This is a genomic window from Companilactobacillus pabuli (genome assembly GCF_014058425.1).
GTDB classification, from domain to species: Bacteria; Bacillota; Bacilli; order Lactobacillales; family Lactobacillaceae; genus Companilactobacillus; species Companilactobacillus pabuli.
Genome location: NZ_CP049366.1, coordinates 980,416 through 1,211,101, shown reverse-complemented (window position 1 = coordinate 1,211,101; position 230,686 = coordinate 980,416). Strand labels below are relative to the sequence as shown.

The following is a 230,686-nucleotide window of genomic DNA, read 5'->3' as shown; positions in this document are numbered from 1 at the left end:
CCTGATTTAATGGAAATTTTGAATAAAGCAAGTAAGCAATTATCGAGTTCTAATGATTATCATCAAGTTTCAGCAACTCTCAACAAGTCATTACAGTTCTGGGGCATGGGTCACTTGCATGGGCCAGAGGCTTTGAATACATTATATCAAGCTACGATTGAAGGTACACGTGGTCGAGCACATCAAAAATTACCAACCGGTTTAGATTAAAAAAGTCAGAATCCAATTAGGGTTCTGACTTTTATTTTACAAGATTGCGCCAATCAATAACGGGAACAGCTGAATCCATCACACCACCATTGTCGCTAAGGACTAAAGAACCGTGTGAAAAATCTAGATTGAGACCGTCATTAAATAAATATTCTTCAGCAGGGTTCATCCAAATTTGATAGCCGGCGTTATTGTCAACTGCAATCGAAAATTTTGAATCTGGTTTATTGATAATAATTAGTTGAAAACTATAAACTAAAGCACAGGTCGCACTATTATTCGCGTAGTTATTCGCTCCGTCGGTCGTTGTTAAAAGTAAATTACTTTTAGTTGGAATTTTGTTGGCTAAATACTCTTTAGCTTGTGGCTTGATATTTAATTTCATTAAAGCAACCTCAAAAATTATTTTTGATTTTTTAAATATTGATATTCTTTATCGACCGCTTTTTGGGCAACCAAATTAAGATAATTGAATGGTTCATCAAAATTAGGTGAGAAGAGCATGTCGAGATAAGCTAACTGATCGATGGTGTTTTTGTTTTGAATAACGACTGAAATAGTATTGGCCGATTGAGAGACCTCATGTTCACTTATCAATTGGGCCCCTAGAATTTGACGTGATTTACGATCATAAACTAATTCAATACTAATTTTAGCATTAGTAGGCATAAAATCAGGTCGATAGTTGCTTTCAAAGAAGACTTCTTGGGCATCGAAATTTTCATGTAAAGCTTCGTGTAAAGTCAGACCAGTACTAGCAACAGTGTTTCCAAATACTAGCATACCTGTTGTAGCTTGAGTACCCATAGTTTTTATCCTAGGGTTAAGAATGTTGGCTCCAGCCAAAGCACCTTGTCTAATAGCATGCGATGCTAAAGGAATATATTTGGAATTAAGAGTTGGATTGTAATGAACTTCGGTAACGTCACCGGCCGCAAAAATATTTGGGTCAGATGATTGCATGTATTCGTTAGTAATGATAGCACCATTTTTGGCTAGCTTGACTTGTCCCTTGAGTAAATCAGCTTGGGGTAAGACACCAGGAGTGATTGTGACCATATCGACTGAGTAGTCACCAACATTAGTTTTAACTAGGATCTTGCCATCATCAGTTTCGTTAAAACGAGTCACCACAGTATTAGTCATTACTTTGACGTTATTGTCTAATAGTAATTTTTTGACTTTTTGAGCGATGGTTGTATCAAGATATTGGTTTAATAATTGTTTTTTACGTTGGAAGAGAATAACTTGGTGACCGGATTTTAGATAACCTTCGGCCAGTTCAACACCGGAATATCCTCCTCCTAAAATAGCGATTGTTTCGGCATTTTTTGATGCTTTGTAAAGCTTCTGAGCCTGATCACAAGTTTTACAAAGCATTACTTTAGTGCTTTCAATACCTGGGATTACGGGGATAGTAGTTTTGGAACCAGTCGTCATAATTAATTTGTCATATTTATCATGGACGAATTCCTTTGTTTGAAGATCTTGTGCCAAGATAGTATGAGCTGTGCTATCAATTTCGATAACATCGTGCTGCATTCGCATTTGTACACCTTTTTTAATAAATTGCTCTGGATTGGCATACATTGCTTCATTTAAATCTTTGACGGAACCAGCAATATGCAAATAGGTTGCACATGACAAATACGAGATACTTCGATTACGCTCGTAGACAGTTATGGTAGCGTCAGGATAATATTTTAAGCATTGATTAATTGCAGCAATGCCAGCATGGGTACACCCAATTATGACTATTTTCATTAAATTATCACGACTTTTCTTTTAATATCCAAATATAATTATTTCGTTAATTGGACTATACTAAAAGTATATACGTTTTTGATATAAAAAGTAAATATATCGTTTTTGACACATAAGGAAGAAATAAGATTATGGATAAAATTTATCGTTATTTTGTACAACCACAAATTGATGTAAAAACAAATACTATTTTTGGCTATGAGTTGTTAATCAAACAGCTTACTCCTGAAGGATGGAGATTGCCTAAATCGTTTTCCGAAATCAGCACTGAAACGACTTCGAAATTACTGATTGCTACGACTAAAATCCTAGGCCTAAAAGTAGATTATTGTTCAGTCAACGTTAATCGTGAACAATTAGTCGATACGAGAATGGAAGATGCTATCATTCAAAGTCAATTGCAATTATTTCCGACGAAGGTAGTTGTTGAATTGACTGAAGAAAAAGGACCTAAGAAGTATTCCGATGCTTTTTTGATTCCACATTTAAGAAAGTTTATGGAACATGGGATGCAAATTTCTTTGGACGATGTTGGTACTGGTGATAACAGTTTGGAAGCAATCAGATGTTTTTTGCCAATGGCCTCGGAATTAAAGTTTGCTCTTCAAAATTTCAATTCACAAAATGAAGATCCTGATTTACAAAAAAAATTGATTATGTGGCAAGGAATTAGTCAAGAATACGGACAACGCTTGATTTTGGAAGGAATTGAAGATGATGAGGATGCCAAAATGAGTAGCGATTTGGGAATTAATTTACGCCAAGGCTACTATTACGGCAAACCAGAATTATTATCTTTGCCAGGAGATTCACAATTTAATATAAAAAAGTAAATTTTAAACATTTTATTTTAAATATTATCTATTTTTGATAGATAAAAATAACAAATAGGGCAATAATAGGCGAGTAATTACAATAAATATTGTTAATTTCATGTGAGGGATAAACATGGAGCAAATGTTATTTTATTCAGCCAAGTTGCGTAATACAAAGATTGTTAATGCAATTCGCAATACTTTGACTTTATTGTTTCCAATAATGTTATTAGGTAGTTTTGCGGAAGTACTTAAGTTTACTTTTCTAACCAAAAATGGTTATATGGCAAGAATGTTTGGGATACCATGGTGGTTACCTTATAACAGTGAATTGAACTGGGTCATGGGAGTTATTTTTCATTGCACGATTGATATGGTTGCCTTGTATGCAGCCTACGGGTCAGCGTATTACATCACTAAAGCCTACGGAAAAGAAGGAGAAAAATCTGGTGCTATCGGATTATTGGCATACTTGATAATCTCTTTTCAACCTACGCCAGAGGGATTGCCAAACTTTAGTCGTTTTATGATGTCTGAAGGAATGCTTTTAGCTTTGATTGTTGGGTATGGTTGTGGTCGATTGTGGATTTTCTTTGATGATTCTCAAATCAACGATAAGTATAAGTTTATTTTTCCCGTTTTGATCGTGATATTTTTGGCGGCAATAGTTAATTTGTTAGGAACAATGATCTTAAAACTTGAAATACCAACGTACGTTTCGAGTTTTGTTATGCAACATACGCAGTTAAATGCTTTGTTTTACGTACTAGGAATGGGTGTTTTGACTGATTTACTGTCATGGATGGCTGTTGGAGGACCGTTTACTAATAGTCCTACGTTCACTGATGCACCAGCGATGGCTAATCTCAGTTTAGCTCTAAAATCCGGTAATTCTTGGAATGTTCCTTATAAATTCACCGATACTACTATTTTTCACAGTTTCGCTAATTTTGGTGGAAGCGGCGTTATGTTGGCACTTATTATTGCAATTTTAATTTTTTCAAAGAAATCTCGGAATCGTAATGTGTCAAAATGGTCTATTTTTCCAGCAATTTTTAATAATCATTATCCAATGATGCTCGGAATTCCGATATTGTTCAACCCCGTTTTTTTAGTTCCGTTTATTTTGGTTCCATTGGTTAATATGTTAGTGACGAGTTTGTTTATAGTGATGCACTGGTTGCCGATTGCTGCTTATCCTGTTCCAGTCGGGACTCCGGGGCCGTTGATAGCATTTATTGGTACTAATGGTAACTGGATTACTTTGATTTTTGGCGTAGTTTTACTAATAGTAGATGTTTTGATCTATTCGCCGTTTGTTAAACTGTCTGATCGAATTAGTCAGAAAGCGGGTGAGATAGATGAGAAACTTTAAAAAATTGTTTTTTTGGTTGTTGGGAATTTTTATTACAGTAGTTCTGATCGTTGTGTCATTTAATTGGTCACAGACTAATGTTTCTAAGTTAACCAAATTGCATAATTCTAGATTGTCACCTGTTATTATGATACCGGGAAGTTCAGCGACGCAAAATCGGTTTGATACGCTTGTAAAGAAATTAAATCGTAATAATAAATCTCCGCATAGTTTGATAAAAGTCTATGTTTCTACTGATGACAAGTTAAAAATAACCGGTAAATTAAGACGGGGAGATAATGAACCGATAATTGTAGTTGGCTTTGAAAACAATCATGACGGTTATAGCAATATTAAAAAACAAGCCCGTTGGTTTAATATAGCTTTTAAAGCCTTAACTAAGCAGTATAGTTTTAATAATTTTAAAGCGATTGGACATTCAAATGGGGGCTTGATTTATACTGCCTTTTTGGAAAATTATTTTGCTAAATATTCTGATAGAATCAAAATCAAGCAATTAATGACTATCGGATCACCATATAATTTCAATGAAAAATCGGTTCATCACAAGACACAAATGCTATCGGACTTTATTGCTGATCGAAAAAATATTCCTAAGAATTTAAGCGTTTATTTTGTTGCGGGGACAGAAACGTATAATTCGGATGGTTTAGTGCCACTCGGTAGTGTCATGGCCGGTAAGTATATTTATCAAGGACAAGTTAAACATTTTACGACTATTTCAGTTTCTGGTTCGGATGCTCAACATTCAGATTTACCACAAAATGATCAAATCATTGACTTGATAAATCGTTATATTCTTGATCCAAAGCAAAAGATGCAACCACGAAGTCGTCAGGAATCAGTTTCTTTAAATGGTCAATAAAGGGTTCTTTAAAGGAAGTCTCAATTAAGAGTCTTCTTTTTTTGATAGAATATTACTATATGAGGGGATGAAAACTTGAGTTGGATAATTATTATGATTTTGGCAGCGTTGATGGCTGGATTTGTTCAGGGAGTGACAGGATTTGGATCAGGTATTGTAATGATGGTCTTTTTGCCACATTTGATGCCAATCAGTCAAAGTGCTGGGGTTTCAACGTTAACTATGGTCGTTGCTAATGTTATGGTCGTCTGGCATTATCGAAAGTATTTTGAATGGCAAAAAATTTTAGGCCCTTTTTTGATTTACATTACGATGGCAATAGTTTCACTACATTTGAGTAGTGGGTTGCCAGCGGGACATTTGAAATTACTTCTAGGATTGTTATTGGTAACTTTATCTTTATATTATGTAATTATGAATTGGAAATCGATCACTATCAGTCGAATTCCACTGTTTGTTATGGTTATCTTTGCTTTGATATCGGGATTTTTTAATGGGATGTTTGGAATCGGTGGGCCATTGATGGCGCTGTACTTTTTAACTATTTCTGATTCCAAGGAAAAATACCTCTCAAGTATTCAAACGTTCTTTTTGATTGATACTTTTATTATGACTAGCTTACGTTTTGCTAATGGAATTTTGTCATTGAATAATTTGAAATACGTAGCGGTTGGTATTATAGGGTCGATTATTGGAACCTTCATTGCCAATAGATTAGTGAGTCATTTAAATATAAGTTTTATGAAAGCTTTGATTTATATCTTTATTGGACTAAGTGGTTTGTATTATATTGCCATGACATTCTGACAAATCGCTTGCATCAGTTGAAAATAGTCCGTATAATGCACATTAACTATGTTTATGAAATGAGGATTATATATTTGATTACTGTTAATGATGTAAGTTTGCACTTTGCCGACCGAAAGCTATTTGAAGATGTAAATATCAAATTTGCACCCGGTAACTGTTATGGCTTGATTGGTGCTAATGGTGCCGGTAAATCAACTTTCTTGAAAGTTTTGTCTGGTGATATCAAACCTTCTACTGGTTCGGTTAAACTTGGACCCAATGAACGTTTAGCAACTTTGAAACAGAACCACTTTGATTATGATGATTATACAGTTATGGAAACTGTCATCATGGGACACAGTGACTTGTATGAAATCATGCAAGAAAAAGATGCTATTTATATGAAACCTGATTTTAGTGAAGAAGACGGTTTAAGAGCAGCCGATCTTGAAGCTAAGTTTGGTGAAATGGGAGGCTGGGAAGCAGAAGGTGAAGCTTCACAAATGCTCCAAGGCTTGAATATTCCCGAAAGTTTGCATCAAGAAAAAATGGCCAATTTAACTGCTGGTCAAAAGATTAAGGTCTTGTTAGCACAAGCACTCTTTGGTCAACCAGATGTTTTGCTACTAGATGAGCCTACTAATGGTTTGGACGTTGACTCAATCGACTGGCTAGAAGAATTCTTGATCAATTTTGAAAACACTGTTATCGTCGTATCCCATGACCGTTACTTCTTGAATAAAGTTTGTACATACATGGCTGATCTTGATTACAGCAAGATTCAACTTTATGCCGGTAACTATGATTTCTGGCAACAATCTTCAGCTTTAGCTCAACAAATGAAGCAAGATCAAAATGCTAAAAAAGAAGAAAAAATCAAAGAATTGCAAGAATTTATTGCCCGTTTCTCGGCTAATGCTTCTAAGTCTAAGCAAGCTACTTCACGTAAGAAAATGCTTGATAAGATTACTTTGGACGATATTCAACCTAGTTCAAGACGCTATCCATTTATCAAATTTGTCCCTAATCGTGAAATTGGGAACGACTTGCTACAAGTTAAAGATTTATCTGTTACTATCGATGGCAAGCAAATTTTGAAGAATGTTAATTTTATCTTGAACAAAGATGATAAGGTGGCTTTCTTAGCTAAGAACGATATGGTTACAACAGCATTATTCAAAATCTTGACGGGTGAAATTACGCCTGATTCTGGTACTGTTACTTGGGGTGTTACGACTAGCCAAGCTTACTTGCCAAAAGACTTTAATGCCATGTTTGATGAAGAGACGCCAATTATTGATTGGTTGCGCCAATTTGCCGAAAAAGGTGAAGACGACGATACTTTCTTGCGTGGATTCTTAGGTAGAATGTTGTTCTCTGGTGACGATGTTACTAAGATGGTCAACGTTTTATCCGGTGGCGAAAAAGTTCGTGTCATGCTCTCGAAGATGATGTTGTTGAAAGCTAACGTCTTATTATTAGATGACCCAACTAACCATTTGGATTTGGAATCAATTACTGCCTTGAACGACAGTTTGATTGATTACAAAGGTTCAATTTTATTTGCATCACATGATCACCAATTCATTCAGACAGTTGCTAACCGTTTGGTTTACTTGACTGCTAATGGTGTGGTTGATCGCAGTGATACTACTTATGATGAATTTAGAAGTAATGAACAAGTTCAAGCTCAGATTAGTGAATTGGATAAGTAATAAGTTTGTGAGACCCAAAAGTCGGTTGATTTCTGGGTCTTTTTTTATCGTATAATGGAAGCGCATACACAAAAGGGGCAAGCTTATGTCAAAAACAATCATGCTAGCGTGTGCTGGAGGGATGTCTACTTCGTTGTTGGTGACGAAAATGGAAAAAGCGGCAGCAAAAAGAAACATTGATGTATCAATATTTGCGACCGCTGGATCAATCATTCCTGACGAATGTAAAAAAGTATCATCCAGATGTTATTTTGTTAGGACCGCAGATTCAGTACATGTATCATTTAGTTATTAAAGAAGTTGATGTGCCGGTTGCTGTGATTGATATGAAGGATTTTGGAACTATGAATGGTGAAAAGGTTTTGAATTTGGCTTTGTCGATGATGAAGTGAGTATTTTCTTTACATTTTTTGGTCTTTGTTATTTACTTAGTCCGAGGCAAATTATGAAAAAAATTAATGATTATTTTTCTAAAGAATCTCATTTGCAAAGATCACTTCGTGAAAAAGAAATAAATAAATTAAACTATTCAATAAGATTTTTATACATTAATATATTCATCTATATTTTGATTACCATTATTGAATATTGGTTGGCCAAAATTGGTAATTCCCAGGCACTGCGAGCTGACGCTTTAAATAATCTTTCGGGCGTTATATCGACGGGCGTATTAATTTTGGGTATCAAAGAAGCAACTAATGTTGATGACGATGATATTTTAGGACGAGATCTACCCAAGGAGAATATTCGTAGTAAAAACTCTTTGCAACTTTCTCGATTTAGGTTGGAGACAGTTTTTACTTTGATGACTAGTTTTATTATTATTTTGATTGCTATTCAAATTATTTACAGTGGCATAAAAGGTTTGCTGAACTTGAATAATATCGAAAATCCTAATCCAATTTCAGCTTTAGGGGCAAGTATTGCAACTGTTTTGATGCTAATAGTTTGGTTCATTAATTACCACAATGGAAAGAAATTGAAAAATGCTTCCTTACAAGCTGCTGCGAAGGATAGTTTAGGCGATGTTGTAACTAGTTTTAGTACCATGATCACGGTGTTGATATCAATTGCTTTGAAAGTAGCTTTTCTCGATAGCGCGGTAAGTATAGTGATTGGAATTTTTATTTTGTGGCAAGGTGTTGTGATTTTCCAAGAAGCAGCTTTGAATTTGATAGATTATGTTGATCCCATCCTAGAAAAAAATATGCGTGATGATCTTAATAAAATTGAGGAAATCCATAGTGTGGTTGATTTGACTAGTAGATATAACGGGAACATGTTGGTTGTCGATATATTTGTAAAGGTTGATGCTGATGAGACAGCGGTGTCGATTTACCAGTTAAATAAGAAAATTAAAGATGAACTTTATCAAAAATATGATGTTTATGATGTGACAGTTACTACTATTCCGGATTTATAGGAATTTGGATGGCGGATATATTGAAATAAAAGCTCTCAATGGAATAAATTCATTGAGAGCTTTTTGCATTTTAAATATTTTTTGCTAATTATTCTGGAACACTATCTTTAGATATGAAGTTTGTATTTGGAGTCGTTCCTGCGTAATTATATAGCCAATTGAAGGCATCATAAGAAGATGCTCCAACTGGATCCGCAACAAATGCTGCAGCGTTATTGGAAATACCGAATCCTATTGTTGGACCCGCATACAAAACATTAGCGCTATGACCGAAATGTCCGGCTTGTCCCATAGGAATAGTATTGTATTCATCTGTATACCAATCTTTTAAAACATAATAGGCAACATCTCTATCAGAATGAACATAACCCCACTTTAATAAATAAGCTAATCCATCACTGGAAAGATTTTCATTTAAATTTCGTGTTGCCGTTGTATGATCCAAGACATTACCATTTTGTTGAGCAGCTCTTTGCATTGCATAATTTTCAAAATCAGCGTTCGTGTGAACGGGTTCAGAACCATTGGCCTTATGTAAAGCATTTACATATTTTACAAAGTAATCACTGATTTTATGAGTATCTGGTTTATAAGTACCCAATGGAACATCATTATCTAAATCATTATAAATCTGTCCATCAGAAGCTTTGACGTACTCGTTAGTGGCAACTTGATAATATTCAGCACCATCAATGAAGCCAGTTTTTCCAACAATCCAACTAGTATATTCCCCTAATGCTCGATTATTGATTAATTCTCCATCTGATGTATACAGACGAGTTATTTTTCTTACAAAAACCGTTGGTATGGCACTTGCTTTGGTATCTGTTGTCGTTGCTGTGAAAATTCCACCAACTGATATTAATGCTGCAGCAAATATTCCAAAAATTGTTGTCTTTTTCATAAAGGCAATCCCCCTAAATTATGTATATTTAATAACGTATATATTAAATATAATAGGATTAAATCCTATTCTTGACAATCAAAAAAATACAGCGCTTTCAATTATTAGTGGAATTCTTTTATAATAATAATTAAAAGAGGAGGGAAACAAAATGTTATTAGACAATAAAGTAGCTATTATTACAGGAGCTGGCTCAGGCTTCGGGAAAGCAACATCCTTACTATTCTCAAAGGAAGGAGCAAAAATTGTTGCAGTTGACTACAATTTGGATGCTGTTCAAAGTACGGTCGATGAAATCAATGAATCAGGGAAAAAAGCTATAGCCGTAAAAGCTGATGTTTCTGATCCTGATCAAGTTAAAAACTTCGTTAAAGTCGCAGTAGACACTTACGGGCAAATTGACATCTTATTCAATAATGCCGGTGTCTACGTACCAGGAAACATTGAGCAAACCGATATTTCCGACTGGAAGAAAGCAATTGACGTTAACTTCAATTCGGTATTCTATGGTGTGAAATTTGCTATGCCTTATTTGAAGAAGACAAAGGGAAGTATTATTTCAACCGCCTCTGCCGGTGGAATCATTGGATTCCCTGATGCTGTTTCTTACGGTGCAACAAAAGGCGGAATCATTTCCTTAACGCGCGCAATTGCCGTAGATTACGCTAAAGAGGGCGTTAGAGCTAATGCAATTTGCCCTGGTACTGGAAAGACGGGGATGACTGAAGAATTACTAAAAGATCCAAAGATTAAAGAAGGATTCCTTGCTCCAATTTCTATGAAACGTTTGGGAGAACCATCAGACGTTGCTAATGCAGCATTATTCTTAGCTAGTGACTTATCATCATATATTACAGGTCATGCTTTACCAGTTGATGGTGGATGGACAATGTCATAAAAAAATATCATTGAAACGTTCGAAAAGCACCCAAATCATTTTAGATTTGGATGCTTTTTACTTTCCGTATATTGTTTAATTTTTACGTACTTTTAAAAACGTAAATTGGTTTAGGGGTGTTTAATCAATAATCAAGCTTTAAATAGTTAATATCATATCACCGTTTTGGACAATGTTACTGCCATATTCTTCAACTTTACGTTCAGTGTCAGTAATGACGATTGGGGTGATAATGTCGTAACCACGTTTTTGAATTTCGTGAAAATCAACAGTCATCATTAGTTGTCCTTTATGAACTTGATCTCCTAATTTGATACTTGGTTCAAAGAATTTTCCTTTCAGCTCAACGGTATTAAGACCAATATGAATCAAAACTTCTGTTCCATTCATTGATTTTAATCCAATGGCATGATTGGTAGGAAATAGTGCAGTGATTTCTCCATCAAAAGGAGCATAAATATGGTTATCAGTTGGCTGTATAGCAACACCGTCACCTAAAAGTTTTTGAGAAAACACATCATCATTTACAGATGAAAGGGGGATAACTTTTCCAGCAACTGGAGCATCTACTTCATCGGATAGTCCTTTAGAATCGAAAATGTCTTTTTCCTTATCTTCATCAACAGGTTTTTTTTCAAATTTTTTGAATAAAACAACCGTTGCTATAGCGGAGACTATCATCGTAATAGCAAGTGAAATCAAAATACTATAGAAATAATTCATTGTATTATCGCCAATATACATCATTACAGCAGGAAGTCCAGATGAACCTGTGGCAAATCTTCTAGTAGCAGTAATTCCGGCAAAAATACCACCACAAGCACCACCAATGGCACCAGCGACAAGTGGATATTTTTTGGGAAAGTTCAATCCATACATTGCAGGTTCAGAAACACCCATTAAGGCTGTAACACCTGTAGAGGCACCAATTTGTTTAGTTTTACTGTCTTTTGAAAGTGTACCAACCATTATAGCGGCAATACCTTGTCCAATATTTGCTAATAAAACACCAGGGCCAAAAACAGAATCATATCCCATTTGGGAGAGTTGGATAAAGCCGATTGGAGCTAAACTGTGGTGAAGACCGAACACAACTAAAATTGAATAAAAGCTGCCTAATAAGAATGGTGGCGCCCAACTTGCATTTTTACTCAACCATGTAAAGATGACGGTTAGTCCTGATCCAACAAAATCGCCAAGTGGTCCGACAATTGTTAATGCAAGAATTCCCATAATTAAGAATAATAACATTGGAGCAAATACGATTCTTACCGCATTTGGGATAACCCTATTTAAGAATCTTTCAATTGGAGCTTGTAATAAAATAACTAAAATAACAGGAATAACGGTTCCGGTATATTTAACGGCATACAATGGAATTACATTAAATAAATGTATTGCTTTGCCGGAATCTACCAAAGTCGCCCAAGTAGGATGGACCATAATAGCTGCCACTGCGACTGCTAAGAATGGATTCGTCTTTAATTTTTGAGCGGTTGTAAATGCTAATAGCATTGGTAGAAAGGCAAATGTTCCATCGCCAATCATATTCAAAATAGTATAACTTTGACTAGTCTGGGAAATAAGATTAAATGTTACCAATAAGGCTAGTAAAGCTTTAACCATACCTGCACCAGCTAATGCAGGAATAATAGGAGAGAAGATACTAGAAATAAAATCTGCAACTAAATCTAACTTGCTCTTCTTTTTTTCTTCAGTAGGATCTTTAGATTCTTTTTTTTGAATCGTTGATCCATCTTTACTTTTTATATAATCTTCTACCGCATCATAAACATCAGCAACTTGCATACCTATGACAACTTGGAATTGGCCACCGCTTATTACGACTTTTAGAACATCCTTACTTTTAGATATGTTATCTTTGTTAGCTTTTTGTGTATCTTTAAGTTTGAATCTAAGTCTTGTTTGACAATGGTGTAATGAATCAATATTTTCAATTCCACCTACATTATCAACAATCATCTTTGCGAGTTGACGATAATTTGAACTCATAAAATCACCTCATATATTTGTTTCACCGGTGTACGTGAAGTAATTTACGTCATTTTTTATAGTTATACAAGCGCTTTCATATAAATAGGAACAGCGTTCCTCAATTAGTATTGAAAATCGCATAATAACGAAACAACCTGGGATTTTTAGTGCTAGTTAGCCTGTTAAACTTAAATTAAAAGAACATGAAAGGCAGTTAAAAATGACAATTAAAACATTTCCAGAAAATTTCTTATGGGGTGGTTCTACCTCAGCAAATCAAATAGAAGGAGCTTGGAATATTGATGGTAAAGGTCCGTCGGTAGCAGATGTTCAATTGTTTAGAAATCCTCAAACAGTTGCTGAATTGAATAATGTAAAAGGCAATACAGATATTACTGATGACATGATTGATACAGCATTAAAAAGTAATAGTGAGTACAATTATCCAAAGCGACATGGAATTGATTTTTATCATCATTATAAAGAAGATATTGCATTATTTGCCGAAATGGGTTTTAAAGCATATCGTTTCTCAATTGCTTGGAGCAGAATTTTTCCAAATGGTGATGATAAATATGCAAATAAAAAGGGATTAGAATTTTATAGTGATGTTGTAAATGAATGTTTGAAATATAATATTGAACCAATTATTACTCTTTCTCACTATGAAATACCTTTGAATTTATGTACTAAATATAACGGTTGGTATGATAGACGTACGATTGGGTTCTTTTTGAATTATGTAAAAACAGTAATTGATGAATTAGGAGACAAGGTTCACTATTGGTTGACCTTCAATGAAATAGATAGTATTTTAAGACATCCATTTATGACTGGAGGGCTTATTGAAAATCGTTTCCCTAAAGATAAATTTCAAACCGTTCTTTATCAAGCCATGCATCATCAGTTAGTAGCTAGTTCACTAGCAACAAAATATATACATGAGATAAATTCTGATAGTAAAGTTGGCTGCATGACTACTAAATTGACTTATTATCCTTATTCCAGCAAGCCAAGTGATGTTCTTGCTACAAAAGAGAAGATGAGACAAGTTTATGCTTTTGCAGATATTCAGGTTTTTGGAGAGTATCCTTCATATTTACTTTCCAAATTTAAGAATGAAAATATTAATATAAAGATGACGAAAGAGGATTTAAGTATTTTAAAAGAAAATACTGTTGATTTTGTTTCATTTAGTTATTATCAGACTTCCTGTGTTGCATCTGATGAGTCAAATCTTGAATTAACAAGTGGTAATACCACGATTGGCGTAAAAAATCCTTATCTTCCATCCAGTGAATGGGGATGGCAAATTGATCCCACTGGATTAAGAATATCTTTGATTGATTTATACGATCGTTATAGAATTCCTCTGATGATTGTTGAGAATGGATTAGGAGCGAAAGACACTTTGGAATCTGACTTTACTATTCATGATAACTATCGTATTAAATATCTTGCAGCTCATATTAAGGCCATGTATGATGCAATTTATGAAGATGGCGTTGATTTGATGGGGTATACTCCCTGGGGTCCAATCGACCTTTTGTCCAATTCTACTATTCAAATGTCCAAGCGTTATGGTTTCATATATGTTGATTTAAATGATGATGGTTCAGGATCATATAATAGATATAAAAAGGATTCATTTTATTGGTATAAAGATGTAATTAGTTCAAACGGTTCAAGTATACTTAATGAAAAAGTATTAAATTAACTTTTATGGGGGTATATAGATGGCTTTGATTGAGGAATTGGAAGAAATATCTGTTACAGAAACTAATGCAAAAAAATACATTGCTGAATTTTTACTTAAAGAGAAAGAACACATTGGTAATTATTCTATGCAACAAATCGCCGATCAGACGTTTACATCGAAATCGACACTCTTTCGATTCGCTCAAAGTCTCAATTACTCGGGATGGAAAGAATTTATGCAAACTTTTTTAGAAGAAATTACCTATGTAAATAAGCACTATTCTGATATTGATCCTAATTTGCCTTTTCTAGCGGGGGAATCAACAGACTCAATTATTGAAAAATTGACTGAGATTCAAATAGAAAGTCTTAGAAATACTGCTGATTTGGTGGATATTTCAATTCTTAACATGGCAGTAGATAGAATTCTAAACGCTAATAAGCATATTATTTTGTTTGGAATAAGTCCTAATAATTTGATGGGAGAGTTACTAAGAAGAAAATTAGAAAGTATAGGAATCATTTTAACCATTGCTAATACGGATGAAGGTGGATCATTAGCTACTGCTATGGATAAAGGAGATTGTGCGATACTTGTATCATACTCTGGGAATAATTCGTCTAGAGAGCCCATGAGATTTGTTGATATTTTGAAAAAGAATCATGTTAATTTAATCGCCATTACAAGCTCTGAGGATAACTATCTTAGAAAAAATGTCGATTGCTGTTTGACCATTTCTTCTAGAGAAAAGCTGTATAGTAAAATTGGTAATTTTACGACTGAAGAATCGATTATTCATATTTTTAATTTGATATATGCTTCTTGTTTTGCTAGAAACTTTATACATAATTACGAGTATAAGGTTAAGAATTCTGAGAATTTTGAATATAGAAGAAATGCTTCTATGTTTAATATAAAAGAAAAATGAAAATGATTTTTGAATCAATGCATTTTCTGTAGAAATCAAAAAAACACCTCATTTTGAAGTGTTTTTTCTTTTACTATAAATTTTAATCTAAGTCATCGCCGTTACTTTCAACAGCTTTCTTATACCAGTAGTAGGAGTCTTTCTTTAATCTCTTATTAGTACCATTGCCATCATTGTCACGATCAACGTAAATAAATCCGTAACGTTTTGACATTTCACCAGTAGATACTGAAACTAAATCGATTGGGCCCCACATAGTGTAACCTAAGCATTCAACACCATCTCTAATAGCTAAGCCCATTTGTTCCAAGTGTTCCTTGTGGTATTTGATACGATAATCATCATGGATTTTGCCATCGTCAGTCACATGATCAATTGCTCCAAGACCATTTTCAACGACCATAAGAGGTTTTTGATAACGATCGTACATATCGTTCATAGTGATTCTTAGGCCAACTGGATCAATAATCCAACCCCAGTCACTAGCTTTCAAGTAAGGATTAATAACTGAATCAGAGAAGGTACTTGCAAAGTTACTTGATGCTGTATTTCCTAATAAACGTTTGTCAGTTGTAATAACACCTGATGAGTAGTAACTAAATGAAACGTAATCAACAGTATCTTTCAATGCTTCCAAATCATCATCAGTGATATCCAATTTGATATTGTTATCTTCAAAGAACTTCTTAGCATAGCGAGGGTAGTATCCACGTGCTTGAACATCAGGGAAGAAGTATGATTCACGCATGACCTTTTGTTTTTGTAAAACATCTTGAGGGTATGGAGTATAAGCATAATTACAAATTCCAGCAATCATACTACCAATCATGAAGTTCGGATTGATTTTATGTCCCATTGTTACGGCTTTAGCTGAAGCAACTAGTTGATAATGAGCAGCTTGATATTGTGTTTGTTTAGGATTTGGATCACCAGTTAAATCTAGTCCAGCACCAAATAGTGGATAGTGTAATAACATATTGATTTCATTGAATGTAATCCAATACTTAACTTGATCCTTGTAACGTGTAAATAATACTTTAGCTAATTTCAAATATTCATCAATCATACGACGATCAGCCCAACCATTGAACTCTTCAACAGCCCACATTGGTGTATCGAAGTGGTCAATAGTAATTAGAACTTGCATACCTAATTCGTTGGCCTTTTTGATGACTTTATCATAGAATTTCAAACCGTCTTCATTAGGTTTATCCATATTAGCTTTAGGGAAGATTCTAGGCCAAGAAACAGACATACGATAGATGTTAAAGCCCATACCGGCAAGCAATTCCAAATCTTCTTCCCAGTGATGATATCCGTCAATACTTACTCTATTTGGATAAAAGTCATACTTCTTTTTCATTGTTTCTAGGGGATGTTTCATAGCTTGTTTTCTGCCATGTGCTTCATCAGGTAAAATATCCATTACTGACAATGTTTTACCATCTTCGTCAAATCCACCTTCATATTGATTTGCGGCTGTAGCGCCACCCCATAAGAAATTCTTTGGAAAGTTACTCATAATTAATATCTCCTTCTAATTTAATGTTAAATTAATTGCTAAATCACTATTTGTATCTAATTCAGGTTCAACTTTGTAGTCCTTACTATTTAGAACAATCATCATAACAGTATTGTCAAATCCGGCTTCGGCAATTTTTTCATAGTCAAAGTCGATTAATTCTTGACCTTGGTTGACAATGTCACCATCTTTGACCAAACTCTTAAAGTATTTACCCTTCAAATTAACGGTGTCGATTCCTAAGTGAATGAGTACTTGGGTACCAAAGCTATCGGTAATTCCGATTGCATGATTAGTAGGGAACGTAGCTGTGATTTTTCCTGAAACAGGAGCGACCACTTTATTGGATGTTGGTACGATTGCAATTCCTTTTCCCATCTTTTCTGAAGAGAATACTTCATCGTTGACATTAGATAGGGAAGTTTTAGTACCACTAACAGGCATGATCAATTCATCATGATCAGATGTTTGAATAGTTTCTGTATCATTATCATTTGATTGTTCAGTTTCGACACCTTTTAGTCCGAATAAATATGTCAAAACGGCTGCACCAATGAAACTAACAGCTAAACCAATCATTTCTCCAACAAAACCATGACCTAAGTATGTAGGGATGGAAAGTAAACTTGGAAAGGCAAAGGCATGAGCTTGTGTTCCAGCAAGTCCAATGATGATTCCACCAACCGCACTACTTGCAATAGCAATGTAGAATGGTTTCTTATATTTCAAAGTAACACCATATAGAGTTGGTTCGGTAATGCCAAAGATAGCAGCGATAAATGCAGAACCAGATACTTGTTTCATTTTCTTATTCTTGGTTTTCAAAAATACACCTAATGCAGCACCTGCCTGTGAAAATACAGCGGCACAAGCAATAGGGAAGATAGGATCAACACCTTGATTGGAAATATTACTCATAATCAAAGGTAAAATCATCCAGTGGAAACCAAACATTACGATAACTTGCCATAAACCACCAATAATGATTCCAGCAAGAATAGCAGCGTGATTATAGATTCCCATGATTGAACCAGCCAAAGCATTGCTGATTGTTGATCCGATTGGTCCAACTACCATCAAGGTAAGTGGAACCATGATAACTAGTTCTAGTAAAGCAACGAAAACATATTTCAAACTATTTGGAATAATCTTATTAAGTAAAGGTTCTAAATAGCTCAAAATCCAAATTGATAACATGATAGGAATAACTGATGATGTGTAACTCATTGGAATTACAGGAATTCCTAAGAAGTGTAGTGTAGTATGGTTAGTCGCTAAAGCAACGATATTTGGATAAACTAGTGCACCGGCAATAGCGACACTAACAAATCTATCAACATGTAATTGTTTAGCAGCTGTAAAGGCAATAAAAATAGGTAAGAAGTAGAACAATGAATCACTTGCGGCATTCAAAATAATATATGTTCCACCTTTTTCACTTAACCAACCTACAGTTGAGAATAATGCTAGAGCCCCCTTCAAAACTCCGGCACCACAGATAGCTCCTAAGAATGGCATGAATAAACTTGAAATAAATGAAATAAACCTATTCAATAATCCCAAAATACCTTTTTTCTGTGGCTCATTTTCTGAGGTTTCAGTTGATGAACTTGCATCAGCGTGAACTCCATCTAATTTTATAAATTCGTTATACAAATCTGCGACTTGAGTCCCAATAACTATTTGAAATTGTTCACGACTATAAACAACTTGAATAACACCGTCTAATGCTTCAATTTTCTTTTGTTGAACTTTGTCTGGATCATTAACATTGAATCTTAATCTAGTAGCGCAATGCCAGACCTTTTTTATATTCTTCGGTCCACCCATTAACGTTAGGATCTGTTTTGCGAGATCTTGGTATGACATATTAATTCCCTCCAATGCATTTACTGTTATCTTCGTATGGAACCGGTTCCATCCAACGACAATATAGTACATCGTGGGAATATTCCCACGTCAAGGGCAAAATAAAAAAGAATTATAAAAAGTTATAATCCTTTCTTAGCAAGTGGTTCGTATGATTAGCTTTGGAGTGATTTTTATTTCTTCAAATTTTTTATTTTCCAAACGTGAAATTATGTTATTGATACAATTTATGGCTTGAATTTCCAAATAAGTATCAACTGTTGATATATTCATGTATTTACCAAAATCGCTATTATCAAATCCAAATACTTTAACATCTCTTGGAACATCTACCTGATGTTCTCTGAGAGTAGAGATAAAATCCGCTGCAACGTAGTCCGAATATGCTAAAACAACTTTTGGAGGGTTAGTAGTTTTCAAATAGGTTAAAGCTGCTTGTTTTCCAGCTCCACCCTGTTCGGGAAAAAATAGTTGCCAATTATTATCAGTGCAAGGGTAGTCATGTTCAAATTCATTAATGGCTTTTATTCTAGCTTTAGTATTACTTTTCTTACGATCGTTTAAAATATGTCCAATACTGTCAACTTCATAAGTATTCTCTATATACAATAGAATTTGTTTATAAAGAGGATAATGATCTATATAAGAGGAATAAATTGAACAACTATCAATGCGCCTCCAAGTAGAAATAGGGCCATATTTAGCAAATTCCTTGATAGTATTCCATCCGTTTCTTGTAGAGACTAAAAACAATCCATCTAAAACGTGCAACTTTAAGTAATTCAAAACATTTAGTTCTTGTTCTTTATCCTTAGTAAAATAAACATTTACACTATATCCCTTTTCCTCGGCAATATGCGTTATGTAACTCAATAAAGACCCGACGGCGGGATAATAACTGGTGGCAACAAAACCAATAATATTAGTCTTTTGTTGTCGCATTTGTCTGGCTAATATATTAGGTACATAGCCCAGTTCATCAGCAGCGGCAATGATTTTTTGTCTACTTTTTTCGGAAACATGACGTGAACCACTAAAAACTCGGGAAACTGTTGATTTAGAAACATTGGCTTTTTTCGCAACATCAAATATATTTGTCAATTATTTTTCCTCCTTAAGTAGAGCTGATATCATGATTATAGTATAAATACATGATTAATAAATCTGACTTTTAAATGTATTTTATAAGGTAAGTAAATAAATATAAATTAAATAAACAATTTTTAATATCTAAAATTAAATTATGTTAACGTTTGCATACAAACCATATTGGTAATACATTATGTACATATTTGATAATCATAAATTAGAAGGATTGATTATTTAAATATATATTTAATACTAAGAGGGGATTCTTAATTATGAGGACCAGATATATGGTTTATATAGGTACTATTTTATCAGCGTTATCATTACAAACGACTACAGTTTCTGCCGATGAAACTAAGGAGAACGAAAATCAATCTGAACAAACATCAGAGTCAACTTCCGTTATTCAAAGTCAGAAAAATAACTCTAAAACTGATATTAATAATGAAGAAAATCTTTCTAAGAATTCTTCAGCAAAAAATGAAAACATTCAAAATAACAATTTGAATAGCAAAAATAGTGCTCGCAATTCCATCAATACTAATAATAGAACAATTATATATAATCAACAGGTTCAAACGGATGACGGCCAACAAACTGATACACATAATTTGAATACTTCTAACAAAGTTTCTAATAATAGTTTATCTAATGTCGCCAATAATTCGAACGATAATTCGGATAAAATAATTAGTTATTCAAAATCTCAAAATGATACTAATAATCAATATTTTGACCAAATGCTTCAATCATGGAAAGACGTGACCGTTGGAGATCGGTACTATAAGTCTAATAACAATGAAATGAATCAAATCGCTGCACAACAAGATAAGAATGTTAAAAATCTCTGGACTAGTATGGATAAGAGTTCTGGTAGAGAAAATCTTTGGAATGGAGCAGAAGAATTAACTACATCAGCACATATTACAACTGATTATAGAAATCTAGAGGCACTTGCCATTGCAACATCCAATCCAGGATCACAATATTACAACAATCCTGAACTAATTGCGGATATAGTAAATGGCTTTGAGTGGTTGAATATTAACAAATATAATCAAAATATTAAAGCTTATGGAAATTGGTGGGATTGGGAAATTGGTACTCCATTATTCATCAATAATATTGTTACTGTGATGAAGCCATACTTAACTGAAAAGCAAATCCAAAATTCTATGGATGCAATTAATTTCTTTGTACCAGATCCTGACTATTTCAGAGGCAGTATATATCCTCAATGGAAGGCAGAGGCTACTGGTGCCAATCAGGTAGATATTAGTAAGGTTAAAATTATACAAGCCTTGATTGAAAAAGATGAAATTGGTTTAAAAAAAGCAATTAATGCTATGGAAAAAGTTTTTCCAATAGTTACATCGGGAGAAGGATTCTATCCTGATGGCTCATTTATTCAACATGAGAATGTTGGCTACAATGGATCTTATGGGAATGTTCTTATAGATGGGGTATCGCAATTACTAGGCATACTTTCTAATACGCCATACAATTTGAGCTCTGATTCCATGGCTTCCATTGATTTTTGGGTAGAAAAAGGATTTTCACCATTTATTTATAAAGGAAATTTAATGGATATGGTTAGAGGAAGAACAATTTCTAGAGGAACATTCCAGTCTAATATAGCCGCTGCAGACCTAATTAGATCACTTACTAGAGTCGTTGATACTTATCAAAATCCAAAAAAAGCAAAGTTTCAAAGTCTTATCAAGTATTGGTTGAGTTTTGGAGATAATTATCAAAACTATTTGAAACAGATGACAAATTATCGTGATGTTGCATTGATTGAGAATATTATGAATGATCCTTCCATTGAAGCTAAAGATTACCAAGATAACGAATTATACAATTTTAAGAGTATGGATAAAATCTTACTCAAGAATAAACAACACAATTATGCTGTTGGTATTACAATGTCATCAAATAGAATCAAACGTTACGAATCTTTGAATAATGAAAATACACATGGTTGGTATACAGGTGATGGTATGGTTTTTGTTTATAATGACGATGCCAACCAATTTAACGACAATTACTGGGCAACCGTTGATCCACAAAAATTGCCTGGTACAACTGAAACAAATGCACCACAAAAAATTGGTAGTGGTACAACAACTTCATCTAAGTCATTTGTTGGAGCTTCAACATTTGGGAATATAGGTGCTTTAGGTAATGTAGGATCGGTTGCAATGGATTTTGTAAACAATGATAACAACTTAACCGCTCATAAATCCTGGTTCTTAATGAAGAATGGTGTTACGGCTTTGGGAAGCAATATTCAAAATACTTCATCATACAAAGCTTTTACTTATATTGACAATAGAAAACTAAATGATTCTTCAAATTATAAAGTTTATGTCAATGGAGGTCTCATTCAAACACCATTAAACAAGATAAATGAATTAAAGAATGTTCGTTCCATTTACTTAGAATCTAATGTTCCAGGTGAATCCATAGGCTATAAGTTCATAATTCCTCAAGATTTAAATTTAGGATTAGTAGAACGTAAAGGTTCTTGGTCAGAAATCAATAAAGCTCAAAGTAGAAATGAATATTTGAGGAAATATTTAGAAATATTTGTTGAGCATACTTCTAAAAATAATAGATATAATTATGTCACATACCCTAATATTAATTTAATTGATTTCAATAAGATAAATACGCCTACAATCATAAAGAATAATGATGATGTGCAAGCGTTGAAATTTGGTAATAATATTGGTGTAAATGTATTTAATGATACCAATGAAACAATTGAAGATATGAATTTCTCAACACCATTATCTCTAACTAGAATTAATAACGGTAATCAAATAATCTTTGGGTTATCTGATCCTAGTCAAAATTCAAAAAATGAATCTTCTTTTAAATTAAAAGATAATGGGTTTAAAGTCATGGATAAAAGTCAGGGGATTCAAGTTCGGTTAGTTAATGGGTATTGGAATATTTCGTTAACAGAAAATGGTCATGATGGTAATACTCAAGTTTTAACTCTAAGAAAATAAACTAAAAGGGGAACATCCTACAATTCAAATAGGATGTTCCCCTTTCGGATTTAATGACCGCTTTTAGAAATCAACTTCTCACGATTTAATAATAAGGTAGTATTAATATTGATCAAAACAGAGGCGGCATCTAAATTTTTATCAATACCTTTTTTTATTTCTTTACCAACTATTTTTTCGAATAGAAGTGTATATAAATTTGTAATATTTGATAGTTTGGTTTTACGAATCCCATTGTGATAAAAATCAGTTGAATGTGATAAGAATGGGAATTTTTCATAAATTTCTCGCTCAAAGAAAAGATCTTTAGCTGGAATATCACCACCCATTAAGGCAATTTCATGTTGAATCTGATATTGGAAAAGCCATTTGAAAAATACAACACAGGCTTCATCTTTTTTGGAGAATTTGTTGATACCAATTAATCCGCCACCTAGAGCTGGTTTATTTCCAGGTATAGGAGCAATTCCATACTCCGACGGATTGAGATTGTTTAGATGGTTAGAAAAGCCAATCAAAATAGCAGTTTTATCATCATTGAAATCGTTAACTTCTGAATTCCACCAGCTTTTTGATTCAATATTGCTCACTTTTCTAAGTTCTTTGTATAAATTATAAGTTTTAATGAAAATATCTGTATCAAATCGTAATCCATTTTCTGATTTATTTATTGTGCCATTTAATGAATAATAATATGGCAAAAATTCTGAAGCAATTAATGTATCAGCAGTTCCTATTAGTGATAACAATTTTATATCTTTCATTTCTGGTTCGTTTGAATCATTAAGAAATTTTGCCAAATTGACAAGTGACTGATAATCCACTGGTGGGATTAAGTCTTGATTATAATTTTCAGAATATTGTTTTTTTATAATTTCGTTACTAAATATTTTATTTTTGTAAAGCATGATTTGGACGCTTGGATCCAATGGAAGGGCATAGGGAATTTTATCCTGATAAATATATTGATTCCAATTGTTTAAACGATTCAGTTCAGCCTCTAATTCTGGTAATTGATTCAATGGACGAAAAAATTTTTTACCAAACCAATTAAAATCACTAATATCCAGTCGGATTAAATCGTACTTTTGCCATTCATTACTATTTAAAATCATACGCATTTGAGAAAAGTTCTTAGTGGCTAAATTAATTTTGATATTGTACTTTTTAGTCAAATCAGGAAGTAGGAATTTAATGATTTGTGAAAAGGGGGATTCCAACAATAACAGATTTAAGGAAATCTTTTGTTTATTATATTGAAATTGTTGGTAATCAGTATTATAGATATTGATATTTAATTTCTTTTCTTGAAATTTCAGCATTTTAATTAATGAAAGAGCAATTTTATTTGCTGAATAGTGGAAAACATTTTTTTGTGTATTAGGTTCAAAGGAAACAATGTTTTTTGAACTTATTAGAATAATCTTGATTTTATTAGTTAAAGTTCTAGAAATGTTTTGAAGACGGCTGGCCAATTTATTGTTGAATGTGACAAAATTTCCTTGAGGATAATCACTGATTTTTTTATAAATATCAATCATATTGTCATTGATAAAGGTAGCAGTATCGAATTGTTTATAAAATCCCATACCAAATTCATCTTTAATAATGAATGTTGGTTCGATAAATTTATTTTCTAATGATTTTAAATTAATTGATACCTGTCTAATATTCTTATTCTTATAATTACCGATGAAAATAAGATTTTTGGGATTATTGAGGAATTTACTTATAATAGTTGCCGATTCTAGGTGATTAATTATGAAAATTCCGTAGAAATTCTCTTGCTTAATTTGTGCGAGACAATTTTTTTCGATTTCTAAATTGTTATTTGTTTCATACAATTTAATGGCCAATCCAATATTTTTTAATTCGTGATATAAATTAGTATAAAAGTCATTTGTAAATTCATTCAATTGCGGGATCATCAACGCAATTTGAGTGGATTTTTTTTGTCTAATTGATAATGCAGAAATATCTCGAACATAGTTTAATTTGATGGCAGCTTGTTCGACTTTACGGATGGTATCAGCTTTTACATTTCCTCGATGGTTGAGAACGTTTGATACTGTTCCTAAACTAACTTGGGCCTCTTTAGCAATATCTGTAATAGTTACTTTGCTCATATGAATCTCCTTTGATCATTGTTACCGTGAGGTATTAATGGAATTTACAAAAATTTTACACAAAAGCGATTTTTCGTATACATAAATCTCATATAATAATTATATCGTCTTAATTGAAACGTTTCAATTAGGAGGTGAAAATAATTGAAACATTATAAGGGAGATGGCAAAATGAAGAAATATTTTAAATTATTACTTATTACATCTTTATTTTTTTCAGTTTTAGCAGGATGTAGTGCAAACAAAAAAGGAAGCAATGCAGCAAATGAAAAGATTGTAGTGTATTCTAACTCAATTAGTAATGGTCGTGGAGATTTCTTGAAAGAGGAAGCTGCCAAAAAAGGTTTCAAACTAGAGTTAGTTGATTTAGGTGGGAACGATATCTATAACCGGTTGGTAGCTGAAAAAGATGCACCGGTAGCCGATGTAGCTTTTGGAATGAACCAAATGAATTTTTCATCTTTAAAGAATAAAGGAATTTTGAAAAAATATACTCCAAATTGGTTAGGCAAAGTCGATAAAAATCTTGGCGATAAAGATGATTACTTTGCTCCACTTACAGAACAGCGAGTATTTATGATTTATAACGCTGACAAAATTAAAAAGAGTGAAGCCGCTAAAGATTGGAAGGATATGTATTCTAATCCACAAAATAAAGGTAAATATATTGTACCAACGAATCTTGGTGGTGCGACTACGAATGCAGTCGTTTACACACAATTGATGAATAATCTTGAAAAAAATAAAAAACTCGGAGTTTCTGATGCTGGATGGAAAGAATTAAGTAGTTACTTTAAGAATGGTAAAACTTTATCCGAAGGTCAAACTGAAGTTGCCGCTTTGATGAATGGTGATGCTAAGTACGCATATACATTCTTAAGTAATGTTCCCGTAGTTGAAAAGAAATTAAATGTTCATTTAGGAGTTGTTAATCCATCATACGGGGTTCCCCAAACAATTGAACAAGTTGGTATTTTGAAGAAGAAGAAGCAAAAAAATAGTACAAAGAAATTTGTTGATTGGTTAGGTAGTGCTGATTTGCAAGGCAAGTGGGCTAAGAAATTTGGAACAGCTCCCGTAAATAGAGATGCAATATCTTCAATGGATCCTCGAGTAAAACAAATTATGAAAGAAACTACACCTCAAAAGGTAGATTATGACTTTGTTAATAATCATTTATCTAAATGGGTAGAACATGTCGAATTGAATATTTTGAAGTAAAGGAATCCTATAGATGATAACTTTTAAAAATGTGCAGATTAAATATGATGATTTTTTAGCTGTACCCGATTTAAGCTTTGAAGTAAAAGAAGGTGAATTTTTCACCCTATTGGGTCCTTCTGGTTGTGGTAAGACTACTACCTTGAGAGCTTTAGCAGGATTTTTAGAAATTAGCAATGGTCGAATTGAAATAGATGGCCAAGATATTACCCATTCTCCTATTAATGAAAGAGGGATGGGGATGGTTTTTCAAAGTTATGCTTTATTTCCAACGATGACTACTAGAGAAAATATCGGTTTTGGACTAAAAGTTGAAAAAAGAGATAAAAAATATATTAATCAAAGAGTTCAAGAAATTGCCGCAATGGTTGATTTAACTGATGATCAACTGGATAAAAATGTGTCCAATTTATCAGGAGGACAGCAACAAAGAGTCGCAATTGCCAGAGCTATCGCAAAAAAGCCTAAAATTTTAGTGATGGATGAACCATTGTCAAATTTGGATGCTAAGTTACGTAAAACATTACGTAAAGAAATCAAAGATTTTCAACAAAAATATGGTATAACTATGATTTATGTTACTCATGATCAAGAAGAAGCACTGATGTTATCAGATCGAATTGCTGTTTTTAATAAAGGAAATTTGGAACAAATTGGAAGTCCCGATGAAATTTATAATCATTCTGAAACAGAATTTGTTTGTAATTTTATCGGTGATGCAAATGCATATACTTTAGCTGATTTAACGAAAATGAATCTGAATACTGTCGAATTGGAATCTTACGATAAGTTTTATATTAGGCCAGAAAAGGTACTTTTATCTAAAGAAGATAATAGCCAGTTAAGAGGACGAGTTATTTCAAAAGAATTTTATGGAATGTATACCTACTATAGAATTTTGGTTAATAGTATAGAAATGCTTTCTTTTCAAAGTGAAAGTAACCTTGAACAATTTGAAATCAATGATAAAGTCACAGTTTGTTTAAATAAATTAGATATCCTTCCGTATAAGGAAGGAGGACATTAATTATGACAAAAATCAAACGAATAAATCCCAGTATGATTTTATTTTTAATTCTTTTTCTCTGGTTTATTGTTTCCTTTATGATCTTTCCGAATATTCAGATAATGAAAACTATCTTTTTTGACAAACAAACGTCAGCTGGAGAGTCCATCCAATCAATTCTAAGTTCTCAACGTGCGATGCAAGGTATTAAAAATTCCTTCATATTGGCAGTTACTCTCAGTATAACTACGACAATAGTTGGAATTTTGGAAGTATTATTTTTAGAATATTTTGAAATTAGATTTCGTAAGGTTATCAATTTGGCCTATATGATTCCTTTGATTTTCGGAGGAGTTATGGTTGCCAATGGTTATATTTTTACTTATGGATCTAAAGGCTTTGTGACAACCTCTTTGTTAAAGATATTTCCTAAAATGAATCCATCTTGGTTTTCAGGTTATCATGCAGTGATTTTCTTGATGACATTTGCATGTACTTCAACGTATATGATATTTTTTCGTAATTCTTTCAAAGGAATTGATTATCAAACCGTTGAAGCGGCTAGAGGATTAGGGGCATCTAATTTTAAAATCATTTTCCAAATTATTTTACCGACACTAAAACCCATAATTCTAACTTGTACGGTTTTATTGTTTCAAACAGGATTGATGGCAATGTCAGCGCCATTGATGGTTGGTGGTAGAGGATTTGAAACCATCAGTCCATTGATTTTGACATTTACTCAAAGACCCAGTTCTAGAACATTAGCCGCAATTCTTTCGTTGTTTTTGGGTCTTATTCAATTATTGTTATTGTATGCGATACAACGTAATGAACGTAAAGGAAATTTTTTATCGATTTCAAAGGTTTCTACAAGAATTAAACGCACTAGAATTCATAATCCTTTCTTTAATTTTATTGCTCATGTTTTGGCATATTCTTTTGCGTTAATCAATTTGATTCCGTTTATGACTGTAATATTGTTCTCATTTACCGATATTCAAGCTATTGCTAGTCGAAAATTGTATTTAAATAGTTTTAGTCTTGAAAATTATAAAATGATACTGACAAGTGAATCAGCGTATCGTCCTTTTTTAACAAGTGTCTTTTATGCGACAATATCATCTATCATAGTAGTGTTATTAATGTTAGTAGTATCTCATTTTGTTTATAAGAAGAGAAATAAGTTTACAACAATTTTAGAAATGATCATATATACGCCTTGGGTTTTCCCAGGGTTAATGTTTGCTTTGGGTCTTGTTATAACTTATTCTCGACCACACATGATAGTGATGAATAATATTTTAACAGGAAGCTTAATCATTATGTTGATTGCTTATATTATCGTCATGATGCCTAATACGTTTAGATTTTTGAAAGCTTCATTCTTTGCGGTAAATTCCTCTTTAGAAGATGCTGCGAAAAACTTGGGTGCTAAGCCGACTTATACTTTTATTAAAATTGTTCTACCAATTGTTCTACCAACTGTTTTGGCGATGCTAGCAATTAATTTTAATGGAAAATTGAGTGAATATGATTTGTCAGTTTTTTTATATAATCCGATTGCTAAACCAATTGGAGTCGTTATAAAAAATAATTCGTCAACTGATGCGGGAATTGAAGGCATTGCTTTGAATTTTGTTTATTCAGTAATCTTAATGTCAATCAATGCTCTAATCTTTTTCTTCGTCTATGCAGATGGAAAGAATACAATTAAAAATTTATTTAAAAAAGAAAGATAAAGATAAATGAAAATCAATAATCGACAACTTGAACAAAAACTTCGTGAAAAGGATTTTCTGATTTTGGTTCACAGAGGATCTCATGGCGGAAATATTATTGAAAATACTAGTGATGCTGTCAAAGTTGCTTTGTTACAACATGCTGATATGGTAGAAATTGATGTTTCCAAGTCTGCAGATGACAATTTTTATATTTTCCATGACGGAGGAGAAAAGCGTCTATTACATGAATTAAGAAATATTAAAAATTTGACTTCACAAGAAATTAAATCCAAATTATTACATAATAGTTTAGATGAACCTATTGAAAAAAGAATTGAGAGTTTTGATTATTTTTATACGCATGTAAATCACAATACATTAATTAATATTGACCGATCATGGGAATATTGGGAGACATTCTTACCATTTTTAGATAAGTATTCCGAAATGCATGAGTATTTTATTCTCAAGTCACCTCCAAAGAGAAAATATTTGAGACAGCTTAATGATCATCGTATTAAATATTTATATTTCCCAATAATTACAGATTTAGAACAACTTGAAATATTAAAAGAATTTCCAGATTTAAATCTAGTTGGTTTAGAAATTATTGAGTCTTTGGAGGGTAAATTTAAACTGATTAATTCACCAAAAATTGATTCATATCGTCGTGAAGAATTAATGTTATTGTCTAATAGTATTAAATTGAATGATGAAACTGTATTATTTAGTGGATTAGATGATAATCTAGCTTTGCTAGAAGGTCCTAAATCAAGTTGGAACTCAATTCTAAAGACAGGTATTAATGCAATTCAAACGGATTGGCCAGATATTTTATATCAGTATAGACAGACTTTATAACAATATTCAAATAAGACTGGAGTTTTCTCCAGTCTTTTTTCATGCGTTTAATAATAATCCACACTAACTTCAAACTTTCGTCATCATTTCTTAAGCTAGTTTAAATACTTTTCCATTAAAGTAGTAACTAACAAATAAGAAAAAAAGACGAAAGGAGAAAAAATATGCGATATATACCGTTATTATTCATTTTGACAATAGCTTCATGTTTAGGATTGACCATCTTCAATTTTGTTAAAGATTTTGAAAAACGTCGTTTCAATTTAATCAGTTTAATTTACTTAACATTTCTAGCAACTATTTTATTCACGCCAATTTCATTTGATGGTTCATCGGTTTACTTGATGCCATCTGGTATCGGGCAAGTGAATTTACATCAATTAGATATTTGGGAACTAGGATTCGCTGAAAATATTATTTTGACTGTACCATTAGGATTTTTGATCAAATATTATCTTCCAAAAATTTCAATAATATCCATGGCACTTGCTGGATTTCTAATTGGCGGTTTAATTGAGACAGCCCAATTTTTCCTATCCCACATTTTCTTAATCAATCGTACAAGCGACATTAATGATGTAATTGCCAATGCTTTAGGAATCATCGTTGGAACGATTCTATTGATTGTTTATGAAAAAATCACTGAAAAGTCTACATCTAAACAGAGTCATATTTAGTCTATGGTAGAATTACTATGTAATTGGAGGCGCTTTCTATGAAAGGGAATATTACAGAAGCAATTTTACAAATGAGAAAACAATTTAAAACTCAAGATGATAAACGTGATGCTGGATTACCAACAGAAATTCCTGAAGTGACACGGATCAATGATTTAATATATGGTCCGGATCCTAAATGGAACCTATTAGATATTTATTTGCCTAAAAATACTACAAAGCCAATTCCTACCATTATTAATATTCACGGTGGTGGTTGGTGCTATGGAACTAAAGAGACTTATCAATTCTTTGGCTTAAATTGGGCTAAACGTGGTTTCGCCTTCGTGAATGCCAATTATCGTTTGGCGCCGGATGTAGCTTTTCCAAAAGAATTGGATGATGTAAATAGTTATATTCACTTTGTGGCTGAACACGCTGATGAGTATAACTTGGATAAAAGTAATGTCTTTTTGATGGGAGACAGTGCTGGTGGTCAAATGGCAGAACAATATGTCACGATTTTGACCAATCCAAAATATCAACAACTTTTCGATTACGAAATGACAGACTTGAAATTTAAAGCAGTTGTTTTAAATAGTGCCGCTAATTTTATGGCCGAACCAAATGCTATCAAGGGAGCTGTGGCTGGTTACTTTACTCCAGAGTCGGTTCAAAAATATTCAGAACAATTAAACGTCGAAAAATACATTACTAAAGATTTCTTGCCAGCATATATTTCCACTGCTAATCAAGATTTCTTGCGTAATAATGCCTTTAAGATGGATGGCTTTTTGACAGCCAAAAATATTCCCCATATTTGCAAGATGTATGGTGATGAGAAAAATCCACGTGGACATGTTTTCTTGATTAATCAAAAAGACGAACTTGCTAAAAAAGCTAATGATGATGAGATGGCTTTTCTCAAGAGTTACCTTAATTAGTTTGTAAAATGATATAATGTAAACGTGTTCTATTTAATTAAATTTATTGTAGAATGACTCAAGAGAATGGAGAAATTTGTATGCAATATAAAGAATTTAGTAATGGTGTATCAATTCCAATGTTAGGTTTTGGAACTTATGAAATTGATAACGCTGATGTTCCTGCTGCTATTCAAGGTGCTTTAGATGCTGGGTATCGCCATTTTGACTGTGCTCACATTTACGGTAATGAAGCAGCCATTGGTGAAGCTTTTAAGAAAGCAGATGTTAAAAGAGAAGATTTATTTATCACTTCAAAAGTTTGGAATGCCGATCAAGGATACGATAAGACTTTAAAGGCTTTTGAACAAACTTTGGCAGATCTTCAAATGGATTACTTGGATCTATACTTGATTCACTGGCCAAATGAAGACAACTTTGATTTGACACTAGATACTTGGAAAGCTATGGAAACACTTTATGAACAAGGTAAAGTTAAAGCTATTGGTGTTTCAAACTTCTCAGAGGACCAATTGAAGAAAGTCTTTGCAATGTGCAAAGTTAAGCCTATGGTCAACCAAATCGAACGTCATCCATACAAGGTTCAATCAGAATTGGGTAAATTTGATGAAGATAATGGTATTGTCAATGAAGGATATTCACCAATTGGACATGGTCATTTGATTCTAGAAGACGAAACTATCAATAAGATTGCGAAAAAACATCACAAAACTGCTGCTCAAGTAGTATTGCGTTGGCATATTGATACTGGCTTTGTAGTCTTTCCTAAATCATCTAAAGTTGCTCGTGTTAAAGAAAACTTTGACATTTTCGATTTCAATTTAGATGATGATGAAATTAAAGCTATCAGTGCTTTAGATCAAGACAAACATTTGAATTATTAATCAAAAAGAGAATTGAAGCTGTTAACTTCAATTCTCTTTTTTTTTAGACAAATTTTGCCAATGCTTTACCGACACCGTCATGATTATTATCAGTTGTAATGTAGTCACAGACAGCTTTTGTACCAACAGTGGCGTTTTTCATTGCAATACCTAATCCAACAGTTTCCAATAAAGGAATGTCATTGTCACGGTCACCAAAAGCAATAATGTCACTGAGACTTATATTTAGATGATTGGCAAGATGCTTTAGTGCAATTCCTTTATTGACATCGTTAGGAAAAATTTCTAAATAACCGATACCAGTTCTAACAACAAAGTAATCGCTAAACTCAGCTTTAATAAAATTAGTGATACGATTGATTTTTTCTTCATCACCATTAATCACAGCTTTAGTTATTTCAAAATTACTTGGCATTTCTTCGGGATTTCTAATGTGTAAACCGTCGCCATTTTCAAAGGCCATTGCAATGGTAAAAGGATCAATATCAGAATGGTTGCTAGTATAAACGTTGCCGTTCACATCAAAAACACAATAAGATAGCGAATTTTTATCAACAAAATCGACAAAATAATGATAAAAAATATTTGGTAGAGTATTTTGAAAGATTATATCACTATTGAGATTTTCGATAATAGCACCGCCGTTAGTGATCATATATTGATTCGTTCCATAAATACCAAGCTGTTGAGCATATTTGTACATGGCTTTGTGTGGACGACCAGAACAAAGGACAACCTTAATGTTTCTTTCCAAAGCTAGTCGAATTTGAGCCTTAGTTTGACTAGAAATAGTTTTGGCACTAGTTAATAAAGTATCATCAATATCGATGGCAATTAGTTTATACGTCATATCAAAACCCCTAACTATATTTTATTTAGCAATTATAGTTGGTGAGTAAGTTGTGGGATATTAAAAATCAGTAATTTTAATTTTTTTATTTGGATAAAATACTTTCTAAAAAAATCATTTTATGTTAATCAACAACTAATACTTGGCAAGGAGCATTTGTTTTTAAAAATTCAGCTATTGTACCTGAGTTTGCTTGTTGGTTGTTGCTTTTTCCATATTTTCCAATAATTAGTAAATCAATTTTTAACCCTCGGACTAGATAATTGGCAATAATTTTTTTAGGATCACCAATTCTTAAAAACGTGTCCTTAATGGGGTAGACTGTCATCATAAATTTTTGATTTAAATCATCACGAGCTTCTATCACTTCAGGATCATCCTCGTAATTGACCATTTGGAGGATGCCATCATCTTCATTTAAGTAATAATCTTCAACGACACGAGTCAAATATAGATTAGCTTTGAGCTTTTGAGCTAATTGGACAGCTTGATTGAAAGCACGATTGGCATTGAGTGAACCGTCGATAGCTACAAGAATATTTTTAATATTTGGAGTCATTTTTATCTCCTATTTAATAAAGTTCTAATAAATAAATTATATCTAATTATATAATAAAAATTACACTCGGTTTTATTTTTAGGGAATAGTTATCTATTTGTGATATGATATAAAGATGTTTTTAAGGAGGTAATTTATGACTATTAAGTTAGTAGCTTTTGACATGGACGGAACATTCCTCAATGATCAAAATACTTATAACCACCAACGCTTTGGAGAAATCCTACAAAAATTACGTGCAAAAGATATTCACGTAGCAGCTGCATCGGGCTCTCAATATCAGCGTTTACTCAATCAATTCGATGAATTTAATCAAGAAATGGACTTCGTTTCACAAAATGGTGCTGTCGTACATAGTGCCGGAGAACCATTGTTAGTTCAAGAAATTCCAGCAGATGCTGTCAAAAAGACTTTGGATGTAATTAATCATCAATTTGCACCAAGTGATATCGCCGAACATTTAGTTGTTGGCTACAAATCAGCTTATGTTGATGAAAATATTTCCAAAGCAGCGTTTGATATGACATATCGTTACTACAATCACTTGTTACGTGTACCAGATTTGGCCACGGCTACACCTCAACGTTTAGAGGATCAAATCACTAGTATTGGAGTAACCTTTGATTCTAAAGTTGATTTCGATGCCAAAATGAAGAGCTTACGTGAAATGTTGCCATCAGGTTTATCCAGTCAAACTTCTGGATACAATACTGAATTAATCAGTGAAGATACCGTCAATAAAGCTGCTGGTCTTCGTGAGCTTCAAGAAAAATACAATGTAGCTGATGATGAAATCATGACTTTTGGTGATAACGAGAACGATTTGCCAATGCTAAAAATTACTCCAAATAGTTATGCTATGCAAAATGCAGAACAAAAAATTAAGGATCAAGTTGCGCATGTGACTGATTCAAACAATGATGAGGGTGTCTTGAATGTCCTCGAGCAATTAGCTTCTTAATGAAAAGGTAATCCAGATAATGGGTTATCTTTTTTTAATACTATTTGACCAATTTTTGGAATCGGTTGCAATTATAATCCTTTTTCGATAAGGTGGAAAAGTAACCTTAATGTGAGAGGAATTTACTTATGTATAAAATGATTGTCTGTGATCTTGATGAAACTTTAATGAATGATGATGGTTCTTTGTCTGACAAGAACGCTGAAGCTATTCATGCTGCCACAAAAAAGGGTGTTTACTTTGTAGTTAATTCCGGTCGGAGTTATACTTCTTTTCAAAATGACCTCGAAAAAATGAATTTACGAGATAAACCAAAACAATATTCCATTTCTTACAATGGGGGATTGATTTTGGAAAATAAGGATAATCGTCCTATTGCTGTTAATGCGATGCCATTTGATGTAGCTAAGGCTGTTTTTAACGTTGGTGCAAAAAATAAGAATGCATCTACACACGTTTATACTCAAGATGTCCTTTATATTTATAATCCAATCAAAGAAGATACGGATTATTTAGAGAATCGTGGTGTATCTTTCAAAATAATGGAAAATGCTGATTTTGATCAATTTAAAGATATGAATGTGATGAAAGTTATCATGGCATTGCCAACTGTTGAGGACCGTAAAGCTATGAAAGCAGCTGTTGAATCACAAGTTGATGCATCTAAATTAACTGTTACTTTCTCATCTGGTCGTTATGTTGAATTTAATCCAGCTGGAATCGATAAGGGCAGTGCCTCAGTCCAGTTGGGTGAGATCCTAGGAATTAAACCAGAAGAAATAATTGCTGCTGGTGATAATAGTAATGATTTACCAATGTTAAAAGCTGTTGGTTTGCCAGTCAGTGTGGCTAATGGAATTGACATCGTCAAAGAAAATGCTAAGTATATAACAAAAGCTGATAATAATCATGATGCTTTAGCTGAAGTCATTAATAAGTTCGTTCTATAGAAAAAGTCTTTGAACTGAACCCCATAAGTTGGAGTAATCCAAACTTATGAGGTTCTTTTTATGTTTTCAAAAGAAATTAAAATTAAGGTAGTTCTTGATTATCTTTCAGGTAAAAGCTACACGTCTATCACTAGAAAGTACGGTATCAAAGGCTCCGCAACTATTTATCATTGGGTACGTTTGTTCAAAGAATTTGGAGTTGAAGGGCTCACCAACAATTACTCAAAGACTTTCTATGATTATTCGTTTAAAATCAAAGTAATAACTTGGCGAGTCGATCATAGAGCATCATATCCAGTAACTGCTAAAAGATATAAGATCCGTAATCCTACGACAATCTGGCAATGGGAACGAGATCTTGAATCGGGTCGCCTAAAACCAAATGATAGGCGGTCTGGGAAAATGACTGATAAAAAACCACGTACGGCAGAAGAACTTAAACATTTAGAAGAAGAGAATCGTCGGCTTAAGATACGGGTAGCTTACTTGGAAAAATTGCATGCCTTAACTCAGAAGAAGAAAAACTCTCAAATCAAGAAAAAGCACAAATAATAAATGAGTTAAGGCAAGAATTCAACGAACCCTTGGCAATCATATTAGAAGTCGTAAACATGTCCAGTAGTAGTTACCATTATTCACAGAGCCATTCTTACAAGTCATATCCAGAAGAGCTAGTGTCTGAAATCAAATCAATTCGTACAGAGTATAAAGACTATGGATATCGCAGTGTAACAATGGAACTTCATAACCGTGGGATCAAGGCCAATCATAAATTAGTTCTTAAAATAATGAACAAACACGGACTCCTTTGTCATGCCTTTGATAGAAAAACTAGAAAATATAATTCTTATAAAGGAAATGTTGGCAAAAGAGCCAAGAACAAACTAAACAGAAGGTTTATTACCGATAGACCCTTTCAGAAGATCACTACCGATGTTACTGAACTTCGCTGGGGTAATGGGACCACATCAGAAAGAGCATATTTTACGGCATTCATGGATATGTACAGTGATGAGGTCATCAGTTGGAATATAAGTCTTCATCCTAACGTCGAATTCGTTACAGATACATTGGATGCGTTGATTGAGAGATTACCAGAACTGCCTTACCGAATGACGATACATTCTGATCAAGGATTTCAGTATCAAAACTATGAGTATGTATCTAGACTAAAGAAAAATCGCATCATCCAAAGCATGAGTCGCAAAGCAACATGCTTGGATAATGCGATAATGGAAAGTTTCTTTCACATTTTAAAAGTAGGAACTGTACATAACAACGAGTACAGTTCATATGAACATTTGAAAGAGGAAATATCCAAATATATCTACTACTACAACAATAAACGAATAAAAGCAAAATTGGCCGGAAAGACCCCGGTAGAATACCGAAATCTTTCCGACCGACTTATTGCTTAAAATAAACTCCAATTAATGGGGTTCACTTCACTTGAGAAAACTCAAGGCTTTTTTTAGCGTAGATTCAAATTTGATTTGTTTTCTATTGTGATTTTACCGTCATCAAAGTTTTTAAGAACTTGATTCAATTTTTGGATAGTTAATTTTTTATTATACGCATAGTCTCTGGAGAAATCTAAAGTATAGATTTGACTAGAAATAGTAGTTATTTCAAGTGAGAAAGGATTCTTTGCCATTAAGAGTGCTGGTGTTAAAATTCCTAAGGCTGCACTGTAAGGAACAGCTAGAGGGATACCGTCATCATCAAGATGGCCGATTATTTTAATTGAAGCAATATCCTGTTTATTGATGACAGTCAACTTATTCTCGAATGGAAAAAACATCAGAAAGATGCGGTGTTTCAAGTTGGTCAAATCACTATAACGAAGGCTATTTTTATCGGCTTCCCAATATTGGAAAAGTACGGTCGAACTGTTGCAGTAATAAATGAAGAAGAAAAAGAGAAAAAGTCCTAACGCTACAGCGTAACTACTCCAATTATTAAAAATTCTAAAGATAGTAAAACCCACTAAACTGGCAAATAGACTGACCAACAAAGGTCTGTATGAAAGTTTCTTCCCAAATGTAATCATAATTAATTCCTCCCAATTAAATGAGATGCGCATCGATTAGTTAATTAACTTTGTTTACGACTTAATTATGGCAAGAACCCGCTATTAAAGCATGCACATCGTAGTTGCGTTTGGAAAAATTACCGTTATAACGCTGATTTTATTTAAAAAAAGTTTATTATTTAGGTAAGGGCTTACAGGGAGAAGAAAGATGGCATTAGCGGATAATATTATTAAGTATCGTAAGAAAAATGGAATGACACAAGAACAATTAGCCGAATCACTAATGATCTCACGACAATCTATTTCTAGATGGGAATTAGGTGAAAATCTACCTAGTATTGATAATCTGATTTCACTGAGTGGTTTATTGGATATTTCATTAGATGAGTTGATTACAGGTGAGCCGTATTTACATTTTCCATTTGATTTTGGACGTCCTAAGAGTAAGGCGGCGGCTGTGATTTTGATTATTATCGTTTTAATTCCTATACTGATGGGATTTATTGGCAATATTTGGATGTCTCTATTAATTGCAGTTATTTTATATATGATAGTTGTTTGGTTTTATCCTTATGATTATAAATGTTATTACAATTATTGGAGCTTAGAGAAAAGGGGAATTCGATATATTTCTGATAATCAAGAAGTATATAGTTCTTGGGATAATTTAATCATGCCAATCAAAGCACTACTAAAGATGCGAAAGACTAAGTTTATTCCTTATCAACAAATGAAAGAAATTGAGATTCATTTGCAGCTATTGGGTTATAATCCACGACATAGTAATTATTCACCAGGAACTTCACAATTAATGAATGAAAGTTTTACATTAAAAATTACGACTAAAGATGAACAGATCGTTTATTTGACATTAAAACCATATTACGTAAAAAAATCTAAAGAACGACAAATGTTGCCAACTATTTTGGAATTCTTGAAACGGAAGAATGTTGAATTCATTGATAAGCAAAATATCTGTGAATTATTGAAAAATAGTGACAAAAGTTTGACCGAACAATTATATGAATTACGTGATGGGCATAAATAAAAATATTGCTCAAAGCTTTATTGAATGATATATTAAACGCATGCTTAATTAATTAACTTAAATAAGCTTAATAAAGCCTTTGAGGAGCAATACAATGAAAATTGAACATGTCGGTTTATTCGTTAAAGACTTAGAAAATACCGTTTCATTTTACAAGAAATACTTTGGCGCTACGGCTTCAGAGAAATATCACAATCCTAAAACAACCTTCTCATCACGCTTTTTGACTTTCAGTGATGGAGCACGCTTGGAAGTATGTACTCGTGAAAATTTAAATACAGAAAAACTTACTGGTTATCCTTTAGGGTACATGCATCTTGCCATGTCCTTGGGATCAAAAGAAGCTGTTGACAAGGTCTCTGCACAAATTGAAGCAGACGGCTATACTCATTTGAGTGGACCAAGAGTAACTGGTGACGGTTATTACGAAAGCGTGGTATTGGATCCAGAAGGAAACCAAATTGAATTAACAATTTAAAAAAGAGATCGCCAAATTGGTTAGGCAATCTCTTTTTGGATAGAAGATCTAAATTGGTCAATTTGATTTTTATAATCTAAAAGTTTATGATAACGATTTTTTATATCATCATCTTCATTAGAATAGATTTCAAAACATTTATCAGAAAAATCTTTCAGTTGAGCTTTTCCAGTCTTTTGTTCATCCTTAGACAAAGTTTTGAAGATGGAATTGTCAGTCGTCAAATCAACGATTTTTTCATATAATTCATCGAATTGTATTTTTAAAGCTATTTCGTCATGCTTAATACTTGCCTTCACAAGTGCAGGTGGGAGAGCATAGGTAATTAACAGGTAGCCAATTATAGCGATTATTAAATAGTCGATGATAGTTAATGTCATTTTTTACCAACTTTCTCGGTGAGTTCTATATAATAGAGTATCAGTTTGTAAACTTTATTTGCAGGTTACTCTAAATAAAGTGTTTTACTGCGATAAAATTCAATTTTTGCCAGTCTCATTGCTTGTTTAAGTAAGGCTTTCTTTGAATCTAGGGGAAAATCTTTTTGATAAAAACCTCTTTCTTCAATCAAATATTGATTATCATGACAAATTAAAGTCAAGCTACGATCTTTCTTGAAAGTTAATATTTTTAAAGTTAAATCATCATTATTTTTAAACTGAGCTTTAATGATACTTTTTAGTTGAGTGATTTTTATCCTTTTCGTAATTTTTTTGAACCTCCTTGTCGAAACTTTTCTTTTGTAGATTGGTGCTCAAATAAAAGACAGAAGCAAGATGATCTTTTAAGCCAAAAGCCATTCGATAATTCTTTGAATCAAGATGAACCCTCATTTCAAAAGTTTGGTGGTTCTTATCCGTTCGAATTGGTTTGATTCTATAAAAATCATTATTTAGATTATTAGTTAATTTAGTTTCGATGATATTAATGTCTTTGGCGCAGTTCTGTTTTGAGAATGAATTTTTGATTGAATCCGAAATAATTACCCTGAACAATATTATCAATCCTTTGATATTTGATAATTTAACTTTCAAATAAGTTGGGTAGTTCGTCAAGTTATCTCAAGAACATTTTTATAAATGTTATATTTATATTCATAAGATATTAAGAGGGGAATCTAGATGGATATTTAGGAAAGATTATATTTAGCTGCGAAACCACTACCTTGAAAGAAATCTTTCCTAATTGGTGGGGTACGATCAAAACTAATCAAAAATAGCTAACAAACCTTAATTGGCTTGTTAGCTATTATTTTGTTTTTAAAAGCATTCTTGGGAAACTCGTTCAACTGCAAAATTTGATAGACTGTAAATTGCTTCATAAAGTTTTTCACCTAGTTCTGAAACAATCATTTGGTCTTTTTTCTTTGAACTATTATTAGGAATGTTAGCTAAAACTGGAATAAACTGATCTAAATCTTTATCTGATAAAAAATCATGTGCATCGAAGTGTGCAGCTAATGCAACCGTAAATGAAAATTTGGGATGAGATTCTCGTAATTTGTATAAATCTCTAGCGGCTGTTTTGTAATCCATTGAAGGATTTTGATTCAAACAGTGTCGCAAAAGATTGTCATATATGTCTCCGTAATGTAATAACCAGACCAAAAAATCGTGTGAAGTTACGTAATGAAGATCCATATGAATGTTTTTATAATTGTTTACTACATCGATAACGTTATTCCAATCGAGCCACGTTTGAAATGATTGATAATATTTTTCGATGTCTTGATTTTTACCATTGCCAATATGACTTAAACCAACAAAACTATCTAAATTTAGGCCGGCAATGTTTAATTCTTTGATATCCATTATTGACTCCATCTATTTAACTAAAATTGCTCACATAAAAAAACTAACCAGTTACGGTTAGCTATGCAGTAATTTGAGCTATTTGATATACAACTCTTTAAGTCTACTCATTTTTGGATATTAAGTCTAGTCCAAAATTAGCTGAGAAAAGATATCAAAAGAACAATAGAGTATAATTAAAAAGTATTTGATAATCGACGATGGAGGGATTGCACTACAATGGCAACTAAAGAAGCAGAAAGCAAAATGGTGGATTTGGCAAAACCAGTTCATCAACAATTGAATCAATATCGTGTTCAACAGATTCAAGCGGTTTTGAGTTTATTAGATGAAGGAAACACAGTTCCTTTTATCGCTCGTTATCGAAAAGAACGTACGGGAACATTGGACGAAGTGGCGATTCGAGAAATTGAAGATGAAACACATCGTTTGATGAAACTCAACCAAAGACGTCAAGATGTTTTAAAATTGATTCAGGAACAAGGTAAGTTAACTCCTGAACTCAAACAAAAACTAGAACAGGCAACAGTATTGCAACAAGTTGAGGATCTCTATCTTCCTTACAAGCAAAAACGTCGGACTAAGGCTACGATTGCCAAGGAAGCTGGCTTAGAGCCCTTAGCTAAATGGTTGTTAACTTTTCCAAATGGAAATTTAGATAAAAAGGCTCAAGAATTTATCGATGCCAAGAAAAATCTGCCAGATTTAGCAGCAGTTTGGGCTGGAGTACATGAAATATTAGCCGAAAACTTCAGTGAGCGAGCTGATTTCAGAGAATGGATCAGACAATATACTTGGCAAAATGGTGAATTGACTAGCAAATTAAAACGTGGTGCTAAGGAAAAAGACAAACAAGCAGTTTATGAAACTTATTACGACTTCCAACAAAAATTAAAACAAGTTCCACCTTATCGAATCCTCGCCATCAACCGTGGTGAAAAGGAAAAGATTTTGACCGTAGGAATTGCTATCGATGCAACACAGATCTTACGTCACGGACATTCTAAACTAGTTGGCCGTAATCGTGGGTTAGCGGTTGAAAAAATCGATACAGCTTTTGAGGATTCTTACAAGCGTTTCTTAGGACCGGCTATCGAGCGTGAATTACGTCGCCAATTGTCAGAAAAAGCTGATAATCATGCTATTCAAGTCTTTGGTAATAACTTGTATCACCTCCTGATGCAAGCACCTTTGAAGGGTAAGGTTGTAATGGGCTTTGACCCTGCTTATCGGACAGGATGTAAATTAGCAATTATCGATGCTAATGGTCGTTTCCTAACTAAGCAAGTGATTTATCCTCACAAGCCAGCTAGTGAAAAACAACGTGCAGCGGCAGCACCTGAGTTTAAAAAGCTGTTAGAAAAGTATCACGTTCAGATGATTGCCATTGGAAATGGTACTGCTAGTCGTGAATCAGAAGAATTTGTCAGTGGAATTTTAAAGACTATCAAGCAATCAATTTATTACGTCATCGTCAATGAAGCAGGAGCCTCGGTTTATTCTGCCAGTGCTAATGCTAGAGCTGAGTTTGCTGATTTGCACGTTGAAGAACGTTCCGCAATTAGTATTGGTCGTCGTTTGCAAGATCCATTGGCCGAATTGATTAAGGTTGATCCTAAAGCAATCGGTGTCGGTCAATATCAACACGATGTTCCTGAAAAAGCTCTAGATGAACAATTAGATCGAGTTGTTGAAACAGCGGTTAACCAAGTTGGGGTTAACGTTAATACGGCCAGCCCAGAATTATTGACGCATATTTCAGGTTTGACAGCGACAACAGCCAAAAATATCGTCAAATTCAGAAATGAAAATGGTTCATTTACCGACAGACAATCATTAAAATCAGTTCCACGTTTAGGCCCTAAAGCTTATCAACAAGCAGTCGGTTTCCTAAGAATTATCGGTGGAAGTGATCCGTTGGACAATACTGATATTCATCCGGAAAGTTATTCTGCTACTAGAGAATTGTTGAAGAGTATTGATGAAACACCACAAGCGGTGGGAACTCCGAAATTGCAACAACAATTAAGTCAGTTGAATCAGGAAAAGTCGGCTCAACAGTTAAATATCGGTGTTGCTACTTTGACTGATATTATCGCCGGTTTGAGTAAACCTGGTCGTGATTTGCGTGACAGTATGCCAGCACCACTGCTTCGTCAAGATGTTTTAACGATGGCTGATTTGAAACCAGGGATGGAACTTCAAGGTACAGTTCGTAATGTAATTGACTTTGGAGCTTTTGTTGATATTGGTGTTAAGCAAGACGGTTTAGTGCACATTTCTCAATTATCCGACCATTTTGTCAGTGATCCTAGTACCGTTGTGACAATTGGTGATATTGTGACAGTTTGGGTTTTGAGTGTGGATGAGAATCGTAATCGAATTCAATTAACAATGAAAAAGCCAGGTAAATAAGATTTTTTAAATCATAAGTGGGTAATATAAGTTAAAATGTTTGCTTTAATTTTTTATCTCCAATATAGTTATCAACATCACTTACAAGTGTTACGGAGGCATTTAATGACAAAAGCATTGATCGTAGTAACTAATACTGCAAAATTTCCAACTATTAATCGAGCAACAGGTTTATGGTTGAGTGAAGCAACTCATTTCAACAAAGTAATGAAGGATAATAATATCGATGTCGATTACGTTAGTCCTAACGGCGGATACGTTCCTATCGATCCTGGTAGTTTAGCACCTGATTCCATGGATGAAACTAACTGGAGTTTCTATAATGAAGAGAAATATCGTGACCAAGTTTTAGGCCAATCACTTTCAGCAAAACAAGTTGATCCTAAAGATTATGACATTATTTACTTCGCTGGTGGTCATGGTGTTATGTGGGACTTCCCAGAAAACAAGGCCTTAGGTGAAATTGCTAAAACTATTTACGACCGTGGTGGTATTGTTTCAGCAGTCTGTCACGGAGTAGTTGGTTTGCTTTCAATCAAAGACGAAAAAGGCAATTCTTGGATCAATGGTAAGAATCTGACTGGTTTTACTAATGAGTAAGAGGAAATCAATAAATTAACTGATGCTGTTCCATTCTTAACTGAGGAAGCTTTGAAGAATGCTGGTGCTAATCACACTAAAACGGCAGCTTATACAGAAAATGTTGTTACTGATGGACGTTTGGTCACTGGTCAAAATCCTCAATCGGCTCGTGGAGTTGGGGAAGCAGTTATTAAATTACTTGCTTAATAAAGTTAATAAATTAGAGTTGGATTTTTAAAATCCGACTCTTTTTTTGTGCCAAATGGTATTTTTATCCAAAAATAATAAAAATATTTTTCAAAAAATGGTTTGAACTTATGGTTTCTATAAGATAATATTAATATCAAGAAATCGATAAGGGAGTAATAAACTATTAATGAAAATGAAGAAGGCGAATATTTTATCATGTGTTGCAATTAGTGCAATTGTATTATCAGGGATGGGAATCACAAATGTGAAAGCTAGTGATAATACAACAGTATCAATTGAAAAGGTAGTAGAGAAGTCACTCAATCCAGAAGTTCAAAATGGTGGGAAAGTTAGTGATGACTTCCAAGATGTATCAAAGAATAATTTGGGATACGCTTCTAAATTCCATATCTTTGCTAAAGAAGCAACTTTAAATGCACATACAAATGGAAACCTTGCGGTTGGATCTTTATTCGGGAATGTTAACTTTGGGACAAACATTACGGATGAAAAATTATTAGATAAAGATATTTCTTATGTTCAAGAAGTAAAAAATATGTCAGAAAGCTCATTCGTTAGTTCCAACGATCACCGGACAAATAAAGTAGTTTTTGGTGAAGTAAACGATGTTGAATTGGGCAAAGACAATGCTTCTCCTTTAGTTAATGAGACACCAATCAATCACTTACTTAATAATGAAATTTTCCAAGATAAGGATTCAAATGAATATCTTGATTTTGATCAAGAGTTTGCTAAATTAGAAAATAAGTCAGGAAGTCTAGCATCAACAAATTCTAAGACAATTACTAATGCTGATTTTCCAGACCAAAACCAACGAGTAATCGACCTCAGTGATTTTGAAGCCGACGCTAACAATCAAATCGTGATTAATTTGGATCCAGAAGTTTTGAATGCTAGTACACCTTTAACAATTTCAGGACTATCAGCTGACAAAGGTGGTACTTCAATTATCATCAACGTTGACACAAAGGGACAAAATCCTTATGCAATGAATTCTCAAATTAAGTTAAGATTCAATAACGGCGAAGAAAATCCTATCGAACGACCAAATCAAGAAACAGAGTATTTCGATGACAATCATTTACTCTGGAACTTCTATGATAGTTCAGCAGGTAACAAGCAATTTGACGGTATTATTGAAATGAATAATACTTTCCAAGGTAGCGTGTTAGCTCCAGACGCTACAATCAATATTCATCACAATTTGGATGGCAATATCGTAGCTGAAAAAGTGAATGTTGTTGGTGGCGAAACTCACAGATGGGATTTGCAAGATAACAATAATATCGTGACTGTTCCTGAAGAACCAGGCGAACCAGATGAGAACAATGAGGGTAAAGAATTAGTTGATCCTGGTTTTACAATTGATCCAACACCAACAAGTCCAGAACCAAAACCAAGTCCAGAAAATCCTGATGGAAATGTGGATGAAGAAGACAAAGAAGAAGATGATGATCAAGAAATCATTATCAATGGTGGTTCAGAAAGCGACTTAGATGGTAATGGTGGTTTGGATTTAACTGGCAAAGAAGTTAGCAATCAAAATCCTAATAATAGTAGTGAAGAAAAAACATTGTCTTCAATAAATGAAGGTAGTGGCTTGGTTCCATTAACTAATTCGGCTCAATCAACTGATACAAGTTCAGTAAGTGGATTAAGCAGATTGCCACAAGCTGGTGCTACTAGTGGTATTTTGTTGACAATTATTGGTGTGATTATGTTGGGATTAGGTATTATAGTTAAGAGAGTAAGATCATAAATATATGATTACATCTAAAAAGATCTAAGAATTGTTTTCTAGTTGAAAATTCATTCCTAGGTCTTTTTTTATTAGATTTGAATTAATTAAATGTGATTTTATTTAAATGAACATTGAAATCATTAAAATGAAGTGCTAGGATATCCATAATAAATAAAGGAGGTTGTCGGTGTTATGGATAAAATCATTGTTGTAAACAGTACATTGGCAATCTTGGCCGTCATTTTGATTTGAAAAAGGACTTAGACTATAAAATGTCAAGCCCTTTTTTCCGTTCGAATGAGGGCTTGAGAAGTAGGCCCCATCCTAACGGATGAGACCTATTTTTTTATCGATTTTTAGTATATTTGAAATTAGAAAAAAATTAATTTTGAATAGGCTTTATTTAAACTCGGCTTGTTTTCGTCTTTTAAAACCATTGGTGTAAAAGGACTTGAGACAATTTGAGAAAACCTATTGACATTAAAAAAATCTAATAATATAATTCAATTCATAAATAACGTTATATAACGTTATGCTAAAGAAGGGGTGATTTTATGAGAAAAAAATTTTTTTATTTGATGATGTTAGCTTTTTCTTTGATTTTGATCTTAATGGGATGTGGAAATAAAAGTAATGATGCATCTTCATTGGATAAGATTCAACATAAAGGGGTTCTTACAGTTGGAATGATTAGCTCCAATCCACCTTATGAATATCAAGTCAACAAAGGTGGCGAACAGAGTATGAAAGGGTCAGATGTAAAGCTGATAAAGAAAATTGCTTCTAAATTGGGAGTTAAATATAAGATAAAAACCATGGATATGGATGGGTTATTACCGGCTTTACAGTCTGGGAAGGTTGATGTGCTGGTTACTTCTTTAAGCCCTACTCCAGAAAGAAAAAAGGGTGCAACTTTTTCTAAAGTATATTTCAGAAGTACCAATACTTTAGTTATAAGAAAGGCAGATAAGTCAAAATATTATAACAATATTAATCGGTTAGATAATAAGAAGATTGCAGTGGTAAATAATTCTACTCAACAACCTATGATTGAAAAAAGTTTTCCAAATGCATCATTAACGAAATTATCTAAGGTTACTGATTTAGCATTAGCCTTAAATAACAACAAAGTAGATGCTTTTTCTATTGACATACCAACAGCTACTATTCTACTTCGACAAAATCCTAATTTGATGATGACAAATTGGCATCATAAAGATTCTAGCCTCGGAGCTGCAGTAGCAATGCCAAAAGGTGCTTCCAAAGATTTAGTAAATAAAGTTAATGAAGTTGTAAAATCTAACAAAACTAATTATGAAAAATGGGTTCAAGATTCTGCAGAGAAAGTTCCGACTGATTAAAGATTAATGAGGTGACAAAGATGGGCAATTATTCATTTCTTACCAATTATTGGCAATTATTTATTAAAGGAGTAGTGGTAACCGTCGAACTAGCGATTATTTCGATAATTCTGGGTTTGATATTAGGGATAATTTTAGCTGTGATGAAACGTTCAAGTATTTTTATTGTTTCTTTATTGGCTAAAGCATATATCGGATTTATTAGAGATACGCCGTTATTGATTCAAATATATATTGTTTATATTGGATTACCAATAATTACAGGGCTTCAGATTCCAGACTTTGCTACTGGCGTTGTATGTTTGACACTATATTCTGCTGCTTATATTGCAGAAATCATTAGATCAGGTATTGAGTCTTTGCCCATTGGACAATCAGAGGCAGCTTTAAGTCTGGGAATGTCAAAATGGCAAGCAATGAAAGACATTATTTTACCTCAAGCAATTAAGAACATTTTGCCAGCTTTGGGAAATCAATTTATTGGTAATGTTAAAGATTCCTCATTGGTTTCAGTTTTAGGTATTGCTGATTTAATGTTTCAAGCACAAACAGTAAGAGGTTCAACTGCTTTAGGATTAGAACCAATGATTGTTGCCTCATTATTATATTTAGTCTTAACTTGGAGTCTGAACAGACTTCTAGCAAATGTAGAAAAGAGGTTGAAGGTTAGTGATAGAACTTAAAAATTTAAATAAAGCATATGGTAACAATAATGTTTTAAAACATATCAATTTAAAAATTGATGATGGTGAAGTTGTTGTAATTATTGGACCATCGGGTTCCGGGAAAAGTACTTTATTACGTTGCATGAATTTACTGGAACAACCAACAAGTGGCGAAGTAAAAATTAATGGTCAAAAGGTCTCTGGTAAGGTTAAACCAGAATTAATTAGAGAAACTAGACAAAACGTGGGTATGGTCTTTCAACACTTCAATCTTTTTCCTCACTATACTGTCTTGAATAATATTATTCATGCGCCAATGATTGTGAAAAAGCAGAATAAAGATGAGGCAATCAAACACGCCAAACAATTACTAAAAGAAGTTTCATTAGAAAACAAAATAAATGCTTTTCCGTCTTCTCTTTCAGGAGGGCAAGAACAGCGAATTGCTATTGCACGTGCTTTAGCAATGAATCCTAATACCCTTTTATTTGATGAGCCAACTTCAGCACTTGATCCAGAGATGGTTGAAGAGGTTCTGGAAGTTATGAAAAAACTTGCTAAAACTGGAATGACAATGGTTGTTGTAACTCATGAAATGGGTTTTGCAAAACAAGTAGGGGATAGAGTTGTTTTTGTTGATAATGGTCAGATTTTAGAAGACGATACTCCGGAAAAAATCTTTAATGCACCTAACAATCCTAGAACTCAAGATTTTATTTCTAAAATTTTGTATACTTAATTGGAAATATTATTAAAGGATATCTTATGGTGAATATAATGATAAAAAAAGAAAGTGTTATTCCGTTATATGAACAAATAAAAAATGAAATTATTAAACAGATTTCAGAAGGGACTTATGAGCCCGGAAGTAAACTTCCTTCAGAACATGAACTAGAGGATGAATTTAATACTAGTAGAATTACTATTCGAAGAGCAATTGATGAGTTAGCTAAGGACAATTATTTAACTAAAAAGCAAGGAAAAGGAACTTTTATTAATGCACATAAAGTGCAAAGAAACTTATTGAATTTAAATAGTTATACTAATTTTATGTTAGAAAATAATTCAAAACCTTCTCGCAAAGTAATTGAAATTAGCTATGAGAATGCAACTATTAAAGTAAGAAGTAACCTACATACTAGTGAAGAGTCTAAAATTTTAAAAGTTCAGAGAATAATGCACTTTGAAAAAAACAATGACGGACTTGAGATTGGATTTTATCCAACGGAGATATTTCCTGATTTGGATAAAAAAATAACTAGTGATGTTTCAATCAGTAATTTGTTAAAGGATACATATCATGTTAGCCAAGGTCATAGTCATCAACAAATAAACCTTACATTCGCAACTAGTGATATGGCAAAAAAATTAAACGTGGTTTTAGGTTCTCCATTATTTCAACTAGAAAGAACAGTGTATGATACTGAAAATCAACCAATCTATTTTGCTGTTATGTATTATGACCCTAATAAAGTAAGCTTTATAGTCGATTCAAAATAGGGGAGGTATGTATTTAATGAAAGTTATTGGTGTTGGAGACAATGTTGTCGATATGTATTTAGATCAAGGAAAAATGTATCTCGGAGGAAATGCATTAAATTTTTCAAATTTTGCACGAGAATTAGGAGTAAAATCTTCTTTTATTGGTAACTTTGGTACTGATGAAATCGCCAATTATGCAAAAAGAGCATTAAATAAATTGAATATAGATATCTCACATAGCCACACGTTAAACGGAGAAAATGGGCGATCAAGAGTGGCATTGAAGAACCACGATAGAGTCTTCATTGATAGCAATAATGGTGGGGTATTGAAACAAGGCCTGAACATGACCTCACGGGATATTGATTATATCAATCAGTTTGATATTGTTCATTTCAATATTAACGGTAATGCTAATCAATATTTGACGAATATTAAAGGACCAACCCTCATTTATGATTTTTCCGATTTATATGAAATCAATGATATTAAGAGAATTGCTCAATATATAGATATTGCTTGTTTTTCGGTTGGCTCAATGTCTGATCAAAATATCTCTAAGATGGTTAAAGAAATTAATTCTTTTGGTATTATGGATATTTTAATCACGCGTGGATCATATGGTGCGTACTTCTTTCACGACTCTAAAAGGTATATTCAAAAGCCCGTTAAGGTCACTGTCGTGGATACAATGGGAGCTGGTGATGCATTCATCACGAGTTTTGTAATAAAGTATAAGGAAACAGATTGTATTGAAGAATCGTTAAAATTTGCTGCTGAATACGCATCTCAACAAGTACAACGACATGGTTCTTTTAATAATCCGGAAAAAATCCCAAGTAAGTATAACGTTATATAACATAATATAAAATGGAGGCAAATTAATTATGGTTAGTTACACAACACAAAATAATTTAAAGGAAATTGTTTCTAATATTTTAAAAAAGCAATCTGATTTAAAAAGTATTTTCTTTGTTGGATGTGGTGCTTCTTTGTCAGAATTATATGGAGCGGCATATTTTTTAAAACAAAATGCCCTTAACCTCCATGTTGAATGGATCCAAGCAAATGAATTCAATTATTCACATCCTAAATTAGCTAATAAAACTGCTGCTGTCATTGTTGCTTCACTTAGTGGTGAGACTAAAGAATCGGTTCATGCTGTTAAAAAAGCTGAATCTTTAGGGTGTCATACTATTGCATTAACTCATGTTCCAGAATCTAGTCTTACAAAAGATGCCGATTATACGGTGGTTCATTCTTTCTTTGAAGACTATGCATCAAAAGCTGCTAAGCAAAAGAATGCTTTAGGGCTTGCTGTTGAATTTCTACAGCAAGTGGAAGGATTCGATTTATACAGTAAAATGAAACAAGGACTTGACGTAGTAGATGATATTACCAACTTTGCAGCAGATAGTGTTAAAAAAGAAGCTATTGAATTTGGAAAAAAGTATAAAGATGAATCCACGATATATACATTAGCAAGCGGAGCAAATTATGGAGTTGGATATTCTACAGCTAACTTTATTTTTATGGAAATGCAATGGATTTCTAGTCCAATTCTAGATAGTGGGGAGTACTTCCATGGACCATTTGAATTAACGGTAAAAGATGCACCATATTTGTTGTTCATGTCCGATGGTAAAACCCGTCATTTGGATGCCAGGGCACTAGAGTTTTTCCAAAAATACAATGCAAAATATACTGTAATTGATGCTAAAGATTTTTGGTTAGATAGTAAAATGAGTTCGGAAATAGTCGATTATTTTGATCCGTTGGTATTAACAGGAGTTATGAGAGTCTATGCAGAAGAGCTTTCTAAGGCAAGAAAGCATCCACTTAGTAAAAGAAGGTATATGTGGAAACTAGAGAATTACTAAAAAAGTTCATTGACTTATTTTCTCAATTTAATAAGTCAATGAACTTTTTATATTACTTTTCTGTAGAATGACGATCTCCCAATAGAAAGTCATCTTTATTTTCAAACATATGTTTAATAGTGATTGGACTATGACCTGTTAGTTTACTAAAGTCACTAACAGGAACGTCTAAATATCCTTCTCTGACAGTGGTACCGAATGTTACCATTCCTTCAGAAGTTGCTTGAATAGGACTCTTTGAAAAGTCGCCATTAGTATCACGTGGGACACCAATACTATCAAAGTAATCGTATAATTCCTGATCAGTTTTTCTAACGTATTTAATATTGTTGCCAGTAGTTTCATTACCAATCTTTAAGAATTTATCATAAGTAAATGGTTCGATTCCGTTAATATTTAAAATAGCACGGTGTAATAAATCGTTATTCAAAGCACAAGCAGCACTTAAAGCAGCATCTCGTCTTGATATGAACCAAACTTTACCATCACCCATATTCTTTTCGATACTGTCCTCATTACCATTAACGGCACGCATATAATCTGAAATGAATGCTTCAGCAAACAAAGAATTGCGTAAGAAAATGTAGTCCAAATCTGTATTTTGAATAATAGACTCAGTATAACCATGGTCTGCATTTTCTACGCTTGGATTAAAAGGATTGCCAGCGGATAGTACTGAAGTATAAATTACTTGACCAACGTGTGCTTTGACACAGGCATTAACAACATTTTTGTGTGCTTGACGACGTTTTTTACCAACAAAGGGCATTGAAATTAATAGTACTTTATCTGCATTTTTATAAGCTGATACTAAAGTATCAGGATTATTAAAATCAGCTACGGCAGTTTTGATTCCTTGATCAGAATACTTCTTTAATTTATCCTCACGAGGAGCTGTAAATACTAAATATTCTTTTGGAATCAATTTTTGTACGTAATTTGCTACTAATGAACCAAAGTTTCCATCTATTCCATTAACTACTATTTTTTTCATAAAAACCTCCATTAAAATAATGTACACGATTTCATGTTAAGGAAAGATGTCTTTTTATGTCAAGATAATTATTTAATATTTAAATAGTTTTAAGAAAAATAACCTAAAATCAGTTTTGAGTAGAACAGAAATAGTCTACCAATTGCTAGTTCTAGGTTATTTTTATTAATGATTATATTTTCTTCTAGCAATAAGTTTTCTCAATTCTTCAATCAAAAAGATTGGAATAGGAACAATCACTAGAAAAATCCAGTCATTTATTTGCAAAGGAGCTGTATTGAAGACTTCTTGAATTCCAGGTGTATAGACGAGAATTGCCAACAGGATTACTTCGAAAACAATTCCGGCCCAAACACGATGGTTGTTGAAAATTCCTAATTTAAAGACTGAAGTATATTTGGTTTGACAATTTAATGCGGCCGCAATTTGACAGAAAATAATGGCGGCTAAAGTCATTGTGGTAGCACGATTATAAACGATTCCTGAACTCATGAGATCTTTCATTGGCCAACCATTTTGGTAGTTGACGAAAAAGTAAGCGATGGTAGAAACCAATGAGGCAATAGCACCATACCAAGCGAAAGCTGTTAAAATCAAATGCTTATTGAGCAAGTGAGAATTGTGAGCTCTTGGTTTTTGATTCATAATACCGGGCTCTGGTTGTTCAGAACCTAGTCCTAGAGCTGGTAACATATCGGTACCCAAGTCGACTGCTAAAATTTGCAAGACGGTCAATGGCAAAGGAATCAATCCACGACTAAGTAGGAAAAGTGCTGAGGGAATAGCTTCAGGGACATTTGAATTGAAAATGTACAACAAGAATTTTTGAATATTACTGTAAACAGTACGACCTTCCTCAATAGCTGCAACGATTGAAGCAAAATTATCGTCGGTCAAAATCATATTGGCAGCATCTTTTGCGACGTCGGTTCCAGTAACACCCATTGCGACCCCAATGTTAGCTTTCTTCAAAGCTGGAGCATCGTTGACACCATCACCAGTTGAAGCAACAATTTGACCCATTTCTTGTAAAGTAGAAACAATTTTATATTTTTGTTCGGGAGCAACTCTAGCAAAAATTACTTCACCTTGTAATGCTTGCTTTAAATCCTTTGAATTCATTTGATCTAATTCTGTTCCTGTAACAACACGGGCTTTGTCACTAGTAATACCAATTTTTACGGCAACAGATTTGGCGGTGATTTCACTGTCACCAGTTACCATAATGATTTTAATGCTGGCATCGTGGCATTTTTTAACGGCATCGTAAATTTCTGGACGAGGTGGATCAGCCATTACTGTTAAACCGAGAAAAATCAAATCGTTTTCCGTATTGTCAGCATTTAGATTATCGATTTGGCTTTTGTCCTTAAAATCAATTGTTTTGTATGTAATAGCTAATGAACGCAATCCTTTTGTAGCATAATTTTTATTAGCTTGATTGATTTTTTTAATATCGTCTGCGGTAATCGGTCTGATGTCACCGTTGATTTGAATTTTGGTGCATTGTTGTAGTAGTCCATCAAGTGAACCTTTTACAGCAACGAATAATTTATCTTTTGTCTGGTGAATAGTTGTCATTCTTTTACGATCAGAGTCGAAAGGCAATTCTTTTACTCTAGGCATTTGCTTTAATTCTTTACTTGTATCAAAGCCAGCTTTTTGAGCCATGATGACTAAAGCCGCCTCAGTTGGAGTTCCAAGAATTTTGGGCTTTTTTTCAGAAGATAATTCCACAGTCGTATCATTATTAAAGGTAGAAACTCTTAATAATTGAATTAAGGCAGGATCATCGTGATAATTTACAGCTTTATTTTCTTGTTTGAGTTGACCATTATTTATGTAGCCTTGGCCGGTGACAGTGTAAACATTGCCCATGAGCCAAATGTGATTAACGGTCATTTGATTTTGGGTCAAAGTACCAGTTTTATCTGAACAGATGACGCTAGTTTCTCCTAGAGTTTCGACACTATTTAAATCTTTTACTAAAGCATGTTTTTTAGCCATCCGTTGAACTGCTTGTGCTAAAGACAAAGTTACGGTTGGCAACAAACCTTCGGGAATAAAGGCTACTATCATGCCTAATGCAAAAACAAATGATTGCGCGATGGGATGGTGTACAAAAAGAATGGCAGCAACGAAGAAGACCAAACCAACGGCAATCGCAATCAAAGAAATTTGTTTAGTTAGACGATTTAACTCTTGTTGTAAAGGGCTAGCAGTTGTATTTTGTTTCTGAGTCAATGAAGCAATTTTGCCAAATTCGGTATTCATACCGGTTGCTAAAACTACTGCTTTGCCATCTCCAGAGCCAACAGTTGTTCCTGCATAAACTATATTGGATTCTGAAAATTTTCCTTCCCCGTTTTTGAATTTAACGGTTTTAGATTCTGGAACGGTTTCACCAGTCAAAGCAGATTGGTCGACTTGAATCGAGGTGGCCTCAAGCAATCTAGCATCGGCAGGGACTGAATTACCAGCTTGTAATTGAAACACATCACCGGGAACAATTTCCTTAGAATTTAGTTGTTCGATTTTGCCGTTGCGAAAAACTCTAGTATAAGTAGGTAACATTGCCATCAAGGAATCAGTAGCTTTTTGAGCTTTATGTTCTTGCCAAAAACTAAAGAGGCCGTTAATGATGTTAACTAACCAAATGGCGATTCCCAATTCAATTGATCCAGTCAAAATAGCAATTAGACCACTGACCCAAAGTAACATCGCCATGAGACTAGCAAAGTTCTTGAGAAAGGCTTTTAGTTGAGATTTCTGTTGGTTTCTGTGAATTGTATTAGGACCATACTTATTTTTCCGGTTGTCTGCTTCTATTTGACTAAGTCCATTTTTAGAAGTTTTTAAGTCTTGTAATAATTTATCCAAAGGTTCATTTGCATATGATGATTGCAATTGATTTTTCTTCATTTTTTCACCAGCTTTTTACGATTAATGAAAAATATAAATTATTCGTTTGATTTTCAAACTTTTCAACAATTCAATTATAGGTCTGTTAAAAAGAAATAGTTGATGGCGAATGCAAAAAAAAATCCAAAAAGTCAAAAAATATAATTAAAATATCCTAATAACGAATTATATATGTTAAATATACAGAATGTATTGAGAAAATGTTCAAATCTTTAAATCCAATGTAAATTGAAAATCAAAAACTTGTCAGAAAAAATATCAAGGCTCATACTTAAATAAAGCAGTTCAGATAGTGGAGGGATAAATGATGTCAAAGGTATTTATTGCGGGAAAAATTCCGGATAAAGCAGTTGCTTTAATGAAAGCAGCTAATTTAACAGTTGATATGTATACTGGTGATAAATTAATTAGTACAGAAACTTTAAAAGAAAACATAGTTGATAGTGATTTTCTAATTACACCACTTTCAACACAAGTTAATCGTGATGTACTAAATCATGCATCTAAGCTGAAATTAATTGCTAATTTTGGTGCTGGTACTAATAATATTGATATAAATTATGCAAAAAAATTAGGAATACCAGTGACGAATACGCCGATCGTATCAACTGTTTCAACGGCAGAGTCTACTGTTGGATTAATTATCGGATTGATGCATCGAATTGCTGAAGGTGACCATTTGATGAGAACGACCGGTTTTAATGGTTGGGCACCATTGTTTTTTCTAGGACATGAATTGCAAGGTAAAACTTTAGGAATCATTGGCTTAGGTCAAATTGGGCAAGCTGTTGCCAAGAGAATGCATGCCTTTGATATGCCGATTCTTTATACGCAACGCCATCGTCTACCAATTAGTCGTGAGGTGGAACTCGGTGCAAAATTCGTTTCTCAGGATGAACTTCTTGCTAATTCTGATGTTGTGAGTTTGCATTTGCCATTAAATGAACATACAAAACATTTATTAGGAGCAGATGAATTTAAACAAATGAAGTCGAGTGCAGTTTTGATCAATGCTGCTCGTGGCCCCATTATTGATGAGTCGGCTTTGACTGAAGCTTTAAAGCAACACATTATTGCTGGAGCAGCTTTAGACGTTTACGAACATGAACCTAAAGTGTCAGAAGAATTAAAGCAAATGAAAAATGTCTTGCTGACACCTCATTTAGGAAATGCTACTATTGAAGCTCGTGATGCGATGGCAGTGATTGTTGCAGAAAATGTAATAGCTGCAGCCAACGACCAACCAATTAAATATATTGTTAACAATATATAATATTAATATCAAGGAGAGAAAAATGTTTGCCAATTTAGTTAATGAAGAAAGAAAGACCTATAAAACCGTTAAGGTTGGTTATTCTTGGACGGAGATGTTTTTTGGCTTTTGGACACCTGTTTTTCGTGGTGATTTCAAGTGGGCCAGTGTCGTAGTTTTGGCAGAAATAATTTTTGGATCATTCACTTGGGGTGGTGGAGCCTTTTTAGTAACTTTTGTATTTGCTTTCTTTTATAACCGCCTTTACGTCAGTGACATGATTAAGCAAGGTTTTAAACCAGCTGATCAGAATTCTTTTAATGTTTTGAAAAGTTATAATTATATTTAAAAAGCAGCTTATCGATTTGAGTCGATAAGCTGCTTTCTTTTTAAAGAATAGGTGATAGTTCTGACGACTTTTGTAAATCCAGAGAACGAATTCAATATAATGAATATTGTTATTTATATAGAAAACGCTTACTATGATGATAAATATAAAATAGAACACGTGTATTCATGAATGAAGTGTGTCATTATGTGCAGAATTATGACAACATATATAATACTTTTTTAAATTTGAAGGGGAATTAAAAATTATGAATATTGAAGATCATGAAAAAATTTTTGATCAACTTAGTAAAAATGAAAACCATGGTCGTTTAGCTGTATTGAATGCACCTACAGGATGTGGTAAAAGTTATAGTGTTATTGATTTCTTATGTAATCATGCAGTAAAAAATCAAAAATTCCGAGCTTTTTTTGTAACTGATCAGAAAAAGAATCTATCTTTGGATCTCTTTCAAGAGTGTTGGACAAATCAAAAGAACGTCGTTAGCAATTTGACCATTCCTTTTTATAAAAAAGTGGCAACTATTCGCTCACTCACTGATACGGTCCGCTTATTGATTAATGATTTTGAGAATAAAAATATTCCTAATTTAATAAGAACACCAAATTTAGAAAAAGGATTTGATGATTTAAGGGACAGTTTTAATTTGTACGAGATTATTCAAAATCAGAATTCAAACTCCATAAATGGATGGTATGACTTGGAGAAAGCGGAGCTTGCTTTTAGAAAAATACTTGCAAAAGAAATAGCTTTGTTAGGACACATTGAACAATATGGATTCGAAAATAAAGAAAGCCAGAATAGTATTCGAGAGTTTTTAAGAAAATCGCCACAAAATTTACAAAAATGGATTTATAAAATATATCCAACAATAGATCTTCAAAATTACCAAATATTTTTATGTACAACAGATAAATTCATAAGAAGCTATACACCTTTCTTTAATGCGGATAGTAAATTGTTTCTATACTCGGACATAATTAAAAATAATTTGGTAGTATTAGATGAATTTGATAGTACTAAATCACGAATTTGGAATAAGTCTTTAAATGATGCATTAACGATTAAAGTAGATTTATTAACTCTATTTGATATCATCTATCAGGGTCTAAAAAGAATTGATGAAAATGTACCTCAACAATTAAAGGACATTTTGACTAAAGATAATTCAAATTTACATTATCTTAATATTGCTAAGGATTTGAATAAAGAGTTTAAATTATCTTATTTATATAAAATAAAAGGAACGGTAACGCCTAATACATTTGTTATACATACACCAGTTAATACTATATTAAGTAATAAAAATTATTGGTACAGTCATTTCATCGAGAAAAAGAAGCAAGTTATTGTCGATAATAAAAAGGATAACAATTTACGTTTTAATAGCATGCTTAGTCGAGTTTCTAAATTTATTAAGAGTTTTAACCAATATATTTTAAATTGTGCAAGACAATATATGAGTGAAAGAAATAGTACGGTTAATTCGCTAGATAGTGCAATAAACCAAGTGGACGCTTGTTGGACTATTTATCGTGCTCTTAGATTAGATGATAATCAGATTAAAATGTTAATGAATTCATCATTAAACGGATTGACACAAACAATTAAATCTAATTCTAAACTTGAAAGTATAGACAATTCTCACGAATTTCAAAAAAATGGTCTTGAATTATATAGATTTGTTAATTCTGAACAGCATGATTTACAAACAGAAATTAATGCTTCATTTTTGTCTATCACTGCGGAAAACTATCTTTTAGAATTAGTAAGCAAATGTATGGTTTATGGGCTATCAGCAACTGCTTCCATACCTACAGTATTGGATAATTATGATCTTAATTATTTAAAAGAAAAATTAAATCACAATTTTATAGATGGAAGAAATTGTTTAACAACTGATACAAAAAAAGAATTTGATTATGACAAAAGATATAAAGAACATGGGATAAGTGTCAATTGTGAAATAGTAGGAATGTACGATAATATCAAAGATCTTTTAAAAGATAGATTAAAAAATAAAAACGTCAAGATAGATTGGAATAAAATTCGAGAAATAGACTCAGACTTTAAAAAGATTCAGAATAAAATTGCTATAAATGGTAAAAAAGAAGTAAATTATTTTAAGCAAAGATACATGTCTTTATTTGAAAGTTTTGTTTATTTTCTTTTAGATTCTAATTTAACATCCTTTTTGGGATTACAGTCAAAATTACCCGATAAAACAGAATACATGTCACAAAAATTAATTCAACAGGTATTTGATGTGCTATCTGATCAATTATGCGAGTCCCGAAATGTAAAATTATGTTTTATTTCTAATACAAATGGCGATATTCAAAATCAATTGCAGGAATCTTTAAATTAGTCTTCCAAGGGAAAAAGAACGTATTTATTAAGCGCATATCTTTCTATTGGTGTGGGTCAAAATCTTCAACATAATATAACGTATAGTGAAAAAGAGCGATGTGAATGCATTGCGTTTGATAATGTAAGTAAAAATGATAAACGATTAAAACAGATTGATTTAGGAGGTATTTACTTAGGAGACGTCACACATGTTTTAACTAAGGTAAATGATTTTCAATTAAACCTTGATTTTTTGAAATATATTACCGAATTAGAGTATTTAAGAGATGCTGATGAGATAGGCCCAAAAGAATTTGAAAAGCAAATTTTATATTTGCAGCAAGAAAACTTGTTTATTAAAGGATTAAGAATGATTCCTAGTAGAGAAGCTAGTTATACGAAAGTTATTATTCAGGCTTTAGGAAGAATGAATCGTACTTTTAACAAAATTAAACAGCCTTTAGTGCTTGCCCACAATAGCGTTGTAAAGTCAATTAGTTATTTAGGATTGAATCATAATCTTTTTAGTCCTGAGTTTAAAGCATTGATGAATGAGAAAGATGGATTTGTAAAAAATATTCAAATTGATCAAATAAATATAAAAAAAGAGAATTATACTTCATATACGTTACGTGACAACAACCAACTTGTTTCCGGTTTAAAGAGTAATAATGAAAGGTTGATTGAAGAATACAAACGAATCCGAAGAAATTTATTATATTTTCCTACAATTTCGTCAGATGATCTAAAAAGATTACAAAGTAATTCAAATAGATGTTTACAGTATTTAGAGAATCCCGAAGAAACGGATAATTATTTTGTGAAAATTGAATCTTTAGAAAAAGGTATTTTTGAATTTGATCCTGATATAAATGATGGGGGTATATTTGAGGTATCTTCTGCCAATTCAGGATTAGATGATATCTTGAAGTATGAAGGTATGACAGATTTTTTCAATCAAAATGGATATGCAACTTACTGGAAGAAAAATAAATATATTATGAATCCTATTCAAAATATAAATCTTTATAGTGGCGTTTTAGGAGAAGTAGCCGGAAAATTTATTTTAGAAAAAGTTTTGAAGACTAAGTTATTAAATTTCGAAGATATTAGAAATATTGAATTGTTTGATTTTAAAATTTGGAATAAAAATATCGCTATAGATTTTAAAAATTGGAATTTAGGCCATATGGAAAATAGAGAAAAAGCTTTAAAAAAAGTGGTCTATAAATTAAATAAATTGAGTAAGAATACAGGAAATCCCTGGAAGGTCATTATCATTAATATATTTAAAAATATAAATTCTAAAATCACAGTAACTGCAAATAACCGAATTATGGAGATACCGGCATTGATAAATCATAATGGTCAATTGGTTTTAAATTCAGATATGAAAAAATTGATTGGAGAATTTCTAAATGAAAAATAATGAAATGGTGCGAATCAACGAATTAACTTTTAAATTTGATGAAATTGCTTTGACTAGGGATTTTGATTTGGTTCATGTTTCGGTAAGAGATTACAATAATATTTCTTTATTTTGGAATATCATTGATAAAATGGATATTCTCGCTGTTACTTGTATAAAGAATTTAAAGTATGCAATTCTTTTAAAAAAAGGCAAATTTAAAAATCCAAAAAATGTTGACGGTATAGTTTTTACTAAAGCTAGTTTTACATATTTTGATAAATCAGCTCGAATTTATCGAAATAATATATTGCAATTGTTTTTTAATCAACTGTCAGATGATACAGAATTAATTCCGGAAAAGAATAATACTGTTGATTTATTTATTCATAAAACAAATTGGGACAATGTTTTGAGCAATGGGATAAAACAAATTTATGCTTTAAAAATTAAAATTAATTGGAAAGAAATGCTGGTTGCAAGTGTTGTTACTTTTACGCAAAATTTAAAAGAAGATTCTAAGACAGAGCTATTTTATCTTAATAAGGAACGAGGAGTAATAGGGCGTGATTACCATAAGAAATCAGCGGAATCATATAAAATTGGAAATTTAATGGGTAAAAATTTAGTAGATTTTATATCACTGATTGGTTTGAAAGATTATGAACAAAGTAAAGTAGGCATTGTTAATAATTTGTTAAATAATATGCGTGATTATTTTGGACAATATTTTATTCAAATACCTTCTTTGAAGGACATACCTACAATGTTTGATTTTGAAAAACCAAAATCGCGAGAAAAAAATATTTGGAATTATTTTAAAAATTCAGAAATAAATTTATATTTTGATGAGAAAAATGAAAAACTTAAGGACTTGGGAAATCAGGTTATTTGTGGTTATAGGCGTAGTGAAATTCTAAATGCACATGATATAGATATAGTTAAAAATGATTATTCGAGCGATGGATTAAATATACAAGTTATTAGAGATGTTCGAAAAGATGATACGATACCAGAAGAATATGAATTGGGAATTAGAAAAAAAATAATTCAACATATTTCTCCTGATGGTTTTGGAGAGATGGACTATAAAGGAAAGAAAGTGAAATGGGAATTTGATGATAAGAAAGATATTGCGGATGACACAAGGGTGATTAATCTTTTTCAAAACTTAGCCATAAAGCAAGATTTAGTTAATAAAAGAATGGATTTGGTCAATTCTGATTTAATTGGTTTAGTTAGCAAATATCAATTTTTCTTTTTTGATTTTTCTATTAAAAATAAAGTGATTGTAGATGAATTGATTATTTCGAAAGATCGAAAAATGCACTTTATTTCAAAAAGACTTAATCCAAGTAAACTTGATTTAAGTGATGAATTATCATTGGTTTACTCCTTTGTTCAAGAGAGAGAGAAGCTAAAACATTTTTATCCTGATCAAATAGAATGTGTTATCAAGGTAAGGAAAAACTATATCTTAATTGTTCAAACAGAGATGCAAGTACTGCCAATGCAAGAGATAATTGCTGAACGTGAGAAAAATGCTGATATTAATCGAAAGCTCAGCAAGAAGAGAGCTATAGAGAATTTAAAATATCTTGATCATCAAATAATCCATAGTAATAATAGGGATTATGCCAGTAGTGATTTGCAAGTAATGATTGATTGTATAAATGAATTGGAAGGGCCAATTATAACTGTCGGTGAAATAAAAAAAGAATTTAAAGTTAAAAAGCAAATATCTTTTAGAAAGAAGAGCTTTAGACGAATTTGTAACGATTTAGAAGAATTGTTTGGATATACATACAATTCTTCCACTCTCCAAACTAAACCAAATTCTTTATTTCCTGGTTTCAAGGGAATAGGTTTAATAAATAATAATGATGATTTTTATTATTATGTTGGTGGCGAAAAGAGTTTGAAACAAAAAATTAGTCGGGCTATTCGTTTTAGAAAAATTATAGCTTTAACGGGTAGTGATGATTTAATTGTTACTGTATTTCCAGATTTAGCGGAATTAATGAGTGTTAAATTTGTTCGAAACGGTCAATATACTGTTTTGCCTTTTCCAATCAAATACTTACGTGAATTTTCAGAATATCAAAAGAGATTATCTGAGATGAATCGTCAGAATGATTTATAATCAACAAAGCAACATTTATATAAAAAGATTTGAGATTGATTAGGTTTCAAAATTTTTTTAAATGTTGGATTGACGCAAGCATATTTACAGGTGAACTCATAATATGAGACTATTTAGTTGAAGGGTTTTATTAAAAGCTAAATTATTAGTAATTAATTGTACAGAAGGAGAAATATTTTTATGAAGAAAAAAGTGGTTCAAATAACTTTATTTTTCTTCATTTCATGCTTAGTAATAATATCGATTCCAATTGCATTTCATTTCGGAATGCTGTATTTGATAATTACAATTTTGTTGATTTTATTAGGTCGATACATCATACGTTAGTTAATGATATAAAAAAAAAAGAGTAGCTTGTCCGATTTTGAAAAAAGGGTAAGTTGCTCTTATTCTTATTTATTCCACCATTTAATATAATTGATTTCCTTTTTTCGGATTTCATAACCGTGTTTTTCATAAAATTTATGACCTGAATCACGCTCAAATCCAGAGACCAGTCTAATTCCCATACTGCCATCTTCTTTGGCCCACTTTTCAGCATGTTCAATCAATTTTGAACCAATGCCTTCATCTTGGTGATCTCCATCAACTGCAAGAGTGATAATGTTCTTAAGGCTTTCATGATATGTGTTCTCGTAATCACTCATTTGAATGTAGCCGAGTACTTCAGTATTAGAAACAGCCACAAATATTTTTGAATTGGGTAAGGATAAAATCTTTTTAAGTTGTTGAATTGTTTTGTCCAATGGAAAATGATAATCCAAACTACTGATATTTATTTTTTGTATAGCAGGTGCATCGTCTAAAATGGCTTCTCTTATAATCATACTTTCACCCCATCAATTATTTTATTAGGGAATATAATACACCCTAAAAAGAAAGATTTGGATGAGAAATTTAATACTGATTATATGAAATTAATTAGATTATCTTGAATCTTCTATTAAGGGATAGAAAAAAGCATCATCCAGCAATCAGAAATTGGATGATGCTTTTTCTAAATTTTTTTTACTTATTTTACTTATTCTACTTTAACCATTACACTTTATGCAAAAAAACGACGAGCCATAGTCTTATAAATATCAATGTACTTCAAGTAGTCGTCTTCGAAGACAAATTCGTTAACTTGATGAGCACTTTCATTACCAGGGCCAGCGACTACAACGTCCAAATCAGGATTAGCTTCAACAAATTGTGAAGCATCTGTACCACCAGGGGCACCGACAGCTACAATGTTTACACCGAGAACATCTTTGTAACTGGCTTTAACTAATTTAATAAAGTCGGAATCGAGTTCTGTTTTGACAGGCAAGTTACTGCTCAAAACTTTGAGTTCCAATTTCATTCTTGGGTCAGCTTGATTTAATTTGTCAATCAAGTCTTTGATATCAGCAATCACTTTATCATTTGTGTATTCAGGGATTGTTCTAATTTTAGCAGTCAATTCAGCATAGTCAGGGATGGTATTTTCTTGATTACCACCGTTCATAACCGTAACTGAAGGCTTTGTGGAACCTAAAACATCGTCTTCAAATTTAACTAAATCTGTGAAGTATTCTTTTTGTTTATTGAAGTAAGTAACTAAGTTGTCTAAAGCGTTGATTCCCATTTCTGGCATTGAGCTATGAGCTGCACGACCGCGAGAAATCACTTTGTAAGTTACTGAACCTTTGTGGGCACAAAAAGCTGCCATACGTGTTTCTGGTTTTTGACCATTAAGTTCGATCAAACCAGCATGAATCAATTGCTCCATAGCTAAACGAGAAGTAGAATTACTTGGCTCACCGACAACGATAGCTTTAACATCATTGACGTAACCTTCCTTAGCTAATTTAGTAGCGCCTAGTTCACCGATTTCTTCACCAACTGTGACTAGGAAACGTAGATTGCCAGTAAAATCAGGATCTTCATTTAATTCGATCATGGTTATGGCCATACCGGCTAGTCCACCTTTCATATCAGATGAACCACGACCGAAAATTTTGCCATCGATATGTTTGGGATTAAATGGACCATAATTCCATTCATCATCGTTTACAGTTGAAACAACGTCAGCGTGACCGGTCAAACCTAGGATTGGGCCGTCGCCTTTTTTGATGTTAGCAATCAAATTGAAACGATTGTCGTCATATTTGTTCAATTCAGTTTCAATACCATGTTTGTCTAAAAGTTCTTTTAGATAGTTGGCTACTTTTTCCTCATCACCATTTACAGTTTGCAATTTGATTAAATCATCTAAAATACTGAGTCTTTGTGCTTTGTCCATTTTTACCCTCCGAGATAATGTATAATAATTAAAAAAGCTTTACTCTTTATTCTAATATTTTTTTGGTGAAATTAATAATGAAAGGTTGTATGAGATGAATTTATTGATGAAGATGGACCGTTGGCTTGGGGTTTTATTATTAGTTGTGGCAGTTTTAGGATTCATATTTAATTGGTTCAGCAAAAGCAATTTAATTTCTGCGGCTGTAGCTGGGGGAGTTCTTTTATTGATTTCTGCAACAGCTGATATCGATAAGCCGAGCAAATAAAAACCACTGACGAATATTGTCAGTGGTTTTGTCATTTAATTTACTTTTTTACGACCCTCAGGGGTGTACTTGTTCTTTTGGTGTCTCTTGTATAGATAATAGATACCACCGATGATTGCTAAGATCACGACCAAAGGAAGTATGACATGGATAAAGATTGAGAATAATAGAAGGGCAATAAAGAAGCCCAAAACGTATTTCCAAATGTTGTTCATCGAATTCTCCTTTTTTATTTGTGATTTAATTTTTATTCATAACTGTGATATTGTCAAGCTAAATACATTTTGGTTGACTTTAGCTGATATATCTAATAGTATATATCTAATCGCTACCTCTTAGATACACGGAACATAAAGGAGGTGTGAATAATTATGAAGTATAGAATCATGTTAGATCTTAAAGATCAATTATTCACAGCAGTTGATATTAAAGACAGTAATAACTTTGGTAACGGTACAACCATTGAACAAGCTATCAATAATTTAAAGAATAAAGCTGCATAATAAAAGAAATAGGAGTCTCAATGATTAAATTCATTGGGATTCTTTTTTACTCTGGATTATCAACTGCAAAGTCACCAAACGATGCATTAACAACTTTAGCTAATTCATGTGGTTCAATCAATAAAGATTGTCCGATTTTACCCGCTGAAACGATAATCTTTTCAGCCTCATCAGCTTCTTTTGAAAAGTAAATTGGATAATTGTGTAGTGAATGGATTCCAACTGGACTATTAGCACCATGTTCAAAGCCACTAGTTTTGACTAGATCTTTTAATGGAACCATACCGACCTTTTTATTACCGGAGATTTTGGCTAGTTTCTTGTAGCTCAAATGTTTATCTAAAGGCAACATACCAACTAAAGGACCAGTCTTATTACCAGTCAATACAAGCGTTTTATAAATTTTGTAGCCATCACGAGAATTTTTGTCAGTAACTAATTCTTGGGTATCACCATCAGCTTCTGTTTCAAAAGTCATAGGTTCATAAGTTACTTTTTCCTTATCGAGAATTTTTTCGACTAACGTTTTTTGAATTTTCTTTTTTTTGCTCATTTTTATGTCACCAATCCTTAAAGCTTGGTTTTTCTGAATTTTGGTCAGTTTTATGCTGCCGTCGTCCGTTCGGCTTTGTGGACGCTGGAACGTACTGGGCACAACTTGAAGCTAATTCCAAAATCGGGAATCATCTCCAAGCTTGGCCTTTCACTAAGCGATAAATCGCTAAGTGAAATTTCAGTACTGAGCATCCACAAAGCTGTCACTCCCGACTAGATAGTGTCTTTTATTTGTTACTCCAGTGATAAAAAAACAGAACCACTATCTAGTCCGGAATAGCAAAGAAAATTGGCTCAGTAGTGAAATTATTCTTAGCAACTTGTTGCTTAGAATAAGGCCGAGTTTTGAGATTTTGCGCACTTTGCAAAAGCTCAAAATCGTGCCCACTACGTTCCAGCCAAATTTTCTTTGCTATGGAGGACGGAATATTACACTAACCACAATATAGAAATAACCTAAAATTTAATATTTACTTAATATATAATAACAAAGCTATCACTATTTAAAAGTAAATTACTCTTTGGCATCAAAAAATAATTTATTTTTAAGTATCTTAAGCACGGTTGTTATATAATAATGAGCGTTACAACAGGATAAGGAGCGATTAATATGAGTCTTTTTAAGAAACGTCAAGAAGATCCTGCCGAGAATGATTTTAGTAAAATTTCTCAAGAAATTAAGAATAGTCCTAAAAAATTGTCTGAGGCTCAGAAATTATTTAAAAATAATGAATCTTTAAGAAAAAAGGTCGTTGATACTAAGGAACAATCTGAAGATAAATAGATTGTTCTTTTTTTATTGTTTTAACATTATTTTAAACTAATACTATTCATAACTTAAAACGTATGATATAGTATTAAAAAAAGAAATGGGGTGTTGCATTATGACAGCAATGACTAGTAAATATCGTATTTTGGAGACTAACGTTTTGTTAGAAAGATTCGTAACTTACAATGAGGTTTTTTCAGAATATTTAAAGACAATCAAAATTATTGAGCGTGGTGAAGCACTTCGTTATGAAACCTATGGGCGTTTGATTGATAACTATATTCGAAATATCAAACAATTCATTAAATTGTGCAATTCATATTTGGCTAAGTACAAATTAGAAAACAGTTTAGTGGCTGAAAAACTTAATAATTACTTTTTGGACTTGATGGGGGCAATCAGTTGTATGGATCCGGAAAGTGAAACAGTCGACCACGGTAGTTTAGAGTTGGCTCAATCTCGAATTAAGGAACGACAAACAGAATTTATCAATTCAATTAACTTTTTCATCAAATAAAGGCGGTAACGTCTTTTTTTTATGCCATAATTTTAGTAATCTTATTAATAATGGAGGAACGTCTATGATTTGGAAAAAAGTAACAGTCGCTATTCCTAATGATTTCGATCCTGAAATTATTTCGGATGTATTTATGCGTGTCGGTGCCAATGGTACTGAAATGGTCGATGATGAAGACCAATCAATCAAAACAAAGATCAATTCTTATTTTGATGAAAACAATTATAATGAAGCAATTTTAAATAATTTGAAGACTCAATTAAAAAAATTACCTGAATTTGGCTTTGATATTACTGGTGTAGAAGTTTCAGTCAGTGAACTTGACGACAGCAGTTGGGAAAATGAATGGAAACAATACTATCATCCAGTGAAAATCAGTCGTTATTTGACGGTTGTTCCTAATTGGGTCGACTATCAACCAAGTCATTCAGATGAACACATTGTTGTAATGGATCCGGGTAAGTCTTTTGGTACGGGAACTCATCCAACAACGTATTCTTGTATGCAAGCTTTGGAATTGATTCTAGGCGATGCAAAGTCCTTGTATGATGTTGGTACTGGTTCTGGAATCCTTTCTATTCAAGCTCGTCAATTGGGCGTTAAAGACATAAAAGCTTTTGACCTTGACCCTGAAGCTGTTTTAGCTGCTAAAGAGAATATTAAGTTGAATCCAGGCTGTGAAGATATCGAAGTATTTGAGAATTCACTTCTAGATGGAGTCGATGGTAAAGTTGACGTTATCGTAGCGAATATTTTAGCTGATGTGATTCAACAATTTATTCCAGACATTGACCGTCATCTAAATAAGAACGGTTTTGTCGTCTTATCTGGTATCATTAATGAAAAGGAAGCGTTGATCACTAAACAAATGGAAGAGATTGGCTTTGTTGTCTTAGAAGCTTTCCATTTGAAAGGCTGGTCAACCTTAATTTGTAGAAGAAAAGAAGAGTTCGAGGCAGAAGATGGAGCAATACTTCGTTAAACAAGAAATTACTACTAATAATTTAATAATTGATGACCAAGAAATATTTCGTCATGCTATCAAAGTTTTACGTCACAATACAGGTGATGTGATTTATTTGGTCGATCCGAGTGAAAAGTTGTTTGAAGCAACGATTGCAAAAGTTGATACTGAAGAAAAACAATTCCAAGTTGACTTGAAACTGTTGGATTGGACAAGTACAGAGTTACCAATTGACGTAACCATTGCTTGTTCGTTGTCTAAGAAGGATAAAATCGAATGGATCACACAAAAATCAACTGAATTAGGTGCTAAAACGATTATTTTCTTCTCATCTAAGTATTCAATTATGAATTGGAAGAAAAACGTCATTGAAAAGAAGGTTTCTCGTCTGCAAGAAATCGCTAAAAATGCAGCCCAACAGTCAAAACGCCGGGTGATTCCAGAAGTCATCTATTTAAATTCTTTGAAGGATTTAGTTGATTACAAGAAAGAAACCAATTTAGTAGCTTATGAAGAATCTGCTAAACAAGGTGAAATGAGTCTTTTGGCTCAGACTTTAACTCAAAATCCTAAGTCGATTTTGTGTGCTTTTGGACCTGAAGGTGGTTTTGCACCAGATGAAATCGATTATTTGAATCAAAATGATTTTTTGTCTGTCGGTTTAGGACCAAGAATCATGCGAGCCGAAACAGCCCCCATGTACTTCTTATCAGTGCTATCATATAAGTATGAATTAACGGTAAAATGAGGAACGAATCGTGAAAAATATTTGGAACAAAGTTGAAAAATCAAAAACAACTTATATTGCATTAATCTCTATCATATTGGTTTTTATTATGCCAATACTATTTAATCTTTTCCATTTAGGAAGAACTAACCGCATCGTCTGGTTATTCTTCGTCATTAATATCTTATTTGCTGGCTTCATCGGTTGGTTCTCGAGAAAATATGAATTATCATTTTATAATTTAGTCATTTTTCCGGTTATCTTCGTGATCAGTGTCTTTGTTAAATATGGACGATATGGCTACTTTTTGGCAGGAATTTATTTAGTTTTAAGTATTTTAATTTATTTCTTATTTGAAAAAGAAAAATAAATGGTAAAATTTTGCTAAAGTAAGCATAATAGTAAGTAAAGAGAAGCACTCGATGAGTGCTTTTTATTGTAACGGGGTGAATATTTCTATGAAAAAAAATAATATGGACTATACGCCAGAACAGGTACTAGATATTTGTCGCGGCTATATGAATGATGAACACGTGGAGTTTGTGAATAAAGCTTATAATTTTGCGGCTTACGTACATAAAGAACAAAAGCGCGCTACGGGTGAGCCTTATATAATTCATCCTACACAAGTAGCCCAAATTTTGGCCTCGTTACATATGGACCCATACACGGTTGCTGCCGGTTATTTGCATGACGTGGTTGAAGATACCAACGTTACTTTAGGGGACGTCAAAGAATTATTTGGTGACCAAGTAGCAACGATTGTTGATGGCGTCACAAAAATCAGTAAGTACAAATACCATTCACATCAGGAATTATTAGCTGAAAATCACCGTAAAATGTTGTTAGCAACTGCTAAAGATTTACGTGTCATCATGGTCAAATTGGCTGATAGATTGCACAATATGAGAACTCTAAAGGCCTTACGTCCAGATAAGCAACGTCGAATTGCCAATGAAACTTTGGAAATCTATGCACCATTAGCTGACCGTTTAGGTATCAGTAAGATCAAGTGGGAACTAGAAGACCTTTCATTGCATTACATCAACCCACAACAGTATTACCGGATTGTTCATTTGATGAATAGTAAACGTGATCAGCGTGAAGCTTACATTGCCGAGGCTATCGATTACATCAAGAAAAATGTCGATGCTTTAGGAATCAAATACGACATTTACGGTCGTCCAAAGCATATTTATTCAATTTATAAGAAAATGCGTGACAAACATAAGCAATTTTCCGAATTGTACGATTTGCTGGCCATCCGAATCGTGGTTGACTCTGTCAAAGACTGTTACGCTGTTCTTGGTTCAATTCACTCTAAGTGGAAGCCAATTCCTGGTCGTTTCAAAGATTACATTGCGGTACCAAAGGCTAACGGCTATCAATCATTACATACGACTATCATCGGACCTGGTGGTCAACCACTAGAAGTTCAGATTAGAACTTTTGAGATGCATCGAGTTGCTGAATATGGTGTTGCTGCTCATTGGGCTTATAAGGAAGGTAATTTCGAGGGAGTTCACTTAGATGACAATGAACAAAAAATTGATGTCTTTCGTGAAATTTTGGAATTACAGGAAAACTCTGACAACGCTTCTGATTTCATGAAATCTGTCAAAGGTGAAATTTTCAATGATCGTGTCTATGTCTTTACCCCTCAAGGAGAAGTTATCGAATTGCCAAAGGGTGCCGTGACACTAGATTTTGCTTACCAAGTCCACACAGAAGTCGGTAACCACTCAATCGGTGCCAAAATCAATGGCAGAATGGTGCCTTTGAATTATCAACTAAAGAATGGCGATATCGTCGAAATGTTGACGAACTCTAATTCTCAACCAAGTCGTGACTGGGTCAACGTTGTCTTCACATCTAGAGCTAGAAATAAAATCAAGCGTTACTTTAGAACAAAAGATCGTGAAGAGAACATCGTTTTAGGTCGTGAAGCGGTTGAAAACGAATTTAAGAATCGTTCATTATCGAGTAAAAAATATCTTGATAAGAAGCATCTAGAAATTGCCATGAAGATTTTTAACTTTACGGATACAGATGAATTGTTCAATGCGGTCGGTTATGGGGAACTTTCGCCAATCAACGTGGTTCACAAGTTAGTTAGTGAAGATCCTGATCGCAAAAAAGAAGCTGAGAAAAAAGAGCTTGAAGAACAGGTCATTACTGATACTGAAGAAACTGCACAGCCTAAATCTGATAGTCCTAAGTTAAAGAAGGAACGTAATAACGGCAACAATAGTATTTCTGTTCAAGGAATTGATAACTTATTGATTCGTTTAGCAAAATGCTGCAACCCAATTCCTGGAGACAAGATTGTCGGATATATTACTAAAGGTCGTGGTTTAACAATTCATCGGGCTGATTGTCCTAATGTTCAGAGTGAAGAAGCTAAGCGTCGTTTTATCGATGTCAGCTGGGATAATGTCACTAAGGAAAAACGCTATACAGCAGAATTGGACGTTTATGCTTTCAACCGGAATGGTTTGATCAATGAAGTTTTACAAGTAATTAATTCGAATACAAATACTTTAAACAATGTTATCGGTCGTTTGGATAAAGAAAAGATGGCTATCATTCACGTAAGTATTGGTGTTAATAATAAGGAACATTTGGATAGCATTATTTCTAAATTGAAGAATATTCCTAACGTATATGAAATAAAGAGGACGGTAGCTTAGTTTATGAAAGTAGTAATACAACGAGTATCGGAAGCTAAAGTTTCTGTTGATGAAAAGACACTTGGTCAAATTGATCAAGGTCTTTGTTTGTTAATAGCTTTTGCTGATGAGGATACTGAAGAAACACTCGAGTACATGGCACGGAAGATTGCCAATATGCGCATCTTTTCTGATGCTGATGATAAAATGAATTTATCAATTAAAGATGTCGATGGAAAAATCCTATCTATTTCGCAATTTACTTTGTATGCAGATACGAAGCACGGAAATCGTCCTAGTTTCACTGGAGCCGGCAATTTTGAAGCTTCTAGTCGCAAGTATGATCATTTTAATGAATTGCTAAGAGGATACGATTTAACTGTTGAAACTGGCGAATTTGGAGCTGATATGCAAGTATCACTAACCAATGACGGACCAGTAACTATTTTAATGGAGAGATAAGATGAAAAGTATTGTTTGGGACTTTGATGATACGATTGCTAACAGTTACCCAGGGATCGTCTCGGCGACACAAAAATCCCTGCGCGAAAACTTTGGCATTAGTTTATCAAAGGATACAATTTTTAAAGAATCTAAAAAGACTTCTGTTCGTAAATTTGTAACAGGGTTATTAGGGGATCAAGATGACGTTGAACAGGCAGTCAAAGTTTTTTATGCCTCTTATTATCGTTATGAAAAAGAATACCATGACAAGATAACCTTGATACCGCACGTCTTAAAAGAGTTAAAGTACTGTGATAGTAAGCATTATATCCAATTTATCATTACACATCGTGATCAATCGATTTATGATTTGGCTAAGACGCTTGGTATTGAGCATTTTTTCAAAGAAATTATCAGTGTTGAAGACGGCCATAAGAGAAAACCGGATTCAGAAATGCTGAACTATTTAATTAAGAAGTACGGTTTAAATAAAGACGACTTGTGGGTCATAGGTGACCGAAAAATTGATGTCGACTTTGGACAAAGCGTTGGTGCACATACAATTCTTTTTAATTCTGAAAATGTTGACTTTGAATATGAACATAAGGTTAGCGATATTACTGAGATCGAACAAATTATCTAAATGTGATATGATTATGACCTTACAAGAATAATTGAGGAAAATAAATGGATAATAAACTAGTAAAACTAACTTATGACCAAATTGTAGCGATACATTTGGCAATCAATGAAAGTGAAGAAATTACTTTAAGCGAGAAACGTTTGCAAAGTAATCTAAACTTTTTGAATCAATTTGAAGATTTGCAATGGTATGCCACACATTTGGTATGTACGATGATTGTTGATGATATCTTTGAAACTGACAATGAAGTAACTACTGTAGCTGTGTTGGATTATTTCTTGCACCAAAATGGTTATGGACTTGATATGACTAAAGATGTTGATAGAACAACATTACATGGCTTGATTAAGACAATCAAAGAGTCTGATAAACTAGAAAAAGACGATTTACAAAATATTCGTGGCGTTTTGTCCACTTGTATTCATCCAGTAAGTGCTGATTAATTTCAGTGCTTTTTTTTTCGGAATAAATTTGCTTAAAGTATCCAAAAAAGTTTAGTATTAAAAATGTATTTTTTTTATGAGAGAGGCAAAATTATGAAAAGTAAACATAATATTTTGACACTCTTTGCGACCAGTTTCATGTCGTTCATGCAGTTATTGGATGCTTCAATCGTCAATGTTGCGATTCCTAGCCTGACAAAAGATTTACATGTACCAATGAACCGAGCCGAATGGATCGTGTCAGTTTATTTAATTATGATTTGTATGCTGCTGTTATTTTGGGGAAGAATGGCAGATCAAATCGGATATATTAAGATTTTTCAGATGGGGACAGTATTTTTTACATTAGGTTCATTGATTTGTGCCTTAAGTCCAAGCCTATACTTATTGTTGATAGGACGTGTTGTCCAAGGATTTGGAGCTAGTATGAGTATGGCCACGAATATTGGAATCATTGCGATGATTTTTCCGATGCATCAACGTGGGCGTGCCTATGGAATTAACAGTATTATTGCTCAATTAGGTAATATTTCTGGACCAGGCTTGGGAGGCTTGATTTTAGGAGTTTTATCTTGGCATTGGATTTTTATTATAAATATTCCAATTGGAATTATTGTTTATATTTATGGACGATTCATGTTTCCAAAAGAAAAACGTCGTTCTAAAGCAATTGCTTATGATTGGACTGGTTTAGTCACGTATTCGATAGCAATTGCCACGTTCTTTATTAGTATCTTTATGGGACAAGATATTGGTTTTGGTAATAGGAATGTTTGGTTGATATTTATTGTTAGTTTAGTCTTCTGGTTATTCTTCTTCTATGTTGAAAATCATAAGGAGGAACCATTGATCAATTTGAAGATATTCAAGATATCTCGATTAACTTTAAGTTTAGTGAGTGCTTTGATCGTCTTTTCAATTGGTTATTACGCTAATGTAATTATGCCGTTTTATTTAACTAATTTCCGTTCACTAAGTACTTCATTAACGGGATTGATCATGATGGCAATTCCATTTGCTAACGTGATTGCGGCACCGATTGCAGGTTATTTCACTGATAAATACAATGCAGCTAGTGTTTCAATTTTTAACTTGTTCATCTATGCAATACCAATTGTTTTCTTGACTTTAATATCTGGTAAAGAAAATTTAGTTATCTTTACGTTCATGTTGCTGTTCTTAGGAGTCGGTAATGGTGGCTTTCAAAATAATCCAATGATCATGGGTTATGCACCTCAGGAATATCAAGGAATTGCCGGTAGTTTAGCAGCTTTGTTTAGAAATCTTGGGATGGGTATTGGTGTCAGTATAGCGACAACTAGCTTGTATTCAGGGATGAGTTTTAAAGCTGGCAAACAGATTGCATATTATCCAACAAGTCATCCAAGCTGGTTTTTAAATGGGATGCATTTTGCTTATTTGACAGCCTTAGGCTTGTTGATTTTGGCAATAGTTTTAGTTTATTCAATTCATAAAATAGATAAAAAAGAAGCTCTAAGTAAGAGATAAAATCTTACTCAGAACTTCTTTTTTATTTAAAGTATTCTTTCAAGCCATTAGTTACATCAGTCGCAACTTGTTGTTTATATTTAGCTGAATTGATGTATTTATAATCAGATTTGGAATTGATATAGCCTAGTTCGATTAAGACAGATGGTTGACTGTTATAGTGCAAGACGTAAAGGTCTTTTTGAGCAGTACCACGGTTGCCAATGGAGAGACTCTTTAGCTGACTATTTAAGTCATCGGCCAATTCGCCATCTTTATTTTTATTGTAGTAGTAAGTTGTCAAACCAGAACCGGCATTTGCTTGGGCACTGGAGTCAAAGTGCAAACTGATAAATGCGTCGGCTTGAATCTTACTAGACAAACGAGCTCTTTGACCAAGTGACTTACTGTCATCGCCTGATCTAGTTAAGACTACACGTGCACCAGTTTTTTCAAGTTGTTGCTTGATAGCTTTGGCGTAGGCGAGGGTAAAGTTCTTTTCATAGGTATTCTTCTTGGATTCAGCACCGGAATCATCGCCACCGTGTCCAGGATCAATTACGATCGTGGCTTCAGAAATATTAGTAGCAGCGGATTTAACGGCACTCTTAGTACCGGAAATAGTTACGACCCAACTAGCAATGTATCCAACTGAACCATCGGAATCACGAACTTTATACCATTTACCATCTTTACCAAGATAATCAAATTGTTTGCCGACTTTAGCCGTCTTTACAACACGACCATTTTGATTAGGCTCAATCCTTAACTTGGTACTAGGTTGGGTAACGGTAACTTTTTTAATATCGTTGTCGGATGAATTAGCAGAGTCAGAAGCGTTAGTTGAACCTGATGTCTTATCGGTACCTTGAATAAAGCTTGATTTGACCCAACCAGCAGTACCACTATACAAGATTTGTGTCCAGTCTTGTTCTTGATACATGATTGTGACTTTTTGCGATTGTTCAATTGTACCTAGAACGTCACTATTGGCATCGGCATTCTTGAAGACAGTCGTATTGGGAACCTTGACGATTCCAACTTTATTGGTTGCCGAACTAACTTCCGTGTTATCGATCAACCAGCTGGCGACCCAGCCAATTTTATCTCCAGATAATCTTACTTGATACCATTTATTCTTTTCGTCTAGGATGGCTAGTTTGTCACCCTTTTTAACTTGGCCCATATTGGCGTAGGAAAGACCGGGCCCAACACGAACATTGACGGAGTCAGACTGAACGACAACAGCATTGGCACTTGCTAAAGCCACTGTCGACCAACTAGACAAGGCGAGTAATAACAAAATGGCAAGAAGAATCCGGTTCTTCATAAAAAAAGTTTTTATTTTTTTCATTTGACTGATTCCTTTGCTGTCTAATTACTGACAATTGTATATCCTTATTTTACTGAATAATAGTTCAACTTGAAAGAATATAATGATATTTTATTCCCAAAACTTGACATTTCTCATGTTTTTGGTAGTTTATATGTATATTGCAAATCAAATGAGATTGTTTTACAGAGAGTCTGGCTGCTGAGAACAGATGACAATTATTTGTGTGACGTTACTAAATCGTTTGGCAGGCGTTAACTGCAGCAACAAAACTAGGTGGTACCGTGCAAAAATGCACCCTTGTCTTATTTGGACAAGGGTGTTTTTTATTTTAAGGAGGATTTTATGCGTTATCAAAAACCAAAGGGGACCATGGATATTTTGCCTGGCGAATCAAGCAAATGGCAATACGTGGAATCTATCGCAGCTGATACATTTAATAAGTATCGTTTTTCAGAAATTAGAACACCAATCTTTGAATCATACGACGTCTTTGAAAGATCATCAGGTGACACATCTGATATTGTTTCTAAAGAAATGTATGATTTTCACGACAAAGGTGACCGACACATTGCTTTAAGACCAGAAGGAACAGCCGGAGTCGTTAGAGCTTTCGTAGAAAATAAACTTTATGGTCCAGAACAAATCAAGCCATACAAAGTTTGGTACAAGGGACCAATGTTTAGATATGAACGCCCTCAATCAGGTCGTCAACGTCAATTCCACCAAATCGGAGTTGAAGCTTTTGGTTCTGATTCACCAGAATTAGACGCTGAAATTATTTCAGTTGGTTTGGAATTCTTGAATCGTTTGGGTATTAAAAATTTGAAGGTTGCTTTGAATACTCTAGGTGATCCAGAATCACGTGCTGCTTATCACAAAGCTTTGGTCGACTATTTCACACCATTTAAAGATCAACTAAGTGATGATTCAAAGGTTCGTTTGGAAAAGAATCCTTTGCGAATTTTGGATAGTAAAGATGCTGGCGATAAGAAAATCGTTGCTAATGCACCTTCAATCTTGGACTACTTGAATGAAGCTTCAGAACAACGTTTTGAGTATCTCAAGGGTCTTTTGGATGACTTGGATATCAATTACGAAGTGGATTCAACAATGGTTCGTGGACTTGATTATTATAACCACACAATTTTTGAATTCATGGTAACTGATCCAGCCTTTGACAATAAAGAAATTACTGTCTTGGCTGGTGGTAGATACAATGGCTTAGTTGAAGAACTAGGTGGACCACAAACCCCTGGTATTGGTTTTGGATTAGGTGTTGAACGTTTAATGCTTCTTCTTAAAGATGAAGATTTACCTATTCAAAATGGTTTGGACGTTTACTTGGTCACTATTGGTGAAAAAGCTGAACGTGCCTCAGTCAAAATTTTATCTGACTTACGTAAAGCTGGATTTAGTGCAGACAAAGATTATCTTCAAAGAAAAATTAAAGCTCAATTCAAGACAGCTAATAATTTGAATGCTAAGTATACTGTAACTATTGGTGACAGTGAATTAGAAAACAAGACTGCTAACGTTAAGAATATGGAAACTACTGAACAAGTTAGTGTTTCATTGGATAACTTAGCCGAAGAATTGAAAAAAATCGAGGGATAAACATGGAAGAAAGAACAGATTATTGTGGCAACATTACTGAAAAATATGTTGGCCAAAAAGTATCTTTAGATGGTTGGGTTCAACGCCGTCGTGATTTAGGTGGATTGGTCTTCGTCGACCTTAGAGATTACAAAGGCATCGTACAGTTAGTTTTCAATACTGATCACCAAGATGTCTTAGATATCGCTGAAACATTGCGTTCAGAATACGTTATTAATGTTTTGGGTACTGTTAGACTTCGTGGTGAAGGTGCTACTAACGACGACATGACAACTGGTAAAGTTGAAGTTGTTGTTGAAAAAGTTGAAATCCTTAACAAATCATTGACACCACCATTTGAAATCAAAGATGGTATCGACTCTTCAGAAGAAACAAAATTAAAGTATCGTTACCTTGATTTACGTAGACCTGAAATGCAAAAAGCTATCAGAACACGTGCTCAAATCAAGCATTCAGTTAACGAATACTTGTACGAAAATGGTTTTATCGATATTGAAACACCAAACCTAACACCATCAACACCAGAAGGTGCTCGTGATTACTTAGTACCTTCACGTGTTTATCCTGGACGTTTCTTCGCACTTCCACAATCACCACAATTGTTCAAGCAACTATTGATGGTTGGTGGATTTGACCGTTACTTCCAATTGGCTCACTGTTTCCGTGATGAAGATCTTCGTGGTGACCGTCAACCAGAATTTACTCAAATTGACCTTGAAACTAGTTTCATGAACCAAAAAGAAATTCAAACTGTTACTGAAGGCCTTATTGCTCGTGTTATGAAGGATGAAAAGGGTATCGAAGTTAAGACTCCATTCCCAAGAATCAACTGGGATGACGCTATGCACCGCTTTGGTTCTGATAAGCCTGATGTTCGTTTCGGTATGGAACTACAAAACTTAAACGATGTCTTCAAAGATACAGAATTCAAAGTCTTCAAGGGAACTATCGATAATGGTGGTCAAGTTAAGGCTATCGTTGTTAAAGATGGTGCTGACAAGTACTCAAGAAAGAATATTGAAAGCTATCAAGAGTACATCAAGCGTTTTGGTGCCAAAGGACTAGCTTGGGCTAAGTTCAATGACAACGAATTGACTGGTGGTGTATCTAAGTTCATCAAGGCTCAAGAAGCACAATTAGTTTCAACACTTGGTCTTGAAAACAATGACTTACTATTATTCGTTGCTGATAATAAGAAGGTTGTTGCTGACTCATTAGGTTACTTGAGAAAAGCTATTGCTAAGGAACAAAACTTGTATGATCCTAAAGAATTTGCCTTTATCTGGGTCGTAAATTGGCCATTGTTCGAATATGATGAAGGAATCCAAAGATGGACTGCTGCTCACCATCCATTTACAATGCCAAATGAAGAAGATGTTCATTATCTAGATGATGGTGAAGATCCTCACAAAGCTTATGCTCAAAGTTACGATATCGTTCTAAACGGTTACGAACTTGGTGGTGGTTCAATCCGTATTCACGACTACAAGATTCAAGAAAAGATGCTTAAAGCTTTGAACTTTACCAAAGAAAAAGCTTATGAACAATTTGGCTTCCTATTGGATGCTTTGCAATACGGTTGTCCTCCACATGGTGGTTTGGCTATTGGTTTGGATAGATTTGCTATGTTACTATCAGGCAAAGACAATATCCGTGACGTGATTGCATTCCCTAAAAATTCAAACGCCACAGAACCAATGACACACGCTCCACTTGAAGTTTCAAAACAACAATTAGATGATCTTGGAATTGAAGTTAGCAAGAAAGACTAATTAATTAGATGATATTTAAAAACAGTTTTATCAGGGATGTATTTTACCTCTGATAGAACTGTTTTTTTATGGAATTTAAATTAAATTAAAATTAGAAAACAATTTAAATTGTGCACAATTGAGCATGGCTATCACTTGAGACTGTAAGTTTATGAGCAGAGTGGTGGAATTAATATTCGAAAAGTTTATACTAGTTAATATAAATTCAGAAGGAGTGATTTTATGTCAAACGAATACAAGAAGGATTTAACTGACTTAAATGATGAGGAGTACCAAGTAACTCAACATGCTGCCACAGAACGTCCTTTTAGTGGAAAGTACGATGATTTCTACAAAAAGGGTATCTATGTTGATATTACTAGTGGTGAACCACTATTTTCTTCAGCTAAAAAATACGATGCTGGTTGCGGTTGGCCATCATTTAGTGAACCAATTGCTAAATTAAAGCAAAAACGTGATACCAGATTAAGTCGTGAAAGAACTGAAGTTAGAAGTGAATCAGCTGACTCTCATTTGGGCCACGTCTTTACTGATGGACCAGAAGAATTGGGTGGATTGAGATATTGTATCAATTCAGCTGCTTTAAAATTCATTCCTTATGATGAAATGGACGAAAAAGGCTACTCAGATTACAAAAAATACGTTGACGAAGGAGATGCTGACTAGTGGCTAAAGAAACTGCTATTTTTGCTGGAGGTTGTTTCTGGTGCATGGTTAAGCCATTTGATGAACAACCAGGAATCATTTCAGTTGTGTCTGGATATTGTGGCGGTCACGTCGATAATCCAACTTACGAACAAGTTTGTACCGAAACTACTGGTCATGCTGAATCTGTAGAGATCACTTTTGATAATGATGTGATTTCTTATCAAGATTTAGTTGAAATTTATTGGCAAGTGGCTGATCCAACTGATGCTATGGGTCAATTTCAAGATCGTGGCGATAGTTATCGTCCAGTAATCTTTTACCAAAATGAAACTCAAAAAGAAGTTGCTGAAGCATCTAAAAAGAAACTAGCTGAGTCAGGAGAATTTAGTGACCCTATCGTAACTAAAATTCAGCCTGCTACTAAGTTTTGGCCTGCTGAGGACTACCACCAAGACTTCTACAAAAAGAATCCTTTACGCTTTGAAATGGAAGAGAGCGGCGGTCGAGCAGAATATATCAAAAATCATCGTAAATAGCTCGAAAAAGTCTGAAAATACTAGGATTTGTGCTAATATGTTGTAAGTAACTTAAGACAATTAGGAGAAATTTTAGTATGGGTGAATTAGATAAGCTGATCGAAAGGCATCAGTACTTATCCAAAATTTCAGTAGCATTTCTATATTCCATCGCGGTATCTGTAGCGGTTAACATGTTTTGGACACCGGGTGGAATTTATGGTTCAGGAGTAACTGGTGCTGCGCAATTAATTTCAACAATTTCACATCGGTGGTTTCCATTCGACATTTCAACAGCGATTATGTACTTCGCATTGAATGCACCGTTATTCGTACTTTCTTGGCGAAAAATTGATCACAAGTTTACCATTTTTACGGTTATTGCGGTTGCTTTAGCCAGTACGATGATGCACTTGTTACCACCAGTCAAGATTACAGCTGATCCTTTAGTCTGTGCCATTTTTGGTGCGGTAGCTAACGGTTTTGGTACAGGAATGGCTTTGAGAAACGGTATTTCCACTGGTGGAATTGATATTTTAGGAATCATTTTGCGTAAAAAAACCGGTAAGAGTGTTGGTACGATCAACATCATGTTCAATGTGTTTATCGTTGCTTGCGCGGGATTCTTATTCGGTTGGGTCCACGCTTTGTACAGTGCGGTCAGTATCTTCATCAACGGACAAGTTATTGATATGATTTATAACAAGGATCAAAAACTGCAAGTTATGATTGTTACTTCTAAACCTAAAAACGTTATTACACAAATTCAAAATGAAATGAGACGTGGTATTACTATCGTTCATGACGCTGAAGGTGCTTATAAACATGAAGAGAAGACGATTCTTTTCACAGTTATCTCACGTTCGGAATTGCATGATTTAAGTACGGCAATGTCGTTGTCTGATCCGCATGCTTTCGTTAGTGTTACGGATACGGTCAAAGTCATGGGTAGGTTTTATCAAGCTCATATTTACTAAAGCGAGGTCAAAAGGCTTCGCTTTTTTGTATGCTATACTTTATTTGATTTTTAAATATGGAGGGATACGGATGATAATTGGTTCACATGTGGCGATGAAGGCCCCTAAAATGCTTGCAGGCTCTGCTAAGGAAGCTCATAGTTATGGTGCTAATGCGATGATGATTTTTACTGGTGCTCCTCAAAATACTCGTCGTAAAGATGTTTCGGAGATGAATATACCTGAAGGTCAACGTCTATTGGAGATGTATGGCATTAAAAATATTATCGGTCATGCGCCTTATATTATTAATTTAGGAAATACTTTAAAACCTGATAAATTAGAATTTGGCATCGATTTTATGCGTGGTGAGATCAAACGTTGCGATGCTTTAGGAATTCAGGCACTTAGTTTTCACCCCGGTGCTCATTTAAAACAAGGACCTGACGTTGCTTTGAAACAAATTGGTCAAGCTTTGAACGAAATAATTGATCCTAATCAAAAGGTTTCAATTGCAATTGAGACGATGGCCGGTAAAGGTACTGAAGTGGGAACAAGTTTCGAACAAATCGCTCAAATTTTTGATAATTGTGCGCAAAACGATAAATTGTCTGTCACAATGGATACTTGTCACATGAGTGATGCTGGTTATGATGTCAAAAACGATTTTGATGGTGTATTGAATGAATTTGATCATATTATTGGTTTGGAGAACCTATCAGTTATTCATCTAAACGATTCCAAGAATGAACGTGGTTCACATAAAGACCGCCATGAAGACATCGGTTTTGGTACGATTGGTTTTGATGCTTTGAGTTATGTGGCTCACCACCCACAATTGAAGAATATTCCTAAAATTATGGAAACTCCATATGTTAAACGGGATGAAAACGACAAAAAGGGAATTGCTCCATTTAAGCCAGAAATTGAAATGCTTTTGGCTAATAAATTTGACCCAGAAATGAAAGAAAAACTAATTAATGCATAGAAAAAAAGAGTCCGATTCCACAAGGGCTTCTTTTTTAAGTTAGGTTAGTTTAGGATTCCGTCCTCCATAGCAAAGAAAATTTGGCTGGAACGTAGTGGGCACGATTTTGAGCTTTTGCATAAACCAAGTGCGCAAAATCTCAAAACTCGGCCTTATTCTAAGCAACAAGTTGCTAAGAATAATCTCACTATTGAGCCAATTTTCTTTGCCATTCCGGACTGAATAGTGATTTTCAATTTTTATAGAATCAAACAAATAAGCATCTATTCAGATAATGGTAGCCACATTAATTGACTATATCTGAATAGATGCTATTTTTAATTTTGAGTTGTTTAAAATAAATAATAAAAAACGTTTTCCCGTCGGGAGTGGCAGCTTTGTGGATGCTCAGTACTGAAATTTCACTTAGCAATTTATTGCTTAGTGAAAGGTCAATCTTGGAGATGATCCCCGGTTCTGGAATTAGCTTCAAGTTGCGCCCAGTACGTTCCAGCGTCCACAAAGCAGAACGGACGACGACATCTAGCAGTAACCTAACTTAAGAAAGAACCCCCACAAGAATCGAGCTCTTTTTTATAAAAAATTGAAGAGTTATCCTTTTTTATAACCGTCGAAATGTAAAATTTCCATGATAATTGCGGCTGTCTCTTCAATCGATCTGTCGGCAACATTAATAACTGGGCAACCTAATTTTTTGTATAATTTATTAGAGTAATCAAGTTCTTTTTGGATTTCGTCTTCTTCAGAATAAGTTGTGTTGGCACTTAAACCGTAGGCAATCATTCTTTGACTGCGGATTTTACTCAAAACGTTGATATCATTAGTTAAACCGACAATTTTTTTAGGATCGACTTCCCATAATTCGTCAGGAATGCCAGTCACAGGGCTTAGAGGTAAATTGGCTACCTTGATGTTTTTATTAGCTAAATAAAGTGAGAGTGGCGTTTTTGAGGTTCTAGAGATACCTAAAAGAACAAGGTCAGCTTCCAAGAACCCTTTAGGATTTTGACCATCATCATTGCTGACAGTGAATTCCATTGCTGAGATCATATCAAAGTAATCTTGATCAAGTTCATGGATAAGGCCTTTTTTACGAATGGGCTTTTGTTTAGTCATTTGTGAGAAAGTACCAATTATCGGATTTAAGATATCGTAGTAGACGATACCGTTATCTTGACAAAATTCATTAATAACTTTACAAGTTTCCTTTGAAACAATTGTGTGCAAAACGACGGCTTTCTTTTCTTTGGCCTTTGATAAGATGTTATCTAGCTGTTCATCTTTTTTGATAAAAGGATACTTCGTGTAAGTGGTATCCATTTCTGGAAATTGAATGAAAGCTGCTTTTGCAACTCTTAAAGCGGTTTCTCCAACGCCATCGGACAATACAAAAACGTCTAATTTCTGTGTCATAATAAATTCCTCCAAAAAAATGTAAAAAATTATTTGAACATTATCTTCTTTTTGTTATAATAACATATGAACTGCTAGAGCAATAGACAGTTACGTTAGAAATCGGAAGGAGGGATTATCATATGGCAAAAACCGTCGTTCGTGAAAACGAGTCGCTTGATGATGCTCTTCGTCGATTCAAACGTTCCGTTTCAAAGAGTGGTACTCTTCAAGAATATAGAAAACGTGAGTTTTACGAAAAGCCAAGTGTCAAGAGAAAGTTAAAATCTGAGGCTGCCCGTAAGCGCAACAAGAAACGTCGTTAATAGATAGTTTCGAAAGGTTAAAACAATTTATTGTTTTAACCTTTTTTTTGTCAAAAAAATCGTTCAATGTGCTATCATTCAAACTAATAGGAAGGTTGGGTGTTTATTGGCAGAAAAAATTGAACAAATAAAAGAAAGCATTCAAATCAAAAATCCTCAAGATGCAATTAATCTTTTTGGAGTCAATGATAGTAATTTGCATTTAATTGAGGAAGGACTCGATGTCCAAATTCATGCATTTGGTGATCGCTTAGATGTAACGGGTGTAGATGGTAATGTTCATCAAGCCCTAGCATTATTAAAGAAATTGATTGAATTAGCTCAAACAGGTATAAGTTTAGGTGCAGCTGATGTTGTCAGTGGAATGAAGATGGTTGAACGTGGTACCTTGGAATATTTTGGTGATTTATACAAAGATGAGTTATTGAAAGATTTTAGTGGCAAACCCGTTCGTGTAAGAAACTTTGGTCAGAAGCAATACGTTAATGCTATCAATCATAATGATATTACTTTTGGAATTGGACCAGCTGGTACTGGTAAAACTTATTTGGCTGTTGTTATGGCTGTGGCTGCTTTAAAACAAGGCCGTGTTAAAAGAATTATTTTAACTCGTCCAGCAGTTGAAGCAGGTGAGAGTCTGGGTTTTCTACCAGGTGATTTAAAAGAAAAGGTTGATCCTTATATGAGACCAATTTATGATGCTTTGTATGCAATTTATGGAGCTGACCACACGAGTCGCCTGCTTGAACGAGGCGTGATTGAAGTGGCTCCCTTAGCTTACATGAGAGGACGTACTTTGGATGAGGCCTTTGTTATCTTGGATGAAGCCCAAAACACTACTAGAGAGCAAATGAAGATGTTCTTGACGCGTTTAGGCTTTGATTCGAAGATGATTGTTAATGGTGATATTTCACAAATTGATTTACCGGGTCATCAAAGAAGTGGTCTGATTCAAGCACAATCAATTTTGAAAGATTTACCACATATTGGCTTTGTAAACTTCAGTTCGGCAGATGTTGTAAGACATCCAGTTGTCGCTGAAATTATTGATGCTTATGAAGATTCAGATAAAACTAAAAAATAACTATTGGGGATTATTATGGACTTAGAGATTTACAATGATGATAATTTGATTGACCAAGCTAGAGAAAATTGGGTCAAAGATATCGTTCAATTTGCTTTTAACAAGTTAAAACTGAAAGATAGTACTCAATTATCGATTCATTTTGTTACTAAAGATAAAATACATGAAATCAATAAAAAATATCGTGATACTGACCGAGCAACTGATGTTATCAGTTTTGCTATTAATGATGGTGAAGATTCTTTAGATTATCTAGAAGCTCAAATTCCTGATTTGCCAGTTGACTTAGGTGATTTGTTTATCAGTGTTGAAATCGTTGCTGAACATGCCAAGGAGTATGAGCATTCATTTGATCGTGAATTAGGCTACACGATTGTTCACGGTATTTTGCACTTAAACGGCTATGATCATATTAAAAAAGAAGACGAAAAAGTCATGATTGGACTTCAAGAAGAAATTCTTAGTGCCTATGGTTTAAAAAAATAATTTTAGAAAATAATTTAAAGGGATATAAGGCTTAGCTTTATATTCTTTTTCTTTGGTTTTACTTTGAGGTTTAAATGATTTCTAGTATTATAATTAGTAATTGGAAAATACAAAACGACTGAGAAATCAGTAATAAGGATATGGAAAAATTATGGAAAAAAACTTTAAATCAGGATTTGTTGCCATCGTTGGTCGTCCTAATGTCGGTAAATCAACTTTTATGAATCGAATTATTAAGGAACAAATTGCAATTACTTCACCAAAGGCTCAAACAACTAGAAATAAGATTCAAGGTATTTATACCGATAATGAACGTCAAATTATCTTTTTGGATACACCTGGTATTCACAAGCCTCATAATGATTTAGATCAATATATGGATAAAGCCGCCATTTCAGCGCTTAAAGAAGTCGATGCAGTGCTTTTCATGACTGAAGCTGGTGAACAAGCGGGACCTGGGGATAAGTTCATTATTGAAGAATTGAAGAAAGTTAAAGCTCCAGTCTTCTTGATTCTAAATAAAATTGACTTGATCAATCCAGATGAAATGGCACCACAAATTGATGAATACAAAGATTTGATGGATTTTGCTGAAATTATTCCGATTTCAGCTACAAACGGTAATAATGTTGAAGATTTGATTGATTCTTTGACAAAAGCTTTGCCAGTTGGCCCACAATATTACGCGGATGATCAAATTACTGACCATCCTGAGTACTTTATTGTCGGCGAATTGATCCGTGAAAAGATTCTAGAGGACACTCGTGATGAAATTCCTCATTCAATTGCGGTGGTGGTTGAATCCATGAATCAACGTTCAGAAGCGGGTAAACTTCAGATAGAAGCTTATATTTATGTTGAACGTGATAGTCAAAAGCCAATTGTTATTGGTAAAGGTGGCTCAATGCTAAAGAATATCGGTATTGGTTCAAGAATTAAGATCGAACATTTATTAGGTGAAAAGGTCAATTTGAAACTTTGGGTTCGTGTTAAGAAAAACTGGCGTGATGATCCAGCATTCCTAGCAAGTGCAGGTTATTCATTGAAGGACTTGAATAGTTAATGGCTCAAGTTCCAACTAATTTTTTTGGTATTGTCGTTCGTAGGCAACGTTACAAGGAAAGGGATGCACTGGTTACCATTCTGACTAAGGAGTATGGATTCAAAACTTTTTTAGTTCGAGGAACCCAAACTGCTAAATCAAAGATTTCTGGAGCGGTGATTACTTTTTCCTATGGTGATTATTTGGGAGTCATCAAAAATGATGGCTTGTCTTATTTGAAGTCAGCTAGTAATATCAAGCAATTTGATGAAATCGTTCAAGATATCGAGTTGAACGCTTATGCGACTTTTTTATTTGATTTGTATCATGAAGCTTTTGTCGACGACCCAGTACCAGATTCGTGGTACCGGATGTTGTTTAAAGCTCTACTATATATTGAAAATGGCTATGATGCCCAAATTATTGTCAATATCATGCAGATGAAACTGTTGACTGCCTTTGGAGTAGCTCCCAATATGGACAGTTGTGTTGTCGGTGGTGAGACTGAAGGTGTCTTTGATTTTTCAGTCTTGTTAGGTGGTATTATTTGTTCAAAGCATTTTGACGAAGATATTCATCGCTTGCATATTCCGAAACGAATCATTTATTTCTTGCGATTGTTTAGTAAAATTGATCTCTCGCAAGTAGGCCGAATTGAAATCAAAGAAAATAATAAAGATTTGATTCAGCACGCAATTGATGCGATTTATCTAGGAACGGTTGGTTATTATCCTAAAAGTAAAACTTTTATTGATAAAATGAAGCGAGTTCGTTTTTAGTAGATTGACAATTTTTACAAAAATGGTTATATTGATAAATGTTGAAACAGCGACGAAGAATAGTGAAAGCTTCGATTGAATTATGGCGTACGATTTAATTTGAATATAAAAGAGCAGGACTTAGTCCTGAATTAGGGTGGAACCGCGAATACTCGTCCCTTGCAGAAGTACCTTAGTGTACCTGCAAGGGATTTTTTTGTATCCATCCGAAGGGAGAAAAAATGGTCAAAAAATTAAATATACAAGATATGATTCTTACGCTCCAAAAGTTTTGGGGTAGTAAGGGCTGCATGTTGATGCAAGCTTATGATACAGAAAAGGGTGCTGGAACAATGAGCCCTTATACATTCCTTCGTGCTATTGGCCCTGAACCTTGGAATGCCGCATACGTTGAACCTTCAAGACGTCCCGCTGATGGTCGTTATGGTGAAAATCCTAACCGTTTATACCAACACCACCAATTCCAAGTAGTTATGAAACCAGCTCCAGAAAATATCCAAGAATATTACTTAGATTCACTTCGTGCTTTGGGAATTGAACCTTTGGAACATGATATTCGTTTCGTTGAAGATAACTGGGAAAACCCATCAATGGGTTGTGCCGGTGTTGGTTGGGAAGTTTGGCTTGACGGTATGGAAGTTTCACAATTTACATACTTCCAACAAGTCGGTGGACTTCAATGTCACCCAACAACTAGTGAAATTACATATGGTGTAGAACGTTTAGCATCATACATACAAGACGTTAACTCTGTTTATGATCTTGAATGGGGTGACGGCGTATTGTACGGTGATATTTTCAAAGAACCCGAATACGAACACTCAAAATACTCATTTGAAGAAAGCAATCAAGATATGCTATTCAAGTTCTTCGATGAATATGAAAAAGAAGCTAACCGTTTAATGGATCTAGGTTTGGTTCACCCAGCTTACGATTACATTTTGAAATGTTCACATACATTTAACTTACTAGATGCCAGAGGTGCTGTTTCTGTTACTGAACGTGCTGCCTTCTTGTCACGTATCAGAAAGATGGCTCACAAGGTTGCTAAGGCCTTCGTTGAAGAAAGAAAGAAGCGTGGCTTCCCACTTTTAGCAAATAGTGATGCAAAGGAGAAAGCAAATGACTAAAAATTACTTATTAGAAATTGGTTTGGAAGAAATGCCAGCTCATGTAGTAACTAAGAGTGTGAACCAATTTGCCCAAAGAGCTGAAAAATTCTTGAAAGAAAATCGTATTTCTTTTGATTCAATCGAAAAGTATTCAACTCCTAGACGTTTGACTATTTTGGTTAAAGGTATCGCTGAAAAACAAACTGATATTGACGTTAAAGCAAAAGGTCCTTCTAAGAAAATTGCTCAAGATGCTGACGGCAATTGGACTAAAGCTGCTCAAGGATTCGCTCGTGGACAGGGGATGACTGCCGACGATATTTTCTTTGAAGACCTCAAAGGTACTGAATATGCCTACATCCAAAAGCATGAAGATGGCCAAAAAGTTGAAGATGTTTTGAGCCACATGGATGAAGTTATCAAAGCTATCACATTCCCTACAAGAATGCGTTGGGGTTCATATGACTTTGAATATATCAGACCAATTCACTGGTTGGTATCATTATTGGATACTGAAGAAGTTCCTGTAAAGATCTTGGACGTTGTTTCTGGTCGTATCAGTCGCGGTCACAGATTCTTAGGTCAAGATGTTGAAATCGACGATGCTAAAAACTACGTTGAAAAATTGAAGTCACAATTTGTTATCGTTGATGCTAAAGCTCGTAAACAAATTATTTTTGACCAAATCGCAAAAATTGCTCAAGATAACGACTGGGATATCGATGTAGACCAAGACTTACTTGAAGAAGTTAACAATTTAGTTGAATATCCAACTACTTTCTATGGTTCATTCGACAAGAAATATCTTGAAATCCCTGACGAAGTTTTGATTACTTCAATGAAAGACAACCAAAGATATTTCTACGTTCGTGACCAAAAAGGCAACTTAGCTCCTTACTTTATTGGGGTTAGAAATGGTAACTCAGAACATATCGAAAACGTTATTCGTGGTAATGAGAAGGTTCTAGTAGCTCGTCTAGAAGATGCTGATTTCTTCTTCAAGGAAGATCAAAAGAAGACAATTGCTGACTACGTTGAAAAACTTAAATCAGTTAACTTCCACGTTAAGATCGGTACGATGTATGAAAAAATGGCTCGTGTGCACCAAATTGCTGACCATTTAGCTGATATTTTCCAATTCTCAGACACAGAAAGAAAAGATTTGCTCCGTGCTAGTGATATTTACAAGTTTGATCTTGTAACTAACATGGTTGATGAATTCTCTGAATTACAAGGTGTCATGGGTGAGAAGTATGCCGAAATCATGGGTGAGACAAAGGCTGTTGCTCAAGCAATTAGAGAACACTACATGCCAATCTCTTCAGAAGGTGCCTTGCCAGAAACTAAAGTTGGTGCTGCCTTAGCCATTGCTGACAAACTAGATTCAATCGAAACATTCTTTGCTGTTGATTTGATTCCTAGTGGTTCAAATGATCCTTATGCATTGCGTCGTCAAGCTTATGGTATCGTTAGAATCCTCAATCAATATCAATGGTCAATGAACTTAAATGACTTACAAGACTACTTGAAGGACAATGTAACAGTTCCTGAAAAACTAGACTTGAATGCTCATAAACAAGACGTGATTGACTTCATGATCGATCGTGTTCGTCAATTGTTGAAGCAAAACAAGATTAGAACTGACATCATCGATGCTGTTGCCGGTGGTTCAAACGTTGATGCTATCGAAATGATCAACGTTGCTCAAGTGCTTCAAAACCACGTTAATGATGATGACTTCAAGGTAGTTATGGAAGCTCTTGGCAGAATCGTTAACTTGTCTAAGAAAGCTAAGTTCGGATATTCCGATGATTTGTCTGTTGACGATTCACTATTTGAAAATCCATCTGAATCACAATTGAATCAACAAGTTGCTGCTATTAAAAATGACAATGCTGAAGATTTATTCAAACAACTTGCTGCTTTACGTCCTGTAATCGACTCATATTTTGATGAAAATATGATCATGGCTAAAGATGAAAAAGTTAAGAATAATCGTTTGACTCAATTAGTGATTGCAAATCACTTGATTGCTAACTTGGGTGATTTATCTAAGATTGTTACTAAATAACGAGTATAAAATATAAAAAATAAGATTGGTAATCGAATAGGATTATCAGTCTTATTTTTTTGAAAACAAATAACGATTAATTAAAATTTCTGAACAATTTTACCCAAGTTGTAATTTAGTAGACATTTTGGTTGAAAGTGTATATTGGCTGCTGTAATTAATTTTTTTATACTAGACATACGTTAGATATTGAACAATTGTTTGGTATTTGTTTTTAGCATAAGGAGTAAATTAACATGGCCTATATTGAAATGACAAATAGTTATAAGCGTTATGGTTCAGGAAGTTCAGAAATTGTTGCCAACAATGGAGTGACTTTTTCAATCGAAAAAGGAGAGCTTGCTATAATTTTAGGAACATCAGGAGCAGGTAAATCCACTGTTTTAAATATTTTAGGTGGAATGGATACAAATGATGAAGGCATAGTGAAAATCGATGGTCAAGAAATTTCAAAATTATCAAAAAAGGGTTTGACTACCTATCGTCGAAATGATGTGGGATTTGTTTTTCAATTTTACAATTTAGTTCCTAATTTAACAGCAAAAGAAAATGTTGAACTAGCTTCAGAAATTGTAACTGATTCATTGAATGCTGAAAGTGTTTTGAAAAAAGTTGGATTACAAGGTCGAATGAATAATTTTCCGGCTCAATTATCTGGAGGAGAACAACAGAGAGTCTCCATCGCACGAGCAGTCGCTAAGAAACCAAAAATTTTATTGTGTGATGAACCAACAGGAGCACTTGATTATAAAACTGGTAAGCAAGTACTTCAATTACTTCAAGATATGTGTAGAAAAAGTGGGGTAACAGTTGTGATAGTTACTCACAATGGAATGATTGCCCCTATTGCGGATAGAGTTATTCATATGCATGATGCAAAAGTAAATAAAATTGAAGTAAATCCTAATCCGTCAGATATTGCTGATATAGAATGGTAGGTGTTTATTTTAATGAAAAAGATACTTTTTAAAGATATACTCAATTCTATAAGAGATTCCAAAGGTCGATTTTTATCTATTTTCTTCTTAATTCTTTTAGGTACTTTTGCATATGTTGGATTAAAAGCAGCTGGTCCAGATATGAGAAGAACTGCTGATTCCTTTTCACAGAAAATGAATGTTGCAGATGAAAATATCATATCAACTTGGGGATTAAACAAAAGTGATCAAAAAAAGATCAATAGTACTGATGATGTTAAAAATGTTGAATATGGTTATTTCCAGGATAATGAAATTGCTGATACAACAAAATCATTGCGATTATTTTCCAAGCCTCAAAAGATATCTCAATACAATATAGAGAGCGGAAGACTTCCCAGAAATAATAGAGAAATTGCCTTAGACTACTCTCAAAAAAAGTCATATTCGCTTGGAAATAAAATTAAGTTCAACAAAGTAAAAGAAGATAATATTTTAAAGCAAAATAAATATACTATTGTGGGATTTGTTAAATCTAGTGAAAATACTGATGCCACAGATCTCGGATCTTCGACCACGGGAACAGGTACGCTGGATGGATATGGTGTACTTACAGCTGACAGTTTTAAATCAAAATTGTTTACGATTGCTAGAATGACGTTTAAAGATACTGCATCGTTAAATAAGACCAGTCAATTGTATAAAAATCGGCTAAAAAAACACGAAAAAGAAATAAAATCTACCATGAAGGTTCAAGCTAAAGAACGCTTGACGGTAACTAAAAAGAAACAACAAAAAAAGATTGATGATGGTTGGAGAAAAATTGCTAAGGCTCAAAACCAACTAACTAGTTCTAAAAATCAATTAATTAAAGCATCTTCTGATATAAGCAAGGGTAAAAAAGAAATTGAAGAAAATCAGGATGAGTTAAATTCAGCAGTTTCAAAAGGACAGGAAAAATTAAATAGTGGGATTCAACAAATTGCCTCAGGAAAAGAGGAAATTAAGAGTGCAAGAGAGGAACTAGCCGAAGCTCAAGCACAGTTGTCGCAAGGAAAAGATGAACTTCAATCAGATTGGCAAAAATTACTGAGTGCCAAACAAGAACTTGTCTCAGGAAAAGAGACCTTAGATGAAAGTCAAAAGGACCTTGTTGATGCCAATAAAGAAATCCAAGAGTTTGAAAATGAATTACTTACAGCAACTAAACAACTAAATACTGCAACTAAGAGTCTTGATGAAAAGCAACAGCAATTTGATCAAGCCCAAGCAGAAATTACTAATCAAAAAAACGTCTTAAAAAATTCTCAAAACCAAATTACGACGAGTCAAAATGAAATAAATAAAGAATCGTCGGCTTTAGAAAATGAGAAATCAAAGTATTCATCAGATGTTCGTGAATCAACCCAAGAACTTAGTAATGATTCAGCGGCTTTAAACGAGGCTAAGAATAATTTAAGTAAAACTAATGATGAAGTTACTGATTTAAGTCAACAGCTACAAGATGATAAAACTAAACAAAGTTCAACGACAATTGAACAATTGCAAAAGAATCTCCAAGCTGAAGAAAATACACAAAAGGATATAAAGACTAAAATAACTGTTCTTCAGCAAGAAAATACCAAGGATCAATCAAAGGCTGATGTAGCTAAAAAAGAATATCAGAGTTTTATAGAAAACAAATATACGCCTTCGATGTCTGTCATTGAAAAGAAACAAACAGAATTAACTGCGATGCAAACACAATTAAATCAATCAAAAGAAAAATTGGACTCATATCAGGCTACTTTAGATAATGAACAAAAGGAAATTAATTCCGGTCAACAAGAATTAATTCAAGAAAAAAATACTTTAGACCAAAGTCAAAATCTTTTAACTGAAAAAAATCAAGAATATCAAAATGGTCTAAAGCAGTATATCGAAGGAAAACGTTCATATAATAGCAATTTGCTCGATTACTTTAATGGGTTAAACGAGTGGATGGTTGGTTTTGAAACTTTAAAAAATGGATCAAAAGAATATCTTGAGAATTTAGAGAGTTATAAAAAAGGAAATAGTGAATTGAAGCAATCAGAAGCTGAATTGGCTGAAGGAAAGCAGACACTATTTCAAGAAAAAGAAAAGAATCAACAGAAAATTGATGCCGCTAACGTGGAATTGATGAATAGTGAAAAAGAGTATCAAGCTGATTTAGCAGAATTCAACAAACAGGAAGAAAAAGCAAATAAGAAAATAAATAAGAATAAGAGAAAACTAACTAAATCACAAAAGACTTTAACAAATTTGCAGGCACCAGTCTATTCCGTAGAAAATCATGAAGAAATGGATAGTGGTTATAAATCATTTGTAGATAGTTCTAGTCGTATTGATATACTTTCAAATATTTTTCCAGTTTTCTTGTTTGCAGTAGCCGCATTAGTAAGTTTAACTACGATGACACGCTTTGTAGAAGAAGAAAGATTAAATATCGGTATTTACAAAGCCTTAGGTTATAGCAATGGTGATGTAAAGAAAAAGTTTATCATTTATGGACTAGCTTCCAGTATTTTGGGAACTATTGCTGGTAGTATTTTGGGACATACGTTATTGCCTAAAGTAATTTATGATGTATATGCGGATGGAACTAGTTTTCCGGAAGTAGACTTAGCATTTTATCCAGGTTATACAATAATTGGTTTGACGGTTGCAATTCTTTGTACGGTTGTCTCTACCTATGTTGTAATAAGCAAAAATCTTAATGAAAATCCGGCAGAACTTTTATTGCCTAAACCACCAAAGGAAGGTTCTAGAATTCTTTTGGAAAGAATTAGTCCTCTTTGGAAGAGAATGAGCTTTAATTATAAAATTACTGCAAGAAACTTATTTAGATACAAAAAGCGCATGTTCATGACGATATTTGGTGTTGCAGGTTGTATGGCTTTACTAATAACAGCATTCGGAATAAAAGATTCTATTTCTGGTATTACAGAGCGCCAATCACAACAGATACTTAAGTATGATTTACTTGTGTCAAAAGAAAATAGATTGAATAATCGGCAGGAAAAATCGATTAATTCATTAATGAATAATAAGAACATTAAATCTTCAGCTAATATTTTCTATCAAGAACTTACGAGTACCGCAGCAACAGATGGATCAACACAGTCGATTACATCTATTGTGACTGATGATTCGAAAAAGTTTGATCATTATATCTCGCTTAAAGATGCTAATAGTTTTAAATCATTACCTTTAACAAACAAGGGAATCGTGATTTCTAAAAAGTTAGCAAAGATTATGAATGTAAAAGTTGGCCAAAAAATAAAATTAAGGAATGAAAAAAATCAAATTTTTAAAGCTACAGTGTCGGGCATTACCGAGATGTATTTGGGACACTTTGCCTTTATGAATGGAAAAGCATATCAACATATTTTCCACAAACGATATCATCCAAATAGTTCTTTGGTTAAACTCAAATCTAATTCTAAAGCGTCAAAGAATGCAATGTCAGCTTTGTTCATGAAGAATAATGGTATTGATGGCGTTGTTCAATCAAATGATTCAGAGGATGGTTCAATTGCAGGATTAACACAAATTACTTTAATATTGGTCATTGGTGCATCATTATTGGCGTTGATTGTTATATATACGTTATCGAACATTAATGTTTCTGAAAGAATCCGTGAATTAAGTACGATTAAAGTTCTAGGATTTTATGATAATGAAGTAACAATGTATATCTACCGAGAAACAATCATCTTATCGATTTTAGGTATTTTAGTTGGAATGTTGGCAGGTGCAAAGTTGAGTGAATTTATTACTTCACTGTTGCCGACTGATGAAGTATTATTTGATACAACCGTTAGATGGACAAATTTTGGAATCTCAACTCTAATTACTATGGGAATTACTATTGGGTTGATGTTCATTGTTCACTTTAAAATTAAGAAAATTGATATGTTAGATGCATTGAAGTCCGTTGACTAGAAAAAGCCAGTAAACAGTTGTCTGTTTATTGGCTTTTTTGGTATATTTAAATATTAGTAATCATGCATTAGTTGAGTCAATATTTCAATCAATTCTTGGTCCTTAACTTCAATATTATCAAAGACCCAGTCGGAAATAACTCCAGTAAGTCCAGCAATAAAAAAACGAACTTCAATTTGATCTTGAATATTTTTAACTTCTAGTTGTTCTTGCTTCATTATTTTTTTAGTAAAAATCTTTTTAATCAGAAAGGCTAATTTGTTTTCATCGCCATTCTTATACAATATTTTAAAAATCATTTTATGTTTTGAAATATAGTTTATAAGACGAATAGCAATTTCATGAAAATCTTCCTCATGACTGTCGGGATAATTTAAATCAAAAATATTTTCTAAATCTGAAATTGTTTCAGCTATGATTTTATTTTGCAAGTCAAAAATATCAGTGTAGTGAATATAAAAGGTTCCACGACCGATATCAACCTTGTCAGTGATTTCTGAAATGGTAATTTTGTTGATTGGCTTTTGTTGTAATAGTTCCAAAAAAGCTTGTTTGATCGCGTTTTGTGTTTTTTTCGTACGTCTATCCAAATGAGGCTCCTCCTCAATAAAAGATAATAATTAATTTTTATTTTAATAAACATTTGTTAATAAGACAACATTTGTTTATTAGAGAATTTTATAAAGATAATGAAAATAGTGCTTTTATAGTGACTTTTATTTATAACCGTGTATAATGAATAGTTGACAAGTGACTAGTGGTCCCAGTTTGCACTTTTTGTGGGAGCACTTTTTTATTTACTAGTCGCTGGTGGTTAAGATCGTAAATGATTTTAACATCTATTAAGCAGGAGGTGACGGCCATGGCAACACGGATTCCTCAGGAATTCATTGATGAAGTTACCTCGAAAACTAATATCGTCGATGTTATTAGCAAGTACGTGCAATTAAAAAAATCAGGTAAGAATTTGTTTGGACTTTGCCCGTTTCATGAAGAACGAACTCCTTCGTTTTCAGTTGCAGAGGACAAGCAAATTTTTCACTGCTTTAGTTGTGGTCGCGGGGGTAATGTCTTCAAATTCATTATGGAAATGGAAAATAAATCTTTTCCAGAAGCCGTAATTGAGGTTGCCCAAATGGGTAACATTCCTGTCCCTGACCAGTACGAAGCTAAGAACAATCAATACCAAAATTCTGATAGCCAAACTCTTTTGAAAATGTACGCTGATGCAGCTAAGCTATACAGCCACATTTTATTGAAAACAGAGAATGGCTCCAATGCTTTGAAATATTTAAGAAATCGTCAATTAGATGATGACTTGATTCAAACCTTTGGTATCGGCTATGCACCAAATAATAACAACCTTTTGTTACAGTTTTTCAAGGATCGAGATATCAGTGAAGATATTTTGAGAAAATCGGGACTGTTTGCTCAAAATCAAGAAGGAGAACTGTTTGACCGTTTTCGGGATCGAGTAATGATTCCAATTACAGACGAGTCAGGCAATATCATTGCTTTCTCAGGACGTATTTTAGATAAAGAGGCTTCAACGGCTAAATATCTTAATAGTCCTGAAACGGAGATTTTTAACAAAAGTAAGACTTTGTTCAATTTGAACAATGCCAAAAAAGAGATTCGTGAAAAGAGCAATGTGATTCTGTTTGAAGGTTTTATGGATGTTATTAGTGCGTACAAAGCTGGTGTCACTAATGGTGTGGCTTCGATGGGTACTAGTTTGACAGATCAACAGTTATACGTTTTAAGTCGTCTGACTAATCAAATCAATATTTGTTACGATGGCGATGATCCTGGAGTTGAAGCTACTTATCGGGCTTTGACCCAACTGACTGATGAACGTTTTACTTATGGGGTTATCAGTATTCCAGATAAAAAGGATCCTGATGAATTCATTAAAAGTGAAGGTTCTGAGAAGTTTCAAAATTTAGCTAATAGTGTTCAAACGCCGATTTCCTTCATTTTGAATTACTTCAAACGTAACTACAATCTCAACAACGAACATGATCAGTTGGAATTTTTGGATCGGTCGTTAAAAGAGATCGTAAAATTACAATCGCCTGTTGAAGTTGATATGTATGTTGGCAAGGTTGCTGATGAGATGAATGTCTCGAAAGACGCTATCAATAAGGAATTGGATACATTACGTCGTCAAATTTCAATTCAAAAGCCAGCCAATAATTATAAAGACGTTCAACAACATGCTTTGGAAAAAGTCACCTCGAGTGTTCGACCCAAATATGATCGTCTAGAGAAATCGGAACGGTATTTGTTGTATTGGGCAATCAATTTCCCTGAGATCAGAATTAATCTAAAAGGTGATGGTTTCAAGTTCGTTCACCAAAATTATCAACGAATCTTTGATTCTTTATTGTCATATGCTGAGCAAAATGATGCAGCAGAGGAAATCAATATCTCTGATTTTATGAATGTTTTAGATAATGATGATAAGAATTTGTTGGCAGAACTTGAAATGATGAATATGCCAGTTGAATATAATGATCAAGAAATTGATGATTATATGAACAATATCAAGAATTCTGGATTGGAGTCGCAATTAAGTGACATCAATCAACAACTCAAAAAGGCGGCGATGGTCGGTGACAACAAATTGCAGTTAGAGTTAACGCAGCAATTGATTAAAGTAAGAAGAATCCTTAGCAATTAAGCATACTGGAGGAATAATATATGGCAACTAAGAAACCAGCAGTATCAGCAGTATCAAAAGAATTAAAAGCAGCAACTAAGAAACTTATCAAAGATCTTAAGAAAACTGGTAAGATCACTGAAGATGATCTTCAAGAAAAAATCATCAAACCTTATAAACTAAAGGGTGATGCTTTGACTAACTTCGTTAGTGAACTTGAAGATGTTGGTATCGGTGTTGTTGATGACAAAGGTAATCCTAGTAAATTAGCTCTTCTAAAGGAAAAGAAAGAAGAGAAAAAGACTAAGAAAAATGATACTACCGCACCAACTGATATCAAAGTAAACGACCCTGTTCGTATGTACTTAAAGGAAATCGGTCGTGTTCCATTGCTTAATGCTCAACAAGAAGTAGATCTTGCTTTGAAGATTGAACAAGGCGATGAAGTAGCTAAGCAAAAACTAGCTGAAGCTAACTTGCGTTTGGTTGTTTCTATTGCCAAGAGATATGTTGGACGTGGGATGCAATTCCTTGATTTGATTCAAGAAGGTAACATGGGTCTAATGAAGGCCGTTGAGAAGTTTGATTACCGTCTAGGATTCAAATTCTCAACTTACGCAACTTGGTGGATCAGACAGGCTATTACGCGTGCTATTGCTGACCAAGCTAGAACTATCCGTATTCCTGTTCACATGGTTGAAACTATCAACAAATTGATCAGAATCCAACGTCAATTGCTTCAAGATCTAGGCCGTGAACCACTTCCTGAAGAAATTGGTGCTGAAATGGACATGCCAACTGGTAAAGTTCGTGATATTCTAAAAATTGCTCAAGAACCAGTTTCCTTGGAAACACCTATTGGTGAAGAGGATGACTCACATCTTGGTGACTTCATTGAAGATTCAGATGCAACTAGTCCAGAAGATCACGCTTCATATGAATTGTTGAAGGAACAACTAGAAAATGTTTTGGATACTTTGACAGATCGTGAAGAAAATGTTTTACGTTTGCGTTTCGGATTAGACGATGGACGTACAAGAACACTTGAAGAAGTAGGTAAGGTATTTGGTGTTACTCGTGAAAGAATTCGTCAAATTGAAGCCAAAGCTTTGAGAAAATTACGTCATCCATCAAGATCAAAACAATTGAAGGATTTTCTAGAATAATTAAATTGGATCACCCTGTGGTGGTCCTTTTTTTATGTTTCACTTGTTTTTTTCAATATCATGCTAGATAAAATCAGACGTTTTTATAATTATGTTTCTGAAAATTGAGACTTTTGCTTTATATTTTTTCACGATTTGATTTACAATTAGTATATCTATTGTTTTGGAGGAAGTTATGTTAGATAAAAAGATTTACGATGAGATATTTTCCCATTCATTTACTATTCCTATTAAGGTTATTTTTTGGGACGGAAAAGAAAAAAATTATGGACCAGAAGGCAAGTCTGATATAACGGTTAAGTTTAATGACAAGGTTCCAATTTCTGAGGTTGTCAAACATGCTACCTTGACTCTTGGTGAGGCCTACATGGATAAAAAGATTGAGATTGAAGGTTCAATTCAAAAATTGATCACTTCAGCTTATACTCAGTCAGATAGTTTTATGTCTAGTTTGAAACTAAAGAAGTACATTCCTAAGTTCAATCACTCTGAAGAAGGAAATAAGAAGGAAATTCAAGAACATTACGATATTGGTAATGACTTTTATAAGTTATGGTTAGACAAGACAATGACTTATTCAGCCGCTTATTTCAGAACTCCTGAGGATACTTTGGAACAAGCTCAAATGAACAAAGTACATCACATTTTGAATAAATTGAATACTAAACCTGGTGAAACTATTCTTGATATTGGTTGTGGCTGGGGAACAATGATGTTCACTGCTGCTAAAGAGTATGGTTTAAAAGCTAAGGGTGTTACTCTTAGTCAAGAACAATACGATTATGTAAACCAAAAGATTCAAGATGAAAATCTTTCAGATCAAATGGAAGTTATGCTAGAAGATTACCGTGAAGTTACTGAACAATTTGATCATGTGGTTTCAGTCGGTATGTTCGAACACGTTGGTAAGGATAATTTACCTGGTTATTTTGAAACTGTTAAGAAGAACTTAAAACCAAATGGTAATGCTTTGATTCATGGTATTACTGGTCAACACTATGGTGTCGGTGTCGATGCTTGGTTAGTTAAGTATATTTTCCCAGGTGGCTACATTCCTGATGTTAAGGAAAATGTTGGTCATATTTTGGATGCTGGACTTCAAATTGATGACTTAGAGCCACTACGTCGTCACTACCAAAAGACAGTTGAAATTTGGGATCGTAATTTTAACAAGGTCAAAGATCAAGTTAATGAAATGTACGGTGAAAGATTCGTACGTATGTGGGACTTGTATCTTCAAGCCTGTGCCGCTTCATTTGAAAGTGGTAATATTGATGTTATCCAATACTTGTTGACAAATGGTCCAAGTGGAACAGCTATGCCAATGACACGTGAATACATGACAGACTTAGATAAAAAGACTGCAGAATAGAGGTTAAAGTGACTTTACTTTCAAAGAGATTACAAGCCGTTTACCAAATGGTTGATAAAAATACTAGAGTAGCCGATATTGGCTCTGATCACGCATATTTACCCGTTGAATTACTTGAAACTAGTGTCGCTAGTTTTGCGATTGCTGGTGAGGTGGCTAAAGGTCCGATGTCACGTTCAAAAGCTGATGTGGAAAAATTTGGCTTGAGTGAAAAGATCGATGTTCGCTTGGGTGATGGTTTAGCTGTCATCAAAGAAAATGACAAAATTGATACCGTAGTAATTGCGGGTATGGGTGGAATTCTAATCAAAGATATTCTGACTCGCGCTACAGAAGAACAATTATCCAATGTAAAAACTTTAATTTTACAGCCAAATATTGGTGAACCGCTCGTACGTCACTGGTTGGTTGATAATAATTTTAAAATCGTTGATGAAGATATCGTTGCTGAAGAACATCATGTTTACGAAATTATTAAAGCCCAGAAAGTGAATAAGCCAGTTAGTTTAACTGAAGCACAATATTTGATGGGGCCAGTATTAATGCAAAAGAAGACCCCAACTTTTATTGCTAAATGGGAACATAAATTGAACAGTTTTAAAAAAGCAGTAGCCAATATGCACAATGCCAAAGTCATTGATCAAGATAAGATTGCGGCAATGAACCAAGATATTAAATATATTGAGGAGATACTATAATGGTTAAAGTTCAAGATGTTATCGAAAAAATTGAAGAAATTGCTCCATTATCAATCAAGATGGAGGGCGATCCCACTGGTTTTCAACTAGGTGATAGAAATCAAGAGATTCATCGAGTTATGACAACTTTGGATGTTCGTCCTAATGTGGTTCAAGAAGCAATCGATAAAAAGATTGATTTGATTGTGGCCCACCATCCGGTAATGTTTCGTGCTGCTCATAATTTAGATTTGGCTTCACCACAAAATAAAATGTATCGTGATCTATTAGCTAATAATATTTCAGTTTATGCCAGTCATACTAATTTGGACAAAGCACACAACGGTATGAACGATTGGTTAATGGAAGAATTAGGTTTAGAAAATGTTCGTTTCCTAGATGAAGATGATGATTATTCAATCGGTCGTATGGGAGAATTAACTGCACCAATGTCTCTAGTTGATTTTGCTAAAAAAGTTCGAGACGATTTCAATGTTTCAAATTTACGTTATGTGAAGTCAGATCTAGGACAACCAGTTCAAAAAGTTGCTGTTATCGGTGGCGATGCTGGAAAATTCTATCCAGAGGTCTTAAAAGCTGGTGCTGATACCTTTATTACTGGGGATGTTTATTACCACACAGCTCATGATATGATGGCTAATGGTTTGAATGTGATTGATCCGGGACATCATATTGAAGCAATCTTTATAAAAAAAATGGCTAATATTTTAAATGATTGGAAAAGGTCTAATAAAATCGATTTGGATATAGTACAATCAGATGTAGATACAGAACCATATAATTTTTTATAGGGAGCGTATAAAAATGACAATAAAGTATGAAAAATTGATTCCTCGTTTTTTGGAATATGTAAAGCAAAATACCCGTTCTGATGAATATTCAGAAACTGTTCCTTCAACCGAAAGGCAGACTGAATTTTTGAAGAGATTAGCTGAAGAGTTAATGGAAATCGGAATGAAAGATGTTAAAATTCGAAAAGTTGACTCATATTTGACAGCGGAATTGCCTTCAAATCTTGATAAAGATGTTCCAGTTTTGGGATTGATTTCTCACGTTGATACTGCTGACTTTAATTCAGAAAATATCAAACCAAAAATCGTCGAAAATTACGATGGCAAGAGTGTTATTAAGCTAGATGAAGCTGGTAAATACACACTTGACCCTGCAGTTTTCCCATCATTGAAGAAGTATGGTGGTCAAACATTGATCACTACTAGTGGTGATACATTGTTGGGATCAGATGATAAGTCTGGTGTCGCTGAAATTATGACTACAATGGAATATTTGATCAATCATCCAGAAATCAAGCATGGTAAGATTAAGATTGGACTAGGACCTGATGAGGAAATTGGTACTGGTGCTAAGAAGTTCGACGTCAAAGACTTTGGCGCTGACTTTGCATACACAGTTGATGGAGGTCCAGTTGGACAACTTGAATTTGAAACATTCTCAGCTGCTAGTCTAAAAGTTCATATCACTGGTAAAGATGTTCACCCATCTGGTGCCAAGGGAATCATGGTCAACTCAATGTTGATTGCTAACGAATTCCAAAGCATGTTGCCAGCTGATGAAGTTCCAGAAAAGACAGAAGGTCGTGAAGGATTCTACTTGCTTTGTGATGAACAGGGAACAATCGATCACACTGATATGTCTTATATCATTCGTGATTTTGAACGTGATGGTTTGGAAAGCCGTAAGAATAAGGTTACCGAAATCGTTAAGAAATTAAATGATAAATACGGTGCTGATACGGTAAAAATTGATATGGTCGATCAATATTACAACATGTATGAAGTTATGAAAGATCATATGGAAGTTGTTCATATTGCTGAACAGGCTATGAAGAATCTAGGTATTGAGCCTGACGAAGCCCCAGTGCGTGGTGGTACAGATGGTTCAACTATTTCATTTATGGGCTTGCCAACTCCTAATCTCTTTGCTGGTGGCGAGAATATGCACGGACGTTTTGAATATGTGGCTGAAGAGTCCATGGAAAAAGCTTGCGATGTAATTCTTGAAATCATCAAATTGAATAATGAACAAACTAAATAACCTTATTTAATAAAAAAGTAAATAATAGCATCTGTGCAGATGTTTTCCGAAACGGGGACTCTGAATAGATGCTATTTTTTTGTATTCAAAATCGATGACAATAAATGTTTTACGAAAACATAAACTCAATTCTTGATTACAAATGCAGACTGTAATAAGATTAAAGCAGACATTTTTATAGCGTCACGGATTCCTTAGTCCTTACTAGGTCAGAGGGGTTCGTGACGCTTTTTTTATGGGAAGTGAAATATTTGTTTCGAATTGTAATGCAACATACTCAAGGTAAGGCAAGATTGAGTTTCTTTTTGGCCCCCTTGATCATGTTAGGAGAAGTTTTTTGTGATTTACACCGACCTTGATGTCTAAAATTATTGATCAGGGTTTAGCTAAAGGCGATTTAGGATATGTAATCCATAACGCCTTATTAATGGTTATGTTTGCAATTTTAGGATTAGTTTTTGGCGGTAGTTGTGGTACTTTAGGAAGTTTTGCTTCTTTAAAAATGGGAGAGTCATTAAGAAGCCATCTTTTAGATGTAGCTTTAAATGATCGGCAACCAAAAAGTTTATCACCAGCTACGTTAATAACTAGAATTACTAACGATGTTACGCAAATGCAAAATCTGGTCATGATGGTAACGAGGGGCTTGGTACGTTCGCCGATGTTACTGTTTGGCGGAATTGTTATGTCAATCATCATCTGTCCCGATTTGGTACCGATACTAGGAATAATAATGCCTTTTTTGATTATCTTCTTAATAATTGTTGTTCGCAGAAGTATTCCCAAATATACACGAATGCAGCAATCAGTTGATGCTGTCAATCGTGTGATGCGAGAAAATCTCCAAGGTGCTAAGACGATTAAAGCATATGTTTTAGAAAATCATCAGTTGCAACGATTTACTGAACAAAATAAAAAATTGCAACAAAATAGTCAGGTAGCCTCGTTAGCTACGGTTATATTGTCACCAGTAATTCAATTGATGCTAAATATTGGCGTTATTATTGCTATTGGTTACGGTGGTAGTTTAGCAATCAGCAATACGATCAGTGATGGTCAGATTATTGCTTTTGTAAACTATATGATTCAAATTACAACCGCTATGATTCAAACTGTTAATATCATTACAGCTTTTTCACGAGCTATCACTAGTTCGAGTAGAGTTCAAGAGATTTTGAACCTAGAAAATAATGAACGAGTTGTTACGCAAGAAGAAAAAATGCCTTTGAAAAGTGATATTGAATTTAAAAATGTGAATTTTGGTTTTAATAACAGTAAACCAATTTTAAATGAAATTAATTTTAAAGTAGAGGACGGGCAATGGTTAGGAATCGTTGGAGAAACAGGGTCCGGAAAGAGTTCATTGATTAATCTTTTGACTCGAAAATACGATGACTATCAAGGTCAAATTAAAATTGGTGGCGTAGATATTAAGAAAATGTCATTAGAAGATTTGCACCGAAAAGTTGCCGTAGCTCTCCAAGACTCTTTTCTGTTTTCAGGGAATATTTTAGGTAATTTAACTTATGGTCAGCCTAGTGCCTCTGAAATTGCCTTAAAACAGGCTAGTCAAGCATCAATGAGCAGTGAATTTATCGGACAATTGCCTGATAAATATCAAACTCCAGTTGAACAAGCTGGAAAGAATTTCTCAGGTGGTCAACGTCAAAGACTAAATATTGCTCGTGCTTTGGTGATGCAGTCTGATGTTTTAGTATTGGATGATGCTACAAGTGCAGTCGATCAAACAACTAACGCTATGATCAAGCAAAGATTAGAGAAATTACGGCAAAATAAAACAACGTTGATTATTTCTCAGCGAGTAACTAATATTATGGACTGTGACAAAATCTTAGTTCTACAAGATGGACAAATAACAGCTTTGGGAACGCATCAACAATTGCTACAACAATCTCAATTTTATCGTCAATTGGTTCAGACACAGATGGGAGATGTTGATTTTGGACATGCATAAAAGGGCTCCGAGAAATATTCACCCACAAAAAGTTAATTTAGATAATTGGCAAAAAACTGTTAGAAGAATGTGGAATTACTTGTCAAATTATCGTTGGAAATTATTACTAGTATTTGGTTTAACAGTAGTAACAACAGCAGTTACCATCATCGGTAATCGCATGAATGGGATTATTGTTGATCAATATATTGATAAAAATCGCTTGCGAGCATTGATTGCAGTATGTATTTTCTTAGCGATTATTTATTTTATATCTAGTATTTTTACGTATTTTCAAAATTCAATCATTATCAAAGTTGCTCAAGCAACGAGTAATCAAATTAGACAGGATGTTTTTGGCAACTTACAACGTCTACCAATGAAATATTTTGATACTCATGACAATGGAGATATTATGAGTCGTTTGACTAATGATGTCGATAATATCAATACAGCTCTGATGCAAAGTTTTATCCAATTATTCACGGGTGTGATCAGTGTAATTGGAATGGGATTAGCAATGTTGATTTTGTCACCGGTACTTACGTTGATTGCTATTCTCAGTACAGTTGCGACGTATTTGTTTTCCAAAGGTATTGCTAAATTAACTCAAAAAGCCTTTTTGACTCAACAAGATTCATTAGGTAAGTTAAACACTCAAATTGAAGAAACCATTTCGGGTAAGCAAATAGTTCAATTATTTAATCACACGAATATTACTTTGAATGAATTTAATCGAGTAAATTCCCAGTACACTAAGGCGGCATTCAAAGCTCAAGCATTGTCTTCAATTATTGGTCCATTTAACAATATGACTAATAATATTGCCTATTTATTGATTACAGCTGTCGGCGCCATTTTGATTATTGGCGGTTTTGGTAATATTACCGTAGGAATTATCTTTACCTTCCTGATTTATTTGCGTAATTTTACTGGTCCCATAAATAATGTTTTAAACTTGATCAATACGTTACAGCTTTCTTTGGCAAGTGCTCAACGTGTTTTCCAGTTAATTGATGAAGAACCAGAAAAAGACAGTCAAGATTTTATAGATTTACCTAGTGCTATGGGACACGTAGAATTTGAAAATGTATATTTTGCTTATGATAAAAAAATGATTTTAAAAAATATTAATATAGTTGCTGATCCCGGAGAAGTGATTGCCTTAGTTGGTCCAACCGGAGCCGGGAAAACTACTATTATGAACTTATTGACTAATCTCTATCCCTTACAAAAGGGACGAGTTCTTTTGGACGGGCATGATGTGATTAAAATTAAACGACATGATTTGCGCCATTTAGTAACAGTCGTTCAACAAGAATCATTTCTATTCAATTTAAGTATTCGTGAAAATATCCGTTTGGGTAGGCCCAATGCTAGTGATGAAGAAGTTATAAGTGCGGCCAAGGCTGCTAATGCTGACAAATTTATTGAACAATTGCCTAATGGATATGAAACGATTTTGAGTGAAAATGCTAGTCAATTATCACAAGGTCAACGACAACTTTTGAGTATTGCTAGGGCCTTTATTGCCAAGTCTCCAGTCTTAGTTTTAGATGAAGCGACTGCCTCGATTGATAGTCAAACCGAAGTAGATGTTCAAAGAGCTATGACTGACTTGATGAAAGATAAAACTAGTTTTGTGATTGCTCATCGTCTGTCAACGATTAAAAATGCGGATAAAATTCTAGTAATTGATCATGGACAAATAATTGAAAAGGGTACGCATCAAGAATTATTAGCTAAACATGGATTTTATGCTCGAATGTATAATAGCCAATTCGATTAATCTAATAATCAGTATTTTCAAATGTTTTTGATTGTGAGATAATTTAACTACTTTTTAATAAGGGAGAAATAACTATGCCATTAGTACATATTGATTTGATTGCAGGCCGTTCAGAAGAACAATTGAGAGGAATGGTCAAAGATGTTACAGCTGCTATTGTTAAGAACACAGGTGCTCCTGCAGAACACGTTCATGTCGTTTTGAATGAAATGGAAAAAGAACATTACGCAGTTGGTGGCGTTTTGAAGAGCGACGAAAAATAAATTTGCTATTCCGGATTAGACAGTGATTCTATATCTTTATGACCAAACAAATAAGCATCAATTCAGACAAATAGTTAATCGACTATATCTGAATTGATGCTATTTTGATTTACTTGAGATAAATGATGGTAAATTGTATACAACTTATTTTAATTTATCTTATGTAACCTTGACGTATTTTTTTGACTAGTTCAAAATAAATTGGTCACTAATGGAAGGTGAATCATGTTAGAATCTGTTTTTCCCAATAAAGAATTAACTCAAGAACAACAAGCTGTTTTCAATCAAATCATGGAATTCAGTCAAAATAACTTACAATGCGGTAAAAAAGGTGTGTTTCAGTTAAATGGTGATGCTGGTACTGGTAAAAGTGTTATTTTAACGAAATTATTTTTAGAAATTGAAAAGAGACATCAAACTAATAATTACTTTTTGGTAAATCATCCTGAATTGTTGAAAGTTTATCAAGCAAATGCTGGTCAATTTAAAGTATTGCGAAAGAATCGTTTTTTGCGACCAACTAGTTTTATCAATACAATGCATAAAAAGCAGCAAACAGCTGATATAGTCGTAATTGACGAAGCACATTTGTTATTGAGTGAAAGTGATAACTACAATAATTTTCGTCAAAAAAATCAATTAGAAGAAATCATTAAATTAAGTAAAATCGTAATTTTAGTTTACGATCAACGACAAGTTTTGAAATTAAAAAGTTATTGGTCACAGTCATTGCTAGATAGAATTGTATCTGAACAAAAGGTACAATTTGGGCGTGCTACTTTGAAAACACAAATGCGAATGCAAGCACCCAAAAAAGTCGTTAATTGGATCGACAATTTAACAATCAATAATAGGTTATTGCCTTTGAAAGATAGTAATGAATATTTGACCATGGATACTGAGTATGATTTTCGAGTTTATGATGATGCCCAAAAGATGTATCAAGAATTAAAAAAGAAAAATGATGAACTGGGAGAGTGTCGAATCGTTGCTACAGCGGACTATCCATCGACTTTGGATGGTAAAAAGCATTTTGTCAACGAAGGGGAGTTTCACTTACCTTGGGATCAATATAACTATGATCAAACAACTTGGGCTCAAAAACCAGAAACAATTAATGAGATTGGTTCAATGTATACCGTACAAGGCTTTGATTTACAGTATGTGGCCGTTATTATTGGACCAACAGTGACTTATGCTGGGAATAATAAAGTTAAAATAGATGCGAAAAAATACGAGGATCGTGAGGCCTTTAAAAATCGACACGATTATGATTTGGAAAATATTGATCAAATCAAACGAGAATTGATACTTAATTCTATCAACATTTTGTTAAAACGAGGAATAAAAGGCTGTTTTGTTTATTTTCATGATGCTGAAATTTTTAAGACTTTGAAAAACCAATAGTAAAATATTGGCTTTTTTTGTAATTAGTTAGTATCAATAAATGTTTTACGAAAACATATATCAAAAAATCAAAAACAAAAAAGCGACCATCATACGATAATCGCTCAAAATAATAAACTATCAACACCGCTTATTGGTGTAATTTGATGTATTCTTTAACAGTTTTAAGTTCATCTGCAGTGGGTTCATACTCACCTGATTTTAAGTTGTGAACACGTTCAACCGATAGATGACTTTCAAAAGCAAATTGTGTATCAGTCATATCTTTATCTTTTTCGTACTGAATAATCATTTCGGAAATGTTTGGTTTATCCATAAAAATACCTCCAATAATATATAATTTTGATTTAAAAGACTGTCCATCTAGTTAGGGGCCAATAACGCCATTTGACTTCACCAATAACACTCTTTTTATTGATGAATCCAATAATACGACTATCCTTAGAAACAGTTCGATGATCTCCCATTACAAAATAGGTGCCCGCTGGAACTTTATTAGTCTTCTTAATTTTGTTTAGATAAGAACTACTGTATCGTTGTTGCCATTCAGGGGAGTTCTTAGCCAAGGAACTTAATGTGAAATTATAGGTATAACTATAAGGCTTGCCTGCATAAAGACTAGTATCTGGTTCTTTGACCTTTTTACCAGCATCAAGGAAGTCCTCTTTATATAGTTTACCATTAATATAAATTTTATTATTCTTAGAAACGACTGTATCTCCAGGTAAACCAATGATTCTCTTAATATAAAAAGTATTTGCTTCGTCGGGAGCTTTCAAAACGATCACATCTCCACGTGAAAGTTTTGAATGTCTAGTAGCAATTACTTTATCTCCATTTTCAAAGGTCGGCTGCATGGAGGGACCAGAAACCCTATCATTCGAGAGGATAAACTTAAAACCTAGGAAGAAGACAGCATAGATAGCAATTGTTAACGCAATGGTTTGCAACCAAAATTTCCAACCGCTCTCTTCGTCTTTTTTAGGCTGCCGTCTTTTATTATTTTCTGCCATATTTCACCTCGTACATGTACTACTTAAGATATTACACTTTTTCCAAATTATTGGAAATAATTGTCTTGTTTTCGTCAATAAAATTTAACTTTATTTGTAATAAAGTGTAAGGGCAGTACAACTCAATTACTTTAAGTTTACCGCTTTTTTTAGTAATATAGTCACAATTAAGTCGCAAATTATTCTGGGGGCAAAAAATGAATTATATAGATGGACTAAGACAAGATACAGCTCAGTTACCAAATGGCATGGTTTTTAATGCTCGCATCAAATTTATGGAGCGCATCTGCCAAGCCTTGTTAGATAAGAAATTACCACGTTATCATTTTCCGCAGTTACAATTGTCTGAAGATGAGATCAAAGCTTATATGGAAAATAACATTCAATTGGATGAAATTGAATATCAAGCTATGTCAGCACATTTAGAAGAATTTGACCATGATTTAGGTGAATTTAGAACGTACTTACAGACACGTTTTGGTTATTGGGCTACTATTACGCAAGACTTTGTAGAACAATTCCCAGAATTATTTCCTAATCAAGTCTTTTTGGAATTGATGGCCGGTAATGGTTATCTTTCTAAAGGGTTACGTGATTTAGGAGTGAAATCGTATTGTACCGATGATTTGAGTTGGGCAAAACATGACCAAACTGGTAACCAAAGAGTTACTGAGGTTGAGTCATTAGATGCCTTAGCGGCCTTAGAAAAATATGGCACGAATGTCGATACGGTCCTTCTAGCTTGGAGCCCTGATCGAGAAGATATCGACTATCGTATTTTACAAAAAATTCGGGAATTAAATATTAACTTCCTAGTTATTGGAGAAAAATATGGAGCTACCAATAGTAAAGAATTCTGGGATAATGCTGAATTGGTTGAAGATCCAAGGATTGATGAATTGAATAAATACTATTCCAGATATGATTTGGTACACGACCAAGTTTACTTAGTTAAATAATCATTCAAAAGGTTGGGGCAAAATTGTTCCAACCTTGTTTGGTTCTTTAGTGTAAAATAAGATACCAGTAAGATTAATTATTTAGGTGGTTTCAAATGAAAAAAATAATTTCTAGTATTGTTATCTTTTTGATAATCCTTTTAACTGGAGTTGCTATTTCTAAGAGCGATTCTATAAAATACAACAATACGATGAACCGACTAGGGATGAGTGATGATGCCTTAGTTTTAAAAACTAAATCGAAGAAAAACTTAATAACAGCTGTTTCTGAGTTGTCTAAGGAAAAAACTTCTAGTTATCAAATGATTTTCTTTGAAAAGAGTAATAGTGATATTGGTTACATTTATGGCCATAATAAATTTAATAAACTTCCTTTGACGAGTGGCCGTTATTTCTCGAAAGAAGATTTTACTTCTCAAATTCCATTTGCAGTTCAAGGTAAAACATCTGAAATTGAGGCTTATAAACCACAAAGTCAGGCCTACATCAAAATTGATAATCACTATATATCAGTAATTGGTAATACAGGTTTTGATGGTGCCAATATTTTAAATTCACAAACGTTGATTTCATTATCTCCTAATCAACCCAAATCTAAGTACCATTTGAATCAAGTTACTACAGTTATCGATGGTAATGCTTTATCCAACAAAGAGAGCTTGTCGAAGATCAAAAAGGTTCTACATGTTAAATCGACCCATAAATATGTCCCACAAACTGATGACTTTACTAATGTTGATGCTACTAATAATGGTGAGCTCTACATGGTCGGGATTGTCTTATTGTTCTTCTTGATCGTAGCAGTCGACTTCTACATTTTAGTGCCATTGAAATTTGATTTAGCTAGATCTCATTTAACCGGTGATTTAAAAAATAATTATCGAAATGGCTTGATGATTAGATATTTGATTTATACATTGATTCCGTATGCTCTTGGATTTACGGCGGTTCATTGGAAGATTGTTATCATCAGTCACAACACCTTCAATTTGTTCATGACGGTCTCGGTCTTGATTACAATTTTGATAGGTTTGTCACAAATATTCTTTACTAAACGGAGTGATCAGTAATAATGAAAGTCGATTTAAGTAATGACTTTAAAGAAAAATATCGTAATTTAATGGGGGATAGAGCCGAAAGATTATTTTCTGCTATTCAAGAAGATAGTCAAGATGCTTTTCGTTTGAATCCATTGAAGCCTAATTATCAAAATGTTGCTTATTCTTTGGATAATCCGATTGAATACAGTTCGATTGGTTATTATGGCGATATTGATGGTAATTCAATTGACCATATTTCTGGATATGTTTACAGTCAAGAACCTAGTGCCATGTACGTAACAGAAATTCTTGATCCCACTAAAGACGATAAAATTTTAGACTTGTGTGCTGCTCCTGGTAGTAAAACAACCTATATAGCTTCAAAAATGGCCTCTCAGGGGCTTTTAGTCAGCAACGAGATTAATTCTAAGCGTGCCAAAGTATTATCCTCTAACATTGAAAGAATGGGGATTACTAATACTGTTGTAACTAATAATTCTCCTAAAGATTTTGAAAAGAAATTCAATAATTATTTTGATAAAATTTTGGTTGACGCTCCATGTTCTGGCGAAGGAATGTTCAGAAAAGATCCCAAATCAACTCAATACTGGTCACTAGACTATGTTGAACAATGTGCCAACCGTCAGCAGCATATTTTAGATTCAACTTACAAATTGTTGGACAACGGTGGTACATTAGTTTATTCAACTTGTACTTTTTCTCCAGAAGAAAATGAACAAAATATTGATTGGTTCTTGAAAAAGTATCCTGACATGCATTTGGTTGAAGTTAAAAAGTATGCCGGTATGGAAGACGGTCGCCCAGAGTGGGGGAATAATAACCCTGAATTAAAGAAAGCTCTGCGAATGTTCCCTGATCAATTCAATGGTGAAGGCCATTTCATGTGCAAAATGGTTAAAGATGGTGAAAAAGCTGAACCAAAGGAACGCCAAATTAACACTGGTTTGAAAAAAGACGACCTTAAATTCGTGAATAAATTTGCCAAAACTAATTTAACTACCTTGTCTGAAAATAACTGGCTAAAAATTAATGACTTCTTATATCAAGCAGCTAGTTTGGATAATCGTTTCAAAGGATTGCATATTTTGCGCAATGGGTTAAGGCTTGGTGAATTCAAAAAAAATAGATTTGAGCCTGACATCGCATGGATGTTAGCACTCAAACCTAATGAATTAAAAACAGTTTTTGAATTGGATCAAGAACAATATGATAAATATTTACATGGTGAATCAGTGATTTTGAAGCAACGTCCGGATTTTGACAATAAATGGATTGGTCTTTCATTTGAAGGCAAGCTATTTAGTTGGGGACGTTACAGTAATCAGCAAATAAAAAACGTCTATCCAAAAGGATTAAGACGTTAGAAGTTAATATGACGTTGTTTCATATAATTAGTTAAGTTCCCGTCAAAAATGATGGGGGCTTTTTTTATATCCTCAATTGATTTAGCGCCGATAGCAGCCATGATCAATTTGAGTTGTTTGATAAATTCGGTGAAGAAAATTTCTGTTTCACCAAAAGAGTACTTCTGTAAGTGGTGTAAGACTAAACCTGACATGCCAACGCTAGTAGCACCCATACGTATAGCCTTAATGACATCCATTGGTGTTCTGATACCACCGGAAGCAAGGATATTTAGATTATTTTGGTAGCTTCTTGACTCCAAAAGTGATTCAACGGTTGAAAGAGAGAATCGATCTAGGTAGGTCAAGTCCAATTCATGATTGCGTTCACTCTCGATTTGGGCAAAGTCAGTACCACCGAAGCCTGAAATATCTACATTTTTAACACCAATATTGAATAATTGCGCAAGATTTTCTTGAGATATCCCAAAACCAACTTCCTTAACGATGACAGGAACAGTTACGGTATCAACAATTTCTTTAATGTGATCCATCCAAAAAAATTCTTGGTCTCCTTCTGGCATAGCTAATTCCTGTAAGGCATTAAGATGGATTTGTAATGCATCGGCTTTTAGAAGATCAATAGCAGCTTGTGCTTGTTGTGCATTGACTTTGGCCGAAACATTAGCAATTACAAAGCCATTTGGATTGTGCTCTCTTAAAGTAGTAAATGATGCCTTAGTTTCTTCTGGCAAACGTAAGTAAACGCCCATTGAGCCACTAGAAACAGGGATGTTCAATTTAGCCGCCAGTTGGGATAATTCAGTATTGAATTTATGAGACGGTCTAGAGCCACCTGTGATTGCATTAAAATAAATCGGCAACGACATTTTTCTACCTAAAAAATTTGTCGTTAGATCAATGTCGTTTACTTTTAATTCTGGTAGGGCATTATGAAGAAGGCGAACCCTGTCGAAATCGGCGAAGGATTCGTCTGTAAAAAATTTTTCAGCTAAGAAAAGATGTTCAACTTTGCGTTGCATTTGTGCATCTTGTTTAGGCATGAGCAATTGTGTCTCCAATTTTTAAGGTAAGAGGGGTAATTCCAACTTTTCGCCACTCTTTTTTCAATTCAGTTACATCAAGATCCATATCACTTAAAACGATTCCGCAATCGCCACCACCGGCACCGGAAGTCTTGGCTGAACCTCCAAGCTTTTCAGCAATATCGCAAAGTTTAGTGAGGAGTTCTGTTTCAATGTGAACATCACTAAATTCGGCTAAATCGGCTAATAGATTACGATACTTACTAAAAGTTTCTTTGACGAGATTAGAATTGTTAGTTTTAAATCCATCAATTAGTTTTTCAACATTTTGACGACTAGCATGAAGAAATTTTTGATATTTCTCGACTTTTTGAACTTTAGTCAAAGCAATTCGATCAACTAAAATAGATGTTGAAGCGGGAGAGCCTGTCCAACCAACTGTTAATTCTAGATTGTCAGGAAGATTTAAGCTTTGAATTTTTAATTCAGGCCAATCGAGTGACAAAATTTCGGTAATACTGTGGTTTCTTACCATATTAAAAATCCAGTTACGATCTGGTGAGTAGTAAGCAACAATGCCACCAAAAGCACTAGCGGCAATGTCACCCAGACTACCATTACCTTGAACCGATAGGTGAGAAATAGCTGAAATCTTGTAAATATCCATTGCTGACAAATCTAAGTGATAAAAATCGCCTAAAGTCTTTACGACGGCGACTGTGACAGCAGCTGATGATCCAAGACCAAATTTCTTGCCATCTGAGGAATCTAATTCACTAGTAACTAATAAATCATAATAACTTAATTTAGTTCCGCGCTCTAAAGCGTATTTTTCAACGAACTTGATAGCAGCCAAGATGTATTGCAATTGGCTCTCAGAATCATCGAAGACTAATTCCGTTCCCTGACGATTCCAGTGAATCAATTCTTTGTTGAGATTTTTAGATTGGATTGTTCCACCATTTTTAGCTTTGTTAATGGTAACAGTCACATATTTATTGACAGAAGTCAAAACTGCGGGAAATCCCGTTTCAACGACCGCATACTCCCCAGCTAAATATAATTTTCCAGGTGCTTTTCCTGTAGACAAAAATATCATACCTTTCAATTTATATCAGATATATTCGATTCCGTGACCAATGTTGGCAACGACAGTCGTTACATTTGATAGTTGTTGTTCGATGTATGTTTGAACCCTTTGAATTGATTCTTTCGTACATATTATTTTAACATTTGGACCAGCATCAATTGTAGCATACGCGAAAATCCCTTTTTGACGAATTTCCTTAATTAATTGAATTATCCGAATTGTTTCTGGTGCAAAATAAGTGAACGAAGGATTAGCAGACAAGGTCAAAGCATGCATACTCATTGCATTGTGCTCGGAAATCTCTCCGATTTTTTGTAAATCTTTTTGAGCAATTGCTTGCTTAATTTCTTTTATCTCTGAAGACACAAGTGTAACCCAATTTGAGTAAAAAGGGGAGGTTTTTACACTATTTTCCATGCCGACAGTTGAAGAAACCTTCTTACTATGTTGATTGATCACAACCGATAGTAAGGTTAAGTCAATGTCTGGGGTTTCGTCAATAGGCACGGCAAAAGAAGACTCATTATCAAAACCAGCATTCCATTCGACGAAACCACCGTAGATTGAACGACTAGCAGAACCTGAGCCATTTCTAGCCAAAATTGAAAGTTGTTTTTTATCAAGATTTAATTGTTTAGTTTCATTGATAGCACCGGCTAAAGCAGCAAAGCCAGAGGCAGACGAAGCAAAACCAGCCGAAGTTGGAACGTGATTGGTAGTTTTGATCTGAAAATGCTCGTCAAATGAATACATTTGTCTGACGGTATCTAAATAATTACGAATCCTTTTACTTTCTGCATCATTTAACAATTGATCATTTAATGTGATGATGTCTTTATCATTATCGATAGTTGTAGCAAGCGTATCAGTATAAAATCTGTCTAAAGTCAGTGACAAACTATTTGTGTAGGGAAGTTTAAGCTGTTTATTTTTTTTGCCCCAATATTTAATTAAGGCAATGTTTGTATAGGCGCGTGCTGTTCTAGTCAATTTCTGAATCCTCCGCGTAAATTGATAGTGGTTGAATCCAAGTTTGTTCCGCTCCATTTTTAACGAGAGCTTTTTGAATCATTTGGGCATTAGTCAAATTACGGGCTAAGCAAATAATGCAGCCACCACGACCACCACCAGTGATTTTACTACCCAATGAACCAGCATGATTTGCTGCATCGATTAGTTTATCGGTTTTGGGAATGGCTAAATTCAACTTAGTTAAGATTTCATTGGCTAAAGAAAATACCAAACCTAATTGCTTCAAGTTGCCTTGATTTAGATATTTATTTGCATCGGCAGCATAATCGCCTAATTGTTTCAAGTATGCACCAACGACTTTAGTGTTTTCATCGTACATTTTTTTTACGTCAGCGACGGTTTCTTTAGTTTTGCCTTTAACGCCAGAATCCGCAATTACGATGAAACCTTCTGAATTGAATGTAAAGGCTTTGGGAGCTTCATCCTTACTGAATTTAATCGGATATTCAGAACTAACCGTTAAAGCATCTAAACCGCTGGCTTTACCATGCGTGACAGTTTCTGATTTGTTAACGTAGTTTAATAATGTCTGATGATCAAGTTCTTGATCAAAGAAGTCAAAAAAAGCTCTAGTGATAGCACAGGCGATAGCAGCTGAAGAACCCATTCCACGTTCGATAGGCAAACCACTGTCGATACTGATCGTGTAATTGACGTGTTCAGTATTCATTTTGTTATCTAGTAGACCAATTAAGTATTTAACTCCAGCTAAAGAGTCTGGAATTTGGTCGATTTTTCCAGCATAGTACTTGGAGATCAAAGAATTGTTCTCACTTTGTTTTATTTTTACGATCACAGGTGTACTTAACAATGGGATAGCAAATGCAGGGTAGCCATAAACTACCGCATGTTCTCCCATAATTATCGTTTTTCCGTGACTTTTTCCTATTCCTTTAAGCACATGCTCACCTCAGTTTCTCTAAGTATTTATTTTATACATCTATTGTGATGATTTCCACTTTATGGCAGTTAACTATGATAAAATTTTTGCGGGTGAATAAATATGACATTAAATTTTGTATTAGGTAAGAACCAATTTGACCATCATCAAAAAATGATGGAATTATTTAATGAAGATTTTCAAAAAGATCCAGAGGGACAATTCTTTTTCTTAGTTCCCAATCACATAAAATTCGAGTCCGAAGTCAATATTCTCAAGTCATTTGGTAATGATGACGATGAATTGATTGCTACAAATAATGTCCAAACTTTCTCGTTCTCACGTTTAGCTTGGTATTTTTTGCGTGACAGTGGTGAGTATAACTTAGAAAGCTTAACGCAAACTAAAGCAGCTATGTTATTAAAAGAAATCGTTCAAACGCACAAAAAAGATTTGAAAATTTTTTCAGGAATGATTGATAAACCTGGATTTTTAGATCAAATGATTTCTCAATTCAATGAGTTTATGAACGGACAAGTTCAACCAGAAGATATTGAATTAGTCTTGAATGATAACGGACAAGATGTTTTTGCCGATAAAATTCAGGAATTAAATTTAATTTATACAGCTTATTTGGAACAAATCCAAAATTATAATACTAATGATTTTCAATTGAATGCTTTGGCTGATTATTTGAATACCAAGATTAAGACAAGTCATTATCACTTTTATATTGAAGGCTTTTCATCATTCACAGCCACAGAATTAAATTTAGTAAAATCATTGATGATTAACAGTGGCAATCTTGACGTGTCATTAGTCTTAGAAAAATCAAATACGAACGATCCAGCCGATTTTTATTACCGTGCTGATTCGACTTACCAGCAATTGATTGATTTTGCCAAACAGCAGCAGATTGCCAGTAAAGAGTACTTTGCACAAAATCCAAGAATTAGTCCTGATTTAGCAAAACTGGAAGACTATTGGATTCAGTCTAGTGGCGTAGGAAATATCAAAGATTCAATTTTTGATGATAAGCGCTCCGTTCAGGTGTGGAGATGTACTGATAAACAAACTGAGATCTCTGCAGTTAGTTCATACATCCGACAAATGGTAGCTCGTCAAGGTTATCGTTACAACGACTTTTTGATTTTAGCACGTAATTTATCAGAGTATAGTTCCTTTATTGAATCATTCATGGAAAATAATGAAGTACCTTATTTCATCGATTTGCAAAAGAAAATGGCTAATCATCCGTTTAAACGTTTGGTTGACCTTTTATTTGCCGTTCACAACAAAGGGATGCAAGAAGACGATGTAATTAGTTTGTTAAGAACGGAACTATTGATTCCCGATGAATTCAAAGATGATTTATCAGCTTTTAGACAAGCTCTAGATTTAACAGAAAACTACGCTTTAGCTAATGGCACAACCAAGAAAAATTGGTTAGGCGCTGCCTTTAAACCTGATGTTCAACTAGATGAAAAAGTTGATGCTGAAAAAATCCATGAATATCAATTAATGAATGTCATTAAAAGTTTTATAAAATCAATTTACCAGCAATTAGACAAGTTTTTGGATCAAAAATTATCTTCACTTGAAAGTGCTACTGCCTTGTACGCTTTCTTAACTAAGAATCACGTTTTTGATGTCTTGTTAACTTGGCAGAAACAGGCAACTGAAGAACAAAATTTAACGTTAGCTAATCAACCAGAGCAAATTGTTAATTTGTTTAACCAAATCTTAGACGAATACGTAACTGTTTTTGGTGAAAAAGAATTTGAATCAGACGATTTCATCAGTATTTTGGATGCTGCCTTTGAAAACGCTACTTATTCTCAGATTCCTTCAACGCTTGATGCTGTAAGTATTTCTGAAATTGGAATGATTCAACCTAATAATCGTAAAATTACTTTTATTTTAGGTTCAACAACTGCCAATATGCCAGGAGCAACGGTCTCTAACAATCTGGTAACTGATGATGAACGTGGTTTTTTGAATAATAATTTGACCGATGGTAAGTATTTGAAAGAATCAGATGAAGTAATCAACAATGCGGAACCATATTTGCACGACATTTCATTTACAGCTAGTTCTCAACGCTTGATTTTTACTTATCCTAATTTGACAGAGGATAATAAGAAGCAAGAGTTATCCAGTTATGTCAAACGAATCAAAGACCATTTTAATTTGGAAATCGAAGACAAATTACTCAATCCAGCAACTGACGATTTAGAAGATAATCATATTTTGCAATACATTGGTTCAAAAGCTTCGACGCTGAATTACTTGATTAGGATTTCACGCAGTGCTTTGGATAAAAATGCTAATTTGCCAGATGCTTGGCAGTATGTTCGTAAGCAATTGTTAGGTCGTGATAAGGAAAACTCTGAATTTGCCTTGAGTTCGTTGAATTATCAAAATAAGCCCGTTGATCTAACTCCAGAAACGGTCAATGCTTTGTATGGCAAAAATATCAATGTTTCGATTTCTCAATTAGAGACTTTCTACAAAAATGAATACGAGTATTTTTTGAGATATGGTTTGCGTTTGTATCCTCGACAATTATTTGAGATAACGCCAGCTCAAACGGGCTCAGTATTTCACGCTGTTTTAGATAGCTTAGTCAAATACCTTAATAAGCATAATCAAAGATTGGCAGATTTTAATGATCAGGAGATAACCGCGTTAATTTCTGATTTATTTGAGGAACAAGCTAGTTTACCAGAAAATAAAATCTTCAAATCTTCTGCTCGAATGCTTTACATCTCTAATAAATTGCAAAGTACGTTAGTTCAATTAGTTAAAAATATGAGACAACAGTATCAACGCAATGGTTTTAACCCCAAACGTTCAGAAGTGACTTTTGGTCGAATCAATAATCAGCAAGATCTACCAGGCTTATCCTATGAACTGCCCGGAAATCATAAAATCAACGTCCGTGGAAAAATCGATCGAATCGATGAAATGCTTTTGCCAGAACAGGCGTTAGCTTACTTGACGATTATCGATTACAAGTCGAGTGGCAAAGACTTCAACTTCCCACAATTTTTAAATGGAATCACTATGCAGATGCCAACGTACATTCAAAGTTTGAATGACAATTTGGAACTATTTAAGGTAGACGACTCTGATGTGAAAGTTGGAGGAGCTTTATATGAGCACATTAGCAATCCTTTTATTCCGTTGAGTAAAAAACAAGTGCCGCTTGCTGAACAAATATTGGCTCAATTCAAGTTGCAAGGGATTTTACTAAATGATGAAGATTTGCTGGATAATTTTGATACGGAGGCTAGAACTTCCAAAAATGTAAGATCATCTAGGTCTCCGGTAGTCAGTTTTGGTAAAGACAATGTGATTTCTGATGATGATCTCTTTAAGATTCTTAATTATAATCGTCGTTTGATCAAAAATGCTGGCGAGAAAATTTATTCAGGAAAGCTAAATCTAAATCCTTATCGCTACAAAAAAGTTACCTATTTACAATACAGTGATTTTCGTCCAATTTTTGAATTTGATGCGATGTTACCAGAAAATGAGTATCACGATATTATCAATTACAACAAAAAAGACGTTCTAGAAAAAATCGGAGAAATTTTGGAGGAAGACAATGCCTAAGTGGACAAAAGATCAAGAAAAAGCAATTGAACATCGTGGACATGATATTTTGGTTTCAGCTGCGGCTGGTTCAGGGAAGACGACTATTTTAATTGAACGAATCTTGCGTGAATTGAAGAGCGATGAAGATGTTGATAATTTATTGGTAGCAACTTTTACCGAGGCTGCCGCACAAGAGATGAAAGATCGATTATTAAAAGCACTAAAAGAAGCTGTCAATCAAACTGACAATGCTGATGAAAAAAGACGTCTCCAAAAACAAATTTTTCGTATCCCAATGGCTAATATCAGTACCTTGCACGCATTTTGCTTGAGCGTCATCAAGAAGTTTTATTATGTAATCGATCTAGATCCCAATTTTCGCTTATTGAGTGATGACACTGAAAAGTCAATTATTCAAGAACAAGCTTATGATAATGTACGTAATAGTTATTATGACAAGGATGATTATAATTTCATCAATTTAACAAATAATTTTACTAATGACAAAACTGACGATGGTTTGAAAGATATTGTTTTTAAACTGTACGATTTTGCAATTACAACTAGTGACACAAAAGCTTACTTGGACGATTTGAGCAAAACATACGAATTTACAGATTCTTTCAGTCAAAGTGAATTTTATCAAAAGGAATTTTTGCCACAGATCAAGTTACGTCTAGATGAAATTCTGTTGACCGTTAAACAAGGTTTGGATTTAGCTGCCGTTGATGAATTAGCAGGAACGTATTTGGATGTTTTTAAAGAAGCTGAAGAAAGATTACAAAAAATCTATTCAGAATTATCGCAATACAATTACGACCAATTGCGTGAATTCTTTTATAATTTTAAATTTAAGAATAAAAAGCAACGAGTTACCAAAGCTGACAAAGAGGGAAAAGACCTCTCACTTATGAATGAAGCAGGGGATGTCAAGAAGACCCTTGACGATCAATTAAAGAGCCTTGTCACTGATTATTTCTTAAAGTCGGAAATTGGCGTCAACGAAGCCTTAAAAGTTGCTCAAGGTTTGGTTCAAAAATTAGTTGAAGTTGAATATAGCTTTATCAAGGAATTTCAAAAACTCAAAACTAATAGTCACGTTCTAGATTTCAATGATTTAGAGCATCGGGCAGTCGATATCTTGGAAGGTGAAGTCGACGGTCGCAAGATTGCTCAAGAATATTATCAAAATAAGTTTCATGAACTAATGATCGATGAATATCAAGATGTTAATGCCATGCAAGATAAAATCATTGATTTGTTGTCGTGTGAGAATAATCATCGCTTCATGGTAGGGGACATCAAACAATCAATTTATGGTTTTAGACAAGCAGCTCCTAGATTATTTACTGAAAAATATGAAGCATTCCAAAAAGATGATAATGATGACGAATTGATTCAACTATCAATGAACTTTCGTTCCTCAAAGGCGGTTGATGATTTCGTCAATAATATCTTCACAAAAATCTTTGATAAAAAAATTGGTGATATCGACTATGATGAAAAGTCAAAATTGATTACCGGAACTAATTTCCCCGATGCGGTCGATACAACTAATGAATTTGATGTTTATGTCGGTGATGAAGACGAGGAAATCACTAAACGTCAAACGTTGATCAGTGCCGCTGCTAAAAAAATTCAAACTCTGATAGATCAAGGATTTGAAATTTATGACAGCAAGATGAAAGCTGATACTGAAGCTGAAAAGATCCGTCCATTGAGATATTCGGATATCGCTATTTTGTCACGAGTTCGAGATAACAATACGGATATCATTTCTTATTTTTCTAAGGTAAATATTCCAGTTATGGTTAAGGATGCCCAAAATTATTTCCAGACGACGGAATTACAAATTATGATGTCGATGTTGAAATTGGTTGATAATCCTTACGAGGATATTCCTTTAGTTGCAGTTTTACGTTCGCCAATCGTTGGCTTGAATGAAGAAGAACTAGCTAAGATTCGTATAATTGACAAGCGTAATAGCTATTTTACGGCATTAAATGAATATGCAGTTTCTGAAGATGGCGAAGAACATCTCAAGAATAAAATCAGTTCATTTTTAGTTCAATTGGATAATTATCGTGACTTTGCTAATAAAAACAGTATTGCTCGATTGATTTGGAAGATTTATCAAGAAACTGGTATTTTGGAATATGTTTCTGGGATGCCTGGTGGAAAGCAACGTGCTGCTAATCTCCATGCTCTTTATCAGCGTGCTAATGCTTATGAAGAAAACAATTATAAAGGCTTACATCAGTTCATTAATTTTATCCAAAGAATGCAGAAATTGGATAAGGACCTTTCACAACCAAATAGTATTGAAGCCAATGATGACACTGTCAAAGTTATGACTGTTCATGGTTCTAAAGGATTGGAATTTCCAATTGTAATTTATTTGGATATGGACAAGAAATTCAATATGATGGACGTTAAATCTGATACAGTTTTTGATGCTCAAAAGGGTATTGGAATAACAATTGCTGACAATGAAACAAGAATCAAGTATCGGACTATTCCACGAGGAATTATCAGTTACCAAAAGAAAATCGCTACTGTTTCTGAAGAGATGCGGTTATTGTATGTGGCTTTGACTAGAGCTAAGCAAAAGTTAATCATGTTAGGATTCAGTAAAGATTCAGATAAATTATTAAAAACTTGGAATAATGTCACAATGACTAATAATTTAGTCAATGAATCAGCCAGAATGAAAGCTAATAATTTTCAAAACTTAGTCGGCATCAGTACTTTACAGGATGCTAAAGCACCAGATTACTATGATGAGGATAGTCATTTACAGTTTAAGTTGATAGAAGCTAAAGCTGAAGATGCCAAAACTACCAAGAATCAAACAATCAAACTTTTACCAAAAGAACCTAGTCAATTGTTTAAAGATGCAGTTGCTGATATTTTAGATTTGGATTATCAATATCAAGAATCAGTAGAAACAACCGCATATCAGTCAGTCTCTGAAATCAAAGGTTTGTTTGAAGATCCTGATGACGAAAATATGACAGAGATGTTACCAGAAAAGTCCCGATATAATTTGGGTTCATTTGCACAACCAGATTTTCTGACGAAGACTAAAAAGGTCACGAATGCTGAAATCGGAAGTGCAACTCACTTAGTTCTTCAAAAGATCAATATCGAAAAAACACCAGAAGTTGATGATTTTAAAGAATTAGTAACACAAATGACGAATGAAAAATTACTGACACCAGAATTAGCGGAAAAAATCGATTGTTCCAGCTTAGCTAAGTTTTATCAGAGCAATTTGGGTAAAAAAATCGTTGATAATCATCAAAGTGTTAGTCGAGAATTTCCTTGTTCAATTTTGATGCCAGCCAAAAGATTGTTTAAAGATACTGCAAAAGACTATTCTATTAACGATAAAATCTTAGTTCATGGTATTATTGATGGAGTGATTGAATTAAATGAAGGCGTAATTATTTTTGACTACAAAACTGATCATGTTACTAGTCAAAATGAGGATGAACTTGTTAAGAAATATTCGGGACAAGTTAATTTATACGCAAAAGCGATTGAAGCAATCAAGAAAAAGCCCGTTTTGGGTAAATATCTTTATTTCTTGAAGAAAGACAAAGCAGTTAAACTTTAAGAAAAAAGATGAGAGGTGAATGATTTGAAAAACACTTACGCTGTTGTTGATTTGGAAACAACCAATTCTAATTGGCATGACAACGGGCGTATAATTCAATTCGGCTGTGCCCTTATCGAAAATGGTGAAATTACACATATTTATGATCAAAAAATCAATCCTAAGGTACCAATTCCCAATCGGATTACTGCCTTAACTGGTTTAAGTGACGAAGATGTTAAAGATTCACCTACATTTGAAGAAGTTGCACCTGATATCTTTAAACTTTTAAAAAATCGAGTTTTTATTGCACATAATGTGAATTTTGATTTGACCTTTTTAAATCGTGAATTTAAACGTATCGGAATGAATCAACTAAATGTCAAAGCAATCGATACTGTTGAATTATCGCAAATTCTCTTTCCAACCATCAGTAGTTATAAATTACAAGATTTAACGCGTTATCTAAGCATTGTTCATAAGAATCCACATAGTGCTAATAGTGACGCCCACGTTACTGCGGAACTCTTTTTAGTTATTTTGAAGCGGGTTCAGCAATTACCATTAGATACTTTGCGATTATTGGCTAAATTTGGTAAGAATACTTTGAGGGAAACAGATTTAGTCTTTAAAACTATTTTAGAAGAGCGGGAAAAGAATGCTCGCACGGAAGTATTGCCGGCTTATTTGTATGAACGTGGCGGTCTTATTTTACGGAAAAAAGATTTCCATGTTAGTGAACAAATTGACCATTCGACTAAATATCCTCGATCTAAGGAAGCCAAGAAAGCATTACTTGATGGAATCCTTGATTATCGAGTGAACCAATCTAATTTGATGGATAATATTTATAAAGCTAGTCAACATCGTGATAAATATAAAAAATGGAATTTAATTGAAGCACCAACTGGAGCAGGTAAGACTTTAGGTTATTTGTTGCCATTATCTTATTTGATCAACAGTGACCAAAAATTAGTTATCGCCACAACAACGAAAGTTTTACAACAACAAATCGTCGAACAATCAATTCCGTTATTGAATCAAGTGACTGGCAATAATTATCATGCTGAAATCGTCAAAAGCAGTTACAATTTCATTGACTTGGACCGCTTTTCAGAGGCGCTAGATAATTATCGCTTGCACAGTCACACGGCTATTTTAAAAATGAAGATCATTGTTTGGTTGACGATGACTACAACCGGTGATCTGAGCGAGTTACATTTAACTAATTACAGTAGTCCTTTGTTCAGTATTATCAGACATCGTGGTGAACCAAAGGAAAACTCAATTTATAGCAATGACGACTTTTGGTTGTATCAACAAAATCGTTATTTGGAATCTAAAATTTTAGTTACTAATCAGTCGTTTTTAGCAAGACATTTAGATAGCCAGTTTTGGGGTGGCAATTCCTACTTAGTAATCGATGAAGCAAATCATTTTGCTGGCAGTTTACGGGATGCTAGTTCACCAACAATTGACTTTTTGAAATTGAATGAGTACGTCAAAAAAATTAGTGATATTCTATATCAAAATCGAGTAACGCTTCGTTATGCTTTCACTGAAGTAACGACTCAGTTATGGAATTACCAAGACTTACAGACGATGGAGACCCATTTCCAAGCTGTCGATGAATTGATGGAGCGAATTGAATACAATATTTTTGGCAATTACATTCGTAACAAAGTTCGTTTCAAAGATCGCCAAGAATTCGTTTCTATCTTAGATAGCAGCAATGAATTTGGTAAAGATAATAATCAATTGACTGAATTGCTCTCCGATTTAATTGTTGAATTGTCATTGATTTCCAATCGAGTTGAGACCTTATTCGATCAATACAATTTTCAAAAGAACTTCATTTCAGTTGAATTATCAAAGGTGATTTCTAATTTAACAATTGAAAATGCAAAATTGCGAACTGTTTTGAAAAATCTTGATGAACTATTGCAGGCTTTGCAAAGTCCAGATAACAAGTTTGGCTTACAGTTAGAAATGCGTGATTACTATGATCCTAAGACTTTGAAAATCAGTTGGCGACAATATGATATCCGTGATTTGATTGCTGATACGACTGATCGATTTAGTCAGATATTTGCTATCGGAGCTGCAATTACGATTCAAAAAGATTTTTCACATTTTATTTTGGATACACAGCTAAACCAAAATCAGATCAATCAAATGGTGATTTTGCCAGATATGAATAGTATCTCTAAGAATAGTAAGATTTATTTACCAGCTAATTTACCAGATATTCAGTCACTAAACAGCGAAGAATATTTTGATATGGTTACGGGGTATATTGTTGATGTCCTCGATAATTTGGATCATCAAACGATGATTTTGTTTAATTCGTTAAATACTTTAGCTAAAGTTTATGAGCGTTTGATGGAAACTGATGTCAAAGAAAAATGGGAAATCTTAGCTCAAGGCGTAACTGGTTCCAACGAGAAAATTAAAAAGCGTTTTGCTATTGGTCGTCGTTCCGTCTTGCTAGGTGCCAACTCATTTTGGGAAGGGGTCGACTTTCCGAAAAAAGTTCTAGAAATTTTGATCGTAACTCGAATTCCGTTTGAATCTCCTGAACAGCCAGATGTTAAAATCAAACAAGATATTTTGAAGCAACAAGATTTAAATGTCTTTAAAGTTGATTCTTTACCGAATGCTATCTTACAATTACGACAAGGTTTAGGTCGCCTGATTAGAACTCCTAATGACCGAGGCGTGATTTTACTATTAGATAATCGGATTTTGACGAAGAATTATGGCAAAACTATTTTGGATTCGTTGCCAAAGGGATTACCGGTAATCAACGAAGATATGGATTCTATTAAAAAAGATATAAATGACTTTTTGAATTAAGTAAATTATTGCTATACTATTTTTGTTAGTTAAAAAAAGGACGTATTATGAATAGAAGTACAAAAATCTTATTGACCATTTCTCTAATTGCATTAGCAATAGTTTCTGCATTAACTTATTTGAATCTTTCGACAGCACCAAATTCAAGTGCTAAATCACAAGCCAACGAGATTGCCAAAGAAAAGGCTGGTATCGTTCAACCTGATTATTTCGGCAATTATACGCGTGAAAAGCAATATTACGCAGTCGGTGGTTTAACAAAAAATGATAAGTATCGTTACATTATTATTAATGCTAAAAGTGGTAAAACTGATACTTTTAACAAAAATAATGCGCCAGTTCGTCAAACAATCATTGATGGAGTGGCCCAACGATATGGTGCCAAGAAGATTTTGCATATAAATTTGGGAATTTATAAGAAGAAACCTACTTGGGAAGTAACTTTCCAAAAGGGCAATGGTAAAATTGGCTATAATTTAGTTGATTTTAAAACTGGTAAAAGTATCCAGATCATTAATAATATTTAAAAAACAAAAAAAGTCGAGATTGTCTTCTCGGGCTTTTTTTATGTATTGGAGTAATTTATATGAATGATGATTTATTCAATTCTTTTGTCGATAGCGGCAGTACGACTATTAATAATTTGATTATTAAAAATTTTCATAAATTAGGTATGACTGAGCGTGATCTAGTGGTTTATTTAGCTCTATCGATGTACGCTCAAAAAGGTAATACTTTCCCAATGGCTCAAGATTTAGCCGATGATACTGGGATGGACGAGGCCTCAATTTATACGATCATTCAGGGTCTAATAAAATTAGGTATCATCGAATTAAAAACCGTGGTTGATCATCATCAACAGCGCGATATTTATTCTCTAACACCAATTTTTCATCGTCTAAAGAATCTTTTACAACAAGAGAAATTAGCTAATAAACAAGATAAGTTAATGTCAGATACTGAAGAATTATTTAAAAAAATCGAGGTTGAATTTGGTCGGCCTATTTCACCAATTGAGCAAGAGCAAATTCATCAATGGATCGATGATGATCATTACAGTATCGAGTTAATTGATTTAGCATTGAGAGAGGCTGTCTTGAATCAAGCTTATTCATTGAAATATATGGATCGGATTTTAATTAGCTGGGAAAAGAGTAATATTAAGACAGCGGAACAACTCCAAGATCGACGAAAGAAGCTGGGATATTAATGTTAAAAGATAAACAGATTGTCTGGGCCATTCACCAGATGGAAGAAGATATTGGACCAGTTGGTCCTTCATTAGATTCAAGAACACCATTTCAATATTTGGTATCGGTTATTTTGAGTGCACAAGCAACTGACGTTTCGGTCAATAAAGTTACGCCAATTTTGTTTGCCAAGTATCCAGAACCTAAGGACCTCATGAACGCCAATATTGAAGACGTAGAGCAAATTATTAAGAGCGTTGGACTGTTTCACAATAAAGCTAAAAACATCATTAAAACGGCAAGAATTGTCCATGAAGAATTAAATGATGTTGTTCCCGAAACTCGAAAGGGAATTATGGCGCTTCCTGGTGCAGGTAGAAAAACGGCTAATGTTGTTTTGAGCGATGTTTTCAATCAATCAACTTTTGCGGTCGATACGCACGTGTCAGCAATTTCTAAACGATTGCATTTTGTGGATCAAAAAGCTAATCCTTTGCAAGTTGAAAAGAAAATTGTGAGCGTTTTGGAACCTGAAGAACTTCATCGTGCACACCATACAATGATTGAATATGGACGCAAATATTCAATGAAATTAGATCCAGCCAAGGAAACTAATCAATTAATTATTGCTTGTGATAAATTAAATGAGGAAAATGAAGGATTACCTCAAAAATAAAAAGGTTCAAAACAGAAGTAAAACATCTGTCTTGAACCTTTTTTTATTGTGCATTATTGTCAGCTGAGCTATTAGTTGTAGCACCATTGTTAGTCGTAGCGTCACTATTAGTTGAGCCGCCGGTATTACCAGTTGTACCACCGGTAGTTCCACCATTGGAATCAGTTGAGCCACCAGTATTGCCAGTCGTACCACCAGTAGTTCCACCGTTAGAATTGTTGGAATTACCAGTATTTGAAGAATTATTATTTTCAGTAGTGTTGCCATTACTATTAGTATTGTTGTTTGTACTATCAGTTGTATTTGAATCACTGTTTGATTCGCTACTGTTATTACTATCGGCATCTGAACCAGTAATTTCTACTCGACCACTAGTATCTGTATCATTTTCTTCATCGCTAGATTCAGAAGAGCTACTTGAATGATTATTTGAAGTTACTTGGTTGCTGCTTGAACTTGAAGCACTGCTTGAAGTGTAATCAGAATCCTTATATGGATTAAAAGGTGCGTGTCCCTTAACAAATAATTCTTTAGTGTAAGTAGATGAACTTGAACTAGGTGAAGCAACTGTTGGTGTAGTAGAACCGTTATTCTTGATCATCATAGAAACAACAGAACTTGGTTTCTTCCAATTAGGATTGCTGTCAGCCTGTTTAGCTAAATAACTCATTTCAGCTTTATAAATCTTACCAGCAACGCTTTGATAGGTTGAAGAAATTCCGTTTTGATTTTCAGAATCATAACCAGTCCAAACACTCATTGAATAATTCCTAGTATAACCATTGTACCAAGAATCTTTTGCTTTACCGTTTAACAGTGAGTTTGCGGCAATAGCATCAGAAGAATAATTAGTAGTACCTGTCTTACCAGCTTGATGCAATCCAGAAATATTAGCATAAGTAGCATAACTTGAAGGAACACCCTTTAGGACGTCAGTAATCATGTATGCTGTCGATTTCTTCATTGCACGTTTACCAGATTTACTGTAGTTATGGACCATGCCATCAGCAGTTTCAATCTTTGAGACATAGTAAGGTTTGTAATAAATTCCACCGTTTGAGAAAGCTCCATAAGCGGAAGCTCCTTGAAGTGATGATACTGAACCACCAATACCAACGGACAAACCATCACTTTCTTTGATTGAATCAATTCCTAAGCCTTTGGCAAAATCTATCGCGTTAGATAATCCCACGGCAGAAAGAGCTCTAATGGCCGGAACGTTTCTAGAATTAACTAGGGCTTTTCTCAAACTCATCTGGCCTTCATACTCTTCATCCCAGTCCTTTAATTGAATATTGGTTCCTGGGTAAGTATATTCAGTATCTTCCAGTTGATGATAAGTCGACCAATTAAGGTTTTCGATAGCTGGTGCGTAATCTAGGATTGGTTTCATCGTTGAACCATTACTACGAGATGTTTGTACAGCCCGATTGAGTCCAAATTGAACATTTCCTAGATTTCTACCACCAATCATCGCTACGACTTTACCGTTGTTAGGGTTAACAATTGAAGCCCCAACTTGCATTTTAGAATCAGGGAATTGAACATAACTAGATGAATTAACGATATTGTAAAGACGTTTTTGAGCACCATAATCCATATTGATAGTAATTTTTAGATTATCACGATATGGATCAAAGCCTTTTTTCTTAACTTCAGTAATAGCTTCTTTAATGTATGGATCAGCAATTATTCGCTTAGTATTGCTACTGTTTGAAACTTTCTTGTAAGGTAAGAGACCATCACTGATTGGTGTATTGATAGCTTCCTGCGCCTGAGCCTTAGTAATCTTATTGTTATTGTACATAGCACGGATAACTAAATCACGACGCTGCTTAGATTGGGTAGGGTGAGTATATGGATCATAATTACTTGGTGCATTAGGTAAACCAGCTAACATTGCCATTTGAGCTAAGCTTAGTTTCTTCAATGACTTACCATAGTAATATTTTGCCCCAGTCTCAATTCCGTAAATACCATTATTCAAATAAACTTTATTAACATAAAATTCTAGAATTTGTTGTTTCGAGAACTTTTGACTGACTCGCATTGCTAACCAAGCTTCTTGCATCTTACGTTTAAAGGTTTGATCTTTAGTATCGGTAGAGAAGACCGTCAATTTAACTAATTGTTGCGTCAACGTACTTCCACCTTGAAGTGTCCCTTTAGTAACGTTGTTAAAAGCTGACTTAGCAATTCTTACCGGATCAATTCCAAGTGGTTCATTGTAAAAATTCTTATCCTCAATAGAAATTACGGCATCTTCCATTTGTTGTGGTACTTTATCGATGGTCACATAATTTCTCTTGTTGTCCCCAAGTGAAGCGATTTGTTTACCGGTTGAATCAACAATCGTTGAAGATCCACCACTTTGTAGATTTTCCTGACTAATAGACGGTGCACTAAAAGCATAGTAAACAAAGATGAACAAAAATATTCCAGCCAGAACGGCTACGATGGCAAGAAACCATTTAAGAATATTTTTGAAGGTCAATATACTGGTATTCTTTTTCATTCTTTCTCCTTCCCACTTTCTATCAATTGTTGTATGGCATCAATATAAGGTAAAGTAGGATCATAATTAGCTTTGATCTCAATTGAACAGTCAATGATATCCTTAAGCTGAATGGATTTTGCGCCATCGTGCTTTTGGGCATCCCAATGAACGAAGAGGTCGTCTGCTGGCATTATAAAATAGCGTTTTAAAGTTACGTATTTTATAATAACAAAACAGATACCACCTTGTTTTTGACACATCCTAAGATGATCGATTTGATGTTGATGAAAGTTTTTTAAAGGAAAAGTATTTTTATTTTTCGTTTCCTTAGCTTCAAAATCAACATAGTAGCCATTGTATACGCCATTGTAATCAGTCGTAGATGCCTGACGGAAATAAGCTTCTCTGATGACAGCCTTACTTCTTTTAGGGTAGTCGACCTTGACAATTTGTATTGGCGTAGGTTTTTTGTAAATCACAGCAATGTCGTGACTACGGTAATACTTGTTGCTTTCATTAATCTCTTCTTCAAGGGTCATACCACGATCACCAAAAATAAGTTTCTTTTTGGCACTGGTATTTAAAGAAGGTTTTGACGGACGATTATTATGGAAAACACGCCCATCGGGGTAGTTTATTTTCAAAATATCAACTCCTACTCTGCAAATTATACCATGATGGTAAAAATAATAATTATTGGAGGGATTCTTTATCATTAAAAATTTATGGATCACCGGTTACCGTTCTTACGAGTTAGGTATTTTTAAAGATGATGACCCAAAAGCCAAAGTAATTCAAGACTTTTTTAGTCAAAGAATTACCGACTACGCTGAAGATGGGATGGAATGGGTCATTACCGGAGCTCAATTAGGTACGGAACAAATAGTTGGAAAAGCCGTGCAAGAAGTGAAGAAAAAGGGCTATAATATTAGACATGCAGTAATGCTACCGTTTTCAGAATTTGGCAATCAATGGAATGAAAAAAATCAGCTATTGTTAAATGTTTTTTTAAGAAATGCTGACTATGTCAATAAAGTTTCCAATATGAGTTATCATAATCCTAGACAATTAAGAGTATGGCAAGAATTCATGCTCAAGCATACTGATGGTGCTTTGATTTTTTATGATCCGGATAGTGGTGGCAAGCCCAAATATGATTATGAAGCTATCAAAGCTTATCAGGATCGTGGGATCGACTATCAATTGGAATTAATTGATTTTGATTCTATGCAGGACTTTGCTAATATGTTATATGATAGTTAAAAGTACAAGATAAATTGACAATAATTAACACTGGGGTGTTTTAAATGAATAATATGAATGGAATGAATCCACAAACAAACAACAATGATCTTTCATTAAATTATCAACCAAATGATATTCTACAAAAAGAATTCAAAACTAAAATGCGTGGTTATGACCCAACAGAGGTCGATCAATTTTTGGATGGAATCATTAAAGATTACGAAACATTTGCTAATGAGATCGATCAACTTAAAAGTGAAAACGAACGCTTAATGCAAGCACGTAATGCTAGTTCTGGAAATAATAATCCTAATTCAAATTTTCAACAACGTCCACAAAATAATCGAATGAGACCTCAACCAAAGAGTTCTACTGCTGGAGCTTCAACTAACTATGATATTTTGAGACGTATTTCTAATCTTGAAAAGCGTGTCTTTGGCCATGACTTCAGCAATGGTCTACCAGACGAAAATAATGAGACAAAACAATTCGCATCAGCTGTCGTACCTAATAATATGAATCATAACGGCGTTGAGAGTGGTCATCAAGAGATCAATCCTAGAATGAACCGTCCCATGAATAATAACTTTAATAATCCCAACCCTAATGCTAATAATAATTTCCAAGCTAATCGTCCAATGAACAATCCAAATCCTGGACAAAATAATTTTAATGGAAATATGAATAATAACAATAATTTCAATCAATTTTAAGCACTGATAAATTATTTTATGACTAATCAGTAATTCGGGTTTGAATTTAATTGAATTTAGTGTATACTGTTCAAGTCGGTAAATTACGAGTAATCGCGGTCTAGTTATCTAGGCTGAGGAAGGTCCACGCCCGCGCGAACTGAGATGTTTGCAGTGTTTGTGCTTGGCCCAATAAGCCAAGGTACCTTCGGGTAACGGCAGCGAAAGCACTAAGGTCAGTGAGACTATGTGTTAATAGCTTGAAAGTGCCACAGAGACGTATTACTGTGAGAAATTGCAGTGGTGGAACGAGGTAAACCCCGCAAGCGGGCAACCCAAACTTTGGTAGGGGCGCTTCATAACGAGAAATGAATCTACTGTGAAGGCTTAATTGTAGATAGATGATTACTAACTGTGTTAGGTTTGCCAACCTAATACATGAACAGAACGTGGCCTATAGGAGTTTATCGAGGCAGAGGGACGACTTGTTCGTCCTTTTTTTATACAAAAAATTAAATAATAAAAAACAAGAGGGGCAATATGAAATTAATTGCGACTATGTCAAGCGGCTTTGAATCTGTAACCGCAAAGGAATTACAAAATTTGGGATACGATACAAAGACTGAGAATGGTAAAGTCTATTTTGATGGTGAATATGAAGATATCGCTAGGGCTAATCTTTGGTTACGCAGTGCCGATAGAATCAAGATCTTGATCGGTAGTTTTAAAGCAGTAACATTTGAAGAGCTATTCGATAAAGTTTACGCAATTGACTGGGATAACTGGTTACCTTTGAACGCAGCTTTTCCTGTCAAAGCAAGAACCGTTAAATCACAATTGCATTCCGAAAGAGATATTCAAGCGATTACTAAAAAAGCCATCGTTAATAAGATGGCCGATGTTTTCATGCGTCGTGGCAGATTGCCAGAGACTGGTGCAAAATTTCAAATTGAAACTCGAATTCACAAAGATATGGTTGAAATAACGCTTGATACAACTGGTGATTCACTGTATAAACGTGGTTATCGTGTTGAACACGGTGCTGCTCCGTTGAAAGAAAATTTTGCTGCGGCAATGATCCTTTTAACAGTTTGGCATCCCGAAGAGGATCCCTTCATCGATCCAACAACTGGTTCTGGTACAATTGCGATTGAAGCAGCTCGCTTAGCTAGAAATATTGCTCCTGGAATTCAACGTCATTTCTTGTTTGAAGATTTCGATTGGTTTGATCCTAAAATCTTAACTAACTTGAAAGAAGAAGCCAAAGCTGGCGAAAAAAAGATTGATCTAAATATCTTCGCTAGTGATATTGATGGGTCAATGATCGATATTGCAAAATTGAATGCTCATGATGCTGGTGTTTTGCATGACATCCAATTCAAACAAATTGCTGTTAAAGATTTAAAGATTGAAGGGGAATACGGAACAATCATTACCAATCCTCCTTACGGTCAACGTATGAGTGATATGGAAAACGTTCGTAAACTCTATAAAGAAATGGGAGAAGTCTTTGCGACCGCTCCCACTTGGAATAAATATATTTTGACTAGTGATACTGAATTTGAAAAGTACTATGGTCAACAAGCAACCAAGAAACGTAAGTTATATAACGGTTCAATTAGAACTGACTTTTATCAATACTGGGCAAAACACTAAAGACTATTTCTGCGATGCAAGTCCCAGAGAATGATTAAAATAATAGCTACGGTAATGATCAGTGAGAATATCCAGGACCATTTTTGGTCAGCAATGGGTAATTTCATATTCATACCGTAAAAACCCGATACGATCGTGGGGATACTGAGAATAATGGTGTAAACTGTCAGTATCTTCATGGTCGTATTTGTTCTATTATTGAGAATATTGTTATATGTATTGGAGATTCGGTCGGTAATGTCAGAACTTAAGTCAACTTGATTTTTTATTTGTTCAATTTCGACCAAAGAATCATGTAAATGCTCTTTGCTGACTTTGTTCAGATGAATCACTTGCGAATTGCCACTACAAACCATCTGGAGCTGTTTTACGACAGTATAGTTGTCATTAATAGCAGTATTTAAATACGTCGTTAAATCTTCTAAATCGGACAAATCAAGAATTTGATTCTCTGATGAATGATGACGACGAATTAAAGCTTGAATTTTATTTCTTTGTAAGTCTATTTCGCTGATTTGGTCACTATAATCACTAGAGATTTGATCAAAAGTATTAAAAATGAATTCCCAAATTTGTTTTTGAGATCTTGGACTTAAATGATTTTTAACATTGATTATATAGTCTTTGATATAGTGCGTAGCATCATTAGTAAACAAAAATAATTGTTGATTTTTGATGGCAAATGAAATCGGTAGGACACGTTGCGATAAATCATCAGTTTGATCATTTTCATTTTGAACATTATAGACAATCAGGTAAGTTTTACTCAATTCATCATATTCAAAACGAGCACGCTCATTTTCATCATCAGCATAATCTAAAACTTCGTTAGTTAGTCGATATTCTTCAATCAATTTCATACGATCAGTGTCATTTAAATTAGTTGTAGAATGAACGTCAATTAATTTTATTGAATCATTTAAAACAATTTCATTAATCATCTTTTAACCCCTCATTAAAGATAATCATAACAAAAATAAAAAACGAGTCGAGAATTATTTTTCCCGACTCGTTTTGTTTTGTAGAGAAGGCCAATTTCTGTTATGGAGTAAAGAGTTTTCCTAATTCTTGTTCAGGAATTCCCTTAAAATAATCATCCAAATTAAATTGATTGAGAACCTTTAAAATTTCATCGCGATCAAATTTAACATTTAATAATTTTTGTTTAATATCATTAACATCTTTCATACCGAAGAAATCACCATAGATCTCCACGTTTTCAACGACACCATTTTCGACATTGTAGCGGATATCAACCGTTCCCATATCGAAATGTTTTCTTTGCTTAGCACTGAAAGCAGGGGATTTTCCGTAAACCCAATCCCAATTGTAATAATATTGCTCTTTGATCTTATCAATGGCTTTTTGATCTGCTGGAGTTACGATATACTCTCGATCTTTAATTTCATCAAGATTGTTGGCGTGGAATAGTTCCAACAACAAACGATCACGGAATTGCTCTGTAGTTAGATCTTGATATTCAGGAGCTAAGTAAGGACGAAGGTTGGTTACACGACTTCTGATTGATTTAATACCCTTAGAAGCAATTTTATCTTTTTGAACGTGTAAAGCCTTAGTCAAAACATCCAAGTCAACATCTAAAGATAAGGTACCATGTGAGAAAGTTTTGCCGTTTCTAGAATACATTGCATTTCCAGAGAACTTCTTACCATCGACTAACAAATCGTTTCGACCAGAAACTTCAGCGGTAGTAGCGCCCATTTGATGCAAAGCGTCTATGATTGGTTGGGTAAACGACTTGAAATCACCAAAGTTTTTGTCATTAGAATCGACAACGAAACTAAAGCATAGGTTGCCTAAATCTTGATAGACAGCACCACCACCAGAAATACGACGAGTAACAGTGATGTTGTTATCCTTGATGTAGTCACTATTGATCTCTTCGAGTGTATTTTGGTTACGACCAACAATGATACAAGGTTTTTCAATGTAAAATAGGACTAATGGTTCATCAAATTTTACGTTATTCATTAAATATTGCTCAGTAGCAAGATTATCGCGGATGTCACGATCTTTCATTACAACGTAGTACATAAGGAAATCCCCCTCAATATTAATTGAAAACGGTTTAATCGTAGCATAGTTTTTATTTTCTAAAAACTATTTGGACCTATGTTTACGAATGTTTAACATTTTTTGATGAACTTGGGCGTGAGCAGCACTGTTTTCCTTGTCTGAGATGTGTTTAGCAAAGTAAAATGGAAACGATTCCAGTTCAATTAGGATTTCATCTAATATCGGTTGATAGTGTTTAGAGTATTTTTTATTCAAACTATCAATTACTATTTGGCTGTCTGAGTGAATTTGAATAGGATCATCATTCCAATTGTTTTCTATAATCTTTTTCAAAGCAACTTTTAATGCTAAGAATTCTAGATAATGATTGTCATTAAAATCCTGTTCAAACGCCTCACTATAAAATTTATTATTTTGCTTTATTACAAACGCAACGACGCCAAGATTTAAATTAGTATTTAATCCGGCATCGGTGTACAATTTAATCATATTATTTAGAACCTTTCAGGAGAAATTATGTCAAAGAAACATTTTGTTCAACCAACTGGCGCATGGGGCGTGATCATGTGGTCTATTGCATTAAGTCTAGCTTGTTTAGGTATTATTTTACAACTAGAGATCATGGCGTTTAGTTTTATTCCATTTATAGTTTGGATCATAGATGGCATTTATGTCTTTTATATTATTGCCAATTCTTGGATCAAAATCTCAAAAAACGAGATCATTATCAAAGAACCATACTATAAGACACGTGTATTTAAGCATGAAGATGTTAACATAAGGGCGGACAATAATTGGACAATGGAATTCCATTTTAGCAATCGGGATTTCTTTCCATTCAAGATTATTTCTACAAAGGGAATTTTAAATATAATCAAAAAAGAAGCAGGTGAAAGCAATGTCATTTCCAAGTGATATCGAAATTGCTCAAATTAATGAGCATGACAATATGAAGAATATTAACGAAATTGCTAAAAAAGTAGGTTTAACACCAGATGATATTGAACCATACGGTCACTATAAGGCTAAATTTTCTGGTCGTAGTATTAAAAAAACTATGGAAGAAAAAGATGATGGCAAGTTGATCTTAGTAACTTCCATTAATCCTACTCCAGCTGGAGAAGGTAAGTCGACTGTAGCTATTGGTTTGGCTGATTCTTTACAATCACTAGGCAAAAAAACTGTTTTAGCACTTCGTGAACCATCTTTAGGCCCTGTTATGGGAATGAAAGGTGGAGCTACTGGTGGTGGATACGCTCAAGTAGTGCCAATGGAAGATATTAATCTTCACTTTACAGGTGATATGCATGCCTTGACTAGTGCGGTCAATACTTTAGCAGCTTTGATTGATAACCATATTCATCAAGGCAATGCTTTAAATATCGATCCTAGAAGAATTGTTTGGAAGCGTGCTTTGGATATCAATGATCGTGCACTAAGAAACATTGTTGTTGGCCTAGGCGGTCCATTCAACTCGGTACCACGTGAAGAGCATTTTGAAATCACCGTTGCCAGTGAATTAATGGCAGTATTGTGTTTAGCACAAGATATCGATGATTTGAAAGAACGTATTTCAAGTATTTTAATCGCTTATACTTTCGATAAGAAGCCAGTTTTCGTCAGAGATTTGCACGTTGAAGGAGCAATCACAGTATTGCTAAAAGACGCTTTAAAGCCAAATCTAGTTCAAACACTGGAAAATACGCCAGCTATTATTCATGGTGGACCTTTTGCCAATATTGCTCACGGATGCAATAGTATCCTCGCTACTAAACTAGCTATGAAACTCGGTGACTATGCTGTTACTGAGGCTGGATTTGGAGCTGACCTTGGTGGTGAAAAATTTTTAGATATCGTAACGCCAAGATTGAACCACGCACCAAATGCCATCGTTATCGTTGCTACAGTTCGTGCTTTGAAATACAACGGTGGTCAAAAATTAGCCGATATTCAAAACGAAGACTTGAATGCTTTAAATCTTGGTTTCAAGAATTTGAAACGTCATATTCATAATATGCGTTACTATCACATCCCTGTTGTTGTCGCTATCAACAAATTTGCTACTGACACTGACAACGAAATTAAGCTTTTGACTAGCCTCTGCGATGAAGTTGGGGTTGATGTTCAATTAGCTGAAATTCATCACAACGGTAGTAAAGGTGGTCAAGCTCTAGCTAAGGCAGTTGTTAAAGCTACTGAAAAGGCTGCCAACTATACTCGTTTGTATGAAGATGAAGAAACAACTGAAGCTAAGATTGCGACAATTGCTTCAGAAGTATACGGTGCTAACAACGTTGAATACAGCAAGAAAGCCCGTAATCAATTACAAGTACTAAAAGATAATGCTTGGGATGATCTTCCAGTATGTATCGCCAAAACTCAATATTCACTCAGTGATGATCCTAAGAGACTCGGCTCACCAAGAGACTTTACGCTTCACGTAACTGATATTATTCCAAAACTAGGTGCCGGATTCGTTGTTGTTTTGACTGGTAACGTAATGACTATGCCAGGACTTCCTAAAAAACCAGCAGCTTTGAACATGGATGTTGATAACGAAGGTACTATCGGAGGATTGTTCTAGTGCAGTTAGTTTATTGGCTACTGTTTGCAGTATTAGTGGTTGGTGATCAAGCTTTTAAATCCTACGTAACGCTAAACATTGCACCCATGAGTGTACATGACTTCATCCCTGGTTTATTGTCAATTACGCATATTACTAATACTGGGGCCGCATGGAGCATGTTAGAAGGTAAGATGATGTTCTTTTACTTGGTAACTATCATTGCTGTGGTCGTTTTAGTATATTTATTCATCAAAGCTGATAAAAAAGATTATCTTTATCGCTTTTCTTTGATATTCTTATTAGCGGGCACAGTTGGTAATGCCATCGATCGTTTTACCAGACACTTTGTTGTCGATATGTTTAATCTGGACTTTATCAACTTTCCAATCTTTAATCTGGCTGATACTTACATCACTATTGGAGTGATTTTAATTATTGGCTCTTTGATTATCCAACTAGCAGGTGAGAAAAATAATAAGTAAGTCTTTTAACTTAGAATACAATGAAACAAAAAAGGGCCGTTTAGATGCCTTTATTAACGATGAAATTTCTGAATTGACACGTTCACAAATTCAAAAATTTATCAAAGACCAAAATATTACCGTCAATGGACAACCAGTATCTAAAAATGGTTTTAAATTGACAAATGGTGATAAGATTCTGGTCAATGTTCCAGAAGAAGAGCCAATCGAGGCAATTCCAGAAGATATTCCTATCGATGTCGTTTATGAGGATGATGATGTTTTAGTAGTCAATAAGCCCCAAGGAATGGTAGTACATCCCGCTGCGGGACATCCGGATAAAACTTTGGTCAATGCCGTTTTGTATCATTGTCAAATTAACGATGATGACATGATCAGACCAGGTATTGTCCATCGAATCGATAAGGATACTTCAGGTTTATTGATGATAGCGAAGAATAATTTAGCTAAGCAATCATTGATGAAACAGCTCAAAGAAAAGAGTAATCTTCGTGAGTATGTAGCAATTGTTCACGGTAACTTCAAGGAAAAAACTGGTAAGATCAATGCTCCATTAGGCCGTTCAAAGACTGATCGTAAGAAACAAGCGGTAGTTGAAAATGGTCGAAATGCTGTAACTCATTTTACTGTTTTGGAACAATTTGAAAATTACTCGCTTCTCAAATTAAAATTAGAAACTGGTCGTACGCACCAAATCAGAGTACATATGCAATATATCGGTCATCCCGTCGCTGGAGATCCTTTGTATGGTCCCAAAAATACTCTAAAAGGTAATGGTCAATTTTTACATGCTAAGACCTTAGGCTTTGTTCATCCAAGAACTAAAAAATGGATGGAATTTTCAGTTGAGCCTCCAAAGATTTTCTTGGACACTTTAATGCAATTACGTCATTGACAGTGAAAGCGTCGTGCTATAATGTAAAAATAGAATTGTGTGCGATTATAAATAAATTAAAGCACTCACTTTGTGGGTGTTTTTTTTTGAAAGTAGGGAAAACTAATGGCAAAAGAAATTATTGATGGTCAAACAATGACCCGTGCATTGACACGTATTACTTATGAAATTATTGAAAGAAATAAAGGGATTGAAGATTTAGTTCTTGTGGGTATTAAAACACGTGGCGTTTTTGTGGCTCATCGAATTGAATCTAGATTAAAACAATTGGAAAATATCTCTATTCCTGTTGCTGAATTAGATATTACGCCTTATCGTGATGACCAAACTCACGAAGAAAAAGATATTTCTAAAGTTGATGCTAAGCCTTTAGGAATCGATATTAATAACAAACATGTAATTTTAACTGATGATGTTCTATACACTGGAAGAACTATTCGTGCTGCTATGGATGCTTTGATGAGTGCTGGTCGTCCTAAGAAAATCTCTTTGGCAGTTTTAGTAGATCGTGGACACCGTGAATTACCAATTCGAGCTGATTTTGTTGGTAAAAATATTCCAACATCTCAAAAAGAAAAAATCAAAGTTTCAATGAAGGAAATCGATGGAGAAGATAAAATCGAAATCGAATAAACATTTGAGGAGTTGCTTTGAATGAAACGTTATTTAATTTTAGAAGATGGAACAGTTTTTCCTGGAGATGGTTTCGGTTCTTCTATTATTACTACTGGTCAACTAGTGATATCAAATAATCGTACGGGGATTGAGCAATCGGTAACTGATCCTAACACTGAGGGCCAAATTATCGCTTTTACAATTCCTTCTATAGGTAACTCAGGAATTAATCGTGATTTCTATGAATCAATCAATTCACAATGTAAAGGGGTCGTGATTGGCTCCTCTAGTTTGTCGACGGTTAATAATTCTATTTCGTTTGAAAAATGGATTACTAGTTTGAAAATACCTGGTATTAAAAACGTTGATGTGAGGGCTTTATCAAAGCATATTGCTGAACATGGCGAGATGAAAGCTAGTATCATGGATACACACGATGAACATGCAATCGACCAGATCAAGGCTTTAGTGCTGCCACCAGATTTAGTCAAAAGAGTTTCAACTAGACAATCGTATCCTAATCCTAATATAGGGCTAAAAATCGTTATCATAGATCTTGGTTTGAAGTATTCAATCTTGAGACAATTATCTTATCGAGATTGTAATTCGATTATTGTGAATTATAATGCGACGATTGAAGAAATTGAAAATCTGCATCCGGATGGGATTATTTTCTCTAATGGTCCTGGAGATCCTAAAGATTTACCTAAAACAATCGAACGAATTCAAATTCTGCAAAAAGATTATCCAATTTTAGGAATCGGTTTAGGCAGTCTATTGATTGCCTTAGCTAACGATTGTCAAATAACTCACTTACCACAGCCACATCATGAATCTTCTTTAGCAGTGAAGGAAGTAGCCAGTGGCAAAATTGATTTTGTCAATCATAATCATTCTTATACGCTAGATCAGAAGTACATTGGTAGTTCTGATTTTATTGTGACTAATATTTGTGTTGCGGACGGTACTATCGAAGGAATTCGTCATGAGTATTTGCCAATCATGGGGGTTTTGTTTGAACCGGAAGCTGCTCCTGGACCAACTGACGGCTATTATGTATTTGACGAATTTATCGATTTAATTGAATCAGTCAAGCAACAGGAGGGAATTAGAAGTCAATGGAATTAGACGATGTACACACAATCTTAATTATCGGACCTACTAGCAGCGATAAAAATGTAGATTTATCGACCGCTTTATATGATACCGTTGACATCTTGCATCAACTCGGTTACAAACTTTCTATTATTGTTGAAGATCCAACATCATTGTTATCATCCGGCGTTTTTTACGATAAGGCTGTAGTAGAAAAAGTTACTGGTGATAATGTTTTAAAGTATGTTCAAAAATATCATCCTGATTCAATTTTGCCAATTGTCGGAGATAGAAATGCTTTAGGGATTGTATCTAGTTTGAACGGCAAGATTGGTGAAACAAAAATTTTAGGTCCTAGTTTTGCGGCTTCTTTAGCTACATTTAAACGAGAATTATTTATTAAAAAATTAACGCATGCAAATTTACCAGTCATTAAATTTGTATCTTCTGATGATGAAAAAGAGATTTACAGTTTTATTCGTTCAATCGGCTTTCCAATCATTGCTAGAAGACGTTATTCTAATCGCCATTCGAGTGGTTGGACTAATATCAACAATTTGTTTGAATTAGACAACTTCATGGCAATGGAAGATATTTCAGATACCAAAATTGAAATTGAACGTAGCATTCGTGGATTTAGCGAATATTCTTTTACAATTTTACGCGATCGTTATGACAATTCTTCACTAGTTGGAACAATTGAAGATATTGAACCAATTGGTATTCATCACTTGGATTCTAATTTGATTTCACCTGCAATTTCTCTCAATGACTCCAAGTTGCAACGTTTGAGAAACTTTTCAATCAAATTAGCGAGAACTTTTAACATCGTTGGTGTTTGTACGGTTCACTTTGCCTATAACCATGCAACAAATGAATCTTATATTACAGAATTTATTCCTCGTTTGAGTGAGGAAACTAAATTCTTGGAATATGCGACAAGTTACCCAGTAGCTACAGCAGTGGCTCAATTGTGTTTAGGATATCATCTTGACAAATTACAATTAGATGCCGGAAATTACTTTAACGGAGCTACTGAGCCCTTTGTTGACCATATAACATCACGCTTTCCACAATGGTCGACTAATGACCAACGATATTTGGGCCCTAGCAAAACTTCTAATTCAAGTATTGTCGTTAACGGTTTTAGCTTAGAAGAAGTTTTGAATAAAGGTGCATTGAATGATAAATTAAATAACAATTTCAATCGTTACAATGAATTACGAAAATTGGACGATGATGAATTGTTTGAAAAAATAATTCATCCCACTAATTGGATGCTAGATGTTTTGTCGGAAGCTTTGAGAAGGAAATTTGAAAAGCCTGTCTTATCAGAAATTACTGGTATCAACATGCCTTATTTGACTGCTTTACAAAATATCATCGATAATAGTTTGATTATTCGTGAAGGTGAAATCGATGGTAAGAATGTCGAGCACATGGTCAATATGGGTGTTAAAGGCGTTGGTCATTCGAAATTATTGCTAGATAGTTCAGATATCGTTACAAAAACAGTTGTTAAAAATAAGCAGGCTGTTTCCGTAGCTAATAATGATTTTATCAATCACAATTACTTTGTAACGAGTGGTATCAGCAATGAATTGCAATTGAGCGATCGAATGAAGATAATTGTTAGAACACCTATTATTACTTCAAAAACTGATATTATGATTCGTCAATTTGTTTTGTTCCAATTGGCAAAGTCAATCGACCAAAATGGACTAGAACCAATTATTATTGGTCGTGAACCTTGGAATGCGCCATTATCAATGCGCCGCAAAGTAGTGGAGATCGATGATCCACACATGGAAATGAAGAATCTTGGTTTGATTTCAAATGACAGCGTGTTAAATATCATTGATCTTTCTAAAAACTTAATTGAGACAGATGATAAGCGAGTCTTTCAATTTAGTGCTCAAGAGTTAAAGAATTGGAAATTAACTGGAAATACATCAATTCGAGTAATGGTAGTCAGTGACGGTAAAAACTATTTAGCTCCATCAGTGATTTATCAAGCAAAGCGCGACGGTCATTTGTATGAAATAAGTTCTGTCAACAGTTTCATGACAATTGAGGATAGAGCTAGTATTTCACGACTTATCAAGCATGAATTAGAAGATGATCACAAGGTTGATATTTATAACTTTGAGTTCGTAAAAAGCACTGACCATTGGTTGATGACCAAAAAATATCGTGGTATGACTAATGATATTATTCGCCATGAATTAGCTAGTTCTGTTCATGTAATTGATACTTTGGTTAAATTATTGCTAGGAAATAAAATCGATAATGATTTGACCTTAGAAAAAATCTTTGATAATTTCGACGACAAATATTTGTTGACAATCGATTCAAAACGTTATCAATTATTAGATGAGGAAGAAACAAAAGCTGAATTATCTAAATTAAGAAAAAATGAAAAATAAAAAGACAATGATTTCTATTTTTAAAATGAAATCATTGCCTTTTTTTAGTTTTCTTTTAATGATTCGACCAATTTACGGTCTGGATCAACTAAGATAGTTTTTTGTCCTTCAAAGATTACGTAACCAGGTTTAGCACCATTAGGTTTTCTAATGTGTTTGATTTGAACGTAATCCACTGGAACCTTGCTGGAATCACGAGCTTTGGAATAATATGCAGCAATGACAGCAGCTTGAGTAATAGAATCTTCATCCGGAGTGCTAGTCTTTAAAATAACGTGAGATCCAGGGATGTTCTTAACGTGGAACCAATAATGATTCTTTTGGGATAATTTCATCGTTAATTGGTCATTTTCCAAATTATTTTTACCGACGGTAATTTCAATACCATTAGTAGTTTGGAAATTTTCACCAATCTTTTTCTTACGTTTTTTACGAGCATTCTTACGCTTTTTCTTAATATACCCAGAAGAAATCAACTCTTCAACGATCCCGTCAACATCTTCAATATCAACGTATTCTAAGGAAGCCAAGACCGACTCTAGATAGTTTACTTCATTAGTAGTAATTTCTAATTGTTCATTGATATGAGGAATAGAATTTTGTAACTTACGATACTTCTTATAATAGCTTTGAGCATTCATTGAGGGAGAATATTCAGGATTAAGTTTGATCGTGACATCCTCGTTGTTGTAATAATTAGTCAAAGTTATTGAACTGCTACCATGCTTGATTTTAGACATGTAAGTCGTTAGCAATTCACCGTAAAGATTATACTTACTCATGACGTCAGTCTTTTTCAATTGTTGATTGAGCTTTTTAATCTTGGATTTATCTTTTTTCAAAATAATATCTAAACGGTGAGTGATACTCTTAGTCTGTTGTTCGATTCGATCCAATCGAGCCTTATCCAAATAAAAATTGTCTAGCAATTCGCTTAGACTAGGATAGGCTGTAACTTCAGTAGTAGTATTTGTAAAGCTAATAGGGAAGAAACCTAGTTTATTCTTATCGTTAGATTTTGCTGTATTAGGATGAATCTGATTTTGATAGAGATCTGTAAATTCAGCTAAATTGTGTCCAGCTTCAACAAAATCAGCTAATTCTTTTGAAGTATCCAAACCAATTCCTTCAAATTTAGCTCGGAGATCGCTAGCAGATAATCCGGTACCAGTTTCACTAGTGGTGAACGGATTGACCTTATTTTGAGCAGGTGGTAACTTATAATCGTCTCCCGGCAATAGTCCTCGATAACTATTGTTTTCTGGTGAAACACGTTTGATTAAGTCAACGATTTTACCAGTTTCTTTGCTGATCAAGAAGATATTACTGTGACGAGCCATGATTTCAGTAATTAAAGTATAATCGTGGATATCACCCAGTTCATTTTTGGCCGATAAATCGATCATGACGACACGGTCATTATTTAATTGATGAAAATCTTGCACGATTGCACTCGTAATGTATTTACGTAAAGACATGACAAAAGTGGAAGGTTTAGCCGGATTAGCAAAGGGTTGGTCAGTAATTTGAACTCGAGCATAACTAGGGTGTGCCGATAACAAAAGTTGACGATTTTTCCGATTGCTACGTACTGTTAGAATCAATTCGTTAGCGAATGGTTGTTGGATCTTACTGATACGACCACCGCGAAGATTCTGATTTAATTCGTTTACCATTGCATGGGTAAACATTCCGTCAAAAGACATATATATAATTTCCTTTCTAAAAATACCTGAGAATTTCTGAAACTTTTATGTTGTAACAAATATAAAAGTGAATGAGTATGATATAATCTAATGGTTATACAATCATTATACGTAACCAAACAAGGAATTGATAAATTTATGAAAATAGCCATTGTAACTGATAGTACATCTTATTTGCCACAAGAAATAGTCGATAAATATCATATAACAGTTGTACCGATTGAGGTAGTATTTAATACTAAAACATATCGAGAAGACATCGATATTACTACATCTGAATTTTATGATTTATTACAAGAATCACCAGAATTACCTTCAACGGCTCAACCTTCTCTTGGTGAAATGATGAACGTATACGATAAATTGGCTAAAGAAGGCTATGATACCGTAATTTCGATTCATTTAGCAAGTACTATTTCTGGATTTGTTAATAATCTAAAAAGTGCTGCTCAAACTATCGACAATATTAATGTCGTGGTTTACGATTCACATATCACCGTTCGTTTAATGGGTTATTTGGCCCAAGAAGCTGCCAGAATGGCTCAAGAGAACAAACCATTGGATGAGATCGTCGCCCGTTTGGATTCATTGAGAGCATCAATTGGTGAGTCATTCGTTGTAGATGATTTAAAAAACTTAGTTAAAGGTGGCAGACTTTCCAATGCTTCTGCAGTAATTGGTACTGTCTTAAATATTAAACCTTTATTGGAATTTGACAACCAAACTCATGCAATTGTGGCTTATGATAAGGTTCGTTCCATGAAGAAAGCTAAATTAAAGGCTGAAGAAAAATTGGCTAATGCCATGCAAGAGGCTGATTATCCATTGAGATTATTAGTTATCGACGCTGACGATAAAGAAGCTGGAGACCGTTGGGCACAAGAGTTAAGGGAGAAATATCCTGATAACACTTTGGAACGTTCATACTTTGGACCTGTTATTGGAGCACATCTCGGTAAGGGAGCGCTTGCAATAGCTTGGATCAGGGATTTTGATAAATCATAATTTAAGGCCGAAAGGCTTTTTTATTTTGCCGAAATAATATAAAATATTTATTATAAGTAATGCTTTATTAATAACATTAATGAGTTAAAATGAATGTAGCCATTATCTACACAGTGAAAAGGGGAGTATCATGTTTTCGAAAACAAAGAAAACGGCTATTCTACTAGCCGCCAGCGCACTTCTTGCAACAAGTTTAGGAGGGAATCTTGCTTATGCAGATACCACCGCTACGACAAATCCCACAGTATCAAATACCACCGAGAATAGCGATAATTCCAGTGTAGCCACTGCCACAAACGACAATGACCAAGAGAATGTTGTCCAAAATAACAGTACAACTAAAGATAATCAAACTGCCTCAACGAATAATTCTGACACTACAAGTACTGCTAGCACAGCTACTACTCAAGCAGCATACCAAAAAATCGATACAGCTGCTGTTCGAGTAGCTATGCTTTCAGAATTGAATCGTTTACGTGCCCAAAACAATCTACAACCATTAACTTCAGTAAATACTTTGAACAGTTATGCTCAAAGTAGAACTGATAGTTTCCTCGGTTCTGGTGGTGTTGATAATCATGCAGGTTGGAATTCAGCTAATATGTATCCATACAATTTAACAGCCGAAGAGAATATTGCTCAAATGCCATATTCAATGCTTGGTACAACTGATCCAACTGTTATCGCTCAAAAAATTACTAATGAGTTCTACAGTGAAATGTATGATCCTGAACCAAATTATGGTCACAGAAAGAATATGTTAAATCCTTATGTGAACTTTGTTGGTATTGGCGTAAGTATTGCTGACAACGGAATGATTTATTTCTCACAAGAAATGGGAAATAATCAAGAAACTTACAGCAAATATGATGCCAGTGACGTCTATGCTTATTATCTAACTAACGATAATGATTATGCTAACGTTTCTCAATATGACATTGCAGACGCTAAGAAGACTGATGCTGATTATCAAAACAGAGACAATTACAAGACTGCTGACCTTCGTGGTGGTGTAACAACTAAGAATCAAGTGACACATTTATATGATCGTTATGGAAATCAAAGAACTGATTTGGCTCTTGCTCCAAATAGTGAGTGGATTTCTGATATGATCGCTATCATTGACGGAAACTTCTATTATCATGTATCTACTAATGGTTTTGTAGCAGCTGATGACGCTTTGCCATGGGCTACATTCTTAGCTGGTTCAACTGTTAGAACAACTGCTAATGCCAAAGTTTATGACAATGCTGGTAACTATACTGGTAACACCGTAAACAATGGTACTGAGTGGATCGTCGATCGTCGTGCCGTTAATCCATTGACTAACGTTAAAATGTACCGTATCGGTACTAACGCTTGGATTCAACAAAATCAATTACAACAATTATAAAAAACAAGGAAGCCTTAATTGGTTTCCTTATTTTTTTGACTAATCGTTTGTAAACATCTTTAGAAAGTCCAATTTTCAATAAAAAATTGTTTTGATTGTTACGTGATTGTATATATAATTTATACTGTCATTAAAAATGTAATTAACTGTTAAATCATTATTCATAAAAAGGAAGTATTGATTGTATGGATAAAAAAATTGAGGTTCGAGGAGGAAAGGTCAACAATTTAAAAAATATCAATGTTGACATCCCTTTGAATAAATTTGTGGCTATCTCTGGACCATCCGGATCGGGGAAAAGCTCGTTAGCTATGGGTATCTTGTACGCTGAGGGTTCGAGAAGATACCTAGAAGCTTTATCAACTTATACGAGAAGACGAATTAGCCAAAGTAAACGTTCAGATGTCCAAGAAGTTAAGCACATTCCTTCAGCAATCGCTTTACGTCAGCGTCCTGGAGTTCCTTCCGAAAGATCGACTGTTGGTTCGATGAGTGAAATTTTTAATGTTATTAGATTGATTTTTTCACGTTTAGGATCAACGGTTTGTCCAAATGGTCACCGAATAAAACCTAGTCTTAAAATAGCTCAAGCGATGGATTTACCGGGAGACCGTATGGGAGTGATTACTTGTCCCGTCTGTGGTGTTGAATTCATGGCCAAGTCAGCCGAAGATTTCGCCTTTAATTCTGGTGGTGCCTGTGTGCAATGTCATGGTACTGGTAAAATTCGTGAATTAGATGAAAGTAAATTAATCGGCGATGAGTCATTAACACTTGATCAAGGAGTGGTTGCTTCATGGCACCTTCCTGGAAGAAATTTCATGCCAACTGTTGCAGCAACTCTAGGAGTCCGGACTGATGTTCCTTATAAAGATTTAACTGATAAAGAAAAAAATATCGTTTTACACGGTGAAAAGAAACAATATTCGGTTGACTTCAGGACTTCGACCGGTCGTGTTTTTCACACTGATAAAACACTGTATGAGAACGCCTATGAAGCAGTTTATGACTCTTTAAAGACTGTTAAAAGTGAACGTTCTATCAATAAAATTAATCAATTTTTCCATTTTTCAGTATGTCCAACTTGTCACGGAACACGTTTGAATCCTGAATTATTAACACAAATCGTCGGCAAGAAGAATATTGCTGAAGTATCTGATTTAACCCTAGGTAAACTTGGTGATTGGGAAGTACAGACAAAGTCAGAACTACCTCAAGAATTGCAAGCCATGGCTAGAGTACTTTTTAAGAATTTACATGATACCTTACAGCCACTGCTTGATTTAGGACTAGATTATTTGACCTTATCAAGAAATGGTAATACTTTGTCGACCGGTGAACTGCAACGAATTCAATTGGCAAAGACTTTAAGAACTGAAACAACTGGTGTTCTTTACGTTTTAGATGAACCATCAATTGGGCTACATCCTGATAACGTTAAAGGTTTGATCAATATTTTTCATAAATTGATTGATCAAGGGAACTCTTTAGTAGTCGTTGATCACGAAGTCGACATCATCAATGCTGCTGACTGGGTGATTGAAATTGGTCCGGGTTCTGGAGATGCCGGTGGAAATGTTATAGCTCAAGGCACGCCGCAAGAATTAGTTCATGATAAGAATTCGTTAATCGGTCCGTTTATTTCTGGAAAAGCAAATATTATGCATGAAAAGGTACCTTCAAAGAAAAATGCTGCAGATCTAACAACAAATTTCGAAGTTAAAGATTATTTCAATCTACACGATATCTCAGCTTCAATACCCGGAAATAAAATAACTGCTATTACTGGTTTTTCAGGAGCTGGAAAGACTAGCTTGATTTTGGATAGTTTAGTACCAGCTATTGAGAGTAAAAAGAACAAACAGGCATTACCCAAACAAGTTACAAAACTAGATACCAAATTAACTAATGTTGTCAGCATCGATGCTAAACCAGTTGGTAAAAATACGCGATCAAGTTTAGCAACTTATACGACAATCATGGACAATTTAAGACGCATGTTTGCTGATTTGCCTGAATCTAAAGCTAGAAAATATACTATTTCGAACTTTTCCTATAATAATAAACAAGGTGCTTGCGAACATTGTGGTGGTATCGGAAAAATTTCCTTAGATATTCAGTATCTTCCAGATATGGTCGAAGTTTGTCCATACTGTCATGGCAATCGTTTCAAGGATGAGATCCAACAAATTCACTGGCACGGTTATTCCATTGTTGATTTACTCAATTTATCAGTTAAAGATGCATTAAAGATTTTTGAATCTGTTCCAAAAATTGAAAAACAATTAAAGCTATTGGACGAAATCGGACTAAATTACTTACATCTCGGTGAAAGCACTCCAGAATTATCTGGTGGGGAAGCTCAACGATTAAAGTTGGTTAATCATCTGAATGGCAAACAGGATAAGACTATGTTTGTTTTCGATGAACCATCTGTCGGTTTACATCCAATTGATGTTCAAACATTGCTCGGCGTCATGAATAAATTAAAATCAGAAGGAGCAACGATTATTATCATTACTCACGATTTAGATTTGATGACCAACGCTGATTACTTAATTGACTTAGGTCCAAAAGGTGGTGCCGCTGGTGGTAAATTAATGGCTGCCGGTGATCCAAGTAAATTAGTTGAAAATGCATCAAGTTTAACAATCGATTACTTAAAAGAACATTTCCAAAAATTTAATTTAGAATAAAAAACATAAAAACAAAGACAGCTCTAACATTAATTTGTTGGGGCTGCCTTTTTGTTTAATTATCCAAAGTCAACTTGATCAAGCATTTGTTCACGGGATTCCTGATCTAATCCTAAATAAGCTAGAGTCATCTGTTGACTACTATGATTCAACAAACGCATGACTAACGCAATATTGTAATTAGATTGGATATAGACACGATAAGCTCCAGTTTTTCTCATCGTATGCGTCCCCAAATAATTAATTCCTAATAAATCTCCGGTCTTTGCCATAATCTTATAAAATTGCTTTTCCGAAACGTGTCGATTAGGACGTTGCATTGAAGGGAAGAGCCATTCTGAATTAATGTGATTTTCCAAAAGCCATTTTTGATAAATCAATAAATCGCGTTTGATTGGTCGCAAATACAAAGTATTCGGTTTCCCAGTTTTCTTATCGTGGATATAAGCATTTTTTCGTAATTCATCATACTCGTCAAAAACATCACTATACTTCAAAGACATAACATCGGATACTCGAAGTAGAGTTGCTTTGCCAGTCTGAAAAATTGTGTAGTTACGACGACCATATTTAAAATTCCTCAGAAGCGTATTTTTAACTTCATTTAGGATATTTGTATCTTTTATAGGTAAAACTAGCTGTTTCATAGCTCCTCCATCATGGGGACTATTATTTAGTTATATTAATAAATAACCCCTACTATTTTATTGTAGTTTTTAAGTGCTGATACGTCAACATTTTGCAGGGGCTATTATTTACAAATAGCCCCCGTTTTTGACAAAAAAGAGCCATTTTTGTGAATGTTAATTCTATGGTCAAGTTCATTCTTTAAACTACCACTTGTACACATGTTATTCATAGAATACGTCTCTCAGACACAAGGTAATTTTTCCATTTTGAATATAAAATTTGGAAAAATTGGTCACAGATTATGTAGTTTTTTCTAATTTAAGAAACAATGATTTATATAATTTTGATGACTATAGTTTTTTTATATGTTCATTATCAGATCCACCATTGATATTTCACCTTTTAAAAGAAAAGATTGATAAAAATGAGTTTAAAAAGCCCCATATTGTGAAACAATTAATTTGCAAGAAACAAAATATATTTTTTGTCTCAATCAATACCAATCATTTTCAATCATCCATAGATAGCACAAATATAGTGGTGCTGTGATGGTTATACCAATTTTATCGTTCAAAAGAAATCATAAAATTTTCGATGAAAAAACATAAAATAGGGTAACATTTTGTTACAAAGTGAACTATAATGAACTTGTGGTTGAAAGCGGTTACATTTCAACTCTCGGAAAGATTCAAGGTAAAAATCAAAAGGAGGTAATATTTATGAGTAGTCGTGATACTGCTAATGTTTTATGGTTTGATGAGTTACATCGGGAAGATGTTAATTTAGTAGGAGGAAAGTCTTCTTCACTGGGAGAAATGACTTCTTCGATGGATGTACCTGTGCCTTATGGCTTTGCGACAACCGCACGTGCATATCAACACTTTATGGCTCAAACAGGTTTAAACGATAAGGTTAACGCATTGCTTGAGGGTATCAAGGACTACGAAAATTCAGATGAACTACATGCAACATGTGAAAAGATCAGAAACTTGATTGTTGGCGCAAAAATGCCTGACGATTTAGCTAATGATATCGAAAAGGCATATGCTGATTTATCTGAGAAAGTTGGACAAGACAATCCATTTGTTGCTATCAGATCTTCTGCTACAGCTGAGGATTTGCCAAACGCATCATTTGCTGGTCAACAAGAATCTTATCTAAATATTAAGGGAGCTGCTGATGTAGTTAACCGTGTACAACAATGTTATTCTTCACTATTTACAGATCGTGCAACATATTATAGACACAAGCAACACTTCCCACATGAAAAAGTTGCTTTGTCAGCTGCAGTTCAAATGATGGTCTTCTCAAAGGCTTCAGGTATTATGTTCTCAGTTAACGTTGCTAATGGGGATGCATCTAAGATCGTTATCGATTCAATTTATGGTTTAGGTGAATATATCGTTTTAGGTAAAGTTACACCAAACCACTTCGTTGTCGACAAACAATCAATGAAGATTGACGAGAAGAACGTCGTTAAACAAACAATTCAATTGGAAAGAAATCCTGATGAGGGTACTGTTGAAAAAGCAGTTCCTGAAGAATTACAAGAAAAACAAGTTCTTACTGACGAACAAGTTATTGAATTAGCTGGATATGCTAAGGAAATCGAACGTCACTATGGCTGTTACATGGATATGGAATTTGCTTTGGACAAGAACACAAATCGTCTTTGGATCGTTCAAGCTCGTCCAGAAACAGTTTGGTCACAAAGAAATAAGAAGAAGAAAGCAGAATCTGACGACGAAAATACTGTAGCTGAATCAGATGCTAAAGTAGTAGTTCGTGGTTTACCTGCTAGTCCTGGTGTTGCTAGTGGTGTCGTTCACGTAATCGATTCCCCTGATGACATTGATAAATTCAAGAAAGGTGAAGTCTTAGTTACTTTGATGACATCTCCTGATTGGGTTCCAGCTATGAAGAAAGCCGCTGCTATCGTAACTAACAATGGTGGTATGACTTGTCACGCTGCTATCGTTTCAAGAGAAATGCAGATTCCTTGTATCGTTGGTACTAAGAGTAAAGGTCAAGCTGCTACAGAATCATTCAAGACTGGTGATGTAGTTACAGTTGATGCTACAAACGGTATCGTTTATGCCGGTAAAGTGGAAGGAATCGCTAAGAAAGCTGAGAGTAACGCACCTGCTAGCGGACAAGTAGTAGCTGCCGAAACATTTGCTCCAACAGCAACTGGTGTCATGATGAACTTGGGTGATCCAGACTTAGCTGAAAAGTACTCAACATTACCAGCTGATGGTATTGGTCTAATGAGAGAAGAATTCTTGTGGACCACATTTATTCACGAGCACCCACTATATTTGATTGAACAAGGCCATCCAGAAAAAGTCATCAACATGTTGGCTGATGGTATTTCTAAAGTTGCTCGTGCTATGGCTCCAAGACCAGTTGTCTTACGTCTATCAGACTTCAAGTCTAGTGAATACCGTAACCTCAAGGGTGGAGACAAGTATGAACCACATGAACCAGCTGATTTGTTAGGTTGGCGTGGTGCTTCTCGTTACTACGATCCTAAGTATATTGAAGCCTTCAAACTAGAACTTGGTGCTGTCAAGAAAGTTCGTAACGAATTTGGTTTGAAGAACTTGAATATCATGATTCCATTTGTCAGAACTGTTGACGAAGCTAGAAAAGTTACCGATATTATCAAAGATGAAGGCTTAGTTCGTGGCGATGACTTCAAGATCTACATGATGGCTGAAATTCCTTCAAATATTATTTTGGCTGATCAATTCAATAAGTACGTTGATGGTTACTCAATCGGATCAAATGACTTAGCAATGTTGATTCTAGGCTGCGATAGAAACAACGATACTGTTTCAAGATTGTTTGACGAACGTAACTTGGCTGTAAAACGTGCTATTAATCACTTAATCAAGACAGCTCATAAAGATGGCAAGACAGTTTCAATCTGTGGACAAGCTCCATCAGAATACCCAGACTTTACTAACTTCTTGATTCAATGCGGTATTGACTATGTATCAGTTAACCCTGACATGGTCAAAGCTACAAAACGTAATGTTGCTCACTTCGAACAAAGAATCATGCTTGACAAGGCAACAGGACGTGGACTAAATGACCCAACTGACTATGATTGGGAATAAATAAATAGTCAAAAAGATACCTCCATGATTTTGGGGGTATTTTTTTTTGACTATTTTTGAAGTGAGGCTTTTAGACGCTTTATAAATAACTGCGAGACCTTAGATAAAACAGTATTCTTTTTCCAAACTACGGTGATTGGTTCAATTATTTGTGGAGATATTGGGCGGAAGATTAAATTCTGAACATTATTTCTATTCAGCAAATGATCAAACGTCAGCATATAAGAATGGCTACTTTGTACTAATAATTCGGCATTGTAGGCAAGGGTAAAAGTTCCAGTAATATTCATCTCTGGACCAAGATTGCCCCACCAATTGTCAAAACGATGACTAGATAGAGCTTGGGATGATACTAATAATGGAAGATTCAGAAGATCTTTTGGTTCAATAACTTCTTTGTTAGCCAATAATGCATCTTCGCGCATGATGACACCCCAATGGTCAGTTTCAGGCATCTGTAAATAATTGAAATCATCCAAATCCCTTTCACCCATAAAGACAGCAAAATCTAGAGTCCCATTGTTGAGACTTTTTTCCATCTCATTAGCATCCCCACTGATTAGGTGAGTTTTGACATCAGGGTAGTCTTGACTAATATTTCCCAAGACATCGAGAATTCGTTTCATCCCAATACTTTCACCAGCACCAATCGTCAAGTCACCACTAATAATCTGGTTACTTTGAATATTAGCGCTGATTTTTTTAGCCAGTTTGACCATTTCTTCGGCCTTAGTATTAAGGTATTGACCTTCAGAAGTTAAAGTTATTTGCCGATGTCCACGAATAAACAACTTTGTTCCCAACTCGTCTTCTAAGTCTGATAACTGTTTAGAGAGGGCAGGTTGTGAGATCAACAATTTTTCGGCAGCTTTAGTGATGTTTTTTTCTTGAACAACAGCTAAAAAATAACGTAAAACTCGTAATTCCATAATCGATTCCTTCCATAACTTATAATTATGTTTATCCATATTTTAGAAGTATTTCACATATTTAGCAAATCCTTTTATACTATAGTCATTCAGTTGAAAGGAGCAATCAAATGACTTGTCAATCAGAACTTTTTAATGTCGACGAGCGTTTAGTTGAACAGAATCAACGCTTGCTACAGCATTTAAATACTAGTCGAGTTTGTTCCCAAGAAAGTAATCAGCTATTGAGTGAAATACTTGGTTATCAATTGGATTCAACTGACGAGATTAGATTACCGTTTCATACCGACTATGGCCGTAACATAAAATTTGGTAAAAATATTTTCATCAACTGTGATGTCACGATGGTCGATATCGGCAAGATAATAATTGAGGATTACGTAATTATTGGACCGAACACAACACTTTTAACGACTAATTATCAAACTAAAAATAAAGCTCCAATTGTCATCAAACAAAAAGCTAATATTGGAGCAAACGTTACGATCATGCCAGGCGTCACAATTGGCAAAGAAGCTGTTGTTTTAGCAGGTTCTGTAGTAACGAAGAATGTTTTAGCAAATACAGTCGTCATGGGGAATCCGGCCCAAGAAGTCAAAAAAGGAGAGGTTTTTTAATGAATAAAGAAAAAGTCGTTATCATTACTGGTGCTTCCAGCGGAATTGGAGCTGCCACTACTAGAGAGTTAGCTAAACAGCATGCAAAATTGGTCATTGGTGCCAGAAGATTGGACCGTTTAAATGAACTAAAGGCAGAATTTCCAGATGAGGATATCATTACTCAAAAAGTCGATGTAACTAATTTTGATGAAGTACAAGCTTTGATCGACACTGCTAAAAAAGAATTTGGTCGAGTAGATGTTCTATACAATAATGCTGGTGTCATGCCAGTCAATGCTTTGGAAAATCGTGCTCGTGATGAATGGCAAAGAATTCTAGATGTTAACGTCATGGGAGTCTTAAACGGCATCGCTGCAGTATTGCCAACAATGATTGAACAAAAATCTGGTCACATTATTGCCACCGATTCAGTAGCTGGTCACGTGGTTGTTCCCAATCTGGCAGTTTACAATGGCTCTAAATTTGCTGTTCGTGCCATCATGGAAGGACTTCGTCAAGAGCAACACAATAACAATATTAGAACGACTATCGTTTCACCTGGTTCGGTAGCAACCGAATTGTATAAATCAATTGGTAATGCTGATAATCAAAAAGCTGAAATTGAAGTTGAGAAACAAATTGGTCTATCTGCTGAAAACATTGCTAAATCAGTTGTTTTCGCTATCAACGCACCAGAAAATATGGATTTAAATGAAATGATCATTCGTCCAATCAAACAAGATATTTAATAAAGAAAAATGAGGAAAATATTTATGAGTAAATTAGCAAATGATACAAGAGTATTTAAAATCAACCCTGAAATTGATGTTCAAAATGTCCGCTTCAAAAATCGTTTTGGCTTTATTTTAGCCGGCCACATGTATTTACCTTTGAACTTCGATAGTTCTAAGAAATACCCAGCTATTGTAATTTCTGGACCATTTGGTGCCGTAAAGGAACAATCTAGTGGTCTATATGCACAAACTATGGCCGAAAATGGCTTCGTAACAGTAGCTTTTGATCAATCAACAACTGGCGAAAGTTCTGGTAGTGTTAGAGATGTTGCTTCACCAGATATTTTTGTGGAAGATTTCTCAGCCGCTGTTGACTTCATCGGTTTACAAAAATTCGTTGACCGTGAAAGAATTGGTGCTATCGGTATTTGTGGTTTGGGTAGTCACGTTTTAACTGCTGCTTCAATCGATGTACGTATCAAGGCAGTTGCTACATCAGTTATGTATGACATGTCCGATTCAATGTGGATGGGTTTGAATAATTCTAAGTCTGAGAAGCAACGTGAAATTGAAAAACAAGCTTTGGCACAACAACGTTGGGAAGATGCTGAAAAAGGCACTCCTGCTAGAGGATTACATGAATTACCATTTGATGAAAATGATAAACCTATGCAATCAAGCGTACTATTCCCAGAAAGTCTACCCGAAGATGCTGATTCAGTTACAAAGGAATTCTTCAATTACTATCGTGGTCGTGCTTTCCATCCTCGTTCAGTAAACTCTGCTAGTGCTTGGACTGCAACAACTCCATGGAGTTACTATAATTTCCACCTTCAATCACATATCGAAACTATTTCACCACGCCCAACTCTAATTGTTACTGGTGAAAAAGCTCATTCACGTTATATGGCCGAAGAATCTTACGAACGTTTGAATGATCCTAAGGAACTAGTTATTGTTCCCGGAGCTACTCATACTGATTTATATGACAAAATGGACTTGATTCCTTTTGATAAATTCGATAGTTTCTTTAAAGAAAATTTATAATACAAAAAATAACTCATGCAAATTGATGCGTGAGTTATTTTTTGTAGTCATCATGGTAAATGAATTTATGCAATTTTAAGTATTGTTCGCCAAACTTCTTTTCACTCTCATTATTTTTGGGATAATAATAACGCTTACCAGTAAAACCTTCTGGCATGTATTTTTGAGAAGCAATTTGAAATGGTTGGGCAAAAGGACTTTTGAATAGACCTCCACCAGTGATCTCTTCTGAATGTTTGTAGTGGGCATCCCTTAAGCCCTTTGGCATTGGATGCAAGTTAGGATGTTCTGTGTCTTTGTCCAATAATTCCCAAGTCTCATCAAAAGAACCAGACTTGGGTGACAGACACATCAACATTGTCGCAAACATCAGAGGATACTTAGCTTTTGGCATGCCGATTTTTTCAGCTTGGTTGGCTGCAATCACTATTTGGGTAGCTTGCTGTGGGTTAGCCAGACCGATGTAAGTATAAGGAATTTCCCGCAATCTTCTAACGACAGAAGGTAAGTCGTTGTTTTTGAGAAGAACGGTCAAATAGTACAAAGCAGCGTCAGTCTCAGAACCGGCCATCGAATCAGAATAAGCTGATAAATAATCATAATGTTTAGTAGCTTTTTTGTCGTAACTGAAATGCTGTTGCTTAGCAAATCGTTTAACATCTTTGACTGTTATTTTATCGGGATTGATAGCATGGATGGTTTCTAAGATGTTCAAGGCAATTCTTAAATCTCCACCAGAAGAAATAGCGATTAACTTTAAAGAATCGGCTTCAATTTGATCTTCTTTTAATTTGAAAATCTCATCAGTAGCTCGTTTCAAAGTTTTGGTAATATCTTCAGTATTTAGCGGTTTAAACTCAAAAATCTGACATCTTGAACGAATGGCGGGAACGATTGACATAATAGGATTCTCAGTCGTTGAGCCAATCAACATGATGTGACCATTTTCTAAATAAGGCAATAAGAAATCTTGTAGAGTTTTGTTCATTCGATGTATTTCATCAATCAATAAGACAAAAGACTGATAAGGGTAAGTGTCGATCGATTGCGTTAGTTGAGCTTTATTGTCAGTCGAAGCATTAAATGATACGAAGGGATATTTGTATTTTTTGGCGATGATTCTTGCCAAACTAGTTTTTCCAGTCCCGGGAGGTCCCCAGAGAATCAAAGGAATGTTAACAGTTTTATCGATTATTTGGCGAAGTGGTTGACCGGTTTTTAAGAGATCTTGTTGGCCGACCATTTGCTCCAATTTAGTAGGACGCATTTGATCAGCTAGGGGTGTTTTGAATGCCAAGGTTAATTTCCTTTCATTTTTATTATTGATATAAAAATTGTAACTCAAAAAGAAATTATGGTAAAAGCGTTTGTTGTTTGACGTGCATAGACATGTAACTTATATTTAGAATACAAATGGGTGAATTAGGATACAGGAGATAGAAATGAAGATTAAAGAGGTATAGGATAGACCCCAAGCATTGATTGAGCAATTATTAGTAGTGTGGGAAAGTTCAGTAAAAGAAACGTATCTGTTTTTGTCAGAAAATGAAATAGAAAGTATTAAGAAATATGTACCACAAGCATTAAAGGAAATACCACATTTAATTATTGTAGAAAACAAAAATCAAGTTCCTGTTGGCTTTATGGGGATTGAAAACGAGCACCTTGAAATGCTCTTTGTTTCTAACGAAGAAAGAGGAAAAGGCTTAGGTAAGGAATTATTGAACTACGGAATAGAACAATATTCAGTCAATGATCTAGCTGTTAATGAGCAAAATCCACTTGCTAAAAGTTTTTACGAACATATGGGATTTGAAGTATATAAAAGAGCCAATCGAGATGAACAAGGTAATCCATATCCACTTTTATATACGAAATTGTAATGTGAAGCACTTGATATTTGACGTACTTAAACACGTACCTGTATACTAAGGATGCAAGTAAATATTAAGGAGGAATCATGTAATGCAAAGAATGACTAATCCTACTCAAGCAAGAAAAGACTTTTATAAAATTATTAAATCAGTTAATGAAAATTCCACTCCTATAGAAATAAATGGACGAACAGAAGATGACAGTGCAGTTATTATGAGTGCTAAAGATTATAGATCATTACAGGAAACACTCTACTTAATGAATGACGGTACACTTAATAAAATTCATAAAGCTATTGCTGACGATTCTGGTGAAACTGATATAACAAATGGTGTTGATTGGGACAAAATTTAGAAATGTCTTATTCAATAAAATTTAAGAATTCTTCTAAAAATGATTTAAAAAAGATAAAGAATAGTCCATTTCGTAAGAAATTTGATGAAATAATTAAAGGGTTATCAGTAAATCCATATGATCCATCAGATAACTTTGAAAAATTATTTCCACCAGAAGATAAACTTTATTCTAGGAGATTGAATATTCAACATCGTATTGTATATTCAATTGACGAAGAGAAAAAGATAGTACATATTTATTCGGCGTGGAATCATTACGAGTAAAAAAACTTCACTAACAATCCTAATGCTTGATAATTGGATTCGTTAGTGAAGTTTTTTTGATACGTACTTAAAAGAGACAGTGTTTTTGTCATTGATCAACTCTTGAAATAGACCCATCATCAATATGGATCGGCGTATCCGAAAATTATCAACAATATACCTTGAATGAAAATTTAGCTAATAACTCTGAATTCGAACAGGTTCTGGGCATCCTTTGATTAAATTATCGGAAGCGATTAAAGAATTTCTCTAATTTCTAGTATCTAGCCAATAACTCAACGCCAATGTAAAAAGCAACAAACTAGTGATTAATAAGGTATATTTACTATCGGTTAAAAGACAATAAACTTCAAAAGCAAATAATATTCCAACGATAATGTAGAATAGCGCCCTTAATTTTTTATTCATGACAGAGCACCTTCTTAATATTTCTTTTAGTTGATATTTTAGGTGCTGGAGATAATTAAGGGTATTTTTAATAGAAGACATTTGGTAAATGATAATTAAGATCTGTATAAAGAATTGATTTTTCATTAACCTAATACGTGTTGAAGAAGTCCTAAGTAATTTGGGAATGACCCCAACAACTGCAGTAACTATGTTATTCAAGCGAATAGTTGTGACAGATTCATATCCTGTTGATCTAACGTTAACCGATAGAGAGAAAACCACTAATGAATTAATGAATACGGTTGAAAAATTCCCTGTAAATAAAATTAATTCCAAAGAGGAAGCTTTAAACTGGCTAGAAGAGGATGAATAAAAACGACTTAGTCATGGTTTATATTTCATTTACTAATAGTTCCAGTGGTAAAAGACGACCAGTCCTAGTATTAAAAGATGGATTAAATGAATTATTGCTTTATAAAATAACTTCTAAGTATGCAAATAAATCTGAACGAATAAGACAACAGTATTATCCTATTCAAGATTGGAAGAAAGCTGGATGCAAAAAGCCTTCTTATATTGACATTGATAGTTTATCGTCCTTTGATAAAAAGTATTTTGGAAAAATAGTTCTTATTGGAGCTTTATCAGTTAGAGATATTCGTGGACTAAATCAGTTTATCATTCAATATAATTCAAGACATAAAAACAACCTGTAAATACAATAGTATTTTACAGGTTGTTTTTTATTTAAGTTTTTTAATCAATTTAGCAGGATTACCACCAACAACAGTATATGGTTCAACATCCTTTGTCACTATTGCACCAGCACCAACAATGGCATGTTCACCAATTGTTACACCTGGTAAAAGGACAGCCCGAGCGCCGACCCAAGCGCCTTCTTTAATATGAATTGGTGCTGTTTTTAAAATATTCATGTGTTCGATATCATGATTAGCTGTCAGCATCGTTACTCCAGGAGCAATTTGAACATTATCTTCAATTGTAATGCCACCTAAAGGTACTGTGGTTAAACTATGATTGATAAAGACGTTATTTCCAATCTTAATTTTATTAGCACGATCAATTTGGGTAGGCGTCCAAATAGTACTATTTTGGGGTAGTCGGTTTTCAAAGAGTTGATCTAAATATTCTCTAAGTTTGGCATCGTTTGGATTGATGTTGTTAAGTTTGAAACAAAGTGATTTACTACGTTGGCTCTCTTTTACGCCGTCAAGATATTCTTGAGAATTCATGTCATATATTTTCATATTAGTTCACCTTTGAAAGAAATTCGGCCCCTTCAGCGGTCAAATGGTCGATAAAGGTTGATTCTTTAGTATCAAGTTGTTTAATATCGTCCATTTCTTGACTAGTCAAATCGAAGTCAAAGATATCAATGTTTTCCTTTAGATGATTGATACTGCTAGAACTAGGAATTGCAACGACATTTCTTTGCATCAGCCAACGTAAAATAATTTGAGCAACTGTTTTATGATGATTATTTGCAATTGCTTTTAAAGTAGGTAGCTTGCTTAAAACTTTGATGGTTTCGCCAAATGGTGCCCAAGATTGTGGTTGAATATCATTTTGCAGAGCATAGTTAGCTTCTGAAGTTTCTTGGAAGAAGGGATGCATTTCAATTTGATTGACCATTGGTTTGATATCACTATGCATTGTTAAATCAATTAGTTGGAATGGAGCAAAATTCGATACGCCAATGGCTTTGATTTTACCGTCTTGATAAAGTTTCTCCATTGCACGCCATTCACCGAGAACATCTCCGTAAGGTTGATGAATTAAGTAAAGATCTAGATAATCCAAGCCTAGTTTTTCTAATGATTCATTGAATGCTTTAATCGTTCCATCGTAACCATTTGATTGAATTTTTAATTTAGAAGTTACGAATAAATCTTTTCGATCAATATCACTATTTTTGATTCCTTGACCAACTTCAATTTCATTGTCGTAGTTTGCTGCTGTATCAATTAATCGATACCCCAAGTCGATAGCTTGTGGTAATATTTGGGGTAAATTTTTGACGTTCATTGTACCTAAACCCAATTGTGGCATAGATAATTTGTTATTTAAAATTACGTTTCGCATGTTTTCACTCCTCATTTATTAGCTAAATTCATCATAAGAGAGTATTGTAAGTATGTAAAATACCTATATTAAAAGATAAACTATCCATTTATTGAATAGGAGAGAGTATGGAAACTAGATTATTAAAATATTTTTTAACAATTGCCCAAACGGGTACTATTTCTCAGGCATCACGAGAACTACACGTTACGCAACCAACTTTGAGTCGACAGTTAAAGACACTCGAAGATGAACTAGGAACGGAATTGTTTATACGAAAACAACGCCAGATGATTTTGACCAATGCTGGAGTTCAATTACAAACGGATGCTAAACAAATTTTATCGATGCTTACTCAAGCCAAAACGCGTGTACAAGAAACTGATAATAAAATAGTAGGAACAATTGCTATTGGGTGTATTGAATCTAACGCTGCCAATTTACTGGCACAAACTATTAAGCGCTACCATAAACAATTTCCAGGTGTAAAAATAGAATTGTACGACCTAGATAGTACCGATATTCAAGAGCGTTTAGATCAAGGCTTATTGGATTTAGGAATTGTTTTAAAACCGAGCGAAACTGCTAAATATTATGTGAAGGATTTACAGCTAAAAGATTCTTGGGGATTAGTAGTTTCAAAGTCAGCATTCTTAAAAAAGGAAGATATTTCAAAAGTTGAATTGCGAAGTGTTCCTATCTTTATAACTCGTAACAATTTAATTCAAGCTGAAATGACTACTTTGTTGGGGATTCCGCTGTCAGAATTGCATATCGTTGGTAAGCAAAATCTTGTTTCCAACTCCTTGTATTTGGCCAAGAATCAGACGGCTTATCCTTTATGCGCTAAGGGTGCTTTTATCGGCGATACTAATGATTTGAAATTTTTACCCTTGAAAGATGCAGATTTAATTGAGCAACAAGTAATTTGGAGTAAACAACGTAAAGTTTCGGACATCATACAAAATTTTATTGATCTATTGGTTAGTGAAGACCAAAAGAATTATTGATTTCTGGTACCTAACCAGTAATTCAATGCTAATGTAAAATAATGGCCATAATTTTTTTACTCATGATGGCACTTTCTTAATGTTTCTTTCAATTGATATTTTAAGTGCTGGGGATGATTAAGGGAATTTTTAATAGAAGTCGTTTGATAAATAGAATAATTAATCGTAGAAAGCTGTTATCATTTTTAAATTCTGGTATTATATGTTTGAAATTGATATTAGATATTAAGAGGAGAACGAAAACTGTGGCTAAAGAAGATGAGGTTACTATTCAAGTTGAAATTGATAAGAAGCTTCAAAAAAACACTGAAAAAATTCTCAAGAATCTTGGTATAACGACAACAGATGCGATAACCCTTTTATATGAACAGATTACCAAGACTAATTCTTATCCAGTAGATTCGACTTTAACTGAAAGGGAAATCGCTAATATAATAGAAAAAAGAAACAAAAAATAGGATATGCGCATATGAGGGGATGATACATATTTCAAAAGAAGATGGAAAAATATCAAATATTGAAAGTAAAAATCATAGATCATCAAATAGTGAACAAGCACGTCCAGAAATCCTTGAAATTGCTAAGAGGTTATATGACAAGCATTCTAACTTAATGGAACGATTAAAAGATTTATGACAAAATAAAGGACCTTTCCTAATGTTGGGAAGGTCCTTTGTGTATCTCGAAAAATTATGACTTGAGTACTTTTGAAAGCTTTAACAAGAAATCATCAACTTTACTGCCAGGAAATTTAGTTGTCAGAATCCCATAGGATACATGGATATCAGTTTCCAGTGGTATAGAAACAAGATTAGGATGAATTCTCTTCCAAGGAGTTAAAGTGATCAAAGGAATGTTTTCTTCAACAGCTTGATTAAAAGTATTCATATCATAACGTCCTGTAGTTTCTACTATTTTAATAGTGGGATATTTATCATGAATGATTTTTCTTAATTGGTCGTTTTTCTCACTGATTCCCATAGGAACACTCAATAATTCTTGATTATCTAAATCTTCAAAACTAATTTGACTAAGTTTTGCCAAGGGATTGTCACTTCTAACGGCAATGCCAAAGTCATACTGGCCCAGAGTAATTGCATCAAATGATTGTTTTAAAGTCGTGTTATCAAAAGTTCCCACTATTATGTCGCAATTTTTTCCTAGCATCGCATATTCACGATTCTTTGAACGTAAGTCTTCTTGTAACTGCACAATACGGATCTGATAATCCGGCATTTGTGCGGTTATTTTTTTCCAAATTTCCATGAACGGGTCGGCCGGGTGCAAAATAGAAGTCCCAACGTTGATGATATTTTGTCCTGAAAGACCGGCCTTTCTAGTCTCTTCGATGGCAGTATCCAATAAACTCAAAATCTGATTTACATATGGAAGAAACTTTTCACCTTCAGCGGTTAATTTAGTCCCAGTGGCGGTTCTAACAAAAAGTTTAAGGTTTAATTCACTCTCTAAACGATTAATTTGTTTCATAACTGCTGTTCCCGAAATAAAGCTTTGCTCACCGGCTTTAGTGAAACTACCGTATTGGCTAACACGAACAAAAGTTTGTAATTGCGTTATATCCATAATTTATTCTCCTTAATTAGTATGAACTATAAGTTGATACTGGATTAATCATTGGATTCTTAAAATATTTCTTAAAGCTATTATACTAGTGTTTGTGATCAAGTGCGAATCATAAAAAAGGAGCATGATATGAACAAAGAGTTTAAAGGTATTTTATCGACAATTATCTTTGTTGGAATATTAATGTTTATTAGTTTTCGCTTTGGACCTAGTGATGATTCCTTAGCCGCTAAGAATACGAACCGTATTTCAACAGTTAAACAAATTAAGGATAAAGATGTTGTCGGTGTTTGGATCAATCATCATAACAAAAATCTTCATCAAAAGATAACTTTCCATAAGAATCATAAATGGAATGAAAACCAATACGGAGTTAAAAATATTTATTCTGGGACGTGGAAGATCGTTGGTAAGAGAACTATCAGTCTTGCACCGTATGGAGAAAAAATTATTTTTAACAAACACAATATTAAGAAAATCAATGTGGTCAATTATCATCACATTTTGAATAAAAAATAGATAGGAGAATTACATGAAGAAAATCGTTTTATTAGGTGCTACGAGTAATATTTCGAAATATCTAATTCCGATGTTACTAGAAAAATCTGACAACGAAATCACGTTGTTTGCTAGACGTGCCAATCAAAGGTTGACTGAATATAATGAAAATTCACAAATCACTTTAATTGATGGAGATTGGAATAATATCTCAGATTTGCGAGAGGCTATTAAAGGTCAAGATATCGTCTATATGGCAACCGGTCATTTTGTTGAAGCAAATCAAAACATTGTCAAAGTTATGAAGGAAGAACACGTCAAACGTTTAATTGTTGCCGGTGGACTAGGTATCTATGACGAAGTTGCAGGTAAATTTGGTAAGTGGAACGCCAGAATGATGGGTGATTATACCAATATCAAAAAGGCAGCAGCAGTTATTGATAACAGTGGTTTGGATTATACCTTCCTAAGAATGAGTTGGTTGTACAACCAAGACGGCAATTATAATTATGACATTGTTCCCCAAGGTCAACCCATGAAAGGAACTCAAGTTACTAGACAAGCGATTGCCAAATTGATCAGCAATATTATTGCCAGCCCAGATTTGTATAAGTCACAAAGTATCGGTGTAGTCGAACCAAATACAGAATGGGATAAACCATCATTTTACTAATTAAATAATATAAAAATAATAGGAGAGTATTAAATATGTCAGTTGAAAATAAAGTAGTCGTAATTACAGGAGCATCATCAGGTATTGGAGAAGCAACAGCTAAATTGTTAGCTAAAAATGGCGCTAAAGTTGTTTTAGGAGCTAGACGTGAAAATCGTTTACAAGAAATCAGTCAAGATATCAAAGATGCAGGTGGTCAAGCCACATACAGAGTTACTGATGTTACTAACCCTGATGACTTGAAGGCTTTAGTTACTTTAGCTAAAAAAGAATACGGCGCTATCGATGTTATCTACAATAATGCCGGAATTATGCCAACATCACCAATCAGTGCTTTAAAGACCGACGAATGGAACATGATGATCGATGTTAATTTAAAAGGTGTTTTGAATGGTGTGGCTGCAGTTATGCCAGATTTCACTACTCAAAAGCATGGTCAAATCATCACAACTTCTTCAGTCGCAGGAATAAAGAGTTTTATTGGTTCAGGTGTCTATGGAGCAACTAAGTTTGCGGTCAGAAATTTGATGGAAGTTATCCGGATGGAAAGTGCTAAGGAACAAACTAATATTAGAACAGCTACTATTTATCCTGCTGCTATCAATACTGAGTTGTTACAACACATCACTGATGAAAATTCTAAAGAAGGAATGGATAAATTGTATAAGTCAGTTGGTATCACACCAGATGCCATAGATGCCATTGCCCGTGTCGTTAACTTTGCTATCGATCAACCAGAAGACGTTAACGTTAACGAATTTACTGTTTATCCAACAAAACAAGGATAATTTGTAAATAAAGGAGAATAAATAGTGACACAAGTAAAAATTATTGTCGATGACAAAGAATTAATCGCCGATTTTAATAATGGTGATACTGCAAAAGAGTTACTAACTAGGTTTCCAATGAAGTTAGAAATGATGAATTTATATTCTCGAGAGATGACTTATAGATTTCCAGAAGCTTTACCTGCTAAGAAAAAAACTACAAGTGGTTATGAAGTAGGGGATATTGCCTACTGGGCACCACGTCATAGTTTTGTGATTTTTTATAAACAAACAGGTGAAGTCATTGGTGATTTACAAAAAATTGGACACATCAATTCAGATATTTCATTCTTTAATGGCTCTGGAAACGTTCCAGTAAATTTTGTATTAGGAGATGGTTAATGAAAAATGTTTTAATATTAGGCGCTTACGGTAAAATTGCTCGTTTAGTTGAAAAAAGACTAGTCGGTAATCCCGAGTATAAACTAACCTTGGTTTTGAGAAACGCAAGTAGATTAGATAATTTAAAAACAATCCAAAATGTTCAAATTATTGAAGGTAATGTTGATGATAAACAACTTTTAACCTCCATAATGCCAGACCAAGATATCGTGTATGCAAACTTAAACGGGAATATGGAATTATGGGCTCAAAATATTATTTCGGCAATACAAGAAACTAAAACTAATAATTTGATTTGGATTACAGGTTCTGGTTTATATCATGAAGTTCCGGATCCATTTGGTTCTTGGGTTGAAAACTACGTTGGACATGCATCAAAAGAAGATACTAGAAGAGCTGCCAAGATAATTGAAAGTAGTTCTTTACAATATTCTATTATTCGAGCCGCCTATATGACTAATGACAGTGAAATTGATTACGAATTAACCAAAAAAGGCGAAACATTTAAAGGAACAATGATTTCTCGAAGCAGTATTGCGGATTTTGTAATTAAAATAATTAATGATCCTGAAAAGTATATGTCAGAAAGTTACGGTATCAGTAAACCTGGCACTGACAATATGTTGCATCAAATACGAGAAATGGAACATGATATTTAATTTTGCCAATAAATATAAAATTTAATATTTCAAGAAAAAAGAGATTTCTTCAACGTTGAAGGAATCTCTTTTTTACTCTCTTGTAGTCGGCTTAATAACCGCTTGGTTTGCTGATTGGCTAAAACGTAGACACCGCAAGTAAAATAAAAAGGCAATTTAGCTCACTAAAAAACCCTCAACGACTTGCACTCGTTGGGGGTTTTGGTGTATATATGTTATTCTCTTCTTGCAAAAATATTATATCACAAAATGTGATGGTTTGTGGAAAGATAGCTATTTGTAATTAACCTAATACAAACATATAATAAAAACTATATTTCCTTCAAAAGGAGGCTTTCATATTGCTTTATTCACCATTATTCGAATGTGATGTACCTTCATACCGCTAATCAGTGGTGTGAATCCGCTGATTTCTTAACTAATTAAGTAAATAAAGCGGAGGTTTCATATTTTGAACAAAAATAAAATAATAGGTAGCATATATTTAACTTTAGCAGCATGTATTTGGGGTGGGATGTTTGTCGTTGTCAAATCAATCGTCAGTGAAGTTCCACCGATTCAATTAGTTTGGCTACGGTATCTCATCGGGTCAGTTGCCTTATTGGTAATCGCCTTAGTCGCAAAGATTCAGTGGCACTGGGATAAAAGAAATTTATTACTGATCTTCTTAATTGGATTAATTGGTGATACGATATCTATCGTTGCTCAAGAAACAGGTACGATGTTTTCGTCAGCTCAATTGGGTTCAGTTGTAACGACAGCGACACCAGCATTCATGATTATTTTTAGTTGGCCATTATTAAAAATCAAACCAACAAAGGGTAAGTGTATCAGTTTATCCTTAGCAATTTTGGGTGTTGTATCAATTGTTGGTTTCCACTTTAAAGGAAAGAACTTATTATTAGGGGTAATCTTTTTGTTGATTGCTGGACTTACTTGGGCCTTGATGTCAGTTTTAATCGAATTAGTTGATAAAAAATACAGTATCATTCAAGTTACTTTTTTAGGTACTTTAGTTGCTATCGTCTGTTTAACGCCTGTTATTTTCATACAAAAGAGAACCTTATTGAATATATCCTGGGGTAGTGTGCACATTTGGTTAAGCCTTTTATATTTAGGAATAATTTCTACTGCCATTGCATTTTTCCTTTGGAATAAAGGATTAGTCTTATTTCACAGCCCAACATCAGGATTGTTCTTCTTGTTTCAACCAATTGTTGGAACGCTTTTGGGATGGTTATTTTTGAATGAATCAATAAAAGTTGGATTTTTTGTCGGCTTGGGATTGATTTTAGTAAGTATAATCGTATCTATCAGAAATGAATAGTAAAAATAAAGCCAGTCGACTCATTTATATTGTGAGCTGACTGGCTTTTATTTGTTTTATTTCAGATGCAAGAACAGAAAATCAAAAAATTTCAACGGTTGATATTATAAAAAAAGGCGATGTATCATGGAAATATTAATATATGTGGGATGGTAAATTAATGGAAATATACGGTTTGAAATTAAATAACGAAACTAATCCAATTATAAATAGCAATGTTTTTAATTTTAGTTGGAAATTTAAAGAAACTGACAATATACAAAGTAATAAGCAAGTTTCCTATCAAATTTTTATTTACGACGGTACACATAAAACAGTGTGGAATAGTGAAAAAATACAGTCGTCAAAATCTATAAACAATGAATTTGCTGATATACAATTAGAAGATCAGGAGACATACTCTTGGCAAGTAAAAGTCAATGATGAATCTAATAAAGAGATATATTCGAAAGAAAGTAAGTTTTATACTGAAACGAATTGGAAGGATTCAGATTTTATTAGTTCGGATAACAACTCTTCTCTACCAGTATTTACAACCCAATTTAAATTGAACGATAATCCTGATAGTATCAAGTCAGCAACTTTGTCAATTACTGGTTTAGGAACGTATCAATTAATTTTGAATGATCAAAATTTGGGTGAGCATAATGACATAAAAGAAATGCTCAATCCGGGATGGTCGGATTACCATACACAAATCAATTATCAATCCTTTGATGTAAAGAATTCTCTCAGTGAGAATAATACTTTAAAAATACCAATAGGTAAAGGATATCTTTTAGGCAGAATTTCTCAATTTTCTAATTATGAAAGTATCTTTTCTGACAATGTAAAAAGTCCTTTATTAATTTTGAAATTAATGATCAAATTTGATAACGGTAAAAAGCAAGTCATTACAACTTCAAATAATCCAAAATGGCAATTTTTTGATCAATTAAATCACGTGGATAATGATATTTATGATGGTGAAATAATTGATTTCACTTTAGGTTCAACCGACACGAAATCTGTCACTGCACCTAAAATTGATCAACCAACAGTTAAGAAAATTTTAACTCCAAGTAATAGCGCCAAAGTATACGAAATTTTAAAAGATAAGCAAAATCCGATTTTAACTTATAGTTATAATCCTAATAAAGTAATCGCCAATCCAAATTTGGAACTGGGAGAAGTTGAGTTGACTAAAATCACCGATTCTAATTGGATTGCCGATAAAAGTACAAGATTGCTTTTTTATTTTGGACAAAACATGGCAGCAACTATAAACATAACCTTTCAGTCAAAAACAAATGTTAAGACAAAGGTTCATGTTAAAACTGGGGAAATACTAAACGATGGACAAGGAAGCATTGAAAACAAAACTGGTAGTGATGGTCCTAAGAATTCACTCCATCATCGAAACCTGATTTCAGAAATTGGTGGTGATGCTAAATCTGAAGAAGTTTTCATTGTACAAGATAACAATGATCATCAATACAATGCGACATGGACTTTTCACGGATTTAGATACATTGAGGTTGAAGTAGATAATCCCGTCTATATTAAGGGTATTCAACAAATTCCAGTTACCTCATTACTACATAAGAATGCTAATTTGAAAACAAACAATTCTGACTTGAATAGACTCATTAAAAATATTCAGTACGGTGAACAATCTAATTATTTATCTATTCCAATCGATTCGCCTAACAGAGCTGAACGAGCAGGATGGTCCGCAGATGCACAAATATTCACTACTAGTGGTTTAATGGGCTTTGATAGCACGGCTTTTCTCAAAAATTACTTGGAAGTGATCAACAATACCGAAGATAAATCAGCCTATAAGAGTATTATGCCCAAATCATTTTTGCCACAATTAGCTCAATTACAAGCAGCAGGGTGGTCTGATATAGGGATAATATTACCTTGGAAACTTTATAAATTTACTGGCAACGAATCATTTATTTCAAAGTATTACTCTAATATGGTTGAGTATATGAATTTGATAGGAAGTACTAATGATGTCGACACTAATTATGATGATAAAGTCTTCGGTGATTGGTAAGGATTCGCTCCAGCATCGACTCCTTATATGAATGCCATTTATCGAGCTTTCACAGCACAAATTATGGCTGAAGTTTCACATGTTTTGAATTATTTTGATAAAGAAAAGGAATATAAGAAGCTCTTTAGTTTGATTAAAGATTTTATTCAAGAAAAATACGTTTCAAACATAAATGGTAAATTCAATTTATTAACCAAAACAGCTGACAATGTCGATAAATCATTTCAAGGTTATAGCTTTGTAGATAATTCTCAAACCGGACTTCTTTGGTTCCTAAAGTTACATCTTTATTCTGATAAAAGCCAAAAAGACAGTGCTATTCAGGTATTGAAGACCTCAATCGAAAACAATGGACAAACCATCAGAACAAATATGCCAGAGAATTCATTAGCAGTAGGATTCTTAGGAATAAATATTCTCTTACCAACTTTAAGTGAGATTCATTTAAATGATACTGCTTATAATTTATTACTTAGTGATGAAAATCCCTCCTGGTTATTGGCAGTTAAAAATGGTGCAACCACGCTTTGGGAAAGATGGGATTCATATACAAAAGAAAAGGGGATTTCTCCCGATGCAATGAATTCATTTAATCATTATGCCTATGGTTCGATTGCTGAATGGTTGTATTCACAAATGTTAGGAATAAAGGTCGATCCTACGAACCAAAAATATCCAATTATAATTTCTCCTGTTATTGATACAGGTGAAAAATATAATGATCAAGAGAGAATCAAACATGTTAGTGGATTTTTAGAAACTATTTACGGGCAAGTAGCTGTTGAATGGAAGTCAAACGATAAAGTTATGACTGAATTAACTATAGATATTCCTGTAAACAGTGAGGCACTATTGAAATTAGATTCAGCTAGTGCCAAGAATTTGGGTTTATTAAAAGATACTAATGATTCAACAGATACATTCGATTTGAAACTAGGATTTGGAAAACACAGTTTTAAAAATTAAGATATTCAAAAATAAAGCCAATCAACTCAAAATGAAAAAATGAGTTGATTGGCTTTTACTATTTATAAATTTCTAAGATTTATTCCATTAAGTTGGTCTAAATATTCATCTAAATTTTTACGATTAGCCTCTGTACTAAGTAAGTACAAGGTTTCTTTCCAAGATTGAAATTCTTTTTCTGAGATAATAACTACGTTACGATTCTCAGATTTTGTAATAATTACATGATCATCAAAGTCTGCTACATCATCAGTAATTTTTTTAGATTTTTTCTTGCTTCAGAGAGTGTAGTTGCATTGGTATTTCTTGAAATTAGAAGAAAATCAAAGCTAAACCACCAACCAATAAGAAAATATAAAAATATAATCTGTCAGACATAATCTTTCTACCGAATTGCTTGGAATTACTAATGTTTCCAACGATAGCAAAGATTGCCAAAATTATAAGTCCGATGCCTAAAAGTACCGTCATGTAAGATCCCCCATATTCTTAAATGCTCAATAATTATATTATCTTACTTTTTAAAACGGTTTGCTACAATACTTGTCGTCATTTTTTAGCTCCTCAACAAATTCAAAACAACCGAGCCCATACCTTTTGCAGCAACGAGTAAACAATTTTCATCCATTAAAAATTCTGGACTGTGGTGGGGATGATTCATACCGTCATCAGGGTCACAACCTACGTAGAAGAAGCAACTAGGACGTTCTTGTGCAAAATAAGCAAAATCCTCGGAAGGGTCTTGAGGGCCACAATCAAAGACTTGTTTAATTTCTGGGATTTTGGCATCTTTAATTGATTTTACTACTTGCTTAGTTAACTCTTCATCATTGACCAAGACTGGGTAATTGTCATTATAATCAATTTCAACTTTCATATCGAACATTTCAGCAGCACTCTTAGCAATAGTTTCGATACGTTGATGAATCGTTGATCTAGTCGATTCTTTCATGATTCGAACATCGCCTTTTAACTCAACAGAGGCTTTAATAGCATTGTTTGAACCCACGCCGTCAAATGAACCAATCGTCACACTAGCTGTATCGAAGGGATCGACATTTCGTGAAACGACTGTTTGTAAAGCAGTAACGAAGTAACTACCAGCAACGATAGCATCTTTTGATAGGTGGGGCATTGAAGCGTGTCCGCCCTTACCGATAAATTTAATTGAAAAATCTGCTCGACCAGTTTGAGTTTCGCCCCAGTGATAACCAATAGAACCAGTTGGCATTGATGTCATAACGTGTGCGCCAATTACTTCATCAATACCGTCGAGTACGCCATCTTTGATCATACTTTTAGCACCACCTGGAGTAATTTCTTCGGCAGGTTGATGAATGATTCTAATTTTGCCGTGTAATTTGTTCTTCATTTGGTATAAATTTTTGGCTAAAACCATCATGTAAGCTGTATGTCCATCATGGCCACAAGCATGCATCACACCTGAGTTTTCTGATTTAAAAGGTAAGTCATTATCTTCTTGAATAGCTAAAGCATCGAAGTCAGCCCGTAAAGCAATTGATTTGCCGGGACGACCTGAATCGATATCGATTACAAAGCCGTAACCATCACCAAAATTTTTAGTTTCGATACCTAATTTATGATAAAAATCCTTGATATACTTTGAAGTATTCTTTTCATGGAAAGATGTTTCGGGATGTTGATGAAGGTAGCGGCGAATTTGGATAATTTCTGTTTCAGAATCGTTTAAAGCTTGCATTAATTCATTTTGAATTGTCAATTTGATTCCCTCCTTAATTTTTTGATACTTCAAATGTACCACAGAATTTTTAGGGAATAATACGTATTTAATAATTAGTTTTTTCTTTTATAAATAACAATGCTATCAATAACATTAATAATGAAACAGCCCCCATAACCATAAACGACATTCTGATACCGATAATACCTACCGAAGTAGAAACCAAAGTCACAATAGCGGCGAATAATGCTGCTCCCAAAGCCCCACCAATTGTACGTAAACAATTAATAATTGCTGTTCCATCTGTTATTAAATTCTCTGGCAAGTATTTTAACCCCCAAGTCATAATTGGAGTCATTAATGCTGCTACACCAATTCCTTCAAAAATAGTAGCAATGATTATGAACAAAATACTTGATTTTAGATTTAAAGAAGTTGCCATGATAGTAAATATGATCAATGAAATGCTACCAACCAATCCTAAAATCCTTATTCCATATTTATCATAAATATTACCAGCAATTGGACTTAAAATTCCAATTAATAATGCTGCTGGCATCATTACTAAACCATATACTGTTGCCGATTTTCCTTGAAGTGTTTGTATATAAATGGGTAGGACAGTCGTAGTACCATTCAAAATTGCATATAGCAAAAAACTGATTAACGTTGAAAATGCAAATTCTTTACTTTCAAATGCTTTAACATTAAGCAACGGTGCTTTCATATGTAGCTGTTTTGTATAAAAAATGAAAAGAAAAATTAAACCTACTAATAAACTGCCTCCAGTTTGAAGATTGAAAAATTTGAAATTACCAATATTTCCCAAACCATAGATAATTCCTGTAAAAGCTAAAGCAGCATAAATCATAGAACTAATATCAAATGAACTTTTCTCTTGATCCAAAATATTGTCTAAGAATATAAAAGCCAAAATCAAATCTACTATACAAATCACGATAACTACATAGAAAATCAATCTCCAACTACCGACATCAATCAATATACCAGCAATTAATGGCGCAATAACAGGGGTTAATCCTATCGCTAATCCATATAATCCCATTCCAAATCCTTGTCGATCCGCTGGAAAAATTTTTAAAATAATAACTTGTGTTAATGCCAATACTAAGCCATTTCCAATTCCTTGAAAAATTCTTCCAATGATTAAAATAATAAAGTTTGATGCAAGGGCACTAATTAAAGATCCTAATGTAAAAGATCCAACATTAATAAGAAAGATCTTACGAGTGGGAAATCTTTTAATAATAAATGCTGTGATTAGAATCATGATTCCACTAACTAATGAATATAGGCTAGTTACCCATTGAGCACTACCGGCTGATATCTTAAAATCTGTCATTATAGCAGGGAGTGCCGAACTCAAAGCAGTGGCCATCATTGTTGAAATAATAGCCATCAAAATAACCGTAATAAAAATCCCATTTTGTTTCTTTGATAAAAATTTCATAATTATTCCTCTTAACGTAGAAGTATGGTTTACAAGGATTAATTTTAATTGACACACTGTCTTATAACAACCTACAATGTTTGTTATAGTGTAAAATTACTGTACAAGATTATTGAATTTGTCAATTAAACAAAACACATGAGGAGAAAAATCGTGAAAAAAGAAGATCAAAGAACCAAAATAACTAAAGAGATATTTCGAAGAACCTTAATATCACTTCTGGAAACTGAAAATTTAAATAGGATTAGTGTCACCGAATTATGCAAACGAGCAGAATTGAGTCGGGCGACTTTTTATACTTATTACATTGATATTTTTGATTTGTTCGAAAAAATCGAAAATAGTGTATATGAAAAATTAGAACAATTTTTAAAGGAACATGACTCTAACGCTTCCAGATTGGAAAAAATCGTTGAATACGTAGGAGAACACAATCGTTTATTCTCTGTGCTTTTAAATGTGGATGGTTCCAGCAATTTTAAAAGGTCGATTATGAAATTAACTCGGTCTTTTGCAGGTTCTGATGATAAAAGTGAGAGATCAAATATCCACGACTATATAGAAGACTATGCAGTTGATGGAAGTATCAGCGTTTTATTGCACTGGTTACAAAATGGAAAAAAGGAATCTCCGCAAACGATTAGTAATTTATTGACTGTTTTGCAGAGCTATTCTGATAAAGATATTGAAAATGTAATCAAAACTAGTTAGTTTTTCCTAAACAATATTGGCCTTTTAATTACTTTTTGAACATATTTACCAGAAGTGTTAATTAATAGAACAATTCTCTAAACATTGCATATTGATATTGAACACTCTGTAAACTAATATTCAAAGTGTAAACAAAATGCTGAGGAGAATCGAATACATGAATGAATCAATAAAAACAATTAACTATTTAGGAAAAGAACATGGAAATTTTAATCAAGAATGGTTGGCTCATCATAAAGCATCTGAATGGTGGTATGCCACAGGCCTTCTAAATGATGAGAATAATAATTTATACAGTTATCAAATAGTTTTAATCAAAACTGCATTTGGTAATTTAGAACCTTGGAGCACTCAACTAGCATTAACTGATTTTACTAATAACAAGCATTATTTCTTCGAAAAAGCACAAAAAGATGGTGAAGGTTACTCAGTTGGAGATAACTTTGCTAAACGTGATGATCTACTTTCTATCGAAAAAAGTAATGATGGCTTTATTATTAATGCTGAAGCTGACAATTTTAGTATTTCATTACAAACTGAATTTGGTAAGGGCGCATTTTGGCATGCTGATAATGGATATTTAGTAATGGGAAAACCTGAACTTGGATCAACTACTTACTATTCTTATCCTAGTATGCCAACAACTGGTAAACTTATTTTAGATGATAAAACAATTCAAATTAAGGGAAATAGCTGGTTCGACAAACAAGGTGGCGAATTCCAAAGCTTAAATCCTCTAAGTCAATGGGAATGGTTCTCTCTACGCTTCAAAGATAATGAGCAAGTAATGCTATTCTCATTCCCACAAGATGATTACCAAGACGGAACCTATATCACAGACCATTCACAACGTCTCAATAAATATACGATTACACCAAAGAAAATTATTGAAGTAGATGGTATTAAATTCTCATCTGGATGGGATATAGATTTGCCTGGTATTAAAGATGAGCATTATACTTTAGAGCCAATTATGGCAGGCCAACGCAATGGTGCATATTATGAACAAGTTTCAAGAATTTTTGATAGTTCAAACAATCATGTGGGAGACTGTGTAGTAGAATTACTTCCTGGTGCCCGTACTCCTGATTTTAAGAGTGACTGGGGTAAAAGATAAACAAAAAAAACAATCTTTAAAGTGTCCAAGAACTCTTTAAGGATTGTTTTGTTTATATTATAAGAGAGAAATATAAGATATCTTTGATATACAGTTATTGTATTTCTTTAGATACAAGATAAGTATTAGACGAAGTTAGAACCATCCTTTATGCTAAAAGTAAAAATCGTAGAAAGAATGTGTTCAAAATCAACAAAGAAGAAGTTTTGAAGAAAGCTCGTGAAGGTGGCAATTTACGTTTCACTAAAGAAGAACTCGAATTGGTGGATGAAATCGTCGAAAAGAATTCACTGATAATCGATCAAATTAATCAACATTCCCATAATACAAAAGAACGTCGAGAACTATTTAGTCAGTTATATGGATACCAAATTCCCGAGACGACTGACATCAAGGCACCTTATAATGCTGACGTGGGATGTCAAACGTTTGTTAAAGATAATGTTTTTATTAATAAAGATTGTTTCTTCATGGATCTTGGTGGAATTTGGATCGATGAAAAAGTCAAAATTGGACCTCGAGTTAGTTTGGTAACAGTAAATCATGCTGAAAACCCCAATCATCGGGATGATCTAATTACGGGTTCAATTCATATTGAAAGAAACGTTTGGCTAGGAGCTAATGTGACTGTTTTGTCCGGAGTAACTATTGGTGAAAATTCAATTGTCGGGGCTAATGCCTTAGTGACTAAAGATGTTGAGCCAGATAGCATTTACGTAGGAGCACCGGCTAAAAAATTACGTGATTTAAGATACTAAAGGAGAGATTTATTTTGATGACAGAGCACGAAAAATTATTAGCAGGACAAGATGCCAAGAACTTAATTTCCATGCTTTGATTAACATGCCATAATATCAACGTTAAATGCACATTTGTTTGTAATAAAAGTGCCTTTCGAATACTACTGTCGGATAAGTAAATTGATAAAAAAATACAAATAGTTATTCTTAAATTATCAAAAATATTGGAGCAAAAACATGCCAAATAGGCCACAATTTGATTCAAAAATGAATAGTGAAGTTTTCATTAGTTTTTATTGGTACAAAACAGAATTACAACAAATATGCAGAGAATACAAATTACCAAGCTATGGAACAAAAGCAGAGTTAACAGACTATATTGTAAAATTCTTGGATGGCATACCTTTGTCAAATATCAAATCTGTTAGAAAAACAAGACGAAGTACCTCTAAAAAATTGCAGTAAAAAGACATACGATTAAATACAAAGTTGCTGAATTCCGGCTTTTCTTTAAATAAGGAAGCTAGAAAATTCTTTGAAGATTATTACAATGTACCAAAATTCTCATTTCGTAAATCAATGGGCATTAAAATGAGAGAAGTTGAAAAGAGTGGAGATACAAAAGCTACCGTTGCCGATCTAATCCACGTTATAGAAAACGACGAATCAGATATAACTAGTAATAAAGAAGAACAAACTTATCAATGGAACAATTTTGTACGAGACTTCATGAATGATAAATCTTCAAAAAAGTACAAAGATTCAATGAAGTTCGCAGCAATTCTTTGGAAATTAGTGAGAAACTCTGATCAAGAAAAGAAATACAGTCATGAATTAATGATTAAAAATAATAAATTGATTGAAATGTATTTAAAATAGCAAAGTCTGTAGATTTATCGCAGATTTTGCTATTTTTGCTGAATAATAAAAAAAAGTCAACACCCTATTTAAAAGTAGAGTATTGACTTACAATTATAAAATTCATTTAAAACATCATAATTTTATTACTTCAATTGTGACCTTACTTCTGATGAGAAATACAACGATCCAGTAATTAATAGTAATTCATTGGATTTTAAATTGTGTTTGATTTCTTGATAAGCTTTTTTCCAATCAGAACAAAGTGTTATTAATGAGTTCCAATCCTTATAGTCATTTACATTGATAGCTCTTGTATCATTAAAAGTGGTCAATGTAATATCAACGTTTGGAACTTTTAATAATTCTTTTAACATGGTTCCAATATCTTTTGTAACTATGGCTGAAAAAAGGATTTTAACGTGATAATTACTGTAATCACTGAGAATATTCTCTTTCAGTCGTTTAATTGCATGAGGGTTGTGAGCTCCATCCATTATTATTAAAGGATCTGAATTGATTATTTCCATTCTTGCCGGCCATTTTGTTTGTAGTAAACTTTTAGATATTTCTTGCTTATTAAAAGGTAGATTATGTTTCTGGATGTATAAATAATAAACTTCTAAAGCCACTGCCGCATTTTCTGCTTGTTGATGACCAATCAGTGGAGTTTCTAAATTCTTTAATATAGTATGACGATTTACAAAGTCAAATTGTTCAAATCTTTGATTAACAAATGTCTTATAAATAGAATGATAATCTTGATTCCAAATATAAGTACGAGCATGATTTCTGTCAGCATATCGATTGATGACATCTACAGCATTCTTAGGAATATTCCCTAAAATGACAGGCACATCAGGCTTAATAATACCAGCTTTTTGATATGCAATTTCTTCAATTGTATTACCTAAATAAGCTGTATGATCTAAACCAATCGTTGTAATAACTGAAAATTCAGGTTTGATGACATTAGTACTATCTAATAGGCCGCCCATGCCAACTTCAATTATGGCAATATCGACTTTTCCTTGAAAATAATAGAAGGCTAAACCAGTGAGGATTTCAAATTCAGTAATCCCATAAAATTCTTTTTGAGAATCCATCTTTTCTACCAGTGGTTTTATTTTATTGCCCATTTCTATTAGGTCATTATCAGATATTTCCTGACCATTAATTTCTACTTGTTCGGCGAAATCTTTAATAAAAGGGGAGTTAAATGTTCCTACTTTTAGATTATTGGATTTTAATAAATTGGCAAGATAACGTGTAGTAGACCCTTTGCCATTAGTGCCTGCAACATGAATCGTTGGATATGTTTTTTCAGGATTATCAAGTAAACGTAATAGCTCTTTTATACGTGTTAAACCTGGGGAACTGCCAAAATATCCCCTAGAAAGAATCCATTTGATAACATCTTCACCTGTCGTAAACATGATTACTTTTTGACCATATAGCGACTAGTAAGAGTTTTTAACGGTAATGATTTACCAAAGAACATAATGGATCCTGTCTGAATAAAGAGCATAGCAACAGATTTGATAATTCTGGGTATCCATAAACCGATATTGAAAAAAGGAACCTTGTACATGATTGAGAGCCACAGTGGAGTTAAAAATAAGCTAATGATAATAGTATTTAATAACACACATATGAAAGTATTTTTAAAGGTAATTTCTTTTTTATAAAAGAAAAGCCCGTACAATACACCTGCAATGAATGCATTTAAAGTAAAGCCTATGAAAAATCCAGCTTTTCCAAATAATGTCGTTCCAATTATATCAGCCACAACGGAGGAAATACCGGCCCAAAAAGGACCAAAGAGCATTCCTAAAATAGCTTGAGGAATGAATTCAAATGAAACACGTAAAAACTGCGTTTCAACACTTAGATAATTAGTTAAGATAATTATCATAGCGATAAGTAATCCCATCGTTGTAAGTGAATAAGTATTTATTTTTTTGTTCATAATAAGCACCTCGTATAGAGCTGCTACACGTTATTATGCAGCGAATGCGAGAATAAAATCGCAAATAAAAATTTTTCGTTCAAAAGCACATTCCGTCTTTTTGACACTTAACGCTTTATTCTCTACTCTGTTTTTTTTATTTTCCATATTTAAAATGACAATTTATGTCAAATTAGAAACACTTTCCTCCTTTAATTATGAATTTAACTCGTTAAGTATAAAAATAATTTACTGAAAAAATCAAGGTTATTTGCATGATTTTTAAATTAGAAATTAACTACAAGTATTGGATTTAAAATCATAGTTGAGCAATATAAATTGGGAACGAAGGTTAAGTCTTGTCGAATTTGAATTTATAAATCCTATTAAATCAGTATTTTAAAAAAAGTGACAATATTTTTCTAAAAAAATATTATATTTATTTTCTAGGATTTTATATTTTTGTAAATCAAACAAATTATTATAAATACCTTTTATGCTAGATTATTTAAACAAATAATAAAGAATATATGCTCCATTTTCCAACAATTAAATGAATTATTGAAAATAATTTTTTGGTTTTTGAGTTATCGTTTGCCTTTTGAAATCGTTTGCTATACTGTTGAGTTATCAAAAAAAGGACGGTATACAAAATGTCAAATAGAAGAGTTGAACCTGAGCGTACAGCCGATAATGCGGGTTGGATTGATCGAGGTCCTAGAAATTACGAACGTGATTTACAAAACCCTGATTTGCTTGTACCACCAATCACTGATCATGGTACAGTTTCCAATCTACGTTTTAGCTTTTCTGATGCACATATGAGGATTGAAGAAGGCGGTTGGACACGTGAAGTTACCAATCGTGAACTACCAGCTTCACATGATTTAGCTGGAGTCGATATGTGTTTGAAGCCAGGAGCATATAGAGAATTACATTGGCATAAAGAAGCTGAATGGGCCTTCATGATTGCCGGAAATGCTAGAGTAACAGCGCTAGATGCCGAGGGTCGTAGTTTTATTGATGATATCAATGCCGGAGACCTTTGGAATTTTGAAGCCGGAATTCCTCATTCAATTCAAGCCTTGGATCAAGGTTGTGAATTCCTACTTGTATTCAGTGAACCTGATTTCTCTGAAAATAATACCTTCTTACTAACTGATTGGTTAGCCCATACTCCAAAGGATATTATTGCCGCTAATTTCAAAGTTGATGAAAGTGTATTAGCCAACTTGCCTGGTAAGGAAAAATACATCTTCAATGGTGAAGTCCCAGGCCCAATTTCTGAAGTTAAAAAGAACAATCCAAATGGCGACGTACCTTCACCATTTACATTCCATATGAACGATCTGAAACCACACGAGTTCGAAGCTGGTAAGGTCTGGATCATTGATTCAAAAGTTTTCCCAGTTGCACAAACAATTTCAGCTGCAATCGTAGAAATTCAACCAGGTGGTATGCGTGAACTTCACTGGCACCCTAAGTCAGAAGAATGGGATTACTTTGTTCAAGGACACGCCAAAGTGGGTGTTTTCAATTCTGCCTCACTTGCTAGAACCTTTAATTTTCAAGCTGGAGACGTTGGTGTAATTCCAATAGTTGCCGGACACTATATCCAGAATATCGGTGATGAACCTTTGATCTTCCTAGAAGTATTCAAGAATCCTATTTATTCAGATATTTCTCTAAACAAATGGTTGGCAACTTCACCAACACAAATGGTTTCTGATCATTTGAATATCAGTCCAGAAACAGTTGAACAATTTCCTAAAGAAGAAGCCGCAGTAGTTTGGTATGATCAAAGCCATTCAAAGAAGAATGTTGAAAGTTCTACTGAGGAGACCCCTCAAGATCTTCAATATAAAGCCGGACAAGTCTTCAAATAGGAGTGATCAGATGCAATATGATGTTCTAGTTATTGGAGGCGGAGTAGGTGGCGGTTCTGTCGCTTTAAATTTGGCCAGTCGTGGATTTAAAGTAGCCATCGTTGAAGAACGTGACTGGGGTGGAACAACAATCAACCGTGGTAGTACTCCAAAACGTGCATTGTTAGCTAGCGCTGAAACACATTTTCGGATGACTCAGTTAGTAAAAGATGTCGCACCACTTAGTTGGTCAGAAATGGCAAGTCATAGTGCCAAAGTGGTTTTGGCTGCTAATCAACGGTACGGAAATAATTTGGTCAATGCAGGAATAACAACTATCGAAGGTCACGCGACTTTTGTAAATTCAAATACAATTTTAGTTCATGGTCAAAGGTACCAAGCTAAAACGATTGTCTTAGCAACTGGTGCTCGCCCTAGAAAATTAGAGTTCCCTGGAAGTCAATATATGGAACACAGTGCTAGTTTTCTAAAGGCCTCTAATCTACCTGACAAGATAACGATTGTTGGTGCAGGAATCATCGCATTCGCATTGGCTAGTATAGCTACGGAAGCAGGAACGAAAGTAACAATCGTTCAACATAATCGAATGGCATTAAGGATTTTTGATCAAGGTTTAGTTCAAACTCTAATTAGTCGCTTGGAGAATGCTGGGGTAGTGTTTAAATTTGATAATACCATCCAAAATATTACTGAACTATCATCTGGTTCTTACCAAGTAACTACAAATCAAGATCAATTCGAAACAAAAGCCATTTACTGTGTTGCTGGAAGGGTACCAAATACAGAAGATTTGAATTTATCGGTCGCTGGTGTAAAATTTGGTCCACTAGGTATCAAAGTTGATGAAAGACTAAAGACCAGCAATCCTCAAATTTTTGCACTTGGTGATTGTTGTGATGCCCCTGTCCCTAAACTAAGTAATTACGCTATCTATCAAGGTAAATACTTAGGCAATAACTTACAGAAGCCAGTACAATTTCCAATTAAATATCCAACACCTGCCTTGACTGTATTCAGCATACCTAAGTTAGGACAAGTAGGAATTAGTACACAAAAAGCTGCTGATAAGCCTGAACTAGAAGTAAAAACGATGGATATAAAGAATTGGCAAACGTATGCCCGTAATGGTGATGATTTAGCAAAACTAAAAATCATTTTCAATAAAGGTAATCAACAAATCGTTGGAGCAGAAGTTTTGAGTCAAGATGCAGATCAATTAGTTGATTACTTATCATTACTAATTCAACAACATGTCAGTGCTGATGATTTACAACAACAATTATTTGCTTATCCTAGCCAAGCTAGTGACTTATATGGAATTTGGCAATCAAGATAAGTGATTTGACAGCAAAAGCCAGAGCAGGTAGTCCTGTTCTGGCTTTTAGTTTATGTATTTTGTTCAAATTTAAATCAGAATGAGGAAAAAATATGGAGGGAAAATTTCAATATCCAATTTCTTAGATATGTTAGGAAATACTGAAATAGCGGCCATGTTTTTATCGATGACAGTAGCGGGAGAACTGGAAGAATTTAGAAAAGTACGAGGTCAAACGTTCACACCGCTAACAATGACAAGTAATCTAAGGGTATTAGCCGAAGCAGTTTTTGATGAATCTGTTTCTCATGCGGAAACAGCTAGACAGAATGCCATACAGATATTTGCTTTGATGTTTTGTTTTATAACTGGAGCCGGTCTAGTTGGATACACCAAGGACAATCTAGCAAACAAAACAATTTTAATACCTCTAATTATTTTAATAATATTGGCTATATCGTTATTAACTAGTTATGTTAAAAATTTTATTTAAAAGGAAGTCTGATAAATCAGAGCAAAGTCTGTAGATTCATTACAGGTTTTGCTTTTTGTTTTGTTGTGAAAAAATAAAACAGTAACTAATATATCTAAAAAGCATCAAATATGTTGGCTTTTTATTCAATTTAATACCTATAATCATTATTTGTTTGTTTCAACTTCATCATACATCTGCTTTAAAACGACTTTAGCAGCCGAAGACATATTAACGTTCTTCAACCAAATCAAACTACTTGAAGACTTCAAATGTGGATATAGTGGGCGAAAAACTAGATCAGTTCCGATTGTATTGATTGTACGTCCTACGCCAAGTGCATATCCAACTCCAGATTCAACAAAGAGTAGGGCGTTATAAAGCAAATCGTATAGTGCCGTTACTTTTAATTTTTCTTGATTACTGCCAATCCATTTATTCAGCGTATTAGTAAATTCAGGTTGTCGAGAAATTATTAAATTCGATGCTAATAAATCATTCTTATTTATTGATTCTTTCTTTGCCAAGTCATCATTTTTGGGTATAAAGAGTCCCCATTCTTGATTGCCCGGAAGATTTAAAAAACTATAATTCTTATTATCCGTTGGTGAAAGAATGATTCCAAAATCAAAAATTCCATTATCTAATGACTTTTTGATCGTATCAGCATTCGTACTGACAAAATCGATGAGTATATTAGGGTAATCATTATTAATTTTCTTAGTCGCTTCGGCCAAATATTTAACACTAGGTGTCTCATTACAACCAATGATGACTCTTCCACTGATTGAAGAAGGTTCATTTCCAATATTTAACTCCGCTTGATCAGACAAAGTAATGATTTGTTTAGCCTTATCTACTAAATATTTGCCGTCTTCAGTCAAAGTAATCTCTCTATTTCCACGTATAAAAAGCTGAGTTCCTAATTCATCTTCCAATGCTTTAAGCTGTCGAGATATTGTAGGTTGAGAAATGTGTAATAACTGAGCAGCCTTATTCATATTCTTTTCCTGTGTAACTGCTAAAAAATATTTTAAAACTCTTATTTCCATGTTTTTTCCTCTGCCTTTTAGTTAGACCTATTTTTTCATTATAGGTATTAGACATTACTAGTGTCAACCCATATAATCTTAGGCATAGAGTTACGAAAGAAAGAATTCGAAAGGAAAAAATTATGAGTTTAAAAAATAAAACAATTATCGTTACAGGAGCATCGAGTGGTATTGGTGCAGAAACAGTAAAACAATTAGTATCAGCCGGTGCTAATGTGGTCTTTGGATCAAGAAGACTTGAACCTTTAAAAGAGCTTGCAGATAAATTGCCAAAGGATCAAATTGCTTTCATGTTCATTGATGTTACAAAAATAGACGATATGAAAAAGATCGTTGATTTAGCTGTTCAAAAGTTTAAAAAGGTTGATGCGCTTTATAACAATGCGGGAATTATGCCACTATCAAAATTACGTGATGATAGACGAGATGAGTGGAAACAAATGCTTGATATCAACGTCATGGGTGTCCTAAATGGAATTTCTGCAGTTCTGCCTGTTATGCATAAACAAGGTTTTGGTCATATATTAGCAACTGATTCTGTAGCTGGTCACGTTGTATATCCAGATTCAGCTGTATATGCCGGTACAAAGTTTGCTGTGAGAGCAATCATGGAAGGTTTACGACAAGAAGAACTAGATAATCATATTCGTTCAACAATCATTTCCCCTGGAGCAGTTCAAACCAATTTGTATAAAACGACCAAAGATGAAAATCAAGCTAAAGAATTAGTAGAATCATGGAAGCAACCAAATAACTCATTGATCACTAGTGACGTTGCAAGTGCAGTTGTCTTCGCTATCGATACACCACAAAGGGTGGCTATCAGTGATATTGTTATTCGTCCTTCTGAGCAAAGGGTCTGATTTTAATGGCAGAAAGCTTAAAAGTATTTAAAGATGCATTAAAAGGGCAAACGATTATTTATAACAGTAGCGAATATGACGAATTAGAGCCTATCGTTCAAAAAGATATTGAAATTCTGAGAAAGTACAATCAAACTACTCACTCTTATGAAGAAAGCCAGAGTTTACTTGACGAATTATTTGAACAAAAAAATGAAAATCTAACTATTATGCCACCATTCAATGTGGATTTTGGACCACAAGTTAATCTTGGAAAAAACATTTATATAAATAAAAACGTCAATATGGTTTCTCTAGGTGGAGTAAACATAGAAGATAATGTTTTGATTGGTCCTAAAGCCATCATTATTTCAATCAATCATGATCAGAATGAAAAAAATAGACGAAATTTAATACCCAAAAGCGTTCATTTAAAGAAGAACTCTTGGATCGGTGCCGGAGCAATAGTTCTTCCTGGTATCACAATTGGTAAGAATTCCATTGTTGGAGCTGGCTCAGTGGTCACAAAAGATGTACCAGATAACGCAGTTGTTGTAGGCAATCCCGCAAAAGTAATTAAAAAATTAGAAAACGAAAATAAAAGAGGAAATAGAAATGAAAAATAAGAAATTAGAAACACCAAAAATTGTTATTGGAACTTGGGCATGGGGAGATACTGGCGAATTAGGAAATGGATATTTCGGCAGTAAATTAGAAAAAAATGACCTTCAAAAAGTTGCTAGTAAGGCAATCAAAGCTGGTTTTACTATGTGGGACACAGCTGCTGTTTACGGCATGGGACATTCGGAACAAGTTCTAGGAGAAGTTTTAAAGCAATATGATCGTAACGATTACCAATTATCAACAAAATTTACTCCACAAATCGCTGAAGACGTTGAAAATCCTGTAGAAACAATGTTAGAGGGAAGTCTTAAAAGACTGAATACAGATTATATTGATCTATATTGGATTCATAACCCTAAAGATGTAGAAAAATGGACTCCATATTTGATTCCACTTTTAAAAGAAGGAAAAATTAAACATGTTGGAGTTTCTAATCACAATCTTCAAGAGATCAAACAAGTCAATGAGATACTAGGCGAAGCTGGATATAAGATTGATGCAATCCAAAACCATTATAGTTTGTTATACAGAAGTTCTGAAAAGGCTGGTTTAATTGAATACTGCCAAGAAAACAATATTGACTTCTATTCATACATGGTCTTAGAACAAGGAGCCTTGACTGGAAAATATGATTCTTCTCATCCATTTCCTGAGGGAAGTACTCGAGCAGAAATCTATAATCCAATGATGCAAAACTTAGAATCATTAAATAACAGTTTGAAGATCATTGCAGAAAAACATCAAGCTTCAGCAGCTGATATTGCGACAGCTTGGGCTATTCAAAAAGGTACAACACCAATTATTGGCATCACTAAATCTAAATATATTGATGATGAAATAAAAGTTACTAATATAAGACTATCTAATGAAGAAATGAATATGCTCGAAAAATTTGGAGATTTAGCACAAGTAAATACTCGTGGTGAATGGGAAAAAGATATGAATATTAATTAGTTAGATTCTTATTTCTTGATATACTTGATATATATGTGAACGTGCACATATATTTTTTAAAATTACGGGTTAGAAGTAAAAATTCATTTATTTAGAGCAAATCTTGTTCAAATGCATTTCTCATAGTTCAATGACTAAGTGATCAAATTATTTACCTTATAATTACTATTTAAAACGTAGCAAAATCTGTAGACTCATCACAGATTTTGCTTTTTGTTTTGTTACGAAGAAATAAACTAAGAACCAATGTATTCTAAAAAGAATTACAAGTATCAAATTTAAAATCATAATTAAGCAATCCAAGCCAAAAAAATAGAGCAGAACAAAAAATACCAAAATCCAGTAGTTAAATCGGATTTTGATATTTAAGGTTACATAATATATATTATACGAAGTTGTGTATTTGAAGAAAAAGAACCTCTAAATTAGAGATCTTGAGAAGATTCTAAATTCTTCAGATATTCAAGTGCATCAGACTTATAATCATGCTTCTCAATTTGTTCATTTAAAGCATCATCATCGTGCGTAAAAGTTATTCCTTCAGCAAATAGTCGTTGATACAGCTCACGAAATGGTAAATCATTTTCTTCGGCGATTTTTAATTCGTCATCAATTGAGTATGCGACTTTTCTGAAGTTTACATCGACAAGTCCTTGATCAAAACTTAAAACTGCATACTGAGCGCGTCTGTCAGCACGGAATTTTTTCCAAGCAGTATATGGTTGGCCAATTGAGCCGGGATTAATAACCAATTGATCTTGGGAGCTAGTTCTCATTAATTGATGATGCACATTAGCATATATTGCGAGGTCGTAAGGTTTGTTGAATAATAACTCATCGAAGTTGGCTTGATCTTCATATGGAAGCAATTCGTGTCCAAAGTTTTTCTTTGGATGATTGTGCGTTAAAAGGATATTTAAGCCTTCAAAGTTGATATTTTTTGAAATAGGCCATTGCTGGACTTGTTGGATATATTTAGGGTCAAGGTGATTCTTTACGTATTTGATTAACTCAATCATATAGGTGGTTTGGGGTTTATTGATATATTCTTTGCTGACACTCAAAATATTTTCAAATAGGAAATCGTCCCAATTGCCACGAATGAATTGGGTAGTATTGATTTGATTGAGTAGTTCCAAAATAGACTCTGCACCAGGACCAGGCATGAGTAGGTCACCTAAAAACCAATATTCATCTACCCTTTGCTTTTCTGCATCTTTAATGACTTGAGAAAAGGCGGTAAGATTGCCGTGAATGTCCGAAATGTCCGAAATAATTGCTACTTTTTTCATTGTTTGCCCCCTTCTTTTGTCCCTATTCTTTGATTTTAACGCTTTTTGTGTCATAATTTTTTGTTTTTGGTTTTTTGAGTTATGTTTTCGTAAAACATATTATTTAAACAATTATTTCATTTCAAATATGCATTACATTCTGATTGATTTATTGAGTTTTTCACTATTTTAAATGAACAGTTCATCATTAAATAATCATAGAATGCGTCTCTCAGACATCACTTGATCGTCATATAGTCCCTTTTTAGCCCGAAATACAGTTTTAATCCCGTCCTCCCTTTTTCAGATCCCCGTCATATCAAGGTTTGTTTCCCTTTTTATTTTTTACCTTTGATTTTAAGTTTTCGTAAAACATTTATTATTATCTACCCTAGATTGACAAAAAAATAGATCATTTCTAAATGACCTATTAACTACACTTCTGAAGCTTGATACTCTTTAATTTCATTTAAGAAGCTTTCACCATACTGCTCTAGTTTTACTTTACCCACTCCACTGACGTTGAGGAAGTCGGCTTCAGTAACTGGATTTTTCACGCACATATCTTTCAAAGTCTTATCTGAAAAAATCATAAATGGTGGCAAAGCTTGTTTTCTCGCCCACTTCGTTCTCAAAGCACGTAATTTCTCGAATAGATCCATATCGAAACTGCCATCAGCCACAATGGTTCTACTCTTAGTAACGTTTTCTGGTTTGTATTTCGGAAGATCTTGACGTCTGGCCACGTTAATTTTTCCTTTTAAGACGTCAACGCCCTTTTCTGACAATTTCAAGGTTGGATACTTACCACCTGACCCGGTCAAATAACCATTGGCTGCCAAAAATTCAATAAAACGGCTCGTTTCTTTTAAGGTCCAATCTTCAAAAATACCAAAAGTCGACAGTTCTTCAAAATGATGCCAGTCATTTGCTACGTCATCTTTGCCGACTAAAACTCTGGTAATCATCTTCTTACCGAAGTTTTGTCCCATTCTAACGACACAGCTCAAGGCTTTTTGGGCATCAGCTGTTACATCCACCACTTCACGGTCATCTAAACAGTTAGAACAGCGACCACAAACTTGGGTATTCGTTTCCCCAAAGTAATCCAAAATAAACTTCATCAGACACGTCTGCGTTTCAGCATAACGACTCATCTCAAATAGTTTCTTACGCAAACTCAACTTGTATTGATCATCACCTAAGGATTTATTGATGAAAAATTGATGCAAGCGCAAATCTGCTGGCGTATACAATAAAACTGCTTCAGCTGGCAATCCATCACGTCCTGCACGACCAACTTCTTGATAATAGTTCTCAATTGTCCCAGGTACCGTAAAATGCAGCACATAGCGCACGTTAGTCTTATTGATACCCATTCCGAAAGCATTTGTCGCAACGATTACGTTGATTCGGTCAAATAGAAAATCTTCTTGCTGATTGTGACGTTCCGAATCACTTAACCCAGCGTGGTAGCGACCGACTGAAACATCATTTTCTTTCAAAAAATTGTAGATTTTATCAACATCTTCTCGACGACCGGCATAAATAATACCAGATTCGTCTGGATGCGACTTCACATAATTTAAAACATAATCAATTTTATCTACGCCACGTTCAATCTTTAAGGCCAAATTATCGCGATCGAAACCAGTTTTAATGATATTTTCATCGGGAACATCCAAAATTCTAGCTAAATCGGCTTGGACTTCTTCTGTAGCCGTAGCTGTCAAAGCTAACCATGCGCAATCAGCCGATAAGTTTTTTAAAGGTTGGATCATTTCCAAGTAGCTACTGCGAAAATCATGACCCCAAGACGACAAAACGTGGGCTTCATCAATCGCAATCAATGAAATATCTAAACTTGACAACCAACTATAAAACTCTTCATCGACGATTTTTTCCGGTGCAACAAATAACAGTTTGACCGCACCACTTTCGATGTAACGCATTCTTTCTTCGCGGTCGTGCCACTCAACAGTACTATTCAAAAAAGTTGCCGGAATACCATCTTCATTCAAACTATCCACTTGGTCTTTCATCAACGAAATCAATGGTGAAACGACTAAAGTCAGTCCCGACATAATTGTAGCTGGCAACTGGTAACAAATTGATTTACCGCCACCAGTCGGCATGATCCCCATGGCTTTTTTGCCGTCTAAGACCATTTGAATCAATTCTTTTTGACCTGGACGAAACGTATCGTAACCAAATTCTTCCTTTAAGATAGCTTCTAATTTCAAGGTAAAAAACTCCTATTTATCAAAAAATATATAGTTAAAGCATAGCATAGATGTAAAATTATTTTTTAATTGCCCTTAAAATGCTGACTTCAATTTGTTTCAAACCTGTTTGAATCGTTGCTTCGTCTTGAGTGGATATTCGTTGGGTTTGAATGAAATAGAAAATGATTTGACTGACAACTAGTCTCAAAAAGCCTAATTCATCCAGATCATCCCTCAACTCATTAGTTGCTTGAAGTGGCAGCCAAATATTTTGTTCAAAAATATCTTTTATTTCAGCAATTTTTTGTAGGACTTTATCTTTAATTTGCTGATTGATCAATAATTGTGAGACTAAAATCATTGCTGCATCTTTATTTTGTACCAAAAAATGATATCGATCTTGAACGATGAAATGAATCATACTAGCTAAATTTTTATCCTGTTCCGATAACTTCTGTGCGAATTCTTTACCATAAGTCGGCAATAAATGCTCAATCAAAGGTTCCAGAATAACGAGCAACAGGTCTTCTTTAGATTTGTAATACTTAAAAATAGTTGCCTGGCTCATCCCTGAAGCTTCAGCAATCTGTGAAGTAGATGTTCCATAATAGCCTTGCTTAGAAAACAAATTAATAGCAGCCTTTAACACTTGCTTCTTTCCAAATGGCATGTCACTAGTCATTAACCAGTCATTTATATCCTCAAATGCTTGTTCCATTTTGTTACACCTTTCTATATTTTTTCAATCCTTGAATATTTAAAATCGTCAATATTACTAAAAATAACAATAAAACTCCAATCTCAGGCAAAATTTTGCCAAAGCCGTCTCCAGACATGACTACGCCACTCAAAGCATCCCCAGCATATTTTAATGGCAAGATATAAGATATCGCCTGTACGCCTTTAGCCATAGTATCTAAAGGAATGATCCCTGAGAAAAATATTTGTGGCACGATGATCAAAGGAATAAATTGCATCATCTGAAATTCCGATTTAGCAAAGGTCGACATTAAGATTCCAAACGCTAAGGCGACCAACGCTAAAACGAAGTTAATTAAAATTACGTAAAAAATACTACCAACTACTTCAACTTTTAGCATCCAGACGGTAAATAAGACGACTAACAACGTCTGTAAAATTGCTAAAACACCATAGCTGAGCATATATCCAAAAACTATCTCTGAACGTTTTACCGGTGTCGCTAAGAGTCGGTTTAACGTGCCAGATGTTCGTTCATTCAACAAAGCCATCCCTGAGATCAAGAATACAAAGAAGAAGACGAAAAATCCCATTAAAATTGGCACTATTTTGTCAAAGAAATTAGTATCAGCATTACCATACTCGTATTTTTGCTGAATTTTAGGCTGTGAAACTTTTTGTCCTAGCGGTTTTAAAACTCGTTTCATCTCCTGCATAGAATTAGCTAACAGAGACATTCTAAAAGCGGACTTAACTGCTTTAGTTTTACTAGCGTCAATATTGGCATAAGTTACTTGAAAATTATTACCTTTAGCTTGCACGATAGCATCTACTTTTTGATTGGATAAAGCTTCTTTTGCCTCTTTAGTGTCGTCGTACTTTTTAGTAGTTAAATGACTAGTCTTACCTAATTGAGTAACTAAGCCCTCATTGACATTTACTGTAGCAACTTTTACGTCCATCGTAGAATTAACTGAGAAGACTAATTTCATCAAAAATAAAATAAAGATTGGTGCTAAAAACATCAACATCAAGGTTCTTTTATCTCGCAATAATTCTTTCGTAACTCGTTTAGCGATTGCTATTGTTCGCATTATTCAAACCCTCCGCCTTCAAAAATACTTCTTCAATCGAATTGACTTGATAAATTTTCTCTAAACTTAACGGATCGTCATAGGCAATGATTTTTCCATCGAGTAATAAAGCCACGTCATCACACAATTGAGCTTCATCCATTACGTGAGTTGTTACTAAAATTGTTTTGCCCTGATTGCGAAGATTCTGTAATTCTTGCCAAATCTTTCTTCTCAAAGCTGGATCTACTCCGACTGTTGGTTCATCTAAAATCAAAATATCATTATTGCCTAACATCGCAATTGCTAACGAAAGCCGGCGTTTCATCCCTCCAGAATAACCACTGACTCGTTTGTCCAAATCTTTAGTCAAATCAACGACTTCTGCTATGTGTTCGATAAATTGCTTTGAATTTCTCAGAGCTTTCATATCCGCATAAAATTGCAAGTTTTCTTGGCCAGTCAATTGCTCGTACAAAGCATCAGATTGAGCCATATAACCGATTCTTCCTAATAATTTACGATTAGGCATTGTTTGTTCAAAAACTGTCGTCGACCCTTTATCTGGCACTTCCATACCCAAAATTATCTTGATGATGGTCGATTTACCTGCACCAGAGGGTCCAATTAATCCAATAATGCGTCCTTCTGGTATTTGAAAATCCACTTGTCTTAAAACCGTTTGCTGCCCAAATTTTTTAACTATCCCCCGCATTAAAATAACGTTGTTAGCCATAATCTATCCTCCTCGGCTAGTATTTTACCAGTGAGTGAGTGGTTACTCACTATGCTTTTCCCCACAGTATAGTACTAGCTAAAATAAAAAGCCATCCCTTATTTGAGATGACCTTCTAAACTCAATAAACTCTCTTTCATGACAACTCCACCACGATATTGACCGATTTTTCCCGTTTTAGTTACTACTCGATGACAGGGAATGACCATTAGGACAGGATTCTTGCCGATAGCACTCCCTACCGCTCGAACTGCTTTTGGTTTATTGATCTCTTCAGCAATTTGCGTATAGTTTCTAGTTTGTCCATAAGGAATCTGTTCTAAAGCTTCCCAAACACTTTCTTGAAAAGCAGTTCCTGAAATATCTAGCTTCACATCAAATTTCTCGAGCTTACCTGACAAGTACGCTTCTAGTTCGGTGGCAATTTTAGTTAATCTAGCTTCATCTTCTATTAATTGAACATCTAGATAAAAATCCGACAGTTCTTTTAAGTCTCCATCTGCTGAACCGACAAAGGCTAATCCTTTTGCAGTAGCGGCCAAAAAATAAGTATGCCCTACGAGCTTGAATTGGTGATAATACAAGGTTTTCATATCCATTCTCCTCTCTTTATTAGCATATTACTCTAGTATCAATAATTAATCATTTTGTATTTTTGTTACATTTTATAAGTTATTTTAAGATTCATATTGTAATTTTGTTACACAGGCTATATGATATTACTTGTAAAACGCTTACAAAAAGGAGGACCAACAATTGCTCGGGTTTTCGTATTACCTCGATCATACTTTGAATGAGGATGATAAAAAATATCTTCAAAGTATGCAGCAACACCATTTTAATGAAATATTTACTTCGCTTCACATCCCTGAAGATGAGCCATCGCAATATGCTACTCGTCTACAACAATTGCTTGAATTTACCAACGACTTGTCACTACACGTATTTGTAGATATCGACAAGCGTTCACTTAAGAACTTGCCACATGATTTAACCGGTTTTTCATTGCGACTTGATGACGGCTTTACTAATCAAGAAATTGCCCAATTATCTCAAGACGGTCCGGTAGCTTTAAATGCTAGTACCTTAAGTGAACAAGATATTACTGAATTAAGGGACTTCAAAGCTAATTTCAAAAATTTAGAGGCTTGGCACAATTTTTATCCACGTCCTGAAACTGGCTTAGATAAGAATTGGTTTATTCAAAAGAACCACTGGTTAAAGCAACTGGGATTGACTACACAAGCCTTTATCCCTGGTAATCAAATGTTACGGGGACCAATTTATTCTGGGTTACCAACCTTAGAACATCAGCGCCAACAAGATTTATTGGCTTCAGCGTTAGAACTAGAAAAATATGGCGTCGACAAAATCTTCATTGGTGATCCTAGATTGAATCTAACCTATCAAACTAAATTCAACGACTACTTTACTGAAGGTATTTTAGATCTATGCTTAAAAGCTAGTCCAAATTTTCCACCATATTTAATCAACAAAGTCTTACACAATCGACCCGATCCAGCTGCTCAAGTAGTCAGAGTTGTCGAAAGTCGTGGGATGAATGCTTTAAATAAACAGACGATTGAACCACTCGACAACATCCCTCGAAATGCTGGTTCAATTACGATCGACAATCAAAAATACGGGCGCTATATGGGTGAAGTTCAAATCATCAAGACAGGCTTACCAATGGACGAAAAAGTCAACGTCTGTGGTCATTTGGACCAAGCTTCAATGCAGTTACTACCCTACTTTAGTGCCAATACCGCCTTTAGGATCAATTATAAGGAGTGAAATTATGGATTTAACGAAATTAAGTACTGAAACACGTAATCAAAAGAGTATGGAACTAGACACCATGTCAGTTGCTGAAATCTTAAAATTAATGAATTCAGAAGACCAAACAGTTCCACTCGCTATTCAAAAACAATTACCACAAATCGAAAATGCTGTTGAGATCATTATTCAACAATTCAAAAAAGGTGGCCGTTTGATTTACTTAGGTGCTGGTACTAGCGGTCGTTTAGGAGTTTTGGATGCTGCCGAATGTGTACCTACTTTTGGAACTGATCCAACGCTAGTTCAAGGATTGATTGCCGGCGGTCAAAGTGCCATGACAGTTGCCGTTGAAGGTGCTGAAGATTCACTAAGTTTAGCACAAGAGGATTTAAAAAAGCTCAACTTAAACGAAAATGATGCCGTCGTTGGCTTGGCTGCCAGTGGTCGTACACCTTATGTCATTGGCGCTTTAAAATATGCCCAAACAGTTCAAGCAGCAACTATCAGTATCGCTTGTAACGAAAATGCCGAAATTTCAAAATTTGCTGAATATCCTATCGAAGTGGTCACTGGCCCAGAAGTTTTGACCGGATCAACTCGTCTAAAAGCTGGAACTGCCCAAAAACTAGTCTTAAATATGATCTCCACTACTTCAATGATCAAACTTGGCAAAGCTTATCAAAATCTGATGATCGACGTTAAGCCTACCAACGATAAATTAGTTGAACGTGCCAAGAGAATTATCATGCAAGCAACAAACTGCGACTACCAAACAGCAGCGGATACTTTAAAATCTGCTGACCAAGATGTCAAAGTCGCAATTATTATGATTTTAACTGGTAGCGATAAAGATAAAGCCGTCAAAAATCTCAAACAAAACGATGGCTTTGTCAGAAAAGCTATGAAGGAGGATTAAACCATGGCTGAGAAAAAAGAAGAACGCTTAGCTCGTGAAATATACAGTGCTGTCGGGGGACCTAGCAATGTAGAAAAATTGATTCATTGTATGACTAGAGTCAGAATGACGATCCGCGATTACGATAAAGTCGATATGGAAAAATTAAAGGCAATCGACGGAGTCTTAGGTGTCGTTCAAGAGGATACCTTACAAGTCGTCGTTGGACCTGGTCTAGTAAATAAAGTTGCCCAAGTGATGATCGACCAAGTTGGTGTCAAATTGGGCGAACCTTTCCCTAAAGATTTAGCAGACGATAACCAACCTCAATTATCCGAACATCAAAAGGCTAAAGCCGAAGTTACTCAAAGAGCCGCTGAATTTAAGGCTGAACAAAAGAAGAAAATCAAACCTTCTAAAACTAAGGCCGTCTTGAAATCTATCTCTAACATTTTCGTACCTTTGATTCCAGTCTTCGTTGGTGCTGGTTTAATCGGTGGTATTGCCGCCGTTCTCTCCAATATGTTAGTTGCTGGTGATATCAGTAAGAGTTGGACTGAATTTATTACGGTTCTAAACGTTATTAAAAACGGTGTTTTTGCTTATTTAGCTATTTATGTTGGTATCAACTCCGCTCAAGAATTCGGGGCAACTCCTGGTCTTGGTGGTGTCATTGGTGCCGTAACTTTACTTTCCGGAGTCGATCCTAAAGTTCCGCTCCAAAATATCTTTAATGGTTCAGCTCTTTCAGCTGGACAAGGTGGTATCATCGGAGTTATTTTCGCCGTTTGGATTCTTTCAATCATCGAAAAACAATTGCACAAGATCATCCCTGATTCAATCGATATCATCGTGACACCTACATTGACGCTTCTAGCAGTCGGTGTCTTCACGATCTTTATCGTCATGCCTATTGCTGGTGTTATCTCTGATTCATTAGTTGGTTCCATCATGTGGGTTCTAAAAGTCGGTGGTGCCTTCTCTGGATTCATCTTAGGACTATTCTTCTTACCTATGGTTATGCTTGGTTTGCACCAAATCTTAACTCCTATTCATATTGAAATGATCGACAAAACTGGTTCTACTTTACTATTGCCTATCCTTGCTATGGCTGGTGCTGGACAAGTTGGTGCTGCTTTAGCTCTTTGGGTTCGTTGCAAGAAAAACAAGAAGTTAACTAACATGATCAAAGGTGCTTTACCAGTCGGTTTCTTAGGAATTGGTGAACCATTGATCTACGGTGTTACTTTGCCTCTTGGTCGTCCATTTATCACTGCTTGTATCGGTGGTGGTATTGGTGGTGCCGTTGTTGGAGCATTCGGTAACGTCGGTGCGATTGCCATTGGACCTTCTGGTGTCGCTTTGATTCCATTGATCACTAATGGACATATCTTAGGTTATGTTTTCGGACTACTAGCTGCCTACGTTGGAGGCTTCATCGCTACTTACTTCTTTGGTGTTCCAAATGATGCTAAGAAAGCTACTGAATTGGATTAATTAATGGAAAGCTTAATCTTTTCAATTAAACAAAAGTTGCCCGAATTAACGAAGACAGAACAAAAAATTGCCCACTACGTTATAAATAATCCCACAAAAGTAATTTCAATGAGTGTTCAAGAACTAGTCAGTGCAATACCAACGAGTTCTGCTTCAATTGTTAGATTTGCTAAAATATTTTGTCCCAATGGTTTCGCAGATTTTAAATTGAGATTATCAGCTGAAAGTGAATTGAACCAAAAAATTTATGATGAACTAGACCCCAAGGACTCTATCGATGATTTAAAAGATAAATTGTCCTTTCGGATCAATCAAACCTTAATCAGAACTAATAGTATTTTGGACGATGTTTCTTTAGCTAAAGCAATAAAAATTTTGAATCGAAAAGAGACCATTGTCAGTTTTGGAATTGGAGCATCCCACTTAGTAGCTGAAGATTTCCAACAAAAATTCTTTCGAATCGGTAAAACCGTCATTACTAACAATGATATTCATGTCATAGCAACGATTTTACTAGCTAAAAAGCAACAAGCAGCAGTCTTGATCATCTCTAACTCTGGTGAAACTAAGGAAGCTATCAACTTAGCACGTCTTGCAAAACAAAATAAAATCCCTATAATTGTATTAACACATAAAAATGAAAGCGTTTTAGCAAAAATGTCAGATGTAGTTTTGATTCACGATGACAGTACCGAAAACAGTTCTTTGCGAAGTGCCGCAACCACCTCTTTGATTGCCCAATTCTATGCAATTGATTTGTTGTATTACAGTTACTTCAAGTTAGACTTTTCTAAACACGTCAAAGAAATCATCTCTTCACAAAAATTTATTGCTAAGAATTTCAAGGAGGAAGATTAAACATGGGATTATTTTCTAGAAAAAAGATCGATGAATTCGTTTCGCCTGCTAATGGTGAATTGATCCACTTGGACAAAGTCAACGATCCAGTCTTTTCACAAAAATTAATGGGTGATGGCTTTGCAGTTAAACCAAGCGATAACGAAATCGTCGCTCCCATCAGTGGTGTTATCGGAACAGTATTCCCTACTAAACACGCCTTAATGATCACTTCTAAAAATGGGCTAGAAATTATGCTACACTTAGGCATCGATACGGTTGAATTGAATGGACAACCATTTGAAATGTTCGTTCAAGAAAACGATACCGTCAAAGCTGGTCAAAAGCTGGCTACTATGGACTTACAAAAAGTTCAAGCTAGTGGTAAAGATACACCGATCATGACTATCATCACTAATTCAGATGCTGTTAAAAATATGGGGGATTTTGAAGATAAAACCGTTTCTGCTGGTGATAAAGCTTTAGAAATTGCCGTCAATTAGATTAAAAAGTCAGGTTAAAAGCCTGGCTTTTTTGTTCCAGCGATTAACTAACTGTATAATATAAAAAAGGAGGTTTTCTAATGGTTAAAATTCCTTACTTGACTGGTTTTGAAGCTTATTTAAAAACCAGAAAAATTTCAGACAAAGCTCATACTGAATATATGAATTCACTGACTGATTTTTTCAATTATACGATTCAGAACAATCCTGACTATAAAATCACCGAAGATATCAAAGATGTTCATGAAATGGATGTTAGACTCTTTAAGAATTTTATGTTGGAAGATCTCAAACTCAGCGCTAGTACGATCAACAAAGTTATTAGTAACTTGAACGTCTACTTTAAATACCTCTTCAGTGCCAAAAAAACGCCCGAGATTCCAACATTAAACATAAATAGTGTCACTGTACCCAAGCAGAGTGATTTTCCTGTAGAAGTCTTTTTAAAGCTTCCCTACTACTTACAAGCTGACTTGAGTGTTTATACGCGGCTTTTAATCTTGATCGTAGCTAAAGGGTTCAATTATAAAGAGGCTATGCAATCAGGCTTTTATCAAAAATTCAATCAACTGGATTTTGACGAAGATGAGACTAAATTCTTAAATATCTATCGCAATTACATCGAATCTTATAAGACTTATTGGAACAACGACAATCTCTTTTTAAGTCGGAATCGTGGAGCCAATAGTCCTTTGTTGACTGTCCCTGCTATTCATCGTGATCTAAAACGTGACAGCGAAACTACTAAATTGGATCTCTCACCAAAAAAACTTTATACGACCTTCATTCTCTTAGCTTTGAGTACCAAAGAATTGAGTAAAGATCAAAAAAGAGCTCTGGATGCTTTAGACACTCCCTCTTTGATGTATTATCGTCGTTTAAAACGTGAAACAAATTTTGATATTTAGAAAGTGTGAAAAATGAAAAATATTGCTGTATATTGTGGCGCTGCTACAGGAAATGATGAAGTTTACAAATTGGGAGCCAAGAAACTTGGCCAATGGATCGTTAAAAATAATTATGGTCTAACTTATGGCGGTGGCAAGTTTGGCTTAATGGGCGTAATTGCTAACAGTGTTCTAGAAAATGGTGGCTTCGTTCATGGAATCATCACCCAAGAATTGTTCGACCGTAAATTGGCATTTGAACAAGTTTCCAAATTGGATATTGTTGACGATATCTCCGTCAGAAAACAAGCCATGCTCAATGATTCCGTTGTTAACATTGCTTTACCAGGTGGACCAGGAACTCTAGAAGAAATTGCCGAAGCCTTCTCTTGGACAATTTTGGGCGACAGTAAGAACCCTTGTATCTTTTACAATATCAATCACTATTATGATCCACTAGAAAAATTTTTCGATTCAATGGCACAACAAGGCTTCATGGAACCTTCCACACGAAAGACACTACTCTTTAGTGATTCACTAACTGAAATAAAAGATTTTATAGGTTCGTATAACCCTCCAGCATTACGAAAATATAAAAATTAAGATGAGCGTTTTATTTAACTACTAAACAAAAAGGAGTTATATTTTAGTTGTCAGATAGGAAATGATATCTGACGAATATACTCCTTAGATATACATTACAAAATATGGTTTTCTCATTAATACTATATACAAATAAATATCCTCCCAATTTTGTATAAATTGAAAAAGATATAGACCAATAAACTTATAAACTCTCTGATATATAACAAAAAACACGTTGGAATTAATTTTCCAGCGTGTTTTTATTTATATTTTATAAGAAAGCTGTGATAACACCAGCAATAACTACTAGTACTAATCCAGAAAGAACCATGATCATTTCTTTACGTGTCTTACTTTCATGAAGGAAGTAGATACTACCTAATGTAGCAATGATAACGTTCATTTGTGAAAGTGTGAATCCAGTAGCTAATCCGTTAACGTCTTTACGAGATGAAATCAAGTAAGTTGCAGCGGCGAAGGCGAAGAAGATACCACTGATGATATTTAGATAAGTACTCTTTGACTTATAAGGCTTAGCTTCACGATTACTCTTAGTAAGAAAACCGAAAACCGTTGCGGCAACTGCCATACCAAAGGCTTGTGGCAAGAAAGCCTCGAAACCAGTGATTGTTACTGCCTGTGGAAAGGCTGAATAACCAACATAACCAATTGTAGCAATCAATACCAATGTAATACCTTTAACAACGCCTGATTCACTCTCAGAAACCTTCTTTTCACTGTAAGTAGTCAAGTAGACTCCGATAATGATCAAAAGAATTGCAAAACCACCAAATAATTTAGCCGTAATACTAGGCCATTCACCTAAAACGATCACACCCCAAAGTGATGTACCGATCAATTGGAAACCAGTTGATACTGGCATAGTTTTCGAAACACCCATCTCAGCAAAGGCGTAGAAAACTAATGATTGAGCAGCTGACCAACAAACACCGGATAAGAAGGTGAATAACAAAGCCTTACCACTTAGAAGTGGTGTTTGAGTAACAAGTGCTACTACAATCGCGGACAAAAATGTACCGTATGTTGAACCAATAATTTGGTTAACTGGTTTTCCTCCAAATTTACCAGTTAAGATTGGGTACAATCCCCAACCAATCATCGGCATTAGTCCAATTAAAATATTTACCATACTCATTTTTTTACAAACTCCCTTTAGTTCAAAATAACAAAGCAATTTTTCAGCAATGTGGATATTATATCAAAAGTGAGAATGCGTTTTCAAGAAAAAAGTTCGTTTTCATTAAAAATATCATGAGAAATACTTTATTTTTTTGATATCTTGGCATTGCAATAGTTCGGCAACCGTTTACAATTATTTAATTATTTATGAATTATTTTTACCATGAAAAACAAATAACCTTTTTCGTAAATCGTTATCATAAAATATATTTTACATTCGAACATATTTAACCAAATTAATTAAGAGTAATAATTCTTCCCTACAAAAAAAGCTCTTTTAGGTTGTAGTGTACAAACACCACCCTAAAAGAGCTAGATTTATTTAATTAAAATTGTTCGTTCAATGGAGGAACAACTTGCTTCTTACGTGAAACAACGCCAGGTAAAGCAGCTTTGTTATCTTCAACTTTAGTATTCAAAGCTGTTTCAAACTTGCTGATAGCATCATCGTCACCGATAACAACACCAGTAGTATCACTAGTCAAGATATTAGTGATCAATAGAACAAACAAGTTATATCCTTGATCAGCATTTTCTGCCTTGATGTCTTTAACAAATTCAGCTTCACGCTTCAAAGTGTCGTCAACATCAACAGTATTAACTTGAGCTACACGAACGCTTGTACCATTCATGTCAAAGCTCTTAGCATCCATATCGATCAATTCTTGAGTTGACTTGCTGTCTAAGTTTGTACCAGCCTTCAACATTTCAAGACCATAAGTTTCATAATCGATTCCAGCAATCTTGCTCAAATCTTTAAGAGCGTCGCGGTCTTCGTCTGTTGTTGTAGGTGACTTCAATAGCAATGTATCAGAAATGATTGATGATGCCATGATAGCAGCAATCTTTTCAGGAATTTCTACTTCTGATTCGTTGTACATCTTCCAAACAATTGTACTTACACAACCTAGTGGTTCTGCACGGTAGTACAATGGCAAATCAGTTTCAAAGTTAGCGATACGGTGGTGGTCAACTACGTGAGTAACTTCAACAGTATCAATGTCGCTGACACTTTGTTGTCTTTCGTTGTGGTCCACAAGCATAACTTTCTTAACTTCCCCATTAATAGCAGAAATCACACGTGGGAACTTCACATCAAAGTGATCATAAACAAATTTTGTTTCTAGGTTAGGTTCACCTAAAGCTACAGCTTCAGTGTTGTAACCTAATTTGTTTTGTAAGTATGAATAAGCAATTGCTGCTGAGACAGCATCTGTATCAGGATTCTTGTGTCCAAATACTAATTCTTTTTCTGGCATGTTGTTTTATACCCCTTTTATAAAATAATTTATCTTGAAGATTTCAAACGATCGATATAATTCATTTTGTCTAAGAAATTATCCCATTCACTCAAGAATTCTTGAATCCGTGGAATCTTTTCTTTATCTTCTTGATATACAAATGATAAATCACTTGATATAGCCGGTTCAAGTGGTGTTTGATAAAGTTTAAACATTGATTCATGTGCAATACAAAAACTCAATGGTAAAACCGTATAAACATCGTCGGATTCTTGCGTAAACTTCAAAAGTTGATAAGGAGATGAAAATCTCGCAATAACTTTTGGCAAGTCTACTAAAGCATCCCGATAGCGCTCTTGCAATAGTTCTGAGAAATAATAGCTCTTTAAATAAGTTGCCCAAGGTTTTTGGGTAGCATCCTTATAGCAAACTGATTTTTTCTTGCTAAACTTCTCATTGTTGTGAATCAACATTATGTTATCACTAATGATCTTTTTAGACTTGTAAATTTTCCAACTCTTAATATTTCGATCTGGTAAATACATGATTGCCAAATCGATTCGATTATTTTGGATACTATCCCAAAGTTCTTTTCGAGTTAATAAATTCAAATCGATCACAACATTTGGATTGATACGATTGTATTCGACAATAAAGTCTTCAATCACAACTGATTCTGCCGTTGATAGTAGACCAATGCTGATCGTACCACTTTTTTCTGATGATGCTTGTTGAATTTGATCCGTCACATTGTTGATCAAATCAAACATTTGGTGTGTAGCCTTTAGGAGGGATGTTCCGGCGTCAGTTAAATAAATCTTCTTACCAACACTGTAAAACAGTGGAGCTCCCACCACGCGTTCAATTTTTTTGATTTGTTGAGTCAAAGCTGGCTGCGTAATACCCAACATTTGAGCTGTCTTAGTATAGCTCATGTTTTTAGTCAACTCGTCAAAGTAATTCAAAGCTTTGGAACTAAAGACTCTTCTTGATTTTTCGTCCAGCAATAAAGAATCCTCCTAATTATTTGTCATAGTAAAATTTTATATATTCAATAAGATAATAATACTATATAACGTAAAACTATGCTCTTTATATCCTATTTTTCTTCAATTTTTTTGACAAATCTAACAGGAATTCCATCAGTTTCCGGATCCATGATAAATGAACCATTAGAATAACGGTCGGTACTTTGATGACCAGCACGGTCAATTTCAATTTCTTTATTAGCATCAGTGATAATTGAAATTGACTCATCATTTGAAATATTAGTTACTAATTGCACTCGATGTGGATTACGTTTCAATTCACGTAGCGTTAAGACACCTCGACGAGCACGGCTAGTTACTGGAATCTCTGATAGTTTCATTTGCTTGTATGAGCCACGTTGCGTCAATAAAGCAATTTTTTCATTTTCATCAGTCGATAAGAAGTATCCAGCCAATTGATCATCAGCTTTTAGACTGACAAATTTAACCCCAATAGCTTTACCGCTAACTACTGGCACTTCAGAAACTGGAAAGGCGGAAGCATAAGAATGTTTCGTAAAGACATAAACTAAATCAGATGAATCACTGGCTAAGTAGTAAACGTTCATAACTCTAGCATCAGCTGATTTGATCTTGCAATACTTCGAAGCTCGAGACTTATAAGTACGTCCCGGTAATAAGTCACTAAACGCAACTTGTTTGATGTAATTTTCATTTGTAGCAATCAAGAAATTACCCGTTTCCTTCAAATCCTTAAAGACGAAAGCCTTAAGAATCGACTCATCAGTATCCAAACCGACTTGTTGAGACAAATGAGAACCAGTGTCTTTCCAACGACTATCTTCGATTTCAAAAATTTGACGATAGATCAAATTACCTTTGTCAGTGAAAATAAAGACGTGATCCAGCGTATTGACGTTTTGATCGATGATTGGATAGTCTTCATCCTTTAGGCCATTGTCTTCTGGACTGGAAGCCTGATAAGAACGCAAACTACTACGTTTAACGTAACCGTCATGACTAACTAATAGACGAACATCTTCACTAGCGACCATAACTGAAGTATCGACTTCAATTTCTTCAACTTTAGCCTCAATCTTAGTCCGACGTTTGTCAGCGTATGTATCACGAACTGTTAATAATTCCTTTTTGATTACATTCATTAAAGTTTGATGGTCGTCGATGATCTTATTCAAAGATGTAATCTGGTCATTCAACTCTTGATCTTCTTTTTCAAGTTCTGTCACATCAGTATTCGTCAAACGATAAAGTTGCAAGGAAACGATAGCTTCTGCTTGTTCATCAGTAAATTTATACAACTTGATCAAATTATTCTTGGCATCGGATTTATTCTTACTGCCACGAATAGTTTTAATTACTTTATCAAGAATTGACAAAGCTTTGATCAAGCCTTCAACGATGTGCAAACGTTTCTTAGCCTTAGCCATGTCAAATTGACTACGACGTAAAACGACATCTTCTTGGTGCTTGATGTATTCCTTCAAAATTTGAATCAAACCGACTTGTTGTGGTGACATATCAGCGATAGCAACCATATTGAAGTTATATGAAACTTGTAGATCAGTATTCTTGAACAAGTAGTTCAAAATTCCGTTAGCATCGACATCCCGTTTTAGTTCGACAACGATCGATAGACCTTGACGGTCAGATTCATCACGAACTTCAGCGATACCTTCAACCTTTTTGAGAACTCTGATCTCATCCATCTTTTTGACTAATTGAGCCTTATTAACTTCGTAAGGAATCTCTGTAATCACGATTTGTGATTTATGACCACGAAGCTCTTGAATCGTTGTCTTAGAACGAAGATAAACCTTGCCACGTCCAGTTTGATAAGCTTCTTTGATACCGTCTTTTCCTTGTAAAATACCACCAGTTGGAAAATCTGGTCCTTTAACGATCTTCATCAACTCATCCAAAGTAATATCTGGATTGTCGATCATTTTGACGGTAGCGTCGATAACTTCACCTAAATTGTGGGGTGGAATCTCTGTCGCATAACCAGCAGAAATACCAGTTGCACCATTAACTAAAAGATTCGGAAATCTAGCTGGTAAAACCTTTGGTTCTTTTTCGGTGTCATCGAAATTCCATTCTTCATCGACAGTACCTTTGTTGATATCACGTAACATTTCTGTTGATATCTTGCTCAAGCGAGCTTCAGTATAACGCATGGCAGCCGGTGGATCACCATCCATCGAACCATTATTACCGTGCATTTCAATTAAAGGTTCACGTAATTTCCAGTCTTGGGAAAGTCGTACCATGGCTTCATAAATTGAAGAGTCACCGTGGGGGTGAAAATTACCCATGACGTTACCAACACCCTTAGCTGACTTACGAAAGCCCTTATCATAAGTGTTGCCATCCAAAAACATTGAGTACAAAATTCTACGTTGAACTGGTTTCAAACCGTCTCGAATGTCAGGTAAAGCTCTTTCTTGAATAATTGATTTTGAATATCTCGCAAATCGATCTCCCATGATTTTTTCGAGCGAGATATCTTGAATTTTAGGAGAATTTTCAGTCACTGTTTATCACCTATTCCTTATTCAATAAATCGTCAACGATTTTACTATCGATTGGATCAGTTGCATCGACTTTTTCAAGGATATTGTCCCCTTCTTCGGTTCCGTTGAAGCGAACATTTTCTTCGATCCAATCACGACGTGGTTTAACCTTGTCACCCATTAGGGTAGTTACACGACGTTCTGCTAAGGCAGCATCATCGATATTGACCCGGATCAAAATACGGTTGGCTGGATCCATTGTTGTCTTCCAAAGTTGGTCGGCATTCATTTCACCTAAACCTTTGAATCGTTGCAAGTCGTAACCTTTACCCATTTCTTTGATTCCAGCCTTTAATTCATCTGGAGTCCAAGCGTATTTAGTTCTTGTCTTAGCACCTTTACCCTTTTGCAAACGATAAAGTGGTGACAAAGCAATGTATACGTGGCCTGATTCAACTAATGGGCGCATGTAGCGATAGAAGAATGTCAATAACAAGATTTGAATGTGGGAACCATCATCATCGGCATCGGTCATGATAATGATCTTGTCATAATTTCTATCTTCTAGTTTAAAGTCAGCTCCAACACCAGCACCAATCGTATAAATCATCGTGTTGATTTCTTCATTTTTGTAAATATCTTCTAGTTTAGCTTTTTGAGTATTCAAAACCTTACCACGCAATGGCAAAATAGCTTGGAATTTTCTGTCTCGACCTTGTTTAGCAGAGCCACCGGCAGAATCACCCTCGACTAAGAATAACTCATTCTTATCAGGATTCTTTGACTGAGCAGGTGTCAATTTACCAGACAACAAACCATCAGTCTTCTTGTTCTTCTTACCACTACGAGTACTTTCACGAGCTTTTCTAGCAGCATCCCTAGCTTCACGAGCTTTGAGAGCTTTTTTGACGAGCATTTGTGCTTGCTCACCATTTTCCATCAAGTAAAAGCTCATTTGTTCATAAACTAATTGATCAACGGCTGATCTTGCTTGAGGAGTACCAAGTTTTCCTTTAGTCTGCCCTTCGAATTGCAAAATTTCTTCGGGAATACGAACAGAAATAATTGCTGACAAGCCTTCACGAACATCGCTACCTTCAAGGTTCTTACTATTTTCTTTTAATAGTCCGACCTTTCTTGCATAGTCGTTGAACGCTTTGGTTAAACCAGACTTCATTCCGGCTTCATGTGTCCCACCATCAGCAGTACGAACGTTATTAACAAACGAGATAATGTTTTCAGAATAACCGTCATTGTATTGACCAGAAAATTCGATTTCAATATCTGAATTAGTACCTTCTACGTAGAAAATTCCACCTAGAGCATCCTTTCCTTCGTTGAGGTATTTAACAAATGATTGAATCCCATCTTCGTAATGGAAAACTTCTTCTTTGTCTTCTTCGCCACGTTTATCAGTGATGGTGAATTTAACACCTTTGAGTAGGAAAGCTGACTCACGAAGTCTTTCGGCTAAAGTATCAAAATTAAATTTAGTTGTTTGGAAAATCGTCTTATCAGGTTTGAAACTAATTGTTGTTCCACTGCCTTCTTTAGTTGAACCAGTCTTTTTCAAGGTTCCAACAGGATGACCACCGTTTTCAAAACGTTCTTCATAAACTTTGTGATCACGAACAACTCGAACTGTCATCCACTCAGACAAAGCGTTTACAACTGATGAACCTACACCGTGTAGACCACCAGACGTTTTGTAACTATTTTCGGAGAATTTACCTCCGGCATGTAGAACCGTTAAGATAACTTCAATCGTTGGACGACCGGATGAATGCATTCCCGTTGGCATTCCTCGACCGTGGTCAACGACAGTAATGCTACTATCTTTGTTGATAGTGACATTGATTTCCTTACCAAATCCTGATAGAGCTTCATCGACTGCGTTATCGACAATTTCATAGACCAAGTGATGTAATCCACGTGAATCTGTGGAACCAATGTACATACCAGGTCTTTTTCGTACAGCTTCTAATCCTTCAAGGATTTGAATTGACGAATCATCATAAGATGATTTTGGCATTTATATCATTCCTTTTTCATTTACTACTGCAGTTATTTTAGTATTATAACACTATTCACACTATACGAATATATGTTCGTATTCAAGAGAAATCTTTTATTTTTAGCTAAAATAGTGGATAATGTCTAAGTTGGTATTTATAATTCTTGTAAAACACCATAGAATTACAATATACCAAAAAATAAAGCTGAGAGAGTGATTTTTTAATGAAACTTCTCATTTGTGCCATTTTAGCCTATTTAATCGGCTCATTTCCAACCGCTTATCTAGTCGGAAAGATTTTTTTCCATAAAAATATTTTTGATTACGGTAGTGGTAACGTTGGAACCACAAATGCTTACCGTGTCTTCGGTAAATTCGCCGGAACCGTTGTTTTAATAATTGATATCTTAAAAGGAACCTTAGGAGCATTGATGCCCGTTTTCTTTAACCTTGATCATCATTGGGTTCTTTTCGTCGGAATTTGTGCTGTTATCGGCCACTGCTTCTCTATCTTCTTAAAATTCAGAGGTGGAAAAGCTGTCGCTACTAGTGCCGGTATTTTACTAGCTTACAATCCATTATTGTTTACGATTTGTTTTATCGTTTTAGCAACAATCGTTTACGTTACTAGTATGGTCAGTGTGGCCAGTTTAACAACAGTACTCTTTTTTACTATCGCTTCGTTATTTTTGCACGACTGGATTTTAACTACCGTCGCTGCCATTGTTACTGTCATTATTTACGTTCGCCATATTCCTAATATCAAGCGATTACTCAAGGGGCAAGAAAATCTTGTTCCAATCGGTCTACAATACAAGAAACAACAGGCTAAGAAAAAACAAAAATAATTCCATAAAAAAGCAGGTCAAGAAATTAACTTCTCGACCTGCTTTTTTTGATTAATTTGTAACCATTTGATCTTTATAAAGACCGGCATAAAAGCCATCTTCTGCCAAAAGGGTTTGATGATTACCTTGTTCGATAATATTTCCGTCTTTTAAGACCACGATCTTGTCAGCATTTAAAATCGTCTTCAAACGGTGAGCAATAACAAAACTCGTCCGTCCTTGAATTACCCGATCCATCGCTGCCTGAATATTTGCTTCAGTAACCGTATCAACGTTAGAAGTTGCTTCATCCAGAATCAACAATTGAGGATTAGTCAAAATCGTTCTTGCAATTGACATCAATTGCTTTTGACCAGCTGAGAACACACTTTGTTCATCTGAAACCTTTGTCTCATAACCATCTGGCAAACTCATAATAAATTCGTGGATATTAGCTTGTTTAGCCGCATCGATTACCCGATCCATTGAAGCACTTGGGTCACCATAACGAATGTTATCAGCAATCGTACCTGAGAATAATTGTGGATCTTGCAATACGATTCCGACGTTCTTACGCAATTTCTGCAAGTCAAATTGGCGAATGTCCACACCATCGATCGTAATAGCACCACTGTCGACGTCGTAGAAGCGATTCAACAAATTCATGACCGTAGTCTTACCTGAACCCGTTGGACCTACTAAAGCGACCATTTCGCCCTTGTGGACTGAAATAGATACGCCATGCAAGATTTCTTTTCCTGGTAGGTAACTAAAGTGTACGTCATCGATCTGTAGTTCTTTTTTAATACCGTCTAATGACTTGCCATCTTTTGGTGCAATTTCATCAGGTTGACTTCTCACTTCATCAACACGACGAGCTCCAGTGATAGCCAATTGAATCATCCCGTACAAACTAGTTAAAGACATGATTGGTTGATAGTATTGCTGAGCATAGTTAACGAAAACTACGACTAAAGCTAAGGCGGCTCCAGTTGACAATGTACCATTTAAGGCAAACCATGAGCCAAAGAAAATTACGATAGCTGTATTCAACAACGACATCCCTTGCATCAAAGGATTTAAGACACCTGACCAAATTTGACCAGACATAGCCGATTTACGAACTGTTTGGTTGTGTTTCAAGAAACCCTTAATCGAGTCCTTCTGCAAGCCGTTAGTAATAATAACCTTTTGAGCAGTAACTTGTTCATTAATATAACCGTTCAAATTACCGATATCATCTTGTTGGCGATTAACCGCCACACCGGCTTTTTTCATCACGAATCCGGCTACGATCAAAGCTACCGGCGTTGAAGCCATCGTGACCCAAGCCATTGTGACATTTTGATTGAACATAACGATCAACAAACCAATAAACTGGGCTACTGATAGGAAAATTTCAATTAGAGCTTGGTTCATCGCATTGAAGATATTATCCAAGTCAGACGTATAACGAGCCAAAATATCGCCATCACTGTGAGAATCGAAATATTTAACTTGCATTCGTTGCATCTTTCTAAACATTCCTACACGCATAGTCCCCGTTGAAAAGGCCGTAATTCTAGCTAAGATCCAACTGGCAATCAAAAGCGTTGAGGCATCCCCTATGTACAAACTCAAATAGATCCACAATGTTTTATGGAAACTTCCTAAACTAGCATTCCCACGAGTTGCTGTGTCGGTCCATTGTTGCAAGTAAGTTGTCAACTCTGAAACTGCTCTTCCTAAATAAGTTGGGGCAATAACGATACAGGCAGTTGAAATACCGATCAAAATGGATGTCATTAAGAATCCAAACCAGTATTTTTTCAAATAATGCCAATAGTATTTCCCAGCATTTTTCAAGTCGCTCATTATTTTACCCCCTCTCTAGCTTTTTGTGTCTTATAAATTTCTTGATAAACCGCATTGTCAGCCACTAATTGATGATGATTGCCATTACCAACTATTCGTCCATCATCCATGACTAAAATCTTATCAGCACGAATAATTGACGAGATCTTTTCAGCAATCACAACTGTCGTAGTATGTTGTAAATCTTTATCTAACGCCTCTTGAACTAATTTTTCCGACTTAGCATCAAGTGCTGAGGTCGCATCGTCCAAAATCAAAATCTTTGGATTAGCAATGACTCCACGAGTGATAGAAAGACGTTGCTTTTGACCACCAGAGAAGTTTGACGAACGTTCTTCAACTGGAGCATCGTAAGTCTGTGGCAAACGTTCAATAAATTCAGATGCTTGAGCAATATTAGCAGCCCACTGCATTTGTGTAGCAGTCGCATCTTCTTTGACTTGACGTAGGTTAGCCGAAATCGTTCCCGAAAACATCGTTGAACGTTGCAAAACATAAGCGACCGTTTCACGAAGAGATTTTTCTGGCAATTGTTTGACATCAATGCCACCCACTTTAATGACCCCAGAATCAGGATCATACAAACGGGCAATCAATTGGGCTAAGGTCGTTTTACCAGATCCAGTAGCACCAACGATACCAATCATTTCACCAGCTTTAACTGTAAAAGAAATATCCTTTAGCGTTGGCTCATCATCGCCTGGATAAGTGAAACTAACGTGATCAAATTCAATATCACCGGCAACCGGTTTATCATCACCTTGGACGTAGTTCATACTTGGATCAGTAGCCATAACTTCTCCAATTCGTCCTAACGAAATATTAGCTCTAGAAGCCGCAATCATTAAGAAACCACCATTGATGACCGCAAACAAAATCTGCATCAAATACGAGATAAAACTAGTGATAGCTGCTAAATACGTTGGATGTGTCGTCACATTTTGACCAACAATGTAAATTGCTATAGCAACGGCAATATTTGCCGTTAAAAAGAATGCTGGCATTAAAATAGCAAAATTGTAACCAATCTTAGCCGTAACTTTCGTTAATTTATCTGATACTTTTGAGAATTTGGCAATCTCGTTAGGTTCTTGGACGAAAGACTTAACTACTCGAATTCCCATTAAATTCTCACGAGCTACAGTATTAACGTCTTCGATATTTTGTTGAGTTTGACCAAAATAGTCGCTCATCTTCTTATATGAGTAAAAACTGACCCCCAAAACGATTATCATCATTCCGATCAAAACCCACCACTGTTGTGGCATTGTCACCATTGCTAAGATAAACGCTCCAATAAACAGCAATGGAATTCGACTGATCTGTTGAAATCCAGCCATGACGATCTGCTGAACTTGATTAATATCATTAGTCATTCGCACAACTAAATTAGATGCCGAAAATTTCTCAACATCAGCGTAAGCAAACGATTGCACTTTACTGTATAAGTCAGCACGCAAATCGGTTGCTACACCTAAAGCGACGTGGGCCGAATAAATCGTGTTTATCACACCAGCAATGATACCGATGACTGCTAAACCAATTAAAAGGATCCCTTGTTGAAAAACGGTTGCTTTATCACCCTTTAAAATTGCATTCATAACGACTTGTAACAATCTTGGTTGCCAAAGTGTCGCAAAAACTAAGGCAATGACTGAAATAACCGCAATATAAGCGTCTTTTCGATAGCGCTTAATATATGGAATCAATACCTTCATAAATAACCTCCCTCATTCACTCATTCAGTAAAAAAAAAGACACTCAGTAGAAAAACTACTTAGCATCTTGTCCGGTACAAATCTTTGAACCCTCCGATGAAACTTAAACTGAATGAAAACGTTAGTAGAAATAGTACACTGAAATAATATTTTTATCAAGAAAGATACATTACAAATATAATAAATATTTTCAAAACATAAATTTTTTCCTAAATAAAATCACTTTTATCTACCGTTACTGATAAAATGAATTTAAAGCGTTATCATTTCGGGGAGGGATTAAATAGATGAATTCAAACAATTTACCAACTAGAGCCCAGTATCGTTCACAAAAACACCACAAGCATTTCTACAGTCGTTGGTGGTTCTGGTTAATTATTATTATTATTTTAGCTGGTGGTAGCGCTACTGTCGGAATGAAAATTACCGCTACCGGTCCTTTCAAAGAGGCCACCACTAAAGTCGAAAAAAAGGATACTACCAAAAAGAAAGTTAAAAAACAAACTGGCGTAACCTTTTACCAATACAATGGAATTTACTTAAATGAAACTAGTGGAACGCCGATTGAAACAGTTCATAATATTTTGGGTAAGCCTTCTTCAACTTCTATCACTGAAAACCAAGGTGTAAAGACTGAATTAGATACTTGGAATGATATTCAAAATGGGCAATTAGGCTCTACTCTTAAAGTCAGTTTTGCTAACGGACATGCTATCAGTAAAGCTTTGAATGGATTAAAAGTTAAACGTTCAGAAAAATTGGGCTTAGATGCTTACAGCTCAATCCAAAATGGTCAATCTGTCGACGCTATTCACACTAACCTAGGAAAGCCTAACAGTTATAGTGAATCACTTGCCAATGGTAAATCAGTCGTCAATTATACCTACTCATCCGATGTTTCTGGCGATACAGGAGCTAATTTTGTCGTTACTTTCACAGATGGTTCCGTGAGTGGTAAAAGCCAGTCGGGAATGGAAAAGAATTAAATAAACTATCCTTCACGTGCACAATATCGACGAAACAAGAAACATTAATCTTATTTAAAAACCTCACTAGACATCTGCCTAATGAGGTTTTTATTTGTCTTTAGAGTGGACTCCAAAATTTGCCAACTTCAGTTTTATCAACGGAATACTGAGATTGCTCGATATCAAACTGATCTAAAAATTCTACGATACCTTTTTTAAATTCTTCATCTGATAATTTAGTTCCAATGTACCAAGTATCATTATTAACAGTAATTGGTCCCAAATCGTCGTTATATTTACTTCTCACTGCGTCGTAAATCTTGTGAGCTGTATCCCGGTTCTTGAACTCGATCTCCCAAGTTTCTGGAATTACTTCGAATAACGATTTAAATTTCATTGCTTAAGCCCACCTTATCTATATTCCCAGTATACCCCTATATGTAATCGCTTACCCAAAAATATCCTCAATCACTTGTTATAACATCTCGTACGAACATTTTTTTATTAGACACAAAAATAGAGTCCCATGAATTGAAAAATCATGAGACTCTGTTTATTTTTAATCAATAATTATTTTACGCTAATTGAGAAATATGCTTCAAATTGTTCCTTAGGAGCCAATTTGTTAATAGCATACTTATTCTTAAAGTTGTTATCACTATCAGTCTTGTCAGCAAGTCCCCACCATGGTTCGATACACATAAACTTACCGTTATCATCAGGATATGTTGACCACATACCGAAGAATTTGGCGTTACCTGTGTCTAGTGTCAACTTGTGATCTGACTTGTCACTGTAAATAGTAACTTCTGCTGGATCATTTAGACGATAAACAACAGCGTCATCAACGAAGTAATCACGTGCCATATCGAAGTTTTGGTTCTCAACTTTCTTTTCGCCGTTTAAGTCGATCAAGTGATTGTCGATTGGAATGTGAGTTCTAGTTTCAGCTGGATCAATTGATACTTTGTAGTCTTCAAATTTCAAGCCTTTGTCAAAGGGAACACTAAAGCCTGGGTGTGCTCCGATTGAGAAGTACATGTCATCAGTTTCTTCCAAAGAATCAACTAAGTATGAAATTTGTACAGTATCCTTAACTAGTTGATAAATGATTCTCAACTTGAAGTGGTAAGGATATTTTTCAAGACTAGCTTCACTAGTAGTCAAACTCAACACTAATTTTGAATCTGTTTGTGAATCAAGACTGAATTCTTGGTCACGGGCAAATCCGTGTTGAGTCATATTGAATTCTTTACCATCAACGAAGTAGTGATCATCTTTTAAACGACCGACGATTGGAAACAATACTGGAGCATGACGACCCCAAACGTTCTTGTCTGCTTGCCAGATGAACTCTGAATTTTCGTTGTTAGTGATGCTGTTCATTTCAGCACCTAATGAATTAACCTTTAATGTTAAGTAATCGTTCTTCAATTGATAAACTGTCATAATTTCCCCCTAAAGAATATAACGTGAAAGGTCTTGATCTTCGGCAATCTTACCGACTTGTTCACGAACGTATTCACGTGTAATAGTAATATCACCCATTTGCATATCAGGACCTTCATATAGAATATCAGCCAAGATTTTTTCCAAGACAGTAGAAAGACGTCTTGCACCGATGTTCTGATTACTATTATTCAATTCAAAAGCAATTTTTGCAATCTCTTCGACAGATTCTTTAGTAAAAGTTAAATGAATTCCATCAGCTCTTGTAAGCGCTACATATTGCTTAGTCAAAGCATTGTCTGGTTTTGTCAAAATTTGGATGAAATCGTCTTCAGTCAAGTCACTCAATTCAACACGGATTGGGAAACGACCTTGAAGTTCGGCAATCAAATCACTAGGTTTACTTTCGGCGAAAGCACCTGAAGCGATGAACAAGATGTGGTCTGTATCGACTGGACCATACTTAGTATTGATTCTTGAACCTTCAACGATAGGCAAAATATCACGTTGCACACCTTCACGAGAAACTTCACCGGATGTCTTCTTGTCTCCAGCAGCAATCTTATCAAACTCATCAATGAAGATGATTCCTTTATTTTGAGTTCTTTCGATGGCTTTTTGGTAAATTTCATCATGATCAACACGTTTTTGTGATTCTTGTTGAATCAACAATTCACGGGCTTCTTTAACTGGAAGCGTACGAGTAATAGTCTTCTTAGGCATCAATGAATCCATCATTCCGGACATATCGATACCCATTTGGCCCATTTGATCATCCATTGGACCAACTTTTTTAGATTCTTCAACTTTGATAGTTACTTCTTCATCTTCTAGAAGTCCCTTGTCAAGTTGTTCTTTGACAGATAGACGTTGATTTCTAATATCGTCAGTTACTTCAGCGTTGTTATCTGGATCTTCATCGACGGTATCTTCGTTATTGCCAAAGATACTACCAAGATTTTGACCACCATTTTGCATGCTATTGAGCATACTCATAAAGTCATTAGGATTTTGTTTTTGTTCTTTTTTAACACCAGGAGCTAATAATTTAACCAATTTCTTATCGACGTCACGACGAACTTCTGGTCTAATTTCATCAAATTTTTCCTTTTCGACCATCGAAACTGCCATGCTAACTAAGTCACGAACCATTGATTCAACATCACGACCAACATAACCTACTTCAGTAAACTTAGTAGCTTCGACTTTAACGAATGGTGCATTGACAATTTTAGCTAAACGGCGGGCAATTTCAGTCTTACCAACACCAGTAGGTCCAATCATCATTAAGTTCTTAGGTGTGATTTCCTGTTGCAATTTCTTTGGTACTTGCATACGACGATAACGGTTGTAAAGTGCAATCGCTACTGCCTTTTTAGCATCTGTTTGTCCAATAATATAATTGTCCAATTTAGCGACAATTTGTTTTGGTGTTAATGTGTCCATTGACTAACTCCTCAATTTAAAATTTATCTGAAATAATATTTTCGTTAGTAAAAATATCGATGCTTGATGCGATTTTAATAGCTTCAACAGCAATTTGTTGTGCATCCATGTCTTTAGCATGACGTTGCATAGCAATAGCTGCTGCTTGAGCAAAATTACCACCAGAACCGATTGCAACAACATCTTCGTCAGGTTCGATAACTTCCCCACTACCAGAGATCAATAGTAAGTTATCTTTATCCATAGCAATCAACAAAGCCTCTAATTTTTGCAATGTAGGATCTTTACGCCAGTCCTGTGCTAATTCCACAGCAGCACGTTTTAAATTGCCTGAGTAAGCTTTTAACTTCTTTTCAAGCCAATCTTGTAATGTAATAGCATCAGCCACTCCACCAGCAAAACCAATGATAACTTTATCATCATAAATACGTCTTACTTTGTGAGCAGTTCCCTTCATAATATACTTTTCACCCATTGTAACTTGACCATCACCAGCAATAGCTGTGCGGTCATTGTGTTTAACAGCAACGATTGTAGTCATTTGAAACCCTCTCTATCTTGGGAAATATTTTTTATAATCTTTTTGTAAATGTTCCATAGTCACATGCGTATAAATTTGAGTCGTTGACAGACTGGAATGTCCCAACAACTCCTGCACAGTTCTTAAATCAGCCCCATGCTCTAACATATGCGTCGCAAAAGTGTGACGAATCATATGAGGATGAATATCAGAAGTTAAACTAGTCTTCTTAATAATTCGATCCAGAATATATGAAATCCCACGACTCGTTAAATTGCCACCACGACTATTTACAAAAACAAATTGATGATCCTGATGATTTTTCTCCATCAAGATTTTACGACCAGACTCAAAGTACTTTTCTAATGCCTTTTGAGCAAAACTGCCGAAAGGTACGTAACGATCTTTATCGCCTTTTCCGTGAATCAAAACAATTCCATTAGAGAAGTCTAGCTGGTCTAGTAATAGATTAGCACACTCACTAACTCGCATGCCAGTGGCATAGAGCAATTCTAACAAAGCTGAATTTCTCTGTGAAAGTGGGTCATCCCCGCGGACCGCATCGAATAATTGTTGCATTTCTTTCTCATAAAAAAATCGGGGCAACTTTCTTCCTTTATGGCGTAATTGAACTAAATCAAAGGGATTAGCTTGGACAAATTCATTGCGAACCAAAAAATTATAAAACGAACGTAAAGCTGAAATCCTTCGTGCTACCGTCTCGTCAGCGTAATTTTTCTCATCCATATACGTCAAAAACGTTTCAACATCGATTCGATTAACTTTGGTAAAACCTTTAAAACCACCATTTTGGTCTAAAAAAGAAACAAAATTATCTATATCTTCTAAATAAGACTTTTTTGTTTCTTCCGAGTAGTGATGGTTAACCATTAAATTATCAACAAATTTATCGATTAACTCTTTTTCTATCATTTATTTTTGAATATCCTCTTCATAATCTCCATTTGGACAGATTACTTGACGACCACCCTTAACTTTCTTTTCAACTAAGTAGTGACCATCTTTTGGACAATCACGATTAATTGGCTTATCCCATGAAACGAAATCACAGTCAGGGTATCTTGAACAACCGTAGAAAATACGATTCTTCTTAGATTTACGTTCGATAACTTGTCCTTTCTTACACTTAGGACAAACTACACCAATTTCTTTAACGATTGGCTTTGTGTTGCGACAAGCTGGGAAACGAGAACAAGCATAAAACTTACCGTAACGGCCCATCTTGATAACCATTGGTGCGCCACAGATATCACAATCCATACCTGCTGGCTCATCTTTGATCTGAACTTTTTCAATCTTATCTTCAGCTGATTCCAATTCTTTGGCAAAAGGCTTGTAATAACGGTCAACAACTTTGACCCAGTCTTCCTTGCCTTCTTCAATATGATCCAGTTCGTCTTCTAGATTAGCCGTAAAATCGATATTAACGATATCTGGGAAGTAAGCTTGAATCAAGTTATCGACGATTTCACCTAATTCAGTTGGTTCAAAGCTCTTTCCGTTCAATTTAACGTAGTAACGACGTTGGATCGTATCGATTGTTGGTGCATAAGTTGATGGACGACCAACACCATTTTCTTCAAGTGCTTTGACCAATGAAGCTTCAGTAAATCTTGCAGGTGGTTGTGTGAAGTGTTGAGCGGGATCGTTTGATTGAAGTTTAGCAGTGTCACCTTCAGCTAAGTCAGGTAAGATGTTATCCTTACGAGCTTTATCAGCAGCGCTTTGGTAAACCTTGCGGTAACCTTCAAACTTGATCTTAGAACCATTAGCTCTAAACATAACGCCATTTTGTGACAAATCAACTGTCATTGTATCAAAAACAGCTGGCGTCATTTGACTAGCAACGAATCTTGACCAAATCAAACTGTACAAACGGAATTGGTCACGACTCAAGATATCTTTTAGTGAAGCAGGTGTTCTAAAGACTGATGATGGACGAATAGCTTCGTGGGCATCTTGAGCACCTTCTTGGTTTTTATCCTTACGTTCTTTAATAATGGCAAAAGGTTCACCGTATTCTTCATGAATGAATTTTGAAGCTTCTGCCTCAGCAACCTTAGAAATACGTTTGGAATCGGTACGCATATAAGTGATTAAACCAACAGTACCTTCTTTACGTCCCAAGTTGATTCCTTCATACAATTGTTGAGCAATCATCATGGTCTTTCTCGTCTTGAAGTTCAAACGCTTATTGGCTTCTTGTTGCAAAGAACTAGTTGTAAATGGTGCAGCTGGCATACGTTTACGTTCTTTTTTAGTTACCTTGTCGATTGAGAAATCTTTTTTCTTATCAACACGACTAAGCACATCTTTAACTTCATCATTATTCTTTAATTCGACTTTTTTACCGTTAAGTCCATAGAAGTTAGCCTTGAACTTATCTTTATCATGTTTAAAAATCGATTCGATCGTCCAATATTCTTGAGGAACGAACTTCTTGATTTCATTTTCACGCTCAATCACTAGTTTCAAAGCGATTGATTGCACACGTCCGGCACTAAGGCCTTTTTTAACTTTTGCCCAAAGAATTGGGGAAATTGAATAACCAACCAAACGATCTAAAACTCGACGAGCTTGTTGAGCATCAACTAAGTTCATATCGATCGAACGTGGCGTTTTAAATGCTTGTTTAACGGTATCTTTGGTAATTTCATTGAAGACAACGCGGTTCTTGTCATCGTCGTCTAAACCTAATAAATGTGAAACATGCCAGGCGATAGCTTCTCCTTCACGATCCGGATCGGCTGCCAGATAAACTCGTTTGGCCTTTTTTGCCTCTTTCTTTAAATCTTTAATTACTGGACCTTTACCACGAATGGAAATATATTTTGGTTCATAGTCATGATCGATATCAACACCCATTTGACTCTTAGGTAGATCCCTCACATGTCCTAAACTAGCAACAACGTGATAATTACGTCCCAAGTACTTTTCAATTGTTTTTGCTTTTGAGGGTGATTCAACGATCACCAAATTCTTCTGCTTTGTTGATGGCACGTAAAGTGCTCCTTTCCAATGGATCAGTTAAAACTGACAATATATTAATCACAGATTTTTAATTTGTCAATTTAAAAGATGAAATATTTTTTAAATAAACACCTTTTATAAATTATCAAAATCGATCAACGGTGTCGCGCCCTGCTCAATTAAACTATTACAACCACGCGATAATTCACTGTCGATCCGACCTGGCAAAGCCAAAACTTCGCGACCGTTTTCTAAAGCTAAATCAACAGTAATCATTGACCCACTTTTTAATTTAGCTTCTGTCACAATAATTTTTTGACTTAGACCCGCAATAATGCGATTACGTTGTGGAAAATGCCATGGTTCTATCGAATCACCAACTGGATATTCAGTGATCAATAATCCATTTTTAGCAATTTCTCGTTGCAAATGGCGATTCTTGCTTGGAAATGCTTGATTTAAACTGCTTCCAAGTACGGCAATAGTTTTACCATACACTAAAGCTTCTTCATTTGCCATCGAATCTGCCCCATTTGCTAAACCGCTCACAATAGTATAACGATTTACCAAACGTGGGACAAGAGTACTAATGCAACGAAAACTGTAATTTGTCGCTTCTCTTGAGCCAATAATTGCCACGCATTCAGTTCTAAGTAAAGCAATATTTCCTTCAAAAAACAAGAGTGCTGGCGGATTATAAATAGTTCGCAAGCTTTGCGGATATTCTTCATCTAAATAATTGATTGCTTTAACATTCATGCAATCTTGACCCTCTAATAATAGTAGAAACTGGTTTAATTTGTCCAACCCCCACTCCTTTTCCAGCATTAGACGAGTCTGTAATTCAAGATTATCACTTTTCAATGATATTTTTATAATTTTTAAGAGAATTTGATTAGAAACCATCCCTGTCATACGACATTTCACTAAAAATTCTGTCAATTCAGTCATAATAAAAACACCACTCCTTTTAATCAAAATTACGAAGTGATGTTTTATTTTAATACAATTTATTAACTTTTTTTACTGGAGAAAAACTTAAACGATGAATTTTTGTCCGACCAAATTTATCTAGGGCTTGCAAATGTTGCTTAGTTCCATAACCATCATTATTCCCAAAGCCAAATTCAGGATACAAATGGCTATACATCGTCATCAAACGGTCTCGACTAACCTTAGCAATGATACTTGCTGCACCAATACTTAAGGATTTAGCATCCCCTTTGATCAATTTAGTTTGAGGAATATCAACTGGTATAGTCATTGCATCGACTAAAATATGGTTTGGCTTTGCGTACAAACGCTTGATTGATTGTGCCATAGTCAGTTCAGTCGCATGATAAATATTTTCCTGATCAATCAATTGTGGAGAACCCACCGCGACGCTGATATCAATCGCTTGATCACAAATTTGCTTATACAATTCAGCCCGTTTTGAAATCGATAATTTTTTAGAATCATCAACTTCATATAAAGTGTTATCCGGTGGCAAAATCACAGCAGCAGTCACAACTGGTCCAGCTAATGGTCCACGTCCAACTTCATCGACACCGGCCACTAACAAATCGTGGTCCCAATAAGGCTTTTCCAAAAATTCTTTCGAATGAAATTTCTCAATCAAAGCTTTTTTTTGCTCAATTTTTTTATAATATTGCTCTAATAACTTTTTAACACCCGCACGAGAATCCAGTTGCAATTCTTCTAGGAGTTCATTAGAAACGTCTCCTTGGCTCAATAACTCTTTGACTGCTTTGACAGTATACTTATTCTTCATAAAACTCCCCAGGGATGTCGAATGTCAAACGACCTAATTTCAATTTGCGAACATCGTCGATAATTCTTCTAGATGCACGATCGTAATCTTCTTTGTATCCAAATTTCTTAGTTAAATTCATCAACAACTCTGGTGTCGTATGGTTGAAAATATCAGCATTAGTCAATCCATAGCTTTCCTGTAATTGGTCCATATAATGCGTTTCCATGAAGTTTAAAGCATAAATAGCCACATCATCAGGAGCGTAGATTTTATCCTTGATAGCGCCTGAGAGAGCCAATTTCATCCCTACTTTGGGATCATCGATCTTAGGCCAAAGAATTCCCGGCGTATCCAATAAATCGATACCAATATTAGTCTTCAGCCAATTTTGATTTTTAGTAACGCCAGGTTTATTGCCGGTCACAGCCACGTTCTTGCCAACTAGTCGATTTAAAATCGTTGACTTACCAACATTAGGAATTCCAATGCACATCGCCTTGATACGATAATTTTGTACGCCATTATTTTCATAACGTTGAATTTTTTCAGACAATTCAGAACGAATCATCGACTTGATCTTGTTCATACCTTTAGTGTGCTTGGCATCGATTTCGATAGAATTAGTGCCCTCTTGTTCAAAATTCAATTTCCAATCAGCTGTGATCTTAGGATCAGCCAAGTCGGACTTATTTAGAATAATTATGTGTTTCTTTTGGTCAATGATTTGTTCCAAAACTGGATTTCTGGACGAAAAAGGCAATCTCGCATCAACGATTTCAAGTACGATGTCAACTAGTTTTAGTCGATCCTGCACCTGATTTTTTGCCTTGTTCATATGTCCTGGATACCACTGTAATGCCATTACCATCACCCTTTTTCTGTCATTTATTTCTTATCTATTTCTTGATACTTTTGGTAGGCTTCATCAAAAATCGTCATACTTGGTAGATAGCCTGCATTCAACTCCAAATATTCAGAAAGCTTTTGATAATTTTCTTCATGTTTTGGAAAGGAAGAGTCACGAAAAGCATTATTCGCAAATTCTGCTTCTGGTTCGACACTTTCCGAATTGCGAAGAGTCATTAAAAACTCATAAAAACTGCGTCTCATTTTTACTCCTTCCTATTGATTATCAGTAATTTTAGTATTCATTACTTCAAAGGACAACTTATTATTTTTCAAATCAATGTTCTTAGCACGAATACCGTAACCTTCTTTGGTAGTGAACTTAGTAAATTTCAACAAGATGGTCTTGTCTTTACCATCGATACTGACCCAATTAGGTGTTTTAAAGCTATTCTTAATATAATTCATTACAAAAGAAATTGGTAATGATAAATCACCGATTTTCATTTTTTTCGCTTTGAGCAACACGTCACCATTTGTTTTAGCATAAGGTTGCATCAAAATTGTGAAATTGATTTTAGCACCTAGGAATTTGACATCACCCGTCAATTCAGCATCTTTTTTCAAAATCAACTGATAATCAGTTTTGCCATCGTTCAAAGTATTTTTCAAATAGTATTGCGCCATCTTATTGGCTTCTTGTTTCGTCATATTGACTGTGAAAACTTTAGCATCTTGATCAATTATTTTTGAAGAAACTTGATAGTTATCTCTTGGTGAACTAAAGACTTTGGTTCCGATAAATCCTAATCCTACGACGATAATTGCTACTAAAGCGATAAATGCATATTTCCAATAATTTTTCTTCATTACTTGTAAAGCCACTCTTTCTTAGTCCCATTTACTTGCTCAAAAATTTTTTCTGTCATCATATCATAACCGGTTCCATTGGGATGGAAGTGGTCTTTCTTGTAAAGATATGGATTGACACCCGTTTTTTGAACTTTTTTCTTGATATTCTTAGGTTGATACAAATCATTAATGTCCACAAAATGAGTATCATTAAAATTACTTGCCACTTTAGCAGAAGCCTTGTTCCAGTTAATAAAAGCTGTTTTGGCGTTTTTGACATTTGACAAATAAATACTAAATGGGTTGTAAATTCCAATTAAATAAATTGGTGCTGTTTTGTTGTAACTCCGTAAATCAGTCAACAATTTAGTTAAACGTTTATCAAATTGCACTTGTTCATCAGCAATGTCTCCAGCTGTTAGATCTAAGCCTTTTCTTTGCAACATGTGCATGAAGTCATTACCGCCAACAGTTACCGTGATAATATCAGCCTTAGGTAAATCTTGATGCATTTTTTGGTCATTTTTGATTCGAGTCATGATTTGACTACTAGTATCACCAGAAACCCCATAATTATGAGATTGTGTTTTGACATTATACTTATTTTGAACTTTCTTAGTCAAACGAGTAACGTAGCCACCACCAACTGATTTAGAATCTCCGACTCCTTGTGTCAATGAATCTCCAACAGCTACAATATCGATACTTTTCTTTTTAGGAATAACTTTGATTTTAGGTTTAGTTTCTTTAGTAGTTTTTGTTTCGACTATTTGTTGTTTGTTGTTATGGACAAAATAGTAAGTTCCGCCACTAACAGCAATCAACAAAATAATTATTACAATAATCCAAATACTTTTTTTCTTCATTTATATATAATCCATCTTTCAAAAAAAAGCTGATGCATTCATCAGCTTTTACTCTGTATAAAATTCAATTGCGAAAGCACCTGATCCAGCATGAGTTGCGATTACTGGACTAGTAACACGAATCAACAACGGCACATTCGGTACGATTTCGGCAAGTTTCTCTTTTAATTCATTGACATAATCCATTTTATCAACGTAAGAAATTCCAATAGCTTTGATATTCTTCAAGCCTTTTATCTCTTCTATGACGTTGTCCATGTATTTTTCGATTGTCTTTCGACCACGACCACGTTTAGCGATGCTTAAAGTATTATTTTTAACTATCAAAACTAGATTGATATTCAAGATTGTCGACAAAGTTCCGGCAAAACGACTCAATCGACCACCACGCAAGATGTTTTCAATACTAGTTACACCCATATATAAATAAGTGTGTTCACGTACTTCATCCAAAGCTGTCTTGATTTCAGCAACTGACTTGCCCTCTTGAGCCAATTGTGCTGCCTTGATAACTTGGAATCCTTGGGCACGGTCGGTAAACTCTGTATCAATTACTTCTACGTTTCGATCACTCATGTCAGCCACTTGTCTAGCTGCATTGATTGTACCACTGATTGAAGGTGTCATCATCAACAACAAGATATCCGTATAGTCTGCTGGTACTTTATCGATTACTTCCATAAAGGTACCGATTGAAGGTTGTGATGTTTTAGGTAAATCTTTTGAGGAATCCATTTCTTCAACAAATTTCTCACGAGTAATATTTACACCATCTACGTATGTCTTTTCGTCAATACTGATCGTTAAAGGGACAATACTGATATCATATTTCTCGATTTCTTCTGGAGTTAATTGTACCGATGAATCGGCAATAATTTTTACTTTGCTCATTTTATCCCTCTTTCATAGGGTCTTAGTTCCTAATTAATTTAATTATACCAAACTTGTTCTCAGTAAATTATCAATATCATGTATTTTAATTAATATTTATATACAAAACAATGGCTGTTTTTAATTATACTAAAGATTGTCGTTGTCTGAAAAGTCTTTAGATGTATATAATGTTTACGTAAACCAAATAATTGAGGTCTTCAAAATGTCAAAAAAAACTAATTTTACTCGAACTTATTTGATAACTGATCAAGTATTTAGTGCTGTTACACACGGTATCGGAATTATTTTAGCAATAATTGGATCAGTTTTCTTATTGATTAAGGGATTCCACCAAGGAAATCCTCTCAATATTACTGCCTATTTCATTTACGCATTCACTTTATTTTTCTTATATCTCAGTTCAACCTTGTTCCACAGTCTTTATTTCACGAAAGCCAAAGGCGTTTTTCAAATTTTTGATCATAGTTCAATTTTTCTAATGATTGCAGGAACTTATACGCCATACTGTTTAATCGCCTTACATTCAGCCTTTGGTTACGGAATTTTAGCTTTCATCTGGCTATTAGCTATCGGCGGCATCCTCTACAAAATCTTCAATGTTGGTAAATTCAAATATTTTGAAACTTTACTCTACGTCTTAATGGGTTGGGCCATCATCATTGCAATGAAACCACTCTATCAAACTATCGGTGCAACTGGTATTTGGCTCTTGGTGGCCGGAGGCGTCGCTTTTACATTAGGAGCTTGTTTATATCTAATGAAAAATCTTAAATATATTCACGTCATTTGGCACATCTTCGTCATGATTGGAACTGCATTAATGTACTTTTCAGTTTACTTCTTTGTTAATTAATTCTTTGATAAGTCTCGAAGGTATATGGATAAATATTATTTTTATCCATGATGCCTTCTTTTTTTTCAATTAATTTAAATTGGCTGTAATCTAAATCAACCATCTTTGTATCGCCGACAAATTCATGGTCGATGCGTGTTAAATACAAACGATCCACAATATCTTCAAACAATTTAAAAATTCCAGCACCGCCAATGACCATAACCTCATCATCTGGTTTGACGACGTTTTTTAGTTGTTCTCTATTTGAAATTAAAACTACGCCTTCTGGCACCTGATAATCAGAATTTCTAGAAATAACAATATTTAATCTCTTTGGCAAAGGACCATTGGGGAAACTCTCAAAAGTTTTGCGTCCCATAACGATAGGATGATTAGTCGTAACATCTTTAAAGCGCTTCATATCATTAGGCAATTTCCATGGTAAATGTCCATCAACACCAATTACGTGGTTCTTATCTTCAGCCCAAACAAAACTGATCATTTTCTCACCCCTAGACAGCAACCGGAGCTTTGATAGCTGGTTGCGGATTATAATTATCGACACGAATATCTTTGACATCTAAATCAAAAATACTTTTATCGCTATTGATTTCAAGACTTGGTCCGGCAACAGGTTTACGGCTCAATTGTTCTTTTACTTGTTCAAGGTGATTAGAATAAATGTGAGCATCACCCAAAGTATGAACGAATTCACCAACTTCTAAACCAGTTTCTCGAGCTATTAGATGCGTCAATAAAGCGTAGCTGGCTATATTAAAAGGTACACCCAAGAATAAATCACCACTACGTTGATACAACTGACAAGAGAGTTTTCCGTCATTAACATAAAATTGGAACAACGTGTGACAAGGTGGTAAAGCCATTGTTGGCACATCTTCTGGATTCCAAGCACTGACAATGAGACGTCTTGAATCCGGCGTCTTTTTTATTTGGTCGATGACACCGGCAATTTGATCAATAAAACCACCATCGCGTTTTTGCCAATGACGCCATTGAGCACCATAGACATCCCCAAGGTTACCAAATTTTTGAGCAAAGGCATCGTCTGTTAAAATATTTTGATCAAATTTCTTTTTTTCAACTTGATATTTTTGATTGAAGTCTTCATCTACTAAATGACGACGACCAAAATCGGTCATATCTGGTCCCTTATAATCGGAACTTTCAATATAGTTTTTAAAAGCCCACTCATCCCAAATGTGATTCTTGTGTTCTAACAAATATCTAATATTAGTATCGCCATGCAAGAACCACAATAATTCGCTTTTAATTAAACCAAAGGGAATTTTCTTAGTTGTCAAAAGTGGAAATGACTCTTGTAAATCAAATCGCATTTGATAGCCAAAAGTACTGATCGTTCCAGTTCCCGTTCGGTCGCTCTTCTTGTGCCCGTGGTCTAAAACGTATTGTAAAAGATCCAAATATTGCTGTTCGTTATGCATAGTTTCCTCCTAGATATATTGTCCTAAATATTCCCAACGATCCATTAATTTATCAGATTCAGCAGTCTTTTCATC

Annotated in this window: 207 protein-coding genes, 1 other RNA gene, 7 pseudogenes and 1 riboswitch (2 of these 216 running past the window's edge); of the genes and pseudogenes, 138 read left to right on the top strand and 77 right to left on the bottom strand. The window is 34.5% G+C overall.

What is annotated here, in order from left to right; all coding sequences use genetic code 11:
- On the top strand, positions 1-210 hold the 3' portion of the coding sequence (locus G6534_RS05780; RefSeq protein WP_059073923.1) for a bacteriocin immunity family protein. It extends 75 nt beyond the left edge of the window; 210 of the gene's 285 nt are visible here — the last part of the coding sequence; its start codon lies beyond the left edge, outside the window; its stop codon occupies positions 208-210.
- Between the two features lie 31 nt (positions 211-241).
- Here the strand turns inward: G6534_RS05780 and G6534_RS05775 are convergent, their stop codons facing one another.
- Both G6534_RS05775 and G6534_RS05770 read right to left on the bottom strand, forming a co-directional pair.
- On the bottom strand, positions 242-595 hold the full coding sequence (locus G6534_RS05775) for an iron-sulfur cluster biosynthesis family protein (protein ID WP_059073922.1): 354 nt from the start codon (positions 593-595) through the stop codon (positions 242-244).
- Between the two features lie 17 nt (positions 596-612).
- On the bottom strand, positions 613-1,974 hold the full coding sequence (locus tag G6534_RS05770) for an FAD-dependent oxidoreductase (RefSeq protein WP_182083250.1): 1,362 nt from the start codon (positions 1,972-1,974) through the stop codon (positions 613-615).
- A 131-nt stretch (positions 1,975-2,105) separates the two neighbouring features.
- Here G6534_RS05770 and G6534_RS05765 point away from each other — a divergent pair, with 131 nt between their 5' ends.
- From G6534_RS05765 to G6534_RS05735, 7 genes and pseudogenes are all read left to right on the top strand, one after another.
- Positions 2,106-2,807, top strand: a complete 702-nt coding sequence (locus G6534_RS05765) for an EAL domain-containing protein (protein ID WP_059073921.1) — start codon at positions 2,106-2,108, stop codon at positions 2,805-2,807.
- 115 nt (positions 2,808-2,922) lie between these two features.
- A complete protein-coding gene (locus G6534_RS05760) occupies positions 2,923-4,164 on the top strand; it encodes a PTS transporter subunit EIIC (RefSeq protein WP_059073920.1) in 1,242 nt (413 codons plus the stop codon).
- Positions 4,151-5,029, top strand: a complete 879-nt coding sequence (locus tag G6534_RS05755; RefSeq protein ID WP_059073919.1) for an alpha/beta hydrolase — start codon at positions 4,151-4,153, stop codon at positions 5,027-5,029. The genes G6534_RS05760 and G6534_RS05755 overlap by 14 nt, the downstream gene beginning before the upstream one ends.
- Positions 5,030-5,104: 75 nt before the next feature.
- On the top strand, positions 5,105-5,836 hold the full coding sequence (locus G6534_RS05750; RefSeq protein ID WP_059073918.1) for a sulfite exporter TauE/SafE family protein: 732 nt from the start codon (positions 5,105-5,107) through the stop codon (positions 5,834-5,836).
- A gap of 74 nt (positions 5,837-5,910) precedes the next feature.
- Entirely contained in the window at positions 5,911-7,533 is a 1,623-nt protein-coding gene (locus G6534_RS05745; RefSeq protein WP_182083249.1) for an ABC-F family ATP-binding cassette domain-containing protein, read from the top strand.
- Between the two features lie 85 nt (positions 7,534-7,618).
- Positions 7,619-7,925: pseudogene (locus G6534_RS05740) on the top strand (PTS sugar transporter subunit IIB).
- A 53-nt stretch (positions 7,926-7,978) separates the two neighbouring features.
- Positions 7,979-8,956 (top strand): cation diffusion facilitator family transporter, encoded by a 978-nt coding sequence (locus G6534_RS05735; protein WP_059073917.1) that lies wholly within the window; start codon positions 7,979-7,981, stop codon positions 8,954-8,956.
- A gap of 88 nt (positions 8,957-9,044) precedes the next feature.
- Here the strand turns inward: G6534_RS05735 and G6534_RS05730 are convergent, their stop codons facing one another.
- Positions 9,045-9,860, bottom strand: coding sequence for an SLAP domain-containing protein (locus G6534_RS05730; RefSeq protein ID WP_059073916.1), 816 nt, complete (start codon positions 9,858-9,860; stop codon positions 9,045-9,047).
- Between the two features lie 151 nt (positions 9,861-10,011).
- Here G6534_RS05730 and budC point away from each other — a divergent pair, with 151 nt between their 5' ends.
- On the top strand, positions 10,012-10,758 hold the full coding sequence (budC, locus tag G6534_RS05725; protein WP_182083248.1) for a meso-2,3-butanediol dehydrogenase: 747 nt from the start codon (positions 10,012-10,014) through the stop codon (positions 10,756-10,758).
- A 138-nt stretch (positions 10,759-10,896) separates the two neighbouring features.
- Here the strand turns inward: budC and G6534_RS05720 are convergent, their stop codons facing one another.
- A complete protein-coding gene (locus G6534_RS05720) occupies positions 10,897-12,771 on the bottom strand; it encodes a beta-glucoside-specific PTS transporter subunit IIABC (protein ID WP_182083247.1) in 1,875 nt (624 codons plus the stop codon).
- A 202-nt stretch (positions 12,772-12,973) separates the two neighbouring features.
- Here G6534_RS05720 and G6534_RS05715 point away from each other — a divergent pair, with 202 nt between their 5' ends.
- Both G6534_RS05715 and G6534_RS05710 read left to right on the top strand, forming a co-directional pair.
- Positions 12,974-14,470: a glycoside hydrolase family 1 protein gene (locus tag G6534_RS05715; protein ID WP_059073913.1), complete on the top strand. Its 1,497-nt coding sequence runs from the start codon at positions 12,974-12,976 to the stop codon at positions 14,468-14,470.
- Between the two features lie 19 nt (positions 14,471-14,489).
- A complete protein-coding gene (locus G6534_RS05710; RefSeq protein ID WP_182083246.1) occupies positions 14,490-15,380 on the top strand; it encodes a MurR/RpiR family transcriptional regulator in 891 nt (296 codons plus the stop codon).
- 82 nt (positions 15,381-15,462) lie between these two features.
- Here G6534_RS05710 and G6534_RS05705 read toward each other — a convergent pair whose 3' ends face one another.
- The 3 genes from G6534_RS05705 to G6534_RS05695 all read right to left on the bottom strand — a co-directional run bounded on the left by G6534_RS05705 (position 15,463) and on the right by G6534_RS05695 (position 19,872).
- Entirely contained in the window at positions 15,463-16,902 is a 1,440-nt protein-coding gene (locus G6534_RS05705) for a family 1 glycosylhydrolase (RefSeq protein WP_059073910.1), read from the bottom strand.
- Positions 16,903-16,917: 15 nt separating this feature from the next.
- A complete protein-coding gene (locus tag G6534_RS05700) occupies positions 16,918-18,771 on the bottom strand; it encodes a beta-glucoside-specific PTS transporter subunit IIABC (protein ID WP_182083245.1) in 1,854 nt (617 codons plus the stop codon).
- Between the two features lie 135 nt (positions 18,772-18,906).
- Positions 18,907-19,872: a LacI family DNA-binding transcriptional regulator gene (locus G6534_RS05695; RefSeq protein ID WP_182083244.1), complete on the bottom strand. Its 966-nt coding sequence runs from the start codon at positions 19,870-19,872 to the stop codon at positions 18,907-18,909.
- 275 nt (positions 19,873-20,147) lie between these two features.
- Between G6534_RS05695 and G6534_RS05690 the strand changes: the two genes are divergently transcribed.
- Complete coding sequence (locus G6534_RS05690; RefSeq protein WP_059073909.1) at positions 20,148-22,877, top strand: polysaccharide lyase family 8 super-sandwich domain-containing protein; 2,730 nt, start codon at positions 20,148-20,150, stop codon at positions 22,875-22,877.
- 50 nt (positions 22,878-22,927) lie between these two features.
- Here G6534_RS05690 and G6534_RS05685 read toward each other — a convergent pair whose 3' ends face one another.
- Complete coding sequence (locus tag G6534_RS05685; RefSeq protein ID WP_182083243.1) at positions 22,928-25,003, bottom strand: extracellular solute-binding protein; 2,076 nt, start codon at positions 25,001-25,003, stop codon at positions 22,928-22,930.
- Between the two features lie 171 nt (positions 25,004-25,174).
- Between G6534_RS05685 and G6534_RS05680 the strand changes: the two genes are divergently transcribed.
- From G6534_RS05680 to G6534_RS05650, 7 genes are all read left to right on the top strand, one after another.
- A complete protein-coding gene (locus G6534_RS05680; RefSeq protein ID WP_182083242.1) occupies positions 25,175-26,224 on the top strand; it encodes an extracellular solute-binding protein in 1,050 nt (349 codons plus the stop codon).
- A gap of 13 nt (positions 26,225-26,237) precedes the next feature.
- Entirely contained in the window at positions 26,238-27,251 is a 1,014-nt protein-coding gene (locus tag G6534_RS05675) for an ABC transporter ATP-binding protein (protein WP_182083241.1), read from the top strand.
- Between the two features lie 2 nt (positions 27,252-27,253).
- Positions 27,254-28,972 (top strand): ABC transporter permease, encoded by a 1,719-nt coding sequence (locus G6534_RS05670; RefSeq protein WP_059073905.1) that lies wholly within the window; start codon positions 27,254-27,256, stop codon positions 28,970-28,972.
- A 6-nt stretch (positions 28,973-28,978) separates the two neighbouring features.
- Positions 28,979-29,815 (top strand): glycerophosphodiester phosphodiesterase family protein, encoded by an 837-nt coding sequence (locus G6534_RS05665; RefSeq protein WP_059073904.1) that lies wholly within the window; start codon positions 28,979-28,981, stop codon positions 29,813-29,815.
- Between the two features lie 164 nt (positions 29,816-29,979).
- On the top strand, positions 29,980-30,492 hold the full coding sequence (locus G6534_RS05660; protein ID WP_059073903.1) for a VanZ family protein: 513 nt from the start codon (positions 29,980-29,982) through the stop codon (positions 30,490-30,492).
- 38 nt (positions 30,493-30,530) lie between these two features.
- Positions 30,531-31,415: an alpha/beta hydrolase gene (locus G6534_RS05655; RefSeq protein ID WP_059073902.1), complete on the top strand. Its 885-nt coding sequence runs from the start codon at positions 30,531-30,533 to the stop codon at positions 31,413-31,415.
- Positions 31,416-31,495: 80 nt separating this feature from the next.
- Positions 31,496-32,299 carry an aldo/keto reductase gene (locus tag G6534_RS05650; protein WP_059073901.1) on the top strand — a complete coding sequence of 268 codons (804 nt, stop codon included), beginning with the start codon at positions 31,496-31,498 and terminating at the stop codon, positions 32,297-32,299.
- 43 nt (positions 32,300-32,342) lie between these two features.
- Here the strand turns inward: G6534_RS05650 and G6534_RS05645 are convergent, their stop codons facing one another.
- Positions 32,343-33,149, bottom strand: coding sequence for a Cof-type HAD-IIB family hydrolase (locus tag G6534_RS05645; RefSeq protein ID WP_059073900.1), 807 nt, complete (start codon positions 33,147-33,149; stop codon positions 32,343-32,345).
- Between the two features lie 124 nt (positions 33,150-33,273).
- The gene (locus G6534_RS05640) at positions 33,274-33,708 is read right to left on the bottom strand and encodes a universal stress protein (protein ID WP_059073899.1); all 435 of its coding nucleotides are present in this window, start codon (positions 33,706-33,708) and stop codon (positions 33,274-33,276) included.
- 136 nt (positions 33,709-33,844) lie between these two features.
- On the opposite strand from G6534_RS05640, the gene G6534_RS05635 reads away from it, so the two are divergent.
- The 4 genes from G6534_RS05635 to G6534_RS05620 all read left to right on the top strand — a co-directional run bounded on the left by G6534_RS05635 (position 33,845) and on the right by G6534_RS05620 (position 37,037).
- A complete protein-coding gene (locus G6534_RS05635) occupies positions 33,845-34,669 on the top strand; it encodes a Cof-type HAD-IIB family hydrolase (protein ID WP_182083240.1) in 825 nt (274 codons plus the stop codon).
- A gap of 128 nt (positions 34,670-34,797) precedes the next feature.
- Complete coding sequence (locus G6534_RS05630) at positions 34,798-35,619, top strand: Cof-type HAD-IIB family hydrolase (RefSeq protein WP_059073897.1); 822 nt, start codon at positions 34,798-34,800, stop codon at positions 35,617-35,619.
- A gap of 60 nt (positions 35,620-35,679) precedes the next feature.
- On the top strand, positions 35,680-36,171 hold the full coding sequence (locus G6534_RS05625; protein WP_182083036.1) for a helix-turn-helix domain-containing protein: 492 nt from the start codon (positions 35,680-35,682) through the stop codon (positions 36,169-36,171).
- Positions 36,114-37,037, top strand: coding sequence for an IS3 family transposase (locus tag G6534_RS05620; RefSeq protein ID WP_182083263.1), 924 nt, complete (start codon positions 36,114-36,116; stop codon positions 37,035-37,037). The genes G6534_RS05625 and G6534_RS05620 overlap by 58 nt, the downstream gene beginning before the upstream one ends.
- Before the next feature lie 53 nt (positions 37,038-37,090).
- On the opposite strand, the gene G6534_RS05615 is transcribed toward G6534_RS05620, so the two are convergent.
- Positions 37,091-37,669, bottom strand: a complete 579-nt coding sequence (locus tag G6534_RS05615) for a hypothetical protein (protein WP_182083239.1) — start codon at positions 37,667-37,669, stop codon at positions 37,091-37,093.
- A 190-nt stretch (positions 37,670-37,859) separates the two neighbouring features.
- On the opposite strand from G6534_RS05615, the gene G6534_RS05610 reads away from it, so the two are divergent.
- Together G6534_RS05610 and G6534_RS05605 are read left to right on the top strand one after the other, a co-directional pair.
- A complete protein-coding gene (locus G6534_RS05610; protein WP_059073895.1) occupies positions 37,860-38,699 on the top strand; it encodes a helix-turn-helix domain-containing protein in 840 nt (279 codons plus the stop codon).
- Between the two features lie 94 nt (positions 38,700-38,793).
- Entirely contained in the window at positions 38,794-39,177 is a 384-nt protein-coding gene (locus G6534_RS05605) for a VOC family protein (RefSeq protein ID WP_059073894.1), read from the top strand.
- A gap of 20 nt (positions 39,178-39,197) precedes the next feature.
- Here G6534_RS05605 and G6534_RS05600 read toward each other — a convergent pair whose 3' ends face one another.
- The 3 genes from G6534_RS05600 to G6534_RS05590 form a co-directional block, all read right to left on the bottom strand.
- Complete coding sequence (locus G6534_RS05600; protein WP_059073893.1) at positions 39,198-39,557, bottom strand: hypothetical protein; 360 nt, start codon at positions 39,555-39,557, stop codon at positions 39,198-39,200.
- A gap of 285 nt (positions 39,558-39,842) precedes the next feature.
- Positions 39,843-40,232 (bottom strand): hypothetical protein, encoded by a 390-nt coding sequence (locus G6534_RS05595; RefSeq protein WP_059073892.1) that lies wholly within the window; start codon positions 40,230-40,232, stop codon positions 39,843-39,845.
- A gap of 204 nt (positions 40,233-40,436) precedes the next feature.
- Positions 40,437-40,988, bottom strand: a complete 552-nt coding sequence (locus G6534_RS05590) for a hypothetical protein (protein ID WP_182083238.1) — start codon at positions 40,986-40,988, stop codon at positions 40,437-40,439.
- 219 nt (positions 40,989-41,207) lie between these two features.
- On the opposite strand from G6534_RS05590, the gene G6534_RS05585 reads away from it, so the two are divergent.
- From G6534_RS05585 to G6534_RS05545, 9 genes and pseudogenes are all read left to right on the top strand, one after another.
- The gene (locus G6534_RS05585; protein WP_082666907.1) at positions 41,208-43,403 is read left to right on the top strand and encodes a Tex family protein; all 2,196 of its coding nucleotides are present in this window, start codon (positions 41,208-41,210) and stop codon (positions 43,401-43,403) included.
- Between the two features lie 105 nt (positions 43,404-43,508).
- Positions 43,509-44,192 (top strand): annotated as a pseudogene (locus G6534_RS05580) (type 1 glutamine amidotransferase domain-containing protein).
- 169 nt (positions 44,193-44,361) lie between these two features.
- Positions 44,362-45,954: a collagen-binding domain-containing protein gene (locus tag G6534_RS05575; RefSeq protein WP_059073890.1), complete on the top strand. Its 1,593-nt coding sequence runs from the start codon at positions 44,362-44,364 to the stop codon at positions 45,952-45,954.
- A 536-nt stretch (positions 45,955-46,490) separates the two neighbouring features.
- On the top strand, positions 46,491-47,297 hold the full coding sequence (locus G6534_RS05570) for a transporter substrate-binding domain-containing protein (protein WP_059073889.1): 807 nt from the start codon (positions 46,491-46,493) through the stop codon (positions 47,295-47,297).
- 20 nt (positions 47,298-47,317) lie between these two features.
- Positions 47,318-47,980: an amino acid ABC transporter permease gene (locus G6534_RS05565; protein WP_059073888.1), complete on the top strand. Its 663-nt coding sequence runs from the start codon at positions 47,318-47,320 to the stop codon at positions 47,978-47,980.
- Positions 47,967-48,701, top strand: a complete 735-nt coding sequence (locus tag G6534_RS05560) for an amino acid ABC transporter ATP-binding protein (RefSeq protein ID WP_059073887.1) — start codon at positions 47,967-47,969, stop codon at positions 48,699-48,701. The genes G6534_RS05565 and G6534_RS05560 overlap by 14 nt, the downstream gene beginning before the upstream one ends.
- Before the next feature lie 38 nt (positions 48,702-48,739).
- On the top strand, positions 48,740-49,462 hold the full coding sequence (locus tag G6534_RS05555; RefSeq protein ID WP_161936639.1) for a GntR family transcriptional regulator: 723 nt from the start codon (positions 48,740-48,742) through the stop codon (positions 49,460-49,462).
- A gap of 16 nt (positions 49,463-49,478) precedes the next feature.
- The gene (locus G6534_RS05550; RefSeq protein WP_059073885.1) at positions 49,479-50,303 is read left to right on the top strand and encodes a PfkB family carbohydrate kinase; all 825 of its coding nucleotides are present in this window, start codon (positions 49,479-49,481) and stop codon (positions 50,301-50,303) included.
- A 28-nt stretch (positions 50,304-50,331) separates the two neighbouring features.
- Positions 50,332-51,324, top strand: coding sequence for an SIS domain-containing protein (locus G6534_RS05545; RefSeq protein ID WP_059073884.1), 993 nt, complete (start codon positions 50,332-50,334; stop codon positions 51,322-51,324).
- A gap of 52 nt (positions 51,325-51,376) precedes the next feature.
- Here the strand turns inward: G6534_RS05545 and G6534_RS05540 are convergent, their stop codons facing one another.
- Together G6534_RS05540 and G6534_RS05535 are read right to left on the bottom strand one after the other, a co-directional pair.
- Positions 51,377-52,318 (bottom strand): NAD(P)H-binding protein, encoded by a 942-nt coding sequence (locus G6534_RS05540; RefSeq protein ID WP_059073883.1) that lies wholly within the window; start codon positions 52,316-52,318, stop codon positions 51,377-51,379.
- Between the two features lie 165 nt (positions 52,319-52,483).
- Positions 52,484-55,240, bottom strand: a complete 2,757-nt coding sequence (locus G6534_RS05535; protein ID WP_059073882.1) for a cation-translocating P-type ATPase — start codon at positions 55,238-55,240, stop codon at positions 52,484-52,486.
- 307 nt (positions 55,241-55,547) lie between these two features.
- Between G6534_RS05535 and G6534_RS05530 the strand changes: the two genes are divergently transcribed.
- From G6534_RS05530 to G6534_RS05510, 5 genes are all read left to right on the top strand, one after another.
- Positions 55,548-56,513, top strand: a complete 966-nt coding sequence (locus G6534_RS05530) for a 2-hydroxyacid dehydrogenase family protein (RefSeq protein WP_059073881.1) — start codon at positions 55,548-55,550, stop codon at positions 56,511-56,513.
- A gap of 22 nt (positions 56,514-56,535) precedes the next feature.
- Positions 56,536-56,841, top strand: coding sequence for a hypothetical protein (locus G6534_RS05525; RefSeq protein ID WP_059073880.1), 306 nt, complete (start codon positions 56,536-56,538; stop codon positions 56,839-56,841).
- A 247-nt stretch (positions 56,842-57,088) separates the two neighbouring features.
- Complete coding sequence (locus G6534_RS05520; protein ID WP_182083237.1) at positions 57,089-59,209, top strand: hypothetical protein; 2,121 nt, start codon at positions 57,089-57,091, stop codon at positions 59,207-59,209.
- A gap of 51 nt (positions 59,210-59,260) precedes the next feature.
- Positions 59,261-60,619 (top strand): hypothetical protein, encoded by a 1,359-nt coding sequence (locus tag G6534_RS05515; RefSeq protein ID WP_059073878.1) that lies wholly within the window; start codon positions 59,261-59,263, stop codon positions 60,617-60,619.
- Entirely contained in the window at positions 60,609-62,741 is a 2,133-nt protein-coding gene (locus tag G6534_RS05510) for a hypothetical protein (protein WP_182083236.1), read from the top strand. Before G6534_RS05515 ends, G6534_RS05510 begins: the two co-directional genes overlap by 11 nt.
- Positions 62,742-63,133: 392 nt before the next feature.
- Here the strand turns inward: G6534_RS05510 and G6534_RS05505 are convergent, their stop codons facing one another.
- Positions 63,134-63,568 carry a GNAT family N-acetyltransferase gene (locus G6534_RS05505; protein WP_059073875.1) on the bottom strand — a complete coding sequence of 145 codons (435 nt, stop codon included), beginning with the start codon at positions 63,566-63,568 and terminating at the stop codon, positions 63,134-63,136.
- A 218-nt stretch (positions 63,569-63,786) separates the two neighbouring features.
- Positions 63,787-65,007, bottom strand: a complete 1,221-nt coding sequence (locus tag G6534_RS05500) for a M20/M25/M40 family metallo-hydrolase (protein ID WP_059073874.1) — start codon at positions 65,005-65,007, stop codon at positions 63,787-63,789.
- 94 nt (positions 65,008-65,101) lie between these two features.
- Between G6534_RS05500 and G6534_RS05495 the strand changes: the two genes are divergently transcribed.
- A complete protein-coding gene (locus G6534_RS05495) occupies positions 65,102-65,275 on the top strand; it encodes a hypothetical protein (protein WP_161936638.1) in 174 nt (57 codons plus the stop codon).
- 35 nt (positions 65,276-65,310) lie between these two features.
- On the opposite strand, the gene G6534_RS05490 is transcribed toward G6534_RS05495, so the two are convergent.
- Positions 65,311-65,490, bottom strand: coding sequence for a hypothetical protein (locus tag G6534_RS05490; protein WP_057816109.1), 180 nt, complete (start codon positions 65,488-65,490; stop codon positions 65,311-65,313).
- Positions 65,491-65,646: 156 nt separating this feature from the next.
- Between G6534_RS05490 and G6534_RS12275 the strand changes: the two genes are divergently transcribed.
- A complete protein-coding gene (locus tag G6534_RS12275) occupies positions 65,647-65,778 on the top strand; it encodes a hypothetical protein (RefSeq protein WP_268750969.1) in 132 nt (43 codons plus the stop codon).
- A 46-nt stretch (positions 65,779-65,824) separates the two neighbouring features.
- Here G6534_RS12275 and G6534_RS05485 read toward each other — a convergent pair whose 3' ends face one another.
- Positions 65,825-66,331: an aminoacyl-tRNA deacylase gene (locus tag G6534_RS05485; RefSeq protein ID WP_059073872.1), complete on the bottom strand. Its 507-nt coding sequence runs from the start codon at positions 66,329-66,331 to the stop codon at positions 65,825-65,827.
- A 612-nt stretch (positions 66,332-66,943) separates the two neighbouring features.
- Here G6534_RS05485 and G6534_RS05480 point away from each other — a divergent pair.
- From G6534_RS05480 to G6534_RS05435, 10 genes are all read left to right on the top strand, one after another.
- Positions 66,944-67,117, top strand: a complete 174-nt coding sequence (locus tag G6534_RS05480) for a hypothetical protein (protein WP_182083235.1) — start codon at positions 66,944-66,946, stop codon at positions 67,115-67,117.
- Between the two features lie 100 nt (positions 67,118-67,217).
- Positions 67,218-67,619, top strand: a complete 402-nt coding sequence (locus G6534_RS05475) for a hypothetical protein (protein WP_059075124.1) — start codon at positions 67,218-67,220, stop codon at positions 67,617-67,619.
- A 64-nt stretch (positions 67,620-67,683) separates the two neighbouring features.
- On the top strand, positions 67,684-68,601 hold the full coding sequence (prmA, locus tag G6534_RS05470) for a 50S ribosomal protein L11 methyltransferase (protein ID WP_059075123.1): 918 nt from the start codon (positions 67,684-67,686) through the stop codon (positions 68,599-68,601).
- Positions 68,582-69,331, top strand: a complete 750-nt coding sequence (locus G6534_RS05465; RefSeq protein WP_059075122.1) for an RsmE family RNA methyltransferase — start codon at positions 68,582-68,584, stop codon at positions 69,329-69,331. Before prmA ends, G6534_RS05465 begins: the two co-directional genes overlap by 20 nt.
- 10 nt (positions 69,332-69,341) lie before the next feature.
- Entirely contained in the window at positions 69,342-69,680 is a 339-nt protein-coding gene (locus G6534_RS05460; RefSeq protein ID WP_059075121.1) for a hypothetical protein, read from the top strand.
- An 88-nt stretch (positions 69,681-69,768) separates the two neighbouring features.
- Complete coding sequence (locus tag G6534_RS05455) at positions 69,769-72,000, top strand: RelA/SpoT family protein (protein WP_182083234.1); 2,232 nt, start codon at positions 69,769-69,771, stop codon at positions 71,998-72,000.
- 3 nt (positions 72,001-72,003) lie between these two features.
- Positions 72,004-72,441: a D-aminoacyl-tRNA deacylase gene (gene dtd, locus G6534_RS05450; RefSeq protein WP_059075119.1), complete on the top strand. Its 438-nt coding sequence runs from the start codon at positions 72,004-72,006 to the stop codon at positions 72,439-72,441.
- A gap of 1 nt (position 72,442) precedes the next feature.
- Positions 72,443-73,066 carry an HAD-IA family hydrolase gene (locus G6534_RS05445; RefSeq protein WP_059075118.1) on the top strand — a complete coding sequence of 208 codons (624 nt, stop codon included), beginning with the start codon at positions 72,443-72,445 and terminating at the stop codon, positions 73,064-73,066.
- 44 nt (positions 73,067-73,110) lie between these two features.
- Positions 73,111-73,509 (top strand): hypothetical protein, encoded by a 399-nt coding sequence (locus G6534_RS05440; protein WP_059075117.1) that lies wholly within the window; start codon positions 73,111-73,113, stop codon positions 73,507-73,509.
- Between the two features lie 93 nt (positions 73,510-73,602).
- Positions 73,603-75,018, top strand: a complete 1,416-nt coding sequence (locus G6534_RS05435; RefSeq protein ID WP_182083233.1) for an MFS transporter — start codon at positions 73,603-73,605, stop codon at positions 75,016-75,018.
- Between the two features lie 22 nt (positions 75,019-75,040).
- Here G6534_RS05435 and G6534_RS05430 read toward each other — a convergent pair whose 3' ends face one another.
- The gene (locus G6534_RS05430; RefSeq protein WP_082666990.1) at positions 75,041-76,351 is read right to left on the bottom strand and encodes an N-acetylmuramoyl-L-alanine amidase family protein; all 1,311 of its coding nucleotides are present in this window, start codon (positions 76,349-76,351) and stop codon (positions 75,041-75,043) included.
- Between the two features lie 324 nt (positions 76,352-76,675).
- Between G6534_RS05430 and hisS the strand changes: the two genes are divergently transcribed.
- The 6 genes from hisS (at position 76,676) to G6534_RS05400 (ending at position 82,826) form a co-directional block, all read left to right on the top strand.
- Positions 76,676-77,947 (top strand): histidine--tRNA ligase, encoded by a 1,272-nt coding sequence (hisS, locus tag G6534_RS05425; RefSeq protein WP_059075115.1) that lies wholly within the window; start codon positions 76,676-76,678, stop codon positions 77,945-77,947.
- Positions 77,948-77,949: 2 nt separating this feature from the next.
- Positions 77,950-79,719, top strand: coding sequence for an aspartate--tRNA ligase (gene aspS, locus G6534_RS05420; protein ID WP_059075114.1), 1,770 nt, complete (start codon positions 77,950-77,952; stop codon positions 79,717-79,719).
- 222 nt (positions 79,720-79,941) lie between these two features.
- Positions 79,942-80,385 (top strand): peptide-methionine (R)-S-oxide reductase MsrB, encoded by a 444-nt coding sequence (gene msrB, locus G6534_RS05415; protein WP_059075113.1) that lies wholly within the window; start codon positions 79,942-79,944, stop codon positions 80,383-80,385.
- Positions 80,386-80,429: 44 nt separating this feature from the next.
- On the top strand, positions 80,430-80,903 hold the full coding sequence (gene msrA, locus G6534_RS05410; RefSeq protein WP_235586407.1) for a peptide-methionine (S)-S-oxide reductase MsrA: 474 nt from the start codon (positions 80,430-80,432) through the stop codon (positions 80,901-80,903).
- Between the two features lie 77 nt (positions 80,904-80,980).
- The gene (locus G6534_RS05405; protein WP_059075111.1) at positions 80,981-81,859 is read left to right on the top strand and encodes a YitT family protein; all 879 of its coding nucleotides are present in this window, start codon (positions 80,981-80,983) and stop codon (positions 81,857-81,859) included.
- A gap of 70 nt (positions 81,860-81,929) precedes the next feature.
- The gene (locus G6534_RS05400) at positions 81,930-82,826 is read left to right on the top strand and encodes a deoxyribonuclease IV (RefSeq protein ID WP_059075110.1); all 897 of its coding nucleotides are present in this window, start codon (positions 81,930-81,932) and stop codon (positions 82,824-82,826) included.
- Positions 82,827-83,417: 591 nt separating this feature from the next.
- On the opposite strand, the gene G6534_RS05395 is transcribed toward G6534_RS05400, so the two are convergent.
- Positions 83,418-84,239: a pyruvate, water dikinase regulatory protein gene (locus G6534_RS05395; RefSeq protein ID WP_182083232.1), complete on the bottom strand. Its 822-nt coding sequence runs from the start codon at positions 84,237-84,239 to the stop codon at positions 83,418-83,420.
- Positions 84,240-84,361: 122 nt separating this feature from the next.
- On the opposite strand from G6534_RS05395, the gene rpsU reads away from it, so the two are divergent.
- The 9 genes from rpsU (at position 84,362) to G6534_RS05350 (ending at position 96,001) form a co-directional block, all read left to right on the top strand.
- Positions 84,362-84,544, top strand: coding sequence for a 30S ribosomal protein S21 (gene rpsU / locus G6534_RS05390; RefSeq protein WP_010019742.1), 183 nt, complete (start codon positions 84,362-84,364; stop codon positions 84,542-84,544).
- 106 nt (positions 84,545-84,650) lie between these two features.
- A complete protein-coding gene (locus tag G6534_RS05385; protein ID WP_059074692.1) occupies positions 84,651-85,628 on the top strand; it encodes a PhoH family protein in 978 nt (325 codons plus the stop codon).
- A 15-nt stretch (positions 85,629-85,643) separates the two neighbouring features.
- The gene (gene ybeY / locus G6534_RS05380) at positions 85,644-86,114 is read left to right on the top strand and encodes an rRNA maturation RNase YbeY (protein WP_059074693.1); all 471 of its coding nucleotides are present in this window, start codon (positions 85,644-85,646) and stop codon (positions 86,112-86,114) included.
- A gap of 151 nt (positions 86,115-86,265) precedes the next feature.
- On the top strand, positions 86,266-87,177 hold the full coding sequence (era, locus tag G6534_RS05375) for a GTPase Era (RefSeq protein WP_059074694.1): 912 nt from the start codon (positions 86,266-86,268) through the stop codon (positions 87,175-87,177).
- Entirely contained in the window at positions 87,177-87,935 is a 759-nt protein-coding gene (gene recO, locus G6534_RS05370; protein ID WP_059074695.1) for a DNA repair protein RecO, read from the top strand. The genes era and recO overlap by 1 nt, the downstream gene beginning before the upstream one ends.
- A 221-nt stretch (positions 87,936-88,156) precedes the next feature.
- The gene (gene glyQ, locus G6534_RS05365; protein ID WP_059074696.1) at positions 88,157-89,065 is read left to right on the top strand and encodes a glycine--tRNA ligase subunit alpha; all 909 of its coding nucleotides are present in this window, start codon (positions 88,157-88,159) and stop codon (positions 89,063-89,065) included.
- Complete coding sequence (glyS, locus tag G6534_RS05360) at positions 89,058-91,118, top strand: glycine--tRNA ligase subunit beta (protein ID WP_182083231.1); 2,061 nt, start codon at positions 89,058-89,060, stop codon at positions 91,116-91,118. Before glyQ ends, glyS begins: the two co-directional genes overlap by 8 nt.
- A 236-nt stretch (positions 91,119-91,354) precedes the next feature.
- Complete coding sequence (locus tag G6534_RS05355; protein WP_059074697.1) at positions 91,355-92,056, top strand: ABC transporter ATP-binding protein; 702 nt, start codon at positions 91,355-91,357, stop codon at positions 92,054-92,056.
- A gap of 12 nt (positions 92,057-92,068) precedes the next feature.
- On the top strand, positions 92,069-96,001 hold the full coding sequence (locus G6534_RS05350) for an FtsX-like permease family protein (protein ID WP_182083230.1): 3,933 nt from the start codon (positions 92,069-92,071) through the stop codon (positions 95,999-96,001).
- Between the two features lie 53 nt (positions 96,002-96,054).
- On the opposite strand, the gene G6534_RS05345 is transcribed toward G6534_RS05350, so the two are convergent.
- Positions 96,055-96,591, bottom strand: a complete 537-nt coding sequence (locus G6534_RS05345) for a TetR/AcrR family transcriptional regulator (RefSeq protein ID WP_059074700.1) — start codon at positions 96,589-96,591, stop codon at positions 96,055-96,057.
- Positions 96,592-96,863: 272 nt separating this feature from the next.
- Between G6534_RS05345 and dnaG the strand changes: the two genes are divergently transcribed.
- The 10 genes and pseudogenes from dnaG to G6534_RS05295 all read left to right on the top strand — a co-directional run bounded on the left by dnaG (position 96,864) and on the right by G6534_RS05295 (position 109,364).
- Positions 96,864-98,684 (top strand): DNA primase, encoded by a 1,821-nt coding sequence (gene dnaG / locus G6534_RS05340; protein ID WP_059074701.1) that lies wholly within the window; start codon positions 96,864-96,866, stop codon positions 98,682-98,684.
- A 20-nt stretch (positions 98,685-98,704) separates the two neighbouring features.
- Positions 98,705-99,829 carry an RNA polymerase sigma factor RpoD gene (rpoD, locus tag G6534_RS05335; RefSeq protein WP_059074702.1) on the top strand — a complete coding sequence of 375 codons (1,125 nt, stop codon included), beginning with the start codon at positions 98,705-98,707 and terminating at the stop codon, positions 99,827-99,829.
- A 175-nt stretch (positions 99,830-100,004) separates the two neighbouring features.
- Positions 100,005-101,201: an SAM-dependent methyltransferase gene (locus G6534_RS05330; protein ID WP_182083229.1), complete on the top strand. Its 1,197-nt coding sequence runs from the start codon at positions 100,005-100,007 to the stop codon at positions 101,199-101,201.
- Between the two features lie 8 nt (positions 101,202-101,209).
- On the top strand, positions 101,210-101,899 hold the full coding sequence (locus G6534_RS05325; RefSeq protein WP_059074704.1) for a tRNA (adenine(22)-N(1))-methyltransferase: 690 nt from the start codon (positions 101,210-101,212) through the stop codon (positions 101,897-101,899).
- Positions 101,899-102,690: a Nif3-like dinuclear metal center hexameric protein gene (locus G6534_RS05320; RefSeq protein ID WP_059074705.1), complete on the top strand. Its 792-nt coding sequence runs from the start codon at positions 101,899-101,901 to the stop codon at positions 102,688-102,690. The genes G6534_RS05325 and G6534_RS05320 overlap by 1 nt, the downstream gene beginning before the upstream one ends.
- A gap of 13 nt (positions 102,691-102,703) precedes the next feature.
- Positions 102,704-103,951: a peptidase T gene (gene pepT / locus G6534_RS05315; RefSeq protein WP_182083228.1), complete on the top strand. Its 1,248-nt coding sequence runs from the start codon at positions 102,704-102,706 to the stop codon at positions 103,949-103,951.
- Between the two features lie 251 nt (positions 103,952-104,202).
- Positions 104,203-105,926, top strand: a pseudogene (locus G6534_RS05310) (ABC transporter ATP-binding protein).
- Positions 105,919-107,694, top strand: a complete 1,776-nt coding sequence (locus G6534_RS05305; RefSeq protein ID WP_420826957.1) for an ABC transporter ATP-binding protein — start codon at positions 105,919-105,921, stop codon at positions 107,692-107,694. The pseudogene G6534_RS05310 and the gene G6534_RS05305 overlap by 8 nt, the downstream one beginning before the upstream one ends.
- A 74-nt stretch (positions 107,695-107,768) precedes the next feature.
- The gene (locus G6534_RS05300) at positions 107,769-107,957 is read left to right on the top strand and encodes a 2-hydroxymuconate tautomerase (RefSeq protein ID WP_059074709.1); all 189 of its coding nucleotides are present in this window, start codon (positions 107,769-107,771) and stop codon (positions 107,955-107,957) included.
- Positions 107,958-108,182: 225 nt separating this feature from the next.
- A complete protein-coding gene (locus tag G6534_RS05295) occupies positions 108,183-109,364 on the top strand; it encodes a DUF2075 domain-containing protein (protein ID WP_059074710.1) in 1,182 nt (393 codons plus the stop codon).
- Between the two features lie 130 nt (positions 109,365-109,494).
- On the opposite strand, the gene G6534_RS05290 is transcribed toward G6534_RS05295, so the two are convergent.
- On the bottom strand, positions 109,495-109,680 hold the full coding sequence (locus G6534_RS05290; RefSeq protein WP_182083227.1) for an LBP_cg2779 family protein: 186 nt from the start codon (positions 109,678-109,680) through the stop codon (positions 109,495-109,497).
- A gap of 31 nt (positions 109,681-109,711) precedes the next feature.
- Positions 109,712-110,377, bottom strand: a complete 666-nt coding sequence (lepB, locus tag G6534_RS05285; RefSeq protein WP_059074712.1) for a signal peptidase I — start codon at positions 110,375-110,377, stop codon at positions 109,712-109,714.
- A gap of 197 nt (positions 110,378-110,574) precedes the next feature.
- Between lepB and G6534_RS05280 the strand changes: the two genes are divergently transcribed.
- The 3 genes from G6534_RS05280 to G6534_RS05270 all read left to right on the top strand — a co-directional run bounded on the left by G6534_RS05280 (position 110,575) and on the right by G6534_RS05270 (position 113,761).
- Positions 110,575-111,336 carry a hypothetical protein gene (locus G6534_RS05280; protein ID WP_059074713.1) on the top strand — a complete coding sequence of 254 codons (762 nt, stop codon included), beginning with the start codon at positions 110,575-110,577 and terminating at the stop codon, positions 111,334-111,336.
- Positions 111,337-111,431: 95 nt separating this feature from the next.
- On the top strand, positions 111,432-112,406 hold the full coding sequence (locus tag G6534_RS05275; RefSeq protein ID WP_059074714.1) for a hypothetical protein: 975 nt from the start codon (positions 111,432-111,434) through the stop codon (positions 112,404-112,406).
- A gap of 2 nt (positions 112,407-112,408) precedes the next feature.
- Positions 112,409-113,761, top strand: a complete 1,353-nt coding sequence (locus G6534_RS05270; RefSeq protein WP_182083226.1) for an RsmF rRNA methyltransferase first C-terminal domain-containing protein — start codon at positions 112,409-112,411, stop codon at positions 113,759-113,761.
- Here G6534_RS05270 and fni read toward each other — a convergent pair.
- The 4 genes from fni to mvk are packed head-to-tail and all read right to left on the bottom strand — an operon-like array spanning position 113,758 to position 117,809.
- A complete protein-coding gene (gene fni, locus G6534_RS05265; RefSeq protein WP_182083225.1) occupies positions 113,758-114,804 on the bottom strand; it encodes a type 2 isopentenyl-diphosphate Delta-isomerase in 1,047 nt (348 codons plus the stop codon). The genes G6534_RS05270 and fni overlap by 4 nt on opposite strands.
- On the bottom strand, positions 114,797-115,876 hold the full coding sequence (locus G6534_RS05260) for a phosphomevalonate kinase (protein ID WP_182083224.1): 1,080 nt from the start codon (positions 115,874-115,876) through the stop codon (positions 114,797-114,799). Before G6534_RS05260 ends, fni begins: the two co-directional genes overlap by 8 nt.
- Before the next feature lie 24 nt (positions 115,877-115,900).
- Positions 115,901-116,866 carry a diphosphomevalonate decarboxylase gene (mvaD, locus tag G6534_RS05255; protein ID WP_059074716.1) on the bottom strand — a complete coding sequence of 322 codons (966 nt, stop codon included), beginning with the start codon at positions 116,864-116,866 and terminating at the stop codon, positions 115,901-115,903.
- A complete protein-coding gene (mvk, locus tag G6534_RS05250; protein ID WP_182083223.1) occupies positions 116,859-117,809 on the bottom strand; it encodes a mevalonate kinase in 951 nt (316 codons plus the stop codon). Before mvk ends, mvaD begins: the two co-directional genes overlap by 8 nt.
- Positions 117,810-117,911: 102 nt before the next feature.
- Between mvk and G6534_RS05245 the strand changes: the two genes are divergently transcribed.
- From G6534_RS05245 to G6534_RS05220, 6 genes are read left to right on the top strand one after another with little or no spacing between them, the layout of a single operon-like run.
- A complete protein-coding gene (locus G6534_RS05245; protein WP_182083222.1) occupies positions 117,912-121,406 on the top strand; it encodes a PD-(D/E)XK nuclease family protein in 3,495 nt (1,164 codons plus the stop codon).
- Positions 121,399-125,007 (top strand): helicase-exonuclease AddAB subunit AddA, encoded by a 3,609-nt coding sequence (addA, locus tag G6534_RS05240; protein ID WP_059074720.1) that lies wholly within the window; start codon positions 121,399-121,401, stop codon positions 125,005-125,007. The genes G6534_RS05245 and addA overlap by 8 nt, the downstream gene beginning before the upstream one ends.
- Positions 125,008-125,031: 24 nt before the next feature.
- The gene (locus tag G6534_RS05235) at positions 125,032-127,842 is read left to right on the top strand and encodes a helicase C-terminal domain-containing protein (RefSeq protein ID WP_182083221.1); all 2,811 of its coding nucleotides are present in this window, start codon (positions 125,032-125,034) and stop codon (positions 127,840-127,842) included.
- Positions 127,843-127,889: 47 nt separating this feature from the next.
- Positions 127,890-128,369 (top strand): cell wall elongation regulator TseB-like domain-containing protein, encoded by a 480-nt coding sequence (locus G6534_RS05230; protein WP_059074721.1) that lies wholly within the window; start codon positions 127,890-127,892, stop codon positions 128,367-128,369.
- Positions 128,370-128,428: 59 nt separating this feature from the next.
- Positions 128,429-129,052, top strand: coding sequence for a DnaD domain protein (locus tag G6534_RS05225; RefSeq protein WP_059074722.1), 624 nt, complete (start codon positions 128,429-128,431; stop codon positions 129,050-129,052).
- Positions 129,052-129,708, top strand: coding sequence for an endonuclease III domain-containing protein (locus tag G6534_RS05220; RefSeq protein WP_059074723.1), 657 nt, complete (start codon positions 129,052-129,054; stop codon positions 129,706-129,708). Before G6534_RS05225 ends, G6534_RS05220 begins: the two co-directional genes overlap by 1 nt.
- A gap of 43 nt (positions 129,709-129,751) precedes the next feature.
- Here the strand turns inward: G6534_RS05220 and G6534_RS05215 are convergent, their stop codons facing one another.
- Positions 129,752-132,223, bottom strand: a complete 2,472-nt coding sequence (locus G6534_RS05215; protein WP_059073340.1) for a transglycosylase domain-containing protein — start codon at positions 132,221-132,223, stop codon at positions 129,752-129,754.
- Positions 132,220-132,849 (bottom strand): Holliday junction resolvase RecU, encoded by a 630-nt coding sequence (gene recU, locus G6534_RS05210; RefSeq protein ID WP_059073341.1) that lies wholly within the window; start codon positions 132,847-132,849, stop codon positions 132,220-132,222. Before recU ends, G6534_RS05215 begins: the two co-directional genes overlap by 4 nt.
- 52 nt (positions 132,850-132,901) lie before the next feature.
- Here recU and G6534_RS05205 point away from each other — a divergent pair, with 52 nt between their 5' ends.
- The 4 genes and pseudogenes from G6534_RS05205 (at position 132,902) to G6534_RS05190 (ending at position 135,798) form a co-directional block, all read left to right on the top strand.
- Positions 132,902-133,468 (top strand): SLOG family protein, encoded by a 567-nt coding sequence (locus tag G6534_RS05205; RefSeq protein ID WP_238788916.1) that lies wholly within the window; start codon positions 132,902-132,904, stop codon positions 133,466-133,468.
- A gap of 62 nt (positions 133,469-133,530) precedes the next feature.
- A pseudogene (gene gpsB, locus G6534_RS12365) lies at positions 133,531-133,929 on the top strand (cell division regulator GpsB); the annotation flags it as partial.
- Positions 133,930-134,244: 315 nt separating this feature from the next.
- An RNA gene (rnpB, locus tag G6534_RS05195) (RNase P RNA component class B) lies at positions 134,245-134,604 on the top strand.
- 78 nt (positions 134,605-134,682) lie between these two features.
- Complete coding sequence (locus G6534_RS05190) at positions 134,683-135,798, top strand: THUMP domain-containing class I SAM-dependent RNA methyltransferase (protein WP_059073342.1); 1,116 nt, start codon at positions 134,683-134,685, stop codon at positions 135,796-135,798.
- Here the strand turns inward: G6534_RS05190 and G6534_RS05185 are convergent.
- The 3 genes from G6534_RS05185 to G6534_RS05175 all read right to left on the bottom strand — a co-directional run bounded on the left by G6534_RS05185 (position 135,795) and on the right by G6534_RS05175 (position 138,324).
- Positions 135,795-136,739: a magnesium transporter CorA family protein gene (locus G6534_RS05185; protein ID WP_059073343.1), complete on the bottom strand. Its 945-nt coding sequence runs from the start codon at positions 136,737-136,739 to the stop codon at positions 135,795-135,797. The genes G6534_RS05190 and G6534_RS05185 overlap by 4 nt on opposite strands.
- Positions 136,740-136,839: 100 nt before the next feature.
- Positions 136,840-137,853, bottom strand: coding sequence for a lipoate--protein ligase (locus G6534_RS05180; RefSeq protein WP_059073344.1), 1,014 nt, complete (start codon positions 137,851-137,853; stop codon positions 136,840-136,842).
- A 66-nt stretch (positions 137,854-137,919) separates the two neighbouring features.
- The gene (locus tag G6534_RS05175) at positions 137,920-138,324 is read right to left on the bottom strand and encodes a reverse transcriptase-like protein (protein ID WP_059073345.1); all 405 of its coding nucleotides are present in this window, start codon (positions 138,322-138,324) and stop codon (positions 137,920-137,922) included.
- Between the two features lie 27 nt (positions 138,325-138,351).
- Here G6534_RS05175 and G6534_RS05170 point away from each other — a divergent pair, with 27 nt between their 5' ends.
- From G6534_RS05170 to G6534_RS05140, 7 genes are all read left to right on the top strand, one after another.
- Positions 138,352-138,750, top strand: coding sequence for an EbsA family protein (locus G6534_RS05170; RefSeq protein WP_059073346.1), 399 nt, complete (start codon positions 138,352-138,354; stop codon positions 138,748-138,750).
- A complete protein-coding gene (locus G6534_RS05165) occupies positions 138,734-140,419 on the top strand; it encodes a formate--tetrahydrofolate ligase (protein WP_059073347.1) in 1,686 nt (561 codons plus the stop codon). Before G6534_RS05170 ends, G6534_RS05165 begins: the two co-directional genes overlap by 17 nt.
- The gene (gene lspA, locus G6534_RS05160; protein ID WP_059073348.1) at positions 140,419-140,883 is read left to right on the top strand and encodes a signal peptidase II; all 465 of its coding nucleotides are present in this window, start codon (positions 140,419-140,421) and stop codon (positions 140,881-140,883) included. The genes G6534_RS05165 and lspA overlap by 1 nt, the downstream gene beginning before the upstream one ends.
- Positions 140,876-141,778 carry an RluA family pseudouridine synthase gene (locus tag G6534_RS05155; RefSeq protein ID WP_182083276.1) on the top strand — a complete coding sequence of 301 codons (903 nt, stop codon included), beginning with the start codon at positions 140,876-140,878 and terminating at the stop codon, positions 141,776-141,778. Before lspA ends, G6534_RS05155 begins: the two co-directional genes overlap by 8 nt.
- 105 nt (positions 141,779-141,883) lie before the next feature.
- Positions 141,884-142,411 (top strand): bifunctional pyr operon transcriptional regulator/uracil phosphoribosyltransferase PyrR, encoded by a 528-nt coding sequence (gene pyrR, locus G6534_RS05150; RefSeq protein WP_059073349.1) that lies wholly within the window; start codon positions 141,884-141,886, stop codon positions 142,409-142,411.
- 21 nt (positions 142,412-142,432) lie between these two features.
- Positions 142,433-143,521, top strand: a complete 1,089-nt coding sequence (locus G6534_RS05145; RefSeq protein WP_182083220.1) for a carbamoyl phosphate synthase small subunit — start codon at positions 142,433-142,435, stop codon at positions 143,519-143,521.
- Positions 143,512-145,914, top strand: a complete 2,403-nt coding sequence (locus tag G6534_RS05140) for an ATP-binding protein (RefSeq protein ID WP_182083219.1) — start codon at positions 143,512-143,514, stop codon at positions 145,912-145,914. The genes G6534_RS05145 and G6534_RS05140 overlap by 10 nt, the downstream gene beginning before the upstream one ends.
- A gap of 44 nt (positions 145,915-145,958) precedes the next feature.
- Here the strand turns inward: G6534_RS05140 and G6534_RS05135 are convergent, their stop codons facing one another.
- Positions 145,959-147,620: an Rqc2 family fibronectin-binding protein gene (locus tag G6534_RS05135; protein ID WP_182083218.1), complete on the bottom strand. Its 1,662-nt coding sequence runs from the start codon at positions 147,618-147,620 to the stop codon at positions 145,959-145,961.
- Between the two features lie 138 nt (positions 147,621-147,758).
- Here G6534_RS05135 and G6534_RS05130 point away from each other — a divergent pair, with 138 nt between their 5' ends.
- The 3 genes from G6534_RS05130 to G6534_RS05120 all read left to right on the top strand — a co-directional run bounded on the left by G6534_RS05130 (position 147,759) and on the right by G6534_RS05120 (position 152,714).
- Positions 147,759-148,625 carry a DegV family protein gene (locus G6534_RS05130; protein WP_059073488.1) on the top strand — a complete coding sequence of 289 codons (867 nt, stop codon included), beginning with the start codon at positions 147,759-147,761 and terminating at the stop codon, positions 148,623-148,625.
- Positions 148,626-148,755: 130 nt separating this feature from the next.
- The gene (locus tag G6534_RS05125; RefSeq protein WP_059073353.1) at positions 148,756-150,018 is read left to right on the top strand and encodes a CAP domain-containing protein; all 1,263 of its coding nucleotides are present in this window, start codon (positions 148,756-148,758) and stop codon (positions 150,016-150,018) included.
- Positions 150,019-150,203: 185 nt separating this feature from the next.
- On the top strand, positions 150,204-152,714 hold the full coding sequence (locus G6534_RS05120) for an excinuclease ABC subunit UvrA (RefSeq protein WP_059073354.1): 2,511 nt from the start codon (positions 150,204-150,206) through the stop codon (positions 152,712-152,714).
- A gap of 59 nt (positions 152,715-152,773) precedes the next feature.
- Here the strand turns inward: G6534_RS05120 and G6534_RS05115 are convergent, their stop codons facing one another.
- Complete coding sequence (locus G6534_RS05115) at positions 152,774-153,361, bottom strand: site-specific integrase (RefSeq protein WP_010019812.1); 588 nt, start codon at positions 153,359-153,361, stop codon at positions 152,774-152,776.
- Between the two features lie 702 nt (positions 153,362-154,063).
- Here G6534_RS05115 and ppsA point away from each other — a divergent pair.
- The gene (gene ppsA, locus G6534_RS05110) at positions 154,064-156,466 is read left to right on the top strand and encodes a phosphoenolpyruvate synthase (protein ID WP_059073355.1); all 2,403 of its coding nucleotides are present in this window, start codon (positions 154,064-154,066) and stop codon (positions 156,464-156,466) included.
- 50 nt (positions 156,467-156,516) lie between these two features.
- Here the strand turns inward: ppsA and G6534_RS05105 are convergent, their stop codons facing one another.
- Positions 156,517-157,395, bottom strand: a complete 879-nt coding sequence (locus G6534_RS05105) for a LysR family transcriptional regulator (RefSeq protein WP_059073356.1) — start codon at positions 157,393-157,395, stop codon at positions 156,517-156,519.
- Positions 157,396-157,505: 110 nt separating this feature from the next.
- Here G6534_RS05105 and G6534_RS05100 point away from each other — a divergent pair, with 110 nt between their 5' ends.
- From G6534_RS05100 to G6534_RS05090, 3 genes are read left to right on the top strand one after another with little or no spacing between them, the layout of a single operon-like run.
- On the top strand, positions 157,506-158,012 hold the full coding sequence (locus G6534_RS05100; protein WP_182083217.1) for a DapH/DapD/GlmU-related protein: 507 nt from the start codon (positions 157,506-157,508) through the stop codon (positions 158,010-158,012).
- Complete coding sequence (locus G6534_RS05095; protein WP_059073358.1) at positions 158,012-158,743, top strand: SDR family oxidoreductase; 732 nt, start codon at positions 158,012-158,014, stop codon at positions 158,741-158,743. Before G6534_RS05100 ends, G6534_RS05095 begins: the two co-directional genes overlap by 1 nt.
- Before the next feature lie 24 nt (positions 158,744-158,767).
- A complete protein-coding gene (locus G6534_RS05090) occupies positions 158,768-159,775 on the top strand; it encodes an alpha/beta hydrolase (RefSeq protein WP_059073359.1) in 1,008 nt (335 codons plus the stop codon).
- 34 nt (positions 159,776-159,809) lie between these two features.
- Here G6534_RS05090 and G6534_RS05085 read toward each other — a convergent pair whose 3' ends face one another.
- Entirely contained in the window at positions 159,810-161,072 is a 1,263-nt protein-coding gene (locus tag G6534_RS05085; RefSeq protein WP_152999932.1) for a replication-associated recombination protein A, read from the bottom strand.
- Between the two features lie 181 nt (positions 161,073-161,253).
- Here G6534_RS05085 and G6534_RS05080 point away from each other — a divergent pair, with 181 nt between their 5' ends.
- The 5 genes from G6534_RS05080 to G6534_RS05060 all read left to right on the top strand — a co-directional run bounded on the left by G6534_RS05080 (position 161,254) and on the right by G6534_RS05060 (position 163,376).
- On the top strand, positions 161,254-161,658 hold the full coding sequence (locus G6534_RS05080; protein WP_182083216.1) for a GNAT family N-acetyltransferase: 405 nt from the start codon (positions 161,254-161,256) through the stop codon (positions 161,656-161,658).
- An 82-nt stretch (positions 161,659-161,740) separates the two neighbouring features.
- Positions 161,741-162,004: a type II toxin-antitoxin system Phd/YefM family antitoxin gene (locus tag G6534_RS05075; RefSeq protein WP_059073360.1), complete on the top strand. Its 264-nt coding sequence runs from the start codon at positions 161,741-161,743 to the stop codon at positions 162,002-162,004.
- Positions 162,005-162,006: 2 nt separating this feature from the next.
- A complete protein-coding gene (locus tag G6534_RS05070; RefSeq protein WP_059073490.1) occupies positions 162,007-162,270 on the top strand; it encodes a Txe/YoeB family addiction module toxin in 264 nt (87 codons plus the stop codon).
- Between the two features lie 574 nt (positions 162,271-162,844).
- Positions 162,845-163,033: a type II toxin-antitoxin system RelB/DinJ family antitoxin gene (locus tag G6534_RS05065; RefSeq protein WP_152999934.1), complete on the top strand. Its 189-nt coding sequence runs from the start codon at positions 162,845-162,847 to the stop codon at positions 163,031-163,033.
- Positions 163,026-163,376, top strand: coding sequence for a type II toxin-antitoxin system PemK/MazF family toxin (locus tag G6534_RS05060; RefSeq protein ID WP_059073362.1), 351 nt, complete (start codon positions 163,026-163,028; stop codon positions 163,374-163,376). Before G6534_RS05065 ends, G6534_RS05060 begins: the two co-directional genes overlap by 8 nt.
- 27 nt (positions 163,377-163,403) lie before the next feature.
- Here the strand turns inward: G6534_RS05060 and G6534_RS12360 are convergent.
- A pseudogene (locus G6534_RS12360) lies at positions 163,404-163,529 on the bottom strand (sugar O-acetyltransferase); the annotation flags it as partial.
- Positions 163,530-163,929: 400 nt separating this feature from the next.
- Positions 163,930-164,763 carry an aldo/keto reductase gene (locus tag G6534_RS05050; RefSeq protein WP_182083214.1) on the bottom strand — a complete coding sequence of 278 codons (834 nt, stop codon included), beginning with the start codon at positions 164,761-164,763 and terminating at the stop codon, positions 163,930-163,932.
- Between the two features lie 107 nt (positions 164,764-164,870).
- Here G6534_RS05050 and G6534_RS05045 point away from each other — a divergent pair, with 107 nt between their 5' ends.
- Positions 164,871-165,752 carry a LysR family transcriptional regulator gene (locus G6534_RS05045; RefSeq protein WP_059073365.1) on the top strand — a complete coding sequence of 294 codons (882 nt, stop codon included), beginning with the start codon at positions 164,871-164,873 and terminating at the stop codon, positions 165,750-165,752.
- A gap of 245 nt (positions 165,753-165,997) precedes the next feature.
- Positions 165,998-166,210 (top strand): type II toxin-antitoxin system RelB/DinJ family antitoxin, encoded by a 213-nt coding sequence (locus G6534_RS05040; RefSeq protein WP_182083213.1) that lies wholly within the window; start codon positions 165,998-166,000, stop codon positions 166,208-166,210.
- 232 nt (positions 166,211-166,442) lie between these two features.
- Here the strand turns inward: G6534_RS05040 and G6534_RS05035 are convergent, their stop codons facing one another.
- On the bottom strand, positions 166,443-167,336 hold the full coding sequence (locus G6534_RS05035; RefSeq protein ID WP_059073367.1) for a LysR family transcriptional regulator: 894 nt from the start codon (positions 167,334-167,336) through the stop codon (positions 166,443-166,445).
- A 129-nt stretch (positions 167,337-167,465) separates the two neighbouring features.
- Here G6534_RS05035 and G6534_RS05030 point away from each other — a divergent pair, with 129 nt between their 5' ends.
- From G6534_RS05030 to G6534_RS12175, 8 genes and pseudogenes are all read left to right on the top strand, one after another.
- Positions 167,466-167,855, top strand: coding sequence for a hypothetical protein (locus G6534_RS05030; protein WP_182083212.1), 390 nt, complete (start codon positions 167,466-167,468; stop codon positions 167,853-167,855).
- 13 nt (positions 167,856-167,868) lie between these two features.
- Complete coding sequence (locus G6534_RS05025; RefSeq protein ID WP_059073369.1) at positions 167,869-168,507, top strand: NAD(P)H-binding protein; 639 nt, start codon at positions 167,869-167,871, stop codon at positions 168,505-168,507.
- A gap of 35 nt (positions 168,508-168,542) precedes the next feature.
- Entirely contained in the window at positions 168,543-169,295 is a 753-nt protein-coding gene (locus G6534_RS05020; protein WP_059073370.1) for an SDR family oxidoreductase, read from the top strand.
- Between the two features lie 24 nt (positions 169,296-169,319).
- Positions 169,320-169,676, top strand: a complete 357-nt coding sequence (locus G6534_RS05015; RefSeq protein ID WP_059073371.1) for a cyclophilin-like fold protein — start codon at positions 169,320-169,322, stop codon at positions 169,674-169,676.
- A complete protein-coding gene (locus G6534_RS05010; protein ID WP_059073372.1) occupies positions 169,676-170,335 on the top strand; it encodes an NAD(P)H-binding protein in 660 nt (219 codons plus the stop codon). The genes G6534_RS05015 and G6534_RS05010 overlap by 1 nt, the downstream gene beginning before the upstream one ends.
- 451 nt (positions 170,336-170,786) lie before the next feature.
- Positions 170,787-171,662 carry a DMT family transporter gene (locus G6534_RS05005; RefSeq protein ID WP_059073373.1) on the top strand — a complete coding sequence of 292 codons (876 nt, stop codon included), beginning with the start codon at positions 170,787-170,789 and terminating at the stop codon, positions 171,660-171,662.
- Between the two features lie 142 nt (positions 171,663-171,804).
- Positions 171,805-174,282, top strand: a pseudogene (locus tag G6534_RS05000) (family 78 glycoside hydrolase catalytic domain); the annotation flags it as partial.
- Between the two features lie 3 nt (positions 174,283-174,285).
- A complete protein-coding gene (locus G6534_RS12175) occupies positions 174,286-174,672 on the top strand; it encodes an alpha-L-rhamnosidase C-terminal domain-containing protein (protein ID WP_338025404.1) in 387 nt (128 codons plus the stop codon).
- Between the two features lie 62 nt (positions 174,673-174,734).
- On the opposite strand, the gene G6534_RS12170 is transcribed toward G6534_RS12175, so the two are convergent.
- From G6534_RS12170 to G6534_RS04975, 4 genes are all read right to left on the bottom strand, one after another.
- Entirely contained in the window at positions 174,735-174,890 is a 156-nt protein-coding gene (locus G6534_RS12170) for a type II toxin-antitoxin system Phd/YefM family antitoxin (RefSeq protein WP_235586297.1), read from the bottom strand.
- Between the two features lie 94 nt (positions 174,891-174,984).
- The gene (locus tag G6534_RS04985) at positions 174,985-175,143 is read right to left on the bottom strand and encodes a hypothetical protein (protein ID WP_161936628.1); all 159 of its coding nucleotides are present in this window, start codon (positions 175,141-175,143) and stop codon (positions 174,985-174,987) included.
- A gap of 85 nt (positions 175,144-175,228) precedes the next feature.
- The gene (locus G6534_RS04980; RefSeq protein WP_059073375.1) at positions 175,229-176,413 is read right to left on the bottom strand and encodes an amidohydrolase; all 1,185 of its coding nucleotides are present in this window, start codon (positions 176,411-176,413) and stop codon (positions 175,229-175,231) included.
- A gap of 67 nt (positions 176,414-176,480) precedes the next feature.
- The gene (locus G6534_RS04975; protein WP_182083209.1) at positions 176,481-177,845 is read right to left on the bottom strand and encodes a DHA2 family efflux MFS transporter permease subunit; all 1,365 of its coding nucleotides are present in this window, start codon (positions 177,843-177,845) and stop codon (positions 176,481-176,483) included.
- Between the two features lie 153 nt (positions 177,846-177,998).
- Between G6534_RS04975 and G6534_RS04970 the strand changes: the two genes are divergently transcribed.
- From G6534_RS04970 to G6534_RS04955, 4 genes and pseudogenes are all read left to right on the top strand, one after another.
- Positions 177,999-178,556 (top strand): TetR/AcrR family transcriptional regulator, encoded by a 558-nt coding sequence (locus G6534_RS04970; RefSeq protein WP_059073378.1) that lies wholly within the window; start codon positions 177,999-178,001, stop codon positions 178,554-178,556.
- A gap of 157 nt (positions 178,557-178,713) precedes the next feature.
- Positions 178,714-179,673 (top strand): lipocalin-like domain-containing protein, encoded by a 960-nt coding sequence (locus tag G6534_RS04965; protein ID WP_202985863.1) that lies wholly within the window; start codon positions 178,714-178,716, stop codon positions 179,671-179,673.
- A 179-nt stretch (positions 179,674-179,852) separates the two neighbouring features.
- The gene (locus G6534_RS04960) at positions 179,853-180,431 is read left to right on the top strand and encodes a DapH/DapD/GlmU-related protein (protein ID WP_238788915.1); all 579 of its coding nucleotides are present in this window, start codon (positions 179,853-179,855) and stop codon (positions 180,429-180,431) included.
- A 219-nt stretch (positions 180,432-180,650) separates the two neighbouring features.
- A pseudogene (locus tag G6534_RS04955) lies at positions 180,651-181,292 on the top strand (SAP domain-containing protein).
- 125 nt (positions 181,293-181,417) lie between these two features.
- On the opposite strand, the gene G6534_RS04950 reads toward G6534_RS04955, so the two are convergent.
- Entirely contained in the window at positions 181,418-182,707 is a 1,290-nt protein-coding gene (locus tag G6534_RS04950; RefSeq protein ID WP_059073381.1) for a bifunctional folylpolyglutamate synthase/dihydrofolate synthase, read from the bottom strand.
- 2 nt (positions 182,708-182,709) lie between these two features.
- Positions 182,710-183,240, bottom strand: coding sequence for a folate family ECF transporter S component (locus G6534_RS04945; RefSeq protein ID WP_059073382.1), 531 nt, complete (start codon positions 183,238-183,240; stop codon positions 182,710-182,712).
- A gap of 36 nt (positions 183,241-183,276) precedes the next feature.
- Positions 183,277-183,372: riboswitch (THF riboswitch) on the bottom strand.
- Between the two features lie 500 nt (positions 183,373-183,872).
- On the opposite strand from G6534_RS04945, the gene G6534_RS04940 reads away from it, so the two are divergent.
- The 3 genes from G6534_RS04940 (at position 183,873) to G6534_RS04930 (ending at position 186,913) form a co-directional block, all read left to right on the top strand.
- Positions 183,873-185,105 carry an oxalate decarboxylase family bicupin gene (locus G6534_RS04940; RefSeq protein WP_059073383.1) on the top strand — a complete coding sequence of 411 codons (1,233 nt, stop codon included), beginning with the start codon at positions 183,873-183,875 and terminating at the stop codon, positions 185,103-185,105.
- Between the two features lie 10 nt (positions 185,106-185,115).
- Positions 185,116-186,441, top strand: a complete 1,326-nt coding sequence (locus G6534_RS04935; RefSeq protein ID WP_182083207.1) for an FAD-dependent oxidoreductase — start codon at positions 185,116-185,118, stop codon at positions 186,439-186,441.
- A gap of 79 nt (positions 186,442-186,520) precedes the next feature.
- A complete protein-coding gene (locus G6534_RS04930; protein WP_082666871.1) occupies positions 186,521-186,913 on the top strand; it encodes a DUF1275 family protein in 393 nt (130 codons plus the stop codon).
- 146 nt (positions 186,914-187,059) lie between these two features.
- Here the strand turns inward: G6534_RS04930 and G6534_RS04925 are convergent, their stop codons facing one another.
- Complete coding sequence (locus G6534_RS04925; RefSeq protein ID WP_059073386.1) at positions 187,060-187,944, bottom strand: LysR family transcriptional regulator; 885 nt, start codon at positions 187,942-187,944, stop codon at positions 187,060-187,062.
- Positions 187,945-188,063: 119 nt separating this feature from the next.
- On the opposite strand from G6534_RS04925, the gene G6534_RS04920 reads away from it, so the two are divergent.
- The 3 genes from G6534_RS04920 to G6534_RS04910 are packed head-to-tail and all read left to right on the top strand — an operon-like array spanning position 188,064 to position 190,364.
- Positions 188,064-188,807 (top strand): SDR family oxidoreductase, encoded by a 744-nt coding sequence (locus tag G6534_RS04920; protein ID WP_369833486.1) that lies wholly within the window; start codon positions 188,064-188,066, stop codon positions 188,805-188,807.
- Between the two features lie 5 nt (positions 188,808-188,812).
- A complete protein-coding gene (locus G6534_RS04915; protein WP_059073388.1) occupies positions 188,813-189,412 on the top strand; it encodes a DapH/DapD/GlmU-related protein in 600 nt (199 codons plus the stop codon).
- Complete coding sequence (locus G6534_RS04910; RefSeq protein ID WP_182083206.1) at positions 189,402-190,364, top strand: aldo/keto reductase; 963 nt, start codon at positions 189,402-189,404, stop codon at positions 190,362-190,364. Before G6534_RS04915 ends, G6534_RS04910 begins: the two co-directional genes overlap by 11 nt.
- A gap of 425 nt (positions 190,365-190,789) precedes the next feature.
- Here G6534_RS04910 and G6534_RS04905 read toward each other — a convergent pair whose 3' ends face one another.
- The 6 genes from G6534_RS04905 to G6534_RS04880 all read right to left on the bottom strand — a co-directional run bounded on the left by G6534_RS04905 (position 190,790) and on the right by G6534_RS04880 (position 196,961).
- Positions 190,790-191,656, bottom strand: a complete 867-nt coding sequence (locus G6534_RS04905) for a metallophosphoesterase family protein (RefSeq protein ID WP_182083205.1) — start codon at positions 191,654-191,656, stop codon at positions 190,790-190,792.
- Positions 191,657-192,069: 413 nt separating this feature from the next.
- Complete coding sequence (gene recQ, locus G6534_RS04900; protein ID WP_182083204.1) at positions 192,070-193,878, bottom strand: DNA helicase RecQ; 1,809 nt, start codon at positions 193,876-193,878, stop codon at positions 192,070-192,072.
- A 58-nt stretch (positions 193,879-193,936) separates the two neighbouring features.
- Positions 193,937-194,578: a TetR/AcrR family transcriptional regulator gene (locus G6534_RS04895; protein ID WP_182083203.1), complete on the bottom strand. Its 642-nt coding sequence runs from the start codon at positions 194,576-194,578 to the stop codon at positions 193,937-193,939.
- A gap of 4 nt (positions 194,579-194,582) precedes the next feature.
- Entirely contained in the window at positions 194,583-195,653 is a 1,071-nt protein-coding gene (locus tag G6534_RS04890) for an ABC transporter permease (RefSeq protein WP_059073391.1), read from the bottom strand.
- Positions 195,631-196,368 carry an ABC transporter ATP-binding protein gene (locus G6534_RS04885; RefSeq protein WP_182083202.1) on the bottom strand — a complete coding sequence of 246 codons (738 nt, stop codon included), beginning with the start codon at positions 196,366-196,368 and terminating at the stop codon, positions 195,631-195,633. The genes G6534_RS04890 and G6534_RS04885 overlap by 23 nt, the downstream gene beginning before the upstream one ends.
- A gap of 98 nt (positions 196,369-196,466) precedes the next feature.
- Entirely contained in the window at positions 196,467-196,961 is a 495-nt protein-coding gene (locus G6534_RS04880) for a methylated-DNA--[protein]-cysteine S-methyltransferase (protein ID WP_059073392.1), read from the bottom strand.
- Positions 196,962-197,124: 163 nt separating this feature from the next.
- Between G6534_RS04880 and G6534_RS04875 the strand changes: the two genes are divergently transcribed.
- The 7 genes from G6534_RS04875 (at position 197,125) to G6534_RS04845 (ending at position 203,369) form a co-directional block, all read left to right on the top strand.
- A complete protein-coding gene (locus tag G6534_RS04875; RefSeq protein ID WP_059073393.1) occupies positions 197,125-198,162 on the top strand; it encodes a MupG family TIM beta-alpha barrel fold protein in 1,038 nt (345 codons plus the stop codon).
- Between the two features lie 4 nt (positions 198,163-198,166).
- Complete coding sequence (gene murQ / locus G6534_RS04870) at positions 198,167-199,063, top strand: N-acetylmuramic acid 6-phosphate etherase (RefSeq protein WP_059073394.1); 897 nt, start codon at positions 198,167-198,169, stop codon at positions 199,061-199,063.
- A gap of 3 nt (positions 199,064-199,066) precedes the next feature.
- Entirely contained in the window at positions 199,067-200,539 is a 1,473-nt protein-coding gene (locus tag G6534_RS04865) for a PTS transporter subunit EIIC (protein WP_059073395.1), read from the top strand.
- Positions 200,540-200,542: 3 nt separating this feature from the next.
- On the top strand, positions 200,543-201,397 hold the full coding sequence (locus G6534_RS04860; RefSeq protein ID WP_182083201.1) for a MurR/RpiR family transcriptional regulator: 855 nt from the start codon (positions 200,543-200,545) through the stop codon (positions 201,395-201,397).
- A gap of 2 nt (positions 201,398-201,399) precedes the next feature.
- Entirely contained in the window at positions 201,400-201,879 is a 480-nt protein-coding gene (locus G6534_RS04855; RefSeq protein WP_182083200.1) for a PTS sugar transporter subunit IIA, read from the top strand.
- 80 nt (positions 201,880-201,959) lie between these two features.
- Positions 201,960-202,787, top strand: coding sequence for a phage integrase N-terminal SAM-like domain-containing protein (locus tag G6534_RS04850; protein WP_182083199.1), 828 nt, complete (start codon positions 201,960-201,962; stop codon positions 202,785-202,787).
- Between the two features lie 12 nt (positions 202,788-202,799).
- The gene (locus tag G6534_RS04845) at positions 202,800-203,369 is read left to right on the top strand and encodes an LOG family protein (RefSeq protein WP_059073399.1); all 570 of its coding nucleotides are present in this window, start codon (positions 202,800-202,802) and stop codon (positions 203,367-203,369) included.
- Between the two features lie 253 nt (positions 203,370-203,622).
- Here G6534_RS04845 and rbsU read toward each other — a convergent pair whose 3' ends face one another.
- The 5 genes from rbsU to parE all read right to left on the bottom strand — a co-directional run bounded on the left by rbsU (position 203,623) and on the right by parE (position 211,344).
- The gene (gene rbsU, locus G6534_RS04840) at positions 203,623-204,507 is read right to left on the bottom strand and encodes a ribose/proton symporter RbsU (protein ID WP_059073400.1); all 885 of its coding nucleotides are present in this window, start codon (positions 204,505-204,507) and stop codon (positions 203,623-203,625) included.
- Positions 204,508-204,877: 370 nt separating this feature from the next.
- Positions 204,878-205,810, bottom strand: a complete 933-nt coding sequence (locus G6534_RS04835) for a manganese-dependent inorganic pyrophosphatase (RefSeq protein WP_059073401.1) — start codon at positions 205,808-205,810, stop codon at positions 204,878-204,880.
- 29 nt (positions 205,811-205,839) lie between these two features.
- A complete protein-coding gene (locus G6534_RS04830) occupies positions 205,840-206,796 on the bottom strand; it encodes a LysR family transcriptional regulator (RefSeq protein ID WP_420826956.1) in 957 nt (318 codons plus the stop codon).
- 95 nt (positions 206,797-206,891) lie between these two features.
- Positions 206,892-209,333 (bottom strand): DNA topoisomerase IV subunit A, encoded by a 2,442-nt coding sequence (gene parC, locus G6534_RS04825; RefSeq protein ID WP_082666876.1) that lies wholly within the window; start codon positions 209,331-209,333, stop codon positions 206,892-206,894.
- 10 nt (positions 209,334-209,343) lie between these two features.
- Positions 209,344-211,344, bottom strand: a complete 2,001-nt coding sequence (gene parE / locus G6534_RS04820) for a DNA topoisomerase IV subunit B (RefSeq protein ID WP_059073403.1) — start codon at positions 211,342-211,344, stop codon at positions 209,344-209,346.
- Between the two features lie 206 nt (positions 211,345-211,550).
- Here parE and plsY point away from each other — a divergent pair, with 206 nt between their 5' ends.
- Positions 211,551-212,174, top strand: a complete 624-nt coding sequence (gene plsY / locus G6534_RS04815) for a glycerol-3-phosphate 1-O-acyltransferase PlsY (protein ID WP_059073404.1) — start codon at positions 211,551-211,553, stop codon at positions 212,172-212,174.
- Between the two features lie 51 nt (positions 212,175-212,225).
- Here the strand turns inward: plsY and G6534_RS04810 are convergent, their stop codons facing one another.
- Both G6534_RS04810 and G6534_RS04805 read right to left on the bottom strand, forming a co-directional pair.
- The gene (locus G6534_RS04810; RefSeq protein ID WP_059073405.1) at positions 212,226-214,007 is read right to left on the bottom strand and encodes an ABC transporter ATP-binding protein; all 1,782 of its coding nucleotides are present in this window, start codon (positions 214,005-214,007) and stop codon (positions 212,226-212,228) included.
- Positions 214,007-215,725, bottom strand: coding sequence for an ABC transporter ATP-binding protein (locus tag G6534_RS04805; protein ID WP_059073406.1), 1,719 nt, complete (start codon positions 215,723-215,725; stop codon positions 214,007-214,009). Before G6534_RS04805 ends, G6534_RS04810 begins: the two co-directional genes overlap by 1 nt.
- Positions 215,726-216,012: 287 nt before the next feature.
- On the opposite strand from G6534_RS04805, the gene G6534_RS04800 reads away from it, so the two are divergent.
- Positions 216,013-216,711, top strand: a complete 699-nt coding sequence (locus G6534_RS04800; protein WP_182083198.1) for a DUF3862 domain-containing protein — start codon at positions 216,013-216,015, stop codon at positions 216,709-216,711.
- Between the two features lie 100 nt (positions 216,712-216,811).
- On the opposite strand, the gene G6534_RS04795 is transcribed toward G6534_RS04800, so the two are convergent.
- The 13 genes from G6534_RS04795 to G6534_RS04735 all read right to left on the bottom strand — a co-directional run bounded on the left by G6534_RS04795 (position 216,812) and on the right by G6534_RS04735 (position 228,310).
- Positions 216,812-217,090 (bottom strand): hypothetical protein, encoded by a 279-nt coding sequence (locus tag G6534_RS04795; protein WP_059073409.1) that lies wholly within the window; start codon positions 217,088-217,090, stop codon positions 216,812-216,814.
- A gap of 173 nt (positions 217,091-217,263) precedes the next feature.
- Positions 217,264-218,142, bottom strand: a complete 879-nt coding sequence (locus tag G6534_RS04790) for an aldose 1-epimerase family protein (RefSeq protein ID WP_059073410.1) — start codon at positions 218,140-218,142, stop codon at positions 217,264-217,266.
- A gap of 9 nt (positions 218,143-218,151) precedes the next feature.
- Complete coding sequence (gene hslU / locus G6534_RS04785) at positions 218,152-219,588, bottom strand: ATP-dependent protease ATPase subunit HslU (protein ID WP_059073411.1); 1,437 nt, start codon at positions 219,586-219,588, stop codon at positions 218,152-218,154.
- Positions 219,589-219,604: 16 nt separating this feature from the next.
- A complete protein-coding gene (gene hslV, locus G6534_RS04780) occupies positions 219,605-220,129 on the bottom strand; it encodes an HslVU peptidase proteolytic subunit (protein WP_010019868.1) in 525 nt (174 codons plus the stop codon).
- 12 nt (positions 220,130-220,141) lie between these two features.
- Positions 220,142-221,041: a tyrosine recombinase XerC gene (gene xerC / locus G6534_RS04775; protein ID WP_182083197.1), complete on the bottom strand. Its 900-nt coding sequence runs from the start codon at positions 221,039-221,041 to the stop codon at positions 220,142-220,144.
- Positions 221,042-223,129 (bottom strand): type I DNA topoisomerase, encoded by a 2,088-nt coding sequence (gene topA / locus G6534_RS04770; protein ID WP_182083196.1) that lies wholly within the window; start codon positions 223,127-223,129, stop codon positions 221,042-221,044.
- Between the two features lie 105 nt (positions 223,130-223,234).
- A complete protein-coding gene (dprA, locus tag G6534_RS04765; RefSeq protein ID WP_059073412.1) occupies positions 223,235-224,050 on the bottom strand; it encodes a DNA-processing protein DprA in 816 nt (271 codons plus the stop codon).
- A gap of 49 nt (positions 224,051-224,099) precedes the next feature.
- Positions 224,100-224,873 carry a ribonuclease HII gene (locus G6534_RS04760; protein WP_059073413.1) on the bottom strand — a complete coding sequence of 258 codons (774 nt, stop codon included), beginning with the start codon at positions 224,871-224,873 and terminating at the stop codon, positions 224,100-224,102.
- On the bottom strand, positions 224,863-225,717 hold the full coding sequence (gene ylqF / locus G6534_RS04755; RefSeq protein WP_010019874.1) for a ribosome biogenesis GTPase YlqF: 855 nt from the start codon (positions 225,715-225,717) through the stop codon (positions 224,863-224,865). Before ylqF ends, G6534_RS04760 begins: the two co-directional genes overlap by 11 nt.
- Before the next feature lie 23 nt (positions 225,718-225,740).
- The gene (locus G6534_RS04750; protein WP_059073415.1) at positions 225,741-225,965 is read right to left on the bottom strand and encodes a YozE family protein; all 225 of its coding nucleotides are present in this window, start codon (positions 225,963-225,965) and stop codon (positions 225,741-225,743) included.
- 12 nt (positions 225,966-225,977) lie between these two features.
- Entirely contained in the window at positions 225,978-226,571 is a 594-nt protein-coding gene (locus G6534_RS04745; RefSeq protein ID WP_238788914.1) for a YpmS family protein, read from the bottom strand.
- Positions 226,571-227,419: a DUF459 domain-containing protein gene (locus tag G6534_RS04740; protein WP_059073418.1), complete on the bottom strand. Its 849-nt coding sequence runs from the start codon at positions 227,417-227,419 to the stop codon at positions 226,571-226,573. Before G6534_RS04740 ends, G6534_RS04745 begins: the two co-directional genes overlap by 1 nt.
- 48 nt (positions 227,420-227,467) lie before the next feature.
- Positions 227,468-228,310: a DegV family protein gene (locus G6534_RS04735; RefSeq protein ID WP_059073419.1), complete on the bottom strand. Its 843-nt coding sequence runs from the start codon at positions 228,308-228,310 to the stop codon at positions 227,468-227,470.
- A 205-nt stretch (positions 228,311-228,515) separates the two neighbouring features.
- On the opposite strand from G6534_RS04735, the gene trhA reads away from it, so the two are divergent.
- Complete coding sequence (gene trhA / locus G6534_RS04730) at positions 228,516-229,166, top strand: PAQR family membrane homeostasis protein TrhA (protein ID WP_059073420.1); 651 nt, start codon at positions 228,516-228,518, stop codon at positions 229,164-229,166.
- Here the strand turns inward: trhA and G6534_RS04725 are convergent.
- The 3 genes in view from G6534_RS04725 to G6534_RS04715 are tightly spaced (at most 10 nt apart) and all read right to left on the bottom strand, a layout consistent with a single transcriptional unit that may run on beyond the window.
- On the bottom strand, positions 229,159-229,650 hold the full coding sequence (locus G6534_RS04725) for a dihydrofolate reductase (protein WP_182083194.1): 492 nt from the start codon (positions 229,648-229,650) through the stop codon (positions 229,159-229,161). The two genes, trhA and G6534_RS04725, sit on opposite strands and share 8 nt — an antisense overlap.
- Before the next feature lie 10 nt (positions 229,651-229,660).
- Positions 229,661-230,611 (bottom strand): thymidylate synthase, encoded by a 951-nt coding sequence (locus G6534_RS04720; protein ID WP_059073421.1) that lies wholly within the window; start codon positions 230,609-230,611, stop codon positions 229,661-229,663.
- A 9-nt stretch (positions 230,612-230,620) separates the two neighbouring features.
- Positions 230,621-230,686, bottom strand: partial view of an ABC-F family ATP-binding cassette domain-containing protein gene (locus tag G6534_RS04715; RefSeq protein ID WP_059073422.1) — the 3' portion only. 1,836 nt of this gene lie beyond the right edge of the window; the window shows 66 of its 1,902 coding nt (coding positions 1,837-1,902); its start codon lies beyond the right edge, outside the window — the gene reads right to left on this strand; its stop codon occupies positions 230,621-230,623.

Bases quoted from the DNA above. Each gene is read 5' to 3' on its own strand.
- G6534_RS05775 (WP_059073922.1), bottom strand. From the start codon at position 595: ATGAAATTAAATATCAAGCCACAAGCTAAAGAGTATTTAGCCAACAAA.
- G6534_RS05770 (WP_182083250.1), bottom strand. From the start codon at position 1,974: ATGAAAATAGTCATAATTGGGTGTACCCATGCTGGCATTGCTGCAATT.
- G6534_RS05765 (WP_059073921.1), top strand. From the start codon at position 2,106: ATGGATAAAATTTATCGTTATTTTGTACAACCACAAATTGATGTAAAA.
- G6534_RS05760 (WP_059073920.1), top strand. From the start codon at position 2,923: ATGGAGCAAATGTTATTTTATTCAGCCAAGTTGCGTAATACAAAGATT.
- G6534_RS05755 (WP_059073919.1), top strand. From the start codon at position 4,151: ATGAGAAACTTTAAAAAATTGTTTTTTTGGTTGTTGGGAATTTTTATT.
- G6534_RS05735 (WP_059073917.1), top strand. From the start codon at position 7,979: ATGAAAAAAATTAATGATTATTTTTCTAAAGAATCTCATTTGCAAAGA.
- G6534_RS05730 (WP_059073916.1), bottom strand. From the start codon at position 9,860: ATGAAAAAGACAACAATTTTTGGAATATTTGCTGCAGCATTAATATCA.
- budC (WP_182083248.1), top strand. From the start codon at position 10,012: ATGTTATTAGACAATAAAGTAGCTATTATTACAGGAGCTGGCTCAGGC.
- G6534_RS05720 (WP_182083247.1), bottom strand. From the start codon at position 12,771: ATGAGTTCAAATTATCGTCAACTCGCAAAGATGATTGTTGATAATGTA.
- G6534_RS05715 (WP_059073913.1), top strand. From the start codon at position 12,974: ATGACAATTAAAACATTTCCAGAAAATTTCTTATGGGGTGGTTCTACC.
- G6534_RS05710 (WP_182083246.1), top strand. From the start codon at position 14,490: ATGGCTTTGATTGAGGAATTGGAAGAAATATCTGTTACAGAAACTAAT.
- G6534_RS05705 (WP_059073910.1), bottom strand. From the start codon at position 16,902: ATGAGTAACTTTCCAAAGAATTTCTTATGGGGTGGCGCTACAGCCGCA.
- G6534_RS05700 (WP_182083245.1), bottom strand. From the start codon at position 18,771: ATGTCATACCAAGATCTCGCAAAACAGATCCTAACGTTAATGGGTGGA.
- G6534_RS05690 (WP_059073909.1), top strand. From the start codon at position 20,148: ATGGTTTATATAGGTACTATTTTATCAGCGTTATCATTACAAACGACT.
- G6534_RS05685 (WP_182083243.1), bottom strand. From the start codon at position 25,003: ATGAGCAAAGTAACTATTACAGATATTGCTAAAGAGGCCCAAGTTAGT.
- G6534_RS05680 (WP_182083242.1), top strand. From the start codon at position 25,175: ATGAAGAAATATTTTAAATTATTACTTATTACATCTTTATTTTTTTCA.
- G6534_RS05675 (WP_182083241.1), top strand. From the start codon at position 26,238: ATGATAACTTTTAAAAATGTGCAGATTAAATATGATGATTTTTTAGCT.
- G6534_RS05670 (WP_059073905.1), top strand. From the start codon at position 27,254: ATGACAAAAATCAAACGAATAAATCCCAGTATGATTTTATTTTTAATT.
- G6534_RS05665 (WP_059073904.1), top strand. From the start codon at position 28,979: ATGAAAATCAATAATCGACAACTTGAACAAAAACTTCGTGAAAAGGAT.
- G6534_RS05660 (WP_059073903.1), top strand. From the start codon at position 29,980: ATGCGATATATACCGTTATTATTCATTTTGACAATAGCTTCATGTTTA.
- G6534_RS05655 (WP_059073902.1), top strand. From the start codon at position 30,531: ATGAAAGGGAATATTACAGAAGCAATTTTACAAATGAGAAAACAATTT.
- G6534_RS05650 (WP_059073901.1), top strand. From the start codon at position 31,496: ATGCAATATAAAGAATTTAGTAATGGTGTATCAATTCCAATGTTAGGT.
- G6534_RS05645 (WP_059073900.1), bottom strand. From the start codon at position 33,149: ATGACGTATAAACTAATTGCCATCGATATTGATGATACTTTATTAACT.
- G6534_RS05640 (WP_059073899.1), bottom strand. From the start codon at position 33,708: ATGACTCCAAATATTAAAAATATTCTTGTAGCTATCGACGGTTCACTC.
- G6534_RS05635 (WP_182083240.1), top strand. From the start codon at position 33,845: ATGACTATTAAGTTAGTAGCTTTTGACATGGACGGAACATTCCTCAAT.
- G6534_RS05630 (WP_059073897.1), top strand. From the start codon at position 34,798: ATGTATAAAATGATTGTCTGTGATCTTGATGAAACTTTAATGAATGAT.
- G6534_RS05625 (WP_182083036.1), top strand. From the start codon at position 35,680: ATGTTTTCAAAAGAAATTAAAATTAAGGTAGTTCTTGATTATCTTTCA.
- G6534_RS05615 (WP_182083239.1), bottom strand. From the start codon at position 37,669: ATGATTACATTTGGGAAGAAACTTTCATACAGACCTTTGTTGGTCAGT.
- G6534_RS05610 (WP_059073895.1), top strand. From the start codon at position 37,860: ATGGCATTAGCGGATAATATTATTAAGTATCGTAAGAAAAATGGAATG.
- G6534_RS05605 (WP_059073894.1), top strand. From the start codon at position 38,794: ATGAAAATTGAACATGTCGGTTTATTCGTTAAAGACTTAGAAAATACC.
- G6534_RS05600 (WP_059073893.1), bottom strand. From the start codon at position 39,557: ATGACATTAACTATCATCGACTATTTAATAATCGCTATAATTGGCTAC.
- G6534_RS05590 (WP_182083238.1), bottom strand. From the start codon at position 40,988: ATGGATATCAAAGAATTAAACATTGCCGGCCTAAATTTAGATAGTTTT.
- G6534_RS05585 (WP_082666907.1), top strand. From the start codon at position 41,208: ATGGCAACTAAAGAAGCAGAAAGCAAAATGGTGGATTTGGCAAAACCA.
- G6534_RS05575 (WP_059073890.1), top strand. From the start codon at position 44,362: ATGAAAATGAAGAAGGCGAATATTTTATCATGTGTTGCAATTAGTGCA.
- G6534_RS05570 (WP_059073889.1), top strand. From the start codon at position 46,491: ATGAGAAAAAAATTTTTTTATTTGATGATGTTAGCTTTTTCTTTGATT.
- G6534_RS05565 (WP_059073888.1), top strand. From the start codon at position 47,318: ATGGGCAATTATTCATTTCTTACCAATTATTGGCAATTATTTATTAAA.
- G6534_RS05555 (WP_161936639.1), top strand. From the start codon at position 48,740: ATGATAAAAAAAGAAAGTGTTATTCCGTTATATGAACAAATAAAAAAT.
- G6534_RS05550 (WP_059073885.1), top strand. From the start codon at position 49,479: ATGAAAGTTATTGGTGTTGGAGACAATGTTGTCGATATGTATTTAGAT.
- G6534_RS05545 (WP_059073884.1), top strand. From the start codon at position 50,332: ATGGTTAGTTACACAACACAAAATAATTTAAAGGAAATTGTTTCTAAT.
- G6534_RS05540 (WP_059073883.1), bottom strand. From the start codon at position 52,318: ATGAAAAAAATAGTAGTTAATGGAATAGATGGAAACTTTGGTTCATTA.
- G6534_RS05535 (WP_059073882.1), bottom strand. From the start codon at position 55,240: ATGAAGAAAAATCAATTGCAATCATCATATGCAAATGAACCTTTGGAT.
- G6534_RS05530 (WP_059073881.1), top strand. From the start codon at position 55,548: ATGTCAAAGGTATTTATTGCGGGAAAAATTCCGGATAAAGCAGTTGCT.
- G6534_RS05525 (WP_059073880.1), top strand. From the start codon at position 56,536: ATGTTTGCCAATTTAGTTAATGAAGAAAGAAAGACCTATAAAACCGTT.
- G6534_RS05520 (WP_182083237.1), top strand. From the start codon at position 57,089: ATGAATATTGAAGATCATGAAAAAATTTTTGATCAACTTAGTAAAAAT.
- G6534_RS05510 (WP_182083236.1), top strand. From the start codon at position 60,609: ATGAAAAATAATGAAATGGTGCGAATCAACGAATTAACTTTTAAATTT.
- G6534_RS05505 (WP_059073875.1), bottom strand. From the start codon at position 63,568: ATGATTATAAGAGAAGCCATTTTAGACGATGCACCTGCTATACAAAAA.
- G6534_RS05500 (WP_059073874.1), bottom strand. From the start codon at position 65,007: ATGGACAAAGCACAAAGACTCAGTATTTTAGATGATTTAATCAAATTG.
- G6534_RS05495 (WP_161936638.1), top strand. From the start codon at position 65,102: ATGAATTTATTGATGAAGATGGACCGTTGGCTTGGGGTTTTATTATTA.
- G6534_RS05490 (WP_057816109.1), bottom strand. From the start codon at position 65,490: ATGAACAACATTTGGAAATACGTTTTGGGCTTCTTTATTGCCCTTCTA.
- G6534_RS12275 (WP_268750969.1), top strand. From the start codon at position 65,647: ATGAAGTATAGAATCATGTTAGATCTTAAAGATCAATTATTCACAGCA.
- G6534_RS05485 (WP_059073872.1), bottom strand. From the start codon at position 66,331: ATGAGCAAAAAAAAGAAAATTCAAAAAACGTTAGTCGAAAAAATTCTC.
- G6534_RS05480 (WP_182083235.1), top strand. From the start codon at position 66,944: ATGAGTCTTTTTAAGAAACGTCAAGAAGATCCTGCCGAGAATGATTTT.
- G6534_RS05475 (WP_059075124.1), top strand. From the start codon at position 67,218: ATGACAGCAATGACTAGTAAATATCGTATTTTGGAGACTAACGTTTTG.
- prmA (WP_059075123.1), top strand. From the start codon at position 67,684: ATGATTTGGAAAAAAGTAACAGTCGCTATTCCTAATGATTTCGATCCT.
- G6534_RS05465 (WP_059075122.1), top strand. From the start codon at position 68,582: ATGGAGCAATACTTCGTTAAACAAGAAATTACTACTAATAATTTAATA.
- G6534_RS05455 (WP_182083234.1), top strand. From the start codon at position 69,769: ATGAAAAAAAATAATATGGACTATACGCCAGAACAGGTACTAGATATT.
- dtd (WP_059075119.1), top strand. From the start codon at position 72,004: ATGAAAGTAGTAATACAACGAGTATCGGAAGCTAAAGTTTCTGTTGAT.
- G6534_RS05445 (WP_059075118.1), top strand. From the start codon at position 72,443: ATGAAAAGTATTGTTTGGGACTTTGATGATACGATTGCTAACAGTTAC.
- G6534_RS05440 (WP_059075117.1), top strand. From the start codon at position 73,111: ATGGATAATAAACTAGTAAAACTAACTTATGACCAAATTGTAGCGATA.
- G6534_RS05435 (WP_182083233.1), top strand. From the start codon at position 73,603: ATGAAAAGTAAACATAATATTTTGACACTCTTTGCGACCAGTTTCATG.
- G6534_RS05430 (WP_082666990.1), bottom strand. From the start codon at position 76,351: ATGAAAAAAATAAAAACTTTTTTTATGAAGAACCGGATTCTTCTTGCC.
- hisS (WP_059075115.1), top strand. From the start codon at position 76,676: ATGCGTTATCAAAAACCAAAGGGGACCATGGATATTTTGCCTGGCGAA.
- aspS (WP_059075114.1), top strand. From the start codon at position 77,950: ATGGAAGAAAGAACAGATTATTGTGGCAACATTACTGAAAAATATGTT.
- msrB (WP_059075113.1), top strand. From the start codon at position 79,942: ATGTCAAACGAATACAAGAAGGATTTAACTGACTTAAATGATGAGGAG.
- msrA (WP_235586407.1), top strand. From the start codon at position 80,430: ATGGTTAAGCCATTTGATGAACAACCAGGAATCATTTCAGTTGTGTCT.
- G6534_RS05405 (WP_059075111.1), top strand. From the start codon at position 80,981: ATGGGTGAATTAGATAAGCTGATCGAAAGGCATCAGTACTTATCCAAA.
- G6534_RS05400 (WP_059075110.1), top strand. From the start codon at position 81,930: ATGATAATTGGTTCACATGTGGCGATGAAGGCCCCTAAAATGCTTGCA.
- G6534_RS05395 (WP_182083232.1), bottom strand. From the start codon at position 84,239: ATGACACAGAAATTAGACGTTTTTGTATTGTCCGATGGCGTTGGAGAA.
- rpsU (WP_010019742.1), top strand. From the start codon at position 84,362: ATGGCAAAAACCGTCGTTCGTGAAAACGAGTCGCTTGATGATGCTCTT.
- ybeY (WP_059074693.1), top strand. From the start codon at position 85,644: ATGGACTTAGAGATTTACAATGATGATAATTTGATTGACCAAGCTAGA.
- era (WP_059074694.1), top strand. From the start codon at position 86,266: ATGGAAAAAAACTTTAAATCAGGATTTGTTGCCATCGTTGGTCGTCCT.
- recO (WP_059074695.1), top strand. From the start codon at position 87,177: ATGGCTCAAGTTCCAACTAATTTTTTTGGTATTGTCGTTCGTAGGCAA.
- glyQ (WP_059074696.1), top strand. From the start codon at position 88,157: ATGGTCAAAAAATTAAATATACAAGATATGATTCTTACGCTCCAAAAG.
- glyS (WP_182083231.1), top strand. From the start codon at position 89,058: ATGACTAAAAATTACTTATTAGAAATTGGTTTGGAAGAAATGCCAGCT.
- G6534_RS05355 (WP_059074697.1), top strand. From the start codon at position 91,355: ATGGCCTATATTGAAATGACAAATAGTTATAAGCGTTATGGTTCAGGA.
- G6534_RS05350 (WP_182083230.1), top strand. From the start codon at position 92,069: ATGAAAAAGATACTTTTTAAAGATATACTCAATTCTATAAGAGATTCC.
- dnaG (WP_059074701.1), top strand. From the start codon at position 96,864: ATGGCAACACGGATTCCTCAGGAATTCATTGATGAAGTTACCTCGAAA.
- rpoD (WP_059074702.1), top strand. From the start codon at position 98,705: ATGGCAACTAAGAAACCAGCAGTATCAGCAGTATCAAAAGAATTAAAA.
- G6534_RS05330 (WP_182083229.1), top strand. From the start codon at position 100,005: ATGTTAGATAAAAAGATTTACGATGAGATATTTTCCCATTCATTTACT.
- G6534_RS05320 (WP_059074705.1), top strand. From the start codon at position 101,899: ATGGTTAAAGTTCAAGATGTTATCGAAAAAATTGAAGAAATTGCTCCA.
- pepT (WP_182083228.1), top strand. From the start codon at position 102,704: ATGACAATAAAGTATGAAAAATTGATTCCTCGTTTTTTGGAATATGTA.
- G6534_RS05305 (WP_420826957.1), top strand. From the start codon at position 105,919: ATGCATAAAAGGGCTCCGAGAAATATTCACCCACAAAAAGTTAATTTA.
- G6534_RS05300 (WP_059074709.1), top strand. From the start codon at position 107,769: ATGCCATTAGTACATATTGATTTGATTGCAGGCCGTTCAGAAGAACAA.
- G6534_RS05295 (WP_059074710.1), top strand. From the start codon at position 108,183: ATGTTAGAATCTGTTTTTCCCAATAAAGAATTAACTCAAGAACAACAA.
- G6534_RS05290 (WP_182083227.1), bottom strand. From the start codon at position 109,680: ATGGATAAACCAAACATTTCCGAAATGATTATTCAGTACGAAAAAGAT.
- lepB (WP_059074712.1), bottom strand. From the start codon at position 110,377: ATGGCAGAAAATAATAAAAGACGGCAGCCTAAAAAAGACGAAGAGAGC.
- G6534_RS05280 (WP_059074713.1), top strand. From the start codon at position 110,575: ATGAATTATATAGATGGACTAAGACAAGATACAGCTCAGTTACCAAAT.
- G6534_RS05275 (WP_059074714.1), top strand. From the start codon at position 111,432: ATGAAAAAAATAATTTCTAGTATTGTTATCTTTTTGATAATCCTTTTA.
- G6534_RS05270 (WP_182083226.1), top strand. From the start codon at position 112,409: ATGAAAGTCGATTTAAGTAATGACTTTAAAGAAAAATATCGTAATTTA.
- fni (WP_182083225.1), bottom strand. From the start codon at position 114,804: ATGCCTAAACAAGATGCACAAATGCAACGCAAAGTTGAACATCTTTTC.
- G6534_RS05245 (WP_182083222.1), top strand. From the start codon at position 117,912: ATGACATTAAATTTTGTATTAGGTAAGAACCAATTTGACCATCATCAA.
- addA (WP_059074720.1), top strand. From the start codon at position 121,399: ATGCCTAAGTGGACAAAAGATCAAGAAAAAGCAATTGAACATCGTGGA.
- G6534_RS05230 (WP_059074721.1), top strand. From the start codon at position 127,890: ATGAATAGAAGTACAAAAATCTTATTGACCATTTCTCTAATTGCATTA.
- G6534_RS05225 (WP_059074722.1), top strand. From the start codon at position 128,429: ATGAATGATGATTTATTCAATTCTTTTGTCGATAGCGGCAGTACGACT.
- G6534_RS05220 (WP_059074723.1), top strand. From the start codon at position 129,052: ATGTTAAAAGATAAACAGATTGTCTGGGCCATTCACCAGATGGAAGAA.
- G6534_RS05215 (WP_059073340.1), bottom strand. From the start codon at position 132,223: ATGAAAAAGAATACCAGTATATTGACCTTCAAAAATATTCTTAAATGG.
- G6534_RS05190 (WP_059073342.1), top strand. From the start codon at position 134,683: ATGAAATTAATTGCGACTATGTCAAGCGGCTTTGAATCTGTAACCGCA.
- G6534_RS05185 (WP_059073343.1), bottom strand. From the start codon at position 136,739: ATGATTAATGAAATTGTTTTAAATGATTCAATAAAATTAATTGACGTT.
- G6534_RS05180 (WP_059073344.1), bottom strand. From the start codon at position 137,853: ATGTACTACGTTGTAATGAAAGATCGTGACATCCGCGATAATCTTGCT.
- G6534_RS05175 (WP_059073345.1), bottom strand. From the start codon at position 138,324: ATGATTAAATTGTACACCGATGCCGGATTAAATACTAATTTAAATCTT.
- G6534_RS05170 (WP_059073346.1), top strand. From the start codon at position 138,352: ATGTCAAAGAAACATTTTGTTCAACCAACTGGCGCATGGGGCGTGATC.
- G6534_RS05165 (WP_059073347.1), top strand. From the start codon at position 138,734: ATGTCATTTCCAAGTGATATCGAAATTGCTCAAATTAATGAGCATGAC.
- pyrR (WP_059073349.1), top strand. From the start codon at position 141,884: ATGGCAAAAGAAATTATTGATGGTCAAACAATGACCCGTGCATTGACA.
- G6534_RS05145 (WP_182083220.1), top strand. From the start codon at position 142,433: ATGAAACGTTATTTAATTTTAGAAGATGGAACAGTTTTTCCTGGAGAT.
- G6534_RS05140 (WP_182083219.1), top strand. From the start codon at position 143,512: ATGGAATTAGACGATGTACACACAATCTTAATTATCGGACCTACTAGC.
- G6534_RS05135 (WP_182083218.1), bottom strand. From the start codon at position 147,620: ATGTCTTTTGACGGAATGTTTACCCATGCAATGGTAAACGAATTAAAT.
- G6534_RS05130 (WP_059073488.1), top strand. From the start codon at position 147,759: ATGAAAATAGCCATTGTAACTGATAGTACATCTTATTTGCCACAAGAA.
- G6534_RS05125 (WP_059073353.1), top strand. From the start codon at position 148,756: ATGTTTTCGAAAACAAAGAAAACGGCTATTCTACTAGCCGCCAGCGCA.
- G6534_RS05120 (WP_059073354.1), top strand. From the start codon at position 150,204: ATGGATAAAAAAATTGAGGTTCGAGGAGGAAAGGTCAACAATTTAAAA.
- G6534_RS05115 (WP_010019812.1), bottom strand. From the start codon at position 153,361: ATGAAACAGCTAGTTTTACCTATAAAAGATACAAATATCCTAAATGAA.
- ppsA (WP_059073355.1), top strand. From the start codon at position 154,064: ATGAGTAGTCGTGATACTGCTAATGTTTTATGGTTTGATGAGTTACAT.
- G6534_RS05105 (WP_059073356.1), bottom strand. From the start codon at position 157,395: ATGGAATTACGAGTTTTACGTTATTTTTTAGCTGTTGTTCAAGAAAAA.
- G6534_RS05100 (WP_182083217.1), top strand. From the start codon at position 157,506: ATGACTTGTCAATCAGAACTTTTTAATGTCGACGAGCGTTTAGTTGAA.
- G6534_RS05095 (WP_059073358.1), top strand. From the start codon at position 158,012: ATGAATAAAGAAAAAGTCGTTATCATTACTGGTGCTTCCAGCGGAATT.
- G6534_RS05090 (WP_059073359.1), top strand. From the start codon at position 158,768: ATGAGTAAATTAGCAAATGATACAAGAGTATTTAAAATCAACCCTGAA.
- G6534_RS05075 (WP_059073360.1), top strand. From the start codon at position 161,741: ATGCAAAGAATGACTAATCCTACTCAAGCAAGAAAAGACTTTTATAAA.
- G6534_RS05070 (WP_059073490.1), top strand. From the start codon at position 162,007: ATGTCTTATTCAATAAAATTTAAGAATTCTTCTAAAAATGATTTAAAA.
- G6534_RS05065 (WP_152999934.1), top strand. From the start codon at position 162,845: ATGACCCCAACAACTGCAGTAACTATGTTATTCAAGCGAATAGTTGTG.
- G6534_RS05060 (WP_059073362.1), top strand. From the start codon at position 163,026: ATGAATAAAAACGACTTAGTCATGGTTTATATTTCATTTACTAATAGT.
- G6534_RS05050 (WP_182083214.1), bottom strand. From the start codon at position 164,763: ATGCGAAACGTAATTTTAAATAACAAATTATCTATGCCACAATTGGGT.
- G6534_RS05045 (WP_059073365.1), top strand. From the start codon at position 164,871: ATGGAAACTAGATTATTAAAATATTTTTTAACAATTGCCCAAACGGGT.
- G6534_RS05035 (WP_059073367.1), bottom strand. From the start codon at position 167,336: ATGGATATAACGCAATTACAAACTTTTGTTCGTGTTAGCCAATACGGT.
- G6534_RS05030 (WP_182083212.1), top strand. From the start codon at position 167,466: ATGAACAAAGAGTTTAAAGGTATTTTATCGACAATTATCTTTGTTGGA.
- G6534_RS05025 (WP_059073369.1), top strand. From the start codon at position 167,869: ATGAAGAAAATCGTTTTATTAGGTGCTACGAGTAATATTTCGAAATAT.
- G6534_RS05020 (WP_059073370.1), top strand. From the start codon at position 168,543: ATGTCAGTTGAAAATAAAGTAGTCGTAATTACAGGAGCATCATCAGGT.
- G6534_RS05010 (WP_059073372.1), top strand. From the start codon at position 169,676: ATGAAAAATGTTTTAATATTAGGCGCTTACGGTAAAATTGCTCGTTTA.
- G6534_RS12175 (WP_338025404.1), top strand. From the start codon at position 174,286: ATGAATTCATTTAATCATTATGCCTATGGTTCGATTGCTGAATGGTTG.
- G6534_RS04985 (WP_161936628.1), bottom strand. From the start codon at position 175,143: ATGACGGTACTTTTAGGCATCGGACTTATAATTTTGGCAATCTTTGCT.
- G6534_RS04975 (WP_182083209.1), bottom strand. From the start codon at position 177,845: ATGAAATTTTTATCAAAGAAACAAAATGGGATTTTTATTACGGTTATT.
- G6534_RS04965 (WP_202985863.1), top strand. From the start codon at position 178,714: ATGAATGAATCAATAAAAACAATTAACTATTTAGGAAAAGAACATGGA.
- G6534_RS04950 (WP_059073381.1), bottom strand. From the start codon at position 182,707: ATGTTTACGACAGGTGAAGATGTTATCAAATGGATTCTTTCTAGGGGA.
- G6534_RS04945 (WP_059073382.1), bottom strand. From the start codon at position 183,240: ATGAACAAAAAAATAAATACTTATTCACTTACAACGATGGGATTACTT.
- G6534_RS04940 (WP_059073383.1), top strand. From the start codon at position 183,873: ATGTCAAATAGAAGAGTTGAACCTGAGCGTACAGCCGATAATGCGGGT.
- G6534_RS04935 (WP_182083207.1), top strand. From the start codon at position 185,116: ATGCAATATGATGTTCTAGTTATTGGAGGCGGAGTAGGTGGCGGTTCT.
- G6534_RS04930 (WP_082666871.1), top strand. From the start codon at position 186,521: ATGAGGAAAAAATATGGAGGGAAAATTTCAATATCCAATTTCTTAGAT.
- G6534_RS04925 (WP_059073386.1), bottom strand. From the start codon at position 187,944: ATGGAAATAAGAGTTTTAAAATATTTTTTAGCAGTTACACAGGAAAAG.
- G6534_RS04915 (WP_059073388.1), top strand. From the start codon at position 188,813: ATGGCAGAAAGCTTAAAAGTATTTAAAGATGCATTAAAAGGGCAAACG.
- G6534_RS04910 (WP_182083206.1), top strand. From the start codon at position 189,402: ATGAAAAATAAGAAATTAGAAACACCAAAAATTGTTATTGGAACTTGG.
- G6534_RS04905 (WP_182083205.1), bottom strand. From the start codon at position 191,656: ATGAAAAAAGTAGCAATTATTTCGGACATTTCGGACATTCACGGCAAT.
- G6534_RS04895 (WP_182083203.1), bottom strand. From the start codon at position 194,578: ATGGAACAAGCATTTGAGGATATAAATGACTGGTTAATGACTAGTGAC.
- G6534_RS04890 (WP_059073391.1), bottom strand. From the start codon at position 195,653: ATGCGAACAATAGCAATCGCTAAACGAGTTACGAAAGAATTATTGCGA.
- G6534_RS04885 (WP_182083202.1), bottom strand. From the start codon at position 196,368: ATGGCTAACAACGTTATTTTAATGCGGGGGATAGTTAAAAAATTTGGG.
- G6534_RS04880 (WP_059073392.1), bottom strand. From the start codon at position 196,961: ATGAAAACCTTGTATTATCACCAATTCAAGCTCGTAGGGCATACTTAT.
- murQ (WP_059073394.1), top strand. From the start codon at position 198,167: ATGGATTTAACGAAATTAAGTACTGAAACACGTAATCAAAAGAGTATG.
- G6534_RS04865 (WP_059073395.1), top strand. From the start codon at position 199,067: ATGGCTGAGAAAAAAGAAGAACGCTTAGCTCGTGAAATATACAGTGCT.
- G6534_RS04860 (WP_182083201.1), top strand. From the start codon at position 200,543: ATGGAAAGCTTAATCTTTTCAATTAAACAAAAGTTGCCCGAATTAACG.
- G6534_RS04855 (WP_182083200.1), top strand. From the start codon at position 201,400: ATGGGATTATTTTCTAGAAAAAAGATCGATGAATTCGTTTCGCCTGCT.
- G6534_RS04850 (WP_182083199.1), top strand. From the start codon at position 201,960: ATGGTTAAAATTCCTTACTTGACTGGTTTTGAAGCTTATTTAAAAACC.
- G6534_RS04845 (WP_059073399.1), top strand. From the start codon at position 202,800: ATGAAAAATATTGCTGTATATTGTGGCGCTGCTACAGGAAATGATGAA.
- rbsU (WP_059073400.1), bottom strand. From the start codon at position 204,507: ATGAGTATGGTAAATATTTTAATTGGACTAATGCCGATGATTGGTTGG.
- G6534_RS04835 (WP_059073401.1), bottom strand. From the start codon at position 205,810: ATGCCAGAAAAAGAATTAGTATTTGGACACAAGAATCCTGATACAGAT.
- parE (WP_059073403.1), bottom strand. From the start codon at position 211,344: ATGCCAAAATCATCTTATGATGATTCGTCAATTCAAATCCTTGAAGGA.
- plsY (WP_059073404.1), top strand. From the start codon at position 211,551: ATGAAACTTCTCATTTGTGCCATTTTAGCCTATTTAATCGGCTCATTT.
- G6534_RS04810 (WP_059073405.1), bottom strand. From the start codon at position 214,007: ATGAGCGACTTGAAAAATGCTGGGAAATACTATTGGCATTATTTGAAA.
- G6534_RS04805 (WP_059073406.1), bottom strand. From the start codon at position 215,725: ATGAAGGTATTGATTCCATATATTAAGCGCTATCGAAAAGACGCTTAT.
- G6534_RS04800 (WP_182083198.1), top strand. From the start codon at position 216,013: ATGAATTCAAACAATTTACCAACTAGAGCCCAGTATCGTTCACAAAAA.
- G6534_RS04795 (WP_059073409.1), bottom strand. From the start codon at position 217,090: ATGAAATTTAAATCGTTATTCGAAGTAATTCCAGAAACTTGGGAGATC.
- G6534_RS04790 (WP_059073410.1), bottom strand. From the start codon at position 218,142: ATGACAGTTTATCAATTGAAGAACGATTACTTAACATTAAAGGTTAAT.
- hslU (WP_059073411.1), bottom strand. From the start codon at position 219,588: ATGGACACATTAACACCAAAACAAATTGTCGCTAAATTGGACAATTAT.
- hslV (WP_010019868.1), bottom strand. From the start codon at position 220,129: ATGACTACAATCGTTGCTGTTAAACACAATGACCGCACAGCTATTGCT.
- xerC (WP_182083197.1), bottom strand. From the start codon at position 221,041: ATGATAGAAAAAGAGTTAATCGATAAATTTGTTGATAATTTAATGGTT.
- dprA (WP_059073412.1), bottom strand. From the start codon at position 224,050: ATGACTGAATTGACAGAATTTTTAGTGAAATGTCGTATGACAGGGATG.
- G6534_RS04760 (WP_059073413.1), bottom strand. From the start codon at position 224,873: ATGAAGAATAAGTATACTGTCAAAGCAGTCAAAGAGTTATTGAGCCAA.
- ylqF (WP_010019874.1), bottom strand. From the start codon at position 225,717: ATGGCATTACAGTGGTATCCAGGACATATGAACAAGGCAAAAAATCAG.
- G6534_RS04750 (WP_059073415.1), bottom strand. From the start codon at position 225,965: ATGAGACGCAGTTTTTATGAGTTTTTAATGACTCTTCGCAATTCGGAA.
- G6534_RS04745 (WP_238788914.1), bottom strand. From the start codon at position 226,571: ATGAAGAAAAATTATTGGAAATATGCATTTATCGCTTTAGTAGCAATT.
- G6534_RS04740 (WP_059073418.1), bottom strand. From the start codon at position 227,419: ATGAAGAAAAAAAGTATTTGGATTATTGTAATAATTATTTTGTTGATT.
- G6534_RS04735 (WP_059073419.1), bottom strand. From the start codon at position 228,310: ATGAGCAAAGTAAAAATTATTGCCGATTCATCGGTACAATTAACTCCA.
- trhA (WP_059073420.1), top strand. From the start codon at position 228,516: ATGTCAAAAAAAACTAATTTTACTCGAACTTATTTGATAACTGATCAA.
- G6534_RS04725 (WP_182083194.1), bottom strand. From the start codon at position 229,650: ATGATCAGTTTTGTTTGGGCTGAAGATAAGAACCACGTAATTGGTGTT.
- G6534_RS04720 (WP_059073421.1), bottom strand. From the start codon at position 230,611: ATGCATAACGAACAGCAATATTTGGATCTTTTACAATACGTTTTAGAC.